At 58.4% G+C, this 228,625-nt stretch carries 229 protein-coding genes and 1 tRNA gene (2 of these 230 only partly in view); 115 read left to right on the forward strand and 115 right to left on the reverse strand.

All coding sequences use genetic code 11. The annotated features are described in order from the left end of the window. On the forward strand, window positions 1-4,563 hold the 3' portion of the coding sequence (locus CR254_RS10935; protein ID WP_180955971.1) for a DUF11 domain-containing protein. The gene continues 957 nt to the left of window position 1, outside the view; 4,563 of the gene's 5,520 nt are visible here — the last part of the coding sequence; its start codon lies off the left edge, out of view; the stop codon is at window positions 4,561-4,563. A 905-nt stretch (window positions 4,564-5,468) separates the two neighbouring features. On the opposite strand, the gene CR254_RS17905 is transcribed toward CR254_RS10935, so the two are convergent. From CR254_RS17905 to CR254_RS10950, 3 genes are all read right to left on the reverse strand, one after another. Further along, window positions 5,469-5,825, reverse strand: coding sequence for a hypothetical protein (locus tag CR254_RS17905; RefSeq protein WP_145996738.1), 357 nt, complete (start codon window positions 5,823-5,825; stop codon window positions 5,469-5,471). 427 nt (window positions 5,826-6,252) lie between these two features. Next, a complete protein-coding gene (locus CR254_RS10945) occupies window positions 6,253-6,963 on the reverse strand; it encodes a lysozyme family protein (protein ID WP_097929912.1) in 711 nt (236 codons plus the stop codon). Window positions 6,964-7,156: 193 nt separating this feature from the next. Further along, entirely contained in the window at window positions 7,157-7,765 is a 609-nt protein-coding gene (locus tag CR254_RS10950; protein ID WP_097929913.1) for a response regulator transcription factor, read from the reverse strand. A gap of 554 nt (window positions 7,766-8,319) precedes the next feature. Here CR254_RS10950 and CR254_RS10960 point away from each other — a divergent pair. Further along, on the forward strand, window positions 8,320-10,866 hold the full coding sequence (locus CR254_RS10960; RefSeq protein WP_180955972.1) for a hybrid sensor histidine kinase/response regulator: 2,547 nt from the start codon (window positions 8,320-8,322) through the stop codon (window positions 10,864-10,866). A 56-nt stretch (window positions 10,867-10,922) separates the two neighbouring features. On the opposite strand, the gene CR254_RS10965 is transcribed toward CR254_RS10960, so the two are convergent. Both CR254_RS10965 and CR254_RS10970 read right to left on the reverse strand, forming a co-directional pair. Continuing rightward, complete coding sequence (locus CR254_RS10965) at window positions 10,923-11,843, reverse strand: SDR family NAD(P)-dependent oxidoreductase (protein ID WP_097929916.1); 921 nt, start codon at window positions 11,841-11,843, stop codon at window positions 10,923-10,925. A gap of 31 nt (window positions 11,844-11,874) precedes the next feature. After that, on the reverse strand, window positions 11,875-12,651 hold the full coding sequence (locus CR254_RS10970) for an IclR family transcriptional regulator (RefSeq protein ID WP_180955973.1): 777 nt from the start codon (window positions 12,649-12,651) through the stop codon (window positions 11,875-11,877). A 96-nt stretch (window positions 12,652-12,747) separates the two neighbouring features. Here CR254_RS10970 and CR254_RS10975 point away from each other — a divergent pair, with 96 nt between their 5' ends. The 8 genes from CR254_RS10975 to CR254_RS11010 are packed head-to-tail and all read left to right on the forward strand — an operon-like array spanning window position 12,748 to window position 21,016. Next, complete coding sequence (locus CR254_RS10975) at window positions 12,748-13,914, forward strand: acyl-CoA dehydrogenase family protein (RefSeq protein ID WP_097929920.1); 1,167 nt, start codon at window positions 12,748-12,750, stop codon at window positions 13,912-13,914. Then, window positions 13,911-14,330, forward strand: a complete 420-nt coding sequence (locus tag CR254_RS10980) for a PaaI family thioesterase (RefSeq protein ID WP_245851583.1) — start codon at window positions 13,911-13,913, stop codon at window positions 14,328-14,330. Before CR254_RS10975 ends, CR254_RS10980 begins: the two co-directional genes overlap by 4 nt. Before the next feature lie 9 nt (window positions 14,331-14,339). Then, a complete protein-coding gene (locus CR254_RS10985) occupies window positions 14,340-14,714 on the forward strand; it encodes a Zn-ribbon domain-containing OB-fold protein (RefSeq protein WP_097929922.1) in 375 nt (124 codons plus the stop codon). Then, window positions 14,711-15,865, forward strand: a complete 1,155-nt coding sequence (locus tag CR254_RS10990; protein ID WP_097929924.1) for a thiolase family protein — start codon at window positions 14,711-14,713, stop codon at window positions 15,863-15,865. The genes CR254_RS10985 and CR254_RS10990 overlap by 4 nt, the downstream gene beginning before the upstream one ends. Beyond that, a complete protein-coding gene (locus CR254_RS10995; RefSeq protein WP_097929926.1) occupies window positions 15,862-17,943 on the forward strand; it encodes an acetate--CoA ligase family protein in 2,082 nt (693 codons plus the stop codon). Before CR254_RS10990 ends, CR254_RS10995 begins: the two co-directional genes overlap by 4 nt. 1 nt (window position 17,944) lies before the next feature. Further along, window positions 17,945-18,811: a MaoC/PaaZ C-terminal domain-containing protein gene (locus tag CR254_RS11000; protein WP_097929927.1), complete on the forward strand. Its 867-nt coding sequence runs from the start codon at window positions 17,945-17,947 to the stop codon at window positions 18,809-18,811. Further along, window positions 18,808-19,569, forward strand: coding sequence for an enoyl-CoA hydratase/isomerase family protein (locus CR254_RS11005; RefSeq protein WP_097929929.1), 762 nt, complete (start codon window positions 18,808-18,810; stop codon window positions 19,567-19,569). Before CR254_RS11000 ends, CR254_RS11005 begins: the two co-directional genes overlap by 4 nt. Window positions 19,570-19,585: 16 nt before the next feature. Continuing rightward, window positions 19,586-21,016 carry a hypothetical protein gene (locus tag CR254_RS11010; protein ID WP_097929931.1) on the forward strand — a complete coding sequence of 477 codons (1,431 nt, stop codon included), beginning with the start codon at window positions 19,586-19,588 and terminating at the stop codon, window positions 21,014-21,016. Here the strand turns inward: CR254_RS11010 and CR254_RS11015 are convergent. Both CR254_RS11015 and CR254_RS11020 read right to left on the reverse strand, forming a co-directional pair. Continuing rightward, a complete protein-coding gene (locus CR254_RS11015; protein WP_097930300.1) occupies window positions 20,984-22,147 on the reverse strand; it encodes a CaiB/BaiF CoA transferase family protein in 1,164 nt (387 codons plus the stop codon). The genes CR254_RS11010 and CR254_RS11015 overlap by 33 nt on opposite strands. A gap of 116 nt (window positions 22,148-22,263) precedes the next feature. Beyond that, window positions 22,264-23,190: a LysR family transcriptional regulator gene (locus tag CR254_RS11020; protein ID WP_097929933.1), complete on the reverse strand. Its 927-nt coding sequence runs from the start codon at window positions 23,188-23,190 to the stop codon at window positions 22,264-22,266. Window positions 23,191-23,388: 198 nt separating this feature from the next. On the opposite strand from CR254_RS11020, the gene CR254_RS11025 reads away from it, so the two are divergent. The 10 genes from CR254_RS11025 to CR254_RS11070 all read left to right on the forward strand — a co-directional run bounded on the left by CR254_RS11025 (window position 23,389) and on the right by CR254_RS11070 (window position 34,715). After that, window positions 23,389-24,516 (forward strand): TAXI family TRAP transporter solute-binding subunit, encoded by a 1,128-nt coding sequence (locus CR254_RS11025; protein ID WP_097929935.1) that lies wholly within the window; start codon window positions 23,389-23,391, stop codon window positions 24,514-24,516. A 78-nt stretch (window positions 24,517-24,594) separates the two neighbouring features. Then, window positions 24,595-26,550, forward strand: a complete 1,956-nt coding sequence (locus CR254_RS11030; protein WP_219618004.1) for a TRAP transporter permease — start codon at window positions 24,595-24,597, stop codon at window positions 26,548-26,550. Then, window positions 26,543-27,208, forward strand: coding sequence for a 3-oxoacid CoA-transferase subunit A (locus CR254_RS11035; RefSeq protein WP_097929937.1), 666 nt, complete (start codon window positions 26,543-26,545; stop codon window positions 27,206-27,208). The genes CR254_RS11030 and CR254_RS11035 overlap by 8 nt, the downstream gene beginning before the upstream one ends. Then, complete coding sequence (locus CR254_RS11040; RefSeq protein ID WP_097929939.1) at window positions 27,205-27,840, forward strand: 3-oxoacid CoA-transferase subunit B; 636 nt, start codon at window positions 27,205-27,207, stop codon at window positions 27,838-27,840. Before CR254_RS11035 ends, CR254_RS11040 begins: the two co-directional genes overlap by 4 nt. 38 nt (window positions 27,841-27,878) lie before the next feature. Further along, window positions 27,879-29,042, forward strand: coding sequence for an acyl-CoA dehydrogenase family protein (locus CR254_RS11045; RefSeq protein ID WP_097929941.1), 1,164 nt, complete (start codon window positions 27,879-27,881; stop codon window positions 29,040-29,042). 9 nt (window positions 29,043-29,051) lie between these two features. Then, entirely contained in the window at window positions 29,052-29,873 is an 822-nt protein-coding gene (locus CR254_RS11050) for an HpcH/HpaI aldolase/citrate lyase family protein (protein ID WP_097929943.1), read from the forward strand. Then, window positions 29,870-30,703: an HTD2 family dehydratase gene (locus CR254_RS11055; protein ID WP_097929945.1), complete on the forward strand. Its 834-nt coding sequence runs from the start codon at window positions 29,870-29,872 to the stop codon at window positions 30,701-30,703. The genes CR254_RS11050 and CR254_RS11055 overlap by 4 nt, the downstream gene beginning before the upstream one ends. 9 nt (window positions 30,704-30,712) lie before the next feature. Then, complete coding sequence (locus CR254_RS11060; protein WP_097929947.1) at window positions 30,713-32,428, forward strand: acyl-CoA dehydrogenase family protein; 1,716 nt, start codon at window positions 30,713-30,715, stop codon at window positions 32,426-32,428. Between the two features lie 4 nt (window positions 32,429-32,432). Then, window positions 32,433-33,716 carry an MmgE/PrpD family protein gene (locus CR254_RS11065; RefSeq protein ID WP_097929949.1) on the forward strand — a complete coding sequence of 428 codons (1,284 nt, stop codon included), beginning with the start codon at window positions 32,433-32,435 and terminating at the stop codon, window positions 33,714-33,716. 69 nt (window positions 33,717-33,785) lie between these two features. Beyond that, window positions 33,786-34,715: a LysR substrate-binding domain-containing protein gene (locus CR254_RS11070; RefSeq protein ID WP_097929951.1), complete on the forward strand. Its 930-nt coding sequence runs from the start codon at window positions 33,786-33,788 to the stop codon at window positions 34,713-34,715. On the opposite strand, the gene CR254_RS11075 is transcribed toward CR254_RS11070, so the two are convergent. The 6 genes from CR254_RS11075 to CR254_RS11100 all read right to left on the reverse strand — a co-directional run bounded on the left by CR254_RS11075 (window position 34,712) and on the right by CR254_RS11100 (window position 42,425). After that, on the reverse strand, window positions 34,712-36,034 hold the full coding sequence (locus CR254_RS11075; RefSeq protein WP_097929953.1) for a lyase family protein: 1,323 nt from the start codon (window positions 36,032-36,034) through the stop codon (window positions 34,712-34,714). The genes CR254_RS11070 and CR254_RS11075 overlap by 4 nt on opposite strands. After that, window positions 36,031-37,848, reverse strand: a complete 1,818-nt coding sequence (locus tag CR254_RS11080) for a dipeptide ABC transporter ATP-binding protein (RefSeq protein ID WP_097929955.1) — start codon at window positions 37,846-37,848, stop codon at window positions 36,031-36,033. Before CR254_RS11080 ends, CR254_RS11075 begins: the two co-directional genes overlap by 4 nt. Beyond that, complete coding sequence (locus tag CR254_RS11085; RefSeq protein WP_097929957.1) at window positions 37,845-38,756, reverse strand: ABC transporter permease; 912 nt, start codon at window positions 38,754-38,756, stop codon at window positions 37,845-37,847. The genes CR254_RS11080 and CR254_RS11085 overlap by 4 nt, the downstream gene beginning before the upstream one ends. Beyond that, window positions 38,753-39,670: an ABC transporter permease gene (locus CR254_RS11090; RefSeq protein ID WP_097929958.1), complete on the reverse strand. Its 918-nt coding sequence runs from the start codon at window positions 39,668-39,670 to the stop codon at window positions 38,753-38,755. Before CR254_RS11090 ends, CR254_RS11085 begins: the two co-directional genes overlap by 4 nt. A gap of 54 nt (window positions 39,671-39,724) precedes the next feature. Continuing rightward, complete coding sequence (locus tag CR254_RS11095) at window positions 39,725-41,239, reverse strand: ABC transporter substrate-binding protein (protein WP_245851585.1); 1,515 nt, start codon at window positions 41,237-41,239, stop codon at window positions 39,725-39,727. 175 nt (window positions 41,240-41,414) lie between these two features. After that, window positions 41,415-42,425, reverse strand: coding sequence for a hypothetical protein (locus tag CR254_RS11100; protein ID WP_097929960.1), 1,011 nt, complete (start codon window positions 42,423-42,425; stop codon window positions 41,415-41,417). A gap of 192 nt (window positions 42,426-42,617) precedes the next feature. Here CR254_RS11100 and CR254_RS11105 point away from each other — a divergent pair, with 192 nt between their 5' ends. From CR254_RS11105 to CR254_RS11120, 4 genes are read left to right on the forward strand one after another with little or no spacing between them, the layout of a single operon-like run. Beyond that, complete coding sequence (locus tag CR254_RS11105; protein ID WP_245851586.1) at window positions 42,618-43,745, forward strand: NAD(P)H-dependent glycerol-3-phosphate dehydrogenase; 1,128 nt, start codon at window positions 42,618-42,620, stop codon at window positions 43,743-43,745. Then, window positions 43,742-44,518 (forward strand): HAD-IIB family hydrolase, encoded by a 777-nt coding sequence (locus CR254_RS11110; protein ID WP_097929962.1) that lies wholly within the window; start codon window positions 43,742-43,744, stop codon window positions 44,516-44,518. The genes CR254_RS11105 and CR254_RS11110 overlap by 4 nt, the downstream gene beginning before the upstream one ends. 1 nt (window position 44,519) lies before the next feature. Further along, on the forward strand, window positions 44,520-46,016 hold the full coding sequence (ggpS, locus tag CR254_RS11115) for a glucosylglycerol-phosphate synthase (protein WP_097929964.1): 1,497 nt from the start codon (window positions 44,520-44,522) through the stop codon (window positions 46,014-46,016). A 3-nt stretch (window positions 46,017-46,019) separates the two neighbouring features. Beyond that, the gene (locus tag CR254_RS11120; RefSeq protein ID WP_097929966.1) at window positions 46,020-46,805 is read left to right on the forward strand and encodes a DUF4198 domain-containing protein; all 786 of its coding nucleotides are present in this window, start codon (window positions 46,020-46,022) and stop codon (window positions 46,803-46,805) included. 5 nt (window positions 46,806-46,810) lie between these two features. Here CR254_RS11120 and CR254_RS11125 read toward each other — a convergent pair whose 3' ends face one another. Genes CR254_RS11125 through CR254_RS11145 form a run of 5 tightly spaced genes read right to left on the reverse strand, consistent with a single transcriptional unit; the run spans window position 46,811 to window position 51,040 of the window. Further along, complete coding sequence (locus tag CR254_RS11125) at window positions 46,811-48,712, reverse strand: hypothetical protein (protein WP_097929967.1); 1,902 nt, start codon at window positions 48,710-48,712, stop codon at window positions 46,811-46,813. Further along, the gene (gene motA / locus CR254_RS11130) at window positions 48,709-49,575 is read right to left on the reverse strand and encodes a flagellar motor stator protein MotA (RefSeq protein WP_097929969.1); all 867 of its coding nucleotides are present in this window, start codon (window positions 49,573-49,575) and stop codon (window positions 48,709-48,711) included. Before motA ends, CR254_RS11125 begins: the two co-directional genes overlap by 4 nt. A 25-nt stretch (window positions 49,576-49,600) precedes the next feature. Then, a complete protein-coding gene (locus tag CR254_RS11135) occupies window positions 49,601-50,167 on the reverse strand; it encodes a MotE family protein (RefSeq protein WP_097929971.1) in 567 nt (188 codons plus the stop codon). Further along, window positions 50,164-50,541: a hypothetical protein gene (locus CR254_RS11140; RefSeq protein ID WP_097929973.1), complete on the reverse strand. Its 378-nt coding sequence runs from the start codon at window positions 50,539-50,541 to the stop codon at window positions 50,164-50,166. Before CR254_RS11140 ends, CR254_RS11135 begins: the two co-directional genes overlap by 4 nt. Before the next feature lie 10 nt (window positions 50,542-50,551). Next, window positions 50,552-51,040, reverse strand: coding sequence for a flagellar basal body-associated FliL family protein (locus CR254_RS11145; RefSeq protein ID WP_097929975.1), 489 nt, complete (start codon window positions 51,038-51,040; stop codon window positions 50,552-50,554). Window positions 51,041-51,173: 133 nt separating this feature from the next. Between CR254_RS11145 and fliF the strand changes: the two genes are divergently transcribed. From fliF to CR254_RS11170, 5 genes are read left to right on the forward strand one after another with little or no spacing between them, the layout of a single operon-like run. Further along, window positions 51,174-52,742, forward strand: coding sequence for a flagellar basal-body MS-ring/collar protein FliF (gene fliF / locus CR254_RS11150; RefSeq protein ID WP_180955974.1), 1,569 nt, complete (start codon window positions 51,174-51,176; stop codon window positions 52,740-52,742). Continuing rightward, entirely contained in the window at window positions 52,739-53,350 is a 612-nt protein-coding gene (locus CR254_RS11155) for a FliH/SctL family protein (protein WP_097929979.1), read from the forward strand. The genes fliF and CR254_RS11155 overlap by 4 nt, the downstream gene beginning before the upstream one ends. 34 nt (window positions 53,351-53,384) lie before the next feature. Next, window positions 53,385-53,666, forward strand: coding sequence for a FliM/FliN family flagellar motor switch protein (locus CR254_RS11160; protein ID WP_097930308.1), 282 nt, complete (start codon window positions 53,385-53,387; stop codon window positions 53,664-53,666). Continuing rightward, on the forward strand, window positions 53,656-54,372 hold the full coding sequence (fliP, locus tag CR254_RS11165; protein WP_097929981.1) for a flagellar type III secretion system pore protein FliP: 717 nt from the start codon (window positions 53,656-53,658) through the stop codon (window positions 54,370-54,372). Before CR254_RS11160 ends, fliP begins: the two co-directional genes overlap by 11 nt. After that, window positions 54,369-55,409, forward strand: coding sequence for a flagellar motor switch protein FliG (locus CR254_RS11170; RefSeq protein ID WP_097929983.1), 1,041 nt, complete (start codon window positions 54,369-54,371; stop codon window positions 55,407-55,409). The genes fliP and CR254_RS11170 overlap by 4 nt, the downstream gene beginning before the upstream one ends. 66 nt (window positions 55,410-55,475) lie before the next feature. On the opposite strand, the gene CR254_RS11175 is transcribed toward CR254_RS11170, so the two are convergent. The 4 genes from CR254_RS11175 to CR254_RS11190 all read right to left on the reverse strand — a co-directional run bounded on the left by CR254_RS11175 (window position 55,476) and on the right by CR254_RS11190 (window position 58,817). Continuing rightward, window positions 55,476-55,961, reverse strand: coding sequence for a bactofilin family protein (locus CR254_RS11175; protein ID WP_097929984.1), 486 nt, complete (start codon window positions 55,959-55,961; stop codon window positions 55,476-55,478). Continuing rightward, complete coding sequence (locus CR254_RS11180; RefSeq protein WP_097929986.1) at window positions 55,951-57,264, reverse strand: DUF5930 domain-containing protein; 1,314 nt, start codon at window positions 57,262-57,264, stop codon at window positions 55,951-55,953. The genes CR254_RS11175 and CR254_RS11180 overlap by 11 nt, the downstream gene beginning before the upstream one ends. Window positions 57,265-57,524: 260 nt before the next feature. Beyond that, window positions 57,525-58,343 (reverse strand): ferritin-like domain-containing protein, encoded by an 819-nt coding sequence (locus CR254_RS11185; protein WP_097929988.1) that lies wholly within the window; start codon window positions 58,341-58,343, stop codon window positions 57,525-57,527. Between the two features lie 3 nt (window positions 58,344-58,346). After that, a complete protein-coding gene (locus tag CR254_RS11190; RefSeq protein WP_097929990.1) occupies window positions 58,347-58,817 on the reverse strand; it encodes a peroxiredoxin in 471 nt (156 codons plus the stop codon). Window positions 58,818-58,932: 115 nt separating this feature from the next. Between CR254_RS11190 and queA the strand changes: the two genes are divergently transcribed. Continuing rightward, the gene (gene queA / locus CR254_RS11195) at window positions 58,933-59,979 is read left to right on the forward strand and encodes a tRNA preQ1(34) S-adenosylmethionine ribosyltransferase-isomerase QueA (protein ID WP_097929992.1); all 1,047 of its coding nucleotides are present in this window, start codon (window positions 58,933-58,935) and stop codon (window positions 59,977-59,979) included. 6 nt (window positions 59,980-59,985) lie between these two features. Here queA and CR254_RS11200 read toward each other — a convergent pair whose 3' ends face one another. Beyond that, window positions 59,986-60,351, reverse strand: a complete 366-nt coding sequence (locus CR254_RS11200) for a VOC family protein (protein ID WP_097929994.1) — start codon at window positions 60,349-60,351, stop codon at window positions 59,986-59,988. 169 nt (window positions 60,352-60,520) lie between these two features. Here CR254_RS11200 and CR254_RS11205 point away from each other — a divergent pair, with 169 nt between their 5' ends. Then, the gene (locus tag CR254_RS11205; protein ID WP_097929995.1) at window positions 60,521-61,798 is read left to right on the forward strand and encodes an MFS transporter; all 1,278 of its coding nucleotides are present in this window, start codon (window positions 60,521-60,523) and stop codon (window positions 61,796-61,798) included. A gap of 42 nt (window positions 61,799-61,840) precedes the next feature. On the opposite strand, the gene CR254_RS11210 is transcribed toward CR254_RS11205, so the two are convergent. The 9 genes from CR254_RS11210 to CR254_RS11250 form a co-directional block, all read right to left on the reverse strand. After that, window positions 61,841-62,350, reverse strand: a complete 510-nt coding sequence (locus CR254_RS11210; RefSeq protein ID WP_097929997.1) for a DUF3299 domain-containing protein — start codon at window positions 62,348-62,350, stop codon at window positions 61,841-61,843. Beyond that, window positions 62,344-62,847 (reverse strand): DUF3299 domain-containing protein, encoded by a 504-nt coding sequence (locus CR254_RS11215; protein ID WP_097929999.1) that lies wholly within the window; start codon window positions 62,845-62,847, stop codon window positions 62,344-62,346. The genes CR254_RS11210 and CR254_RS11215 overlap by 7 nt, the downstream gene beginning before the upstream one ends. Before the next feature lie 16 nt (window positions 62,848-62,863). Further along, the gene (locus tag CR254_RS11220) at window positions 62,864-64,114 is read right to left on the reverse strand and encodes an ABC transporter permease (protein ID WP_097930001.1); all 1,251 of its coding nucleotides are present in this window, start codon (window positions 64,112-64,114) and stop codon (window positions 62,864-62,866) included. Beyond that, complete coding sequence (locus tag CR254_RS11225; RefSeq protein ID WP_245851590.1) at window positions 64,111-64,812, reverse strand: ABC transporter ATP-binding protein; 702 nt, start codon at window positions 64,810-64,812, stop codon at window positions 64,111-64,113. Before CR254_RS11225 ends, CR254_RS11220 begins: the two co-directional genes overlap by 4 nt. 17 nt (window positions 64,813-64,829) lie before the next feature. Then, on the reverse strand, window positions 64,830-65,510 hold the full coding sequence (gene zrgA, locus CR254_RS17910; protein WP_145996739.1) for a zinc uptake protein ZrgA: 681 nt from the start codon (window positions 65,508-65,510) through the stop codon (window positions 64,830-64,832). A 22-nt stretch (window positions 65,511-65,532) separates the two neighbouring features. Continuing rightward, complete coding sequence (locus CR254_RS11235) at window positions 65,533-65,919, reverse strand: Fur family transcriptional regulator (protein WP_097930005.1); 387 nt, start codon at window positions 65,917-65,919, stop codon at window positions 65,533-65,535. Window positions 65,920-65,991: 72 nt separating this feature from the next. Further along, window positions 65,992-67,062: an ABC transporter ATP-binding protein gene (locus tag CR254_RS11240; protein ID WP_097930007.1), complete on the reverse strand. Its 1,071-nt coding sequence runs from the start codon at window positions 67,060-67,062 to the stop codon at window positions 65,992-65,994. Beyond that, on the reverse strand, window positions 67,050-68,705 hold the full coding sequence (locus CR254_RS11245; protein ID WP_245851592.1) for an ABC transporter permease: 1,656 nt from the start codon (window positions 68,703-68,705) through the stop codon (window positions 67,050-67,052). The genes CR254_RS11240 and CR254_RS11245 overlap by 13 nt, the downstream gene beginning before the upstream one ends. 47 nt (window positions 68,706-68,752) lie before the next feature. Then, the gene (locus CR254_RS11250) at window positions 68,753-69,730 is read right to left on the reverse strand and encodes an ABC transporter substrate-binding protein (RefSeq protein WP_097930012.1); all 978 of its coding nucleotides are present in this window, start codon (window positions 69,728-69,730) and stop codon (window positions 68,753-68,755) included. A 181-nt stretch (window positions 69,731-69,911) separates the two neighbouring features. Between CR254_RS11250 and CR254_RS11255 the strand changes: the two genes are divergently transcribed. The 5 genes from CR254_RS11255 to CR254_RS11275 all read left to right on the forward strand — a co-directional run bounded on the left by CR254_RS11255 (window position 69,912) and on the right by CR254_RS11275 (window position 72,825). Further along, window positions 69,912-70,346 (forward strand): VOC family protein, encoded by a 435-nt coding sequence (locus CR254_RS11255; RefSeq protein ID WP_097930013.1) that lies wholly within the window; start codon window positions 69,912-69,914, stop codon window positions 70,344-70,346. Between the two features lie 70 nt (window positions 70,347-70,416). Further along, a complete protein-coding gene (locus tag CR254_RS11260) occupies window positions 70,417-71,181 on the forward strand; it encodes an SDR family NAD(P)-dependent oxidoreductase (RefSeq protein WP_097930015.1) in 765 nt (254 codons plus the stop codon). A gap of 84 nt (window positions 71,182-71,265) precedes the next feature. After that, on the forward strand, window positions 71,266-71,865 hold the full coding sequence (gene nthA, locus CR254_RS11265; protein ID WP_097930017.1) for a nitrile hydratase subunit alpha: 600 nt from the start codon (window positions 71,266-71,268) through the stop codon (window positions 71,863-71,865). Further along, on the forward strand, window positions 71,862-72,515 hold the full coding sequence (nthB, locus tag CR254_RS11270; RefSeq protein ID WP_097930019.1) for a nitrile hydratase subunit beta: 654 nt from the start codon (window positions 71,862-71,864) through the stop codon (window positions 72,513-72,515). Before nthA ends, nthB begins: the two co-directional genes overlap by 4 nt. Then, window positions 72,499-72,825, forward strand: coding sequence for a nitrile hydratase accessory protein (locus tag CR254_RS11275; protein WP_219618006.1), 327 nt, complete (start codon window positions 72,499-72,501; stop codon window positions 72,823-72,825). Before nthB ends, CR254_RS11275 begins: the two co-directional genes overlap by 17 nt. 45 nt (window positions 72,826-72,870) lie before the next feature. Here the strand turns inward: CR254_RS11275 and CR254_RS11280 are convergent, their stop codons facing one another. Next, the gene (locus CR254_RS11280; RefSeq protein ID WP_097930021.1) at window positions 72,871-74,250 is read right to left on the reverse strand and encodes a M20/M25/M40 family metallo-hydrolase; all 1,380 of its coding nucleotides are present in this window, start codon (window positions 74,248-74,250) and stop codon (window positions 72,871-72,873) included. Between the two features lie 146 nt (window positions 74,251-74,396). Between CR254_RS11280 and CR254_RS18365 the strand changes: the two genes are divergently transcribed. Both CR254_RS18365 and CR254_RS11290 read left to right on the forward strand, forming a co-directional pair. After that, complete coding sequence (locus tag CR254_RS18365) at window positions 74,397-74,663, forward strand: hypothetical protein (protein WP_425440268.1); 267 nt, start codon at window positions 74,397-74,399, stop codon at window positions 74,661-74,663. A 13-nt stretch (window positions 74,664-74,676) separates the two neighbouring features. Further along, complete coding sequence (locus tag CR254_RS11290) at window positions 74,677-75,015, forward strand: hypothetical protein (RefSeq protein ID WP_097930023.1); 339 nt, start codon at window positions 74,677-74,679, stop codon at window positions 75,013-75,015. 50 nt (window positions 75,016-75,065) lie between these two features. Here CR254_RS11290 and CR254_RS17915 read toward each other — a convergent pair whose 3' ends face one another. Beyond that, complete coding sequence (locus tag CR254_RS17915) at window positions 75,066-75,449, reverse strand: hypothetical protein (protein WP_145996740.1); 384 nt, start codon at window positions 75,447-75,449, stop codon at window positions 75,066-75,068. Between the two features lie 21 nt (window positions 75,450-75,470). Beyond that, window positions 75,471-76,598 carry a tRNA 2-thiouridine(34) synthase MnmA gene (mnmA, locus tag CR254_RS11300; protein ID WP_097930027.1) on the reverse strand — a complete coding sequence of 376 codons (1,128 nt, stop codon included), beginning with the start codon at window positions 76,596-76,598 and terminating at the stop codon, window positions 75,471-75,473. A 135-nt stretch (window positions 76,599-76,733) separates the two neighbouring features. Here mnmA and sciP point away from each other — a divergent pair, with 135 nt between their 5' ends. The 4 genes from sciP (at window position 76,734) to recG (ending at window position 82,140) form a co-directional block, all read left to right on the forward strand. Next, on the forward strand, window positions 76,734-77,021 hold the full coding sequence (gene sciP / locus CR254_RS11305; RefSeq protein ID WP_097930028.1) for a CtrA inhibitor SciP: 288 nt from the start codon (window positions 76,734-76,736) through the stop codon (window positions 77,019-77,021). A gap of 116 nt (window positions 77,022-77,137) precedes the next feature. Beyond that, window positions 77,138-77,848 (forward strand): response regulator transcription factor CtrA, encoded by a 711-nt coding sequence (ctrA, locus tag CR254_RS11310; RefSeq protein WP_097930030.1) that lies wholly within the window; start codon window positions 77,138-77,140, stop codon window positions 77,846-77,848. A gap of 62 nt (window positions 77,849-77,910) precedes the next feature. Further along, window positions 77,911-80,022 (forward strand): NAD-dependent DNA ligase LigA, encoded by a 2,112-nt coding sequence (ligA, locus tag CR254_RS11315; RefSeq protein WP_097930032.1) that lies wholly within the window; start codon window positions 77,911-77,913, stop codon window positions 80,020-80,022. Between the two features lie 27 nt (window positions 80,023-80,049). Then, on the forward strand, window positions 80,050-82,140 hold the full coding sequence (gene recG / locus CR254_RS11320; RefSeq protein ID WP_097930034.1) for an ATP-dependent DNA helicase RecG: 2,091 nt from the start codon (window positions 80,050-80,052) through the stop codon (window positions 82,138-82,140). Between the two features lie 333 nt (window positions 82,141-82,473). Here recG and CR254_RS11325 read toward each other — a convergent pair whose 3' ends face one another. Beyond that, window positions 82,474-82,932: an iron-sulfur cluster assembly scaffold protein gene (locus tag CR254_RS11325; protein WP_097930035.1), complete on the reverse strand. Its 459-nt coding sequence runs from the start codon at window positions 82,930-82,932 to the stop codon at window positions 82,474-82,476. Between the two features lie 66 nt (window positions 82,933-82,998). Here CR254_RS11325 and hisI point away from each other — a divergent pair, with 66 nt between their 5' ends. Beyond that, window positions 82,999-83,361, forward strand: coding sequence for a phosphoribosyl-AMP cyclohydrolase (gene hisI / locus CR254_RS11330; RefSeq protein ID WP_097930037.1), 363 nt, complete (start codon window positions 82,999-83,001; stop codon window positions 83,359-83,361). Here hisI and gluQRS read toward each other — a convergent pair. From gluQRS to ssb, 5 genes are all read right to left on the reverse strand, one after another. Then, on the reverse strand, window positions 83,358-84,209 hold the full coding sequence (gluQRS, locus tag CR254_RS11335; protein WP_097930039.1) for a tRNA glutamyl-Q(34) synthetase GluQRS: 852 nt from the start codon (window positions 84,207-84,209) through the stop codon (window positions 83,358-83,360). The two genes, hisI and gluQRS, sit on opposite strands and share 4 nt — an antisense overlap. Beyond that, window positions 84,190-84,792, reverse strand: coding sequence for a class I SAM-dependent DNA methyltransferase (locus CR254_RS11340; RefSeq protein WP_097930041.1), 603 nt, complete (start codon window positions 84,790-84,792; stop codon window positions 84,190-84,192). The genes gluQRS and CR254_RS11340 overlap by 20 nt, the downstream gene beginning before the upstream one ends. 43 nt (window positions 84,793-84,835) lie before the next feature. Next, window positions 84,836-86,194, reverse strand: coding sequence for a methylenetetrahydrofolate--tRNA-(uracil(54)-C(5))-methyltransferase (FADH(2)-oxidizing) TrmFO (gene trmFO / locus CR254_RS11345; RefSeq protein WP_097930312.1), 1,359 nt, complete (start codon window positions 86,192-86,194; stop codon window positions 84,836-84,838). A gap of 115 nt (window positions 86,195-86,309) precedes the next feature. Then, the gene (gene gyrA / locus CR254_RS11350) at window positions 86,310-89,060 is read right to left on the reverse strand and encodes a DNA gyrase subunit A (protein WP_097930043.1); all 2,751 of its coding nucleotides are present in this window, start codon (window positions 89,058-89,060) and stop codon (window positions 86,310-86,312) included. A 209-nt stretch (window positions 89,061-89,269) separates the two neighbouring features. Continuing rightward, the gene (gene ssb / locus CR254_RS11355; RefSeq protein WP_097930045.1) at window positions 89,270-89,806 is read right to left on the reverse strand and encodes a single-stranded DNA-binding protein; all 537 of its coding nucleotides are present in this window, start codon (window positions 89,804-89,806) and stop codon (window positions 89,270-89,272) included. 222 nt (window positions 89,807-90,028) lie between these two features. Between ssb and uvrA the strand changes: the two genes are divergently transcribed. Then, window positions 90,029-92,890 carry an excinuclease ABC subunit UvrA gene (gene uvrA, locus CR254_RS11360; RefSeq protein ID WP_097930046.1) on the forward strand — a complete coding sequence of 954 codons (2,862 nt, stop codon included), beginning with the start codon at window positions 90,029-90,031 and terminating at the stop codon, window positions 92,888-92,890. A gap of 100 nt (window positions 92,891-92,990) precedes the next feature. After that, window positions 92,991-93,428: a CBS domain-containing protein gene (locus CR254_RS11365; protein WP_097930048.1), complete on the forward strand. Its 438-nt coding sequence runs from the start codon at window positions 92,991-92,993 to the stop codon at window positions 93,426-93,428. A gap of 27 nt (window positions 93,429-93,455) precedes the next feature. On the opposite strand, the gene CR254_RS11370 is transcribed toward CR254_RS11365, so the two are convergent. Further along, window positions 93,456-94,073 carry a methyltransferase family protein gene (locus CR254_RS11370; RefSeq protein WP_180955975.1) on the reverse strand — a complete coding sequence of 206 codons (618 nt, stop codon included), beginning with the start codon at window positions 94,071-94,073 and terminating at the stop codon, window positions 93,456-93,458. Window positions 94,074-94,274: 201 nt separating this feature from the next. On the opposite strand from CR254_RS11370, the gene coaD reads away from it, so the two are divergent. The 4 genes from coaD to CR254_RS11390 all read left to right on the forward strand — a co-directional run bounded on the left by coaD (window position 94,275) and on the right by CR254_RS11390 (window position 96,414). Next, window positions 94,275-94,766: a pantetheine-phosphate adenylyltransferase gene (coaD, locus tag CR254_RS11375; protein WP_097930314.1), complete on the forward strand. Its 492-nt coding sequence runs from the start codon at window positions 94,275-94,277 to the stop codon at window positions 94,764-94,766. Between the two features lie 92 nt (window positions 94,767-94,858). Continuing rightward, window positions 94,859-95,368: a peptidylprolyl isomerase gene (locus CR254_RS11380; RefSeq protein ID WP_097930052.1), complete on the forward strand. Its 510-nt coding sequence runs from the start codon at window positions 94,859-94,861 to the stop codon at window positions 95,366-95,368. Further along, window positions 95,365-95,898, forward strand: coding sequence for a peptidylprolyl isomerase (locus tag CR254_RS11385; protein WP_097930054.1), 534 nt, complete (start codon window positions 95,365-95,367; stop codon window positions 95,896-95,898). The genes CR254_RS11380 and CR254_RS11385 overlap by 4 nt, the downstream gene beginning before the upstream one ends. A 117-nt stretch (window positions 95,899-96,015) precedes the next feature. Beyond that, window positions 96,016-96,414 (forward strand): MAPEG family protein, encoded by a 399-nt coding sequence (locus CR254_RS11390; protein WP_180955976.1) that lies wholly within the window; start codon window positions 96,016-96,018, stop codon window positions 96,412-96,414. Window positions 96,415-96,458: 44 nt separating this feature from the next. Here CR254_RS11390 and CR254_RS11395 read toward each other — a convergent pair whose 3' ends face one another. The 3 genes from CR254_RS11395 to CR254_RS11405 form a co-directional block, all read right to left on the reverse strand. Further along, complete coding sequence (locus CR254_RS11395; protein ID WP_097930058.1) at window positions 96,459-100,064, reverse strand: efflux RND transporter permease subunit; 3,606 nt, start codon at window positions 100,062-100,064, stop codon at window positions 96,459-96,461. Further along, window positions 100,061-101,197 carry an efflux RND transporter periplasmic adaptor subunit gene (locus tag CR254_RS11400; protein ID WP_097930060.1) on the reverse strand — a complete coding sequence of 379 codons (1,137 nt, stop codon included), beginning with the start codon at window positions 101,195-101,197 and terminating at the stop codon, window positions 100,061-100,063. The genes CR254_RS11395 and CR254_RS11400 overlap by 4 nt, the downstream gene beginning before the upstream one ends. A 167-nt stretch (window positions 101,198-101,364) precedes the next feature. Continuing rightward, complete coding sequence (locus CR254_RS11405) at window positions 101,365-101,694, reverse strand: arsenate reductase family protein (RefSeq protein ID WP_097930316.1); 330 nt, start codon at window positions 101,692-101,694, stop codon at window positions 101,365-101,367. A 130-nt stretch (window positions 101,695-101,824) separates the two neighbouring features. On the opposite strand from CR254_RS11405, the gene CR254_RS11410 reads away from it, so the two are divergent. The 3 genes from CR254_RS11410 (at window position 101,825) to der (ending at window position 105,441) form a co-directional block, all read left to right on the forward strand. Next, window positions 101,825-102,517 (forward strand): tetratricopeptide repeat protein, encoded by a 693-nt coding sequence (locus tag CR254_RS11410; RefSeq protein ID WP_180955977.1) that lies wholly within the window; start codon window positions 101,825-101,827, stop codon window positions 102,515-102,517. A 5-nt stretch (window positions 102,518-102,522) separates the two neighbouring features. Continuing rightward, window positions 102,523-103,818 carry a PQQ-like beta-propeller repeat protein gene (locus CR254_RS11415; RefSeq protein WP_097930064.1) on the forward strand — a complete coding sequence of 432 codons (1,296 nt, stop codon included), beginning with the start codon at window positions 102,523-102,525 and terminating at the stop codon, window positions 103,816-103,818. A gap of 204 nt (window positions 103,819-104,022) precedes the next feature. Continuing rightward, window positions 104,023-105,441 (forward strand): ribosome biogenesis GTPase Der, encoded by a 1,419-nt coding sequence (der, locus tag CR254_RS11420; RefSeq protein ID WP_097930066.1) that lies wholly within the window; start codon window positions 104,023-104,025, stop codon window positions 105,439-105,441. A 14-nt stretch (window positions 105,442-105,455) separates the two neighbouring features. Here der and CR254_RS11425 read toward each other — a convergent pair whose 3' ends face one another. Continuing rightward, the gene (locus tag CR254_RS11425; RefSeq protein WP_097930068.1) at window positions 105,456-106,130 is read right to left on the reverse strand and encodes an SDR family NAD(P)-dependent oxidoreductase; all 675 of its coding nucleotides are present in this window, start codon (window positions 106,128-106,130) and stop codon (window positions 105,456-105,458) included. A 112-nt stretch (window positions 106,131-106,242) separates the two neighbouring features. Between CR254_RS11425 and CR254_RS11430 the strand changes: the two genes are divergently transcribed. After that, window positions 106,243-106,806 (forward strand): biotin transporter BioY, encoded by a 564-nt coding sequence (locus tag CR254_RS11430; RefSeq protein WP_245851594.1) that lies wholly within the window; start codon window positions 106,243-106,245, stop codon window positions 106,804-106,806. Window positions 106,807-106,859: 53 nt separating this feature from the next. Here CR254_RS11430 and CR254_RS11435 read toward each other — a convergent pair whose 3' ends face one another. From CR254_RS11435 to CR254_RS11480, 10 genes are all read right to left on the reverse strand, one after another. Further along, window positions 106,860-107,276, reverse strand: coding sequence for a DUF1284 domain-containing protein (locus CR254_RS11435; RefSeq protein ID WP_097930070.1), 417 nt, complete (start codon window positions 107,274-107,276; stop codon window positions 106,860-106,862). Next, window positions 107,269-108,744 (reverse strand): amidophosphoribosyltransferase, encoded by a 1,476-nt coding sequence (gene purF / locus CR254_RS11440; protein ID WP_097930320.1) that lies wholly within the window; start codon window positions 108,742-108,744, stop codon window positions 107,269-107,271. Before purF ends, CR254_RS11435 begins: the two co-directional genes overlap by 8 nt. A gap of 161 nt (window positions 108,745-108,905) precedes the next feature. Further along, window positions 108,906-109,463, reverse strand: coding sequence for a CvpA family protein (locus CR254_RS11445; RefSeq protein WP_097930071.1), 558 nt, complete (start codon window positions 109,461-109,463; stop codon window positions 108,906-108,908). A 31-nt stretch (window positions 109,464-109,494) separates the two neighbouring features. After that, the gene (gene radA / locus CR254_RS11450) at window positions 109,495-110,862 is read right to left on the reverse strand and encodes a DNA repair protein RadA (RefSeq protein WP_097930073.1); all 1,368 of its coding nucleotides are present in this window, start codon (window positions 110,860-110,862) and stop codon (window positions 109,495-109,497) included. Window positions 110,863-110,906: 44 nt separating this feature from the next. Next, a complete protein-coding gene (locus tag CR254_RS11455; protein ID WP_097930075.1) occupies window positions 110,907-111,215 on the reverse strand; it encodes a hypothetical protein in 309 nt (102 codons plus the stop codon). Continuing rightward, the gene (locus CR254_RS11460; RefSeq protein WP_245851595.1) at window positions 111,202-111,651 is read right to left on the reverse strand and encodes a paraquat-inducible protein A; all 450 of its coding nucleotides are present in this window, start codon (window positions 111,649-111,651) and stop codon (window positions 111,202-111,204) included. Before CR254_RS11460 ends, CR254_RS11455 begins: the two co-directional genes overlap by 14 nt. Window positions 111,652-111,653: 2 nt before the next feature. Further along, window positions 111,654-112,406 (reverse strand): ABC transporter ATP-binding protein, encoded by a 753-nt coding sequence (locus tag CR254_RS11465; RefSeq protein ID WP_097930077.1) that lies wholly within the window; start codon window positions 112,404-112,406, stop codon window positions 111,654-111,656. Next, the gene (locus CR254_RS11470; RefSeq protein ID WP_097930079.1) at window positions 112,403-113,197 is read right to left on the reverse strand and encodes an MlaE family ABC transporter permease; all 795 of its coding nucleotides are present in this window, start codon (window positions 113,195-113,197) and stop codon (window positions 112,403-112,405) included. Before CR254_RS11470 ends, CR254_RS11465 begins: the two co-directional genes overlap by 4 nt. 60 nt (window positions 113,198-113,257) lie before the next feature. Next, window positions 113,258-114,274, reverse strand: coding sequence for an alanine racemase (alr, locus tag CR254_RS11475; protein WP_097930080.1), 1,017 nt, complete (start codon window positions 114,272-114,274; stop codon window positions 113,258-113,260). Between the two features lie 21 nt (window positions 114,275-114,295). Then, entirely contained in the window at window positions 114,296-115,780 is a 1,485-nt protein-coding gene (locus CR254_RS11480) for a replicative DNA helicase (protein ID WP_097930083.1), read from the reverse strand. A 395-nt stretch (window positions 115,781-116,175) separates the two neighbouring features. On the opposite strand from CR254_RS11480, the gene CR254_RS17920 reads away from it, so the two are divergent. Next, complete coding sequence (locus tag CR254_RS17920) at window positions 116,176-116,967, forward strand: ATP-binding protein (RefSeq protein WP_145996741.1); 792 nt, start codon at window positions 116,176-116,178, stop codon at window positions 116,965-116,967. Between the two features lie 57 nt (window positions 116,968-117,024). Here CR254_RS17920 and rplI read toward each other — a convergent pair whose 3' ends face one another. From rplI to rpsF, 3 genes are read right to left on the reverse strand one after another with little or no spacing between them, the layout of a single operon-like run. Next, a complete protein-coding gene (rplI, locus tag CR254_RS11485; protein WP_097930085.1) occupies window positions 117,025-117,654 on the reverse strand; it encodes a 50S ribosomal protein L9 in 630 nt (209 codons plus the stop codon). Window positions 117,655-117,664: 10 nt separating this feature from the next. After that, window positions 117,665-117,892 carry a 30S ribosomal protein S18 gene (rpsR, locus tag CR254_RS11490; protein ID WP_097930086.1) on the reverse strand — a complete coding sequence of 76 codons (228 nt, stop codon included), beginning with the start codon at window positions 117,890-117,892 and terminating at the stop codon, window positions 117,665-117,667. 17 nt (window positions 117,893-117,909) lie between these two features. After that, window positions 117,910-118,308, reverse strand: coding sequence for a 30S ribosomal protein S6 (gene rpsF, locus CR254_RS11495; protein ID WP_097930088.1), 399 nt, complete (start codon window positions 118,306-118,308; stop codon window positions 117,910-117,912). 216 nt (window positions 118,309-118,524) lie between these two features. On the opposite strand from rpsF, the gene CR254_RS11500 reads away from it, so the two are divergent. Further along, complete coding sequence (locus CR254_RS11500) at window positions 118,525-118,854, forward strand: DMT family transporter (protein ID WP_097930090.1); 330 nt, start codon at window positions 118,525-118,527, stop codon at window positions 118,852-118,854. Here the strand turns inward: CR254_RS11500 and CR254_RS11505 are convergent. After that, complete coding sequence (locus tag CR254_RS11505) at window positions 118,851-119,717, reverse strand: DMT family transporter (RefSeq protein ID WP_097930092.1); 867 nt, start codon at window positions 119,715-119,717, stop codon at window positions 118,851-118,853. The two genes, CR254_RS11500 and CR254_RS11505, sit on opposite strands and share 4 nt — an antisense overlap. A 210-nt stretch (window positions 119,718-119,927) precedes the next feature. On the opposite strand from CR254_RS11505, the gene phnC reads away from it, so the two are divergent. From phnC to CR254_RS11535, 6 genes are all read left to right on the forward strand, one after another. Beyond that, on the forward strand, window positions 119,928-120,734 hold the full coding sequence (gene phnC / locus CR254_RS11510; protein ID WP_097930094.1) for a phosphonate ABC transporter ATP-binding protein: 807 nt from the start codon (window positions 119,928-119,930) through the stop codon (window positions 120,732-120,734). A 28-nt stretch (window positions 120,735-120,762) separates the two neighbouring features. After that, window positions 120,763-121,668, forward strand: a complete 906-nt coding sequence (gene phnD / locus CR254_RS11515; protein WP_281252998.1) for a phosphonate ABC transporter substrate-binding protein — start codon at window positions 120,763-120,765, stop codon at window positions 121,666-121,668. A 66-nt stretch (window positions 121,669-121,734) separates the two neighbouring features. Next, complete coding sequence (phnE, locus tag CR254_RS11520) at window positions 121,735-122,619, forward strand: phosphonate ABC transporter, permease protein PhnE (RefSeq protein WP_097930095.1); 885 nt, start codon at window positions 121,735-121,737, stop codon at window positions 122,617-122,619. After that, complete coding sequence (gene phnE / locus CR254_RS11525) at window positions 122,616-123,905, forward strand: phosphonate ABC transporter, permease protein PhnE (RefSeq protein ID WP_097930097.1); 1,290 nt, start codon at window positions 122,616-122,618, stop codon at window positions 123,903-123,905. The genes phnE (CR254_RS11520) and phnE (CR254_RS11525) overlap by 4 nt, the downstream gene beginning before the upstream one ends. Further along, on the forward strand, window positions 123,902-124,546 hold the full coding sequence (locus tag CR254_RS11530) for an SDR family NAD(P)-dependent oxidoreductase (protein ID WP_097930099.1): 645 nt from the start codon (window positions 123,902-123,904) through the stop codon (window positions 124,544-124,546). The genes phnE (CR254_RS11525) and CR254_RS11530 overlap by 4 nt, the downstream gene beginning before the upstream one ends. After that, window positions 124,546-125,160, forward strand: coding sequence for an LbetaH domain-containing protein (locus tag CR254_RS11535; RefSeq protein ID WP_097930101.1), 615 nt, complete (start codon window positions 124,546-124,548; stop codon window positions 125,158-125,160). The genes CR254_RS11530 and CR254_RS11535 overlap by 1 nt, the downstream gene beginning before the upstream one ends. Window positions 125,161-125,205: 45 nt before the next feature. Here CR254_RS11535 and CR254_RS11540 read toward each other — a convergent pair whose 3' ends face one another. Further along, window positions 125,206-126,378, reverse strand: coding sequence for an alpha-D-ribose 1-methylphosphonate 5-triphosphate diphosphatase (locus CR254_RS11540; protein ID WP_097930103.1), 1,173 nt, complete (start codon window positions 126,376-126,378; stop codon window positions 125,206-125,208). Between the two features lie 46 nt (window positions 126,379-126,424). Continuing rightward, window positions 126,425-127,150: a phosphonate metabolism transcriptional regulator PhnF gene (gene phnF, locus CR254_RS11545; protein ID WP_097930105.1), complete on the reverse strand. Its 726-nt coding sequence runs from the start codon at window positions 127,148-127,150 to the stop codon at window positions 126,425-126,427. 98 nt (window positions 127,151-127,248) lie between these two features. Here phnF and phnG point away from each other — a divergent pair, with 98 nt between their 5' ends. The 3 genes from phnG to CR254_RS11560 are packed head-to-tail and all read left to right on the forward strand — an operon-like array spanning window position 127,249 to window position 129,340. Then, entirely contained in the window at window positions 127,249-127,698 is a 450-nt protein-coding gene (phnG, locus tag CR254_RS11550; RefSeq protein WP_097930107.1) for a phosphonate C-P lyase system protein PhnG, read from the forward strand. Next, entirely contained in the window at window positions 127,698-128,258 is a 561-nt protein-coding gene (gene phnH, locus CR254_RS11555; RefSeq protein WP_097930108.1) for a phosphonate C-P lyase system protein PhnH, read from the forward strand. Before phnG ends, phnH begins: the two co-directional genes overlap by 1 nt. After that, window positions 128,258-129,340: a carbon-phosphorus lyase complex subunit gene (locus CR254_RS11560; protein ID WP_097930109.1), complete on the forward strand. Its 1,083-nt coding sequence runs from the start codon at window positions 128,258-128,260 to the stop codon at window positions 129,338-129,340. Before phnH ends, CR254_RS11560 begins: the two co-directional genes overlap by 1 nt. A 9-nt stretch (window positions 129,341-129,349) precedes the next feature. Here the strand turns inward: CR254_RS11560 and CR254_RS11565 are convergent, their stop codons facing one another. Further along, entirely contained in the window at window positions 129,350-129,532 is a 183-nt protein-coding gene (locus tag CR254_RS11565) for a hypothetical protein (RefSeq protein ID WP_097930110.1), read from the reverse strand. Window positions 129,533-129,646: 114 nt separating this feature from the next. On the opposite strand from CR254_RS11565, the gene CR254_RS11570 reads away from it, so the two are divergent. The 4 genes from CR254_RS11570 to phnN are packed head-to-tail and all read left to right on the forward strand — an operon-like array spanning window position 129,647 to window position 132,528. Beyond that, entirely contained in the window at window positions 129,647-130,516 is an 870-nt protein-coding gene (locus CR254_RS11570) for an alpha-D-ribose 1-methylphosphonate 5-phosphate C-P-lyase PhnJ (RefSeq protein ID WP_097930112.1), read from the forward strand. Next, window positions 130,513-131,298, forward strand: coding sequence for a phosphonate C-P lyase system protein PhnK (gene phnK / locus CR254_RS11575; protein ID WP_097930114.1), 786 nt, complete (start codon window positions 130,513-130,515; stop codon window positions 131,296-131,298). The genes CR254_RS11570 and phnK overlap by 4 nt, the downstream gene beginning before the upstream one ends. 4 nt (window positions 131,299-131,302) lie before the next feature. Next, a complete protein-coding gene (gene phnL, locus CR254_RS11580; protein WP_097930116.1) occupies window positions 131,303-131,986 on the forward strand; it encodes a phosphonate C-P lyase system protein PhnL in 684 nt (227 codons plus the stop codon). Next, entirely contained in the window at window positions 131,983-132,528 is a 546-nt protein-coding gene (gene phnN, locus CR254_RS11585; protein ID WP_097930118.1) for a phosphonate metabolism protein/1,5-bisphosphokinase (PRPP-forming) PhnN, read from the forward strand. Before phnL ends, phnN begins: the two co-directional genes overlap by 4 nt. Here phnN and CR254_RS11590 read toward each other — a convergent pair. After that, window positions 132,504-133,181: a DUF1045 domain-containing protein gene (locus CR254_RS11590; RefSeq protein WP_097930119.1), complete on the reverse strand. Its 678-nt coding sequence runs from the start codon at window positions 133,179-133,181 to the stop codon at window positions 132,504-132,506. The genes phnN and CR254_RS11590 overlap by 25 nt on opposite strands. A 50-nt stretch (window positions 133,182-133,231) precedes the next feature. Between CR254_RS11590 and CR254_RS11595 the strand changes: the two genes are divergently transcribed. The 26 genes from CR254_RS11595 (at window position 133,232) to CR254_RS11715 (ending at window position 156,476) form a co-directional block, all read left to right on the forward strand. Beyond that, the gene (locus tag CR254_RS11595) at window positions 133,232-134,377 is read left to right on the forward strand and encodes an alpha-D-ribose 1-methylphosphonate 5-triphosphate diphosphatase (protein WP_097930121.1); all 1,146 of its coding nucleotides are present in this window, start codon (window positions 133,232-133,234) and stop codon (window positions 134,375-134,377) included. A gap of 69 nt (window positions 134,378-134,446) precedes the next feature. Further along, on the forward strand, window positions 134,447-135,373 hold the full coding sequence (fabD, locus tag CR254_RS11600) for an ACP S-malonyltransferase (protein WP_097930122.1): 927 nt from the start codon (window positions 134,447-134,449) through the stop codon (window positions 135,371-135,373). Between the two features lie 5 nt (window positions 135,374-135,378). Next, window positions 135,379-136,116: a 3-oxoacyl-[acyl-carrier-protein] reductase gene (gene fabG, locus CR254_RS11605; protein WP_097930124.1), complete on the forward strand. Its 738-nt coding sequence runs from the start codon at window positions 135,379-135,381 to the stop codon at window positions 136,114-136,116. A gap of 214 nt (window positions 136,117-136,330) precedes the next feature. Further along, entirely contained in the window at window positions 136,331-136,564 is a 234-nt protein-coding gene (locus CR254_RS11610; RefSeq protein WP_097930126.1) for an acyl carrier protein, read from the forward strand. 360 nt (window positions 136,565-136,924) lie between these two features. Beyond that, window positions 136,925-138,181 carry a beta-ketoacyl-ACP synthase II gene (gene fabF / locus CR254_RS11615; protein ID WP_097930127.1) on the forward strand — a complete coding sequence of 419 codons (1,257 nt, stop codon included), beginning with the start codon at window positions 136,925-136,927 and terminating at the stop codon, window positions 138,179-138,181. Between the two features lie 6 nt (window positions 138,182-138,187). Beyond that, entirely contained in the window at window positions 138,188-139,348 is a 1,161-nt protein-coding gene (gene mltG, locus CR254_RS11620; protein ID WP_097930129.1) for an endolytic transglycosylase MltG, read from the forward strand. Window positions 139,349-139,638: 290 nt separating this feature from the next. Then, on the forward strand, window positions 139,639-139,989 hold the full coding sequence (locus CR254_RS17925) for a hypothetical protein (RefSeq protein ID WP_145996742.1): 351 nt from the start codon (window positions 139,639-139,641) through the stop codon (window positions 139,987-139,989). Beyond that, window positions 139,916-141,256 (forward strand): DNA-packaging protein, encoded by a 1,341-nt coding sequence (locus CR254_RS11625; protein WP_097930325.1) that lies wholly within the window; start codon window positions 139,916-139,918, stop codon window positions 141,254-141,256. Before CR254_RS17925 ends, CR254_RS11625 begins: the two co-directional genes overlap by 74 nt. 81 nt (window positions 141,257-141,337) lie before the next feature. Beyond that, entirely contained in the window at window positions 141,338-142,474 is a 1,137-nt protein-coding gene (locus tag CR254_RS11630) for a phage portal protein (RefSeq protein ID WP_097930131.1), read from the forward strand. Beyond that, on the forward strand, window positions 142,471-142,716 hold the full coding sequence (locus tag CR254_RS11635) for a GTA head formation protein, RCAP_rcc01685 family (RefSeq protein ID WP_097930133.1): 246 nt from the start codon (window positions 142,471-142,473) through the stop codon (window positions 142,714-142,716). Before CR254_RS11630 ends, CR254_RS11635 begins: the two co-directional genes overlap by 4 nt. 30 nt (window positions 142,717-142,746) lie before the next feature. Next, a complete protein-coding gene (locus CR254_RS11640) occupies window positions 142,747-143,304 on the forward strand; it encodes an HK97 family phage prohead protease (protein ID WP_425440270.1) in 558 nt (185 codons plus the stop codon). Between the two features lie 39 nt (window positions 143,305-143,343). Further along, a complete protein-coding gene (locus tag CR254_RS11645) occupies window positions 143,344-144,510 on the forward strand; it encodes a phage major capsid protein (RefSeq protein WP_097930135.1) in 1,167 nt (388 codons plus the stop codon). A gap of 77 nt (window positions 144,511-144,587) precedes the next feature. After that, window positions 144,588-145,139 carry a head-tail connector protein gene (locus tag CR254_RS11650; protein ID WP_097930137.1) on the forward strand — a complete coding sequence of 184 codons (552 nt, stop codon included), beginning with the start codon at window positions 144,588-144,590 and terminating at the stop codon, window positions 145,137-145,139. Further along, the gene (locus CR254_RS11655) at window positions 145,136-145,477 is read left to right on the forward strand and encodes a head-tail adaptor protein (RefSeq protein ID WP_245851598.1); all 342 of its coding nucleotides are present in this window, start codon (window positions 145,136-145,138) and stop codon (window positions 145,475-145,477) included. The genes CR254_RS11650 and CR254_RS11655 overlap by 4 nt, the downstream gene beginning before the upstream one ends. Next, window positions 145,474-145,866, forward strand: coding sequence for a DUF3168 domain-containing protein (locus CR254_RS11660; protein ID WP_097930141.1), 393 nt, complete (start codon window positions 145,474-145,476; stop codon window positions 145,864-145,866). The genes CR254_RS11655 and CR254_RS11660 overlap by 4 nt, the downstream gene beginning before the upstream one ends. A 37-nt stretch (window positions 145,867-145,903) precedes the next feature. Beyond that, window positions 145,904-146,317, forward strand: a complete 414-nt coding sequence (locus CR254_RS11665; RefSeq protein WP_097930142.1) for a phage major tail protein, TP901-1 family — start codon at window positions 145,904-145,906, stop codon at window positions 146,315-146,317. Further along, entirely contained in the window at window positions 146,314-146,634 is a 321-nt protein-coding gene (locus tag CR254_RS11670; RefSeq protein ID WP_097930144.1) for a gene transfer agent family protein, read from the forward strand. The genes CR254_RS11665 and CR254_RS11670 overlap by 4 nt, the downstream gene beginning before the upstream one ends. Next, window positions 146,631-146,858, forward strand: a complete 228-nt coding sequence (locus CR254_RS11675; protein WP_097930146.1) for a rcc01693 family protein — start codon at window positions 146,631-146,633, stop codon at window positions 146,856-146,858. Before CR254_RS11670 ends, CR254_RS11675 begins: the two co-directional genes overlap by 4 nt. Further along, window positions 146,855-147,511, forward strand: coding sequence for an RcGTA-type gene transfer agent tail tape measure protein (locus CR254_RS11680; protein ID WP_097930147.1), 657 nt, complete (start codon window positions 146,855-146,857; stop codon window positions 147,509-147,511). Before CR254_RS11675 ends, CR254_RS11680 begins: the two co-directional genes overlap by 4 nt. A gap of 69 nt (window positions 147,512-147,580) precedes the next feature. Beyond that, window positions 147,581-148,207 carry a DUF2460 domain-containing protein gene (locus tag CR254_RS11685; RefSeq protein WP_097930149.1) on the forward strand — a complete coding sequence of 209 codons (627 nt, stop codon included), beginning with the start codon at window positions 147,581-147,583 and terminating at the stop codon, window positions 148,205-148,207. Beyond that, complete coding sequence (locus CR254_RS11690) at window positions 148,207-149,100, forward strand: phage/gene transfer agent baseplate hub protein (RefSeq protein WP_097930151.1); 894 nt, start codon at window positions 148,207-148,209, stop codon at window positions 149,098-149,100. The genes CR254_RS11685 and CR254_RS11690 overlap by 1 nt, the downstream gene beginning before the upstream one ends. After that, entirely contained in the window at window positions 149,075-149,530 is a 456-nt protein-coding gene (locus CR254_RS11695) for an NlpC/P60 family protein (protein ID WP_097930329.1), read from the forward strand. Before CR254_RS11690 ends, CR254_RS11695 begins: the two co-directional genes overlap by 26 nt. Continuing rightward, on the forward strand, window positions 149,531-153,373 hold the full coding sequence (locus CR254_RS11700; RefSeq protein WP_097930153.1) for a baseplate multidomain protein megatron: 3,843 nt from the start codon (window positions 149,531-149,533) through the stop codon (window positions 153,371-153,373). Next, a complete protein-coding gene (locus CR254_RS11705; RefSeq protein WP_097930154.1) occupies window positions 153,366-154,085 on the forward strand; it encodes a DUF2793 domain-containing protein in 720 nt (239 codons plus the stop codon). The genes CR254_RS11700 and CR254_RS11705 overlap by 8 nt, the downstream gene beginning before the upstream one ends. Before the next feature lie 76 nt (window positions 154,086-154,161). Next, complete coding sequence (epsC, locus tag CR254_RS11710) at window positions 154,162-154,977, forward strand: serine O-acetyltransferase EpsC (protein WP_097930156.1); 816 nt, start codon at window positions 154,162-154,164, stop codon at window positions 154,975-154,977. Window positions 154,978-155,003: 26 nt separating this feature from the next. Further along, a complete protein-coding gene (locus CR254_RS11715; protein ID WP_097930158.1) occupies window positions 155,004-156,476 on the forward strand; it encodes a hypothetical protein in 1,473 nt (490 codons plus the stop codon). A gap of 89 nt (window positions 156,477-156,565) precedes the next feature. Here the strand turns inward: CR254_RS11715 and CR254_RS11720 are convergent, their stop codons facing one another. The 9 genes from CR254_RS11720 to tkt form a co-directional block, all read right to left on the reverse strand. Next, on the reverse strand, window positions 156,566-157,867 hold the full coding sequence (locus CR254_RS11720) for a pyruvate dehydrogenase complex dihydrolipoamide acetyltransferase (RefSeq protein ID WP_097930159.1): 1,302 nt from the start codon (window positions 157,865-157,867) through the stop codon (window positions 156,566-156,568). A 12-nt stretch (window positions 157,868-157,879) separates the two neighbouring features. Continuing rightward, entirely contained in the window at window positions 157,880-159,250 is a 1,371-nt protein-coding gene (locus CR254_RS11725; RefSeq protein ID WP_097930161.1) for a pyruvate dehydrogenase complex E1 component subunit beta, read from the reverse strand. Further along, complete coding sequence (pdhA, locus tag CR254_RS11730) at window positions 159,247-160,266, reverse strand: pyruvate dehydrogenase (acetyl-transferring) E1 component subunit alpha (RefSeq protein ID WP_097930163.1); 1,020 nt, start codon at window positions 160,264-160,266, stop codon at window positions 159,247-159,249. Before pdhA ends, CR254_RS11725 begins: the two co-directional genes overlap by 4 nt. 118 nt (window positions 160,267-160,384) lie before the next feature. Continuing rightward, window positions 160,385-160,693, reverse strand: coding sequence for an FtsB family cell division protein (locus CR254_RS18225; protein WP_245851601.1), 309 nt, complete (start codon window positions 160,691-160,693; stop codon window positions 160,385-160,387). A 160-nt stretch (window positions 160,694-160,853) separates the two neighbouring features. Continuing rightward, window positions 160,854-161,783: a class I fructose-bisphosphate aldolase gene (locus CR254_RS11740; RefSeq protein ID WP_097930165.1), complete on the reverse strand. Its 930-nt coding sequence runs from the start codon at window positions 161,781-161,783 to the stop codon at window positions 160,854-160,856. A 297-nt stretch (window positions 161,784-162,080) separates the two neighbouring features. After that, entirely contained in the window at window positions 162,081-163,268 is a 1,188-nt protein-coding gene (locus CR254_RS11745; RefSeq protein ID WP_097930332.1) for a phosphoglycerate kinase, read from the reverse strand. Window positions 163,269-163,285: 17 nt separating this feature from the next. Next, window positions 163,286-163,429 (reverse strand): hypothetical protein, encoded by a 144-nt coding sequence (locus CR254_RS18070; protein ID WP_180955978.1) that lies wholly within the window; start codon window positions 163,427-163,429, stop codon window positions 163,286-163,288. A gap of 49 nt (window positions 163,430-163,478) precedes the next feature. Next, the gene (locus tag CR254_RS11750) at window positions 163,479-164,060 is read right to left on the reverse strand and encodes a YceI family protein (protein ID WP_097930167.1); all 582 of its coding nucleotides are present in this window, start codon (window positions 164,058-164,060) and stop codon (window positions 163,479-163,481) included. An 83-nt stretch (window positions 164,061-164,143) separates the two neighbouring features. Further along, window positions 164,144-166,156 carry a transketolase gene (gene tkt / locus CR254_RS11755; protein ID WP_097930169.1) on the reverse strand — a complete coding sequence of 671 codons (2,013 nt, stop codon included), beginning with the start codon at window positions 166,154-166,156 and terminating at the stop codon, window positions 164,144-164,146. A 301-nt stretch (window positions 166,157-166,457) separates the two neighbouring features. Between tkt and CR254_RS11760 the strand changes: the two genes are divergently transcribed. The 3 genes from CR254_RS11760 to CR254_RS11770 are packed head-to-tail and all read left to right on the forward strand — an operon-like array spanning window position 166,458 to window position 167,453. Then, window positions 166,458-166,712, forward strand: a complete 255-nt coding sequence (locus CR254_RS11760) for a hypothetical protein (protein WP_097930171.1) — start codon at window positions 166,458-166,460, stop codon at window positions 166,710-166,712. After that, window positions 166,705-167,106 carry a cell division protein ZapA gene (locus CR254_RS11765; protein WP_097930173.1) on the forward strand — a complete coding sequence of 134 codons (402 nt, stop codon included), beginning with the start codon at window positions 166,705-166,707 and terminating at the stop codon, window positions 167,104-167,106. The genes CR254_RS11760 and CR254_RS11765 overlap by 8 nt, the downstream gene beginning before the upstream one ends. Continuing rightward, a complete protein-coding gene (locus CR254_RS11770) occupies window positions 167,103-167,453 on the forward strand; it encodes an ArsC/Spx/MgsR family protein (protein WP_097930175.1) in 351 nt (116 codons plus the stop codon). The genes CR254_RS11765 and CR254_RS11770 overlap by 4 nt, the downstream gene beginning before the upstream one ends. Before the next feature lie 53 nt (window positions 167,454-167,506). Here the strand turns inward: CR254_RS11770 and grxD are convergent, their stop codons facing one another. The 4 genes from grxD to purL all read right to left on the reverse strand — a co-directional run bounded on the left by grxD (window position 167,507) and on the right by purL (window position 170,670). After that, entirely contained in the window at window positions 167,507-167,878 is a 372-nt protein-coding gene (grxD, locus tag CR254_RS11775) for a Grx4 family monothiol glutaredoxin (RefSeq protein WP_097930177.1), read from the reverse strand. Further along, the gene (locus CR254_RS11780) at window positions 167,875-168,144 is read right to left on the reverse strand and encodes a GlsB/YeaQ/YmgE family stress response membrane protein (protein WP_145996743.1); all 270 of its coding nucleotides are present in this window, start codon (window positions 168,142-168,144) and stop codon (window positions 167,875-167,877) included. Before CR254_RS11780 ends, grxD begins: the two co-directional genes overlap by 4 nt. Continuing rightward, window positions 168,141-168,383 (reverse strand): BolA family protein, encoded by a 243-nt coding sequence (locus CR254_RS11785; RefSeq protein WP_097930181.1) that lies wholly within the window; start codon window positions 168,381-168,383, stop codon window positions 168,141-168,143. The genes CR254_RS11780 and CR254_RS11785 overlap by 4 nt, the downstream gene beginning before the upstream one ends. Before the next feature lie 124 nt (window positions 168,384-168,507). Next, window positions 168,508-170,670 (reverse strand): phosphoribosylformylglycinamidine synthase subunit PurL, encoded by a 2,163-nt coding sequence (purL, locus tag CR254_RS11790; protein ID WP_097930183.1) that lies wholly within the window; start codon window positions 170,668-170,670, stop codon window positions 168,508-168,510. 279 nt (window positions 170,671-170,949) lie between these two features. Here purL and CR254_RS11795 point away from each other — a divergent pair, with 279 nt between their 5' ends. Further along, complete coding sequence (locus CR254_RS11795) at window positions 170,950-171,819, forward strand: LysR family transcriptional regulator (RefSeq protein WP_097930185.1); 870 nt, start codon at window positions 170,950-170,952, stop codon at window positions 171,817-171,819. A 211-nt stretch (window positions 171,820-172,030) separates the two neighbouring features. Here CR254_RS11795 and CR254_RS11800 read toward each other — a convergent pair whose 3' ends face one another. Further along, on the reverse strand, window positions 172,031-172,942 hold the full coding sequence (locus tag CR254_RS11800) for a LysR family transcriptional regulator (protein WP_097930187.1): 912 nt from the start codon (window positions 172,940-172,942) through the stop codon (window positions 172,031-172,033). Window positions 172,943-173,442: 500 nt separating this feature from the next. On the opposite strand from CR254_RS11800, the gene CR254_RS11805 reads away from it, so the two are divergent. Beyond that, window positions 173,443-176,856: an indolepyruvate ferredoxin oxidoreductase family protein gene (locus CR254_RS11805; protein ID WP_097930189.1), complete on the forward strand. Its 3,414-nt coding sequence runs from the start codon at window positions 173,443-173,445 to the stop codon at window positions 176,854-176,856. A 4-nt stretch (window positions 176,857-176,860) separates the two neighbouring features. Here CR254_RS11805 and CR254_RS11810 read toward each other — a convergent pair whose 3' ends face one another. The 3 genes from CR254_RS11810 to secG all read right to left on the reverse strand — a co-directional run bounded on the left by CR254_RS11810 (window position 176,861) and on the right by secG (window position 179,818). Then, window positions 176,861-177,541 (reverse strand): fumarylacetoacetate hydrolase family protein, encoded by a 681-nt coding sequence (locus tag CR254_RS11810; protein ID WP_097930191.1) that lies wholly within the window; start codon window positions 177,539-177,541, stop codon window positions 176,861-176,863. Between the two features lie 91 nt (window positions 177,542-177,632). After that, a complete protein-coding gene (gene pyrG, locus CR254_RS11815; protein WP_097930193.1) occupies window positions 177,633-179,276 on the reverse strand; it encodes a CTP synthase in 1,644 nt (547 codons plus the stop codon). A gap of 164 nt (window positions 179,277-179,440) precedes the next feature. After that, window positions 179,441-179,818, reverse strand: a complete 378-nt coding sequence (gene secG, locus CR254_RS11820) for a preprotein translocase subunit SecG (protein WP_097930195.1) — start codon at window positions 179,816-179,818, stop codon at window positions 179,441-179,443. A gap of 109 nt (window positions 179,819-179,927) precedes the next feature. Here secG and CR254_RS11825 point away from each other — a divergent pair, with 109 nt between their 5' ends. Further along, window positions 179,928-180,305, forward strand: coding sequence for a VOC family protein (locus CR254_RS11825; RefSeq protein ID WP_097930197.1), 378 nt, complete (start codon window positions 179,928-179,930; stop codon window positions 180,303-180,305). On the opposite strand, the gene CR254_RS11830 is transcribed toward CR254_RS11825, so the two are convergent. Then, on the reverse strand, window positions 180,302-180,871 hold the full coding sequence (locus CR254_RS11830; RefSeq protein WP_097930199.1) for a hemerythrin domain-containing protein: 570 nt from the start codon (window positions 180,869-180,871) through the stop codon (window positions 180,302-180,304). The genes CR254_RS11825 and CR254_RS11830 overlap by 4 nt on opposite strands. A 117-nt stretch (window positions 180,872-180,988) precedes the next feature. On the opposite strand from CR254_RS11830, the gene CR254_RS11835 reads away from it, so the two are divergent. Then, window positions 180,989-181,456: a hypothetical protein gene (locus tag CR254_RS11835; RefSeq protein WP_097930334.1), complete on the forward strand. Its 468-nt coding sequence runs from the start codon at window positions 180,989-180,991 to the stop codon at window positions 181,454-181,456. Window positions 181,457-181,506: 50 nt separating this feature from the next. Here the strand turns inward: CR254_RS11835 and ilvC are convergent, their stop codons facing one another. Continuing rightward, a complete protein-coding gene (ilvC, locus tag CR254_RS11840; RefSeq protein WP_097930201.1) occupies window positions 181,507-182,529 on the reverse strand; it encodes a ketol-acid reductoisomerase in 1,023 nt (340 codons plus the stop codon). Between the two features lie 134 nt (window positions 182,530-182,663). On the opposite strand from ilvC, the gene CR254_RS11845 reads away from it, so the two are divergent. Both CR254_RS11845 and CR254_RS11850 read left to right on the forward strand, forming a co-directional pair. Then, window positions 182,664-183,119 carry an Lrp/AsnC family transcriptional regulator gene (locus CR254_RS11845; protein ID WP_097930202.1) on the forward strand — a complete coding sequence of 152 codons (456 nt, stop codon included), beginning with the start codon at window positions 182,664-182,666 and terminating at the stop codon, window positions 183,117-183,119. Beyond that, window positions 183,116-183,553, forward strand: coding sequence for an Lrp/AsnC family transcriptional regulator (locus CR254_RS11850; RefSeq protein WP_097930204.1), 438 nt, complete (start codon window positions 183,116-183,118; stop codon window positions 183,551-183,553). Before CR254_RS11845 ends, CR254_RS11850 begins: the two co-directional genes overlap by 4 nt. A 447-nt stretch (window positions 183,554-184,000) precedes the next feature. Here CR254_RS11850 and CR254_RS11855 read toward each other — a convergent pair whose 3' ends face one another. The 5 genes from CR254_RS11855 to CR254_RS11875 form a co-directional block, all read right to left on the reverse strand. Continuing rightward, a complete protein-coding gene (locus tag CR254_RS11855; protein WP_097930206.1) occupies window positions 184,001-184,246 on the reverse strand; it encodes a GlsB/YeaQ/YmgE family stress response membrane protein in 246 nt (81 codons plus the stop codon). Between the two features lie 37 nt (window positions 184,247-184,283). Beyond that, window positions 184,284-184,847 (reverse strand): acetolactate synthase small subunit, encoded by a 564-nt coding sequence (ilvN, locus tag CR254_RS11860; RefSeq protein WP_097930208.1) that lies wholly within the window; start codon window positions 184,845-184,847, stop codon window positions 184,284-184,286. A 67-nt stretch (window positions 184,848-184,914) separates the two neighbouring features. Further along, on the reverse strand, window positions 184,915-186,666 hold the full coding sequence (locus CR254_RS11865) for an acetolactate synthase 3 large subunit (RefSeq protein ID WP_097930210.1): 1,752 nt from the start codon (window positions 186,664-186,666) through the stop codon (window positions 184,915-184,917). Window positions 186,667-186,984: 318 nt separating this feature from the next. Then, window positions 186,985-187,617 (reverse strand): response regulator transcription factor, encoded by a 633-nt coding sequence (locus CR254_RS11870; RefSeq protein WP_097930212.1) that lies wholly within the window; start codon window positions 187,615-187,617, stop codon window positions 186,985-186,987. Then, window positions 187,614-189,029: a cache domain-containing protein gene (locus CR254_RS11875; protein ID WP_097930214.1), complete on the reverse strand. Its 1,416-nt coding sequence runs from the start codon at window positions 189,027-189,029 to the stop codon at window positions 187,614-187,616. The genes CR254_RS11870 and CR254_RS11875 overlap by 4 nt, the downstream gene beginning before the upstream one ends. Window positions 189,030-189,288: 259 nt before the next feature. Here CR254_RS11875 and CR254_RS11880 point away from each other — a divergent pair, with 259 nt between their 5' ends. From CR254_RS11880 to CR254_RS11890, 3 genes are all read left to right on the forward strand, one after another. Next, entirely contained in the window at window positions 189,289-190,371 is a 1,083-nt protein-coding gene (locus CR254_RS11880; protein WP_097930216.1) for a TRAP transporter substrate-binding protein, read from the forward strand. 114 nt (window positions 190,372-190,485) lie between these two features. After that, window positions 190,486-191,385, forward strand: coding sequence for a TRAP transporter small permease subunit (locus CR254_RS11885; RefSeq protein ID WP_097930218.1), 900 nt, complete (start codon window positions 190,486-190,488; stop codon window positions 191,383-191,385). 29 nt (window positions 191,386-191,414) lie between these two features. Further along, complete coding sequence (locus CR254_RS11890) at window positions 191,415-193,778, forward strand: TRAP transporter large permease (protein ID WP_097930220.1); 2,364 nt, start codon at window positions 191,415-191,417, stop codon at window positions 193,776-193,778. Window positions 193,779-193,847: 69 nt separating this feature from the next. Here the strand turns inward: CR254_RS11890 and CR254_RS11895 are convergent, their stop codons facing one another. The 3 genes from CR254_RS11895 to CR254_RS11905 all read right to left on the reverse strand — a co-directional run bounded on the left by CR254_RS11895 (window position 193,848) and on the right by CR254_RS11905 (window position 195,711). After that, window positions 193,848-194,657, reverse strand: a complete 810-nt coding sequence (locus tag CR254_RS11895; RefSeq protein ID WP_097930222.1) for an arginyltransferase — start codon at window positions 194,655-194,657, stop codon at window positions 193,848-193,850. 93 nt (window positions 194,658-194,750) lie between these two features. Then, window positions 194,751-195,224 (reverse strand): RDD family protein, encoded by a 474-nt coding sequence (locus CR254_RS11900; protein WP_097930224.1) that lies wholly within the window; start codon window positions 195,222-195,224, stop codon window positions 194,751-194,753. Between the two features lie 67 nt (window positions 195,225-195,291). Further along, entirely contained in the window at window positions 195,292-195,711 is a 420-nt protein-coding gene (locus CR254_RS11905) for a DUF2852 domain-containing protein (protein WP_097930226.1), read from the reverse strand. 151 nt (window positions 195,712-195,862) lie between these two features. On the opposite strand from CR254_RS11905, the gene CR254_RS11910 reads away from it, so the two are divergent. After that, complete coding sequence (locus CR254_RS11910; protein ID WP_097930228.1) at window positions 195,863-197,617, forward strand: sensor domain-containing protein; 1,755 nt, start codon at window positions 195,863-195,865, stop codon at window positions 197,615-197,617. 2 nt (window positions 197,618-197,619) lie between these two features. Here the strand turns inward: CR254_RS11910 and CR254_RS11915 are convergent, their stop codons facing one another. The 11 genes from CR254_RS11915 to CR254_RS11960 form a co-directional block, all read right to left on the reverse strand. Continuing rightward, window positions 197,620-198,237 (reverse strand): TetR/AcrR family transcriptional regulator, encoded by a 618-nt coding sequence (locus CR254_RS11915; RefSeq protein ID WP_097930230.1) that lies wholly within the window; start codon window positions 198,235-198,237, stop codon window positions 197,620-197,622. Beyond that, window positions 198,230-199,108 (reverse strand): polyphosphate kinase 2, encoded by an 879-nt coding sequence (gene ppk2 / locus CR254_RS11920; RefSeq protein WP_097930232.1) that lies wholly within the window; start codon window positions 199,106-199,108, stop codon window positions 198,230-198,232. Before ppk2 ends, CR254_RS11915 begins: the two co-directional genes overlap by 8 nt. A 56-nt stretch (window positions 199,109-199,164) precedes the next feature. Next, on the reverse strand, window positions 199,165-200,073 hold the full coding sequence (gene metA, locus CR254_RS11925; RefSeq protein WP_097930234.1) for a homoserine O-acetyltransferase MetA: 909 nt from the start codon (window positions 200,071-200,073) through the stop codon (window positions 199,165-199,167). 56 nt (window positions 200,074-200,129) lie between these two features. After that, on the reverse strand, window positions 200,130-200,987 hold the full coding sequence (locus CR254_RS11930; RefSeq protein ID WP_097930236.1) for an ATPase: 858 nt from the start codon (window positions 200,985-200,987) through the stop codon (window positions 200,130-200,132). A gap of 31 nt (window positions 200,988-201,018) precedes the next feature. Continuing rightward, the gene (locus CR254_RS11935; protein WP_097930238.1) at window positions 201,019-201,927 is read right to left on the reverse strand and encodes a DMT family transporter; all 909 of its coding nucleotides are present in this window, start codon (window positions 201,925-201,927) and stop codon (window positions 201,019-201,021) included. A 103-nt stretch (window positions 201,928-202,030) separates the two neighbouring features. Then, window positions 202,031-203,143, reverse strand: a complete 1,113-nt coding sequence (locus CR254_RS11940) for a hypothetical protein (RefSeq protein WP_245851603.1) — start codon at window positions 203,141-203,143, stop codon at window positions 202,031-202,033. A 209-nt stretch (window positions 203,144-203,352) separates the two neighbouring features. Continuing rightward, a complete protein-coding gene (gene ppa, locus CR254_RS11945) occupies window positions 203,353-203,889 on the reverse strand; it encodes an inorganic diphosphatase (protein ID WP_097930240.1) in 537 nt (178 codons plus the stop codon). A 66-nt stretch (window positions 203,890-203,955) separates the two neighbouring features. Further along, window positions 203,956-204,786, reverse strand: coding sequence for a DMT family transporter (locus CR254_RS11950; RefSeq protein ID WP_438825552.1), 831 nt, complete (start codon window positions 204,784-204,786; stop codon window positions 203,956-203,958). 42 nt (window positions 204,787-204,828) lie between these two features. Next, on the reverse strand, window positions 204,829-205,893 hold the full coding sequence (locus CR254_RS11955; RefSeq protein ID WP_097930253.1) for a peptidoglycan-binding domain-containing protein: 1,065 nt from the start codon (window positions 205,891-205,893) through the stop codon (window positions 204,829-204,831). A 126-nt stretch (window positions 205,894-206,019) separates the two neighbouring features. Continuing rightward, window positions 206,020-206,175, reverse strand: coding sequence for a hypothetical protein (locus tag CR254_RS18075; protein WP_180955979.1), 156 nt, complete (start codon window positions 206,173-206,175; stop codon window positions 206,020-206,022). A 297-nt stretch (window positions 206,176-206,472) separates the two neighbouring features. Further along, window positions 206,473-206,548: transfer RNA gene (locus tag CR254_RS11960), tRNA-Lys, on the reverse strand. A gap of 139 nt (window positions 206,549-206,687) precedes the next feature. Here CR254_RS11960 and dapF point away from each other — a divergent pair. Together dapF and mtaB are read left to right on the forward strand one after the other, a co-directional pair. Continuing rightward, window positions 206,688-207,500 (forward strand): diaminopimelate epimerase, encoded by an 813-nt coding sequence (gene dapF / locus CR254_RS11965; protein ID WP_097930338.1) that lies wholly within the window; start codon window positions 206,688-206,690, stop codon window positions 207,498-207,500. Beyond that, window positions 207,497-208,759 carry a tRNA (N(6)-L-threonylcarbamoyladenosine(37)-C(2))-methylthiotransferase MtaB gene (gene mtaB / locus CR254_RS11970; RefSeq protein ID WP_097930340.1) on the forward strand — a complete coding sequence of 421 codons (1,263 nt, stop codon included), beginning with the start codon at window positions 207,497-207,499 and terminating at the stop codon, window positions 208,757-208,759. The genes dapF and mtaB overlap by 4 nt, the downstream gene beginning before the upstream one ends. Window positions 208,760-208,860: 101 nt before the next feature. On the opposite strand, the gene CR254_RS11975 is transcribed toward mtaB, so the two are convergent. Both CR254_RS11975 and CR254_RS11980 read right to left on the reverse strand, forming a co-directional pair. Beyond that, on the reverse strand, window positions 208,861-211,152 hold the full coding sequence (locus CR254_RS11975; protein WP_097930255.1) for a xanthine dehydrogenase family protein molybdopterin-binding subunit: 2,292 nt from the start codon (window positions 211,150-211,152) through the stop codon (window positions 208,861-208,863). Between the two features lies 1 nt (window position 211,153). Beyond that, window positions 211,154-211,603, reverse strand: a complete 450-nt coding sequence (locus CR254_RS11980) for a (2Fe-2S)-binding protein (RefSeq protein ID WP_097930256.1) — start codon at window positions 211,601-211,603, stop codon at window positions 211,154-211,156. A gap of 180 nt (window positions 211,604-211,783) precedes the next feature. On the opposite strand from CR254_RS11980, the gene CR254_RS11985 reads away from it, so the two are divergent. The 4 genes from CR254_RS11985 to fdhF all read left to right on the forward strand — a co-directional run bounded on the left by CR254_RS11985 (window position 211,784) and on the right by fdhF (window position 216,588). Next, window positions 211,784-212,395, forward strand: a complete 612-nt coding sequence (locus CR254_RS11985) for a TetR/AcrR family transcriptional regulator (RefSeq protein ID WP_180955980.1) — start codon at window positions 211,784-211,786, stop codon at window positions 212,393-212,395. 87 nt (window positions 212,396-212,482) lie between these two features. After that, window positions 212,483-213,100: an FMN-binding negative transcriptional regulator gene (locus tag CR254_RS11990; RefSeq protein WP_097930260.1), complete on the forward strand. Its 618-nt coding sequence runs from the start codon at window positions 212,483-212,485 to the stop codon at window positions 213,098-213,100. A 4-nt stretch (window positions 213,101-213,104) separates the two neighbouring features. Beyond that, a complete protein-coding gene (locus CR254_RS11995; protein WP_097930262.1) occupies window positions 213,105-213,713 on the forward strand; it encodes a glutathione S-transferase in 609 nt (202 codons plus the stop codon). A 115-nt stretch (window positions 213,714-213,828) separates the two neighbouring features. Beyond that, window positions 213,829-216,588 carry a formate dehydrogenase subunit alpha gene (gene fdhF, locus CR254_RS12000; RefSeq protein WP_097930264.1) on the forward strand — a complete coding sequence of 920 codons (2,760 nt, stop codon included), beginning with the start codon at window positions 213,829-213,831 and terminating at the stop codon, window positions 216,586-216,588. On the opposite strand, the gene mnmC2 is transcribed toward fdhF, so the two are convergent. Beyond that, window positions 216,589-217,260 (reverse strand): tRNA (5-methylaminomethyl-2-thiouridine)(34)-methyltransferase MnmC2, encoded by a 672-nt coding sequence (gene mnmC2 / locus CR254_RS12005; protein WP_097930266.1) that lies wholly within the window; start codon window positions 217,258-217,260, stop codon window positions 216,589-216,591. Window positions 217,261-217,307: 47 nt separating this feature from the next. Here mnmC2 and CR254_RS12010 point away from each other — a divergent pair, with 47 nt between their 5' ends. Next, a complete protein-coding gene (locus CR254_RS12010) occupies window positions 217,308-218,417 on the forward strand; it encodes an NAD(P)/FAD-dependent oxidoreductase (RefSeq protein WP_097930267.1) in 1,110 nt (369 codons plus the stop codon). Here CR254_RS12010 and CR254_RS12015 read toward each other — a convergent pair whose 3' ends face one another. The 5 genes from CR254_RS12015 to CR254_RS12030 all read right to left on the reverse strand — a co-directional run bounded on the left by CR254_RS12015 (window position 218,418) and on the right by CR254_RS12030 (window position 222,216). After that, entirely contained in the window at window positions 218,418-219,197 is a 780-nt protein-coding gene (locus CR254_RS12015; protein WP_097930269.1) for an FCD domain-containing protein, read from the reverse strand. A 76-nt stretch (window positions 219,198-219,273) separates the two neighbouring features. Further along, window positions 219,274-220,008, reverse strand: a complete 735-nt coding sequence (locus CR254_RS12020) for a helix-turn-helix transcriptional regulator (protein WP_097930271.1) — start codon at window positions 220,006-220,008, stop codon at window positions 219,274-219,276. Between the two features lie 166 nt (window positions 220,009-220,174). Continuing rightward, the gene (locus CR254_RS12025) at window positions 220,175-220,594 is read right to left on the reverse strand and encodes a response regulator (RefSeq protein ID WP_097930273.1); all 420 of its coding nucleotides are present in this window, start codon (window positions 220,592-220,594) and stop codon (window positions 220,175-220,177) included. A 77-nt stretch (window positions 220,595-220,671) separates the two neighbouring features. Continuing rightward, entirely contained in the window at window positions 220,672-221,472 is an 801-nt protein-coding gene (locus CR254_RS17930; RefSeq protein WP_145996744.1) for a hypothetical protein, read from the reverse strand. Window positions 221,473-221,484: 12 nt separating this feature from the next. Next, a complete protein-coding gene (locus tag CR254_RS12030) occupies window positions 221,485-222,216 on the reverse strand; it encodes a hypothetical protein (protein ID WP_097930275.1) in 732 nt (243 codons plus the stop codon). Window positions 222,217-222,421: 205 nt separating this feature from the next. Between CR254_RS12030 and CR254_RS12035 the strand changes: the two genes are divergently transcribed. After that, window positions 222,422-224,893 (forward strand): chemotaxis protein CheB, encoded by a 2,472-nt coding sequence (locus CR254_RS12035; RefSeq protein WP_097930276.1) that lies wholly within the window; start codon window positions 222,422-222,424, stop codon window positions 224,891-224,893. Here CR254_RS12035 and CR254_RS12040 read toward each other — a convergent pair. The 5 genes from CR254_RS12040 to CR254_RS12060 form a co-directional block, all read right to left on the reverse strand. Further along, on the reverse strand, window positions 224,890-225,561 hold the full coding sequence (locus CR254_RS12040; protein ID WP_097930278.1) for an NYN domain-containing protein: 672 nt from the start codon (window positions 225,559-225,561) through the stop codon (window positions 224,890-224,892). The two genes, CR254_RS12035 and CR254_RS12040, sit on opposite strands and share 4 nt — an antisense overlap. Before the next feature lie 138 nt (window positions 225,562-225,699). Then, the gene (gene gap / locus CR254_RS12045) at window positions 225,700-226,695 is read right to left on the reverse strand and encodes a type I glyceraldehyde-3-phosphate dehydrogenase (protein ID WP_097930280.1); all 996 of its coding nucleotides are present in this window, start codon (window positions 226,693-226,695) and stop codon (window positions 225,700-225,702) included. A gap of 88 nt (window positions 226,696-226,783) precedes the next feature. Next, window positions 226,784-227,380, reverse strand: coding sequence for a phosphoribosylglycinamide formyltransferase (gene purN, locus CR254_RS12050; protein WP_097930281.1), 597 nt, complete (start codon window positions 227,378-227,380; stop codon window positions 226,784-226,786). Then, complete coding sequence (purM, locus tag CR254_RS12055) at window positions 227,377-228,405, reverse strand: phosphoribosylformylglycinamidine cyclo-ligase (protein ID WP_097930283.1); 1,029 nt, start codon at window positions 228,403-228,405, stop codon at window positions 227,377-227,379. Before purM ends, purN begins: the two co-directional genes overlap by 4 nt. 57 nt (window positions 228,406-228,462) lie before the next feature. Beyond that, window positions 228,463-228,625 carry the final stretch of an ABZJ_00895 family protein gene (locus tag CR254_RS12060; protein WP_097930285.1) on the reverse strand. 263 nt of this gene lie beyond the right edge of the window, so the window shows 163 of its 426 coding nt (coding positions 264-426); its start codon lies off the right edge, out of view; its stop codon occupies window positions 228,463-228,465.

Here is a 228,625-nt window from a genome sequence, read left to right on the forward strand (position 1 = left end):
CAACTGATCTCCGGTGCATGTAACATTTCCAATGGAATTGACACGGTTGATGTGACGGTTGTCAGCCGGATCACTGGTGACAGTGAGGTTATCATCGCACGTGAGACCGGCGCGAATACTGGTATCTTCAACACCACTGACCTGCCGTTGGCGCAGATGGACACCCCAGTTTCGGGCGACGGCGTTCTGGCAAGTGTGAACGGCGATACGCTTAGCGCGTCGATCCAGTGTGATGGGCAGGTGGCTGAGGATGCGTTGCTGGTCAATCCGGGCAACTTCGTTTTCAACAGCGTGACCAATGCGCCGATCACCGACGCAACGGTTCAAATTCTTGATGCCAGCGGTACAGTTGTGCAAACCGTGGAAACCGACTCCGAGGGTTTCTTCGCCCCCGGATCGCTGGTTGCAGGTAATTACAGCTACGAGGTGGTTCCGTCCGCCACCTTCACGTTCCCGTCCGTGCGTCCGACCTTTGTCGGCATGGACCGGAATGTTGCGACATCGATTTCCTTTGGCGGTGTTTTCTCACATTCCGGCGGTCTCGTTCACCGTGCCGATCTGCCGGTTGATCCGTTTTATGGCGTGCCGCTGTCCTTGGAGAAAACCGCCGATACAACCCGCGTTCGCGCTGGTGAGTTTGTGACCTACACTGTCACTGCGACCAACAATATGGATCAGGCCCTGATCGGGGCGGAGATACTGGACCGGCCGCCATTCGGTACCGAGCTTGTCTCCGGCACCGTGCGTCTGGATGGTCAGGTGTTGGCGGATCCAACCGTTGATGCATCCGGCGATCTGCGCTTTGACCTCGACACGATGACAGTGGCGGAAAGTAACGTCCTGACCTACGTGCTGCGCTTCACAGCGCTGGCTGGCACTGGCCGGAACTACAACACAGCTATTCTGGACGGCAATCAGGCTGGTACAGGCACATATCGCGCGTCTAACACCGCTACAAACTACGTCAATCTGGACAATACCGGTGGCGTCTTCGCGGATGAGGGCACGATCCTTGGCGCAGTTTTCCTGGATTGTAACGAAAACGGTCTGCGCGACGGGCCGGAGGAATTGGGCGTGCCCGGTGTAAAGCTGGCAACGCAAACCGGCCTGTTTGTTGTAACTGATGCGGATGGTCAGTTCTCGCTGTTCGGGTTGAGCCCCGTTAGCCATGTCTTGAGCATTCTGCCCGATACCCTGCCGATCGATGCAGAGGTGCGTGTGACACGCGCGGCGGATATGTTGCGGGGCGGGACACGTATGGTTGCCCTGACCAATGGTGAGGTTCGCACCGAGAATTTCGCATTGGATAGCTGCGCACCAACCGCGGTTGAGGATGTAAACGCACGGATCGCTGCCTTTGCCGAGCGTGCGCAAACTGCCAGCCAGTTCCTGTCCGATCTGCCTATGGATGCCTCCACCGGTGATCGTCGCAGCATCCGCACTGAATCCGGTTCGGGTACAACCACGCAAATCCTGCGCGGCGCGCCGCAAGCAGGTGCGACACCAGCCGCTGATCTGGCCGAGGTTGCTATCGAAACAGCGCAGGAGCGTCAGACGCTGGAGTCAATTATCAAAACCCTTGATCCAGAGGCTGGCTTCATGGGGCTGGAGGATGGCGATACGGTTTTGCGTCGCACGACGAATATTCGCGTAAAGGGTCCGGCTGACCTGACCCTGTATCTGAGCATTAATGACACCGCTGCATCTTCGGCCAGCATTGGTGAGCTGACCACATGGGAGCGTGGCAACATTCAGGCCATCGAGTTCATCGCCATGGATCTGCAAGCTGGCGAGAACTCTATCGTCCTGACCGGTATCGGCCCCTTCGGGAATGAGCGTATGCGTGAGGAGATTACGATCTTCGCGCCAGGTGATCCTGAGCGTCTGGACATTGTTGCACCGGCTGAGGCTGCTGCGATCCCCGGCAACCGTATCCCCGTTGTCGTGCGTATTCTGGATGGCGCTGGCACTCCGGTTGAGGCTTCCGCGACTGTAACCCTGCGTGCGCAGGCCGGATTGTGGGACGTTACCGATATTCGCCCAAATCAGCCCGGCGTTCAGGCCTATATCGACAATGGTGAGGCGACATTCGACCTGATCCCACCACAAAACACGGGTCCTGAGGTTATCTCGGTTGAGAGCAGCTTTGGTGGTGCAGAGACGGAGATCGTGTTCACGCCAAACCTTGATGAGCGTATCCTCGTCGGTATCATCGAGGGCGCCGTTGCACTGAACGGTCGTGGTGACCTGATCGAGGAATCGCGGATCAGCCCCTTTGAGGAAACAGCCACCGGTCTGCGTGGCGAGGTTTATCTGAAGGGTCGCATTCGCGGCGATGCTCTGCTGACACTCAGCTACAGCTCCGACCGTGATACAGAGGACCGCCTGTTCCGTGATATTCGGGGGGATGAGTACTACCCCGTCTACGGCGATAACTCCGAGCGTGGCTTTGACGCGCAATCCTCCAGCAGCCTGTTCGTAAAGATCGAAAAGGGCGACTCCTACGTTCTGTACGGTGATATCGCAATCGAGGCTGAATCCGATGCCTTCGAGCTGGGCGGGTACAGCCGCGTTACCACAGGTGGTAAGGCGCATTGGCAGGAGGACGGCGTTTCGATCACGATCTTTGCCGCCCGCACCACATCGACACAGCGCGTGGTTGAGGTTGCCGCACGCGGTGTCTCCGGTCCCTATGACGTGGATCTTGGCACTTATGTTGAGGGCAGCGAGCGCGTAGACATCCTGGTTCGTGACGAGGATACCGGTGAGATCATCACTGAATATGCGCAGCGTCGCGGCAATGACTACGTTCTCGACTTCTTCCGCGATGCGTTGATCTTTAACACGCCGGTTAACCAGACGGATACTGACGGCAATCCAATCTCGATCCGCGTGACCTATGAGGTCGAGGAAGACGGCGCCGAGGCGTATTGGTTGTATGGCGGTGAGGTGAACGTCGAGCTAAGCGAAACCACCACCATCGGTGCGCGCGTTGTTCATGCAGATGCGGATAGCGGCATGGCGGAGCGTGAGCGGATTTACGCCGCCTATATCCGTCGTGAACTGAGCGAGGAGAACAGCCTGCTGTTCGAAATCGCACAGGCCGAGGATTCTGACGGTAATACCGGCAATGCTGCGCGTATCGAGTTCGTGCATGAGGGGGACGCAACCCGTCTGGAAATCGAGGCAAGCACAACAGGCACCGACTTCAACCCGACAGGGTCGTCCACGCGTGCCGGTGCAGATGAGGTGCGTGTCGATTTTACCGGCCAAATGGGTGCTGATGCCGATTTGCGCCTGTCTGCCCGCTATATCGCGGATCATGTCGCAAGTACGGAGCTTGCCGAGGCTGATCTCGTCTACACACGCCGCCTAAACGAGCAACTGACCAGCCGCATCGGTGTTGGTGTACAGCATGATTTCGAGGCTTCGGATCCGACCTCCATGCAGCTTTTGCTGGGTGTTGATGTTCGCCCGCAGGATCACCCGGGGCTTGCGCTGGGTATCGACCTTGAGCAAACGATCATTGGTGATGAATCCGGCGAGTTGAGCTTTGACGTTAGCTATGAGGTGCGTCCCGGTTGGACTGCTCTTGGTCAGGTTGATTTCGGTCTTGATCGTGAGGGCGAAGTGGACAAGATCACCCGCCTGCAAATGGGCATGGAATACCAGATGGCTGACGGCGTCCGTGGGCGTACCGAGTTCAGCGCGAATGGCGATAATCTGGACAGCTCCAACCTAGTTCAGGGCATGCGAGGTGACTGGGATCTGACGGAACAGTGGAGCCTGGGCGTTAGCCTTGAGCATACCGAGCCTCTGGACGGAAACGGCAGTCGCCTGACCTCTCTCGCGCTGGGCACCACATGGGAGGCACCAGAGGGTGAGTGGATTGTCGAGGCCGATCTGGACCAGACATTCGAGGAGGAGGGCTCGACCTTCTACACGAATTTGGGCACGGCCTATCAGATCAATGACGATCTGACCTTCCTGGGCCGGTCGCGCCTGGCATTGGATAAACGTGGCGATGGCCCCGATCATCTGCGCCACCGGGCACGTATCGGTCTAGCCTATCGTCCGGTTGAGGATGCCCGCTTGGACATGCTGGCGTGGTACGAGCACCAGTTGGACCAAAGTGATACCCGCAGCGACACCCATATGTGGTCGATCGCAGGCACCTATGAGGTGGATCAGGATTTGCGCCTCAATGGTAAATATGCGGGCCAGTTGACCAACCTGTCCACAGAGGGTGCCAATGGCATCGATACCGATGTGCTGACCCAACTGGTGCAGGGCGGCCTGACGTGGGACTTCGATAATAATCGTTGGGAGGCTGGCCTGAACCTGATGCAGATCTGGGATAATCAGGGCGCGCGCACCAATGCGGCAGGTATCCAGCTAAGCTATGTAATGAGCGAGGGGACCATGCTGTCCTTTGGCTACAACCACTCCATGGGCGAGCTGCCAGATAGCAGCCCATTCTATCAGGACGGTCTGTATCTTCGATTGCGGATTGTTCTTGATCACTCTCTCTGGGATCGGCTGGACTCTTTCCTGGGTGAGTGACGGCAGCAGCGGCGCGGAGGGGCATCTCCACGCCGCTGCTGCCTTAATGGCTACAATCATTGATGAAATTTTGGGTGGAGCGTTGCGATTGGCAGCGCTCTTTTTCTATCCGAATTGCCTGGGTCACGGGCCAAATGTGCCGCGAGCTATCCCTTTGCGCTAATGATTGCGCATAATGATTGAGGCATATTGCTATTACTGAAGCCAAGCTTTCTTAAGCTGCCCCTGAGTTTCTATGTACGCAGTGCAAATGTGTAGGAGTAACAGTCAAGTGTTTGAGGTTGTTTGCATTGCTAACCGTGTGTGCGTTTCGGGTGGACTTATTGGATGTCATGGCAACGGTCGTGCGGTCATCATTGATGGTGCCCGTGGTACATCAGGCCTCTCCCCATACTTGGTCTGACTAGCAACACCCCTTTCCTCAGATCCCTTAAGTCGTCTGGGGGGAGGGGTTAGCGAGCCTACGGATGCTCATTGGCGACCAGCTCTCATCCCTGACTGGCGTGAATGATATTATTGCGAAGCAATCCTCCGCTTGCGGCCGGGCCCCACGCCCGGCCGTCTTTTTTTGTGGACTGCTTTCAGGAAGCTGCGGAGACCGCAGGTGCTACGGCTGTGTTGAACCTCCGCAGGCGTGGCAGGGCGCTCCTCGCAAAGATACCTGCCGCTTGACCCATTCCCAATGACGGCCCGCAAATGGCCCACCAGCCCCAGCGTGTTGCCGTTGTGGCGCTGTATGCGCGGAAATCGGTGTGGGGATCGTGTGAATGCAGCTGGGGCGACTGGGGCTATGTGCCTAATTTCACCACCACAGGCGCAGGATAGAGCTGTTCTAATCGACTAAAACAGTTACGGCGCAACCTGGGTTGCGCCGTAAGCATGTGGACAGTGTTTTGTGTGCGTCTCTACGCAGCGATGGTCGACGGTATCGAAATTAGCTCGACGCCATCGGCGATAGCCTTCCCCGAAATTGGGATAGCAGTGCCGATGGCGAAGCTCGGCGGTATGTTCCTATCGGTGGTGTCCAGCTCAATCCGATAGTTCGATGCCGCCAAGGTCTGGAACGCACTGGGACCGTGATTGCCGGTCATAACCGGGCAGGCCAGCGTTTCGCTACTGATGTCCAGTGGCGTTCCGTTGTTTCTATAAGGAGTGCTCTGTGGGCTCAGCCGATCTGGATGCTGGTGATCAGCGTTGCAATCAAGCAGGCCATTGTTGTGAAGGTGGGGTGAGCCAGCGGTGACAGTGTACATGCGGCGCATTGTTGTATCATCTGCATTATCCTGAATGGGGGCCGCGGAAACATGCGGCTGTGTCAGTTGGATAGTCGGGGCAGGGCGTGATCTAACCTGTGGAAACGGCGCGATTGATGGGGCTCGGGGCGTGATATTTGTCGATATTGAGCACATCATCACTCCGTCGCCTTCTTGTTTCCGAGGCGGATATCGGCCTGTTTGGCGTTGATCCGTAGCGTCTTGTTGTTGAAAGCATATTACGTTGTTTCGAGGTGAAATGCAGACAGCGGTTGGGTATCTAGCGGGGTATTCGTGTACTTATTCGGCGTATGGATAGATTTGCTATTCCTTGGGGTAGTGTGATCTTGGTGCCTGCCCAAAAGCCCATGAGGAACAAACTCGCAGGCAGGCACCGCGCTCGCCAATGGCGAGGACGCGAACCAGGCTAAGGGGGTTACCTGAAGATCGCGGTCATTCGCTGTTCGTAAACCGGCCACGTGATCGAGGCGGCGTTGCCTGCATAACCATGATAGGCGGATAATCCGGTGCTCGTCGGCAGACCTGCCCAAATCAGGGCGAGGTTGTTCATGAATTGCACGCGGGACATCTCACCGCGGGCAAAGCTGCTATAGCCGGCATCCCGCAGCAGAATGTCTGCTAGATCATCCTGCATCGATGGCGAGAAACGCGCGCTGCGGGGCAAGCCACCACGGCGCATCAATTCGCGCAGGGTGTTCGGTATGATCTGATAGCGCCCAATGGCGTGGTGCTGACCGGGGGTCGCATCGACCCAATCCAGAATTTCACCAAGCGTCATTTCAGTCGGGCGGCGCGGCGGCAATATGCGTGCGGCCAATTGTACGGCGTCATAGCCCTGCGGGCCTGCCTCTGCCAATGCGATCAATGACTTCAACTCGGCGGAGCTGGTATCATCAGCAAAGACCGGATTGATCATGTGCAGCATGTCATCCACATGGGCCAAGGCCAGCATGTGATCACCTGCATTCGTGCGAAGTTGATAGAACCGTTCATCTACCGTTTCGACAGCATCAGCGTTTTGTTGCGTGCTGGATAGGAAAGACAGTTCTTTTGCCGATGCCGACTGTGTCGGCAAAGCAAGCGCAGCGACCAGGGGAATCGCCGGCAAAATCTTTGTACCAAACATGGAAAGAACCTCGTGTTGCAGTGGCGGACATGCACTGCTTCGAAGCTCAATTTGTCAGGTGTCGGTTGTGCAAACTGCGACGAGAAAGGACAGCCTTACGTTAGAGTGGATACGAGAATACCCTTTCGGCTAGCCACGATATACACGGGGTGTATTCAGGTGGTTTGCTGATACGCACGGCGACTTATAGGCGTCACAACATGTTTTGATCGCGGGCGATCATTGCGGCATGTGTGCGGTTTTTCGCCTGTAGTTTTCTGTACAGGGTTTTTACGTGCAGCTTGACCGTTACCTCCTGCAAGTCGTGATCGCGCGCGATCTCTTTGTTCGACTTACCCTCAGCGATGCCCTTGAGCACTTGCTTCTCCCGTTCGGACAGATGGCTGGTGGCTGGGTTGTCGGTTTCCTGCTGGGTCATGAAATCAAGCGGAGCGTATATTTCGCCCATCGCCATAAATTTTACAGCGTTAATCATCGACTTTGCCGCGACCGTTTTGGGTAGGAAACCGGCGGCACCCTGTTGCAGGGCCTGTTCGGCAATCGCCTTGTTGGCAGAACCGGAGATCATGGCGACAGGGCGTCCATCACTGGCGCGCAAGGCGGCGTCCAGACCCGCTAGGCCGTTCATGCCGGGCATCGCATAGTCCAGTAAGACCAGCGCAAAGCCCTCTTCGTTCTTGATCGCGTCCAGTGCTTCATCAAGGCTGGAGGCCTGACGAACAGTCATGCTGTTATCTTTTTCGAGATAGGCTGCGATCGTTTCACGTACCAGATCGTGATCGTCCGCGACGAGAATCCTCATTTATATTTCTCCCTACCTCTACACGCACAGGTTCTACTGGACCCATTCAGCGCTATTTCTCAAGAATGTACAAACGACATTTGTCTGTTGATTTTTCTCATAAAACGGCAAGAAAACCATGGCAGAAACAAATCCTATCCGAAAGTATATAATTTTACCCTTGTTATATCGTGTGGATAGGGCGGCTTCACGGTAAGGTTCAGGTCGAATGCAATTCCAGCGCGGCCCTGACATCTGGTTCCAATGTCATGATAACCGCAAACGCATTCACGTTTTTAATCGCGGCAGCGAGGAGCAATGCGCAAGATGAACGGGCGTAAAATACCACCGGCTGATGTTTGGATCGCAGGTATTGTGATTGCTCAGGCCTATTAACATGCGTGCCCATCGGCCCAAAGCGCTGTCTTCATCAGTCGTTAATTCACGTGCCAGAAATGAATTTATGCATAATCATGTGATGCCATGGCGTAGTTCTGGAACTTCGTCAGACTTGACGTAGCTGAATAGCTCGATCTGATTGGTGTGTTGGCTAGAGGTGTATGATGGCAAGATGGTTGGCTATTACAGTTTTGTTGGGCTTGCTGCTAAGCGGTGCGGCTGTATTGGCGGTCTTGGGATCGCAGGTGAACGATGAATTGCGTGCGCTGCGGACGGCCTCCAGCGATAATATTGAGTGGAACCTGCCACAGTTGGAGGTGGATCTCCTCAACTTACAACTCGCCTTGGAGCAATCTGGCGACACGGACCCTGTCGCTTCGGCGGCTGCGATCCGGCATAAATTTGACCTTTTCTACAGCCGCGTTCAGTCCGTAACCGAGGGGGAGACGTTTAATACGGTACGTGACGACAGCAATGTCGCGGATCGGCTAGACGATGTGCGTACCTTTCTCGATGAGAAAATTCCGGTCATTGATGCGCCTGACGCTGTGTTGCTCGCCAGAACCGATGATCTAATTGCCGAGGCATCGCTCCTGCGCACGACCCTGCGGCAGTTGGCTGTATATGGTGTAAGCGCCTTTGCGCAGCAATCGACGCTGCAACGTGAGAAGTTGTCGGCGCTGTTGACCCGTACCAGCACAATGCTGGTCAGCATGATCATTGCATTGGCCGCAGTGCTGGCCATCTTGTTCCGCCAGTTCGGTGTGTCAGAGCGTGAGGGACAAAAGCGCAAATTAACGAATATGCGTTTGAGGGCGGTGATCCGAACATCGTTGGATGCCATTATCGTGGTGGATAACAGGGGCCTGATTATTGATTTCAACGGCGCTGCCACGGAGATATTCGGATATACACATGAAGAGGCAATTGGCCTTCCCGTTGCAGATGCCATCATACCTGAGCGGTTTCGCAATGCGCATAGCTTGGGCTTGACCCGGTTTATTCGGACCGGTGAAAAGACCATTCTCGATACCGGATTGGTGGTCCTACAGGGCATGCGCAAGGATGGTAGTGAATTGCCGGTCGAAATGTCGGTCGCCTCGGCTGAGGGGCCACACGGCACGATCTTTGTCGCCTTTGTACGTGAAATCACCGAACGTCTGCGTGTGCAGGAGGAGTTGACCGCCGCCCGCGATGACGCATTGGCGGCGGATAAGGCGAAGTCGACCTTCCTCGCCGTGATGAGCCATGAGATGCGCACACCGCTCAATGGAATCATGGGCACGCTGGAACTGCTGGCAAACACCGATATTGATAAAAAACAGCGGGCTTATGTACAGGCCGCCCAGACTTCGGGCAGCTTCCTGATGCGGCATATCAACGACGTGCTGGATATCTCAAAGGTTCATGCCAGCAAGTTGCAGCTGACCAATGACGTGTTTTCACCCGCCACATTGGCCGATGAAGTTGTGGACGCGAACCGTGCAAATGCGAGCGCGCGGGGTAATGAAATCAGGGTCGAGGCTGGTTTGGATCACTCGGTCTATATGGTCGCTGATCGCTTTCGGGTCAGTCAAACCCTACTGAATCTGGTCGGGAACGCGATCAAGTTCACCTCGAACGGATCGGTGCAGGTCGGCGTGCAGGAGATCGCAACCGAGGACGGCCCGATGGTCGAGTTTCGTGTGAATGACACCGGAATCGGCATTGCCAGCGACAAGTTGGGCGAAGTTTTCGATGACTTTGTTACCATCGACACGTCCTATAGCCGCCGCTCGGACGGCACCGGGCTGGGCCTTGGCATCAGCAAACGCATGGCAACCGCTATGGGCGGCAGCATCGGTGTGGAGAGCGATTTCGGGTCTGGCAGTTCGTTCTGGTTTAGAATTCCGCTGGTTCGCGGTGAAAAACCCGAGGAAAAGCCAGATTCACAGCCTGATACTGACAGCGTTTATGAACATATCGCGCCGCTATCGGTGTTGCTGGTTGAGGATAATGCCATCAACAGCTTCGTCGCGCGTGAGATGCTTGTCGGTCTAGGTCATGAGGTGACGGAGGCAGGAAATGGTCTAATGGGTGTCGAAGCTGCCGAAAATCAGCATTTCGATATCATTCTGATGGATATCAGTATGCCGGTGATGGATGGCGTTACCGCAACAATCAAAATTCGTGAGTCGAGCGGGCAATCCCGCGACACTCCGATTGTCGGCCTGACCGCACATGCGTTGCCTGAGGAAATGGCACGTTTTCGCGAGATCGGCATGCAGGACTGTATGATCAAGCCGATTACGATCGCATGCGTGACCGAGATGCTGGCAAATCACGCGAATACCCCGATCCCCATAGAGGGAGAGGATGACGCATGGGGGGAGGAGAGTGATGATGGTACCTACATCAATTCTGAGACTTGCGGCGAGTTGATCGAGCTATTGGGTGAGCAACGTTTTCGTGCGGCCTTCGCCAACCTGACAGATGAGGCGGTGCGTACTCTACAATCCATACCCCGTCCGACGGTGGAGTCGGATTTACCCGAAGTGCAAGGTGAGGTTCACAAACTGGCCGGTGCCGCCGCTACCTTTGGTGCCACAGTGATGCAGCAGCATCTTTCCATCGTTGAAGCAGCTTGTAAGCGTCAGGATGTTCAGGCTGTGAATGAGGGGGTCGGTGATCTGGATACTGTTTGGAAGATGACGCGTGAGGAATTGGAGGCATTGCTGGAATAGCATTGCCACCATGGGGGCGGGGGAAGAGCGGGGCAGTTGCCCCGCTCGAATTGCGATTAGACAGGGTCCCAGCAGAATACATCGCCCGAAACATCCAGTGGTTGGAAGCTGGGGCGCAGGGCAGGAATTGCTTGCTTGCGTACGCTCTCAATATCCCAGCCATCGCCGTGATGAACCGACCGAACCGGACGGGGCTGCGACATCAGGAACATCTCGTTATTGCGCACGGCAAAGATTTGTCCGGTGATATCAGCGCCTTCATCCGATGCGAGGTGCAGCGCCAGCGGGGCGATCTTCTCAGGCACCATTTCCTTCATCCGGTTGACGCGCTCCTCCTGCTCGGGGCTGTCCACCTTGATCGAGGAGGTCATGCGGCTCCACGCAAAGGGCGCGATACAGTTGGAGCGGACGTTCCAGCGCGCAAGGTCCAGCGCGATGGATTTGGACAGCGATGCCACGCCCAGCTTTGCCGCGGAATAATTCGCCTGTGCCAAATTGCCGATCAGGCCGGAGGTGGAGGTCATGTGGATCAGGCTGCCGCTTTCCTGCTGACGGAACACATCGGCGGCGGCGCGGCTGGTGTTGAAGCTGCCATATAGGTGCACCTTCACAACGGCGTCGAAATCCTCATAGGTCATTTTGTGGAAGAAACAGTCGCGCAGGATGCCGGCATTATTGACGACGGCGTCCAGTCTGCCGAACGAGTCTGTGGCCTGCTTTACCATCGCCTTTGCGCCGTCTGGATCAGCAACGCTATCGCCATTTGCGACGGCCTTGCCGCCCAGCTTCTCAATCTCGGAAACGACGTTATCGGCGGCTTCGCTCGACTCACGCTTGCCATCCAGCGATGCGCCCAGATCGTTTACAACGACGCTGGCGCCTGCCTTTGCAGCCTCCAATGCAATAGCACGACCGATGCCGCCACCGGCGCCGGTTACAAGGATGACTTTCCCGTCAAGGGGGTGTTGGTCCGACATATATCCTCCGTCATGTCAGTTACTTGCTAGGTCACGGTTCTGCCTGTCGGCCGAAAATTCCGCGCTCGATTTGATCCGCTGCCGATTTCAGCGAAACAGCCACAGCCGCGAGGCTTTCTTTGTCCTGCTGGCCTGCGATGGTGATGCTGCTCATGCCGATGCGGGGAATACCCTCAGCATCGCGGGCCAGAGCAGCGACAATTTCCAAGCCCCGAAACAGCCCGCCATAATCAAAGGCGGTACCGGTTTCGCGGGCGACCTCAACATCCTGCCAATAGGCGTCGAAACCCGGTGCGGATTGCCAGCGCACGGTTTCATAGCCAATGCGGGTTTCTTCCTTGGTCAGGTTCATGGCGGCGGCGTAAACGCGCCCGACACCGCCTCCAAATACGGGCAGGCGGCTGCTGCGCGCGATAACGGCCTGCACAACCCGTTCGGTGGTGAAGCGGTCGATCAGTACGATCCGGTCGGTTTGTGTGATCTGCCACAGGGCGATCATCACCTCATGCTGTTGCGCAATTTCGTTGAGCATCGGGCGGATCAGGTCGGTCGGATTAGCCCCCATTAGCGGGGCGGCATATTCCATGATGCCCATGCCCAGCCGGTAATTCTTGCTAGCGGGATCAAAGCTGACCAGCCCCTCATGCGTCAACGTGCGCAGGATATTAAACGCAGACGAGACATTCATCTCCAACTCTCGAGCCAGCAGGGTCGCGCCAATTGGTCGCCCGCGCGCGGCCAGAAACCGCAGGATGCGCGTCGCGTTTTGCACGGCGGGGACAAATTTTTGACGAATGTCGTCGGACATAAGATTTTCCTTGTGGAATTGCATTCAACATACAGAATGCGTATTGCATGGCAAGAGGTGCCGCGAATGGCACCCCCAAGGGGAGGAGTTACGAAAATGCTAACAGGTGTAGATGAGGACGTCTTTGCACAGCTGGTTTCCGCAGTAGACCGGTTTGCAAAGGAGCGGCTTATCCCTGCGGAACGGCAGGTTGAGGAAGATAAGGAAATTCCTGAGTCGATCATCGAGGAGATGAAAGAGATGGGTCTGTTCGGCCTGTCCACTCCTGAGGAATTCGGCGGAATCGGTGTTAGCGCCAGCCAGGAGGCCGTGCTGATCGAGACGCTGTGTTATGCCTCGCTGACCTTCCGGTCGCTGATCGGCACCAATGTCGGCATCGGCGCGCAGGGCATCGTGATGGACGGCACGCCCGAGCAAAAGGAACGCTGGTTGCACGGTATTGCCAGCGGCGACATCATGACCTCGTTCGCGCTGACCGAACCGGATAACGGCTCGGATGCGGCGGGTATCAAAACCTCGGCCCGTCGTGATGGTTCTGACTTTGTGATCAACGGCACCAAGCGGTTCATCACCAACGCATCGCGCGCAAATGTGTTTACCGTTTTCGCCCGCACGGACCCTAGCAAGCCGGGCGCCGACGGCGTGACCGCCTTTATCGTTCCCGCCGATACGCCGGGCATCACAGTGGCCAAGCCGGACCGTAAGCTGGGCCAGCATGGTACCAAAACATCCGACGTGATCTTTGACGATGTGCGCATTCCCGAGGGCGCAATTCTAGGCGGTCCTGAAAAGCTGAACCAAGGGTTCCGCACCGCGATGAAGGTTCTGGACCGTGGTCGCATCCACGTAAGCGCCATGGCCGTGGGGCAGGGCCAGCGCATTCTGGACGTGGCCACAGATTACGCGCTGGAGCGTAAGCAGTTCGGCAAACCGATTGGTGAGCATCAACTGGTGCAGGGCCTGCTGGCCGAGTGTCAGGCTGAGTTGCACGCCGCCCGCGCATTGGTTCGCGCCACGGCTGCGACCTTTGATAAGGAGGGCAAGGCGATCCTACAGGCGTCATGCTCGAAATATTTCTGCACCGAGGCTGTTGGGCGTATCGCGGATCGTGCCCTGCAAATCCATGGCGGTGCGGGCTACATGGCGGAATATGAGATTGAGCGTCTGTACCGCGATGTCCGCCTGCTGCGCATTTACGAGGGCACCAGCCAGATCCAGCAGTTGATCATCGCGCGCCGTACCTTGGCGGAGCGTGCAGCGTGAGCGTGGATACACCGCGCGACGCCACGCAAATGCCGCCGCAATCGGCCTATTCGGCGCTGACGGGGATCGAGCTGATCTCCGTCACGCCTGAGGAAGTGATTTGCCGGATGCCGGTGACGGAGAAACTGACCAACCGGAACGGTGCGCTGCATGGCGGCGCGATCATGACGCTGGCCGATAATGCGGCGGGAACCTGCGCGTTCATCAACATCCCCGCTAGCAAATCGAACACCACAATCGAGAGTAAAACCAACTTTCTACGCGGTGTTCGTGTTGGCGATGTTGTGACCGCGCACTGCGTTCCGCTGCATAGCGGGCGCACGACCCATGTGCTGCAAACCACCATGACCCGTAGCGACGGGAAAACCGTAGCCGTTACGACCCAGACCCATCTGATCCTTGAATGGACGGATTGAGAGGACACCATGACAAACTCTGACATCAAAGGGCCACAGGCCACCTACGAAGAATTCCTCGCGCAGGGCCGCTTTATGATCCAGCGCGCGGCCAGCACCGGTGAGTTCGTTTTCTATCCCCGCGTGACAACCCCAACCGGCGCCACTGATCTGGATTGGGTTGAGGTCGGCGGCGGCGCAACCCTGCACGCAATCACCGTTAATCGGGGCCGGTCCGGTTCCACCAATGTCGCGCTGGTCGATCTGGATGAGGGCGCGCGGATGATGTCCACGCTACCCAATGTTGAAACCGCCCCGATCGGCACGCGCCTGATCGCACGAATTGAAAATGACGGCGACGCCCCACGCGTAGTGTTCGATCTGGCCGAAGGAGATGCAGCATGAGCGGTAACAGTATGCGCGGAAAATCCGCAATCGTAGGCATGGCAACCGCTGGCATTGGCGAGGCGCACGGCTTCTCAGCGATGGAACTGTTGGGGCAGGCGGCTGTTGCGGCTGTTGCGGATGCTGGTTTGAAATTGCAGGACGTTGATGCGGTTTTCGCGGCGACCAGCTCGCACGCTTTTCCAACGATGAGTGTTGTTGAATATCTGGGACTAAAGCCGAAATTCTTTGATGGCACCAATGTTGGCGGCTCCAGTTTCGAGCTGCACCTGTTGCAGGCAACCATGGCGCTTGAGGCAGGTTTGTGCGACGTCGCGCTGGTCTGCTACGGCTCGAACCAGCGCACGGCGGGCGGGCGGCTTGTTTCGATGAGCGAGCCGCAATGGCACGAGACTCCCTATAAGCCACGCCACCCGATCACGGCATATGGTTTGGCGGCCAGCCGTCACATGCACCAATATGGCACGACGCGCGAACAATTGGCCGATGTTGCGTTGGCTGCGCGGGGCTGGGCGAACCTGAACCCCGATGCCTTCGCCCGTGGCCCGTTGACCAAGGATGAGGTCCTGTCAGCACGCATGATCTCCGACCCATTGACCAAGGCGGATTGCTGTCTGGTAACGGACGGCGCGGCGGCGGTTATCCTGACCCGTGCGGACCGTGCAAAGGATCTGCATGCAAAACCGGTTTACTTCATGGGCGCAGGTGCTGCGAACTATCACCGTTCCATCGTGGAAATGCCTGACCTGACCACGACTGCCGCTGCGGATAGCGGACCACGTGCGCTGGAAATGGCGGGTATCAAGCTCGGCGATCTGGATCTGGCGATGCTGTATGATGCATTTACGATCAACACGATCCTGTTCCTTGAGGATTTGGGCTTCTGCCCCAAGGGCGAGGGCGGACGTTTTGTCGAGGATGGCCGCATCGCACCGGGCGGGGAGCTGGCGGTAAACACCAATGGTGGCGGCCTGTCCTGTGTGCATCCGGGCATGTACGGCCTGTTCCTGATTGCGGAGGCGGTGGAGCAAATTCGCGGCACTGCTGGCGCACGTCAGATCGCGGATTGCAACCTTGCCCTGTGCCACGGCAATGGCGGCACCTTGTCCAGTCAGTGCACGGCTATTCTGGGGTCGGAGGCCACGCTGTGACCGATCTAGGCCATGTAGACGGGCTGCTCGCACCGCGTTCCGTTGCGATTATCGGCGCATCCGAAGATGTGACACGCATCGGCGGGCGCCCCATCGCGGCAATGCTAAAGGCAGGATATAAGGGAGATATCCTGCCGGTGAACCCGAAACGTGACAGTGTTCAGGGGCTTGCCTGCTATGCCAGTGTTGATGACCTGCCCATGGCGCCAGATGCTGCCCTGATTGCGGTTCCGGCCAAGCTGGTGCCCCAAACGATTGAGGCACTGGGCCGTAAGGGATGCAAAGCCGCCACGCTGTTTTCCGCCGGTTTCGCGGAGATGGGCGCGGAGGGTGAGGCAGCACAACGTGAACTGGTCGCCCTCGCCGGTTCCTATGGAATGCGATTGCTGGGGCCGAATACGTTGGGCGTTTATAACGTCGATATCGGCTATTACGGCTCGTTCTCGTCGTCATTGGATACGGGTTTTCCGCTGGCAGGGAATATCGGCATTGCCAGCCAATCCGGTGCATTCGGTGCGCATCTGGGCGCTTTGGCGCGGGATCGCGGGCTGGGTTCATCCATCCTGATGACCACGGGCAACGAGGCGGATATCACTGTCGCTGATGCGATTGCATGGATGGCGCAGAACGACGCAACGGACGTGATTTGCACATATATGGAGGCGGTGAACGACGCGCCTGCCTTGCTGCGGGCGCTGGATGCGGCGCGTGCGGCGGGTAAGCCTGTGATCGCGCTGAAATCCGGTCGTTCGGTTGTGGGCGCGGCTGCGGCTGCGTCGCATACGGCCTCGCTAACCGGTGATGCAGTTGTCGCTGATGCCGTGCTGACGGCCCATGGCGCGATCATCGTGCGGGATCCAGAAACCATGCTGGATATCGCCTATGTCGCGTCCAAGAAGATTTTCCCGAAACAAAACTCCCTTGGCGTAATTACCGTCAGCGGTGGTGCAGGGATCGTCATCAGTGATGAGGCGGAACGGATCGGTTTCCCAATGCCGCCCATGCCAGATGAGGCGCAGGCACACTTGAACGAGGTACTGCCCTATGGCTCCCCCGTTAACCCGCTGGATTGTACGGCGCAGGCGCTGAACGATCCATCCTTGCTGGAGGTGTTTACCCGCGCGGCATTGCAGGATGGTGGCTATGGCGCGGTGCTGTGCTTCTTTACCTATGTGGCGGGCAGTCCCGCGATGTCCGATACGATCATGCAGGCGATGACACCTTTGCGCGCCGCCTATCCCGATAGAATCATTGCCTTTGTTGCCCTAGGCGCGCCGGAGGTGCTGCGTAGTTATGACGATCAGGGCATCCTGATTTTCAACGATCCCTGCCGTGCGACCCGTGCAATTCATGCAATTTGCTCGATGCGGGATGCGGTTAACGTGACAGCACCAGACGTCACGCCATTGACCCTGCCGGACCACACACCGGATGAGGCGACGGCCAAGGAAATCCTGGCGCAATCGGGCATCCTGTCCGCGCCGGAGCAAGCCGTGCAAAGCATCGAGGACGCGGTCGCCGCCGCTGACAGCTTTGGCTATCCGGTGGTGATGAAAATCCTGTCGCCGGACATTCTGCACAAATCCGATATCGGCGCAGTGAAGCTGAATCTGGACGATGAAGGGGCCGTGCGCTTGGCCTATGCGGAGATTCTAGGTGCTGCGTCTCGACATGCGCCGGACGCGCATATCAGCGGTATCCTCGTGGCAAAACAGCTTAGCGGTGGTGTGGAATGCCTGATGGGGATCAATCGCGATCCGGCCTTTGGCCCGATGGCGGTGTTCGGTCTGGGCGGCATTTTCGTGGAGCTGCTGAACGATGTGGCAGTGCGCGAATGCCCGTTTGATACGGTGGCGGCGCACGAAATGATCTCCTCCATCCGTGGCGCGGCCATTCTAAAGGGCGCGCGCGGGCAGGCCCCCGTGGACATGGATGCACTGGCGGAAATGCTGTCACGCCTGTCGATCTTTGCCGCTGGCGCGGGGGAGCGTTTGACCTCGGTCGATTTGAACCCCGTGCTTGCCCTGCCGCAAGGCGCCTATGCGCTGGACGCGGTTATCGAAGTGAAGGAGCTCTGACATGGCGATCAATTATGACCACCTGATGGGGTACGACATTCCAGAGGTTGTGCAGAGTTATGGCGAACGGGATGTCGCGCAATACGGCCTGTCAATCGGCATGGGGCAGGACCCTATGGACCTGCAACAACTGCCCTATGTCGGCGGTGTGCAGGGCGATATCCGCGCGATGCCTGCAATGGCCAACGTGCTGGGTCATCCCGGATTTTGGCTGGGCAACCCCGATACCGGCGTGGATGCATTGCGTCTGGTGCATGGTGAGCAGGGGATGACGATCCACAAGCCCCTACCTGCCGAGGGGACAATTCGCGCCAAAACGCGGGTCGTCGGCCTGATTGATAAGGGCGAGGGCAAGGGCACGTTGCTCTATTCCGAAAAGGCAATTCATGATGCGGCCAGCGGCGACCTACTGGCCACATGTCGCGGCACGACCTTCCTGCGGGGCGATGGTGGTTTTGGCGGCCCGACCGGTCCGGCCAAGGTGCCGCATCAATTGCCCGATACCGAACCCGACCATGTGTTCCAGACGCAAACCCGTCCTGAGCAAGCGCTGCTATACCGTTGGAATGGCGACACAAATCCGTTGCATCTGGACCCTAGGGTTGCGCAAAAGGCAGGGTTCGAACGGCCCATCCTGCACGGGCTTTGCAGTTTTGGCTGTGCGGCACATGCGTTGCTGGCGGTGCTATGTGATTACGACGCGACCCGATTTGGATCGCTGGACGGGCGCTTTACCGCGCATGTTTTCCCGGGTGAGACATTGCGCACTGAGATTTGGGATGACGGCTCGTTCCGCATGCATGTGGTGCAGCGGGATAAGGTCGCCATCGGTAACGGTATTTTCCGCTTTCGTGAGGATTTGAAATGAGTGTTTCGACAGAACTGCGCGATGACGGCCTGATGATCATCACGCTGGATATGCCGGATCGGCGCAATCCCGTGGGCCATGAGGCGCGCAAGGCAATCGTGGCGGCGCTATCACAGGCGGAGGGCGACGACGCGGTGAAGGGCGTGGTGCTAACCGGCGCGGGCGGGCACTTCTCCGTCGGTGGCGATATTCGCGATCAGCGGGACCGGTCCGTGGCAGAACAGCGTGAGCGGTTTGGCACGGTCAAGGATATGGTCACGCGGATGGTCCGCTTCTCAAAGCCGCTGGTTTCCGCGGTTGAGGGATGGGCCGCTGGCGGCGGTTTCGCACTGGCGCTGGCGTGCCCAACGGTGGTGGCGGCGCAGGATGCGAAATTCATCGCCAGCTTTACCAAGGTAGGTCTGATCCCCGATATGGGCCTGCTCGCCACATTGCCAGCCCGCATCGGGGCAGGGCGCGCACGGCGGATCATCATGACCAACCGCCCCGTTGATGCGGCGGAGGCCCTTAGCACCGGCATCATTGATGAGCTGGCCGAAACCGGAACCGCACTGGAAACCGCCTGTAAAATCGCGTTGGTCGAGGCCGCAGGCGCGCCATTGCCACGCCACTTCATCAACGACTGGTTCGCGCGGGATGTTGATGCTGCGCTGGATTACGAGCGTGCCTTGCAGCCGATTCTGCTCAACAGTGCTGATGCAGCCGAGGGCCGCGCGGCTTTCTTTGAAAAGCGCACACCGACCTATCTGGGCCGTTAACCCGTCGCGAGGACAAATGCCTGATACGACCGTCGCCGAAGCTGCGCCAACAACCCTGACATTAATCCGTCGGGGCCTGATGTCTGTTGTCATGATCTCCGCAATCTTGCTGGTTTTCGTGACCTCGGATTGGTTGATCCTGGGCGCATCATGCGCACTGGCGCTGTTTTTGGTGCTGGGCTGGCGGCGGTTCGGTGTCGGAACTTGGGTGCCGGTATTGCTATCTGTCGGCATCCTCGCTGTGGCGGTGCAGCAGGGCGTTGAGGGGGCTGTTCTATTAGAGGCTCTCGGGCGGATGCTGTTTCTGTCTGCGTTGATTGCGGTTCTGGGCACGTTACGTTCCGCCGCATCAATGGCGCCGGAGGTCGCGCAGGCAGGTGCCTTTCTAACCGGTCAACCGGCCTCGCGTCGCTATATCGCGCTGAACACAGGCGGGCACCTGTTTGGCGTTTTGATCAATTTCGGGGGCCTCGCCCTGTTGCTGGACATGGCCACTCGCGCCATGAAAAGCGAGGCGAGCATGCAGCTATCGCCTGAGCTGCGTGAGGTGAAGCTGAAGCGGATGTCGCTGGCCATTGTGCGCGGGTTCGGGATGATCTCGCTCTGGTCGCCGCTTGGCTTTGCGACGAATGCGATCCTGATCACGCTGCCGGGCATTAGCTATGTGGAGTTCGGCCCGCTAGGTTTTGCCATGTCGCTGGTCTTTGTTGCGGTCGGCTGGGGCTATGATCAGATTGAGCGTTGGCGGCTGGGCACCACCGCCACCGCACGGCCCAGTCCACCGGTTGGCGCATGGAAGGGGGCGGTAATCCTGCTGGTGCATGTCGTAGTGCTGGGCGCGTCGGTCTTTATTCTGCATGAAGTTACGCCGCTTAGCTTTCAGCAGGGTTTGATCCTCGTCGTGCCAACATATGCGTTGCTATGGGCCGCTGGCAGCAGGCGTTCCGCGCCCATTTCGGCAATCCGTCAGGCGCTAGCCACCACGGTCAACCGCTTGCCCAACTCCGCAGGGGAAATTGGCGTATTCGCTGCTGCTGGTTTCCTGTCAGTGATGCTGTTGGCGCTGATCCCCGTTGACGTTTTGCGCATGTATATTGCGGATCTTGGATTGGGGCCGATATCGCTGGCGCTGGGGCTGTCCCTATCGATCGTGTTTTTCGCAATGCTGGGCATCAACCCGATTGTGACCGCATCCGTTATGGGGGCAATCGTGTCGCAACTGGCAGTGCCGGGGCTGAGTAACACGGCAATCGCGTTGGCCATTACCGGCGGATGGACCGCGGTGATCGGGCTGTCGCCCTTTATCACCACGATCATCCTGTGTTCCGGCATTATCGAGCGTCCGGTCTGGCGGATCGGCCTGATCTGGAATGGCATGTACTGCCTGACGATCCTACTGATCTGGTTTGCAATGCTAACCGGCCTGATGCTGAGTGGTTTGATTTGAGGTGGGTGCGAACTCCGCACGGATCGCGGCATCCTGCGCGCCAAGAGCGGGCATCTGCGATTTCACCACGCGACGTACGCCATCAATCAGCGCGGGCGGGGCGGGCAGCGATACGACGGAGCCGGTCGGCGTCGCGACCTGCGAAGTATGCAGATGCGGGTGGGATAGCAGCCCGTTCATGTCATTTACGCCTGCAAAGGCGATATTGGCGGCTTGCAAGAGTTTTGCCATCTCCGCATTGCTGCGCTGTCCAACTGCCTGCGCCACGGTGCCATCAACCTGTGCACGATTTTCGACTCGCGCATTATTAGTGGCAAAGGCAGGATCAGACACCAGCTCCGGCGCGTCCAACACTCCGGTTGCAAACAATTCCCATTCACGATTGTTCTGGATCGAGATCAGTAAATCCTGTCCATCACTCGTGGTAAACACCCCATAGGGTGAGATGCTGGGATGCGCCAAGCCAATCCGCTTGGGCGTATTTCCTGCGGCAGCGTGCAGATAGGGAACGGCCAGCCAATCCGCGATCACGTCGAACATGGAGATGTGGATATCACTGCCCTGACCGGTCACGCTACGCGCGATCAGTGCCTCCAGAATTGCGGCCTGCGCTGCGGCGCCGGTGGCAATATCAACGATTGAAATTCCGACCCTTGCCGGTTCATTCGGCCCGCCGGTGATCGAGCACAAACCCGTTTCGGCCTGTATTAACAGGTCATATGCCTTACGTTTCGCATAGGGACCGGTTTCACCATATCCACTAATCCCGCAGGTGATGAGCCGCTTGTTTCGGGCGCGCATTGCCGCAGCGCCCAATCCCTTACGCTCCAATGTGCCGGGCTTCAGGTTCTGGACCAGCACATCCGCGCCCTCAATCATCGACAGTAACAGGGCGTGGTCGTCAGTATTGTTCAGGTCGATCGTGACGGATTCTTTGCCGCGATTTAACCAAATAAAATAGCTGCTTTCGCCATTTGCGGCCTGATCATAGCCCCGTGCGAAATCGCCCTCGGGGCGTTCAACCTTGAGTACTCGCGCACCCGCATCTGCAAGACGCGATGTGCAATACGGTGCGGCGACAGCCTGTTCAATAGACACCACAAGAATGCCATCCAGAGGTCCGTTGGACATGATCATTTTCCCCATCTGTTCGAACCTATCATGGCTCTTTTCTAGAGCCTAAATCAGGTTATTACATGCTGCTAGGGTCTGATCAATATTTCAGACATGCATTTTCGGCATGAATGCTAAAGCGTCGTGCCTGGCCACTGACCTGAGGCGGCGAGTCGGTGAACCTCGGATGTCAGGAACTCGGAAAAGCCGGAGGTCAGTCGCGAGCCGGGGCGATTGAGCGGCGTCATCAAAACCAGGGTCCGATCAATGGTGCGACGCACGATCGGACGGGCGATCACTTCACCTGCGCGAACCTGCTGGATGACGCTGACAAGGGGCAGGATCGTGGCCCCCATTCCGCGCTGCACAAAGGCAAGCATGGTGGGCAGCATATCGACCTCCAAAACAACGTTCAGGTCGATGCCCTCGCCCTGCGCGATGCTGTCCAACCGGCCCCGCAATCCGTGCTCCGGATTTGGCAGAATCAGCGGTTCGCGCAACGCATCGGCAGCATTGATCGGCATGCCATCTGGTGCGTCGGTTTGCTTGGTCGATTGTATTAGGAAAAGTTGTTCAAGAATAATTGGTTGCATCTTTATTGAAGGTGATTTCTGCCCCTCGTAGGCAACGCCCAGATCAATCTTTCCACGCAGTAACCAGTCCTGAATATGGCCACTAAAACTGGATACAATCCGCAGGTTTACTTCCGGATAATTCTGCATTGTATGTTCGATTAGGTGGGTCGCAAGAACCTCCGCAACAGTGGGCGGCAGGCCAAGTGTTAGAGTGCCTGAAAGGGTCGTTTTATTGCCCGATAACTCGCCTGTCAGATCCTCGATATCCTCCAGAATAACCTTGGCGCGGCGGGCCAATTTCAGGCCCTCCTCGGTGGGCATAACGCCGCGTCCGTGACGGCGCAGCAGGGGGACGCCCAGCTCGAATTCCAGCGCCTTTACCTGCCTGCTCAACGCGGGCTGCGCGATGTTCAATTGGTCGGCGGCGGCGGTGATGCTGCTCAGCTCAACGATCTGGATGAAGTTGCGAAGTTGCCGGAAATCCATTCATGCTCCAATTGTATCGCTGATATATCCATAATGCATTTGAAACATAAATAGCAGTCTTACAGTCTGTGTCGAGAAGGCAAACTCACTTTTCAGCCCGATCTGGCGCTGGGGGACAGCTTTTCATCTTGGACACGGTCAAAGAATCCGGCCGAGGTGATGCGTGGGTCGGGACCTTCTCCATTCGGAGGAAACACAATGAAAAAGACACTTTTGCGCACAACTATTGGTGCACTTATGGCCTGTGCGGCGCTGCCTGCTATGTCGCAGGAATTGCCCGGCACGATGGTTTGGACATCCTATGATGTTGGTTCCGCGGGCTATGCCGAGGCATCGGCAATTGCGGATGCATTTGGCCGTGAGTTCGGTACTCGTGTACGTATTCAGCCATCGGGCAGCGGCATTGGCCGTTTGCAGCCGCTGCTGCAAGGGCGCGCCGATTATGCCTTCCTCGCGACGGAGGCATTCTTCCTCGGTGAGGGCGCATATGACTTCTCGACGCCAGAGTGGGGTCCACATCAGCTGCGCGCCATTGCAGGCCGTCCTGCGGGCATCACGCTGATTGCCGCTGGTGATGCGGGTATCAACACGGTTGAGGATGCACGCGGCAAGCGCATCGCATTCGTCGCAGGTAACCCGTCGGTGAACGTGAAGTGCGAGGCGATCCTCGCATTTGGCGGTCTGACGCTGGATGATGTCGAGGTCGTAATGTTCCCGACCTACGGCTCCGCCATGTCCTCGATGACACGCAACGAGTCCGACGCAACCTGCACCACGCCGACCACCAGTCAGCTATACGAACTGGCCGAAAGCCCCCGTGGCATTCAATACGCACCGCTGCATGCCGATAATGATGCCGGTTGGGAACAGCTTCTGGAAGTTCTGCCCATCATGAGCCCGTCCGAGGAGGACGTTGCCGCAGGTGTGCCCGAGGGTGAAATTACGCTGATGGCGGCCTATCGCTATCCTGTAATCACCACCACGGATGAGAAGTCCGAGGACGATGTTTACGCCTTTATCAAGGCGCTGGACGAAACCTATGACCTGTACAAGGACGGCACCGCAGCAATGCACCGCTGGTCCCTCGACCTGTCCGGGCGCCCTGCGATTGACGTTCCTTTCCATGAGGGCGCGATCCGCTACCTGCGCGAAATCGGCGTGTGGACCGAGGAAGACGACGCATGGAATGAGCGCCGTCTGGCTCGCATGAATGCGCTGACAGATGCATGGGCATCCTTCCACGCCGAAAATGCCGACATGGCTGAGGAAGACTTCTCCGAGGCGTGGATGGCGCATCGGGCTGAGGTTATCTCCGCACTGAACTGATCGGAGCTCGCTCCACAGTAACCCCCGGCGTTTTTACGCGCCGGGGGGATTAGTCATTCGTACATTATGGACGGTTTCATGGACTCCGATAAAAATATTGCGGGCGCCGATACGGCCGACTTCGCCCCGGTCAGTGCTGCGGGCCCACAGGGGACTATGCGGTGGCTTGTCATGGCGCTGGGTGCGTTAGGCGTCATCCTTGCCGTGAACCAGCAATTTTTGCTGGGCCTGTTTGGCTTCCAGCCGCTTGGAAACTCATATCTTTATTACCTGATTGCTATTTTTCTGGCTGTCACCTTTCTGGCCTTGCCGATTTCCAGCAAGCTGGAGGGAAAGCTGACATGGGTGAATCTGCTACTGGCGGCGGCTGCGCTGATCAGTGGCGGTTGGCTGGGGATGCACGGCCTCGATATCATCACGCGTGGCTGGGAATATGACGCGCCGCTAACCGCCGACATTATGGCGACGGTTCTGATCGTGCTGGTGCTGGAGGGCGTACGCCGTGCCGGTGGCCCCGTCCTATTGGCGACTGCGCTGCTGTTCGGAACATTTCCGCTCTATGCCGGCCACATGCCGGGCTTTTTGTGGGGTACTCAATTTTCAGGTATCGAAACGGTTCGCGCGCATGTGCTGGGTGTGGAAAGCATCATCGGCATTCCAATGCAGGTAGTTGCTGAACTGGTTATCGGCTTCGTTATTTTTGGTTCGGTCCTGGTGATTACCAAGGGCAGCGACTTTTTCATGGAGCTTGCCTCGGCCCTGCTGGGTCACAGTCGCGGTGGACCGGCCAAGGTGGCGGTGATCGGTTCCGGCATTCTTGGCTCGCTATCGGGCAGTGTGATTTCAAACATCCTGACCTCCGCGCCATTTTCCGTTCCGACGATGCGCCGCGTGGGCTATCCGGCCAGTTATGCGGCGGCGGTGGAGGCATGCGCCTCAACCGGAGCAACGCTAATGCCGCCGGTTATGGGCACTGTTGCCTTCGTCATGGCGTCCTTTCTGGGCGTGCAATATTCCACCATCGTGATTGCAGCGGTAATCCCCGCAATCCTGTTCTATGTCGCGTTGCTGTTCCAAGTGGATATGTACGCAGCACGTCGCGGCCTGCACGGTTTGCCACGCTCTGAAACGCCAAAGGTGCTGCCGGTGCTGGCAAAGGGCTGGCCCTATTTGCTGAGCCTCGCGGTGCTGATCTTTGTGCTGATGGTCCTGCGTCTGGAGTCGCGTTCGCCATATTACGCATCCATCGTGATGATTATCGCGACGTCCTTCCGCAAGGAAACGCGCATGACCTATGAGCGGTTCAAGGCGCTGATACTGGATGTTGCCCTGAACGTGGGTAAGCTGGTGGCGATCCTTGCCGGTATCGGTCTGGTCGTGGGCGGTCTGTCCTATACCGGTGTTGCCGGTGCGTTCAGTCGTGAGCTTCTGCTCTATGCTGGTGGTAGCATTCCATTGATGCTGATCGCGGGTGCTGTGACCAGCTTCGTTCTGGGCATGGGGATGACGGTTACGGCCTGCTATATCTTCCTGTCGATCCTGTTGGCGCCAGCCTTGGTTCAGGCGGGGCTGAACCCGATCGCAAGCCACCTGTTCATCCTGTATTGGGGCATGCTGTCCTATATCACGCCACCGGTTGCGCTGGCTGCAATCACTGCGGCGAATGTGGCTGGGTCCAAACCGATGGAGACTGGCTTCCGGTCTATGCGTCTGGGTCTGCCGCTCTTCGTGTTGCCGTTCATCTTTGTCTACGATCCGGCGCTGATTATGCACGGCTCTGCCATCGATATCGTAACGCGTGTTGCGCTGACGACGATTGCGCTGTGGGCGATTACCTCCGCCTTTGAAAGCTGGATTTACAAAGTGGGGCAGGTGGGCATCGTCAGCCGTCTGGTTCTGGCAGTTGGCGGCATTCTGATCATCGTGCCGACACTGACGGCCAGCATCGCAGGTGCGGTTGTTCTGGGCGGCGTCATCTCTATCAACCTGATGCTAAAGCGTCGTAATGCGACGATGGGAGCGAACCATGGATAAACGACTGCCAGATTTGGCCAGTGCGGTCGCACCGATCACAGACGGCTCAGTGATCATGATCGGGGGGTTCGGGTCCTCCGGAATTCCCTTCGGTCTGATCGACGCGCTGCTGGAACAGGGCGCGCGTGGCCTGACTGTCATCTCCAACAATGCCGGTGCACAGGAAACCGGCATTGCCAAGCTTCTAAAGGAAGGGCGTCTGGCCAAGGTGGTCTGCTCCTACCCGCGTTCCCCAGGCTCCATCTGGTTTGAGCGTCGCTACGAGGCAGGAGAGATCGAGCTGGAGGTTGTGCCGCAGGGCACACTTGCCGAACGTATTCGCGCCGCAGGTGCTGGCATCGGCGGGTTTTTGACGCCTACCGGTTACGGCACCCTGCTGGCCGAGGGTAAGGAAACCCGCGTGATCGACGGGCGCGGCTATGTGATGGAATCCCCGCTACACGCCGATTTCGCGCTGCTGCGTGCGGAAAACGGCGATAAGTGGGGCAACCTTAACTATCACGCAACCGCTCGGAATTTTAATCCGGTTATGGCCTGCGCGGCGCGCCATTCGATCGCAGAGGTTCGGCATTTATCTGATGAACCCATTGATCCAGAGCGCGTGGTCACCCCCGGCATCTTTGTTCATAGCGTCGTTGAATACGGAGTACGGCCATGAGAAATCTGACCGATACCGAACTGGCCGCACGGGTCGCGCAGGATATCCCTGACGGGTCTTATGTGAATTTGGGCATTGGCAAACCGACCCATGTTTCCGGTTACGTGCCCGAGGGGCGCGAGGTGATTTATCACGCCGAAAACGGTATCATCGGCGTGGGCCCAACCCCCGCTGAGGGTGAGGAGGATCTGGAGCTGATCGATGCTAGTAAGCGTTATGTCACGCCAGCCCCCGGTGCCGCCTATTTCGAGCATGCTGACAGCTTTGCCATGATGCGCGGCGGCCATATCGATATCGCTGTTCTGGGCGCCTATCAGGTTGCGCAAAACGGAGATATCGCGAATTGGGCCACGCTGGACAACACATTCCCGCCTGCCGTTGGTGGCGCGATGGATCTGGTGGTCGGCGTTCCGACAATCCTCGTGATGATGCGGCATATCAACCGCGATGGCAGCCCCAAGTTGCTGCGTGAATGCACCTATCCGCTAACCGGGTTGGGCGTGGTCAGCCGGGTCTATACCGACCTTGCCGTGCTGGACATAACACCGGCTGGCTTCAAACTGGTTGAACTGACAGCAGGCAATACGCTGGACGAGGTTCAAGCGCTTACCGAAGCCAAAATTCATACCTGAGCGCGGTCCCCGCGACCCATAACGAACAGGAGAGACGCGTGAAAACCAGCGCCCCCCAAGATCACGAAGACCTGCGCGATGCCTTGCGTGCGCTATGCGCCGAATTTCCACCGGAATATCACCGCAAGCATGGTGCCGATGAAACCTATCCCGAGGAATTCGTCACCGCCTTGACCGAGGCAGGCTGGATGGCCGCAATGATCCCCGAGGAATTCGGCGGATCCGGCCTTGGCCTGACGGAAGCCTCCATCGTGATGGAGGAGATCAACCGTGCGGGCGGCAATGCCGGTCATTGCCACGGTCAAATGTATAATATGGGCACGCTGCTGCGCCACGGCTCCGACGCGCAAAAGGCGAAATACCTGCCCAAGATTGCAACCGGCGAACTACGCCTGCAATCCATGGCCGTGACTGAGCCGACTACCGGCACCGACACGACCAAACTAAAAACAACCGCCGTGCGTAAGGGCGACAAATACGTCATCAACGGACAGAAGGTCTGGATCAGCCGCATTCAGCATTCAGACCTGATGATCCTGCTGGCCCGCACCACGCCGCTGGCCGATGTGAAGCGGAAATCCGAGGGGCTTTCGATCTTCCTCGTGGAACTGGATCAGGTGATCGGTAAGGGGATGGAGGTCAAACCCATCCCGAACATGGTCGGCCACGAAACCAACGAGCTGTTCTTCGATGACCTCGAAATCCCTGCCGACACGCTGATCGGTGAGGAGGGCAAGGGCTTTCGCTATATCCTCGACGGGTTGAACGCGGAACGCACCTTGATCGCGGCGGAATGTATCGGTGACGGCTATTGGTTCATCGACAAGGCAACCCGCTACGCCACGGAGCGCGAGGTATTTGGCCGCCCCATCGGTCAAAATCAGGGCATCCAGTTCCCGTTGGCCAAGGCGTTTGCCCATCTTGAGGCCGCTAACCTGATGCGGTTCGAGGCATGCCGCCGCTTTGACGCGGTTCAGGATGCCGGCGCGCAGGCAAATATGGCCAAAATGCTGGCCGCTGATGCCTCATGGGAGGCCGCAAATGCCGCCATGCAGACCTTTGGCGGGTTCGGTTTCGCGCAGGAATATGATGTGGAGCGTAAATTCCGCGAAACACGTCTGTATCAGGTCGCACCGATCTCAACCAACCTGATCCTGTCCTATGTGGCTGAACATATCCTCGGCATGCCGCGCAGTTTCTAGGAGTTAACAATGTCCGATCCCGCAGCCCATAAGGGCCTGACCTTTCCTCTGTTCGTTCCCGCCGACCGACCAGAGCGGTTTTCAAAGGCCTGTGCTGCGGGAACGGATAGCGTTATCATCGATTTCGAGGACGCCGTCGCCCCCGATAGCAAAGTCGCAGTGCGCCGCATCCCCGAACGGGCCCTGCCTGTGGATCGGAAGGTTCGATTGTTCCTGCGGGTTAATGCGGTGCAAACCCCATGGTATCGCGATGATGTTGCCTTTGCCCGCTCCGTCGGGTTCGACGGGGTTGTTTTGCCCAAGACCGAAAGCGCGCAGCAGATTGCAGACCTGCGCGCCGCATTGGACCCAGGGCGCATGGTTATTGCCTTGGTCGAGACGGTCGCAGGACTGGCCGCCATTGATGAGATCGCCGCAGAGGCTGATCAGATGGCCTTTGGCTCCATCGATTTTGCGGAGGATATGGGCTGCGCACATACGCGACTTGCACTGCTGCCCATACGCAGCCGCATTGTGCAGGCCGCGCGCATGGCCGGACGTATCGCACCAATCGACGGGGTCACGACGACAACCGATGATGCGGCGATAATTGCCGATGATGCGGCTCATTCAATAGAGATGGGTTTCGCTGGTAAGCTTTTGATCCACCCGAAACAAATAGCACCTGCACGCGGCGCATTCCGCCCCAATGCTGCCGATCTGGACTGGGCGCAGCGGGTTGTTGCGGCGGCTGGCGACGGTGCGACCTTGGCCATTGATGGGGCCATGGTGGACGCGCCGGTCGTGGCCCGAGCACGCCGTATTCTGGAGCGGGAAAGGACATTATCATGAGCGTTCTGGATCAAATCGATTTCGACCATCTGAACACATGGATTGGTCGCACCGAAAGCGTGACAGATACCGTCACCGCAGGACTGGTCGCACGGTTTCAGGCAACCTTTGGCCAACGCCTGTTTGCGGGCGCTGCGGGGGTACCGCTGGGCCTGCATTGGTGCCTCGCGCCACCTGCCGTGCCGATTGAGGAGGTCGGCCCCGACGGGCATCCCTCGCGCGGTGGGTTCCTGCCGCCAATTCCGCTGGAAAACCGCATGTGGGCAGGTGGCGCCGTCAGCTTTCACGCGCCAATCCACGTGGGGGATCAGGTCACGCGAAGCTCTCGCATCGCGGCGATAACGCCCAAGGATGGCCGCAGCGGCCCCTTGGTTTTCGTCACGGTCGAACATGAATTGCGCGTCGGCGATCAGGTAAAGGTCGAGGAGCGCCAAGACATCGTTTATCGCCCCCCCCGTGCGATTGAGCCACCGCAACCCGTGACCGTTCCCGCCGTTCCAGATGGGGCCTTTGTCGGGGATGCTGTGACATTGTTCCGTTATTCAGCGATGACATTTAACGGGCATCGCATCCATTACGACTTCCCCTATGTCACCGAGGTTGAGGGATATTCCGGCCTAGTGGTGCACGGTCCCATTCAGGCGACCCTGCTGATGAATGCCGCTGCCATGGCGCATGGGGATGAGCAGATCCGGTTCGAATATCGCGGCCTGTCGCCCCTGATTGCGGGCCACCCCGTCACTGTCACGCAGGATGGCGCACATATCTGGCTGGAAAAACCGGATGGGACCGTCACCTTCGACGCCCGCTACGCACCACTCGCCAACTGAGAGGCCGACATGACCGTACAAACCTATCGTAACGTGCCCGATAGTCGTGGCCTCAATGCATTCCTCGCGGACCCAACCTTTGCGGGTCTGTTGTCGCTGTATCTGCCCACGGCATTGCAGGGCGTCGTGATGCCTAAACTGATGCAGATGGGAGAACTTGTCGGGGACCGGTTGGAGGAATTGGCCCTGGCCGCCGACAAAAATACGCCGACGCTATCACTGCGCAATCGTGCCGGCGCCCCGGATGAGCGGGTCGTCAAACATCCCAGCTATCAGGCGCTGGAACAGGTCGCATTCGGTGATTTCGGGCTGGCCGCCATGTCGCATCGTGCGGGCGTCTTCGGGGTGGACGCCCCTTTGGCCCCGATGGCGAAATACGCGCTGGTCTATCTGTTTGTGCAGGCCGAATTCGGCCTGTGTTGCCCGTTGAGCATGACGGATTCCCTGACCCGCACCCTTCGCAAATTCGGTTCACCCGAACTGATCGAACGCTATGTGGATCGCCTGACCTCGCAGGACATGGATGAGCTGTTTCAGGGCGCGATGTTCATGACGGAGCAGGTTGCAGGATCGGATGTCGGTGCGATTGAGACTGTGGCAGAGCAAGATGGCGATACCTGGAAGCTGTCGGGCGATAAGTGGTTTTGCTCTAACCCTGACGCTGCACTCGCCATGGTGCTGGCTCGACCGCAGGGTGGGGGTGATGGTACGCGCGGGTTGTCACTGTTCCTGCTGCCACGGCATCTGCCTGATGGGCGGCGCAACGATTACCGGATTGTGCGGCTAAAGGACAAGATGGGTACGCGTTCCATGGCCTCGGGTGAAATCGCGCTGGAGGGCGCGCAGGCCTATCTGGTTGGCGATCCGGGGCAGGGGTTCAAGCAGATGACGGACATGATCAACATGTCCCGCTTGGCTAATGGTGTGCGATCCGCAGGCCTGATGCGCCATGCCGTTAGTGAGGCATTGTTCATCGCCCGCCACCGCACTGCCTTTGGCAAAACGCTCGCCGATATGCCACTGATGCAACGCCAATTGGTCAAGATGTTACTGCCAGCGGAGCAAGGCCGCAGCATGGTTTTCCACGCGGCAAAGGTTCTGCAACTGGCCGATGGCGGTGATGCACAAATGGCCAAAGTGCTGCGCATCCTGACCCCGCTGATCAAATTCCGTACCTGCCGTGATGCGCGCAAGGTTGCAGGCGACGCGATGGAGGTTCGCGGCGGCTGTGGCTATATCGAGGAATTCTCGGATGCGCGGGTGCTGCGCGACGCACATCTCGGCTCGATCTGGGAGGGGACCAGCAATATCGTTGCCCTTGATGTTGCGCGGGCCAGTCAACGCACGGGCGCATTGGCAGCGCTGGCGGACTATCTGCGCCAATGCTTGGTTGATGTGGATGCGCCGCTTGCCGATCAGTTACGCACAGCATTGGATCGCAGTGTTGCGCTGATGGAATCCGCAACCGATGCGCAGGTTCGCAGTGCTGCAACCGCACTATACCACGTCACCGCCGCGATTTTCATGGCGTGGGAGGGGGCAACCCTGAGCGCCCCCCACGCGCAGATCGCAGCGGATCGGAGCAAGCTGGCGGAGCTGACGCTAAGCCATCACCTATCCCCCCGCGATCCATTGGCACCTGCCGCGGCTGCGCCGGACTGGCTTGCAGGTCTGTTGGCACGGGCGGGCGTTGATCATTTCCCAACAAATGCAGGACAGGATTGAACCTATGCTGGCCATGACCCTTGCTAAATTCGCGACCGCGCCGATGGGCCCCAATGAGGTCATGGCGCAATTCGTGCGCTTTTCGCTGTTCGATTGGGCCAGCGTTGGCATTGCCGGACGGGATGAGCCTGTGGCCACCGCATCGCGTCAGCTTGCCATGGCCGAAGGGGGCGATCAGGCGACCCTGTTTGGCGGTGGGCGCGCAACGGCGCGGGCGGCTGCCTTGGCTAATGGGGCGACCAGCCATGCCTTGGACTATGACGACACGCATTTCGGGCATATCGGTCATCCCAGTGTTGCGATCATTCCTGCCGCCTTGGCCATGGCAGAGCAGCGCAATGCCACGGGGCAGGATTTCCTGAATGCGGTGGCGATCGGGTTGGAGGTCGCCTGCCGCGTTGGTGATTGGATGGGGCGCTCGCATTATGATGCAGGGTTTCATCAAACAGGCACATCCGGCGCGTTTGGCGCGACGGCAGCGGCGGGTCGCGTGCTGGGATTGAGCGTGCAGGAAATGGCCCATGCGCTATCCCTTACCGCAACACGGGCGGCAGGCTTGAAAAGCCAGTTCGGCTCTATGGGGAAACCGCTGAATGCAGGCTTCGCGGCGGAGGTCGGCGTAACCTGCGCAATGCTGGCGGCGGCGGGTGTGCAATCCGCGCCTGACGCTATCGAGGGCGTGCAGGGGTTTGGCCCCACCCATGTCGGTTCGGACCGTATGGCGGCTTTTGACGGCATGGGGCAGGCGTGGATTTTCCCGCGCATTTCCTACAAATTCCACGCATGTTGCCACGGCCTGCACGCGATGCTTGAGGCGCTGCGCGACGTGACACTGCCAGTCGATGCAATCGAGACGGTGACGGTGCACACCCATCCGCGCTGGCTGAAAGTATGCAACCAGCTCTCACCAGAAACGGGCCTACAGGCAAAATTCAGCTATCGCCTGACTGCGGCGATGAGCCTATCTGGCGTCGATACTGCCGCGCTGGACTCTTATTCGGATGCGATCTGCGCCCGCCCTGACCTGATCGCCCTGCGCGACCGCGTTGTGGTTCACGATGATGACAGCCTGGCAGATACGCAAGCACGGGTGATCGTGCGGGCCGATGGGCAGGACCTTGAGGTTTCGTATGACCTGCTAGCGCAGGCCGACTTGACCGATGTTGAGGCGCGTTTGCGCGCGAAATCTGCCTCGTTACTCGGGCAGTCCGCGGCCAATGATCTATGGCGTGACGTGACATCGCTGGGCACGTCGGGCGGGGTGACTGAACTGGCCGCGCGGATTTAAGAGACAGCTAACGTTTGCGCTATTTGCATGGTATCGTCCAGCAGTTGTTAAATTTGCAGGATTTGGCCCATGAACCTTCGCAGCTTGCGCCTGTTTCGCGATATCGTCGCAACAGGTTCCCTGACCGAGGCGGCATCACGCGCCAACCTGTCTGCGTCCTCGGCCAGTAGATTGCTGTCCCAGCTTGAGGGGCAATTGCAGTTGCAGCTATTTTCGCGATCAAAGCGCAACCTGAAACTGACGGAGCAGGGAGCGCTGCTGTATCAGCAAATCCAGAACACTTTGAACGGGTTGGATGAAATCCCCGCAATCGCAAAGGAGCTACGAGGACAGCCGCGAAACTGGCTATCTGTGATTACCGCAGCCCCCGTTGCGAACGGTTTGGCTGTTCCCGCAATTGCGCACATGCGCGCACAAGGGGTGGAGTTCCAGTGCACGATCCACACCGAAACCCGTTTTGAGATTGAGAGCAAAGTCGCCGCCCGCAGCTATAATCTGGGCCTGATCTCACTGCCGGTTGAGAACGAGATCGTCGCACTGGATATCATGCCGCTGCTGCGAGCGCGCATTTGCGTTTTGATGCCGCAGGATCATCCATTCGCCGCGCAGGTGGAGGTTTCGATCAAGCAATTGGCGCAGGAACCACTGGTTTCCCTCGCCAGCGGTCAGCGCTGGCGAGGCCGGATCGAGGATGTGCTGGGCGGCGCAGGTCTGCGGCCCAATATCGCGTTTGAGACTGGATCGACCCTCGTCACGATTGAGATGGCCCGTCAGGGGCTGGGTCTAACCATCATTGATGCGGTTTGCATGCCCGAACCCTCGCTGCACGGCATGGTTCTGCGCCCGATTGAGGGGGATCATTGGTCAACCTATGCCAGCGTTCAACCCGAGGGGCCAAAGACGAAATTGGGCGAGTTGTTTCTGGATGCACTAAGCGCGCAGGTGGAGGCCCGCCGTGCACAATCTGCGCAGGTGGCGGACCTTCTTTATCTGATCTAGCGCAGTTGCGTGGACAGGCGGTTGGCGAGTTCCGATGCCTGTAACGCGATGCTGGCGCTGTCGCCACAATATTGCGCGGGGTCCAACGCGCTGCGGATTGCGCCCTCATCCAAATGGGCGCGAATGGTGGGGTTTTGCGACAGGCTCTCCACGATTGGCATCCCATCTGTATGGTCCAGCGCATGGTGTATCAGATCATGCGCCGCCGCCCGCCCCGTATGTGGTGACAGAACCATCATCAGGTTTTCAGTGGACATCGCACCACCGCTCAGCTCCGCATTTGCGGCCATGTTTTCCGGCAACACCCTGATCCGGCCAAGCAGATGCGCAAACCCCTCGGCCAGTGTCCAACCCAGAGGCACCGCACGATCCAGCACACGGCTGAGAAGTTGATTTGTCGCCGCGTCCCCCTCGTGGCTGGAGCGCCCAGTTTCCAGCGCGGAACCGGCCAAGCCGCGCAGTTCCGCCGCCTCGGCCAATACACGTACGACAAATTTCGGGTTTACCTTATGCGGCATGGTTGAGGAACCGACGGTCCCCTTGTCCAACACCTCGGCCAACTCGTTGATTTCCTGCGTCATCAGCAGGTAAATCTCCGAGGCGATACGCTCGATCGTCATGGCAAGCAGGCTGAGTTGCAGGATGTAATCCGCAAACAGATCGTTGATCGTGCGTCCCGGGACCAGCAAATCGCGCAGCCCCAGCCGTGCGGCGAGGCGCTGGTTCACCTCTCGCCCCGATCCGCCAAATGCATGCATTGCCCCCACCGCGCCGCCAAAGGGCAGGGCGAACAGCCGGTTTGCACCTGCATCCAAACGCTCCACCGCGCGGGACAATTCCTCGATCCAACTCGCGACCTTGAACCCAAAGGTGATGGGCAGTGCATGTTGGCGATTTGTGCGACCGGGCATAAAGGTCTCGGCGTGATCCGTCGCCAATGTGGCCAAGGTTTCAAACGCACCTGACAGTGCGCCCCTGATTTCGGTATCAGCACGTCTGATCAACAGGATGCGCCCCGTTTGCATGACGTTCTGGGTGGTTGCCCCCCAGTGAACGTAATCACCGGCTGGCCCTGCTGCCTTGCTCAAAAAACGGGTCAGGGACAGGATTGGTGCCATGGTGTAGCTAATATCGCGGGCCAAGGCATCGCGGTCCAGTTTGTCCAGATGCGCTGCCTCGCTAATCGCCTGCGCTGCATCGGCGGGAATGATGCCCAGCTCGGCCTGTGTCTGGGCCAAGGCAGCCTCAACATCCAGCCATGATTGCCACAACGCATCCCGTGAAAACAGGGTGTCAGGGCGTAGGTTTTCCATGCTCATGATGCGACCTCCGCATTCGTCATTTCGAACCTAGGGGCGGCGGCCAGCAGGTTGCGGGTATAATCATTGGTGGGGGTTTTGAGGACTTGCTGGGCGGGGCCTTCCTCCACGACTTTCCCGTTCAGCATCACCACCACGCGATCCGCAATTTGGTGAACGACGGCCATGTCATGGGTGATGAGAAGGCAGGTCAGGCCCATCTCAGCCTTCAGATCATCCAGCAGGTTCAGGATTTGCGCCTGCACCGAAACATCCAGCGCGGAGGTGGGCTCATCACAGATCAGCGCAGCAGGGCGCGTAACCAATGCGCGGGCAATCGCAACACGCTGCCGCTGCCCACCGGACAGTTGCGACGGATAGGCGTGTAATAGGCGCTGGGGCAGGCGAACAATGTCCAGTGCCTCACCAACCGCCTGCTTCAACACTTTGCTGTCCTTTTCGCCGCGCAATTGCAGGGGGCGTGCGATGATTTCAGCCAAGCGGCGGCGTGGGTTCAGCGATGAATAGGGGTCCTGAAAAATCGGTTGCACAAAGGCGGCACGCTCCTGCGGCGCCAATTCGGCTACAGGGCGATCCAGCATGCGAACCTGTCCGGAGGTCGGCTGTGCAAGCCCCAGCAAAATGCGCGCCAATGTGGATTTTCCGGATCCGCTTTCCCCGATCAGGGCCAATGTTTCACCGCGCTTCAGGGATAGGGATACATCGTCTAGAGCCTGAATCTGACGCTTGGCCCCGAACAGTGCTTTGCGGGTTTCAAAGACCTGATTGATGTTGGTGGCGGTTATCACATCCTGACCAACAGGGGTGCCTGCTGCACGCAGGGGAATAACCTCGGCATGGCGTGTGGGTGGCGTCTCCAGAACGCAGCGATAGGAATGCTGCCCGTCATGGTCGCGCATTTGCGGGCGTGCAGTTGTGCAATCCTCGCGCCGATAGGAACATCGGGGGGCAAAGATGCAGCCCTTGGGCGGACTGACCAGCGATGGAACCGTGCCGGGGATTGCGCCCAGACGACCGGGGGCCATGCCCAGATGCGGGATCGCGAGCATCAAGGATTGCGTATACGGATGGGCCGGTGCGCGCAGAACACCGGATGCGTCGCCACGCTCGATAATCTCACCACCATACATGACCGCGACATCGTCACTACGTTCCGCCACCACGGCAAGGTCGTGCGAAATCAGGATCATGCCCATCTGACGTTCCCGCCGTAAATCATCCAGCAGGTCGAGGATTTGCGCCTGTACCGTCACATCCAATGCGGTTGTCGGCTCATCCGCGATCAGCAGCGTCGGGTCGAGCATCAGCGTCATCGCGATCATCACACGTTGCCTTTGTCCGCCGGATAGCTGATGCGGAAACTGGCTCATCCGGCCTGCGGGATCGGGGATGCCCACACGCTCCAATAGATCAATGGCTTTGCGTTCAACTTGCTTACCGCTCAACAATCCGCGTGAAACCGCGCCCTCAGTCATTTGGCGACCGATGGTGTAGACGGGGTTGAGCGAGGTCATCGGCTCCTGAAAGATCATGCCGATCTGCGGACCTGCGATTTGGCGGGTAAAGTTGCGATCATCCAGCGTGCGCAGGTCTAATCCGTCCAACTGCATGGTCGTTGCATCCGCGATGGCCGAACGTGGCAGCAGGCGCATCAGGGCGAGCGCGCTCATCGATTTACCCGACCCGCTTTCCCCGACAATGCCTAGGGTTTGGCCGCGCTCCAGACTGATGGACACATCCCGAACCACATGCAGCGTATTGCCGGGCAAGGGCAGGGTGACGCTGAGGTTGTTTATTTCCAGAAGCTTGCTCATTCGTTGCGCCCCTCGGGTGATGTGATGTCGCGCAGGCCGTCGCCCATCAGGTTTGCGCCGATAACCAGCAGGAACAGACAGATTCCGGGCAGAACAACCAGCCACGGGCGATAGAACATCGCCTGTTTCCCCTCGGCGATCATCAGTCCCCATGACGGTGTTGGCGGTTGGATGCCGACACCCAGAAAGGACAGGCTGGATTCAGCGAGGATCGCGATGCCCAGCTCGAACGTGAAAATCACGATGATCTGTGAGAACAGGTTGGGCAGGATCTCATGCCAGATCACTTGGCGCGGTGTTGCGCCGGATGCGACGGCGGCGGCCACGAAATCGAGACTGCGTATGCGCTGCGTCGCGGATCGCGTCACGACCAGATAATAGGTCCAGTGCAGAATACCGACGATGCCGATCACAACCCAGATCGACGGGCCGATAATGAAAACCAAGGCCATTGCCAGCAGCAAACCCGGCAGGGCCAGTTGCGCGGTCAGCAGGAACGAGATTGCGTGATCGACGATACCCCCGAAATACCCCGCCAGCACACCCAAGGTGACGCCGATCAGCATGCCGATACAAGCCGCGCCAATACCGATCGTGATCGAAACCCGCGTGCCGTATATCAAGCGGCTAAGGTAGTCGCGCCCGTTTTGATCGGTGCCAAGCAGGTAGTCAGGATTGCTTCCCTCGGCCCAGATTGGCGGCAACATGCGCGCGCTTAGCGTTTGCGCATACGGGTCATGTGGGGCCAGAAGCGGTGCGAATAATGCGATCAGGGCGATAGTTGCGATCAGGCCGGCCCCGATCAGAAAACCTGTATGGCTCAGCAATCGCTTGCGGAAAATCTGGCGTGGGGTCAGCAGGGTCATCTCTGCCTCGACGCCGGTTGTTGAAATCTGTGTGTCGGTCATCCGATACGGATCCTTGGGTCAATCGCGGCATTCAGAATGTCCGCAAGCAGGTTCATGGCAACGAAGACGATGGCGAAAACGAAGATCAACATCTGGACGGTCGGAATGTCCGCGCCCAAAATGGATTCCAGTGCCAGTCGGCCCAAGCCGTTGATTGCAAATATGCTTTCCGTAATGACGGAGCCGCCGAACTTCTGCCCCAACTGCACGGCCAGCACAGAGATAACGGGCAGCAGCGCATTGCGCAGCGCGTGGCGGCGCAGCAGGGGCCAACCGCGAAACCCCTTGGCGCGAGCAGTCCGGATGTAGTCAGCGCCCATCACCTCGATCAATCCGGTACGGGTCAAACGCATGACCGCAGGCACCGAGGACGCGCCCAGGACGAAGGCAGGCAGAACAAAATGCCGCCACGTATCATCGCCGGAAACGGGCAAGATAGGGAACATCACGCCGAACAGAATAATCATGATCAGCCCCAGCCAAAAGTTCGGGACAGCTTGCGCAGACACCGCCACGCCAAGCGCCATCCGGTCGATCCAGCTATTAGGGTTGAGGGCGGCAAGCGCACCCAGCGGTATCGCGATCAGGATGGTCACAAACATCGCGGAGAAGGCGAGCTTCAGCGTTTCATCAGCACGATCCGCCACCAGTTCGGCGACAGGTTTGTGCCAGTAATAGCTTTCGCCAAAATCACCGGTCAGCACGCCGCCAAGCCAGTCGAAATAGCGCACAGGTAGTGGCCGATTCAAGCCGTAACGCGCGCGGATCGTCTCAACCACGTCAGGGGTCGCGTCCTCACCTGCGATGGCATAGGCGGGATCGGTCGCCACGTTCAGCAGCAAAAATGCCGCGAGTGAAACGGTAAAGGCAACCAGCACGGCCAATAGGCCGCGCAAAGCAATGTATTTTAACATGGTCCGGTGACTCCTCATCGCAACGGCGGGATCGCTCCCGCCGTGCGCTCCGGGTTACTTCCAGCTCGAATTTTGCAGACGGGGCAGGCCGTCCGGGTCGAGGGGGAAGTTCAAATCAGGCGAGGTCAGATAGTTCGCTGAATAGCTGAACAGCGGCGCCCAATATGCCTCATCAGCGATTGTGCCGATGGCCTCACTATAGATCGACAGGCGTTCATCCTGATCATTTGTTTGCTCAGCCGACAGGATCAGGTCCTGCAATTCCGCATCTCCAGACAGATTCCGGTCGGACTCCGAGAAGTGAATGCGCGCAATGGCTGCCGTATCCGCCGTGCCGCCGGACCCCCAAGTGCCGAAATAGGCGGGGATATCGCGTGCCGCCCGTGCTTGGTTCAGGCTTTCCAGCTTTACATAGCGCAGATCGACATCAATGCCGACCGCCTCCAGATCAGCGGCGACAGCCTCGGCCGCGGGTTTGTCACGATAGGCCCAGAATTCCAGCGGGAATCCGTCGGGATAGCCTGCTTCGGCCAGCAATTCGCGGGCGCGCTCCGGGTTGTATTCATATGCTGTCGAGGATTGGTCGCAGCCGAATTGCGCAGGGTGGCAGGCCGTGTGAATTGCCTCCGCCGAGCCGCCAATCAGGTATTGCGCCATTTCCTCTGTGTTCAAGGCATGGTTGATCGCGCGCCGCACCAGAACATTGGTCAGCGGTCCGTCGGGATCAGTGTGACCCGCCGCATCCAGAACGATAAACCCTACCCGCAAGTCCGCCCCGCTAAGGTGAGTGGCAAGCGGCGTCGCGCCCAGGCTTTGCGCAAGGTCGAGCGGCACCTTGAACATCCAGTCGATACCGCCGGACATCATCTCTGCCTGCTGGGTGCCAACATCGGGGATATTGCGAACAACAATGTTCTGGATTTCCGGTGCGTCACCGAAGAAACCGTCGAACCGCTCAAGCACCAGCTCGGTCCCCGGCTCAAAGCTTACCACGCGGTAGGGGCCGGTGCCGATCAGATCGCTGGACATTGCGTCGCGGTCGATCTGCCCGTCCACAGTATAGGTGCCTGCCTTGCGCAACATAATCCGGTTGGCCAGATCACGCAGGACAAGCGGATAGATCGAGGTCAGGTGAAAGCGCACGGTCTGGCCGTCGATCACCTCAACATTATCCAGCCAACGGGCCAGAACACCGTTGGCATTGGACTCGCTTTCCCCACTGGCAATCCAGTTGAAGGTGTAGGCGACATCCTCAGCCGTCAGCAGAGTGCCATCGTGGAACTGCACATCATCGCGCAGGGTCACATCCAGTGTTGTTTCGTCGACAAATTCATAACCGGTCGCAACCGAGGGCATGACCTGCTGCGTTTCCGGATCGATGTCGAACAGTGTCGCGTCGGTCAGTTGTGCCAGAATGATATATTCGCGCTTGGTCGTGTAGTTATAGTCGAGGTTCAGGATTTCCTCGGCCATTGCTGCACGCAGCGTGTCATTGGAGCGATCCGCGAATGCGGGTGTCGTCATACAGGTCAGGGCAATCGCGCTGACCATGCTTGTTAAACGCATCATGTTTTTTGTCATTTTTAGTCCTCCCTTATTCAGGGAAGCGTAGGTCAGCATGATGGTTCATAAAATTGCAAAGGACGGTACTACTCTTGCGATTTGCGCAACTGTTATGGCGCGTGCTGTCGGATTAGGAGGCCGTGGCGCAGTTAACAGGTTGCCCCGCTAACTGCGCCGCCTGTCATGGTGCGACTGGCGTAGATTCAGCTAGGAACACGCCGGTCAGGATTTCAGCTTCGCCATCCTCACGCACGCGGAAGGCGCTGCCCATTTCCTGCGTAGCACCACCGGGTCCGTAGAAGCGGCCGGAAATGTCGCTGTCGGAGGCTGCGGAAAAATCGGTGCTGTCATTGGATTGGTTGACCGCTTGCAATTCCGCATCCCACGTATTGTCGGTGATCGCAGTTGCCGCACCATTGATGATCAGGAAATCGTTGAGGGTTTCGCCCGCCAGATCGGTTAATGTCAGGTTGGTGATTGCGCTGTTCCCGCCTTGAACAATCTCACCGGTGATGAAGTTCATCTCAACCGTGACGTCGCCTGTAACTTCGCTAATCACCAGCGGGATTGTGTCGCCGGGATTGACGTTGTCGTTCCGCACGTAAAGACCCAAAACGCTGCCTGTAAAGATAACGTTTGTCCCCGTGGGCAGATTTGCCACGTCGGTCAGAGAGCCGGAATGCCAGCCGCCAACAAATGTTTGTGGGTTCGAATTGGCCGGAACATAGCGCCACAAACCGCCAAGAACGGAATCGTATGTCCCCAGTTCCAGCGCTTGTAGCTCCAATGTTCCGGTGGGGAAGTCGGTTGCAACATAAACGCCATCTAGCAGTTGCACATCAGAGGAAGTGATCTGATCGTTCAGAACGGCATTTACCAGACCGGTATCGGAGGAGGCTGTGAACTGGATGCCCTGCAACTTACGTGAATCGGACAAAACGCGCGCAACAATCGCATCGGGGGATTCCCCTGCTGGTGCTGCTGGATTAGCCTCGCGGTAGCGCAATGATTTGGAGATGCCGCCGGAGTTTCGGGTGCTTGAAAATTCGCCATCTGATAATTGGGCCAGCGTCAAACCGGTGGCCGGGGTTGATCCAGGGTTAAACACAATGCTGGGCGTACCACCTCCGCCACCACCGCAGCCGGCCAGTGCAAGCAACGTTGCGATATAGGATATGGTACGAATGTGCATTCTGAATGCCTCCTGAATATTTCGACGGCATCTGACAATTATGAAGGCGGTGATGCAACCAAAAGGCAGATAAAATCGATGGCTATTGTCATTCCTTGACGCTGCGGTGCAACATTCTCGCGACCATAAGTTGAAAGTGAGGACGCGTGCATCATCCTTACAACCATGAATTTAACAACAGGACGAGTTAGAATGCCCGACATGCTTCACGATGAACCACCGGAGGGAGATTTATCCTATCAACGAATCTGCGTTGTAGGAGGGGGCGCATGGGGGACAGCACTCGCATCAGTTGCAAAACATGCTGGTCGGGATGTGTCCCTATGGTGCCGCAATGCACAAACCGCACAGGCGATCAGCGAGCGTGGTGAAAACCCTAGCTACCTCAAAGGGATATCACTGGCCGAGGGTATCCGCGCCACAACCGACATGGCGCAGGCATTACAGGGTGCCGAGGCGATATTGCTCATCACGCCGTCGGTCAGCATTCGCGAAATGACCCGAGCCATTGCGCCGCTTGCTCCACTCGACTGCCCGATTTTTACCGGCGCAAAGGGCATCGAGGCGGGTAGCGGCCTGCTGATGACCGGTATCATGGCCGAGGAAACCCCGGGCCGCACCATCGGCGCGATTTCCGGCCCAACCTTCGCTGTTGAGACTGCTGCGGATCAACCAACTGCGGTGACGATTGCATGTACCTCCGGCCTCGTCGAGCCGAGCGCGATGGCCGCCGCACGTATGGCCGCTACGCTGACCACTGATAGCTTCCGCCCCTATATCTCCAACGATCTGGTCGGGGTTGAGATTGGCGGCGCGGTCAAAAACGTGATCGCGATTGCGTGCGGTATGCTGCACGGCGCGGGCTACGGTGAAAACCTGCGGGCGGCGTTAATCACGCGCGGCTTGGCAGAGATCAAGGAGCTGGCCGTCGCCATGGGCGGATTGCGCGAAACCGTCACAGGGTTGAGCGGCATGGGCGACCTGATGCTGACATGCTCCTCACCTAAATCGCGGAACTTTTCCTATGGAACGCAACGCGGCAGCGGGCTGTCCGAGGAGCAGGTCTTTGACGGGCGCCCCGTCGTTGTTGAGGGCCGCACTAATGCCGTTACCGTAACCGATCTGGCGCGCAGCAAGCAGTTGCACATGCCGATCTGCGAAATGGTCCGGTCAATCGTTTCAGATGGTCGTGAAATTGGCGAAGCATTCGCTGATTACTGGAGCTCCCCGATCGAGGGGGAGCCGCGGGCGATCAACTTCAAAATTCCACATCCGGCGAGCTCCGCCGCGCATCACAGATATGGGAGGGGTCGCGAATGAGCCTCCATCCGTCCGACGCTATTTTCACACTCGCAACCGATCTAGACGGCACATTCCTAGGTGGCAGCGACGCACAACGACAGGCCCTATATGATTGGATCGAGGCGCACCGCGATACGGTCAGCCTGGTTTTCGTATCGGGCAGGGACCCCGAATTTATCCACGCAATGTGCTCGGATAACTGGGTGCCATGGCCCGATTACGTGATTGGCGATGTCGGCACGACCGTCGCGCGCGTTGATCTGGCGGCGGATGGCAACCGCGTGTTACATAACCTAACCGGCTTGGAGCAGGCCATTGCGGATCTGTGGAACAATCGCGGTGATCAGGTGCGGGCTGCGCTGCGCTCCGTCGCCGGTATTCGTGAGCAGGCCACCGATTTCCGCTATCGGGTCAGCTATGACTTGGACGCCGCGGCGTTCGACGGATCGGCCAAAGATATTGTTGAGGGGATGGGGCTAGACTGGCTAATCTCTGATAATCGATATTTTGATGTCCTTCCGCCGGGGGTCAGCAAGGGCCCGACGCTTGAGCGGTTCATCACAGAATTTGGAATGGAACGGGCAAAGGTATTGGTCGCCGGCGACACGCTGAACGACCTGTCCATGTTCCAAACGGGATTAAACGGCGCTGTTGTCGGTGGTTCGGAGCAGCTCTTGCTCGACGCGACCCGCGACATTTCAACAGCGCGTAAATGCAAAGCGATCGGCGCGGCAGGGATTATGGAGGCGATTGCCGCCTTCGACCTGCACCCCGACGCGATTGGAGAATAAAATGAGTTCCGATCTGGTCATCGTCTACCACCGCCAACCCTATGAAGAGGTCGAGGTCGATGGGCATGTGGAGTTGCGCGAAAACTCCAGCCCGAACGGTATCGTCCCCACATTGAAAAGCTTTTTCGGACGTGTGGAAAAGGCGAGCTGGGTCGCGTGGAAATATGCCGACGACCCTGCAAATCCCGGTTTTGACCGCGTGATCGACATTGATGATAGCTACGGCAAATACTCCGTCTCGCGCCTGCCATTAACACCGGAGCAGGTGCAGAGCTTTTACCATGTCAGCTCAAAGGAAGCGTTTTGGCCGATCCTGCACGGTTTTAAGGAGCGTTATAACTACGATCCGGTCGATTGGCCGACCTTTCGTGAGGTGAACTGGGCCTTTGCCGAGGCCGCCGCGGAGGAGGCGAATGACGATGCCGTGGTTTGGATCCACGATTACAATCTATGGTTGGTGCCAGGTTATCTGCGTCAGTTGAAACCGAATGTGAAAATTGCATTCTTCCATCACACGCCGTTCCCGAACCCCGATATGTTCAACGTTCTGCCATGGCGCGAGGAAATCGTGAAAAGCCTGCTCGCGGCGGATTCTGTCGGCTTCCACATTCCCCGTTATTCGAATAATTTCAAGGCAGTGGCGCGCTCCATCAGTTCCGCCAAAACGGCTGATGAGGCCCCGACACTGCCCTCGATGACACCCAGCGGAATGGCACTGTCCGAGCGAAACACCGTCAAGGCGATGCGACACCACGATCACGAGATCATCATTGATACCTCACCCGTTGGCGTCGATACCAACTATATCGCGTCCGTGGTTGCGGACCCGGAGGTGAAGACGCGGGTCGAGGAAATCCGATCTGAAATCAAGGGTATGAAGCTGATCGTGTCGGTTGCCCGAACGGATTATACCAAGGGTAATGTCGAACAGCTCGAAGCATATGAGCGTTTGCTGCTGGCCCGCCCTGACCTGCGCGGCAAGGTCAGGTTGATGCATGTTTCCGTTGGTGCAAACCGAAATATGACAGCCTATGAGGAAGTGCAGCAGCGGATCGAGGAGATAAGCGGTCGCATCAACGGCACCTTCGGTTCGTTTGAGTGGCAGCCGGTTTCGCTGATTTCCACTGCCATCCCGTTCAGGGAGCTGATCGCCTATTACCGCGCGGCAGATGTTGCGTGGATTACGCCGCTGGCCGATGGCCTGAACCTTGTCGCGAATGAATTCTGTATGGCGCGCGACGATATGGACGGCGCACTGGTTCTATCCGAATTCGCAGGAACTGCCGTATTGCTAAACGGCGCCGTGCCTGTGAACCCGTTCAGCCATGCCTCAATGGATCGTGGAATTCAACAGGCGCTAGATATGGACAGGGATGAACGGCGCGGTCGGATGGAGCGATTGCGCAGCAGCGTTCAGGCATTTGATATCAATGCTTGGGTTGAAGCGCAGACAAACCTGTTTGACCGTTTGCGCAACCTGCCAGCAAAGGGAGAGTAAGCTATGAAAATTCTACCCGCAGCGTTGATCTTTCTGGGCATGCTGTCGCCAGCCGCCGCCCATGAATACTGGTTAGAGGCCCCCAGCCATTCGGTACAGGTTGGCGGTCAGGTCGGTATCGGTATTTTTGTCGGCTCCGATTTGACGGGGCAACAAATGCCCTATCTACCCCGTGGTTTCCGCAGCTTGCAGCATTTTGCACCGGGGGCTGAGGGCGCATTTGTTCAGGGGCGTATCGGATCAATGCCAGCGATTGCACTATCTGACCTGGACGAGGGATTGCACATCATTGCGCAAGAAACCCGCGACTCCCGTCTCACCTATACCGAGGCAGGAAAGTTCGAAACCTTCCTGCGTGCGGAAGGGCTGGATCACATCTTAACCGAACATGCGGAACGAGGGTTGCCCGAGGTTGGATTCGGCGAAACCTATTCACGTTCGGCCAAGGCACTGGTTGGCGTCGGCAATGCCGAGGGTGATGATTTCGAGGTCGGGTTACCGGTCGAATTGGTCGCTCTCGATAATCCGTTCACAACCTATGGTGACGTGCAAATCCAGTCATTAGTACAGGGTGAACCGGCGGCATATGTGCGCATAAATCTGTTTCACCGAAACGTGGCGGGGGTGGTTAGCGAAACACATCTAACAACGAATGAGGGGGGCATCGCGAATGCACCTGATTTAGGCACAGGGTTCTACCTTGCCAACGCAGTGCATATGGACCCGGTGCGGGATTTAGGACCTACTGCATGGCATTCGAGCTGGGCATCTTTGAGTTGGAGTAAGTGATTTTCCTAAGGCTCACCTACCGCACTGATTAATTCAACCGTTGATAGGCGTAGCGCTCGCCCAGCCTCAATAAGCTGTTGCGCCGATGCTAGGCTGGTCGGCGTGTCAGCACTGTCTGTCGCAGCGGGCGCTTGGGGCAGGGTCGTTTCAAGCGATTCCTCTGCTGGCACAGGCGCACGATTGGCTGTGGGGGGCGCTATCCAGTCAGCGTCTGTCGGCAATCCTAGCTGATCAAGACCCTGCGCAGCCGCGATCCGCGCGCTATCACCTGCCGAACCAGCGGGCAGAAAGTCGGCGTAATTTAGCACTGCACGGGCATAATCTGGGCTATCTACGGTCGTTTCGATGATTAACTCAGCGGCGACGTGCTGCCAGATTTCTGCCATCTCGGGCTCCCTCTGCGCGCTAGTGGTCAGAAGGTGTAGCGAGCTCGACAGGTTTCCTGATCGCGCACGGATTGAGGCGAGTAGTCGTATCGCTGTGCGCCCAAGCTCGGTTCCGCGCATTTGAAACGCAGTTGCAGCAAGGTCTAATTCTGCCGCTCGTGCTATCGGCTCGTTTTTGGTTAAGCCAATTTCAACAAGGCCGATGCGTGCCTGCAATCCGGCAATGCCACTATTTCCAGCCAGATGATTAAATTGACGTTCCGCGCGGTCATAATTCCCATCCATTTGACTGATTTTCGCACTGATCAATTGCATTTGAGCAGAGAGTGGAATTCCGGTGCGCTGTGCCAGTTCAAATGCTCGCTGGGCAGTGGCTGGCATGGAAAGTTCTAACCAATGTTCGGCCGCATGCTCAGCCATCAGGACGCGGAACTCGGGTGGTATTTCGGCCAGCGTTTCCAAATCCTCCGCTGCGTAAAGTGCCGCAATGTGAGCTCTATCATCGGTCAGGCGACTCCAAAATCCTGAGGCACCATCGCAACTGCTGAGGCGCGGTAGGGACGCCCCGGATCGACGTCCATCAACAATACCTGCCATGTACCATAAAACATCTCGATTTGGCAGTAGCTCACCGTGCATTTCTAGATGCAATTGTGCTTCGGTCCCTAAGCCCAATCCAATGGCGAGCAATACAGTTCTGCGTAACTGCACGCGATCTATTGTATCAAATTCGCGATACAGGCCGCCTCGAACCTTTATATATTCGTTGTATCGATCGACCGCCGTGCCCTCGGTGATTGGCGTAGGGAGAGTGCATTCCGATCGGGAAGGCGGCGTATAATTCTGAGGGCGTTCAAAAGCCGTGCGAATATCAATTCTGGGTTCAACTTCGGGCGTATCACCAGTAGGTATTATTTCGGGTGCAGGTTCGCTTATTTCGAGCGCTTCTGGCAACATAGACTCGATATCTTCTGGTTCTGGCGGTGTATCGGACAAGCTTAACAGCCCTTGATCGGCTGCTCTGGTGAGTTGTTCGACCAACCTGTCCCGGATTGTATCTAAATTCGGCACGGGGGGGGCGGCCATTTCAGTTGGAGCTGGTTCGGTACTTTCATCTTGCGCTACCTGCTCTGCTGGAGGTGCAGCTAGGTCAATTGCCTGCGTGACAGGCGCGCTGTTCGGGTCACGAATATCAATGACCAACACACGATTTTCGAGAGAAAACACCTGAACAGGGCAGTCGCATCCCAGCCGTAATGTGAATTGTGAGCCGCTTGTCTGCGTGCTGAGCAAGCGCGTCCTTGGTATCCGCGCGAAGATTCCACTTGTTGCGAGCGTGTTGAAATTTGGCAAATTCAGCGTAACCGTGCGCTCGTTTTGTGCCGCGGACCACCCCTCGGGCGGTATCGCGTCGATTACCAGCCGCGTAAACGTGCCATGTTCGCCTGAGCGTACTGCAATTTTATTCTGCGCCATTGCGGGTGATGCAATGATGGCGAGCAGTGCGATAACAAACCTCATGTCGAAACAGCCTCATTGCGAAGTGCACTATCAAGGTCGTCAAAACTCGGGCGGAACTCAGATGACATGCATTGGCGACCAATTTCGACGCACATATTGGGCGCATGGCTATGCAGGCTTGCGACGAGTACCTCGCGAATAAGGATGTAGAATTGATGATCATCCTCCGCGATTTCCTGCGCCTTGGTCGCAAATGGACCTACCAACGCATAGGCTAAGAATACGCCAAGGAAGGTTCCAACCAACGCGCCCCCAATCATTTTTCCTAGGACAGCGGGTGGTTGATCGATCGAGGACATTGTCTTGATCACCCCCAGAACAGCCGCAACAATCCCCAGCGCGGGCAATCCGTCGGCCATGTTTTGCAATGCGTGGCTGGGTTTTAGAGAGTGATGTAGATGCGCCTCCAGCCGCTTATCAATGACCTCCTCAACCTGATGCGGATCGTCATAGTTCATGGATGCTGCGCGCAAGGTGTCGCAGATCAGCGTAACAGCTGCACTATCTGCTAGAATGCGTGGAAATCGTTGAAAATGTAAACTTTCCTCGGGGTTCTCGATGTGTTCCTCGATTTGCACAGGGTTGTTCCGCGCAATGCGAAGTAGTTCGAACAGCAGGATCAGAACGTCGGAGTAATCACTGGATTTCCATTTTGCGCCGGTGAATACGCGGCGAATATCCCCCAAGCTTCCCTTTATCGTATGCATTCCATTCGAGATGATAAACGCGCCGATTGCCGATCCACCGATAATCATCATTTCATAATGCAGGGATGAAAAAATGATCCCGAGTTTTCCGCCGCCCCAGAGGTATCCCCCCAGAACCATAGCGAAGACGATGGCGAGGCCGAGCAATCCGGTCATAAGTAGTCTCCAGTAATAAGGGGCGCTATTGACGCACAACGGCGCTGTGGCGTCCGGCCATGACGGCGCTCAACGCATATGCCCGTTCGGGGGACAGCTCGGACAGGATTTGACCGGCGGCCTCGGGCTCCATCCGCATCAGGAAACCAGCGGCGAAGCTCGGCTCCATCGCCTCGAATAGTGGCGCGGCGGTCGCGGCGCGCATGCTTTCGTAAACGGTTACCAATCGTGCGACATCATTGTCCGCTGCGCCTGATGCGAGGGCGAGCGTATCACGCAGATCGGCCTCCGCACGTTCCAGCTCTGCTATCTGATTTCTAAGTGATGCTTGGGCAGTGGATAGCTGCTGGGACCGTGCATCCATTTGCGCTGCTCTGGCGTCCAGCTCGGCATCCCTGCGCTGTAAGGCTTGCAAAAACGCGTCGCCATCCGGCTCAGGCATGGTCTCCTCAGTCGGGTTTGCATGCGCAGAGGGCACAAAGCTGGCAAATTGATGGGCCCAATTGGGACCCTCAGCCGCAATGCGCAGGCCTGCCGATGCAGCAAAAATCCCGATCAGGACGAGAAGTGCAGGCGTCCTTTTTACGTTCATCGCTTCATCGCCTTATACGCATCCTTTAGGCTGCCGTTAAAGGGTTGGGGCGTTGGCGCCGCAGGCTTTGTCACGGGAACGGCGGTGCCAGTCCGCGAATCGTGCAATGTTGCCAGTAGCATTTCGAGCCGCCCCGCTGCCTGCTCCGCACGCGCGGTTTGGCGGGTCATTTCGGCGATCGCTTCCATCGAATGGTGCTGTGCCGCTGCCACAGTCGCCTTTGTCTCATCAACACGATGGGACAGGCCGGAAATCGCCGCCCCCATGCCGCGATCCAACCGGCTCAACGCCTTTAGACGCCGAGAGATGACGATGCAGTAAATCGTAAGGGATAATGTTGCCAGGATGAGCAACCCGTCGGCGAGCAATGTCATGTCAGCTCCTTTAGTTCAGGATGAATTCGGTGATGAGAAGGTCATGCACACGTTGCGGACCGACAATTACGGCGATCCGACGCAGCAATTGCGCGCGTAGGGTTAGTAAAGCGGAGGGTTGCTCCAGCATGGTCGGTTCTACTGCACGCAAATAGGTCGCGATCATATCGGCGATGCGGGGCTTAACCGCTTTGATCTCGGCCTCATATTGGGGCAGCACATCTAGCGTTGCCGAAAACCTAAGGTGACGCGCGCGGGAGTTCGGGCCCAAACTGATCAGTTGCGGCTCCATCGCAATGAACACAGCATCAATACTATCTTCCGGGGCAGGGGCGTGCTCCTCCACTTGCATCAGTGGGGATTCGGGCAGCAGGTGCAGCGGGTCCAATGCTATAAACCCAAAACCGCCAGCACCCATAATCGCACATAGAACAAGGGCGATCAGGGTGGGGAAACGCTTTCGCGGTTCGTCAGGTTGTGTGGCGGTTGCATCGCTCATGCGTTGGTCCTCATCGTGTTCGACATCCGTTCTAATCGGGCACCACTAACCAAATCTTAAGATGCAGGGCTTTATCGATAGTTCCAGACGATGGCCGGAAGCGCAGTCGAAGACCCTGGAGCGAGGTATAAACGTGAGCGAGCTATTTTCCCGATTCGAGGCAATGGAGGGACGTGCCCGACTAATTGCGGGCGGTGCTGCGCTGGCTGTTGTGGTTCTCGTCCTGATGCTGGGCCGGATGGCGACCTCACCACAGATGGCGTTGCTATATTCAGGGTTGGAACCATCCGTCGCGGCTGAGGTTTTGACCCAGCTTGAGGCGGATCAGATCGCCCATGATGTACGGGGAAGCTCGATCTATGTTGAGGAAAGCGCACGGGATCCCCTGCGCCTACGCCTTGCAGGGCAGGGCCTGCCAGCCAGTGGTGGGGCTGGGTATGAGCTTCTCGACTCTTTATCCGGTTTTGGCACAACCTCGCAAATGTTCGATGCCGCCTATCGTCGCGCGCAGGAGGGGGAGATTGCCCGCACAATCGCGGCCGCCCCCGCAATTCGATCGGCGCGTGTTCACCTGTCCCGAACCGAGGAATCCCCGTTTCGGCGCGATCAACAGGCCACCGCCTCTGTGACTGTAACAATGGCGAACGGGCGGCTTTCATCCGAGCGTGCGCGGGCTTTGCGATATTTGGTGGCATCCGCAGTGCCCGATTTGCAGCCCGATTCCGTGTCCATTATCGACGCGCAAGCTGGCTTGATCATTGGCGATGAAAGTGATGATCCAGCACAAAATGCAGGGGATCGTGCGGCACAAATGCGCGCTAATATCCTGCGTTTGCTTGAGGCACGGGTCGGCGTTGGCCGCGCCTTTGTCGAGGTTAATGTCGATACAACGTTAGACACTGAAACAGTGACGGAACGTGTCATCGATCCCGATAGTCGTGTCGCGATTTCCACCGATGTTGAGGAGGATCTGGAGGAGGCCACTGGCTCGGGCGCCAGCGCCGTTACCGTGGCCAGCAACTTGCCCGATGGGGATGCCGCAAATGGGGGCAGCAGCACCTCACGTGAACTGACCCGCACCCGTGAGCGTGTGAATTACGAGGTTTCCGAGATTCTGCGTGAGCGGATCAGCTCACCCGGTCGCGTCAGCCGCCTTTCCGTCGCGGTGTTGGTTGATGGGATCACGACCGAGGGTGCCGATGGCCCGCAATGGGCCGCGCGACCGCAGGCGGAGATCGACGCGATGGCCGAGCTCGTCCGCGCCACAGTCGGATTTGATGTCGCACGCGGCGATGTATTGACCATTGAGAGCATGCAATTCCCCGATCGTGCCGAGGCAGGCAGCATCGCCTATGCGCCATCATTGATTGGCGGTCAAATTCCCATCAGCTTGTTGATACAATTGGGTATTCTATCGGCTGTTGTGTTGCTGCTGGGGTTGTTCGTCCTGCGGCCAATTCTGACGGCACGTCAACAACCCACCATGCTGGACACCGCGATTGAGCTGCCCTCGCCTGAAAGCGGCCCGAAAATTACCCCTGAATTATTGCTGCTCGATAACATGCCGACTGAGGCAGAGGTGGAGGTATCCGAAACGCCCCTCACGAAATTCCGCGGCACCGTAGATGGGCGCAAGCCTGAGGCGGTGGACCTGTTGCGCAGCTGGATTAACGCCGATCTAGAAGAAGGAGCTTCGACATGACCGCCCGCCTTTTCCGTTTGGATAGCTTTAATGATGCGACGGCTCCACGGGAGCCCAAACCAGTGGAACCGGTTGTCGATCCACAAGTTGCCGAGCAGGCAGCACATGATTCCGGTTATGCAAAGGGATTCACTGACGGGGCCGCACGTGCAGCCGAGGCAGCGCAGCAACGGTCCGAAAATCTGCAATCAGGAATTATTGAGGCCCTGTCAGATGCGCAAATTGCGGTGCAAAGCGCCCGTGCAACGGCTGAGGGCGACCTGATGCAATTGGTCGCTGCAATCGCCGACACGGCGCTATCCAAAGCAGCGGCCGATGACTTTTCAAACCGTGTCTGCATCGCAATTCAGCAGGAGCTGTTCCTCTGTCCTCAGGCCTGCATCACGCTAAAACTCAACCCGTCAGAGGTGGAGCTGTTCGCAGGGCAAATGCCTGAGGGCATCGCAATTCAGCCTGACACGCAGTTGGCCACCGGCGTCGCGTCCATCTGCACTGACACCGGTTTGACGCGCCTGAGCACAGCGGAGGTTTTGCGCCGCATTTCCCAAACTCTATCGATCCCATCTCATCAACAGGAGCCTGAACATGAGTACCGAAACCGCGCCTGATACGCAAGCGACCAACCGTCTGGGTGAGATCGAAATGCTCAGCCCTCGGCGCAGTGGCGGCCCTACTCCGCAAGCATTTCGAGGAGTGCCGATTGAGGTTGTTGTGGCCGTGGGGCGCGCGCGCCCGATGATCGCGGACTTGGCCCGCTTGCGCCGCGATTCCGTGTTGTCACTGGACACGGCACTGACAGACCCGGTGGATTTATATGTCGGTGATCGCTTGATCGCCCGGGGTGAGTTGCAGGAAATGGAGGATGGCAGTGGGCGTCTAGGCGTTCGATTGACCGAGATAGCGGATCTGGAAGATGCGGTTTAGCCTTTTCCTGCTCACCCTGCTGGTGCTTGCATTTCCAGCGAGCGCACAAAGCGTCGCGCTCGATCTGGGTGGTGATGGCAGCGTGTCGATGCGAACAGTTCAGCTCTTCCTGATGGTCACCGTGCTCAGCCTTGCGCCGGGCCTAGCGGTCATGCTGACTTGCTTTCCATTTATCGTAACCGTGCTGTCAATCCTGCGGCAGGCGATTGGGGTGCAACAGGCACCGCCAAATATGTTGATCGTCAGCCTCGCGCTGTTTCTGACGTGGTTCGTGATGGAGCCAACTTTGCAGGCGGCTTGGCAAAGCGGGATTTCACCGATGATTGAGGGAACACTATCCGTTCAGGATGCGATCCCGAATACAATCGAGCCGTTTCGCGGCTTTATGCAGTCGCGCGTGAACCACGATACGCTCGTCACCCTCGCCGATGCGCGCGGTATTGTCGTCGAACAACAGCAGCCGCCGCTGAATATGCTGGTTCCCGCATTTATGTTGACCGAGGTGCAGCGTGGGTTCGAGGTCGGCTTTCTGATCTTCCTTCCGTTCCTCGTGATCGATTTGGTGATCGCAGCGATCCTGATGTCGATGGGCATGATGATGGTCCCCCCTGCGGTCGTGGCATTGCCATTCAAGCTGGCGTTCTTCGTCCTTGCAGATGGATGGGCCCTGCTGGCTGGTGCCCTCATTCGGAGTTATGAGCTATGAACAAACCGTTATCCGCGCCTTTGCCTACGCCTGCAAATACAGGGACAGAGTTTAGCTCCTCGCAAAAGGCAGCTATTGTTTTGGCTGCATTAGGGCCGGAACTGGCGTCGCCATTGATGCGCGACCTAGATGAGGCGCAATTGCGATGCTTTGCCGTATCAATCAGTGCGTTACGACGTGTTCCTCAAGCAGTGATCCTGAATGTGATTTCGGAATTTATGGTCGCCATGGGCGACGGTGCGGACATTTCCGGCGGCACAGATGCTGCGCGCCGAATGTTGGAGGCCGTTCTGGATACGCAGCAGGTTAACAGGATCATGGGCGATGTTGATGGCTCGATGAACCGGTCACTGTGGGATCAAATGGGGCAGGCGCCTAGCGCAGTTGTTGCGCGTTTCTTGCAAAATGAACATCCGCAAACGGCCGCTGTGGTGTTGAGCGAGCTGCGATCTGATCGTGCTGCCTCGGTTCTGGAGCATCTGGAAACCACCTTTGCGCAAAATGTTGTACTGCGTTTGTCACGTGTTCCTCGGCTGGAAACCAAGGTCGTTTCCTTGGTTGAGGCGGTGATTCAACGTGATTTCCTGAGCGTCGCATTGGATGGCAGCGATACACGCAGTCCGGCAGATCTGATTGCGGGCTTGATGAACAACGTCTCGGGAACTGTGCGCACCGACATGCTGGGCCATTTGGAAAACCGGGACCCTGAGCTATCGACAGAAGTGCAGCGTGTGATGTTCACATTCGGGGACATCGTGAAGCGGGTGGAGCCTCGTGATGTTGGCGGCATTGTTCGAAATATGGATGAAACAACTCTGCTCGTCGCGCTGAAATCGGGGAGCGCGTTTAGTGAGGAAAGTGTTCAGTTTATGCTGTCGAACATCTCGAAACGCCTTGCCGAACGGTTCACAGAGGAAATCAACCAGATGCCCGATGTGAAGCTGAAGGACGGCGAAAAGGCACAGTCCGAATTGATTGGTGAAATTCGCGCCCTTGCCCAACGGGGCGAACTGACGTTGATCATGCCAGAGGTCTAATTCAGTCGTACGCACAAAAAAACCCGGCTCAATGGCCGGGCTTTTAGAATAGTGAAACTGGCTGAATTACTCGCCGTTGCCCAATGGGGGCATTTGTGGAGGTGCCATGTTGCCCGTGCTCAGCGGATCGTCGCTGCGCTGGACCGAGCCCTCGAAATGTGCGCCGCTCTCGATCGCGATTGTCTTGTGGATGATGTCACCCTCGACACGTGCGGTGGAGGTCAGGCGAACCTTAAGTCCGCGAACACGGCCAACAACGCGGCCATTTACGACCAGATCGTCGGCGACGACTTCACCACGAACGGTCGCGCCATCCCCAACCGTCAGCAGGTGAGCGCGAATGTCGCCCTCAACAGTACCTTCGATTTGAATGTCGCCCGTCGTTTCCAGATTGCCCTTGATCGTCAGATCGGAGGACAGCACGGATGGCGATGGCTTCGGCTTTGGCGACGAAATCGGTGCGGAGGTTTTCGGGGCCGCAGGAACGGGCGGCTTAACATCGTCCGTTTTTGGTGCGTCGATAGGGTCGGTGATTTTGCTCTTAGAGAACATCTTCGGCTGCCTTCAAATAAGTCATCGGGTCCACGGGCCGTCCGTCGCGGTGAACTTCGTAATGCAAATGCGAACCTGTGGATCGGCCAGTTGAGCCCATATCCCCGATTCGATCGCCTGCATCGACACGATCACCAACCGCGACGCGAATCCGGCTCATGTGAGCATAAAGCGTTTCGTAGCCGAACGCATGCTGGATTCTGACGAGATTTCCAAATGCGCCACTGCGGCTGGCGAAAATCACTTCGCCCGCCCCTGTAGCGTAGAGCGGCGTGCCAACAGGGGCGGCGAAATCCAGCCCGTTATGTCGGCGCGCACTGCCATTAAAGGGGTCGCGGCGCGTACCAAAGCCGCTGGTTTGCCGGAATGCGGTGTGAACGGGGCCAGCAAACGGCATGTGTTCCAGTGCATCACGTCGGGCATTCAGGTCCGAAATCCGGTTGAGCAGCAGGCTGACGCGGTCCAGTGAGGCCGGCGTGATGTCGCCATTATCGTCCAGCCCGACCTCTGGGCCACCCTGACCGGTATAGTCGTCACCGGTTGGGAACATGGCCTCAATATCAGCACCGGCAGCATCGAAAACGCTGTCCAGTTCGGCGATAGACCCCTCAACAGCGCGCTCAACCCGATCAATCACACGCTCCTGACGTTGCTCTGCCAGAATTGCGCGGGCCTCAAGCTGATCACGTTCTGTGGCGAAACCGGCAAGCTCAACCGCCATGTCGTTGCGATCCTGCGCGGTGCGGCTCAACCCTTGCAGCAGAACATCAACTGTGCGGCCCAGATCAACGGCCTGATCCGAGCGCAGGTTTAGGTCATTGGCCAATGTGGCAACCTGTTCCAGCGCGAGGTCCAACGCATCATCCCGTTGAACCAAGGCCATTTGGCGTCGGTCCAGGGTCGCGCGCTGGTCCTGTGTAATTTGTGTCGCCTCGGCGATGTCATTGCGCAGCAGGACGATTTCGGCCTGCTGTTCGCTCATAATCGCGGCGGCCTGTTCGAACCGGACGCGCGATGCCTCTGCCTGTGCGGCAAAGCTGGCGCGATCCTGTACCAATTCCTCGATACGGTTCAGTTGTACGCCCTGCACCATAATCGCGGAGGTTGCCTGACGAGGGGCCATCGCATCGGTCGCGATAATGATGGTCGCAAACGCTGTCCAGCCAACAAAGCCTGTGCCCAAAAGACCCAGCCCAATCTGACGCAGCGGTGTCAATCGCGCATGTGCTGTTTGATTTGATGTCGCAACATAAATTCGGCGGTCGGAAATGACCCGACCTAGAACTTTGTTCAAACGTTTCATTCTAGTCCCTCAGCAACGGAGCGTGTCCGATTTTTCGGTTCACGCCGGCCCTGTCTGCCCCCACAGGTGGTCCGTGCGTAATTCGTAGCGAAGCGCACACCGACCTACAACAATTCGTGTGCGTATTTGTACATCCGACTAAAATACTTTGCATTTTGACCGAGACGCCCTAGGGGATTCGGCAAAAACCTGCCGATCCGCCCTGCGTGCGATGGGGAAACATCCCTGAATCGGGAAAACTGATTCTACTGCCGCGTGTGTTATTCGTCAGCAAGCGGCCAGTAGAAATCGAGGGGGATGCCCGCCTCGGCCCGTTTCTCATCATTAAAGGGCGGTTTTAGCGGCCCATGGAAATACCGTGTAACAAGCTCGTGGAATGCATCGCGGGGGTCACGTTCATGCCGACCACACAGGAAATGAAACCATTTCGAGCCATAGGCCACATGGCCGACTTCCTCAGCGTAGATGGTGTTTAGCGCCTCAACGGTCTCCGCATCCTTGGCCCGCTCGAACAGGGTGATCATCCCCGGCGTTACGTCCAGACCTCGTGCCTCCAACACCATGGGCACAACTGCAAGGCGTGCCTCCAGATCCTCGGCGGTATCCTCGGCCGCGCGCCACATTCCGGCATGGGCGGGCATTGCGCCATAATGGCTGCCCATGGCCTGCAACCGGTCGGCAAGGAGGTTGAAGTGCTTGCTCTCCTCATCCGCCGCACGCACCCAGTCATCGTAAAATCCGGCGGGCATTTTCACATGGGTAAACCGCGCAATGATGTCCCAGTGCAGATCGACGGCGTTCAACTCGATATGCGCAATGGCATGCAAAATGGCGATGCGCCCCTCGGGTGATCCGGGGCGACGGCGGGGAACATCGCGCGGGCTCAGCAGCTCTGGTTGTTCGGGCCGTGCGGGCTGCATCGGAGGTGAGGCAGTGCCAATTGGCATCCGGTCCCCATCCCAGCGCCGTTGCCATTCGGCGGCGCAGGCGCGTGAAAAGGCGGTTTTGCCGCGCGCATCAGGCATCCGCAGAACAGCGTCGGCACATTCAGCTAGGGTCGGGGGAATGGTGAAATCCATGGATTAGGCGCCTAGCTGCTTGGCGGCATCCAACACGGCGTCAACATGGCCCGCGACCTTCACCTTTGGCCAGATTTGCGCAATCTGCCCGTTGGCATCGATCAGGACGGTTGTACGCTCAATCCCCATATAGGTTTTGCCGTACATCTGTTTTTCCTTCCACACGCCATATGCCTCGCAGGCGGTGCCCTCAATGTCCGAGAGGAGGGGCATGCCAAGCGCATGCTTGGCCGTGAATTTATCGTGCTTGGCGACTGTATCCTTGGAACAACCGACAACCTTCACGCCGAGCGCATCGAATTGGGGCAGGGCCTCGGTAAAGCTGATGGCCTCCTTGGTGCAGCCGGACGTGTCATCCTTGGGGTAAAAGAACAGCACGACGGGTGCGCCGCGCAGATCGGCAAGGTTCAACATCTCCCCACCGGAAACCGGCAGGTTAAACAGGGGGGCGGTGTCGCCAATGGACAGGGGCATTGCGGGCTCCTCGCTATGAGTTTTATCCTTTTTATCGCGGGCAGGGCTGTGCGCCACCCCTTTACATCGTCGCACGCCGCTGGCACCCGTCCGTGAAACACGCCCCGAGGATGCCATGAAGCTCAGCGATTTTGATTTCGACCTGCCTGAACACCTGATCGCCCTGCGACCTGTGCGCCCACGCCCCGCATCGCGGATGCTGCTGGCACAGGGGGCGCAAACGCAGGATCGGCATGTCAGCGATCTGCCAGAGATTTTGCAGCCCGGCGATTTGATGGTGTTCAACGATACCAAGGTCATCCCCGCCCGCCTGTTCGGCACGCGCAGTCGTGTCAGCGCCCATGGGTCCGGCGTGGCCAAGGTTGAGGCGACCTTGTTGGAGCGTACTACCCCCGATACTTGGTCCGCGCTTGCCCGTCCGGGGCGAAAGCTTGCAGTCGGCGATGTGATGCAATTCGAAAACCTGTCGGCGGAAATCGTGGCTAAGGGGCAGGATGGCCGCGTGACGCTGCGCTTCGATCAGGCGGGTGCGGATCTGGATGCGGCGATTGCGCTGGCGGGGCAAATGCCCTTGCCCCCCTATATCGCGGCTCGTCGTCCCGCGGATGAGGCGGATCGTGAGGATTACCAGACCGTGTTCGCCGATAAACTGGGCGCGGTTGCGGCACCGACTGCCTCGTTGCATTTCGATGATGACCTGCTGGCGCGACTGGCCGCGCGCGGTGTGGAAAACACTCGCGTCACGCTACATGTCGGCGCAGGCACGTTTTTGCCGGTAACCGTGGATGACGTGTCCGACCATAAGATGCATTCAGAGTGGGGTGAGGTCAGTGTCGAGGCCGCCGAAACCATTGCCAAGGCAAAGGCCGAGGGCCGCCGCGTGATCCCTGTTGGCACCACCGCCCTGCGGTTGATCGAGGCGGCCAGCGCATCCGGCACCATCGCGCCATGGCTTGGCGATACGGATATCTTCATCACGCCCGGCTATCAGTTCCGCACGGCGTCCGGCCTGATGACCAACTTCCACCTGCCGCGATCGACATTGATGATGCTGGTGTCGGCAATGATGGGCGTGGACAGGATCAAGGAAATCTATGCCCACGCCATTGCGGATGAATACCGGTTCTATTCCTATGGCGACAGCTCGCTGCTGTTACCATAGCGGGTTTTAAGCGTAGCTGATGATCTCAATCTCGATGCCGTTTTCCTCAGCGAAGTAAAAGCGGCGGCCGGGTTCGTAGTCGGCGTGATTGGTTGTGGTGTAACCGGCGGCCAGCACCTTTGCCTCAACCGCGTCCAGATCATCCACAACGACACCGATATGATTTAGGCGTCCGCTATCCTGGGGTTGCGGGTCGCCCGCTGCTGGTGCCCAGATCGCCAGATAGCTGTCGTTCTCACCAACATGGATCGAGCGTCCGCCCAGTTTTCCCGTGCCCTGCCAGCGGATGTGCCAGTCAAATAGGGCGCACAACATTTGGCTGGTTGCATCGGCATCTGCTACTGTGACGTTAACGTGTTCTAGTCGTGTCATGGTGTTTCCCTCCAATGTGACGACTCAGTTTTTGGGACCTCAAGTGTGGTTGAGGTCAAGGTAGTTCTGTAGCGACACGAAATGTCGATTTGGGCTTGGACAGTGCTTGCCATGGCTGGTACGCGGCCCAGATTACCGCGATGTGGCCCGGCTATAGGAGTGGCTTGTTATGGTTAAGGTATTTTCGAACTCTTGGGCGCTGTTCATTGGTGTGCTTTTGCTGATGATCGGCAACGGCCTACAGGGAACATTGCTGGGTTTGCGCGGTGCGTTCGAGGGGTTCGACGCGTCCGTCATGGCGTGGGTCATGTCCGCCTATTTTGCGGGCTTTCTGTTCGGGTCGCGTATGGCACCCGGTATGATTCAGCGGGTCGGCCATGTACGGGTTTTCGCGGCATTGGCGTCGCTGATCTCCGCCGGATTTATTCTATATGCTGCGGTGCCGGACCCGATTGCGTGGGCCGCTATGCGGTTCGTTGTCGGGTTCTGCTTTTCCGGCGTGTATGTGGTTTGCGAAAGCTGGCTGAACGATGCCTCGACAAACGAGACGCGGGGCAAGACGCTGTCGCTGTATATGATCGTGCAAATGCTGGGTATTATCTCGGCCCAGTTCATCGTGAACTTTGCTGATGCATCCAGCTATATCCTGTTCGTCGTCATGTCGGTGCTGGTTTCCGTCAGCTTCGCCCCCATTTTGTTGAGCGCAACACCCGCCCCTGTTTTTCAGGGTGCGAAACCTATGACCCTGCGCCAGCTATACATCACCTCGCCTTTGGGCTGTGTGGGTATGTTTTTCATGGGGGCTGTATTTGCCGGAATGTTCGGCATGTCAGCGGTTTACGGCGCTGAAAAGGGGTTGAGCGTCGCGGATATCACGACCTTTGTTGCGGTGATTTATCTGGGCGGGATGGTTCTGCAATATCCTATCGGCTGGATGAGCGACCGTATGGATCGACGCCGCCTGATTACCTTTACCTGCCTAGCTGCGGCGGCAACCATGATCCCTGCGGCGGCCTTTGCGGGCAGTTATATCGTGCTGCTGATCGCGGCCTTCGTGCTGGGTGGTCTGGGCAACCCGCTATATTCGCTGCTGATCGCCTATACCGCCGATTATCTGGAGCCGGAGGATATGGCCGCGGCATCGGGTGGTCTGATGTTCATCAACGGGTCGGGCGCCGTGTTGGGCCCGTTCATCGTGGGTGCGATGATGACCAATCTGGGGCCGGATTTCTTCTTTGTTTTCATGGCGCTGAACTTCGCAATTATCGCGGGGTACGGCCTGTACCGGATGACACGTCGTGCGGCCCCCTCGGTCGAGGATACGGCCAGCTACGCCTATGTTGCCCCGCAGGCATCGCCTGTGGCGGTGGAGGTGGCGCAGGAATACGCCATCGACTTGGCCGAGCAGGATGAGGAAGCAGCCGAGGCTGAAGCGACTGTTATCTAATAGCAAAGCCCACGCGGTGCGATCCGCGTGGGCTGCCTGATATTACGCCTGATAGGGGGTGATCAGATCGGCAGATAGCGCATATCCGATCTCCGCCAATTCCGTAGACATTGATGATACGCCAAACATGCCCGTGACGCTGACCGGCTCGAACAATCCCTCGCTCTGATAGGGACGTTCGGTCGTGACAAAGACCAACTGGTTCGCAGGCGGCGGCGGAACATGCACGCAGGCCCCGACAAAGGGCACGAGGATAAAGGCCGTCACGCCGGTTCCCGAATATTCGATGGGTACGATAAAACCGGGCAGGCGCACGATTTGGCCGTTCCACTCATTGCGCACACCGGTGGAGCGCGGCTGCTGGGTGTTCATCGGCGCTTGGTCGTGATCGATCAGGCTTTGCAAGGCAGGGGGCAGGGCGGGCTGCCCCTCAGGCACCAGATCGCTCCAACTTAGATCAATGTAATCCTGCGCCCGTGCGATTTGCGGAATCAACGCCAGCGCGCCCATTCCCGCCATGAGCAGCCGACGGTTGAGATGGTGGTTTACCATACATAAACCTCCATCTCATCAGCGGTCAGAACATAGCCGGTATCAGCGACCTCGGTTGATTGGATTTCGTGCTGCATCTCACCTGTCACCCAGACGGCCTCCCACAAATCATCATGGGGCCATGGGGTTTTCGCGGTGACAAAAACTAGCTGGTTGGCGGGTGGTGGTGGCGTGTGTAGGCACGCGCCAACATAGGGGACCAGCACGAAACTGCTGACGCCGCTGGTCGAGATTTCAATGGGGATGATAAAGCCCGGCATCTTGATATAGGCACCGTCCAGCGCGGGGTTCAGCTTGGTCGCGTTATTGTCAAAGACGGGGCGCCATGTGTCGTTCACCTCGTCCATCAGTCCCTCACCGATAATCTCGGAATAGGGCACGCCGGGGGGGATCAGGTCATCCCACGTGATTTCAATCGGTGTGTCGGCCATGGCGACGTTGGGCAGGGCGAAACCTGCCGCTGCGGTGGTCAGCAATTGGCGTCGTGATAAATACATACGCGTCCCCTTAGACCTAAATCCTGACTGTCATACCATCGGCAAGGGACATGCGGTAGGCGCGCAATGCGGGAACCAGGCTCACAATCGCGCCAGCACCGATAACGCCCAGCAGCACCCATAGCTCACGCAAGGTCGGTGCCTCAATCGGCAACCATAGGCCAAAGGCACTGTCGATCATCGGTTGTCCGATAAACAGGCCCAGATAGAGCAGCCCAAGCCCAAGGACCGCCCCGATCGCCGCCATCAAGGTCGCCTCCAGCACCAGCAGGCCAAGGATCACACGGGGCCGCGCACCCATGGCGCGAAAGATCGCCATCTCTCGCCGTCGCTCATTAAGGCTGGAGAATATCGTCGCCATCATCCCGATCAGCGCGGTGACAACCACCATTGCCGAAACCGCCAGCAGCGCCGTTTCCGCGATGCCGACGATTCGCCACAACTCTTGCAGCGCGACGCCGGGCAGGATCGCCAGCAGGGGTTCCTCGGGATATTCGTTGATGGAGCGTTGCAGGCCAAACACTTGCAGGCGACTGTTCACCCCGACCAGCGCGGCGGTAATGGCTTGCGGTTGCAGGTCCATCTGCCGGATTACATCCGCAGGGGTGGATTGCCCCGGAATTTGCGCACCGCCGCGCCAGTCAACGTGGATCGCCTCAATCGCCTCAAGGCTGACGATAACCGTCCGATCAACCGGCGTGCCGGTCTTCTCCAGAATACCCGAAACGCGAAACGGCTGATCCGCGTGTTCGGAAAACGAGGCGAGCCCATGGGCAACCACAATCGGATCACCGATTTGATAGCCCAGCGTGGTCGCAACATCCGCTCCGATCACCGTATCGAACAGGTCGTCCATCAGCACGCCATCCCGAACGGCCAAAGACTGCCCGGAGCGGTATTTGTAACGGTCAAAAAACTCCGTCGTCGTGCCCATCACACGGAATTGCCGATGACTATCGCCGAGGGATATCGGCACGATCCAGTCAACTTCGCGCCGCGCCGCGATGTCCTGATAGCTTTCCCAAGTCAGATTGTTCGTCGCGTTCCCGATCCGAAACACCGAATAGAGCAGCAGTTGCACGGAACCGGACCGCGCCCCCACAATCAGATCCGTGCCGGAGATCGTATCGGCAAAGCTGGCCTTGGCCCCCGTGCGGACCTTCTCCACTCCCAGAAACAGCGCGACGGATAGGGCAATGGCGAGGATCGTCATCCCGACCGTCAATGCACGCGCAATCAGGGAGCCATAGGCAAGACGTAGGATCATGTGGCCCCTCGCACGGCTTTGGCGATGTCGGTCATGTGGAGGACGCGATCAAACTGGCTGGATAGCCGTGCATCGTGACTGACCATCAGGACCGTCGTGCCATGGGCGCGCGATTGCCCGAATAGCAGCTCCAGAAAGGTCGCTTGCGTGGCCGCATCCAGCGAGGATGTCGGCTCATCCGCGATGATCAGCGGGGGCGTGCCGATCAGGGCGCGCGCGGCCGCAACACGTTGTTGTTGCCCGACGCTCAGGGTTCCTGCGCCTGCTGACATGACATCATCCGGTAATCCCAGATCGTGACACAGGCGCGCCGCCTCGGCCCGTCGATCCGCCACGTGCCTGCGCCGCTCAGGGGCGAATTGCAGCGGCAACAGGATGTTGTCCTGCACACTGGCAAAGGGCAGCAGGTTGAACTGCTGGAAAATCAGACCGATCTGCTCCGCCCGGAACCGGTCGCGTTGCCCCGCGGACAGGGCCGCAATATCCGTCCCCGCAACCGAGACCCGACCCGATTGGGCCGTAATCGTACCGCAAATCAGCGACAGCAGAGTCGATTTCCCCGATCCGCTTTCCCCCAGCAGCAGCACAGTTTCAGCCGGTGCCAGGGTCAGGTTCGGCACATGCAGCCCAAATGATGTCCGCCCCGGCCAGCGATAGCGGACATCGTCCATGTGCAGAATTGGGGCGGTATCAGTCACGAAACGGGGTCGCCTTGTTACAAGTCGCTCAGGTCAAGAACCGGCGCATCCCGCTCCACCTCAGCCGCGGTCGCGCCCGCATCGGAAATGATCTGTGTTTCCAGCTCCAGCGCGTTGGGGAATGCTGTGAAATAGGTGAAAGTTATATCTGTGATTGCGGCGGGATTTTCGCAATTTAACAGGTATTCAGCGTGAAATTCGGTGTGGCCATCCGCTTCGCTATGGTCATCATGGTCATCATGGTCATCATGGTCATCATGGTCATCATGGTCATCATGGTCATCATGGTCATCATGGTCATCATGGTCATCATGGTCATCATGGTCATCATGGTCATCATGGTCATCATGGTCGTGTTCTGCGTCGTGATCCTCGTGCTCGTCTTCACCTTCCAGCTCGGCATGTGCCTCAACCACGGTACAATTTGCGGCGGCGGAGAACGCGAACAGATCGAGCGGTTGGGACAGGATCGCAATCGCGGCGTCGATGGCCGCGTGATCCTCATCCGACTGCGCGGCATATTCAAAGCCGACAATATCTGCGCCCGGTGCATGCAGTGCCATTGCGACCTGCTGGCCCTGTAATGCGATGTCCAACTGGCCCACGCCATGCTCGTGCGCATCCATATGGCGGGCCTCCTGCGCGAGGGCAGGGGCAGAAATCAGGGCTGAGGCAGTCAGAAGCGTAAGCAATTTCATGGGATAAATCCTGTTCGATGGATTAGGCGGCGCAGCCTTGGCACTGGCCGTGAATTTCAACGATATGACGTGTGGGTTTAAAGGCGGATGCGGTCGAAATGGCGGATAATTCCGACAGCAGGCTGGTGCCGTCATGCTCCTCAACCGCGCCGCAATCCTCGCAGATTTCCAGCACGGGAACGGCAGCATCGTGATCGCAGCGGCAGGGTACAAAGGCCTTGATCGACTCGAGTTTATGGGCGCGACCCTGATTGGTCAGCGCGGCCAGTGCGCGATAAACGGTTGGCGCGGCAAGGTCGGGCTCCTCGCGCTTCATCTGGTCCAGGATCGCATAGGCGGTCATGGGCCTGTCATGCTTGTGCAGCACGTTCAGCACGTCGGATTGCCGGATCGCTGCTTGCTTGCGCATGGGGGCCTCCTGCTTCGCTCAACAGAAAGTTATTTTATAAAGTAACAAGTTTCCAGCGCTATCTTGCGGCAATCACACCGCCACCGCTGTCCGATCCTCAAACGCCCAGCCATCCTGAATGTTGAGCATCACCGTGTCACCAATATCATACCGCTGACGTTGCTCCGCCAGAATGGTTCCGCCGCCATGATTGGGGGCGAGCTGCAAGGTCAGCCGGAATTTACCACCCAGATAGACGGCATTCGTGACCTGCGCGGGCAGCGTCCCGTTATGGTCGATATGAACTCCATCGGGCCGCAGGCTAAGGTGCGTCGGGCGCGGTGTTCCGGACCGAACACGGGCGATATGTTCCCCTAGGGACACATCCATCCAGCCATCCCGACACGGGCCTGCCGCGTGAACAGGCAGCACCACACCCTGACCGACAAACCCCGCAACCATCGCATTTGCTGGTTCGTCGTGCAGGATCTCAGGCGGCGCAAATTGCCGGATGCGACCGTCTTGCATCACGGCGATGCGGTCGGCCAGCGCCATCGCCTCGGCCTGATCGTGGGTCACGTAAACCATAGTCGCGCCGGTTTGCCGGTGCAGATCGCGAAAGGCAGATTGCATCGTGGCGCGCAGGTGAACGTCCAGATTGGCGAGCGGCTCATCAAACAGAACGGCTTGCGGTTCCATCACCAGGCATCGGGCGAGGGCGACACGTTGCCGCTGTCCCCCCGACAGTTCCGCGGGTTTCCGATTGGCCATTTGCGTCAGGCCAGTGACCTGTAGCGCGGCCTGCAAGCGGGCTTCGCGTTCCTGCTTGGCGATGCGGCGCACCTCCAACGGATAGGCGATATTGCGCGCGACGCTCATATGCGGCCACAGGGCGTAGGACTGAAACACCATGCCCAGATTGCGATCCTCGGGCGGGATGGCGATACCCACCGCCGGATCGGCCAGCGATTGCCCGCCCAGCGCGATACGACCGCTATCGGGTGTTTCAAACCCCGCGATCAGGCGTAGCAGGGTCGTCTTGCCACAGCCGGACGGCCCCAGCAGCGCGATGAACTCACCCACCTTGGCCCGTAGAGAGATGTCATCAACCGCCGTGGTGGTGCCAAACCGCTTGGTGATGTTTTCGAGGATCAGTTTTGCCATGGAACGACACCGCTTGGTAACCGCCGCGCGGTCAGTTGCAACAGGCCCATCAGGGCGACGACGACCAGCACGACCATCATGGCGACCGCCGCTGCCATCACGGTTTCACCACTATCGTCGAGGTTGAAGATCACCACCCCCAGTGTTTGCGTGCCCGATGACCACAGCAGCGCCGACACCGTCAGTTCGTTAAACGCAGTCAGAAAAACAAGGATCGCACCGGCAGCAGCGGCGGGCGCGGCCATGGGCAGTAATATCTGGAACAGGCGGCGCATCGGCCCCGCGCCGACTGCCTGTGCGGCCTCCTCCATCGCGGGATCAATCTGCACGAAGCTGCTTTGAATCGGGCGCAACATCACGACCAGAAAGCGTGCCAAATAGGCGATGAAGATGATCCAGAACGTACCGTATAGGCTCCAATCCGTACTGGGGATGCGGATGAACAGCAGGATGCAGGCAATTGCCAGAACCACACCGGGCAGGGCATAGGGCAGATCGGCCAGTAAATCGGCAAGTCGCGTCAGGCGGGTCGGGCGCCGCACGCTCAGCCATGCCAGTGGAATGCACAGCATCATCAGGACCAGCGCCGCCGATCCGGCCAATAGGAACGAGTTGCGAAAGGCGCGGATCGTAACGGGCTGACGGAACAGCGCCTCGTACCATGCCTGCCACGTCATGTTGTCCAAAGTCAGCGGCAGGCCATAGGCGGGGATCAGCGAGGTCGCGGTTAACGCAATCAACGGCAGCACGAGGATCACGGTGATCACGGCCCATAATGTCAGCTCAACCACAGGCCGCGCACGCCCTAAATCCAGCGATAGGGCGCGGGTGCCTTGACCGCTCAGCCCAGTGGAAAGACGCGCCAGCACGATGCGGTATCCCACGATGCCCAGCAGTGCGACCAGACCGATGAGCAGGGCCAGCACGGATACTTCGGACAGAACCGTCGGCCCAAAACCGGCAAGGCGTTGATAGATCAGCGTCGGCAATGTCGAATAGCCCGCCGGAATGCCCAGCATGGCCGGAATGCCGAAATTACCCAGCGCAGTGACAAAGGCCAGCGCCGTTCCCGCCACAAGGCCCGGAATGCATAGGGGCAACACGATTTGCAGCCACATCCGCCCGCCACGCGCACCGGCACCGCGGGCTGCCTCAACCAGATCAGAGGGGATCGCCCTCAGGTTCGCCCGCAGGGTCAGAAACACAATCGAGGTATGCTGAATCCCCAGCAGCAGCGCGATACCCCATGCGGAATAGAGCGGCTGCGGCGAACCCAGCGTGGGCGCCAACCCGATGGTTTTCAGCAGAACGGAGGAGGGGCCGGTGACTTGCGTCCATGCCAGCGCCGTAATTTGCGGCGGGATCATCATCGGGATCATCAGGCAGAACACCAGTGCCGCCTTGGCGCGGATATTGGTGATCGCGACCAAAAAGGCAAAGGTCCCACCAAGAATGACGGAAATCACGGTCCCGAAGCCTGCCGTGAACAGGCTGTGCCGCAGGGCGCGCCATGTGCTGTCGCGACCTAAAACCTCACGCAGATGCGACAGGCCGATGCTGTCGCCCACACTGATGCTCTCAAATAACAGCCGTCCGATGGGCAGTAGGCTGAGCGCGAGAACGGGAACCAAAACCAGCGGCAACAGCCGATCCTGTAGAGACCGGCTGTTGCGATTATGTGCGGGCGCGATCACTCGACGCCAAAGGTTTCAGCGAAGCGGGCCTTGTTCGCATCCGCATCTGCCAGCGCCTGTGCTGGATCGAAATCCATCAGCACAATCTCATCCCGTGCGGGGAAACCAGCGGGCATCGGCATGCCGTCACGGGCAGGGATGTAGCCCTGATCCAAAACCAGTTGCTGACCTGCCTCGCTGAGCACGAAATCAACGAAAGCCTGCGCTTGTTCGGTGTTCTCGGCGCCGTTCAGGATCGCAACAGGCTCCGTCACATAGGAAACGCCCTCGGTCGGGAAGACGAAGGAAACCGGCGATCCATCAGCCGCGCCACGGATAGCGAGGAAATCAACGACCATGCCGTATGGCTTTTCGCCCGAAGCAACCGCACGGAAGGTGCCGCCATTGCCACCCTCGGCGCGTGCGTCGTTCGTGGCGAGCTGCTGATAGTAATCCCAGCCCAGACCATCGGTGCCGGTCAGCGTGGCAAGGTGGATCAGCGCAGCACCGGAATAGAGCGGCGAGGGCATAGCAACCATGCCGTCCATCCCGTCACCCACCAGATCGGTCCACGATGTCGGCGCCAGTTCCGCACCGGTATTATAGACGATGCCGGTGGTGATCAGCTTGGTCGAGTAATAATACCCCTCGGGGCTGTGCAACGCGGGATCATATGCGCCTGCCTCGGGCGAGTTATAGGCCATCAACAGGCCCTCTTGCGCCATGCCCTCCAGCGTCACGGTGTCAGCGATCAGCAGAACGTCGGGCTGTGCTGCACCTGCCTCGATCTCCGCACGCAGGCGGGTCATCAGCTGGGTGGTGCCGTCGCGCACCCACTCAACCTCAACACCCGGATTGGCGGCCATAAAGGCATCAACCGTCATCTGGGCATCGGCATTGGGCTGCGATGTGTACAGGGTCAGCGTTTCCGCCTGTGCGGCGATAGGAGCGGCAAATGCGAGGGCGAGCGTGAGGGCAGATGTGGTACGAAGCATAGCGTAATCATCCTTGGCTGGTTTGAGTCGGTTGATCGTGGCGGCCCGCTTACAATCCGCTCGACTACAACTTGATGACGGTTGGGGTTTGCGGCTTGCTTCGGGCGAGGTGGGGATTCACGATTCCTGTGCTGTCGCGGATGAATTGCGCAGCGAAATCAACGTCAGAAGGCGACAGGACATGGAACAGCGCATATCCCTTATTACTCTGGCAGTTGATGACCTGAAAAAATCTCGTGATTTTTATCAACGGCTTGGCTGGAAACCGGTGGAAAGCCCGCCAGGGATCGTTGCTTTTGACCTGATCGGGCAAACGCTGGGCCTGTTTGCGCGATCCGAAATGTTGGGCGAGGTCGGCTTGCCCGTTGCGCCCATGAATGACGGTTTTTCTGGTGTGATCCTCAGCCATAATGTGCGGGACAAGGCGGAAATCGCACCACTGTTGGATCGTGCGCGGGCAGCTGGGGCGCGGATCGTTAAACCCCCGCAGGACACGCCATGGGGCGGGCATCACGGCCATTTCGCCGATCCTGACGGGCATATATGGGAGGTGGCCTTTAACCCGTTCTCAACACTTGGCGCAGATGGTGCGTTTCAGTGGAACGGGATCAGCTAGGGCGGGTTGCACCTGCGGTGCGGCCCACGCAATATCCGCGAATTGATTTTGCATACCAAAGGCCAGAACTATGACATTGCCCATCACCCCGTCCTTCCGCCTTGATGGCCGTCACGCCTTGGTCGCGGGGGGATCGTCGGGCATCGGGCTGGCCTGTGCCGTTGCATTGGCGGAGGCAGGCGCGCAGGTCACGATCGCCGCACGGAGGGCAGCGCCATTGCAGCAGGCCGTTGACCAGATGCGCGAACGGGGGCTGGACGCCCACGGTGCCGTGCTGGACGTAACCGATATTGCTGCGGTACGTGGGCTGTGCACCCGCGAGCAACCCTTTGACATCCTGCTGAATTCCGCCGGTCTGGCCCGCCACAGCCCCGCCGCCGATACGACGGAGGAGGATTTTGACGCCGTTTCTGAATTGAACATCAAGGCAGCATATTTCTTGGCGCAATCCGTGGCGAACCCGTTAATCGCTGCCGGAAAACCCGGTGTGATCCTGCAAATCTCCAGCCAGATGGCCCATGTTGGCGGGGTGGAGCGTGCGGTCTATTCCGCGACAAAGCACGCGGTTGAGGGGATGACGAAAGGGATGGCGATTGAGTGGGGCAAACACTCCATCCGCGTGAACACGATTTGCCCGACCTTTATCCGCACCCCGCTGAGTGAACCCAGCTTTAACGATCCGGTGCGTCGCGCATGGATTGAGAGTATGATCAAGCTACCTCGCACCGGTGTGGTCGAGGATATTATGGGCGCTACGACCTTCCTGGCCTCGGACGCGGCGGCGATGATTACCGGAACCAGCCTGCTGATTGATGGCGGCTGGACGGCGGATTGATCGGCCGACGTCCTCGCCACCCGCTGTGGACAAGCGGCGCGCACAGGCGGCATGTTCGCATAACAGTTGAGAATGGAGACACCGATGCCCCATGACCATCACGATAATGATCTGGATGAGATGACTGCCCTGACACGTGCGCTGGAAACCGTGCTGGTGGAAAAGGGCTTGGTTGATCCTGCTGCGATTGACGCGATTATCGAGACCTATTCCAACGATGTCGGCCCCCGAAATGGTGCCGCCGTCGTTGCGCGCGCATGGACCGAGCCGGATTTCGCTGCGTGGCTGGAGCAGGATGCAACGGCGGCGATATCCTCGATGGGGTTCACCGGTCGGCAGGGTGAACATATGCGGGCGCTGTTCAACGCGGATGGGGTGCATAACCTCGTCGTGTGTACGCTGTGCTCCTGCTACCCATGGACCGTGCTGGGCCTGCCGCCGGTCTGGTACAAATCGCCACCCTATCGGTCACGGTCGGTGCGTGATCCACGTGGCGTGCTTGAGGAGTTCGGCACAAAACTGCCCGAGGATACAGATATCCGCGTCTGGGATTCCACGGCTGAAATGCGCTATCTGGTGATCCCGCAGCGTCCCGACGGTACTGAGGGGTGGAGCGCGGAGCAGCTTGCCGCCCTCGTCAATCGTGACAGCATGATCGGAACAGCCTTGGCGGATGCACCATGAACGGGCCGCATGATCTGGGCGGGCGCATGGGCTTTGGCCCAGTCGCGCCTGAGGAAAACGAGCCGCTCTTTCACGCCGAATGGGAAAAACGGGCGCTGGGAATTGTGCTGTGCTGCGGCGCACTGGGCTATTGGACCATTGATGAAAGCCGCCATGCGCGTGAAACCATCCCGCACACGGATTACCTGCGGTTTTCCTATTATCGCATCTGGCTGACCGCATTGATTGAGCTGCTACAGCGCCATGGTGAGTTGAGCGCGCAGGAGCTTGCCTCCGGCCACGCGCAGACCGCCGGAAATCGTGCATCGCGTCGCCTGTCGGTCGATGGCGTTGCAGGCGTTTTGGCCAAGGGCGGCCCGACATCGCGTCCGCTGGAAAATGCCCCGCTATATCCTGTGGGAACACGGGTGCGGGTGCTGAACCTGCAACCAACGGGCCATATCCGCCTTCCGGGCTACCTGCGCGGGCATATCGGTGTGGTTGAGGCGCATTGCGGCGGCCATGTTTTCCCCGACACCAATGCCGTGCATCAGGGTGAGCAGCCACAGCACCTCTATACCATCGCGTTCGATGGCGCGGATCTGTGGGGACAGGGTGAGCGCCTCAGCGTGCGTGCCGATTTGTGGGAGAGCTATGTTGAACCTGTCTGAGTTTCCCGACGCCCCTCCCTTTGAGGAACCATGGCAGGCGCAGCTATTCGCGCTGACTGTCGCGTTGAACGAGGCTGGACATTTGCCATGGCCCGAATGGGCGCAGGCCTTTGGCCGCCGTCGGGCGCAGGGGGTTGATGATGCATCCGATTACTGGCCGCATTGGGCCGAAACATTGTCGGATGAGGTAACGCGCCGTGGCATCGCAGGGGCCGAGGATATCGCTGCCCTTGCCATGGCGTGGACCCGCGCCGCGCATGCAACCCCGCATGGTTTTGCTGTGACGCTGGAAAATGATCCGATGCGTTAAGCTAACGTGGCGATCACCCCCGCAGGGCTGATCGCCAATCTTCGTTTATTTCCCGAGCGCCGCCATTACGCGCACCCAGGAGCGGACACCACCGGTGAAGCTTTTGACGTTATACTTTTCGTTCGGGGAATGGATTGCATCATCATCGCGAGCAAAGCCGATCAGCATTGAGTCCAGCCCAAGCACTTCCTTGAAATGCCCCGCAATAGGGATCGAGCCACCGCCGCCAGTGTAAACCGCCTCGTTTGGCCATTCGGTGGCCAGAGCCTTGCGCGCCTTTTCAAAGGCAGGATCGGATGTCGCCATCACCGTTGCCTTGTCCGCGCCGTGTCCGATGAACTCAACCTCGCAATCATCGGGCAGCATGTGGCGCACCCGCGCACGGATCGCATCGCGGATGGCGTGGGGGTCCTGATCCCATACCAATCGGCAGGAAATTTTCGCCCGCGCCTCGGCTGGCAAAACGGTTTTGAAGCCGTCACCGGTATAGCCGCCTGTGATGCCGTTGAATTCGCAGGTCGGGCGGGCCCAGATCTGATGCAGGGCAGGGATGCCTTGCTCACCTGCGGGGGTGCTCAGGCCGACCTTGCCCAGAAAATCCTTGGGATCGAATCCGAGGCTCTCCCACTGCTGGGCCAAATTGCCGGGAACATCGTGCACGCCATTATAGAAACCGTCCAACGTGACTCGGCCCTGTTCATCATGCAGCGAGGCGAGGATATGGCTGAGAATACGGATCGGGTTCGCCGCAGGGCCGCCATAGCCGCCCGAATGCAGATCGCGATTGGCGGCGCGGATCACGATTTCCTCGGCCACCATGCCGCGCAACATTGTGCAGATGGACGGAGTGTTGCCATCCCACATACCAGTGTCGCAAATGAGTGCGATCTCGGTTTTCAGCTCCTCGGCGTTTTCCTGTAGGAACGGCACCAGCGAGGGTGAGTGGCTTTCCTCCTCGCCCTCAAACAGAATTGTGATACGCACGGGCAGGTCGCCGGTTGTTTCAACCCATGCACGGCAGGCCTCAACAAAGGTCATCAACTGCCCCTTATCGTCCGACGCACCGCGCGCACGAATCATGGGGCCGTCGGGACCTTCCTCAATTTGCGGGTCAAACGGATCGGACTTCCACAACTCTAGCGGGTCGGCGGGCTGTACATCATAGTGGCCGTAGAACAACACATGCGGCGCATCTTTCGGCCCGCCATGGGCCACAACCATCGGTTTTCCCGGCGTATCCCGACGCGTGGCATCGAATCCCAGGCCGTTCAATTCGGCGACCAGCCAGTCCGCCGTTGCCACACAATCGTCATGATATGTGGGATCGGTTGAGATAGAAGGCATGCGGAGCAACGCAAATAGACGCTGCAATGCTGTGTCTGTATTGGCGTCGGCTGCACTTAGTACGGATTCAAGATTACTCATCTGGGTTTGCTCATACACAGTTACGTTACGGTCAAAATTTGTACACTTTTCCATGCCAGAATATGTGGTATTGCGAGGTGTCTGGCACAGCCAAGGTTCGTATGATGTAATGACACGAACCAACGAAAACTGAAATGGGGGCAAATATGCCTATTTTGAATAGCTCCGGCATAAAGGGGCTGGGACTATGCATGGTCGCAGCAGTGCTGAGCGGATGTAACCAGGGCGATTTCTCGTCTGCATCCAGCCGCACTGACGGTGAGGCTTTTGTCGTGGTGCGTTCCGCGACCTGGGTTGATCCTGACGGATGTGAGCACTGGGTCTTCGATACCGGCGCTGAGGGGTATATGACACCCAAGCTACAGCCAAATGGTCGCCCGATTTGCGGCCGGACCACTGGCGCGCGTCAGTAGGGGGATTGAGATTATGACTGGACTTACAAAGGGCCTGTTGTTGGCCGCGTTTTTGCCGCTTGCTGCATGTCAATCCGGTGGCGGTGTTGGTGTTGGTGGGGCAACAGCAACTCGTTTTGATGACAATGATCCTGACGTGGATCGCGGCATTGATGCACACCGTCTATCCGATATGCGGGCGTCGATCTGGGTCGATCCGCTGGGATGTCAGCACTGGTTGATTGATGACGGAATTGAAGGTTATCTATCCAACCGTCTGAATGCAGATGGTACGCCACGTTGTGATGGTCCTAGCATCACCGTTGGTCAGGAAATCGGTTCGACACAGCGTCTGATCCGCAACCCTAACTAAGCTATGCAAATGGCCGGGGCAGTGCTCCGGCCTTCCGCATCTTGCGCTGACTATGCTGACATGCTGCTGCGCGCAGTGCCTATAATGTTGATATAGGTTTCCGTTACGCTGGCATCAAAAACACCTGACAATTTAGTATCATACCGTTCACGCCATGCCGTGTAGGCTGCGTGAAACCGTGGATTTTCCGGAGCATCCTGTGTGTGCAGTGTTAAATCGCTGCGCTTAAATGCACGAAGTGTTACCGGCATGTGGCCGACAACAGGCCAGCCGCGCTGCTGTGCCTTAGGGTGCGGTGTTACTGTGATCGAGAGTATGGGTTCGCCCGAGCGGTTATTCTCCGCCGGATCAATAGCTCCGATTGTGCAGACCAGAGGCGGCGTCGTCGCCGTCCTGTTGCTGGTCCACACTTGGCCGACTTTAATAGTGTCCATTGATGGCTCCCCCTATCGCCATCACGCCGTTGCGATCCACCCTCCGCCAAGTACACGGGACCCCTCCAACGCGTAAAAGACACAGGCCTGACCCGGCGCAATTCCCTCTTCAGCCAAGGCCAACTCGACCTCTGCACGGCCATCGGGTAGCGGGCGCAGGATTGCCTCACGCGGTGGGCGTGTAGAGCGAACCTTGACCATTACCTCGATGCCTTCACTGGGCAGATCCGCGATGGATCCCTCACCCAGCCAGTTAAGCTCCTTGAGCGGAACACGGCGAACTGCCAGTGCTTCCTTGGGACCAACTATGACCTGATGGGTATTTGCGTCAAGTTTCACAACGTATAGGGGTTCGCCGCCGCCGATTCCCAATCCGCGACGCTGACCGATCGTATAGTGGATCACACCGCGATGCTGACCCAAGACGCGCCCGTCCAGATGCACGATATCGCCAGGCTCGACAGAGCCGGGACGCAGCTTCTCGATCACCGCTGCGTAGGAGCCGTTGGGCACAAAACAGATATCCTGACTGTCCGGCTTATCGGCCACGCTCAGCCCATGCTTTAAGGCCAGCGCGCGGGTTTCCGCCTTGGATTTCAAATGGCCTAGGGGGAAGCGTAGATAGTCTAGCTGTTGCTGAGTCGTGGAAAACAGGAAATAGCTCTGGTCCCGCTCCGGATCAGCGGCGCGGTGCAGTTCCGCCTTATCCGCCTGTTTGCGCTGAATGTAATGACCGGTGGCCATACAGTCCGCGTCCAGATCCTTGGCCGTTTCCAGCAGATCGCGGAATTTCACACGCTCATTGCAGCGAATGCAGGGGATGGGGGTCGCGCCGGCCAGATAGGCGTCGGCGAACTCATCAATCACGCTTTCCTTAAACTTGTTCTCATAATCAAGGACGTAGTGCGGGAAGCCCATCACCTCGGCCACGCGGCGCGCATCATGAATATCGCGCCCGGCACAGCATGCGCCCTTCTTGGCCAAGGCGGCGCCGTGATCGTATAATTGCAGGGTCACGCCAACGACGTCATAGCCCTCAGCCGCAAGCTCTGCTGCAACGACGGAGCTATCAACGCCGCCGGACATCGCCACGACGACACGGGTGTCTTTGGGGGCTTTTGCGAAGCCTAGGCTGTTGAGAGTGGTCATGTCATTGCCTGCCAGAACATTACGGAAGTCGCGCGGTATATAATCAAATTAGCACTATAGACAACCAGCGGCTTAACGGTCAGTTCATTGTGCTGCGCGAATGTCTCCTCACAAAAAAGAGCAGTGAGGCATATTATGTATCTGAAACGCACCGACCGACCGATCCTTGTTAAGGATCATTCCGGGCGATCTATCGCCCGAAACGACCTGCCACCACCCGAAACAAAACGCTGGGTTGCCCGGCGCAAGGCGATGGTCGTCGCCGCTGTTGATGGCGGCATGCTTACCTTGCAGGAGGCATGCGAACTATATGATTTATCTGAGGAAGAGCTGGGCCAATGGCGCGATGCCCTTAGCAAACATGGCCTGAATGCCCTACGGGTTACTGCGATGCAGAGGTACCGAAAAGGCGCTGATACCTGAGGGATTAGCGTGGGTCGCGATACGTTTATATGGGTTTACCGTTAATTAACCTTTAGGCGTTGATTGTAGGTATATTAGGTTGGGCAGAACGCTCACCGTGGCCCGGAGGTCCCCGCATGCGAATACTACTTATCGAGGACGATCCTGCGACCGCCCGCAATATCGAACTGATGCTGTCGAATGCGAACTTTAACGTATACGTCACCGATTTGGGGGAGGAGGGCGTCGATCTCGCCCGTCTGTATGATTATGATCTCATTATCCTCGATCTGAACCTGCCGGATATGCACGGGCACGATGTGCTCAAACAACTGCGTCTGGCCAAGATCGAAACGCCAATCCTGATTCTCTCGGGTATGGATGATGCGGATAACAAAATCCGCGGTTTCGGTTATGGCGCCGATGATTACCTGACAAAACCGTTCCATCGTGAGGAGCTGGTCGCACGCATCCACGCCATTGTTCGGCGGTCAAAGGGGCATGCGCAATCTGTGATCGAAACCGGCATGGTCTGCGTTAACCTTGACGCAAAAACAGTCGAGGTTGAGGGCAAAACCGTCCACCTGACCGGCAAAGAATACCAAATGCTTGAGCTGTTGAGCCTGCGTAAGGGCACAACCCTGACCAAGGAAATGTTCCTTAACCACCTATATGGCGGCATGGACGAGCCTGAGTTGAAGATCATCGACGTGTTCATCTGCAAACTGCGTAAAAAGCTAAGTCAGGCAACCGGCGGGGAAACCTATATCGAAACCGTTTGGGGCAGGGGCTATGTTTTGCGTGATCCAATCCCCCAGACGATTGAGCAACCCGCCCGCCGCGCTTAAACCATCTGGACCATTGGGCGCTGCGGGCCTAACTCTCGTGCGAAGTGCGGCGGGAGAAGATTATGGACGATATCGCAAAAATTGACGTGACGGCGTTGGACGCGGCGGCGGCAGAGGAGTTGCTCGAAACATTGTCCGCACGCTTGGCGCAGGCAAATATCGCCTATCATCAGGCTGATGACCCAGAACTGTCCGATGCGGAATATGATCGCATCAAGCGGATCGTTCTGGATATCGAGCAGCGGTTCCCAAGTTTGCTTCGTGAGGATAGCCCGTCGCAAGCCATAGGTGCCCCACCCGCCGATGGTTTTGGAAAGGTAGTACACGCCGTACCGATGTTGTCGCTGTCCAATGTTTTTAAAGACGAGGATGTGATCGATTTTGATATGCGAGTTCGCAAATTTCTGGGTGTAACAGATCCCATTGCTTATACTGCGGACCCCAAGATTGACGGTTTATCACTGTCCTTGAGATATGAGGGTGGCATTCTACGGCAGGCTGCAACCCGTGGAGATAGTGAAACCGGTGAGAATGTAACCGCGAACGCCCGCACTATCGCGGATATTCCGCAAAGGTTAACAGGTGCCCCCGACATTTTGGAAGTGCGCGGCGAGGTCTATATGGACCATGACGACTTCCAAGCCTTGAATCTGCGACAGGAACAGGCCGGAGCGAAACCCTTTGCCAACCCCCGCAACGCTGCTGCGGGATCGTTACGGCAATTGGACGCGGCCATCACAAAATCGCGCCCGTTGCGGTTTTTTGCATATGCATGGGGGCAGTTGTCGGCGCCGCTGGCGACAACACAATCCGATGCAATTGCGGAGCTGGCCAATCTGGGCTTTCGAACAAACCCGTTGACGAAACTATGCCGCTCCGCTGACGAAATGATCGCGCATTATCGCCAGATCGGAACCGCGCGTCCCGACCTCGGCTATGATATCGACGGCGTGGTTTACAAGGTTGATGATCTCGCGCTGCAAAAACGGCTCGGATTTCGAGCCAATAACCCACGCTGGGCGACCGCGCATAAATTCCCGGCTGAAATCGCCGCGACCCGCCTGCGGGATATCGAGATTCAGGTGGGCCGCACCGGCGCGCTCAGCCCAGTTGCGCGGTTGGAGCCGGTTACGGTTGGCGGTGTTGTAGTGTCCAATGCGACCCTGCACAACGCAGATTACATCGCGGGTCGCGATTCAAAGGGGGAGCCGATCCGCGGCGGAAACGATATCCGTATCGGGGATATGGTTGAGATTTACCGCGCCGGTGATGTGATCCCCAAGGTGCGCGATGTGTTGCTGGACCGCCGCCCTGATGATTCACAACCATTTGTTTTCCCAGATAAATGCCCGATCTGTGACAGCCCCGCTCTGCGCGAGCCGGGTGAGGCCGTGCATCGCTGCACCGGCGCGCTGACCTGTCCTGCGCAGGTGGTTGAGAAGTTGAAGCACTTCGTCTCTCGCATGGCTTTTGACATTGACGGGCTCGGCGCAAAGCAGGTTGAGGCATTTCACACCGATGGCTGGATTGCGTCCCCCGCTGACATCTTCGCGCTTGAGGAGCGATACGGGTCCGGCATGAAGCAGCTCAAAAACCGCGAGGGCTGGGGGCAAAAATCGGCGGATGCGCTGTTCGCCTCGATCCGCCTGCGGCGCACGATCCCCTTGAACCGGTTGATTTTTGGCCTTGGCATCAGACATGTCGGGGAAAGCTCCGCCATGCTGCTGGCCCGACATTATAATCAATGGAACACGTTTCGTGAGGCGATGCAACAGGCCACGCCAGACAGCGCGGCACGTACGGAACTGGTCGCAATCGACGGTATTGGCGCGGTGATGGCGGAGGCGATAGCCGACTTTTTCGCATCAGAAACCGCGCGCGTGCAGCTCGACGCCCTAACCGCATGGTTAACGGTTGAGGATGTCGCCGCCCCCGCGACCGAGGGGTCGCCCGTTGCGGGCAAAATCGTGGTCTTCACTGGATCGCTAGAAAAAATGTCGCGTGCGGAGGCAAAGGCGCGGGCCGAGGAAATGGGCGCCAAGGTATCCGGCTCCGTTTCCGGCAAAACCGATATCGTGGTCGTAGGGCCGGGCGCAGGGTCCAAGGAGAAAAAGGCGCGTGACCTTGGCCTGACTGTGCTGACCGAGGCAGAGTGGCTGGACATGATCGGCTGAAATGTTAACGGAGCGTAGTTGAAAACAATGGCAGGTCGCCCCGAAATCCTGTTCCCGCTATTCGCGAACCTGACCGCGTTGCCCGGTATCGGGCCGAAAACCGCGCCTTTATATGAGCGGATCGGCGTGCAAAGCCCTCGTGATTTGCTAATGACATTGCCCACTAGCGGTACGGATCGGCGGCTGAAATCCTCGATTTTGGACGTGCCTTTGCCGGCCACGGTCACGGTGGAGGTCGAGATCGGCGAACACTCGCCCGCGCGGGTAAAGGGGCGACCCTATCGTGTCAGCGTGCGGGATGCGCAAGCCGAGTTCCAGATTGTGTTTTTCCACGCCCGCGATGACTGGATGGAACGGCAGTTGCCCACGGGGCAGCGGCGCGTTGTCTCTGGTCGGGTGGAGCTGTTCGACGGCGTCGCGCAGATGGTTCACCCCGATCATGTGCTAAGCATGGGTGAGGCGGAAACCCTGCCGCCATTCGAGCCGATCTACCCGCTGACCGCTGGCCTGACCTTGAAGGCTGTGGTTAAGGCACAGCGGGGCGCGTTGGATCGTCTGCCCGATTTGCCGGAGTGGATTTCACCACAAGTCGTAGCAGATCGTGAGTGGCCGACATGGATCGATGCAATTCGCAGCGCCCATGCCCCTGATTCCGCAGCAGATCTAGTCGAAACAACGCCGGTACGTGAGCGGCTGGCCTATGATGAATTGTTTGCGCATCAGGTCACGCTAAACCTTGCCCGTGCACAGGCACGTCGCAAAGCGGGGCGGGTTTCGCAGGGCGATGGCGCATTGCGCGCGCAGGTCCGCGCCGCTTTACCCTATGATTTGACGGGGGCGCAAAGCCGCGCTGTTGGGGAAATCTCGGCGGACCTTGCCGCGCCGTTGCGGATGAACCGGTTGCTACAGGGCGATGTCGGCTCGGGGAAAACCTTGGTTGCGCTGCTGGCTATGCTCACCGTGGTTGAGGCAGGCGGCCAAGCCGCGATGATGGCCCCGACGGAGATTTTGGCGCGTCAACATATGGAGGCTTTGGCCCCGCTGGTGACGCCGCTGGGCCTGAAAATCGGGATTCTGACCGGTCGTGACAAGGGCGCAGCCCGTCAGGAAAAGCTAACCGCGCTGGCTGCGGGTGAGTTGAACATCCTGCTGGGTACCCATGCCCTGTTCCAATCAGATGTCGCCTTTGCCGATTTGCGGCTGGCAATAATCGATGAGCAACACCGCTTTGGCGTGCGCGAACGCATGACACTGGGTGATAAGGGGCGGGCGGTGGATATCCTCGTGATGACAGCAACGCCGATCCCGCGGTCGCTTAGCCTCGCGCAATATGGCGATATGGACCTGAGTGTTCTGGACGAAAAGCCAGCCGGACGGCAGAAGATCGAAACAGCGCTGGTCTCGGCTGAGCGGATGGAGCAGGTGGTTGAGCGTTTGCGCGCCGCGATACAGGCGGGGCGGCAGGCCTATTGGGTGTGTCCCTTGGTCGAGGAAAGCGAGGTTGTTGAGGCAACCGCCGCCGAGGAACGCCACCGTGCGCTGCGTGTCGCCTTGGGTGAGGAAAATGTCGGGCTGGTGCACGGGCGGTTAACGCCGGCGGAAAAGGACGCCGCCATGGCGGATTTCGTGGCCGGTCGCACGCGCGTTCTGGTGGCCACCACCGTGATTGAGGTCGGCGTGAACGTGCCCGCCGCCACGATCATGGTGATCGAGCAGGCGGAACGCTTCGGTCTCGCGCAATTACACCAGTTACGGGGCAGGGTGGGCCGTGGTTCCGAAAAATCGACCTGTTTGTTGATGTATCAATCCCCGATGGGCGAAACGGCGCGCGCGCGTTTGGAGATCATGCGTGAGACGGAGGACGGATTCCGTATCGCGGATGAGGATCTGCGCCTGCGCGGTGCTGGCGATGTCCTGGGAACGGCGCAATCGGGGCTGCCGAAATTCAGAATCGCTGATTTGGAACGGCAGGCTGGCCTGCTGGCGCTGGCGCAAAAGGATGCGCGATTGGCGTTGGACCGTGATCCGACGCTAGATTCCCCGCGCGGGCAGGCAATTCGGACTCTTTTATACCTGATGGAACAGGAACGTGCGATCCGTTTGCTTTCAGTGGGTTAGCCGCTGAACAGAATTTTTGTTCGCAAATGTTCTCATTTTTTCTTGACTGAACAGGGGTCATTAGGAGAACATTAAGGCAACACGGAACAGGAGGTTGCCAAAATGATCCCCCACATGCTGCGCACCGCACGCCTTAACAGTTATGAAATGCTAGGCGATGTCATCGGCCTAGCCGCGATATGCGTGATGATCGTCACTGCGTTGATGCTGTAACCCGTATACGAAGTTTCTGCCGCATTCGGGACGCCCCGCGTTCCAGCTTGTCCCTCAAGATTGTGATCTGTCCCGATCACACTGGCCGCGACCCGATGCAACCCAACTCGCCGCACGTCCTTAGGACGCTGCGGCGTTTTTTTGCGCGGCCTCCATCGCGGCAACGGTCGCATCCGGCACCAACAGGATCGAGGCATGGCGATTGCGGTAGGTGCGAGCCGGCTCCAGAACATCATATCCGTCAAAGGGGGCGGCGGGCACAGGCCCCTCATCACGCAACATCGCGCGCAACGCATCGCGCCCCTCACGCGCCTGTTCCAAGGTTAGGCCAACGGCCTGTTCGGCGAAAATTGCGGCAGATGCTTGGCCCAATGCGCAGGCTTTTACGTCCTGCCCAAATTGGCTGATCCGGCCGTCCTGCACATCCAGATCGACTGTCACGGTGGACCCGCACAGGGGGGAGCGCTTCATAATCGTCGCATCGGGCGCATCCAGCCGTTGATGATGCGGAATGGCTGAGGCCAGCGCGAGGATCCGCTGGGAATAGAGCTTCATCATCTCGTCATCGCGTTCGCTCATACTCTCGCCTTTCGTTGTTCAACTCCCTAAATAGGCTCGGACGCCGCGAACGGAAAGAGGGCAGCTATGACCGTAACATTCGATCCCACAACTTTGTGCTATACCGCCGACGGCTTGATCCCCGCAATTGCGCAGGATGAGAGCGGAGCCGTGCTGATGATGGCATGGATGAACAAGGAAACGCTTGCAGAAACGCTGGCCACAGGGCGCGTGACCTATTGGTCGCGGTCGCGGCAGGCATTTTGGCGCAAGGGTGAAAGCTCGGGCCACGTTCAAACCCTGATCGACATGCGTGTGGATTGTGACCGCGATTGCCTGCTGATGATCGTGGATCAGGCTGGCCCCGCATGTCATACGAATCGCCGCTCATGTTTCTACACAGCGATCCGCGACGGTGTTGAGGTCGAGCTGATGAAGCCCGAGGTCTAAAGCCCGATTGCGCGCAACACATCACCCTGCGTCCACCCCTCGGCACGCAGGGTGCTTACTGCACGCGCATCATCGCGCTTGGCCAAGCGTTTGCCTGCCTCGTCCCGGATTAAACGGTGATGGCGATAGGCGGGCGTGGGCAGGTCCAGCAATGCCTGCAATAGCCGGTGCAACGGGGTCGCGGGAAACAGATCGCGCCCCCGCGTGACATGAGTGATCCCCTGCGCGGCATCATCCACAACCACTGCAACGTGATAGGACGTGCCGATATCGCGGCGCGCCAGAACCACATCACCAATCCCGTTTTGCAGGTGCTCAGCGCTGAGGGCCTGTTGCCCCTGTTCACCGTTATCGCCTGCGTCCAGTTCGGTGAAGTGCAGCCCTGAGACATCACCCAGATAGGCAATCGCCGTCCGCATATTCAGCCGGATCGCAGCATCCTGCGCGACGTGCCCCGCGTTCCGACAGGTTCCGGGATAGATCAGGCCGTCCGGCCCATGCATCGGCGCACCCTCCTGCGGGGCGCTCAACGCGGCCTTGATATCGGCACGGGTACAGGTGCAGCGATAGGTTAGTCCAGCGGCGGTTAGCTGTGCCACCGCGTCTTGATACAGCGCTAACCGCTGCGATTGGCGTAAAACCGGCTCTTCCCAATGCAGGCCCAACCAGTGCAGATCGTCGAAAATCTGCGCCTCCCATTCAGGACGGCAGCGGGCGGTGTCGATATCCTCCATCCGCAACAGGAATCGGTCCGCAGTGCGGGCCGCGATCAGCGCAGAATAGGCATGGCCCAGATGCAGCGGACCGGTGGGCGAGGGCGCAAACCGCTCAACTCTTTTGCAGGACATAAACCGTTGCCCCAATGTCGCGGGCGGGCATGTGTTCACCATGTTCGCGGTGCAGGCAACGTGCAGCACCGGAATCGGTCCACGCCATCACGCGGCCCTCATATAAATGCTCGGCCAAGGCGTGATCGTTGAGCGAGAAGACAAAACGCCCGCCGCTGGGCAGCGCCTGTAGCACGGTGTCGATCAGGGTGGCGGGCGCATGGCCGGGGCTGAACAGGCCGATTGCAGCGACGCTTTGATAATTCTGCCCCTCCATCGCGGAGAGAGCATCACCCACCTGTAGCGTGTGATAGATGTTACGCGCGCGGGCATGCTCGATCATTTCGGGCGTTAGGTCCACGCCATCCACAATCTTGAATCCGGCAAGGCGCAGGGCCAAACCGCCCAAGCCTGTGCCGCATCCCAAATCCAGAACCGGTGCGGTCAAATCCGCCTCTGCCTCGCGCAGCGCGGTCGCGCAACGCTGAGGAGTGACATAGCCGTTTTCGGTGACCTCAGCATCATAGCTGCCCGCCCATTGCGCGTAGAGCGCCTGCGCGTCACCGTCGAGTTCGTAAACCTCATCGAGGTATTTCTTCGTCATTTCTGCCTCCGTACCCTAGGATAGCGCGGTTCGGCGGGAATGACTATTGCGATGGCAATGCTGCAAGCCAAGCTGCCCAATCCAGTTTTGCACGGTCGGTATAGGCGATCTTGCGATCCTTCTTACCGCGCCGTCCCTTTTTAGGGGCCTCCAATGGTGGGAACAGGCCAAAATTCACGTTCATCGGCTGGAATGTTTCCGCCTCTGCACCGCCAGTGATGTGACCTAACAGGGCGCCAATCGCCGTGGTTTGTGGTGGCATTTCGACGGCAACACCCAGCTTTTCATATGCGGCCAAACGACCTGCCAGCAGACCCATCGCCGCGGATTCCACATAGCCCTCAACACCCGTCACCTGACCGGCAAAGCGCAGATCAGGGCGCGACTTCAGGCGCATTTGCGTGTCAAGCAACCTAGGGGAGTTCAGGAAAGTATTGCGATGAATACCGCCCAGACGGGCAAATTCGGCGTTTTCCAAGCCGGGAATGCTTTTGAAAACATCCGCTTGCGCGCCGTACTTCATTTTGGTCTGAAAACCGACAATGTTGTACAAAGTGCCAAGCGCATTCTCACGACGCAACTGCACAATCGCATGTGCCTTGATATCGGGCTGATGCGGATTGGTCAGGCCAACCGGCTTCATCGGGCCCCAACGCAGGGTTTCGCGACCACGCTCCGCCATCACCTCAATCGGTAGGCAGGCGTCGAAATAGGGGGTGTCCTTTTCCCACTCCTTGAACTCGGTCTTGTCCGAGGTCAGCAGTGCGTCGATAAACGCCTCATATTGATCGCGATCCATCGGGCAGTTGAGGTAGGCGGTCCGCTCCTCCTCCGTCTCGCCCTTATCATAGCGGGATTGGAACCACGCTTTGCTAAGGTCGATGCTGTCCGCATGCACAATCGGCGCGATGGCGTCGAAAAAGGCGAGGCTTTCCTCACCCGTTGCCGCGCGCAATGCCTCCGCCATAGCAGGGGAGGTCAGCGGGCCGGTCGCAATGATCGAGATGCCCCATTCCTCGGGCGGTAGGCCTGCAACCTCACCCCGCGCGATTTCGATCAGCGGATGTGCCTCAATCTTGGCCGTGATCTCGTCTGAGAACGCATCCCGATCCACCGCCAATGCACCGCCCGCAGGCAGCGAATTGCGATCACCGGTCGAGATTATCAGCCCGCCAGCCTGACGCATTTCCCAATGCAGCAGGCCGACCGCGTTGCTTTCATCATCATCGGATCGGAACGAGTTGGAGCAAACCAGCTCGGCCAAGCCCTGCGTTTGATGCGCAAAGGTTTCGACCATAGGCCGCATTTCATGAAGCACGACCGGCACGCCAAGCTCAGCTGCCTGCCAGGCTGCCTCACATCCGGCCATGCCGCCGCCGATAATATGGATGGGATTTGTCATGCGTGCCATGTACGCCGCCGCGTCGGGTTTGAAAAGCACTCTACCCGATTTTGCCCGTCAAATATGTTTGGGGGCATGCAGGCCGGGCTGAACCCGACCTGCTATTCTTAACGGATCACTCTGCGCTAGGTGCATCCGGTGTTGCATCGGGCAGGGCGTCTTCCTCATCAGGTTCCGCAATCCACGCAACGCTTACGACCTTCTCAGCCTCACGGGTGTTGAACACGCGCACGCCGCCCGCCGAACGGGACCGGAACGAGATATGCTCAACCGGTGTCCGGATCGACTGCCCTGCATCTGTGGCCAGCATGATCTGATCGTGGATTTCGACGGGGAAGCTGGCAACCAGTTGCCCGCCACGCAGCGCCTTATCCATCGCCATGACACCTTGGCCCCCGCGCCCACGCACAGGATAATCGTGCGAGGAGCTCAACTTACCCGCGCCATTTTCCGTTAGCGTCAGGATCAGATCCTCGGCTGCGGACATTTCGGCGTAACGTTCTGGGCTGATCGCGCCGGGGGCGACATCATCCTCATCGGTTTCATCATCAACCGAACCGGCAACCGCGCGGCGCATTTTCAGATAGGCTGCACGCTCCGCCGGATCCGCCTCGAAGTGGCGAATGACGGACATGCTGACGACGTTATCGCCCTCGGCCAGTTTGATCCCGCGCACACCGGTCGAGGTGCGAGAGTTAAACACACGCACCGCCGTTGATGGGAAGCGGATCGCGCGGCCCATCGCCGTGACCAGCATCACGTCGTCTTCCTCGCCACAAATACGGGCGTTAACAAGGCGCGTACCATCGTCGGGCAGGCGCATCGCAATCTTGCCGTTGCGCATGATATTCGTGAAATCGCTCAGTCGGTTACGACGCACATCACCCGCACTGGTCGAGAAGACGACCTGCAAATCACCCCAATCCTCCTCATCCCGATCAACGGGCATTGTCGCGGCTATGCCGGTGCCCGGAGTGATCGGCAGGATGTTGACCAAGGCCTTGCCCCGCGCATTGCGTCCACCCTGCGGCAGGCGCCACGTCTTCAGCTGGAACACCATACCATCGGTGGTGAAGAACAGAATCGCCGTATGCGTGTTGGCAACGAACAGGGTCGTGACGAAGTCCTCGTCCTTCATGTTCATGCCGCCAATCCCCTTACCGCCGCGCCGCTGCGCGCGGAATTCGTCGAGGGGGGTCCGCTTGATATAGCCGCCATTGGTGATGGTCACGACCATCTCCGCCGGTTCGATCAGGTCCTCATCATCCATATCGCCGGCATAGTCGACAATTTCTGAGCGGCGAGGGGTCGCATATTTCTCACGCACTTCTGCGATTTCGCTGCGAATGATCGCCATGATCCGATCACGAGAGCGCAGGATATCGAGGAAGTCCGCAATCTTCACGGCCAGCACTTCCAGCTCATCCGTGATTTCCTTCACGCCAAGCGCAGTCAGGCGTTGCAGACGCAATTCTAGGATCGCATTTGCCTGTTCCAATGACAGGTTATAGGTCCCGTCATCGTTCATCTTATGGCTGGGATCGTCGATCAGCTGGATATATTCCGCAATCTGTGCGGCGGGCCAGCGACGGGTCATCAGCTTATCCCGTGCCTCACCCCGATCGGCGGAGGACCGGATGGTCGCGACAACTTCGTCAACGTTTTCAACAGCTACAGCCAGACCGGACAGGATATGTGCCCGCTCACGCGCCTTGTTCAACTCAAAGGCGGTGCGCCGTGCGACGACTTCCTCACGGAATTTGACGAAGGCGGTCAGGAAACCGCGCAGGGTTAACTGCTCCGGCTTACCATTGTTCAGCGCCAGCATGTTCGCGGCAAAACTGGTTTGCAGCGGGGTGAACCGGTAAAGCTGGTTCAGCACGACATCGGCTGTCGCGTCCCGCTTTAGCTCGATGACAACGCGCACGCCGAAACGGTCAGATTCGTCCTGAACGTGGGCGATGCCCTCAACCTTTTTATCGCGGGCCAGCTCGGCAATCCGCTCAATCATGGTGGATTTGTTCACCTGATAGGGGATTTCACGTACAACAATGGCATAGCGATCCTTGCGGATTTCCTCGACCTCGGTCTTGGCGCGGATCACGACGGAACCGCGTCCCTCCAGATAGGCTTTACGCGCACCCTGACGACCAATGATAATGCCGCCGGTCGGGAAGTCGGGGGCAGGGACGTATTCGATCAGCTCCTCAGAGCTTAGATCAGGATTGTCGATCAGGGCCGACGCCGCGTCCAGCACTTCACCCAAGTTATGGGGCGGAATGCGCGTGGCCATGCCGACGGCAATACCCTCCGCACCATTCACCAACAGGTTGGGATAGCGGGACGGCAGAACCGAGGGCTCAATATCCTTGCCATCATAGTTGGCCTGAAAATCAACGGTATCCTTGTCGATATCGGCCAGCATTGCGTCAGCGGGGGGCGCCATGCGCACCTCGGTATAACGCATCGCCGCCGGACTATCGCCGTCCATCGAGCCGAAGTTACCCTGACCATCGAGCAGCGGTAGCCGCATCGAGAAATCCTGCGCCATTCGCACAAGCGCATCATAGATCGCGGTGTCGCCATGGGGGTGATATTTACCGATCACGTCACCAACGGGGCGCGCAGATTTGCGATAGCCCTTATCGGCGGTGTTACCGGTTTCGTGCATTGCGTACAGGATGCGCCGGTGAACAGGTTTCAAACCGTCGCGCACATCCGGGATCGCGCGAGAAATAATGACGCTCATCGAATAATCGAGGAAGGAGCGTTTCATCTCCTCCTCGATCGTGATGCTGGGCCCGTCATAGACAGGCCGCTGTGGAAGATCGTCTTCGTTCTCGGGTGTTTCTGGGCTATCGCTCACTCGTGGTCCTGCCTATCCCGTGCCGCTACATATTGTGTGTATGTTATGCGACAATGGCGGGGTATTGGCAATCATTCAGCGTGCGAAATCCCCTGTAATTCAACGATGAAGCCGTTGAGGGCTGCATTGCCCGACGCGCGGGCGCAATCGGGCAATGCAAGTTGTGTTTTCAGGCGGTTTTTTGCCTGTCATATCCGGTGTTGTGCGGATCAGAACGGAATGTCGTCATCCATATCTGCGCCGTAGCCGCCCCCGCCGCCAGCATTGCCGCCGCCCGATGCGCCGCCACCGCCATAGGAACCGCCATTGCCGCCCCCGCCGCCATAGGAACCGCCGCTGCTGCGTCCACCGCCGCTGCCGCCACCGTAATCACCGCCGCCGCCCGACTGGCCGTTTGGCCCGTCCAGCATGGTCAGGGTGCCGTCGAACCCTTGCAGCACAACCTCGGTGCTGTAACGATCCGCGCCGGACTGGTCCTGATATTTGCGGGTTTGCAGCTTGCCCTCGATATAAACCTTCGAGCCTTTTTTCAGGTACTGTTCTGCGATGCGCACCAGCCCCTCCTGAAAAATCGCAACGGAGTGCCATTCGGTCTTCTCGCGCCGCTCACCGGACTGCTTGTCGCGCCATGTTTCGGACGTGGCGATGCGCAGGTTGCATACCTTGCCGCCATTCTGAAAGGATCGGACCTCGGGGTCGCGGCCCAAATTGCCGATCAAAATGACCTTGTTGACGCTGCCTGCCATGGGGGCTTCTCCGCTCGTGATTCTGTTTGAGGGCCGAAGTTAGTGCCGCCTGCGACCCGATGCACCCCCGATATTTACCCTAAGCGGATCGCGCCGCCAAATGGTTGCATCACACCGGTTAACAGGCTGTTACGCGCCGCTTCCATATGTTCCACTTCTGTTCTATGGTAAATCCCGTTGCGGACGCTAAGTCTAGCCGAACAACATAAACGGAGCGTGGGCATGGCCGAGCTAAAGACGATTTCGATCCGTGGCGCACGGGAACATAACCTCAAATCTGTCGATGTGGATTTGCCGCGCGACACCCTGATCGTCATTACGGGATTGTCAGGTTCGGGGAAATCCTCGCTAGCCTTTGACACGATCTATGCGGAGGGGCAGCGACGTTACGTTGAATCGCTCAGCGCTTATGCGCGGCAATTCCTCGATATGATGCAAAAGCCGGATGTGGACCACATTACCGGCCTTAGCCCCGCAATTTCGATCGAGCAGAAAACAACCTCGAAAAACCCGCGCTCGACCGTTGGTACGGTTACAGAAATCTACGACTATATGCGGCTGCTTTTTGCCCGCGTCGGCGTGCCCTATTCCCCTGCCACCGGATTGCCGATTGAGGCGCAGCAAGTCTCCGAAATGGTGGACCGCGTGATGGCCATGCCCGAGGGCACGCGCGCCTATCTGCTGGCCCCGATCATTCGGGATCGTAAGGGGGAGTACCGCAAGGAATTTGCCGAGCTAAAAAAGCAGGGCTTCCAGCGGGTAAAGGTAGACGGCGAATTCTACGAGTTGGATGAGCCGCCCACCCTCGACAAAAAATTCCGCCACAATATCGATGTGGTCGTGGATCGTCTGGTGGTGAAGGAGGGGCTGGAAACCCGCCTTGCCGATAGTTTCCGCACCGCGCTGGATCTGGCCGACGGCATTGCCGTGCTGGAAACCGCCGTGCGCGGGGATGAGGAGCCGGAGCGCACGACTTTCTCCGAGAATTTCGCCTGTCCGGTCAGTGGTTTCACCATTCCGGAAATCGAACCACGCCTGTTCTCGTTCAACGCGCCGTTCGGGGCCTGTCCGGTCTGTGATGGTCTGGGGGTTGAGCTGTTCTTTGATGAGCGGCTGGTGATCCCCGATGAATCCCTCAGCCTGTACAAGGGCGCGGTTGCCCCGTGGTCCAAATCCAAATCCCCATATTTCCGCCAGACCATCGACGCACTGGCGACGCATTACGAATTTGATAAACACGCCCCGTGGCACAAATTGCCGCCCCATGTGAAGCAGATCATCCTGCACGGTTCCGGCGAGGAAAAGCTGAAATTCCGCTATGATGAGGGCGGTCGTGTCTACGAAATCTCGCGCGTGTTCGAGGGCGTTATTCCGAACATGGAGCGCCGCTATCGTGAGACGGACAGTTCTTGGTCGCGTGAGGAGATGGAGCGCTACCAGAACAACCGCGCTTGTGGTGCCTGTGATGGTTACCGCCTGAAGCCTGAGGCGCTGGCCGTCAAAATCGACGGCTTCCACGCGGGGCAGGTGGTGCAGCTTTCCATTCGTGAGGCGCTGGACTGGATCGAGCGTGCGCCCGAAACGCTGACCCATCAGCGGCAGGAAATCGCCCGCGCGATCTTTAAGGAAATCCGTGAGCGGCTGGGCTTCCTCGTGAATGTTGGTCTGGATTATCTGACGCTCAGCCGGAATTCCGGCACGCTGTCTGGTGGTGAAAGCCAGCGGATCAGATTGGCCAGCCAGATCGGCTCCGGCCTGACGGGTGTTCTATATGTATTGGACGAACCCTCCATCGGCCTGCACCAACGCGACAATGATCGCCTGCTGACCACGCTGAAAAACCTGCGCGATGCGGGCAATACCGTGATTGTGGTGGAGCATGACGAGGAGGCAATTCGTGAGGCGGATTACGTCCTCGATATCGGTCCCGGCGCGGGTGTGCATGGCGGTCAGATCATCGCACGCGGAACACCTGCGGACATCGCCGCATCTCCGGATTCGATCACGGGCCAATACCTGACCGGCGCCCGCGAAATCGCGATCCCGCGCAAGCGGCGCAAGGGGTCGGGCAAAAAGGTGAAGGTGGTTAAGGCGACAGGCAACAACCTGAAAAACGTCACCGCCGAATTCCCGCTGGGCCTATTATGCTGTGTGACCGGCGTGTCGGGCGGTGGTAAATCCACGCTGACGATTGAAACGTTGTTCAAGACCGCCTCCATGCGTCTGAACGGTGCGCGCCAAACCCCTGCGCCCTGCGAACAGATCAAGGGGTTGGAGAATCTGGATAAGGTCATCGACATCGACCAATCCCCGATTGGCCGCACGCCACGCTCGAACCCCGCCACCTATACTGGCGCGTTTACGCCGATCCGCGAATGGTTCGCCGGTATGCCCGAGGCAAAGACCCGTGGGTACAAGGCAGGGCGGTTCTCCTTCAACGTAAAGGGCGGACGGTGCGAGGCCTGTCAGGGTGATGGCCTGATCAAGATCGAAATGCACTTCCTGCCCGATGTCTATGTCACCTGCGAAACCTGCAACGGCGCGCGCTATAACCGCGAAACGCTGGAGGTGAAGTTCAAGGGCCACTCCATCGCCGACGTGCTGGACATGACGATCGAGGACGCGGCCGAGCTGTTTCAGGCCGTGCCGTCGATCCGTGACAAGATGGAAACGCTCAAACGGGTGGGCCTCGGCTATATCAAGGTGGGCCAATCCTCGACCACGCTATCAGGGGGCGAGGCGCAGCGCGTCAAACTGTCCAAGGAGTTGAGCAAACGCGCCACCGGTCGCACGCTGTATATCCTCGATGAACCAACAACCGGCCTGCATTTCGAGGATGTGAACAAGCTGCTGGAGGTAATTCAGGAACTGGTGGATCAGGGCAATTCCGTCGTCGTGATCGAGCATAACCTCGACGTCATAAAATGCGCCGACTGGATCATCGATATCGGACCGGAGGGCGGCGATGGCGGCGGACAGATCGTGGCCGCAGGTACGCCTGAAAAGGTGGCAAAAACCGAGGGCAGTCATACCGGTCATTACTTGCGCGATATGCTGGCCAAACGCTCGATAGCTGCGGAGTAGCGCCGTCGTGAATCGTATGATTGCGCGTGGAAAATCTATGCTGCTTGACGGGTCCAATATACCTGCGTCACAGTTGGAGCTCAGACAGGAGGGTAAAGCCATGCTCGTACAGCACATTCTCGCTTCGAAGCCCGTTGGGGTCCAAACTGTATCCGCGGATGCGTCAGTTTCCGACGCGACGCAAATGCTATCCAAGCTCAAGATCGGAGCGCTGATTGTGTCCGATGACGGGGGCGCCACGATCCGTGGAATCCTGTCAGAGCGTGATATCGTGCGTGAGGTGGGTGCTCGCGGTGCAAAGGCGCTGTCTGACACGGTCATGGACATTATGACGGCCAAGGTGCAATCTTGCATCCCCGCTGATGAGGCGGTTGAGGTGCTGGCCCGCATGACCCGTGGCCGGTTTCGCCACATGCCCGTTCAGGGCGCCGGTGGTGAGGTGCTGGGCGTGATTTCCATCGGTGACGTGGTAAAGGCGCGGCTGGGCGAAGTGGAGAATGAAAACTCCGCCCTGGCCGATATGATTCGCGGCTACTGATCCGCGCGGCGGTTTCGGCCGCCGTGCCTACCAGATGACGAAATGCGGGATCGACTGGACCTCTCGCAGGATCTCAACAAATTCCGCAAACGGGATCAGCATCAGAAAACTCATCGCATCCACAATGGTGCGGTGAAATGCGCGAACATCCACGGTGACCTCTTGGGTTGAGACATAGGCGAACGGGCTGGGGATGATTTGTGGCACGCGGGCGGCATATTCATCATAAACCGGCCCGAATTTGGCCCGCAGATGCTTTTCCTCGCGCTGCGCAGTGGATCGCAGGATCAGAAATACAGTTCCGGTCAGCAGGATTGTCAGCACGACAGATCCCAGCATCATGCCCAGCCCCAGCACCGCCAGCGTCGAAAACATGTAAAGCGGGTGGCGGCTGATCGAGTAGGGACCGATCTGAACGATCGTCTTATTCTTGCGTCCGCCTGCATATAGGATCGACCACAGTCGCCCGATTACGCCTGCGATCAGCAGCAAAATGCCGACATTCTCAAAGAACTCAAGGGCAAGCGAATCAACGCCCCATGCCGGAGTGCTAAAGATGATAAGCGGAATGACAGCCAGCGCGACAATGCGCAGGGTGATGATACGCGCGCGTTGATTTACGGGGCTAGTATCGGTTGCAATCATAGAAATCTCCATAGTGGATAGGGTTTTCGCATATCCGTTGCGGTGAATTGTTGCAAAAAGGTGTCTGTTCCTAAAAATCGATCAGGTCAACCGAAAATCTCTTGGCGCGCAAATGCTGCAACTGCGCTTGACCTTGGTGGCGCAATAATGTTGCGTCAGGGTGCCGCCATCGTTGGTGGAACTGATTTGGAGAGCATCCTTATGCGCACAGCCCTATACCCCGGTACGTTCGATCCGGTGACTCTGGGACATCTCGACGTTATTCGCCGCGCGATGTCGTTGACCGATAGGCTCGTGATTGGCGTGGCGATAAATCGCGACAAGGGCCCCCTGTTCACGTTGGAGGAGCGGGTCGCGATGATCGAGGCCGAGGCACGCCCCTATGCCGATGAAATTGGCTGTGAGCTGGTTGTGCACCCGTTTGAAAACCTGCTGATCCACGCTGCGCAGGATGTTGGTGCTAGCATGATCATTCGCGGCCTGCGCGCCGTGTCCGATTTTGAATATGAATTTCAGATGGTGGGCATGAACCGCGCCATGAATGACGATATCGAAACGGTGTTCCTGATGGCCGATGTGCATCATCAGGCAATCGCGTCGCGCTTGGTCAAGGAAATCTGCCGTCTGGGCGGCGATATATCGTCCTTTGTCCCACCAGCGATCGCAACTGCATTGCAGGAACGCCTTTCCTAGGGGAATTGAGTGGACTGCATTGGCCTGACCCTCTGGCCTAACGGCGTCTGCGGCCCTACATAGATGGCGAATGAAAACGCGAGGAGATCCACATGGCCGACGCAACACCCGAGAACACCATGATTATCACGCTGCCCGCTGGTGAGGTGCATATTGCACTGCTGCCCGATGTGGCGCCAAAGCATGTTGAGCGTATGAAAGCTCTCGTCGCGGCAAAGGCTTATGACGGCGTGGCGTTCCACCGCGTCATCGACGGCTTCATGGCGCAAACCGGCGATGTTGAGCATGGTAAAGAGGGCGGCGACCCCCGTCGCGCAGGCACCGGCGGTTCCGATCTGCCCGATCTGCCCGCAGAATTTTCCCGCGTTCCGTTCGAGCGTGGAACAGCAGGCATGGCCCGTTCGCAGAACCCGAACTCCGCCAACTCGCAGTTCTTTATCATGTTCGAGGAAGGCGCGTTCCTGAACGGCCAGTACACAGTCTTTGGTCAGGTGACCAAGGGCATGGACCACGTTGATCAGATCAAGCGTGGCGCAGGTGGTTCCGGTGCTGTTACCGATCCTGACCGCATGATCACAGTGCGCATGGGTGACACAGTATGATCGCCCGCCTCGCATTTGTCGCAGCGCTGGCCGCAACGCCACTTGCCGCGCAGGATCTGGTGCTGGAGCTTGAGTCGGGTGAAATCACCATCGCGCTCAACGCGGATGCGGCACCCCTGCATGTGGAGCGTATCGTAACGCTGGCCAATCAGGGCGCCTATGACGGCGTTGCATTCCACCGCGTGATTGAGGGCTTCATGGCCCAAACCGGTGATGTGCGCTGCGGTGTCGAGGGTGCATCCTGCCCCGCAGGCACGGGCGGTTCCGATCTGGACAACCTGCCAGCGGAATTCTCGGACCTGAACTTCGGTCCGGGCGTTGTTGGCATGGCGCGTTCGCAGAACCCGAATTCGGCGAACTCGCAGTTCTTCATCATGTTTGAGGAAGGCGCGTTCCTGAACGGCCAGTACACCGTAATTGGTGAAGTGTCCGAGGGCATGGATGTCGTCAACGGCATCACACGCGGCGCTGGCAGCAATGGTGCGGTTTCGAACCCTGATCGCATTATCTCGGCCACGATTGCCGAGTAATCCTGATCCGCAGTCCGCGCCATGTGCGCGGGCTGCACCCTGATGTGCAACTGAACTGTTGCGCGGGGCGAGTGTGCTGTCACTGTATCGATGCCCTCAGCATGGATAGGACAGATCATGACAGAACCCGCCCTGAACGCCATTGCGCTATACGCTGCGTTCAACACCTTCATCCTCATTTGGCTTGCCGTAAATGTTATGAAACGTCGCGGGGCTGGCAAAGTCTCGGTTGGCGACGGGGGATATGCCCCACTGATCCGCGCGATACGGGGGCAGGCCAACTTCGTCGAATATGTCCCTATGGCGTTGATTATGTTGATGATCATGGCACTGCAAGGTGCGCCCGCCATGGCGATCCACATTGCCGGTATCGTGTTGACCATTGGTCGCTTGCTGCACGCAATGCACTTCATTGCTGAGGACGCACCGGGCTGGCAGCGGATGGTCGGCACCTTGGCCACGCTGATCGTTCTGGTCTTTACCGCTATCGGCCTGATCGGCCACGCGCTGTTCTAAAGCGGTCTGTAATAGTGAAAAGGGCCGCGTGATGCGGTCCCTTTCTATTCTGCGGGACGTGGCTGCTGCGCCGGTCGGAATGGATCAAATGGTTCTGTATCTGTTGGCAGCACGGCCTGCTCATCCTCGGGCCAATCCCATGCAAAGGCACCGGCCTCGCGCATCGTGCGCCGCCGCTCCGCCTTTAGCCGCATGTCGGCGAGGATGCGTTTGTTGCCAAGGATACGCCCCCGCACCCAACGCACGATCCATAGGAAGACCACTCCGGCCCACACCCGCGCCGCCAGCATGGCCGGTGTAAAGATCAGTGTCAGAACCGTCGCGATACCCAATCCGAACACAACCGCCGTTGCCAACTGCGTCCACCACAGGGCCGTCGGCGCATTGACGGTATAACCGCCCGCCGCGAAATCCAGGTTAATCCCCAGCGCCATCGGGGCAAGCCCTGCCATTGTCGTGATTGTGGTCAGCAGCACGGGCCGCAGGCGATCCTGTGCAGTGCGCGAAATTGCCTCTAACCGCGGCATATAGCGGGCATATTCCTGATAGGTGTCGATCAGAACGATGTTGTTGTTCACCACAATCCCCGCCAGCGCGACAATCCCTGTACCGGTCATGATGATCGAGAAGGGCTGCTGCATAATCATCATCCCCCACAACGACCCCGCCACCGACATGATGACGGCCAGCAGAACAACGACGGAGTTGAACAGGCTGTTGAACTGCGCCAACAGGATCACGAACATCAGCCCCAGCGCACCGGCAAAGGCGCTCATCAGGAATGCGCCGCTCTCTGCCTGATCCTCCTGATCGCCGGTCCACTGCCAATCGACCGAGGCTGGCAGCACGTTTTCGGATTCGAGCCATTGCGTAAGCTCGGCAATCCGCTCGGTCGGGTTCAGCAGAACCAGTTGCTCGCCCTCGGCCAGTTCCGCATCGGCACCGGCAAAGCGCAGAGTGGTGCCATCGGCGTCAACGATCTTGTACAAATCCGAGGTTACATTGGCCTTAACGTCGAAATACCGCTCGGAATTATAGCGGTTGATCTCGGCCAGTTTTGGCACAGGCTGGCGCGTGATGAAGTTGGACAATGGCACCAGACCATCGCTGGTGCGGACCTTCAGGCTGTCCAGCGTGGACAAAATCCGGTCCTCAGCAGGGAAGCGCACGCGGATGTCGATCTCCTCATCCGAGCTATCCACCCGCATCGTGTCCAGTAAAATGCCGCGCGTGACCAGTTGAACCATTGCGCCAACTGTCGCCACATCCGCGCCGTAGCGGCCAGCGGCCTGCACATGCACGTCGATTTGCCAGTCGATACCGGGCAGGGGCAGGGTGTCCTCCACATCGATCAGGCCGGGCATTTCGATGAAATGATCGCGCACTGTTGCGGTGGCCTGTTGCAGGTCGCCCCAATCCGTGCCGGTCAGGCGCAGATGGACAGGCTTGCCCGAGGCAGGACCCATCGCGGCCTCGGAAATCTCGGCAATGACACCGGGAATTTCGGCAAGGCGTCCATTGATCTCATCCAGAATATCGTTGCCATCGCGGCGCGTGCCCCATGGCAGCAGTTCGATTTGAACCTGACCGACCGCATCCTTGGGTGCCTGCGCGCCGCCGGTGTTCTGGTTCAGACCGCCGGAACCGGCAAAGGCAAAGATCGACTCAACGCCGTCCACGCCCATGATCACATCCTCAACCTGCGCGACCAGACGGTCCTTTTCCTCAAGGCTGAGATTACCGCGCGCCCGCACATAGGCCACGGCGCGCTCCGGCTCCTGCTCGACAAAGAATTCCACGCCGTAATTATTCGAGCCGAAATAACCGAAGGTGAACCCGACGAAGGCCACAACCCCAATGATCGTTAGCACAGGTGTGATCGGATTCGATGTGTTCGCCCATGTCAGCCAGCCAAAGGCATTGCGCCGATATCCCGCGCGTGGCGTCTGCATCCGTCCATGGGGTTTCAGCGAGCCACCAACCATCGACACCGCCATAAAGGCGAGCGTGGCCAGAACCGCCATCACAACAACCGGCGCACCGGCAGGCACTGTCATCATCAGGTACAGCATGGCAACCAGAACGATCCCAGTCACCGCGAACAGCACGACGCGCACCATCCAATGCGCCCACGCCCGCAGGCCAGCCGCGCCCCGCTCCAGCAGCCGCGAAACACGTCCCGCGACACCGCCGACAACCGGCAGATAGATCAGGGACACCACCAGCGCAGCCGACAGAACAAAGATCAGCGTGACTGGCAACATGCCCATGAACTCACCCGGAATTCCGGGCCAGAACAGCATCGGCAGAAACGCACATAGCGTCGTCGCGGTTGAGGAAACGATAGGCCAGAACATCCGCTTGGCGGAATTGGCATAGGCCTGCATCGGCCCCTCACCATCGGAAATCCGCTTATCGGCATATTCCACGACCACAATCGCGCCATCCACCAGCATACCTACGGCCAAAATCAGGCCGAACATCACGATGTTGGAAATGGTAAAGCCCAGCACCGATAGCAGCGCAAAGGTCAGCAGGAACGAGGTCGGAATGGCAAAGCCAACCAGCAGCGATGACCGCATCCCCAGCGTCGCCAACATCACGATCATCACCAGTGCGATGGCGGTCAGAACCGATGCCTCAAGCTGGCTAACCATGTCGGCCACATTGGTCGACTCGTCCATCGAGAAATCAACCTGCACCGCATCGCGCAATTCCGGCGGCCACAGCGCGACCTGATCCGCAACGGTTTGGCGGATCAGGGCAACGGTGTCGATCAGGTTCACACCCTTACGTTTGACCACCTGTAGGGCGACGGTCGTTTCACCGTTATAACGGGCTGTGCCCTGTGCATCCTCGAATGTCAGGCGAATATCGGCCAGATCGCCAAGGGTGATCACGCGGTCGCCGTTCACCTTGATCGGCAGGTCGTAAACATCGCTGGGATCGTCAAAGCTGGACGGAACCTTCACGCTGAACGAGGCGCTGTCACTGTCCACGGCCCCCGCATTTACCAACTGGTTGTTATTGGTCACCACGGATAGCAATTCCTGCGCGGTGACGTTGTAGGCCTCCAGCCTCAGGGGATCGATTGTGACCTCCAGCATTTCGTCACGGTGACCGGCCAGGCCTGCCTCCAGCACCTCGGGCAGGGCCTCCACCTCGGTTTGCAGGTCCTTTACGACGCGCAGCAAAGTACGTTCAGGGACGTTGCCGGAGAGCGAGACCACGAGGATCGGAAATTCGGAGAAGTTAATCTCAGCAATCGACGGGTCCTCAGCCGCGGCAGGGAAGTCGCCGGTGGCTTGGTCAACCTTGTCGCGGACCTCGGCGATTGTCGCGGCCTTGTCCCAGCCGAATTCAAATTCCAGCACCACAATGCCGATCCCCTCGGCCGCGGTGGATGACATGTCGGCCAGACCCTCAAGGTCGCGCAACTCGTTCTCAAGCGGTTGAACTAGCAGGGTTTCCGCGTCCTCTGCACTGACGCCGGGCAGAGGGGCCGTGACGACCAGAACGGGAATGTCGATGTCGGGCTCACCCTCCTTGGGCAATCCGGCATAGGCCAGAATGCCCGCGGCCAAGGACATGGCAATGAAGGCAAAGATCATCCGGGCACGGCTGGCGGCCCAATCGATCATTCCGGTCATTGGGCTGCTCCCGCATCACGCCGCGTGACAGCCACGGCGCGGCCATCGCTGACGAATTCTTGTCCGACCACGATGATATCAACGCTTTCCGGCAGTCCACCAACCCAGACGCCCGATGCACTGTCGCGGATGACGGAAACGGGGGCGAATTGCGCGGTATCCTCCACAACAATCCGCACGCCCAATGCGCCAGTATCATCAAGTGTCAGCGCCGTTTGCGGCAGCAGATGCGCCTGCACACCGGCCAGCGCGATCAGGATTTCAGCGGTGGACCCGTCGCGCAGAGCACCGGATTCGTTGTCCACCAGAACTTCCACACGGAATGTACGGGTCAGCGGATCGGCGGAGCGTCCGACAAAGGCAACCTCGCCAACGACTTCCTCGCCCGAGATCAACCGACCACCTGCCTGCGCACCGACACTGATACGGCCGATATCACGCTCGGACGCGAACCCGACCAGCCGCACCGTGCTAAGGTCAAGGATCGTGGCGCAAACCGCACCGGTCTGCATCAGGGTGCCAATCTCGGCTGTGTCGGTTTCCAGAATGCCGGAAAACGGCGCGGTGATGGTCAGGCGCTCAATCTCGCGCTCGGCGGCCTCAACGGTTGCGATTGCGGCTTCTAGCTGTGCGTGGCGGGAAATTGCGCTGTTTGCTGCGGTCAGGCCACGTTCCGCCAATTGCGCGGCTGCGGTGTCGTTAGCCTGCGCCTCGCTCAATGCCGCACGGGCCTGTGCCAAGGTGGCGGCGCGAATACCGGGATCGAGACGGCAAAGCACCTCTCCCTCCTCAATCAAACGTCCCTTGCGTAGCTTTTCGGAAATAACCTGCCCGCTGGTTTCCGCAGCAATGTCTAGGCGACGCGCTGCCTCAGTCTGTCCACGTAAAACGATACCACTTTGTACATCCTGCTCGGTCGAATGAATCGCAACCACGGCAACGGGGCGGGGCTCCTCTCGTGCCATCGGCGATGCGGGGGCGGTTACTGTGTCTACTACAGGTGCCGTTTCAGAGGATTCGCCCTCAATGCCGGGGCGTTGCGGTAAGTAGCTTGTAATCAGCTCGCGCTCCATCACGAACAAATAAAGCAGTCCACACACGACAATCGCCGTCAGCAAAGGAATGATTTTCATGGTGCGCTCCGGCGTGTTATTATTGCATGGACGTTTAATCCAGTTATACGCAGAAATAACGACAGAGTTGCATCGCAACAAGAGTGCTAATGTGATTTAAGTGAACGCCGGTCTCTTTTGTCGCAGGCAATGTATGCAAGCGCACAAAGATAGATATTTTGAACGGGTTACGCGCTCAGCAGGGCCGCCTCAACCGTTGAATCCCAGCCTAGGTGCAGCGAATCCCCGTTCCGAATAACAGGGCGGACCATTAGTTTCGGCTTGGCCGCCAATTGGTCCTCTGTCTCCGAATGTTTTAGCCAATCGCTTAGCATGCGCCAATCATTTGATTTGCGATCTACCAAATTATCACCGAACTCCGCGATCAACTCGGCCCATTCCGCCTCAGTCATCGGTTCCTCGCGGATATCGCGGAATGTGACCTGATGGCCTGCTGCCTCCAGCGTTTTGCGGGCGCGCTGGCTAACTGTGCAGGTGTGCAATCCGTAGATAATCACGGTGGTATCTCCCATCTGGTCCGGTTGAAATATCCGGTATCACGCGCACGTTGGCAAGCACTGGTGAAACGGCTTTGCACCCCGCCGCTACGTCGGATAGGATCGCGCCGAAATTAAAGCGAGGCTTCTGGTGAGCAATACCGATTCATTCCTAGATGAAGTGAGCGAAGAGGTCCGTCGTGACCAGCTCTATAGTTACGCACGCCGCTATGGCTGGATCGCGGTTGCTGCCGTGGTTCTGATCGTTGGTGGTGCTGCATATAATGAGTATCGCACAGCCGCACAGCGATCCGCGGCTGAGGCGCTCGGCGGTCAGTTGGATGCGGCACAGCAAACGACCGATCCTGCCGCGCGCGCCGATCTATATGCAACATTGGCGACGCAGGGCGCGGATGCTGACGTGATTGCAGGCTTTGGGCAGGCGCAGGCCATGGCAGAGGCAGGCGACGCGGCGGGTGCATCTGCACTGCTGGACGAGTTGCGCAATTCGACCGAGGTATCGCCGCTATATACGGCGCTGGCCACATTGAAATGGGCCGTTGTGCCGGGGGCCGTGCCGCCCGCGCAGGACCGGATTGATGCGCTGACCACCGTAATTGATGGGGGCAGCCAGATGGGATTGCTCGCACTGGAACAACGCGGTTTGGCCTATGTTGAACTGGGCGATATCGAGGCAGCGCATGCCGATTTCGAATTTGCACTGGCAGATCCGTTGACCACAGCGGGATTGCGTGATCGTTTAACCCAAATAATAATTGCGACAGGCGGCACCACAGGCGCTGCTGTACTGACTACACCGCAAGTACAGACTAACGGGAACTGAAAATCATGATCCTTCGTGCATCGTTGATCGCGCTTGGCGCACTGTCGTTGACGGCCTGTGGTCTATTTGGCGAGGACGAGGAACGCATGCCGGGGGATCGTATTCCCGTACGCCCGCAGGTTGAGCTGAGCACAGGCAGCGGCGACGTTACGCCACTGCCCGTTGCCAGCGTGAATTCCGCGTGGACGCATGAGGGCGGCAGTGCCAGCCACCTGATCCCGCATCCTGCATTGCAGCCCACGCTGAGCCGCGCCTTTGCTGTTTCGGTCGGGCAGGGCAGCACTGAGGGCGGGCGGATGACCTCCGGTCCCGTTGGAAACTCAACTGCGATTTACACTCTGGATGCTGAGGCGCGCGTCACCGCAACTGGCCCAAATGGCCAGCGCCTGTGGTCCCGCTCGCTGATTGCTGATGGGCAACCGGCTGAGGAGGGCTTTGGCGGCGGTGTATCGCTGGGGCAGGGCACGCTCTTTGCCACGACCGGATTTGGTGAGATTTACGCGCTGGACGCGACAACAGGCGCAGTTCAGTGGCAGCAGCGCGCAGATGCGCCATTCCGAGCCGCGCCAACCGTTGCTGGCCGTCGGGTGATTGCGGTCGCGCGCAATGATGTTGCAACGGCTTACGATGCTGATTCCGGTCAGATCCTGTGGCGTCTATCCGGCGCACGCGGCGATGCCGGCGTATTGGCAGGATCGCAGGCGGCCACAAATGGTGCGCTAATCGTTTTGCCGTTTTCGTCGGGTGAGATGGTCGCAGCCTTTTCCCGCAACGGGCGTCGTGCGTGGGCGGCTGCGATTACCGCGGGCCGCCGTGGTCTGGCGCGTTCCTCGATCGGGGACGTAACGGGCGATCCTGTGTTTGGCGATGTTGATGTCATTGCTGGCAATCAGTCGGGCAGTCTGGTGTCGCTGGATGCGCGCTCGGGCCGACGCAACTGGACACATCCTGACGGCGCACAGGATGCAGCGGCCATTGTTGGTCAGGCCGTGTTCTTCGTAACGGATCAGGCGGAACTGTTGCGCCTGGATCGTGCAACCGGTGCTGTGATCTGGCGAACTCAATTGGCGGAACGTAACGCCGATGATGACGAAATTGCCGCGCGCTATCTCGGCCCTGTCGTCGCAGGCGGACGCATTTTCGTGGCGAACGGCCATGACGGGATTGAGGTTTTCTCGCCCGAGGATGGGTCCTCTATTACACGGCTTGCGGTTGCTGGTGGCGTGGCCGGTGCCCCAGCGGTGATCGACAATACACTTTACGTTCTGTCGAATACTGGCACGCTGTACGCCTATCGTTAACTACGCCTCAAGATCATGCAGGTCCGCCACGGCGGGTCTGCATATGTAGATTAGCATCGCAGGCCGCGCACAGTGACTGCACACTTTCCGTTTGTGCGGTTTGGCCGCGGTCGTGTCCGCCTTATTGGCGCAGGTGGCGGACTGCCCCTTTCCAACGCGGTGCAAAGGCGTTAAAGCCCACGCTTCGCATCATTGAGTGAGCCCATGTCCTTTACCCTCGCCATCGTCGGTCGTCCGAATGTCGGCAAATCCACGCTGTTTAACCGGCTCGTCGGAAAGCGCCTCGCGCTGGTCGATGATCAGCCGGGTGTTACCCGCGACCTGCGGGAGGGTGCTGCGCGCCTCGGCCATCTGCGGTTCAACGTTATGGACACCGCCGGTCTGGAGGAGGCAAGCGACGAAAGCCTACCCGGCCGTATGCGCGCCCTGACCGAACGCGCCGTGGGTGAGGCCGATCTGTGCCTGTTCATCATCGATGCTCGCACCGGCGTGACGCGCCAAGACCTTGTTTTCGCGGATATTTTGCGAAAGCGCGCAAATGGCCGTGTGGTCGTTGCTGCAAACAAGGCTGAGGGAAATGCCGGCGATGCGGGCTTCTACGAGGCCTACACGCTGGGTCTGGGTGAGCCTGTCGCCATCTCCGCCGAGCATGGTGAGGGCATGGACGAATTGCGCGCCGTGCTGGAACCATGGGCCGAGAAATTCGAAAATGAGGTCGCCGAGGTTGAACTGGAGGAGGACGAAGAAGCCACCGATCGTCCCCTGCAAATCGCCGTTGTTGGCCGCCCGAATGCCGGTAAGTCCACGCTGATTAACAAGATCATCGGTCAGGATCGCCTGCTAACCGGACCCGAGGCGGGAATCACCCGTGATTCTATCGCCGTCACCACCAAGTGGGGCGAGCGCGATTTCCGTATCTTCGACACGGCCGGTATGCGGCGTAAGGCGAAGGTACAGGAAAAGCTTGAGAAACTCTCGGTTTCCGATGGCCTGCGCGCCGTAAAATTTGCGGAGGTTGTGGTCGTCGTCCTCGACACCTCGATCCCGTTCGAAAGCCAGGATTTGCGCATCGCCGATTTGGCGGAGCGTGAGGGCCGCGCCGTGGTCTTTGCCGCGAACAAATGGGATGCTGAGGATAACCGCGCCGAGAAACTGTCCAGCATGAAGGAGCAGCTCGACCGTTTGCTGCCCCAGCTTTCAGGCACACCCCTGATCACCGTTTCGGCGCTGACAGGTCGTGGTCTGGACCGTCTGCGTGAGGCGATCGAGAAGCAGCATGAGATCTGGAACAAGCGGATTTCGACTGGCAAGCTGAACCAATGGCTGATCGATATGGTCGCCAGCCACCCGCCGCCCGCACCGGGTGGTCGCCGTATTCGTCTGCGTTATATGACGCAGGCCAAAACGCGCCCGCCGACCTTTATCGCGTTCTGTTCCCTGCCTGAGGATTTGCCGACCGCGTATAAGCGTTTCTTGGTCAATGGTTTGCGCCGTGACTTTGACATGCAGGGCGTGCCGATCCGTCTGGAATTGCGCAAGCGTGAAAACCCCTACGCTGATCGTAAGGTTCACCGCGCGACAAAACTGCGTAAGCGGGCCGGTTTCAAAGATAACGAATATTGAGTGGGGTTGCGCTGCTATTGCAGCAGCGCAACCAGCTTTTCCGCCTCGGTGCGAATATCTGCGAGGGTATCGCGATTCTCACCGGGGTGAAAACGTGCACGTACTGCCGTTGCCATTGGCGCGGGGGCGTGCAGGGATACTTTAGGCCCGATTTGCGCAGATTCTGCCTGCCAGCTTTGCCATAGGGCGCGCTGTGCTGCCTTGGACGCGCCATATCCACCATGATAGGCCGCACCAACCATCGGATCGTCGGGTAAGATTGCGTGGCCGGTATCGGAGGCCTTCAGCAGCGGCTCCAACATTGTTACCAGCCGTTGTGCAGCGCGCCAGTTTACCGCAATGGATTTGTCCAATTCCTTAACCGCGACATGGGCGGCGGGGGATAGCGGCGCGGCATAGATTGCCGTGTGAACCCAGCCATCAACCCGGCCCCAACGCTCATGAATTGACAGGCACATACGCTGCAAACCGGCATCGTCGGCAATATCCAATGGCACCAGCGTGATCTCACCCGGCAACGTGTCCACAACGTCGGCCAGGTCCTCTAACCCGCCGACGGTGCGCGCCAACGCCACCACATGTGCCCCACGCGCGGCAGCAACCTCAGCTACGCCGCGCCCCAGCCCGCGAGAGGCCCCTGTGACCAGAACAATTCGTCCGGCCAGATTCTGTGTGATTTCCTGTGTCATGCCCTGCTTTTGCCCCGCATCGCGCAGCGGTGCAAGACGTCGTGCGCGTTGACATCGCGCCGCAACATCGGCAGACCTAATGACAGAAAAAACACAGCCGAGGAAAACCGTTATGAACCGTCAAACCCCAATGGCTACAGCGATCTGGCAGTCGCCATCCCTGTTGCGTGATGCCGCACTGATCGTCGGTGGCTCCATGGTTATCGCAATGGCCGCGCAAATTGCCGTGCCGATGTTCCCAGTTCCGATGACACTGCAAACGCTGGCTATTCTGTTTATTGGCCTCAGCCTTGGCGCATGGCGCGGTGCTGCTGCGGTTGCTCTGTACCTTGCAGAGGGCGCGATGGGCCTGCCGGTCTTCGCAAATGGCGCGAGCACAGCGGCCCTGTTCGGCCCAACCGCCGGCTTCTTGTACGGCTTCGTCGCGATGGCGTTTATCGCCGGTTTGGTGTCCGAGCGTGTAACCGGCCAGTCCTTGTTCGGCCTGATCGCTGCGGGCGTTGTTGCAAATGTGGCGCTGTATGTTCCCGGCATCCTTTATCTGGACGCTGTGACCGGTCTTGACCTTGGCGGCGCACTGTCCGCTGGCATGACACCGTTCCTGATTGGTGATGCGGTGAAGCTGGTGATCGCAGCGCTAATCGTGACTGGCGGCTTCAAGCTCGCTCGTCGCTAATCCGACCCTAAGTTAAACGAAACGCCGCTCCATCCGGGGCGGCGTTTTACGTTTTAGCCTTCGTCCGTGGAATGCAATCGTTCCACCGCGTTCAGGCACATGCCCTGATCTAGCCACGCACAGCCTGCGCAGATATTGCGCAAAGTGTCAGTGGTGATCTTTTCACGCATACGTTGTTGCGCCTGTGTCCAGCTCAACCGCTCACCGATTTGCAGGCCCAGTGCATCAGCGTGACGCCGGTCCAACGCCATGATCCGCGTTTGGTTCAGACATGAGGTATCGCGGCGTTTGGGGCACGGGGCGCAGATATCGTCGGTCTGCTCAACAACCTCGATCATCGTGTCGGGTGCGTCGCGCAGAGCCTCAACGATCGTGGCCATATTGGCCACGAAACGGTTGGAATAGCCCTTACCTTCAAAGCCTAACGCGCACAGAAAGTGGTGCGCGCGAAAGGCGACGGGATCAGGCATCCTGCTTTAGCTTAACGCGACCGGCCGCGATAACATCGGTCGGGCGCACAGGATAATCGCCGGAGAAGCACGCATCACAGAACTGAGGCTCCGCCGCGCGCTTCTTCTCACCACAGGCGCGGTACATACCGTCTAGCGAGACAAAGGCGAGGCTGTTCACGCCAAGGTGCTGACGCATTTGCTCAACGGTCATCTGCGCGGCCAACAAGTTCTCACGATCCGGCGTGTCGACACCGTAGAAACACGGCCATTGCGTGGGGGGCGATGCGATGCGGAAGTGAACCTCCGCCGCGCCAGCGTCGAGGATCATGTCCTTGATCTTCTGACTGGTGGTGCCACGCACGACCGAGTCATCGACCAGGATCACCCGCTTGCCCTTAATCAGCGCACGGTTGACGTTCAGCTTTAGTCGCACACCCATATTGCGGATTTCCGCAGTCGGCTCGATAAATGTTCGGCCCATATATTGGTTGCGGATGATGCCCATCGCGTAGGGAATGCCGCTTTCCTGTGAGAAGCCGATTGCCGCAGGCGTGCCGGAATCAGGGACAGGGCAGACCAGATCGGCCTCAACCGGATTTTCCTTGGCCAGTTCCACACCGATACGGCGGCGCGTCTCATAAACGCTGTGCCCGCCAATGACCGAGTCAGGGCGGGAGAAATAGACATATTCAAAGACGCAGAACTTTTTGGGCTTTGCCTCGAACGGGAAGCTCGATTCAATGCCGTCAGCGGTACAGATCACCATCTCACCCGGCTGGACCTCACGCACGAATTCGGCGCCGATAATGTCCAATGCGCAGGTTTCGGATGCCAAGCACCAGCCGCCATTCGTCAAACGGCCCAGCATCAGCGGGCGTACACCGCGTGCATCACGCACGCCGATCAGCTTGGTGCGGGTCATGGCGATAACGCTGAACGCACCCTCAACCCGCCGCAGCGCGTCCTTCATCCGCTCAGGGATCGAACGCTGGATCGAGCGCGCCATCAGGTGGATGATGCATTCCGTATCGCTGGAGGATTGGAAGATCGAGCCACGGTCGATCAGCTCGGCCCGCAATGCCTCAGCGTTGGTCAGGTTGCCGTTATGCGCAATCGCACAGCCGCCCATGGCGAATTCGGCAAAGAGGGGCTGCACATCGCGAATGGCCGCGCCCTTAGACCCCGCAGTGGAGTAGCGCACATGCCCGCAGGCGATCTGGCCCGGCAGTTGCTTCATCACATCAGCGGAGGTGAAATTATCGCGCACATAGCCAAACCGGCGAACCGAGGAAAACCCGACACCGGGTGCGAAGCTGACGATTCCGCCTGCTTCCTGACCGCGATGCTGTAATGCGTGCAAACCCAGTGCTACGAAATTCGCAGCGTCCGGCACACCTGTCGCGCCGAAAATACCGCATTCTTCCCGAGGTTTATCGTCCCCGCGTGCATCAAAGGGATGGGCTGGAAAATCGGGGATAGCGGACATCTTGATGTCTCCCACAAATGCTCTCGAGGATGGCTTCGCCGCCTTGTAGCCCTGTGTCATCAGCTTGTCACCATCTGAGTTTGCTGCACCGCACATCGGGTGTCGTGCAAAATCTCAAATGCAAGACACCCATATGCAGTGCGGATCACAGGCGACACGGATCAGCCGGAACAGCGGCCCATCAGGTGGTCATAGCTCTCAACAATCTGAGGCGGAATTTCGGTTGGCAGCAGGTCAGTTACCCGCAAACGCAAGGTTTCCAGCAGGTCGCGCGTCGCTGCATTCTCAACCATCGAAATCGTTGAATCGCTGACCGGTGTTTGGTCATAGATCACAAAGGCAATCGCAACCAGCAGCAGGCCACGCGCGATACCGAACAGTAGGCCCAGACCGCTATCAATCGGGCTGAGCGCGGAATTTTGCACCGAGCTGGAAATCAGCGGGCTAAACAGCGAAATAATGATCAGCGTGATGACAAAGACGATGCCCGCCGCCGCAATGATCGAAATCTGGCACGAGCCGCCGATAATGTCGGACACAACCGGTAGTTCCGAAATGATCGGCTCTACCTTTGGCGCCAGGAAAAACGCGGCGACTGCGGCCAGGACCCAACCTGCAATCGACAGAACCTCACGCACGAACCCGCGCGAATAGGCCAATAGGCCAGAGATAAGGACGATGCCCGCGACACCGGCGTCCACCAGAGTGAATTGATCCATGTGCCAGCGTCCTGTCTGTTATTCTTGCGTATCAGTCGAGTTGTCCGAATACGCTTTCCACAAAGCCTGTCAAATCGTCAAGAGTTTCTACCTCAATTGGGTCGCTTCCTGTGCGGCGCATGCCTGCGGGAACGATAGCACGGCTGAACCCCAGCTTTGCCGCCTCACGCAATCGCGCCTCGGGTTGCGGCACGGGGCGCAATGCACCTGATAGGCTGATTTCGCCGAACAATACGGTCTCGGGCGGCAGGGCGTGATCCTGTCGGGCGCTGATCAGCGCGGCCGCCACGGCCAAATCCGCTGCCGGTTCCCCGACCCGCAATCCGCCTGCGACGTTCAGGAACACATCCATTCCGCCAAATCCGATTCCCGCGCGGGCCTCCAACACGGCGAGGATCATTCCCAACCGTTGCGAATCCCAACCGACCACCGTGCGGCGCGGTGTGGCCAGTGGTGACGCCGCGACCAGCGCCTGAATTTCGCATAGCAGGGGGCGCGTCCCCTCAATCCCCGCGAAAACAACGGAGCCGCTAGACGGTTTTCCCCGTTCGCTCAGGAACAGGGCGGAGGGGTTGGAAACCTCGGACAGCCCCATTCCCGTCATCTCGAACACACCGATTTCATCGGCGGGGCCAAAGCGGTTCTTAACCGCGCGCAGGATACGGAACTGGTGGCCGCGCTCACCCTCGAAATACAGCACGGTATCGACCATATGTTCGACAACACGGGGGCCAGCGATCTGTCCGTCCTTGGTCACATGCCCGACGAGGATAACGCTGATCCCCTTACGCTTGGCAAAGGTGACAAGCTCATGCGCGGCGGCGCGGACCTGCGAAACCGATCCGGGGGCGCTGTCCACATGATCGGACCACATTGTCTGGATCGAGTCGATAATGGCCAGCCGTGGCTGCTCTGCCTCCAGCGTCGTCAAAATATCGCGCAGGTTGGTTTCCGCGGCCAGCATAACCGGCGCATCGGCTAGGCCAAGCCGTTTGGCCCGCATCCTGATCTGCGCTGCGGCTTCCTCGCCCGAAACATAGACGACCTTGGCCCCGTTGCGCGCATAGGCGGCAGCGGCCTGTAGCAGCAGCGTCGATTTACCAATGCCCGGATCACCACCGACCAAGGTGGCAGAGGCCGGCACCAGCCCGCCGCCCGTCACACGGTCCAGTTCCGCAATTCCCGACAGCTCGCGGGGCAGGGCGGCGTCCTCAACGCTCAGATCACTGAGGGGGACCGTGCGCCCGCGTGCCTTGCCTAACGCCTTGGGCGCGGCGGAGCCTGTGCCTGCATCCTCGACAATGGAATTCCACGCCGAGCACGCATCACAGCGGCCCGCCCATTTTTTATGGGTCGCGCCGCATTCGGAGCATACGAAGGATGTTGTCTGTTTTGCCATAAGAACGGCTTATCGCGTGTGGAACGAAACCGCAACATCGCAGGTTAGAACGGCGCGCCTGTAATCAGCAAAGCACCAAAAATAGCCTGTACCGCTGGCAGAAACCGCTCGCCCCAACGCTCACCCCAGATCAGGCTCAACGCGCAGAAAACCAAGCCGCCACCGGCAAACATCGCCAAGGGTGGCGAGATCAGCGAAACCGATGCCATGCCCAGCAAGGTAAACGCGACCGCGCCGACATATAGCCAACGCCGAATCCCCCGCGCAGAAATGACCCGCCACGCGGACCAGAACATCGCCCCGAACGTGCCAAAGCCGATCAGGATGCCGCCCATCAATTCAAAAATCGTCATGTTTTACCGTGCTCAGCCATAGGGATGTCAGGACGCAAATCGTAAACAGCCACAAACCCCAGAGCGGCGTAACACTTGCCCCTGCGATGCCCTTGGCCACCACGACATATAGCGCGATGAGGAAGATGTCAGCCATGGAGAGGCGTGCAATCCACGGCAATGCGCGCCCGAAACGTGGCGGCAGGCGGTGGGTGAAGCTCAGTTCCGTCGCGATAACCTTGCCATAGGGCATGATGATGGCCAGCAGCGCGACCAGCACCGCCAGTGCCTTATCCGACGACCACAATGCGCCCAACCCGCTGAGCATCGAAACCTGATCGCCGCCCAGAAACCACATCGCGCGCGCCTGCATTAACGGTGCCAGCCATGCGATGGGGTACAGGACCAGCAATGCCAGATTTATCCGGCGTGGCAGGGGCATGCCGGTCAGTTGCATGACTAGCGAACAGCCTCAATCGGGCCATCGGCGCTGCCGGTCACGAATTGCTCAACATAGGGATCACCGCAATGGTCCATCTCGGCCGCGGGGCCAGTCCAGCGGACCTTGCCGCCATGCAGCATCGCGACCTGATCGGCAATCGCACGAACCGAGGTCATGTCATGGGTGATCGTCATGCCGGTTGCGCCAATCTCCGCTGTGATCTCACGGATCAGATCATTGATAACGCCGGACATAATCGGGTCGAGGCCGGTGGTCGGCTCATCAAAGAAAATGATCTCGGGGTTGGCGGCAATCGCCCGCGCCAGTCCAACACGTTTCTGCATGCCGCCCGATAGTTCCGCCGGAAACTGGTCCGCAACCTCCGCCGTCAGGCCAACGCGGCGCAGCTTTTCCACCGCAACATCACGTGCATCGCTGCGGTTCAGCTTTCCCTTCCCCCGTAACAGGCGAAAGGCGACGTTTTCCCAAACGCTCAGCGAATCGAACAGCGCGCCGCCCTGAAACAGCATCCCGAACCGCGCAAGGAACGCATCCCGATCCCGCCCGATAGCCGCGCTGTCCAGCAGGATTTCGCCGGCATCAGGCCTTACCAAGCCCAGAATGCATTTCAGAAGCACCGATTTACCGGTGCCCGATCCGCCAATGATAACCGTGTTTTGTCCCGCAGGCGCGATCAGATCGACGCCGCGTAGAACATGTTTGGGGCCAAAGGATTTTTGCAGGCCGCTTAGGGTGATTTGCGTGCTCATGGCGTAAAGAACACCTCCGTCAGGATGTAGTTTGCCGCGAAGATCAGGACGGAGGCAGACACAACCGCATTGGTTGTCGCGCGCCCCACACCCTGCGCGCCGCGCTGCGAGTTATAGCCCTGATAACAGCCCATTAGCGCCAGAATGAAGCCAAAGACCGCGGCCTTGACCAAGCCGGAAACCACGTCCTGCACCGTCAGGAAATTCACAGTCGTCGTGATATAGGTCGCCGCGTTGAAATCCAGCCGACCCACGCCGACCATAAACCCGCCCATAACGCCGATAATATCGCCGATCAGCACCAGCAGGGGCAGCGCGATCACCGCCGCGATCAGCCGCGGCACAACCAGATATTTCATCGGATTGGTGCTGAGCGTACTGAGCGCGTCAATCTGTTCCGTCACACGCATCGTGCCGATTTCCGCCGCGATTGACGCCGAAACCCGCCCGGCAACCATCAGGCCGCCCAGAACGGGGCCAAGCTCACGTACCATGCCGATTGCAACGATAGAAGGGACAACCGCCTCGGCGTTAAAACGCGCGCCACCGGCAAAGATTTGCAGCGCCAGCGCACCGCCCGTAAACAGCGTGGTCAGGCCCACAACCGGCAAGGAAAACCAGCCGATCCGCAGCAATTGCCGCCCGATTTCAGCGGGATAAAACGGTGGCCGAACCATGTGACTGATGGCCGAGGCCGCAAACAGCACCAGCGCACCTGTCGCCGCGCATAGCCCCAGCACCGCAGCACCGATCCCCGCCAGAAAACTCTGCCCATATCTTAGCACGGCCATTTACGCCTCCTATCGCTTGATCGCAGACCTACCCTGCGAAGGGGCGCAGGCCAAGGGCTGTTAGCCCACGTAATGCCGCGCGTATCGTGTTCCAAGCGAGGTTAATATTTCATATCCAATGGTGCCCGCTGCGTCTGCCAAGGCATCAATCCCCTGATGCGGCCCCAAAATATCCAGCATTTGCGGCACATGCGGTAGGTCGGTTACATCCACGCCCATCAAATCCATGGAAACACGACCGGCCAGCGGGCAGGGCATATCACCGGCCCACAATGTCGCGCCACCGCTCAGGGCGCGGATCAATCCGTCAGCATAGCCCGACGAAACCGTTGCAATGCGCGATGGCCGCTGCGCAATCCAATGCGCGCCATAGCCGACGCTCTCACCCACTTGCACATCACGTACCTGAATGACGGGCAGCGATAGCGTGACCACCGGCTGCGCGGCGGCAAATGGCATGCCGCCATACATCCCGATCCCGGGCCGTGTTATGTCGAAATGGTAATCCGGCCCCAGCAATGTGCCGCCAGTAGCGGAGAGCGACCGCCGCCCCTGCGGTGCCATCTCCACAAACGCGGCCAGCTGCGCGGCGCTTTGTGGATGGGACGGTTCATCAGAACAGGACAAATGCGACATGATCAAACGCGGTGTGCCAAGGTCAGGCAGATGCGCCAGATCCTGCGCCTCCAAACCCAATCTGTTCATCCCGCTATCATATTGCAGGCCAAAGGGCTGGCCGCCCAGATAAGTTGCAAAATCAACGCATTGCTCGATGGAGTTAAGGCACGGAACCAGTGCGTAATCCCGAAACAGCGCCGCATCCTGCGCCTGCATCAGACCAGAAAAAACCGTGATCTCCGGCCCCGCACCCAGGGCCGTGCGCAGGGCAACGCCTTCCTCAACCTGCGCAACGAAGAACGAGGTTGCCCCCCCACGCGCCAAGGCCTGCGCAACGGGTGTCAGGCCCAACCCGTAGGCATCCGCCTTAACCACAGCACCCGTTTCGGGGGCCACAGATAGTGCACGCCAATTTGCACGAATTGCGTTCAGGTCAACTTCCAGTACAGCGCGCATCAGGCACCACTCCGCAGTAGGGTCTTAATATTCTTCGGGGCGTTCCTGCCAGCTTCGCGCAAGGTCGGAGAAGCGGGTATAGCGCCCCTCGAACGCCAGCGGGACGGAGCCAATAGGGCCGTGCCGCTGCTTGCCGATCACGACCTCAGCGATGCCGGAAACCTTCTCCATCTTTTCCTGCCAGCGGGCCGTTGCCTCCAGATCTGTCTCGGATGGCATCTCACGCTCGGTGTAATATTCCTCACGGTATACGAACATAACGGCGTCAGCATCCTGCTCGATCGAGCCGGATTCCCGCAAATCGCTGAGCTGAGGGCGCTTATCCTCGCGGTTTTCCACCTGACGTGACAGCTGCGATAGGGCGATAACCGGAATTTCCAGCTCCTTCGCGATGGCCTTTAGACCCTGCGTAATTTCCGAAACCTCGTTCACGCGGTTATCGGATTTGGAGTTCGTACCCTTGAGCAACTGTAGGTAGTCGATCACCAGCAGGTCGAGGCCGTGCTGTCGCTTCAACCGCCGCGCACGCGCCGCCACGGTCGAGATCTTCAGTGCGGGCGTATCGTCAATATAAAGCGGAATTCGCTCCAGTGTTTTCGACGCCTCAATAAAGCGGCGGAATTCGTCGGCGTCCAAGCTACCGTCACGGATTTTGTGGCTGTCCACCTCCGCCTGTTCGGCCAGAATACGCGAGGCCAGCTGATCCGCGCTCATCTCCAGTGAAAAGAACCCGACCACGCCGCCATCCACCGTGCCCTCGGTCCCGTCAGTGCGCAGACCCTTTTTATAGGCATGCGCCACGTTGAATGCGAGGTTCGTGGCCAGCGCCGTCTTACCCATCGAGGGACGACCGGCGAGGATCAAAAGGTCGGATTTGTGCAACCCGCCCAGCTTACTGTCCAGATCGCGCAGACCGGTGGACACGCCTGCCAGCTTGCCCTCACGCTGATAGGCGGAGTTGGCGACATTCACCGCCGTGGTCAGTGAGCGCAGGAAAGACTGGAACCCGCCCTCAACCCGACCCTGTTCGGCCAGTTGGTACAGCTTGGCCTCGGCCTCAACAATCTGGGCCTTGGGTTCATTATCCACGGTGATTGATTTCGCGGTGCCTGCGATTTCCTCACCAATCTCGATCAAAGCGCGGCGGATCGCCAGATCATAGATCATCTGAGCATAGTCACGCGCAGCAAAGATCGAGATAGCAGACCCTGCCAACCGCGCCAGATAGGCCGGTCCGCCCAGCTCCGCCAAGCCCGGATCCTCGGCCAAAAATGCCTTGAGCGTTACGGGCGAGGCGAGGGCGTTTTTCTGGATACGCTGCGCCGCCACCTCATAAATCCGCCGGTGGACGGGGTCGAAGAAGTGCACAGGCTCAATAATCGCCGCGACCTTGTCGTAGATCTCGTTATTGACGAGCAACGCACCCAACAGCGCCTGCTCCGCCTCGATATTATGCGGCAAAGGGGTCTGATCCGCCTTATCCACCGCCTGATAACCGCCATCCGCCATACTGCACCCACCTTACCAATTAGCCGACTATCGACCCCGACACACTAACACGCCCACGACAGGAAGGCAGAGATTGAGTTTAGGGGAGTCGCGTTGGGGACATTGTAGCGGATGCAATGTGGGAGCGGTAGCGGTCTTGCTTTTAGATCTGTAAATGTATTGGGTGTTAGAATATTAATCGTATTAGAGGTTTCCAGTGGAAGTAAACGTTCCTACTAAGATGAACGCAAAGTCGATATCAAGGCTATCGATGAATTTAAGCGCAAATAAGAGTGTCGATAATTTTAGCATAAATCTAGGTGTTAAGCAGCGTCGCTGGACGCCTCTTGCGATGATTTTCACTTCACTCATTGCTTTGGAATTTGGGGCAGCGCACTCCACGCCCTGACTGGCAAATGAAGAATACCGAATGTCATGGATACCTAGGAAGTATGGGCTTTTTTAATTCACTGGGTATGGATATTGGGCATGCTCACAGTCGAGCGGTTGAATCTGGAAACTTCATTCCCATAACTAAAATTAACAGGGTCGATTTCGAAGAGGAGGCAAGTGCATGGGGGCGTGCAGTTCCTGAACATGTAGAGGGCCGCGCCGACGCAATTGCACAGACTCTACTTCAAGAATTCGGCAGTAGTAACTTTATTACAGTTCAGTATGTAATTCGAGAAATTATCAGGAACGTTTTCGAACACAGTCAGTCGAGTGAGATGTGGTACTGCGCTCAAAATTGGCCTACGAAAAATCAAGTTAATGCAGTGATCTCCGATTTTGGAGTGGGGATAGCCGGAACTTTAAGGTCACGATCAGAATATTCTGAGTTAAGTGATACTGAGGCATTGGATAATGCTCTACTTAGCGGAGTTACGTCTGCTCCGATGAGGGATAATGGTGCTGATCGATACTTCAATACTGGGTATGGACTATATGCCGCTAAGCGTATTTGCGAAATGTCAGGCGTATTGTGCGTTTTTTCTGGCTCGGCGGCAGTGCGCATTGCTAGAGGTTCTTACAAGAAGTTTGAATGCAACATTCCAGGTACTATTGTATCCATCACATTGGAACCGAGCAAAATATCGAACTTGAGTGCATTCCTTGCCAGTATTGCAAGTGAGGGGCAGAGGTCCGCATCAATGACTGCGGGCGCCTATACTGGAGAAGCATCCAGCGCATCCCGAAACGTAAAATAGAAAAACCCCGCCCAGTTTTCGCTGGACGGGGCTGTAACTCAACCGTTTAGGACGGGATCAGACTTGTGGCTGATCGTCGTCTTCTGCGGGTGCGTCCTCGATTGGGGCATCTTCGTCGTCGAAGTCGTTTGCAGCGCCGCCAACATCGTCGAACAGCTCGGCGATGTCGAATTCAGCTTCGGCGTCTTCCTCGGCGCGGATGTCCGCGATGGATTTACCGGAAGCCTGAATTTCAGCTTCTTCTGCGGAACGAGCAACGTTGATCGTGATCGTTGCGGACACTTCGGGGTGCAGAACCACCTCCATGTCGTGCAGGCCCAGTTCCTTGATCGGCTGGTCGAGAACGATCTGACGACGCTCCACGGTGAAGCCGTTCTCGGTTGCCGCATCGGCTGCATCGCGCGTGGTGACGGAGCCGTACAGCCCGCCCGCGTCCGAAGCCGAACGGATGGTGACGAAGATCTGGCCGTCGAGTTTCGCTGCGAGCGCCTCGGCTTCCTTTTTCGTCTCCAGGTTGGTTGCTTCCAGCTGTGCTTTCTGTGCTTCGAAACGTGCCTTGTTTGCATCGTTTGCGCGCAGTGCTTTGCCCTGAGGCAGCAAGAAGTTGCGAGCGAATCCGGCTTTCACCGAAACCACTTCGCCCATTTGGCCCAGCTTGGCCACGCGCTCAAGAAGAATAACGTCCATGTTCAGACCCTCACTTCACGGCGTAGGGCAGAAGGGCGAGGAAACGTGCGCGCTTGATGGCTTTCGCCAGTTCGCGCTGCTTCTTTGCCGAAACTGCGGTGATACGGGAAGGAACGATTTTGCCGCGCTCAGAGATATAACGCTGAAGCAGTTTCACGTCCTTATAGTCGATCGCAGGAGCGCCCTCACCCGAAAACGGGCAGGATTTCCGACGGCGGAAGAATGGTTTACGTGCCATGTGTCAAATACTCCAGATCAATCGCGACGGGGGCGGTCGCCCCGGTCCGGACGGTCACCACGGTCACGACGGGGACCGCGCTCATCGCGCGAGTTCTTCGCCTGAACCACTGCGGAGGGGCCTTCCTCATGTGCGTCAACGCGCACGGTGAGGATACGCATAACGTCCTCGTGCAGACCCATCAGACGCTCCATTTCCTGCACAGCGGCAGAAGGCGCATCCGAACGCAGGTAGGCATAGTGGCCCTTGCGGTTCTTGTTGATCTTGTAGGCCATCGTCTTGAGGCCCCAGTATTCACTCTCGGAAACGGAACCACCATTGTCGGTCAGAACCTGGGAGAAGTGCTCGATAAGGCCTTCGGCCTGCGCAGTGGACAGATCCTGCCGCGCGATGAAGGTATGCTCGTACAGAGCCATGAATTCACCATTTGCTAGCGCGCTTCAAAATGTGCCGGAGATAGCCGGGCGGGCACATACGAGGGGCGTCGCGATTCATAAAAATGCACCGGATGGGGCGTTATACATAGGTGAGCCTGTGTGGCAAGGGGATTGCCCCTATTCTATGTTCAGGTCAGATTGCGCCACCGGTTCTGCCGGCGTGTATCTACTGATTTGCAGAGTGAGGGATTGTTTATGCCGTGGTTTTTTCTGGCGCTAGCCATCGCGGGTGAGATTGTGGGAACAACCGCCCTCAAAATGTCTGACGGATTTACGAAGCCTCTGCCGGGGATTGTTGCCGTTCTTGGCTACGGCGTTGCGTTCTATTTTCTGGCGATTGTCCTGCGCACGATTCCCATCGGCGTGACCTATGCGATCTGGTCCGGCGCAGGTGTGGCCGCGATGGCGGTGCTGGGCCTTGTCCTGTTCGGGCAAAAGCTGGACTTGGCCGGCATGATCGGTATCGGGCTGATCGTGGCAGGTGTGGTTGTGCTGAACACCCTATCGGGCAGCGGCGGGCATTAACGCTGAGCCAGCTTTGCCTCGCGCCAGATCACAAACAAACCGGCCGCCACGATGATGCCCGCGCCGAAATAGGTGGCGGCCATGGGCAATTCATCGAAAAACAGCCAGCCGGTAAAGCTGGCCCATATCAGCGCCGTGTAATCGAATGGCGCAACAATGGCGGCGGGGGCCATGCGGAACGCTTGGGTAATTAACGTGATCCCGAATGTTCCGCAGATCGCCATCGCCGCGAATAGGGTTAGGTCGGCAAGTGTCATAACTGGCCAGTCCAGCAGCAACGTCCACGAACTCAGCACCAGCGGCAGCAGCGTCAGGTAAAACATCACCGTGCGCAGGCTGTCGCCCTCGTGAATCCAGCGGGCCGCAATCATCACCAGCGCGTAGCAAAGCGCCGTGCCCAGTGCCAGCAGAGCGGCGGGTTGCAGAGTGTCCGCACCGGGTTGCACGATCACCAGCGCACCGCCAAATCCGACGACCAGCGCGCCCCACCGCAGGCGGCCGACTTTTTCGCCCAGCAATGGCACTGATAAAGCTGTCACAAATAGTGGGGCGGTCAGGGCCAGCGCGGTTGATCCGGCCAGTGGCAGAGTGCGCAGCGAAGTAAAAAACGTATAGGTCGCGCCCAAGGTCAGGATCGCACGCAGCAGGTGAATGCTAGGCCGCTTGGACCGCAATGCGCCCCAACCCTCGGCCCGCACAACGATTGCCATCACGAGGGGCAGGGCGATGCAGGACCGTACAAACATGATTTGCAGGGCCTCATAGCGGTCTACCAGCTCATTCGCGGCAGTATCGCTCATCACGAGGCCCAGAATACCTAGACACATAACGCCGATTGCCCGCCCGTTCTGCCCCTGTGTCATTGCGCTATCCCTGTTTCATCATCACCTACAGTCCCGTGTCATGTTCATGACTGTCGCGCAATCCGCGCGATTGTACCCGCATTCGTACCCCTTTTGGGGTCGTACGCTGTCACATCATTTACATAAGTCTGACACATAAGCTTCGCATCTTCGACATTTGACTGAAGCAATCGAGGGGCAATGTCCGCCGCAACCAAGGGACATTGTCGCATGCTCGAAATAACGAATCTTACCAAATCCTTCGGGTCAAACTTCGCGGTGCGAGATGTGACCTTACATGTGGACCGTCCCATGATGATCGGCATTATCGGCCGATCCGGTGCGGGCAAATCCACGCTGTTGCGGATGCTGAACCGCCTGACAGACGCATCCTCGGGCGAGGTGCTGTTTGAGGGGCGCGATGTGACCGGCCTGACCGGTGCTGCGCGCCGCACATGGCAGTCGCAATGCGCGATGATCTTTCAGCAGTTCAATCTGGTGCCACGGATGGACGTGGTGTCGAACGTGCTGCACGGCACGCTGAACCGCCGCTCGACGCTGGCCACTATGTTCAACCTGTTTCCTGAGGGCGACATCGTTCAGGCGATCAATATCCTCGACCGGTTGGGCATTGCGGAACATGCGCCGAAACGGGCCGAGGCCCTGTCCGGTGGTCAGCAACAGCGCGTCGCCATTGCGCGCGCCCTGATGCAGGACCCCAAGATTATTCTGGCGGACGAACCTATCGCCTCGCTCGACCCGATGAACGCACAGGTGGTTATGCAATCCCTGCGCGATATTCACGAGCAGGACGGCCGGACCGTTATTGCCAACCTTCATACCCTCGACACCGCACGCCGCTATTGCGACCGCGTTGTCGGGATGCGCGACGGGCGGGTCGTTTTTGACGGCACGCCACAACAGCTCACCGCAGGTGCTGCGCGCGATATCTACGGCGCGGATGACACGTTCTCCGAAGCCGCAACCTCGACACAGATCGAGACACTCGACGCGGGTTCGCCGCGCATACCAGCTTAAAAAACTCCCCTCACAGAAAGTATTCACCATGATCCGTTCCATCATGATCGCCGCTCTTGCGACGACCGCTCTGACTGCCCCGCTGCACGCACAGGAAATCACCGAATTCCGTATCGGTATCCTCGGCGGTGAGAACGCTCAGGATCGCATGAACTCCAACGAGTGTCTGCGCGCCTATACCGAGGAAGCACTGGGCGTTGAGACACGTCTGTTCGCTCCAGCCGACTATAACGGCGTGATTCAGGGCCTGCTGGGCGGTTCGCTCGACATGGCATGGCTGGGCGCATCTGCCTATGCAGCCGTTTACATGCAGGACCCGGAAGTTGTTGAGCCTATTCTGGTCAAGATCAACGTGGACGGTTCCTTCGGCTACCACTCCATCGGTTTTGCCCGCGCAGATAGCGGCATCACATCGCTGGACGATATGGAAGGCAAAGTGTTCGGCTTTGGCGATCCTAACTCCACATCCGGCTACTTGATCCCGTCCATCGAGATCCCGCAGGCAACTGGCCACACAATGGAAAGCGGCGACTATTTCGGCGAAGTTACCTTCGTTGGCGGTCACGAGCAGACCATCGTTGCTGTGAACAATGGCGACGTTGACGCAGGCGTGACCTGGGCTGACGGTCAGGGCAACTGGGAAGACGGCTATAACAGCGGCGCCCTGCGCAAGGCTGTTGATGCGGGCATCGTTGATATGAACGATCTGGTTGAAATCTGGCGCTCCAACCCGATCCCCGAGGGTCCGATTGTCCTGCGCAGCGATCTGCCACAGGACGTTAAGGACGCGATGACCGCGCTGATGGATGGCCTGCATGAAGCAGATGCCGATTGCGCCTATGGCGTTGCAGCGGGCGAGAGCCTCGGCTTCGATCCGATCACGCATGATGCATATCTGTCCATCATCGCGGCACGCGAAAGCGTCTCGAACTAATCCAGTGATGATCTAACGAGCGCCCCGGCAATTTGTCGGGGCGCTCTTTTTTAAGGCGGGACCACAATGGCAGACCTCACCGGCACACAGGGCGCGACGGATGAAATCCGTGCGCAGTACCTTGCCCACGCTCGCAGCAAACGGGTTATGAACCTGATCCTGATTTTGCTGTTCGTCGCCATGTTGGGCGCCGGTTTTGTAACTGCGGATGACCGCAACGCTGGCGGGTTCTTCGAGGGCCTTCCCAACATCCTTGATTTCCCCGCCGATGTGCTGTCCGAGGCATATGAACGCGGGCATCTGCTGCCGGGATATCTGGTCAAATATTTCCCATCGCTGATCGAGACTGTGAATATCGCGGCTGTGGCCACGCTGATCGGTGGCTTGATCGGCCTGATGGTCTCGCTGCTGGTGACACGGGGCCTTGCCCCTGTGCCGTTCCTGATCGGGCCACTACGCCGCGTTCTGGATATCCTGCGCGCCATTCCCGAAATCGTTGTTGCGCTGGTGCTGATCTATCTGCTGGGTGGCGGCCCGATTCCCGCAATGATCGCGATTGCGCTGCATACAGTCGGCGCGCTGGGCAAATTGTTTTCCGAGGTGAACGAGAACGCCTCCCTCAAACCGCTCGAAGGTCTGGAATCCGTTGGCGCCACATGGCCACAGCGGATGTGGCTGGGCGTTATTCCGCAGGTCGCGCCGAATTACCTCAGCTACGCATTGCTGCGGTTCGAGATCAACATCCGCGCCTCCGCCATCCTCGGCTTCGTCGGGGCCGGTGGCATTGGCTATGACCTGCGCAACACGATGACATGGGGGCAGGGCAAGTTCGACGAAGCAGCCGCGATTTTCCTGCTGTTGTTCCTGACCATCGTTGCTGTCGATCAACTGTCCAGCGTCGTGCGTAACCGCCTGACCCATGGCGCAAAACTTCAGGAAGTGCACCCATGACAACCCTTGCCATGCAAACCGTCAGCGGGTTCCGGCGTAAGCGCCTGACCGCATTGGCCCTACCGTTGCTGATCCTGTTGTACCTGACCTATGCCTTCTTCGCATTCGATGTGCCGGGGTTGACGGACCGGGTCAATGTAGGCAATGCCCGCACGCTGGTTGCAGATACCTATAGCTATAAAACCCACGTGACCCGCGACAACCGCAACGGCTCCGTCCAGATCGCGATCGAGGGTGAGCGTAAGGGCCGCTATCCTGAGGGCACATCCCCTGATTGGGTTGCGCTGGGCGCAGATACAGTGATTGATCTGGGAGAGGGCCACGTCGTGACCTTCGGCCAGAACGTGACCTATGACGTGCCGGGCTATGGCCTGATTGTGACCGATCCGGGCAATACCGGCGTGAACGCGGAGCTGCCCGACGGCCCCGTGCCCGAGTGGATTAACGCCTCAGGCAACCGTCTGACCGTGACCACCGATGCAGGGCGCCTGACCGTGACCCGCAACCGGTCCGAGGTGTTCCGCTACGCACCGGGTTGGGAGCTGTTCTTCTTTACCCTCGAAAGCCCCTATCACGATATGAGCTGGGGTCAGATCGCCTCACGCGCCTTTAGTGGCGAGGCTGGCGCGATCTGGAGCGACTTCTGGAATAATGCGATGTGGCGTCACGGTGATGTTGCATGGGCGCTGGTTGAAACGGTGCTGATGGCGTTCCTCGGCACATTTGGCGCGGCAATCATCGCGTTGCCACTGGCCTTCCTCGCGGCAAAGAACTTCACCCCGCTGGGTAGCCTCCGGTTCGCGGCGCGGCGTGTGTTCGACTTCCTGCGCGGTGTTGATGGCCTGATCTGGACCATTGTGCTCAGCCGTGCCTTCGGCCCTGGCCCGCTGACCGGTTCGATTGCGATCCTGCTGACGGATACGGGTTCGTTTGGTAAGATGTTCTCGGAAGCGCTGGAAAACGTGGACGAAAAGCAGATCGAGGGTGTTTCCTCGACCGGTGCGAAACCAATGCAGCGCTACCGCTTTGGCGTCATCCCGCAAATCACGCCTGTGCTGCTCAGCCAAGTCCTGTACTATCTGGAGAGTAACACGCGCTCTGCCACCATTATCGGTGCGATCACCGGCGGCGGTATCGGTTTGATGCTGACGCAGGCGATCATCACCCAGAAGGATTGGGAGGAAGTGTCCTATTACATCGTCCTGATCATCCTGTTGGTGATGGCGATGGACACGTTCTCTGGCTGGTTGCGGCGCAAGCTGATCAAGGGCGGAGGGGACGTATGACCCGAATTCTAATCACCGGTGCAAATCGTGGCATCGGGGCCGCGATGGCCGCCAATGCGGAGGCACGCGGCTGGCAGGTCATCCGCGCCACGCGCGCAGGGCAGGGCGGCGATGTCACGATGGATGTAACAGATATCGCTTCCATTCAGGCGGCCGCTGATGCGCTGGACGGCCCGATTGATATCCTGATCAACAATGCAGGGATCATCGGGCCAGAACGGCAAAGCACGCTGGACATGGATTTTGACGGCATGGCCAAAACCTTTGCCGTAAATGTCGCGGGTCCGTTGGCCGTATCGCAGGCGTTTCTGTCCCACCTGCGCGACAGTGACAGCCCGCGCATCCTGACGATCTCCAGCCAGATGTCCGGAATGGGCTATGCTAAATCCGACCGGATCGCCTATCGCGCGTCGAAATCCGCGGTGAACAAGGTGATGCAGGGGCTGGCCACCGATCTGGCGGACGTGGATATCCCCGTCGCGCTGATCGATCCGGGGTGGGTGCGCACCGATATGGGCGGCGATGAAGCGGACCTGAACGCCGATGATGTGGCGGCTGGTATCCTCGATCTGGCCGCACGGCTGACCCCAACAGAAACCGGCAAGTTCTTTATTTGGAACGGCGAGGAACGAGACTTTTAATGGCACGCCTGACAGCGGATGCGCCCTATGTGCATCCTGAATGCGAGATCATCGACACCACCTTTGGCCGCTATGTTGAGATTGGGCGGGCCACGCGCCTCGCCCATTCGCATATCGGGGATTATTCCTATTGCGACCGAATGGCCGATATTGCGAATGCGCAGATCGGGAAGTTCGCCAACATCGCGTCCTGCGTGCGGATCGGTGCGACGGATCACCCGATGGACAAGGCGAGCTTGCACCATTTCCATTACCGCTCGGCTGATTATTTCGATGATGCGACCCATGACGAGGATTGGTTCGCCCATCGCCGCACACGCCGCGCAGTGATCGGCCATGACACGTGGATCGGCCACGGCGCGCAAATCCGGCCCGAGGTCACACTAGGCAATGGTTGCGTCGTTGCCGGTGGGGCCATCGTGACCAAGGATGTCGCCCCCTACACCATCGTTGCGGGTTTGCCAGCGACACCGATGCGGATGCGTTATCCGCAGGAGGTGGCCGACCGGATGATCGCGCTGGCATGGTGGGATTGGGATCACGATCGCCTGCACGCCACGCTGGATGATTTCCGAACGCTGAGGGCCGAGGCGTTTCTAGAGAAATACGAATAGGGTAAGGGTCGGGGGCACAACGCCCCCGTCTTTCTATTCGGCTTTTTATTCAGCGGCGATGCTGAGCTGCGGCATACAGGACAAACGCCCCGCCAGATCACCGGCCAGATGCGACCAGCGACCGCCGGACAGGGTGCCCTCAATCGTGCGGGTTTCCATGTTCACAATCGCCAGATCGGCCCGCTGACCAGCTGCAATCCGACCACGATCCGACATCGACATAATGTCCGCAGGATTGGTTGAGATCATCTGCCACGCTTGGCCAAGAGGCATCGCCCCCCGATCCGCCAGCGCGAACGCCGCCAGCGGCATCGACGCATAGTGGTAATCCGATACCAATGCATCACATAGGCCAGCGCGTACCAGATCCTCCGCTGCGATATTGCCGGATTGCGACCCGCCACGGGCCACATTTGGCGCACCCATCAGGATCGGATCGCCCAGCTCCTTGGCCCGTTGCGCGGGTTCAACTGCGGTCGGGAATTCGCAGGTGCGTGCGCCCAGCGCGTGAAAGCGGTCACGAGCGTCGGCGGTTGCATCATCATGGCTGCCGGACCGCACGCCATGATCGTTGAATACCTGCATCAGGGCTTCGAGATAGGGCTGTACCTCGGCCTGACGCGATAGGCGTTCCTCGACCAGCTCCATATGCTGCGCCACGGTGCGCCCTGCGCGGGCGGCCCAGCCGATCAGCTCATCAGGGCGGTTGTCGCCCAGCCACTTTGCCTCCCACAGGTGATCGTTGAACACCACGTAATCGACGCCAAATCGGCGGATCGCGTGGGTCATCATCTCCAGCGTGTCGAATGTATATGTCTCGCACCGCAACTGAACCCGTAGATCGGTCAGGGCGTTTGGACGATAGCCCTCGAATGTCTCAAGGAAATTCAGCGCCGCCGCAGGGCCGCGTGATCCCCCCTCCCATGACCAGCTTTGCGCCATCCATGCCGTTGTAACACCGCAGGTCGCCGCATCCAGATCGGTGGAGGTCAGCGCGACCTGAGGCGAAAACGGAGCCGAGGGGCGCGGAGCCATGTGACGCTCAAACGCATCGCCGTGCAGATCGATGATGCCGGGCAGCAGCCAGTATCCGCTCAGGTCCAGATTGCGCCCGCCCGTATTGTGCAGCGTACCGTCCGCAACGGTAATCGCACCGTCGGTAAAGGTGCCATCGTGCAGGATTTGCGCGCCGGTCAGGCGTAGGTGGGGCAGTGTCATCGGGTAGCCTTTCTGATCTTTGCGACACATATGCCGCCAAGCTGTTTCAGCTATGTGACAGTTCGCCCTCGCCAATGGTTAATGTGATGCGATCCCCTGCGAACCAAGTATGTCCGTATTCAATCGGAATGCCGTCTGGATCCACGTTCAGGGCAACGGTGCGCAGGATTGGTGCACCCTCGGCAATGCGTAGATGCAATGCTTGGGTGGCCGTGGCCAGCTTTGCTGTCAGGCGGGTACTGGCGCGGGTGTAGTCAGGTATGCCCTCGGCGGCTAAAACCAGTGTGACAGATTGCTGTTCCTGCAACGCGGCGATCATTCCAGGTAGGCGGGCGGCGGGAAAGACGCTGCGAAACAGTGCAAGAGGTTGCCCATCGGACAGGGATAGCCCCTCATAAACATGCACTTGTGCTCCCTTTGGCAGGTCGAGATTTTCCGCTTCTCTTGGGTCGGCAATGCGTGTTTCCAAATGCAGGGCTTGCCTCGTAGGGGTGCGTCCGGCGGCGGCTAGATTTTGATGAAACCGCACACGCCGCCCGATGGGGTAATCGGTGGGGGTGGTGGTTACGAATACTCCGGCCCCGCGACGTGCATGCACTGTCCCCTCATCGCCCAACACCTTTAACGCATGGCGCACCGTGTGGCGGTTCACGCCAAAGCGGGCGGACAGGGATGCCTCCGTCGGCAGCTTGTCACCAGCCGTGTAATGCCCCGCCGCGATTTCATGGCGCAGGGTTTCAGCGATGGAGGTCCAGAGCGGTGTGCGTGCCATTGTTACGAAACCTTCACAGAAAGCGGGATTGCGGGAATCGCGGCTCGGTTCTAGTATTTGTCTAGTTGTATAGTAAACATCAAAAGGTGTCTAGATAGATGGATGGCTCCGATCCGAATGCAGCGCGCAAGGCGTGGATGAGCATGCTCGCCAAATCCCCTGCGACGCTATTGGCGCAATTGTGGGGGGCGTTCGTGCCGCCGCAGCACAGTGTTTTGCGCGCCCCTGAAATCGGCGGCGTCATGGTGCGCGGTCGGGCAGGGGCGGTTGGCGCGGCCTTTAATCTGGGTGAGATGACGGTGACCCGCGCCTCGATCAAGCTGTCCGACGGCACGGTTGGTCACGGTTATGTACAGGGTCGGGACAAGGCGCAGGCGCTGACCGCCGCCCTGATCGACGCGATGATGCAAACCGATGTGGCCCCCCGGGTGCAGGCGGAAATCCTGACGCCGCTGGGCAACGCAATGGACCAGATGAAATCCACCCGCGCGGCCAAGGCGGCAGCGACCAAGGTTGATTTCTTCACAATGGTACGGGGTGAGGATTGATGGATATGCATGCTCTTGAGGGCGGCTTTGCCAATGCGCCGATTGATGCGGCCCATGCCTTTCGCGCGGTGATGAATGTCACGGCCCGCCCCGGTGTGATCGAGGCTGTTCAGGGTGCCACGCCCCCCGCTCCGCTCTCCATCGCGGCGGGTGTGGTTGTGCTGACGCTGTGCGACCCCGAAACGCCGATTTTCCTGACGCCCCGCTATGACACGCCCGCGGTGCGCGACTGGATCGCATTCCACACCGGCGCGCCGATCTGCGCGCCTGCTGACGCCGCCTTTGCGCTGGGCGAATGGGATCAAATGCCGGTGGGGGAATTCCCGCTGGGCACATCGGAATATCCTGACCGCTCAACCACGCTGATTGTGGAACTGCCTGAGCTGAGCACAGATGGCGCGACGCTGCGCGGTCCGGGGATTGAGCACACGGCCACGCTGTCCCTGCCAGAGATCGAAACCTTCCAGTCCAATGCGCAGCATTTCCCGCGCGGTCTGGATTTTCTGTTCACCTGCGCTGACCGCCTAGCCGGTTTGCCGCGCACAACGAAGGTGTCCTGATGTATGTTGCCGTAAAGGGTGGCGAGCGCGCCATCGACAATGCCCATGCATGGCTGGCTGAGGAGCGGCGCGGCGATTCCGCCGTAGCCGAGCTGAGCGTACCACAAATCCGCGAACAACTGGCGCTGGCCGTAAACCGTGTGATGGCGGAGGGGTCGCTATATGATCCTGACCTCGCGGCCCTCGCCATCAAGCAGTCGCGCGGGGATTTGATCGAGGCGATCTTCCTGATCCGCGCCTATCGCACCACCTTGCCCCGATTGGGCGCCAGCCTACCGGTAGAGACGGAGCAGATGTCCTGCGACCGCCGTGTCTCTGCGACGTTCAAGGATGCACCGGGGGGGCAAATTCTAGGCCCGACCTTTGATTACACACACCGCCTGCTGGACTTTAAGCTGGCCGCGGATGGTGAGGTGCCACAGGCCGCCCAAACCACAGGGCGTGAGGAGCAGACACCCCATATCATGTCCTTCCTCGACCGTGAGGATTTGATACAGGTTGAAGGTGAGGGCGCTGACGTGCCCGACGATTTGACCCGCGCGCCGATGGAGCTACCCGCCAGCCGCGCCCTGCGATTGCAGGCGTTAACGCGAGGGGATGAGGGCTTTATCCTCGGCATGGCCTATTCCACGCAGCGCGGTCATGCACGCAACCACGCCTTTGTCGCGGAACTGCGCATCGGTGCGGTGCCTGTGGAAATGGACATCCCCGAACTGGGCTTCGCCATCGAGATCGGAGAGGTCACGCTGACCGAATGCGAAACGGTGAACCAGTTCAAGGGATCGAAAACAGAACCGCCGCAATTCACCCGTGGCTACGGCCTCGTCTTTGGTATGACAGAGCGTAAGGCGATTTCCATGGCGCTGGTCGATCGTGCGCTGCGCTGGGCGGAACTGGGCGAGGATAATGTCGGCGCCCCTGCGCAGGACGAGGAATTCGTGCTGTATCACTGCGACAATATTCAGGCGACCGGATTTCTGGAGCATATCAAACTGCCCCATTACGTCGATTTCCAGTCCGAGCTGGAGTTGATCCGGAAATTGCGGCGCGAGGCGACGGCTTTGCAGCAGGTGGCGGAATGACCCGTGTGCTTACCTACGCCGCGATGGTGCCTTGTTGTGGGCCTGCTGCTGGGCTGCTGCCTCGTCAAACAGACGCTGCGCGCGGGCCTCTGGTTTGTTCATCATCAGCAAAGTTAGCTCGGCACGGTTTTTCTGGACGATATACCCGACAAGGGCGATCAGGGCGAAAGCGGCCGCTACAAACTCAATCATTACTTTTTACTCCACACCATGCAGCGTGCATGAGCACTGCGTCTGGTTCGACATGGGGGGCGCTGTCTGTATCACTTCGCACGTTCCCCCGTTCTTTTCGGGAGGATACCTGCAATGTCTGACTACAATTTCGCATATCTGGATGAGCAGACAAAGCGGATGATCCGCCGCGCGATCCTGAAGGGATTGGCCATTCCTGGGTATCAGGTGCCCTTTGCTAGCCGTGAAATGCCTATGCCCTATGGGTGGGGAACGGGCGGCGTACAGGTTTCCGCCGCCGTTCTAACACCGGATGATACGTTCAAGGTGATCGATCAGGGCGCGGATGACACGACCAACGCGGTCAGCATTCGGCGCTTTTTCCAGAAAACCGCCGATGTTGCCGTGACCGAGGCAACCGCCGAGGCCAGCGTGATCCAGACCCGCCACCGTATCCCTGAGGAGCAAATGAATGCGGGCCAGATCCTCGTCTATCAGGTGCCGATTCCTGAGCCGCTGCGCTTCCTCGAACCATCCGAGGTTGAGACGCGCAAGATGCACGCGCTGGAGGAATACGGCCTGATGCATGTGAAGCTATACGAGGATATCAGCCAGCACGGCGCGATCGCCACCGCCTATGCCTATCCGGTGAAGGTTGAGGACCGCTATGTCATGGACCCCTCGCCAATTCCGAAATTCGACAACCCCAAACTGTCCATGCCGGCAATCCAGTTGTTCGGCGCTGGGCGCGAACAGCGCATCTACGCGCTGCCCCCGTTTACCAAGGTCGTCAGTCTGGATTTCGACGATTATCCGTTCGAGGCAACCAAAGCCGATCATGCGTGCGACCTGTGCGGCTCCACCGAAAGCTATCTGGACGAGCTGATCGTGGATGATGCGGGCGGCCGGATGTTTATGTGTTCGGACACCGATTATTGCACCAGCCGTCGCAAGGCTGGCCATATTGGCGCGCAGGGCGTGCCATACGAGGAGGACGCGGCATGACGCCCCTGTTGCAAGTTGAAAACATCGCGAAACTATACGGTGCACGCATTGGCTGCACCGACGTTTCCTTTGACCTGTACCCCGGTGAGGTGATGGGCATCGTAGGCGAGAGTGGATCGGGTAAATCCACGCTGCTCAACTGCCTTGCCGGTCATCTGGTGCCGGATCGTGGCGCGGTGAAGTTCGATACCCGCGCCGACGGCCAGCATGATGGCGGCCTGCGTGACACCGTCACGATGAGCGAGCCGGAGCGGCGGATGCTGTCGCGCACCGATTGGGCATTCGTGCATCAACATGCCCGCGACGGGCTGCGGATGAATGTCAGCGCTGGCGGCAATGTGGGTGAGCGTCTGATGGCCGTTAACGCACGGCATTACGGTGAGATTCGCGACACCGCCACCGATTGGCTTGGGCGGGTGGAGATTGCAGCGGACCGGATTGATGACCGGCCCACGGCCTTTTCCGGCGGCATGCAGCAGCGGCTGCAAATTGCGCGCAACCTCGTCACCGGCCCGCGTCTGGTGTTCATGGATGAGCCGACAGGCGGGTTGGATGTCAGCGTTCAGGCGCGCTTGCTGGATCTGTTGCGCGGCTTGGTGCGTGAAATGGGGTTGAGTGCGATTATCGTGACCCATGATTTGGCTGTGGTACGCTTGCTCGCCGATCGTTTGATGGTGATGAAGGATGGGCAGGTGGTTGAGACGGGTCTGACGGACCAAGTGCTCGACGATCCGCAACATGCCTATACGCAGCTTCTCGTTTCCTCTGTCTTGCAGGTATAAGATCATGATCTCGATTGAAAATGTTTCAAAGTCGTTCACGCTGCACAATCAGGGCGGTGCGGTTATTCCCGTGATGGAGGGCGCATCGCTGGCCGTGGCGGCGGGCGAATGTGTTGCGCTGGTCGGAGCATCAGGCGCAGGTAAATCCACGCTGATGCGGATGATCTATGGCAATTACCTGACGGCCTCGGGGCGGATTATGGTCGGGGATGTGGATGTTGCCACCGCCCAACCGCGTGAGATTATCGCCCTGCGCCGCCGGACCTTGGGCTATGTCAGCCAGTTCCTGCGCGTGGTGCCTCGTGTTTCCACGCTGGACGTGGTTGCCGAACCGCTGTTGATGACCGGCACCCCGCATGACGAGGCTCGCGAGATCGCGCGCGGCCTGTTGGCGCGATTGAATATACCGGAGCGTCTGTGGGCGCTAAGCCCCACGACGTTTTCCGGTGGTGAACAACAGCGGGTGAACATCGCGCGCGGGTTCGCCTATCCCTATCCGGCGCTGCTATTGGATGAGCCGACGGCCAGCCTTGATCCTATCAACCGCGAAACCGTGTTGACCATGGTTGAGGAGGCGAAGGCACGCGGCACCGCAATCATCGGCATTTTCCACGACGCACCAGCCCGCGAACGGCTGTGCGACCGGCAGGTGGATGTCACCGGATTCACCCCGGGATTGGCGGCGTGAGCGGGCGCTTCATCGCGGTTGTCGGCCCGTCAGGCGTGGGCAAGGACAGCGTCATGGCGGCGCTGGCCAGCGATCCGAATATCGTTCTGGCGCGGCGGATCATCACCCGCCCGTCAGATGCGGGCGGTGAGGATTTCGAGGGCGTTAGCGAAACCGCTTTCGATCTGTTGCAACAGGCCGGAGCCTTTGCGCTGAACTGGCCCGCTCATGGGTTGCGCTACGCGATCCCGCGCAGCGTGGATGATGAGATTGCGGCGGGGCGCGATGTGCTCGCCAACATCTCACGCGCGAAATTGCAGGAGGCTGCTGACCGTTTCGCAAAGTTCGAGGTTATTTCCCTGACCGCACCCCGCGCCGCACTGGCCGCGAGACTGGCGGATCGCGGGCGTGAGGATGCGGACGATATTGCCCGCCGCCTGCAACGGCCCGCCTTTACCTTTCCACCGGAACTGACCGTGCATGACGTGGTGAACGACAGCACCTTGGCCGATTGCGTGCAGGCGGTTCGGGCGTGCCTTTACCCTGACAGCGTGGCGCGGTGAATTTGGTGGAACATACCGTCCGCATCCTCGCCCATCAGGGTGATCGCATCGATGTCCAGCGCGGCGGGCAGGGCGCGGGCGATGGGGGTGCTGAGCGCGTCGATCACTTGCGCCGCCTGCGCCACCGACAACTGGTCGCTCAACGTCAGATGAAAGTGGAAATCGTCAAAGATATAGGGATAACCCCATTCCAGCATCTGTGCGTCCAGTTTCGGCGTCAGACCGGCGCGACGGCGGCGGGCGATATAGGCGTCGGTCAAGGGGGCGCGATAGGCGTCCAGCTTACGCACGATATCACTGGCCAGCGCACCCAGCGCGGGGTTTTCGCCAACGGGGCGCAGGCCGACAAAGCCGTGGTGATGGGCAAGGTCCATTTCCGCGATCCGCACCGCCGCATGGTTGCGCGCAAAGTCCTGAACCCCGTGCAGCAGATCATCCTGCGTCAGGCCCTGCGCCAGATGAAACGGTGCCTTCAGCGTGCCGTGAATCCCGTATTTGCGGGGCGTGGCCGTAATGGCGGCAACGTCCAACCCATCGGCATAGGGATGCGCCAGCGCGCGCCCCTTTGCATTATCCCAGCCCAACCAGCGCGCGCCGAAATCGGCCAGCGGCCCCTCGGGCGGCGTGTAGAAAATTGCATATCGCTCAAACATCATTTCACTCCCGCAGACAGCACTGCCTGCCAACACAGCGTGACGATTCCATGACACAAGACATCATTCTCTCCAATGCTCGCCTGATCCTAGAGGACGAGGTCGTGACCGGATCGCTGCGCATGCGCGATGGTCATATCGTTGAGATCGCACAGGGCGCATCGGTGCCCGTTGGTGCGGTGGATTGTCAGGGTGATTGGGTTGCCCCCGGTTTGGTCGAATTGCACACCGATAATCTGGAGCGGCACCTGTCCCCAAGGCCCAAGGTGGATTGGCCCCACCGCGCCGCGATTATCGCCCATGATCGGGAACTGGCGGGCACCGGTATCACCACCGTGTTCGATGCGATCCGCGTTGGCTCCATCGTGTCCGCGGGGCAAAAGCGGTATGGCAAATATGCGCGCAACATGGCGAACGAGATTGTCGCCATGCGGGCCGAGGGCGCGCTGCGCATCAGCCATCACATCCATTTGCGAGCTGAAACGTGCTCGGAAACCTTGGTTGATGAACTGGCCGAGTTCGGGCCGGATGACCGCGTTGGGATCGTGTCGATGATGGACCACACGCCGGGGCAGCGCCAATTTTCGGACATCACGAAATATCGGGACTATGTTTGCGGCAAGCACGGCCTGCCCGCGGATGAATTCGATGGCTATGTCTCGTTCCTGCTGGGCCTGCACGAAACCTATGGCGCCGCGCATGAGGCAGCGACCGTTGAGGCGGCGCGCCGCTATGGTGCCACGCTGGCCAGCCATGATGACACAACCGCCGCGCAGGTCGCCACCAGCTACGGTTACGGTGTGAAAATCGCAGAATTCCCCACCTCGGTTGAGGCGGCGGATGCCTGCCGTCAGGTGGGTATCCAGACCATCATGGGCGCGCCGAACCTTGTGCGCGGTGGCTCGCATTCCGGCAATGTCGCCGCGCTGGAACTGGCGCAGCGGGACCGGCTGGATATTCTGTCGTCGGATTACGTGCCTGCCTCGCTGCTGATGGGGGCCGTGCAACTGGCCGAGGAATGGGCCGATTACGCCCGTGGTTTGGCCACCGTCACCCATGCACCCGCGCGCAGTGTCGGCCTGACAGATCGGGGTGTTTTGACCGGTGGAATGCGGGCGGACGTGATCCGGTTCGCCATGATGGGCGGCTCGCCGGTATTGCGGGGGACATGGGCGAACGGCGTGCAGGTTTCCTAGGCCCTGACCGCTTGCCCCCTATCCCTGCGCACCTTAAACTGTGACGTAACGACATATGAGGAACATGATATGCGCGCATTCGTATTTCCGGGGCAGGGTGCTCAAACAATCGGCATGGGCAAGGCGCTTGCCGATGCCTACCCGCAGGCCGCACAGGTCTTTGAGGAGGTTGATGATGCGTTGGGCGAAAAGCTGTCCACGCTGATTTGGGAGGGCGATATCGCCGACCTGACCCTGACCGCCAATGCGCAGCCCGCGCTGATGGCGACATCCATTGCCGCTATGCGTGCATTGGCAGCCGAGGGGTTTGACCTGTCCGGCGCGTCCCATGTCGCGGGGCATTCGCTGGGCGAATATTCCGCGCTATGCGCTGCCGGTGCGTTGAGCCTTGGCGATACGGCGCGTTTGCTGCGCAAGCGGGGCGAGGCAATGCAGCAGGCCGTTCCGGTTGGTGTTGGTGCCATGGCCGCGTTGCTGGGGCTGGATTTCGAGACGGTTAAAACCGTCGCAGAGCAGGCCGCGCAGGGTGAAATCTGTCAGGCTGCAAATGATAACGATCCCGGTCAGGTTGTGGTTTCCGGCCATAAGGCCGCGGTTGAGCGTGCCTGTGAAATCGCCAAGGAGCATGGTGCAAAGCGCGCGGTTCTGCTGCCCGTTTCTGCTCCGTTCCACTGCGCATTGATGGAACCTGCGGCGCGGGTCATGGCCGAAGCCTTGGCCGCCGTTGATATCGCCGCACCGGCCGTGCCGCTGGTCGCCAATGTCACCGCATCCGCGACCGACGATCCTGCACAGATTCGCGAGTTGCTGGTTGAGCAGGTCACAGGCTCCGTGCGTTGGCGTGAAAGCGTCGGCTATATGGCCGCGCAGGGCGTTACCGAAATTTGGGAAATCGGCGCTGGTAAGGCGCTGGCCGGCATGATCCGCCGTATTGATAAGACGATCGCGTGCAAGGCTGTCGGCACACCCGACAATATCGCCGCGCTGAAGGAGTAATATTTATGTTTGATTTGACTGGCAAAACGGCCCTCGTCACCGGTGCATCCGGTGGTATCGGCGGCGCGATCGCCACTGCACTGCATGCTGCGGGGGCGACTGTTGGCCTCAGCGGTACGCGCGAGGCACCGTTGCAGGAGCTGGCCGAAACGTTGGGTGAACGCGCGCATGTGTTGCCGTGCAACCTGTCCGACGCGGAGGCGGTTGAGGCATTGCCAAAACAGGCCATCGCGGCCATGGGCTCGCTGGATATCCTCGTCAACAATGCAGGGATCACGGCTGACAACATCTTTATGCGGATGTCCGATGATGAATGGTCGCGGGTTATCGACGTAAACCTGACCTCCTCGATGCGGTTGTGTCGTGGTGTGATGCGCCCGATGATGAAGGCCCGTTGGGGGCGTATCATCAACATCACCTCCGTCGTGGGTGTGACCGGCAATGGCGGGCAGGTAAATTATGCCGCGTCCAAGGCAGGCATGATCGGTTTGACCAAATCGCTGGCACAGGAAGTCGCATCGCGCGGCATCACTGCCAATTGCGTGGCCCCCGGTTTCATTGAAACGGCGATGACCGATAAATTGAATGAAAAGCAGAAAGATGGCATTCTGACTGCGATTCCTGCCGGTCGGATGGGCACAGGGGATGAAATCGCCTCTGCTGTGCTCTATCTGGCAAGTCAGGAGGCCGCTTATGTCACGGGCCAGACGCTGCACGTCAACGGCGGCATGGCGATGATCTAAGCGGTTTTTGCAAGCTGTGCGAAAGCGTTTGCGCATCGCATAGGTTGTGCTATAGCCCGCCGCACACGGGCCCACCGGATGCCGCGCACATGTTCGTGCCGGATTGTCAGACGGGCCTTTTTCCGTTACGGCGGACCCATCGCCCGGTGGTAATTCACACTGGGAACCTATCGGATAGGGCGCGTCCCTTCCGACCGAAACGAGGAATATGGATATGAGCGACATTGCAGATCGCGTGAAGAAGATCGTCGTCGAGCACCTGAGCGTCGAAGAGGACAAAGTGACCGAGAATGCGTCGTTCATCGACGACCTCGGCGCAGACAGCCTCGACACTGTTGAGCTGGTCATGGCCTTCGAGGAAGAGTTCGGGATCGAGATCCCAGACGACGCCGCTGAGACGATCCAGACGTTCGGCGACGCAGTGAGCTTCATCAAGGGCGCGCAGTAATAGCGCACCTGATGCGGGCACCAACGTGACCGTATGATGGCTTTGAAAGGCGCGTTCCCGCATGGGGGCGCGCTTTTTCGTTGCGGGGCGATGTTTTGGGGGCGCCTCCGGCGGGGATATTTTAAGAATGCGATAACCAATTCGGCGCAGGTTGGCATTACGGAACAGGCGGGGACGCCGATGGCCGTGAATGCGATGCGTCACCCTCCACGCACGTGCGGCGTGGTTGGGTGACGGGCATATCGCATTCATGAAATATCCCCGCCGGAGGCGCATCTTGCATTCAGAAGCAAGGCTTCCCTTGTCGCACCCCCCATAGCAGCGCTATATCCCTGACAACAAAATGACGAGGAGAGCGGTATGCGGCGAGTGGTTGTGACCGGATTGGGGATGGTGACACCTTTGGCCTGCGGGGTCGAAGAAACGTGGAGCCGTTTGTTGGATGGGGAATCGGGCGCGGGTCCGATTACCAAATTTGATGCTTCACATCTGGCGACACGCATTGCGTGTGAGGTTCCCACAGGGGACGGCACAGATGGCACATTCAATGTTGATGATTGGATGTCGCCCAAGGAAGCCCGCAAGGTTGATACCTTCATCCTATTTGCGATGGCTGCTGCGACGCAGGCGGTTGAGGATTCGGGCTGGAAGCCCGAGGATGCTGACGGTCAGGCGCGCACCGGTGTTATGATCGGGTCCGGCATTGGCGGATTGGACAGCATTGCGCAGACCGCGATCCTGCTCAAGGAAAAGGGCCCGCGCCGTGTGTCGCCGTTCTTTATTCCCGGCAGCCTGATCAACCTGTGCTCTGGTCAGGTGTCCATCAAATACGGCTTTAAGGGTCCGAACCACGCTGTTGTGACCGCATGTTCCACTGGTGCGCATGCCATCGGTGATGCGTCGCGGATCATCGGCTTTGGCGATGCGGATGTGATGATCGCAGGTGGTGCCGAGGGCGCGATTTGTGAGCTGGGCATTGCTGGTTTCAACGCCTGCAAGGCGCTGAGCACTGGCTATAATGACACGCCCGAGAAGGCCTCGCGCCCCTATGACAAGGACCGCGATGGTTTTGTTATGGGTGAGGGTGCCGGTGTTGTTGTGCTGGAGGAATACGAGCACGCAGTTGCGCGTGGTGCCAAGATTTACGCCGAGGTTGTTGGTTACGGCATGTCCGGCGACGCCTATCACATCACGGCGCCTGCATCGGATGGGGACGGTGCCTATCGTTCCATGAAGGCGGCGATTGATCGGGCCGGTTTGACGGCTGCGGATGTGGATTACATCAACGCGCATGGCACCTCGACCATGGCGGATACGATCGAGCTGGGCGCGGTTGAGCGGTTGATGGGGGATGCTGCGGATAAGGCGACGATGTCCTCGACCAAATCGGCAACTGGCCACCTGTTGGGCGCTGCTGGCGCGATTGAGGCGATCTTTGCGATTCTGTCGATCCGCGATCAGGTTGCCCCACCGACGATCAATCTGGACAATCCTGCGGTGGAAACACCTTTGGATCTGGCACCGAATGCAAAGCGGGAGCGTGAGATCAACGTCGCGCTCAGCAACTCCTTTGGCTTCGGGGGCACCAATGCCTCGGTTCTGTTCAAGAAGGTCTGATCCGTAATGATCCGCTCGATTGCTTCGAATGTTCTGACCTTTCTGATTATCGCGCTGGCGGCTGCGTCTGGCGTGATTTTCTGGGGGCAGCGCACCTTTGTCGCGCAGGGGCCACTGGAGCAGGCGATCTGCTTGCGTGTCGCGCCTGGTGATTCAATGGGCGCTGTTGCGCAGCGGTTGGAGGCGCAGGACGCTGTTTCCCACGCCACGCTGTTTCGGGTTGGCGCGAATTATTCGGGGCGGTCGGGCGATCTGAAATTCGGCAACTATCTGGTTGCGGCGGGCAGTTCGATGGATGAGATCATAGATGTTGTCACACGCGGCGGGCAGAGCACCTGTGGTGCTGAGGTGAATTTCCGCGTTGGTGTCACCGCAATCAGTGCGGTTGCGCGGGAATTGAACCCCGTGACGGGCCGTTACGAGGAGGTTGCATCCTATGATCCAGCGGCGGAGGAGATCGCGATTCCCGCAGCCTTTACCGAGCTGGTCAACAGTGATGCGATCCCGCGCTATCGTGTGACCTTGGCCGAGGGTGTGACCAGTTGGCAGGTGCGTGATGCGCTGCAACGGATCGACATTCTGGAGGGTGAAATCGCGGATGTACCGGCGGAGGGATCGCTAAGCCCTGACAGCTATGAGGTGCAGCCCGGTGATACCCGTGCCTCGGTGATTGAGCGGATGCAGATCGCGCAGGAAAATGTGCTGGCGGCTGCTTGGGCAGAGCGGGCGGATGATTTGCCGGTGGATAGCCCTGAGGAACTGTTGGTTCTGGCGTCCTTGATCGAGAAGGAAACCGGTGTCGCGGCGGAGCGGGCGCAGGTTGCCTCCGTCTTTGTGAACCGGTTGCGGCAGGGGATACGCCTGCAAACCGATCCGGCGGTGATTTATGGCGTGACCAATGGTGAGGGCGTTCTGGGTCGTGGATTGCGGCGCAGTGAGCTGGACACCCCCACGCCCTATAACACCTACACCATCGATGCGTTGCCACCGACGCCGATTGCCAATCCCGGACGCAACGCGATTGCGGCGGCGGCAAATCCGGATGAGACGCCCTATATCTTCTTTGTTGCGGATGGCACGGGCGGTCATGCATTCGCGGTTACGTTGAGCGAGCACAACGCCAATGTGGCGCGTTGGCGCGAGATTGAGGCGCGTCGCAACCAGTAAGGTGCAGATTCGCGAGGGATTTGGGGCGTGAACCAGCCGGTTCGCGCCCTTTTTCTGTTTCGGACTTTGTAAAGGTTAATTCTATTGAGGCTATATTTATTGATATTGTTGAGTTTTGTGGTTTGAATCGTTAACGTAAAGATTAAAAATAAGTAAAAGTGCATTTTGTTGTTGACGGATCGTGCGCTATCAGGCATAACTTGTTTCAAGCTGATAGAAGTGGGTAAGCGGACTGGGCAACCAGAGCCGCTTTTTTTATTTTCGCCATAACCAGCGGTAAGTTTTTATTCATGACATTTGAAACAGAAGACCAGCGGGCAGCGCCCGACTGGAAGCTTGAGTGTGCGCGGGTTGTTTACGAATCCGTCGGACGCGCCCTGAAGACCCGTATCGTGCAGCTCGAAGGTTCTGAGCCGGACGAAAAAGCAGCCAAAGCGATTGCCGATGAAGTTCGGACACATCGCAAGGCTCTCTTGCAACTCATGGAATATGAGGCAGAATTCAATGCAAATGCTGCACCAAACGGACATAGCGCAGGGCACATGCTCGACCTCGACGCCGCACGAGATGAGCTTCGTGCGCGAATTTCTAAGCTCCGCAAGCGAGGCGGAGATCGAGGAGCTGCTGGCAAGCCTGAGTGAGAATGCGCTGCATTCGCTAAGCTATCTGTTCGAGGTTTGGGCCATTGAGGGGCATCAGATCGCGCCGGAGGGTGAGTGGTCAAATTGGCTGATCATGGGCGGACGCGGCGCAGGTAAAACACGGGCCGGTGCGGAATATATCCGCAGCTTGGTCGAGGGGCCAACGCCGAACGCGCCGGGTCGTTGTAACCGGATTGCGCTGCTGGGTGAGACATATGACCAGGCGCGCGACGTGATGGTGCTGGGCGATAGCGGGTTGATTGCCTGCTCGCCACCGGATCGTAAGCCGCGTTGGATTGCGTCACGCCGCGTGCTGATCTGGCCGAACGGCGCAGAGGCGCAGGTGTTTTCCGCCTCCGATCCTGAGGCGATGCGCGGGCCGCAATTTGACGGGGCGTGGTGCGATGAGTTGGCCAAGTGGAAGAAGGGTCAACATGCGTGGGACATGCTGCAATTCGCGCTGCGCCTTGGTGATGATCCCCGCTGTGTGGTGACGACGACGCCAGCGCCCGGTGCGTTGTTTGAGGAGGTTCTGGGCGAGGCGGGTACGGTTGTTACGCAGGCGGCGACCTCGGCGAATATGGCCAATCTGGCGCCCGGTTTTCTGAAGGCTGTCACGGCGAAATATGGTGGTACGGCACTGGGTCGTCAGGAGCTGGACGGTGAGTTGATTAAGGATATGCCCGGCGCGCTGTGGCCTCGGGATCTGATCGAGGCGGCGCGGGTATCCGAGGCGCCTGAATTGCAGCGCATTATCGTTGCGGTTGATCCACCGATGACGGGGCATGAGGGCTCTGACGCATGTGGCATCGTGGTGGCGGGCCTGCACCGTGAGGCGGATAGCTGGAAGGCGGTCATCCTCGCGGATGTGAGCGTTCAAGCAGCATCCCCACTGACTTGGGCCAAGGCGGCGATTGCGGCGCGCGATGATTGGGGCGCGGATCGTGTCGTGGCCGAGGTTAATCAGGGCGGTGATTTGGTGGAGAACTTGCTGCGGCAGGTGGATCGGAACGTCAGTTACCGTGGTGTGCATGCCAGCCGCTCGAAACAGGCGCGGGCGGAGCCGGTTGCGGCGCTGTATGAGCAGGGGCGTGTGTTGCATGCGGGCAGCTTCCCCGCGCTGGAGGACGAGATGGCGGCGATGCTGCGCTCCGGTTATTCGGGGCGTGGATCACCGGACCGGCTGGATGCGCTGGTCTGGGCCGTTACCGACCTGATGCAGGATGCGGAGGCGGTGGTTCATCGCCCACAGGTGCGCGGGCTGTAGGCGAATTTTGGATATTTGAAGAATGCGAGGGGGGCCAGTTGGCTCCCCTTTTTGTTTACCGGAATTTTACGGGAGAAAACGATGCTGGGTTTGTTCAAAAGGGAAGCGCCCGAGGTCAAGGCGAGTGCGGCCAGCCCTATGGTCGCGTTTCACGGCGCGGGGCGCGCAACGTGGAGCGGGCGTGATGGGGCGTCGTTGACGCGGGTTGGCTTTACCTCGAACCCGGTCGGGTTTCGCTGTGTGAAGCTGATCGCGGAGGCGGCCTCGGCTGTGCCCTTTGTGCTGGGCGATGCGGAGCGGCGCTATGACGTGCATCCGGTACTGGACCTGCTGGCACGCCCTAATGGCGGGCAGGGCGCTGGTGAGCTGTTTGAGGCGTTCTACGGCCAGTTGCTGCTGAGTGGTAACGGCTACATGGAGGCCGTGGCCGGTGCGGATGTTCCGATGGAGCTGCATGTTCTACGTTCAGATCGGATGCGGGTTGTGCCCGGTTCGGATGGCTGGCCGATTGGCTATGATTACGCGGTTGGGGCGAAGAAGCATCGCTTTCCGGCTGAGGCGGTGTGCCATGTGCGCGGCTGGCATCCGACGGACGATCATTATGGTCTAAGCCCGATGCAGGCGGCGGCGACGGCGGTGGATGTGCACAATGCGGCCTCGAAATGGTCCAAGGCGTTGCTGGACAATGCGGCGCGGCCCTCAGGTGCGATTGTTTACCGGTCGGCTGAGGGCGGCGGCGTGTTGGGCGCGGATCAGTACGATCGCCTAAAACACGAGCTGGAGGGGCAGCATCAGGGTGCGGCGAATGCGGGTCGCCCGATGTTGCTGGAGGGCGGTTTGGATTGGAAGCCTATGGGTTTCTCACCGTCCGATATGGAGTTTCAGAAAACCAAGGAAGCGGCTGCGCGAGAGATCGCGTTGGCCTTTGGTGTGCCGCCCATGCTGCTGGGTCTGCCCGGTGATGCGACCTATGCGAATTACGCCGAGGCGAACCGTGCGTTTTACCGTCTGACGGTGCTGCCGCTGGTTGGCAAGGTTGCAGGTGCGTTGTCGCAGTGGCTGCCCGGTATGGGGGGGGCGCGGTTAAAGCCGGATCTGGATGGGGTTCCGGCATTGGCGTTGGAGCGCGAGGCGCAGTGGCGTCGTATCTCGGATGCGGACTTTCTGAGCGAGGACGAAAAGCGCGGCATGCTTGGCCTGCCGCCGCGTGCGGTTTGACGGCGCGGACCCCTGGCTCTCGGTTTTTATATGAGCCGTTTGATGCCACGAGCGCACGGGTCGAAACGCTGGAACGGGTAAGCGAGGAACGCTGGCTGGCGCTGGAGCGTCGGCTGGGCGGGATCGAGGCGCTGCTGGACCGTTTGGAGCGGCGCATGTGGATGGCCGTTTACGGTGTGGCCGGTACGCTGGCCGCGCAGGGGCTGTTTCTGGTTTTGTCGGGTGGTCTTAACGCCGCCTGATAAGGTGTTGTTTTACATAGGAGAGTGTGGATGACGGGATATGATCCGGCGAATATGCTGGAAACGAAGTTCTGCGGTCTGGGCGAAGCGCCTGCGCTGGATGGGGATGCGACGATAGCGGGCTATGCCTCGCTATACGGTATTGCCGATCAGGGCGGCGACATCGTTCAAAAGGGCGCATATGGCCGCGCATTGGAGCGGCTATTCGCCAAGGGCCGCACGGTCAAGATGCTGTGGCAGCACGATCCCAACACCCCGATCGGTGTTTGGGAGGCGGTTGAGGAGGATGGCACCGGACTGCATGTTCGCGGTCGCATCCTGACCGAGGTGCAGGCGGGCCGTGAGGCGCTGGCGCTGCTAAAAGCCGGAGCCATTGACGGGCTGTCCATTGGATATCGCACCATCCGCGCGGAGAAATCCGGCGCAGGGCGGTTGCTGCACGAGATCGAGCTTTGGGAAGTGTCCTTAGTGACGTTCCCCATGCTCCCCGAGGCGCGGGCACAATCGAAATCCGAACAGACGGATGACGATGTGCTGGCGACGAGCCTCGCGTCCTTTTTTGATGACGCGGCGGCACTACTGGCCTGATTGGTCGTTTTTTACTTAAGCAATTTCAAGGATGGATTGATGCACGACATCGACACCAAGTCAGGCGCACAAGCGCGTGACGTGAAGGCGGCCATGACTGGCTTTCTGAGCGAATTCAAAAACTTCCAATCCGACATTCAGACAAAACTTATTGAACAAGAAAGCCGCTTGAACATGATGCAGACAAAATCCTCCCGCCCCGCACTGTCCTCCGCTGCTGAAGTTGAGGTTCCTCATCAAAAGGCATTCGCGGCCTATCTGCGGTCGGGTGATGATGATGGCCTGCGCTCGCTGGGCGTTGAGGAAAAGGGCATGTCCACCCAGGTTTCCGCAGAGGGTGGTTATCTGGTGGACCCGCAGACCTCGGCCACTGTGCACGGTGTTCTGCTGGGCGCGGCGTCGTTGCGTTCGGTTGCGAATGTGGTGAATGTTGAGGCATCCGCCTTTGACGTGCTGGTCGATCACAACGACACCGGCGCTGGCTGGTCGGATGAGACGGCCAATGCGGGTGAGACTGGCGCGCCGCAACTGGAGCGTATCTCGATCCCGCTGCATGAGCTGTCGGCAATGCCAAAGGCCTCGCAGCGTTTGCTGGATGACAGCGCGTTCGACGTTGAGGGCTGGTTGGCCAACCGCATCGCGGACAAGTTTGCACGGGCCGAGAGCGTTTCGTTCATCGCGGGTGACGGTGTGGGCAAGCCGCGCGGCATCATGAGCTATACCGCTGTTGCGAATGATGTCTGGGCCTGGGGCAATCTGGGCTATGTGGCCACCGGTACGAACGGCGATTTCTCCATCGCTGATCCGGCGGATGCGATTGTCGATCTGGTCTATTCGCTGGGTGCACAATACCGCGCGAACGCGACCTTTGTCATGAACTCCAAGACGGCTGGCGCGGTGCGCAAGATGAAGGACGCGGATGGCCGCTTCCTGTGGTCGGACACACTGGCCGCGGGTGAGCCTGCGCGTCTGATGGGGTATCCGGTTCTGATCTGCGAGGACATGCCGGATATCGCAGCGGGTACCACGGCGATTGCCTTTGGCGATTTCTCGAACGGTTACACCATCGCGGAACGTCCCGACATGCGCATCCTGCGCGACCCGTTCTCGGCCAAGCCTAACGTCCAGTTCTTTGCCACCAAGCGTGTTGGCGGCGACGTTAGCGACTTTGCTGCGATCAAGCTGCTGAAGTTCGCAGCCAGCTAAGACAGCGCTGACTGACTGATCGAAGGGCCTGCGTTCGCGTGGGCCCTTTTTGTATCCGACAGGGTGGGAGACAGCCGATGATGATGACGGAACGCAATGGCCCAGCCCGCGTGCCGGTGGAGATACGCGATTTTGCGGACCACCTGCATCTGGGAACGGGGTTTGACGATGATGGCGCGCAGGACGCCATGCTGGAGATGTATTTGCGCGCAGCAACCAGCGCAGTTGAGGCACGGATCGGCAAGGCGTTGATCACGCGCGATTTGCGTTTGGTTCTGACAAACTGGCGCGGTGATATGCAGGCCCTGCCGATTGCGCCGGTTACTGCCGTGGACGAGGTGCGCGTAGCCGATGCGGCAGGTGGCACGCGGGTGATGGAGAACGTCACGCTGCGTATTGATGCCCATCGCCCGGTTCTGGCCGGGCGTATTTGCGTTCCCGAGGGTGGTCAGGTCGAGGTTGATTTTACCGCTGGTTACGGCCTCGTCCCTGCGGATGTACCTGCTGATTTGCGTCATGCGGTGATGCTGCTGGCGGCGAGCTATTACGAAAACCGGTCCGGTGGGCAGGGGCATTGGCCGTTTGGCGTGCTGGCCCTGTTGGACGCGCATCGTCCGGTGCGCCTGTGAGCGGTGCTGCGCCGGTTCTAGACCGAGAGATGGTGCTGGAGGCCCGTGCCATGACCCCTGATGGCGGTGGCGGCCTGATGGAGGGGTGGCAGGCGCTCGGCACGCTATGGGCCGCGATTGAGCGTCCTGCGGCCCGTCTGGTGCGTGAGGGTGCGTTAGAGGTGTCCAGCGTGCGCGTGCGGATCATCCTGCGTGCAGCGCCCCACGGCAGATCGCGGCGGCCTGTTCCGGGCCAGCGGTTGCGCATGGGGGATCGGGTGTTCCGTATCCTTGGCGTCGCGGAATATGACCGCGCGGCGCATTACCTGCAACTCTGGGCTGAGGAGGGCGGAGCATGAGCTGCGCATTTTCATGGGAGCTGCAACAGGGCCTGTACTGGGCGCTGAATGCGGCGCCGGAAATCACCAATTTGGCCACCGTTCTGGATGCGACCAGCGCGCCGGTTGAGGGCGAATATGTCTCGATCGGAGAGGAGCTGGTGCGTCAACGCGGGCCGGGATTGAGCCAGCATGATGTGTTGATCGAGGTTCATTCAGCCGCGCAGGGATTCGCGCAGGCCAAGATTATCGCCGCGGAGGTGGGCAACGTCCTGCTGCTGACCCCGCCCGCCGTAACGGGGGCGACGGTGACGGATTTGCGGTTCCTAAAGGCGCGTGCGCAACGGTCAAAGGGCACGGAGCGGCGGCTGATTACGCTGACCTTCCGAATTCTGATCGACGCGAACTAAACGTTTCAAGGCATTATTTTAATAAGGAATTTATGACATGGCCACTCAGATGGGTAGAGACCTGTTGATCAAGATCGATATGACCGGTTTCGGCGGGTTCGAGACAGTTGCGGGCCTGCGGGCCAGCCGTATTTCGTTCAACGCGGAAACGGTTGATGTGACCACGCTGGACAGCACCGGTGGTTGGCGTGAGCTGCTGGGCGGTGCCGGTGTGCGGTCCGCTGCGCTGTCCGGTTCGGGCGTGTTCCGCGATGCGGATACGGATGCGCGGGCGCGGCAGATGTTCTTTGACGGTGAGGTCCCCGGCTTTCAGGTGGTGATCCCCGATTTCGGCGTGATCGAGGGGCCGTTCCAGCTGACCTCTATCGAATATTCCGGCGAGTATGACGGTGAGGCTGTTTACGAAATGTCGATGGCCAGTGCCGGCGCGCTGAGCTTCCTCGCGCTGTGAGTAAGAAGCGCGCGAACCCGCATCGGGGTGAGGTGGCGTTGGTGCTGGATGAAAAGCCGTATGTGTTGCGGCTGCATCTGGGGGCATTGGCGCAGCTGGAGGAGCGGTTGGGCACGGATAGCCTGACCGATCTGGTCGCACGGTTCGAGGCGGGGACGTTTCGGGCCGCTGACCTGGTTGCTTTGTTGGAGGCAGGCGGTGCGCCGGCGGGCAAACTGGCAACGGCGGTCATCGGTGGTGGGCCAGTGGAGGCCGCACGGGTCGCGGCGCGGTTGCTGCGCCTGACCTTTGCCGGTGTTGAAGGCGCGGCTGAATGATCGATTGGCCGGCGCTGATGCGGCTGGGCCTGCATGGTCTACGCCTGACCCCCGATCAGTTCTGGGCGCTAACGCCGGCCGAACTGGCCCTGATGGCTGGTCTGGATCCGCAGGCCGCCCCCGCCATGGCGCGTGGGCGGTTTGATGAGTTGAGCGCCCGTTATCCCGACACGAAATTTAGCCAGATGAAGGGCGAGTGGCCAGATGAGAGGCAAGTGGAATGAGTGAAATCAACGAAGTGCAGGAGCTGTTTGCCGAGGTGGATGCCTCGATCGCATCAACGGAAACAATGGTTGAGGCCTTCCGGCGCGAGCTGGATTCAACCGGACGCTCGCTGGAGACGGCCTCTGCCGGGATTGCGGGACTGGATCGTTCCATCGGCACGGGTTTGCGCGGCGCGTTTGATGCGCTGGTTTTCGACGGGGCGCGGGCCTCGGATGCGATGCGGCAATTGGGGCAGTCTATCTCCTCGTCGATTTTGGATCAGGCGTTGAAGCCGGTCCAGAATGCGGTCGGGTCATCCCTGAGCGGGTTGGTGCAGAGCGGGATCAGTGCGCTGATGCCCTTTGCCAATGGTGGGGTGATGTCGGGCGGGCGGCCCACAGCCTTTGCCAAGGGCGGCGTTGTGAATGGCGCCACCAGCTTTCCCATGCGCGGCGGAATGGGCCTGATGGGGGAGGCGGGGCCCGAGGCAATTATGCCGCTGACCCGTGGTGCTGATGGTGCCTTGGGCGTCAAGGCAGCGGGCGGTGGCGGCAGTGCTGTGCATGTGACGATGAACATTTCCTCGCCCGATGTTGATGGTTTCCGCAAGTCCCGCACGCAGGTCGCCGCCGAGATGTCGCGTGCCCTGTCGCGGGGCCAGCGGAACATGTGACGCCGGACAAGCCTGCAATTTTGCGCCCATAGGTGCGCGCCATCCCCACAGATATGAATGGAGGAAGCCATGAGCTTTCACGAGGTACGGTTTCCGGTCAGCGTCAGCTTCGGATCAACAGGCGGGCCTGAGCGGAGGACGGAGATCGTCACGCTTGCCAGCGGGCATGAGGAGCGTAACAGCCCGTGGGCGCATTCGCGGCGCCGCTTTGACGCGGGTTTGGGGATGCGGTCGCGCGATGATCTGGAGGGGGTGATCGGGTTTTTCGAGGCACGCGCCGGTCGCCTTCACGGGTTTCGGTGGCGCGACTGGTCCGATTGGCGGTCCGCCCCGTCCGCGCAGGATATCGAGGCATTCGATCAGGATATCGGCGTTGGCGATGGTGTCAGTGCCGCGTTCCAGTTGAGTAAGACCTATCTGTCCGGCCCTGCATCCTATGTCCGGCCCATCGAGAAGCCGGTGGCGGGGACGCTGCGCCTGGGCGTGGGTGGTGTGCAGATATTCGAGGGATTTGCGCTGGATGCGGCGACGGGCATCGTCAGTTTTGACGTGCCACCACAGGACGGGGCGGTGATCTCCGCCGGATTTGAGTTCGACGTGCCGGTGCGGTTCGACACCGATCTGATCGAGACATCCCTGGGTGCGTTCGAGGCCGGAGAAATCCCCTCGATCCCGATTGTGGAGGTGCGTGTCTGATGCGTGATATTCCTACGGAAATGCAGGCGCGGCTGGATAGCGGTGCCACGACGTTGTGCCGCTGCTGGCTGGTGACGCGGGCGGATGGTGAGCAGTTGGGCTTTACCGATCATGACCGCAGTTTGGTCGTGGATGGTGTGCGCTATGCCGCCGAAAGCGGGCTGAGCGCTGGTGCGCTGGATCTGGCCACAGGTATGAGCGCGGATAATGGCGAGGTGCTGGGCGCGTTGAGCGCGGATGCGATCCGCGAGGTGGACATCGCGGCGGGTCTATATGACGGGGCCGAGGTAAAGCAGTGGTTGGTTGATTGGCAACGCACCGACCTGAAGCTGGCAGTATTTACTGGGCGCATCGGTGAAATCCGGCGTGGGCAGGGTGCGTTTGAGGCAGAGCTACGCTCGCTGGTGGATGACCTCAACCGGCCGGTTGGGCGTGCGCTGGGGCGGGATTGCGATGCGACCTTGGGCGATGCGCGGTGTGGTGTTGATCTTACCAACTCCGATTTTCGGGCCGAGGGCACTGTCACGGCAATTCAGGGCGATGGCACGCTGGTGGTCAATGGTTTGGCCGCGTACGCCTCCGGCTGGTTCGCGGGCGGCGTTATCGCGTGGACCGGTGGCGGCAATGCAGGCACGCGGTCGGCGTTACGGCATGACACATCGCGCAGTGGTATGCGCTTGCTGGGGCTGCGCACGGGGGCCGCGTTTGAGGTGGCAATCGGTGACACGTTCGACGTGATTTCCGGATGCGACCGGCGGGCGGAAACGTGCCGTGCCAAATTCTCGAACTTCATGAATTTCAGAGGCTTCCCCCACATTCCGGGCGAGGACTGGCTGACATCGTATCCCAACCAAGGGGAGGTACATGATGGTGGATCACTACGCGAAAGCTGAGGACGTCGTTGCCGAGGCACGTTGCTGGCTGGGGACGCCGTACCAGCATCAGGCAAGTGTTTGCGGTGCGGGTGCCGATTGTCTGGGCCTGATCCGTGGGGTTTGGCGTGCGCTGATCGGTGGTGAGCCGGAGGAGATGCCCGGTTACACCCCCGATTGGTCCGAGATCGACCGTGTGGAACGTCTACATGAGGGGGCCGCGCGGCACTTGATCCAGATCGCGCCGCCCTATCGGGCGGGCGATGTTCTGTTGTTTCGCGTGAAGGGGCAGGCGGTGGCCAAGCATCTTGCGATTTTGAGCGATGCCACGCCGGACGCGCAGCGGATAATCCATGCCTATTCAGGGCATGGCGTGGTCGAAAGCCCGCTAGGCCCTGCATGGGGGCGGCGGATCGTGGCGGGGTTCCGCTTTCCTGTAGGGAGAAACTGAATGGCAACGCTGTTATTAGCTGCGGCAGGCTCTGCCATTGGCGGGGCGGTCGGCGGTACTGTTATGGGGCTGACCAGTGCGGCCATCGGGCAGGCCGTGGGCGCAAGTTTGGGATCGCTGATCGATCAGCGGATCATGGGGGCCGGTGCCTCTGTCGTCGAAACGGGGCGTTTGGATACGTGGCGCGTGCAGGGTGCGCAGGAGGGAACGGCCCTGCCATATATCGCTGGGCGCACACGTTTGCCCGGTCAGATGATCTGGTCCACGCGGTTTTTGGAGACGGTCAGCACCGCCAGCAGTGGTGGCGGTAAGGGATCAAAGCCGAAGGTCACGCAGACAAGCTATACCTATTCCGTCAGCTTCGCTCTAGCGCTGTGTGAGGGCGTTGCGACGCGCATCGGGCGTATCTGGGCAGATGGTAAGTTGATGGATCAGTCCGAGCTGGAAATCCGGTTCTATGACGGGTCGGACACGCAGATGCCTGATCCGGTCATTGCCGCGATCGAGGGTACTGAGGATGCGCCTGCCTATCGGGGGACCGCTTACGTGGTTTTCGAGGGGTTGGACCTGACCAGCTATGGCAACCGCATTCCGCAGATCAATGTGGAGGTATACCGTCAGCCTTCTAGTGACCAGCCGACGCTGCGCGATCGTGTGCAGGCCGTCGCCCTGATCCCCGGTACGGGGGAGTATGCCCTCGCGACGGAGCAGGTCAGCCTGATCCATGGGCCGGGTGAGTATGAGACGGTCAACGTCAACAATGATGCAGGTGCGGCGGATGTAACGCTGTCGCTGGATCATTTGCAGGGGCAATTCCCCGAGGTGGACTCGACCCTGATGGTTGCCAGTTGGTTTGGCACCGATCTGCGTGCAGGTCAATGCGAGATGAAGCCGGGGGTTGAGCAGGTGCTGGCCGATGGCGACCGTATGCCATGGGTGGTTAGCGGGCTGGGGCGCAGTGCGGGATATGCCATCAGTCGCACAGGTGATCGTGTGAACTATGGTGGGACGCCAGCCGATGCCTCGATTGTGGAGGCGATAGCGGAGCTGCGGTCGCGCGGTGTTGAGGTGACGTTCTATCCGTTCATCCTGATGGATATTGCGCCTGATAATGGCCTGCCTGACCCACTGGGCGGTTCCGAGCAAGGTGCATTTCCATGGCGTGGGCGCATTTTGGCCACTGCAAATGGTACGGCTGCTGCGGTGGCTGAGGTTGAGGCGTTCTTTGGCCCTGCAACGGCTGAGGATTTTACCGTTTCGGGTGGCTCGATCAACTATGCGGGCAGCGATTTCGGTTTTGCCCGGATGGTGCTGCATTACGCGCATCTGTGTAAGGCCGCGGGGGGCGTTGCTGCGTTCTGTATCGGGTCGGAAATGCGCGATCTGTTGCGTACGCGGGATGAGGTCGGGGCATATCCTGCTGTAACGCGGATGATTGCATTGGCGGCAGAGGTACGTGCCGTTCTGGGGCCAGATGTAAAGCTGAGCTATGCGGCGGATTGGTCCGAATATTACGGGCATCATGATGGCGATGACGTGATTTATCACCTCGACCCGCTATGGGCAGATGCGAATATCGATTTCGTCGGGATCGATAATTACATGCCGTTGAGCGATTGGCGTGCAGGGGACGATCATCTGGATGCGCAGGATGGGTGGCGTTCAATACATGACCCTGACTACCTGAAGTCTAATATCGAGGGGGGCGAGGGTTACGACTGGTATTACGCCACAGATGCAGACCGTGAGGGGCAGCTAAGAACGCCTATCACCGATAGTGCCTATGGTGATGATCATGTGTTCCGTAACAAGGACATTCGCAATTGGTGGGAGCGCCCGCATTTTGACCGGCACGGTGGTGTACGCTCAAATGTGGAAACGGCGTGGGTGCCGCGCTCCAAACCGATCTGGTTTACCGAGTTCGGTTGTGCGGCCATCGACAAGGGAACCAATCAACCCAATGTTTTTCGGGACATAAAGTCGAGCGAAAACTCCGTTCCGTATTTTTCCACCGGGGCGCGGGATGACTTTATCCAGCATCAATATATCAACGCCGTGTTGGACTATTGGGGTGAGGATGGGCGCAACCCTGTATCCGAGATCTATGACGGGCCTATGCTGCGTATGGATCGGGCGCATGTCTGGGCATGGGACGCGCGACCGTGGCCCGATTTTCCCAATCGGGTTGGGCAATGGTCGGATGGTGTGAATTTTGGCACCGGTCATTGGATTTCGGGACGGCAGGAGATGGCCGTTCTGGCCGATGTTGTGCGCGAGGTTTGCGCACGTTCCGGTGTGACCGCGATTGAGACGAAACGTCTGTTCGGTGGTGTGGCCGGAATGGAGATGCGTGACGGGCAATCTGCGCGCTCCGGCTTGCAGCCGTTAATGCTGGCCTATGGGTTTGATTGTCGTGAACGGGACGGGGTCCTGCACTTCTTTACCCGCGACGGTTTGGTAGATGCCGATCTGACGGATATGGACGAGGTTGAGGATAGTGGCCCGCATAAGGTGCGTGGCGCATTGGATCAGCAGCCTGATCGCGTTCGGTTAAGCTATATCCAGTCGGACCATGATTATCAAAGTGGCTCGGTTGAGGCAGCACTGGATGCAGGTGCCCCGATGAGGGCAGAGACAGCGGACCTGCCGGTTGCGCTGGGCGCGGGGCAGGCAAAGGGCGTTGCGGAACGATGGTTGGCCGAAGCGCTGGTTTCACGGGATACGCTGGAGGTTTCCGTTCCGCCCTCGTTAATGGTGCTGGAGCCGGGGGATGTTATCAAGCTGGACGGCGCCAGTTGGCGCATCGACCGGATTGAGGAGCAGAGCGCACGTAAGTTGGAGGCGGTTCGAGTCGAGGCGGCGGTTTATGTTGCCGCAGATCATCCTGATCGGTTGTTCGATGCCAAGGCCTCGTCTGGTGTTGGGCCGGTTCTGTCGGAAATCATGGACTTGCCGTTATTGCGGGGGGACGAGGTAGAGCATACGCCCTATGTCGCGGCAGCCTCTACCCCGTGGCCCGGTCCGGTCAATGTGTTCCTGTCACCGTCCGAGACTGGTTATGAGCTGGTTGGTCAGGTCATGCGTGAGGCAACTCTCGGTGTTCTGACTGCGCCATTACCGGCAGCTAGGGCAGGTGTGTGGTCCGGTGGCGTCCTGCGGGTCGAGCTAAGTCATGGTGCGTTAGAGGGGCGTACGGCTGATGCTGTTCTGGATGGTGCGAATATCGCCGCATTGCGGAATGGGGATACCGGAGATTGGGAGATCATCCAGTTTCGTGACGCCACCCTAGTGGGACCAAAGACCTATGAACTACGTGGGTTGTTGCGTGGACAGGCCGGAACGGAATTTGCCATTCCCGATAGTTGGCCACAAGGCACACGCTTTGTCGCGCTGGATGGGGCGGCGGTGCAGATTGATTTGCCGCTCTCTGCCCGTGGGTTGGACCGTTACCTGCGGATTGGTCCTGCGTTGCGCAGTGTCGATGACGCCACATACTCGACGCAGGTTCGGGCCTTTGATGGTGCTGGCCTGCGTCCCTACAGCCCTGCGCATCTGCGTGGGCTGCCTGATGTGGCTGGAGGGCTGTCCCTAAGCTGGGTTCGGCGTACCCGCATTGATGGCGATCTATGGGGGGCTGGCGACGTACCGCTGAACGAGGAGCGGGAGAGCTATCTGATTTCCATTGAGAAGGCGGGCACCGTTTTGGCGACCTTTGAGGCGGATAGTCCTGCGATCAGCATTGCGGCGGCGGATCTGCCTGCTGCGCCATATGACATCACCGTCGGGCAAATCTCTGCCCGATTTGGATCTGGACCTACGACAAGGATGACGCGACATGACTGAGACGACAAACCTTGGCCTGCCGCTGGTGCAGGCCGCACAGGCGCAAAAGCATGTGACGGTGAATGAAGCGATGACGCGGCTGGATGCGGTGGTTCAGCTGACTTTGAGTGAGCTGGACGCGGTAACGCCCCCAGTGGCTCCTAATGACGGCACCGGTTATGCGCTGGGCGCGGCGCCGACCGGTGAGTGGTCCGGTCAGGGGGGGCAGGTTGCCCTGTCGCTGGATGGTCGTTGGCATTTCGTAACGCCCGGTTTCGGCTGGCGCGCATGGGATGCTGCCTCCGGGGTTGTACGGCAATTCGATGGCGCGCAGTGGCGCGAAGCGGATGTGGTGAGCTCCGTAAGCGGTGCGGTCACGCGGCAGGGGATGATTGAGTTCGATCAGGTGTTGGGCGGCGGTGGTCCGGTCAGCACGGGCGTTTCTATTCCCGCAAATGCGCAGGTGATTGGTGTTACAGGGCGCGTAATTGATCCTGTTACCGGCCCAGACGTGACGGGTTGGGAGCTGGGCGTAGATGGTTCAAGCAATCGTTATGGCTCGGGCCTAGGGATGGCGTTGAATTCCTGGGTGCGTGGCCTGACCGGCCAACCTGTTACCTATTACGTTGATACGCCGCTATTTGTATCGCCGATAGGCGGTGCGAGCTTTACCGGTGGCAGTGTTCGGTTTGCGATTCACGTTACGCAGCTAGAGCCACCGCACGCGATCTAAGGCTCTGGAGAAAGTCGGTGCTTGATTTTTAGGCGATTAGGCCCGACTTCTGAAAGGAAGCAACTGAGAGATCACCATGTCCCAGCTACACGCACGCGAGGCAACGCATAGTTTAGACCCTGTTTGGTCGCGAATTCGCGAAGAAGCCGCAGCAATGGTGGCTGATGAGCCGCGCCTTGCCGGGTTGGTCCATGCCAGTGTTTTGAACCGTCGGACCTTTGAGGATGCGCTGTGCTACCGGTTGGGGCAAAAACTATCCTCGGGCGAAATGACCGAGGGGTTGGTGCGCGAAATCCTGACAGAGGCGCATGAGGCTGATCCTGTATTGGGACAAATGGCGCGCACGGACGCGGCTGCAGTTCTGGAGCGTGATCCCGCCTGCCACCGTCTGATCCAGCCGTTGATGTTCTTTAAGGGCTATCAGGCTGTGCAGGCGCATCGTGCTGCGCGTCACCTGTGGTTACAGGGGCGGGTGGATATGGCCTATTTCTTTCAGATGCGCACATCAGAGATTTTTGGCGTGGATATTCACCCCGGCGCGCAGATCGGGCAGGGGATCATGATTGACCATGCCCATTCGATCGTCATCGGTGAGACAGCGATTGTAGGCGACAACGTCTCGATGCTGCATTCGGTGACATTGGGCGGCACGGGCAAGGAAGATGGCGACCGTCACCCCAAGATTGGCAATGGTGTGCTGATCGGGGCAGGGGCGGCTGTGCTTGGCAATATCACAGTAGGGCATTGCAGCCGTATCGCAGCAGGGTCTGTTGTGCTGTCGGCGGTTGAGCCGTGCAAGACTGTTGCCGGTGTGCCTGCGCGGGTTGTTGGTGAGGCGGGCTGCGACCAGCCGGCTGCGTCGATGAACCATTTGCTTAATGCTGCAAGCTAGGCCGTTTTTGCGTCGAGAGGATTATAATGAAGAAACTTTTGCTTTCAGCATCCGGTATCGCATTGCTAGCAGGCAGCCCAGTATTTGCGGAGCTTACACCAGCGGATATCGCTGCGCAGCTTGAGGCCCGCCTGAATCTGGCTGAGGGTGAGGTCAGTTATGATCTGGACACTCGAGATGATGGAAGTGTTGCGCTTAGTAACATCTCCGTCGGGTTGAGCGATGATGTTGTGCTGCTTCAAAGAGATGGTGTGCTTGTCTTCTCTGCAATTGAAGGGGGGGCGTATGATGTTGAGGTTCGTGGGCTGGAGCATCTTGCTTATGAACTGCTAGATCGCGGAGAGATGATCGGGGCGTTCTCGATCGAGAGCGATGACTACTCCTATCAAATGCGTGGCTCATTGGATGAGGCTGAGACGAGTTTCCAGACGATTTCTACGCGAATAGTCGGCACCATGGTCGATGATCTATCTCTACACGGCTCGTTTGATATGACGCTTGAGGATACTATAATCTCACAGCGCTCAGGAGCCGGTGGGACTATGCGGATGGAGGCTGGGCGGCTTCTCTCCGAGAGCGAGACAATCGATCACGATGGTGTCGTCATGTCGCGTGCAGTGTCGACATCTGATGACTTGATCTATGAAATTGATTGGTCCGGAATGCCGGTTCTGGAGCGTATTTCGAAGTTTGAAGCAGGTGAAATTCCCTTAGTGCAACGTGACGATTACCTCGTCATCTCCGGAATTTCTGGTGTATCGGAGTCCACACAGGAATGGCAGACATTTGACGGTGAGAGTATCATCGCGCAATCAACCGGAGCTAGTTCAGAAGCTGCCATCAGGTTGGAAGATGGAGCGCTGACCGTTCAGGCAGTGTCCGGCTCGGCTTCTGTTAAACTAGCGGGTAGCATGTTGCCGTTTTCGAAGGCGTCTTTGTCTATCGATGGGCTGGATACAACTGTTACTTTTCCTATGATTGCAGATGGTCGTGTTTCGAATGGAGCATTCTCATTCTCTGTCGATGGTGTTTCTGCTTCGGATGGGATTTGGGACAGTTTTGATCCTGCGGGAACCTTGTCTCGCGATCCTGCATCTATTGCAATAGATGTCGGATTTGGCGTGGGGTTACCTGAAGGGTTGTTCGTTCGCAGCCAAGGAATGGCTCTACGGGAACCACCGACGATTGAGAACTTGGATATTAACGAGGTTTCAATCTCTGCCGCTGGGGTCGATCTCTCGCTGGATGGGCGTGTCCAGTTCGATAATTCTAATCGGCAACCCACGCCTGTCGGTGCGGTTGATGCTGAAATTTCGGGCATCAACGGTTTTATGGAAGCTCTCTCAGAAATGGGCGTGCTACCCGCGGAGATGTTGATGGGTGCGCGAATGATGATGGGAGTGATGCTGCTGCCAACGGATGTGGTCGACCAGTACACTTCACACATCGAGATGAACGCAAATGGTGAGATTACTGCTAACGGTGTGCCCTTGCAGTAACTGCTTTGTAGCTTTCAAAATACTACTAGGCTGTATGAAACAGGGGCCGCTTTGATGAAGCGGCCCCTGTTTTGTTTGCAACGTGTCGCTTATGCGAGCATCGCGATTGGGTCTTCTAGGTTCGCCTTAATCGCCGCAAGGAACTGCGCGCCAAGTGCACCGTCGATAACGCGGTGATCCACTGACAGTGTCACGCTCATCACGATCGCTGTGGTCAATTCACCGTCCTTACCGACGATTGGTTTCTTCACACCAGCACCAACCGCAAGGATCGAGGCGTGGGGCGGATTGATAACTGCGTCAAAGTTTTCAACGCCCATCATGCCTAGGTTGGAAATCGCAAATGTTCCGCCCTGATATTCATGCGGAGCAAGTTTGCGATCCCGTGCGCGGCCTGCCAGATCCTTCATCTCAGCCGAGAGTGCGCTGAGCGTTTTTGTGTCAGCGTCACGCAGGACGGGTGTAAACAATCCACCCTCGATTGCGACGGCGACAGCCACATCGGACGGCTTCAGCTTTAGTACGCGATCACCGGCCCACACGGCGTTGCAGTCAGGGACTTCCTGAAGGGCGTTCGCGCATGCCTTGATGATGAAGTCGTTGACCGAGAGCTTTACGCCCTTGGCCTCAAGTCCCTTGTTGAGCTGCGAGCGGAACTTCATCAATGCGTCGAGGTGGATGTCGCGACGCAGGTAGAAATGTGGAACCGTCTGCTTTGCCTCGGTCAGACGGGACGCAATCGTTTTGCGCATTCCGTCGAGCTTGACCTCCTCGTAGTCGCGATCAGCATACATCTTGGCAACTGTCTCAGCTGACATGCCCTGAGCGGGGGCTGCTGCTTTCGCGGCAGGTGCTTCGGCAGGTTTAGCCGCGGGCGCTGCCTTGGGTGCTGCCGTGGCGTTTTCTACATCTGCCTTGATGATGCGACCGTGAGGGCCGGACCCGCTGATGCCTGAGAGGTCCAGCCCCTTATCCGCAGCAATGCGTCGGGCCAGTGGTGTTGCAAAGATACGCTCACCACTCTGCGCGACGGGGGCTGGGTTCGCGCTTGGCGCTGGTTCTGCTGCTTTAGGCTCTTCGGCGGCAGGAGTTGGCGCGGGGGCAGCGGCCTTTTCGTCGGATGCTGCATCGATATCATCGGTGCTTTCGCCCTCTTCAAGCAGAACGGCGATTAGGTCGTTGACCTTTACGCCCTCCGTGCCCTCAGCGACGACGATTTTTCCGATTGTGCCCTCATCTACGGCCTCGAACTCCATCGTGGCCTTGTCGGTCTCGATCTCTGCGATGACGTCGCCGGAGGAGACAGTGTCCCCCTCCTTAACGACCCATTTCGCAAGCGTGCCTTCCTCCATCGTGGGAGAGAGCGCGGGCATCAGGATGTTGATAGGCATCGGTTTCCCCCCTTACTTGTAGGTTACAGCGCGGACTGCATCGATCACCTCTTGGGTGGTCGTCAGTGCGAGCTTTTCGAGGTTGGCTGCGTAGGGCATCGGAACATCCTTGCCTGTGCAGGACAACACAGGTGCGTCGAGATAATCGAACGCCTCCGTCATGATTGTCGCGGCCAAGTGGTTGGACATCGACGCAACGGGGAAGCCCTCCTCAACTGTGACGCAGCGGTTCGTCTTTTTCACAGACGCAATCACTGTTGCATAGTCGATGGGGCGCAGGGTGCGCAGGTCGATAACCTCAGCAGAGATACCCATTTCTGCAAGCGCGTCTGCGGCCTCCAGAGCGTAGGTCATACCGATGCTCCAGCTGACGATAGTCACGTCCGTACCTTCGCGGCAGATTTTTGCCTTGCCGAACGGGATCGTGAAATCCTCGATCTCGGGAACGTCGAAGGTCTTACCGTAGAGAATCTCATTCTCAAGGAAGATAACCGGGTTGGGATCACGGATTGCCGATTTCAGCAGGCCCTTAGCGTCGGCTGCGGAATATGGCTGCACGACTTTGAGGCCGGGGATCGACGCATACCAAGCAGCGTAATCCTGCGAGTGCTGTGCGCCTACACGAGCCGCAGCGCCGTTCGGGCCACGGAACACGATCGGACACCCCATCTGACCGCCGGACATGTACAATGTCTTGGCTGCCGAGTTGATGATCTGATCGATGGCCTGCATCGCGAAATTGAAGGTCATGAACTCCACAATCGGGTTCAGGCCGCCAAATGCCGCGCCGACTGCCAGACCGGCAAAGCCGTGCTCGGTGATTGGCGTGTCGATGACGCGCTTTGCACCGAATTCGTCGAGCAGACCCTGACTGATTTTATAGGCGCCTTGGTATTCGGCAACCTCCTCACCCATCAGGAACACGTTTTCGGAACGACGCATTTCCTCAGCCATCGCGTCGCGCAATGCTTCACGAACAGTTTGGGATTTGAAGGTCGTGCCCTCTGGAACATCCGGCGATTGTGCTGGCGCCTCAAAGGCGGGCTTTGCTGCGGCAGGTGCCTTGGCAGGTTCTGCTGGCGTTTCAGCAGGTGCCTCGGCAGCAGGTGTTGGAGCAGCATCGGCGGCGGAGGCGTCTTCGCCTTCCTCCAGCATGACGGCGATAGGTGTGTTTACCTTTACGCCCTCGGTGCCTTCCTCAATCAGGATTTTCCCGATTACCCCCTCATCGACCGCCTCGAATTCCATCGTGGCTTTGTCAGTCTCAATCTCCGCGATGACGTCGCCGGAGGAGACAGTGTCCCCCTCCTTAACGACCCATTTCGCGAGCGTGCCTTCCTCCATCGTGGGGGAGAGCGCGGGCATCAGAATTTCGATGGTCATAGTGCTGACTCCTGCGGGAGTTCGTCGGCGTAAATATCGGTCCAAAGCTCATCCAGTGAAGGCTCAGGGCTTTCCTGCGCGAACTTGGCGGACTCATTGACGATCGATTTGATCTCCTTGTCCACGTCCTTCAACTCGTCCTCGGAGGCATGGCTGCCGGTCAGAAGCATCGCCTTGATGCCTTCGATCGGGTCACGCTCCTCACGCATTTTCTGCACTTCCTCGCGGGTCCGGTATTTCGCCGGATCGGACATGGAGTGGCCGCGGTAGCGATAGGTTTTCACTTCAAGGATATACGGACCCTTGCCTGCGCGGCAGTGGGCGACGGCTTCTTCGCCGGCTTCCTTGACGGCGAGCACGTCCATTCCATCCACTTCACGACCCTTGATGCCGAACGCAACGCCACGCTCCCAGTACGAAGGGGAGTGGGTGGAGCGCTGGACCGAGGTTCCCATCGCATATTGGTTGTTTTCGATCACAAAGATCACAGGCAGGTCCCAAAGAGCCGCCATGTTATAGGCCTCATAGACCTGGCCCTGGTTCGCCGCGCCATCGCCGAAATAGGCGAAGCTGACTGTATCCTCACCCTTATATTTGTTTGCGAAGGCAAGGCCGGTGCCGATTGGCACCTGCGCGGCAACGATTCCGTGGCCGCCATAGAATTTCTTCTCCTCAGAGAACATGTGCATTGAGCCGCCTTTGCCGCGGGAATATCCCCCCTCACGACCGGTTAGCTCTGCCATCACACCCTTTGGATCCATGCCACAGGCCAGCATATGGCCGTGGTCGCGGTAGGAGGTTACGCGGCTGTCGCCTTCCTTGGCAGCAGCCTCAAGCCCTACAACTACAGCTTCTTGGCCAATATACAGGTGGCAAAAACCACCGATCAGGCCCATGCCGTAAAGCTGGCCTGCCTTTTCTTCAAACCGTCGGATTAGAAGCATGTCGCGGTAATACGCGAGCAGCTCCTCCTTGGACGCGTTGGGGCGCTTAGCCGCCGCCTTTCGTGTCGCCATAAAACGTCTCCTCAGACTTGTTTGATATCAAACTACCCTATTCTAACGCGGCGTCACGTTAAAAGCACCCGAAAAATTCAGGTTCACCACAGTTCGGTAACTCAACGGACTGTGCGGGTTAGCGGATTAGTATCTCGTCAGGTCGTGCCATGCCGAGGACAACACGTGCGCGTTCGTCCAGCAAGTCCAGATCGAGAAAATCACTGGAGAGGCGTCGTGTGCGGTTTTTCAGCTCGGCGCGCTGCAATTGCAGACCGGCCAGCGTGACCTCCAGATCGCGAATATCTTCATTCACCGTGGCGAGGCGCGTCATGCCGTGATTGCCCTGCAAGGCAATGAAAGCGAAATACACAACCAGTCCCAGCGCACCGAGCGTAAATGCTGCGTCGCTAAGTGCGCGCGCCGGAATGCGGGATCGATTGGGCACTATATTACCAAAATTGCACCGAGAGCGAAGCGTCTCAAGTTAACTATGCCAACTTCTGCCCGATCAGGGAAACCCCTTCTTGGCTATAATATGGCAGCGTGCACTTTGGGTTACACTTTAAGGTAGGTTGGGCGGCCAATTGACCGCCCAAAGCCGTGGATCAATCGCGACCCTTATAGATGTCGATCAATTTGGCCAGCATATCCAGCGCTTCGCCGCGCTCGCGCTGGAACGTGTTGCGACCAATGATCGAACCATTGCCACCGCCATCGCGAATTGCGCGCGCATCATCGTAAACCGAGTTTGCGCCCTTCTTGGACCCGCCCGAGAAGACAACGATACGGCGACCATTAAAGCTGGACTGCATGCAGTGGCGCACACGCGCGGCCTGATCTGCGATGTCGATCTGCTCACTCTCATAAACTTTTTTAGCTTCGCCTAGGCTTAGGTGGTCGGTGCTGAGCTTAATCTTGATGATGTGCGCCCCCAGCAAGGCGGCAATCTGAGCGGCATAGGCCGCGATATCAATCGCAGTTTCGCCGTCCTTATCCAGTGCCTCACCACGCGGATAGGACCAGATGACTGTGGCGATGCCTTTGGCTGCTGCCTCCTGACGCATGGCCGAGATTTCTTCGAACATATCCAGACCAGCGGACGATCCGGGGTAGATTGTGAAGCCGATTGCTGAACAGCCCAGCCGCAGCGCATCATCAACAGTGGCGGTGATCGCCTGATCCTTGGCCGCCTCGTCTGGGATCAATGAGTTGGCGGAGTTCACCTTTAGGATCGTTGGGATTTGGCCGGCGAATGTATCGGCGCCAGCCTCGATCATTCCCAGCGGGGCGGCATAGGCGGACAGGCCTGCATCCAGCGCGATCTGGTAGTGGTAATGCGGGTCATACGCCGCCGGATTCGGTGCGAAACTACGCGCCGGACCATGCTCGAACCCCTGATCAACCGGCAGGATCAACAGCTTGCCAGTGCCCCCGAGTTTACCCTGCATCAGGATCCGGCACAGGTTTGCCTTCACACCAGGGGTTTCACCTTCGTAGTTTGCAAGGATATTGCGAACGATCCGGGTAGCTTTCATCAGAGGTCCTCCAAGGGCCATTAGGGGCTGTACACTTGGCGTAGCGCAGGGCGCGCAAATCGGTCAACTGGACGGCAGCGCCCCAACCGCTTTGAATCTTATGCACTGCAACAAAAAGATGAAATCGCTGGGCAATTGCCTTTTGCATGGGCAATAGCTTGAAAATACGGGTGAATTTCAGCGAAATTGTTTGTTTTGGCGCGCGCTATGTTCAGACGGTTTTCGCGAAGCAATAGGCTTCGCCGCGCTGCCCACCCCGCATTTGGCGGGATGGGCGGTTCGTCATCGCTTGGGCGGCTAACCCAGTGCGGCGACGCCGGGCAGGGTTTTACCCTCTAGCCATTCCAGAAATGCACCACCGGCGGAGGATACATAGGTGAACTGATCCGCAGCACCCGCCGTGTTCAGCGCCGCCACAGTGTCACCACCACCGGCAACGGAAACCAGCTTGCCAGCCTGCGTCAATTCCGCAGCAGCCAGTGCCGCAGCCTTGGTCGCGACATGGAACGGCTCAATTTCAAACGCACCTAACGGGCCATTCCAAACCAATGCCTTTGCCTGTGCAAACAGCTCCGCGATTGCGCGAACTGTTTCTGGGCCCGCATCCAGAATCATCGCATCGGCTGGGCAGGCATCGGCGGCAACTGTTTCCGCGTCTGCTCCGGCCTTAAACTCACGCGCGACGACAACATCGGTGGGCAGGTGCAGGGTGCAACCCGAACCGTTTGCCTTTTCCATGATCTCGCGGGCGGTATCCGTCATTTCGTGTTCGCAAAGGGATTGGCCAACATCAATGCCCTGCGCCGCGAGGAAGGTATTCGCCATGCCGCCGCCAATCACAATGTGATCCATACGGTCGATCAGATTGCCCAGCAGGTCCAGCTTGGTCGAAACCTTAGCGCCACCGACAATTGCGACAACAGGGCGGGGGGGAGAGGCCAGAACCGCCTCAAGCGCGCCCAATTCCTCAGCCATCAAACGACCGGCGCAGGATGGCAGCAGGCGGGCCAGCCCCTCGGTCGAGGCATGTGCGCGATGCGCGGCGGAAAATGCGTCATTGCAATAGACATCGCCCGCTTCGGCCAGGGCCGCCGCAAAAGCCGCATCATTTGCCTCCTCACCCGCGTGAAAGCGTGTGTTCTCAGCCAGAACAACGCCGCCTTCGGGCAAATCAGCCAAAGCATCCGCAACCGGTGCACCGATGCAATCCGCAGCAAAACGGACTGGAGCGGCCAAATGCTTCTCCAATGCTGGCACGATCTGCGCAAGGCTCATCGCATCAACAACAGTACCCTTTGGGCGACCGAAATGCGCTAGCAAAACAGGGCGTCCACCCTTTGCCAGAATGTCGCGCACGGTGGGTACGATCCGCTCAATCCGCGTTGCATCGCTGACCGCGCCGCCCTGCATCGGGACGTTCAGATCCACGCGGGTCAGAACAACCTTTCCGTTCAGATCCAGATCGTCGAGTGTTTTCCAGCTCATAGAGGCATCCTTTGTCATCAGCGCCAGAAGGCCATCCAGGTCGAGATGCGCCATAACAGCTTCATCGCGTCGATCCAGAGGTCCCAGCCAAAAAAGAAAGTGTCGGCGAGAAAGACAGCAATGATAATGCCGCCAAACCAAAGAGCGAATTTGGTGTTCATGAAACTTCTCCGACCGTCGCCGCCTCTTTACGAGAGGTGGAACCCTATGTCACCCGCAGTTAACGAGACGTGTCTCTGGTCGGCCAATCAGATCGAACTGCACTGTAACCTCATCCCCGACCTTGATCAGGCGGCTAACGGTCCCGCGGCCGATCTCAAAATCCAGCAGATCAATGGGAAAGCGCCCAGTTGCGCGAAGGCAATCACCCTCAGCAACCAATTCGACAGCCGTAGATAGCGGACGTGAACGCCCCTTTACCGTCAAAATACCAGTTGCCAGCAGGTAGTCTTCATTTGAGGTCAGGTTGGTCAACTCGAACAAGGCCATAGGATGCGCCGTCGTTGCAAACCAATCCTCGGTGCGGGCAAAGGCGGTTCTAACGAAATCGGGTAATTGCACAGCCTCAGTATTTACCTGAATGAAAACTGTGCTGTCCTCAGGGGTATCGGGGTCAAAGACGGCCCATCCGGTAAATTCAGGGAAAGCCCCCATCATCGGCGTCTCGTTTTCGGTATAGATGAAATCGATCACGCTTTCGCTTGGCGACAAGACCCAACGTTCCGCATGGGCGGGTAGGGTCATTATCAGCAAGGTTAGGATGATCCGCATACAAATACTGTAGTGGCGCATTCGGAAATGTCACCATCTGACACCCCAAACGCAAAACGCCCCCCGTTTGACCGGAGGGCGTTTTGTTCGTCCGAGAGTGATGCTTACAGCAGGTCGCGAACTTTTTGCGCTGTCGCCTCAGCCGTGATGCCGAAATGCTCGAACAACTCACCAGCTGGTGCGGATGCGCCAAAGCTGTCCATGCCGACAAAGTCAGCTTTCTTCCAGTTGCCGCGCTCACCACACAGCCACTTGTCCCAGCCCTGACGGATGCCTGCCTCAACGGCGACACGGACCGGACCAGCTGGCAGAACGCGCTTGCGATAGGCTTCGTCCTGCTGCTCGAACAGCTCCCACGACGGCATGGAAACGACGCGAACGCCGATGCCCTCGTTCTCCAGAATACGGCGTGCTTCCAGCGCGACAGAAACCTCGGAGCCGGATGCCATCAGGATGGCCATCCGCTTGCCCTGTGCTTCGGCAAGGATGTAGGCACCCTGCGCGCTGAGGTTCTTTGTCTTATGCTCAGTCCGTACGATTGGCAGGTTCTGACGGGTCAGTGCCAGCATGGATGGGCCGTCAAGTTGTACTGCCAGCTCCCATGCCTCAGCCGTTTCAACGGTATCCGCAGGACGGAAGACGGTCATGTTCGGGATCGCGCGGATCGCGGCCAGATGCTCAACCGGCTGGTGCGTCGGTCCATCCTCGCCCAAGCCGATGGAATCGTGCGTCATCACATAAGCAACGCGGATATTCATCAGCGCCGACAGACGCATTGCAGGGCGCGCGTAGTCGGTGAAGACCATGAACGTGCCGCCATATGGCAGAACGCCGCCATGCAGTGCCATGCCGTTCATCGCGGATGCCATGCCGTGTTCACGAATGCCGTAGGAAACGTGGCGGCCCTTGCGGTTATCCGCGTCGAACGTGCCCAGATCCGGCGTCAACGTGTTGTTCGAGCCAGTCAAATCAGCGGAGCCGCCGATTGTTTCAGGCAGAACGGAGTTGATAACGCCAAGCGCCAGCTCGGATGCCTTGCGCGTTGCGACGGCCTTGCCACCCTCGGATGCTTCCTGCTTGAAACGCTTGATCGCTGCGGACAGCTTCTTTGGCGTTTCGCCGGACATCTGGCGAGTGAACTCTGCCTGCTTCGTGCCGGACATGGTCGCGAAACGGATTTCCCATTCCTGACGGGCGATTGCGCCGCGCGCACCGATCTGGCGCCACTCGGACAGCAGATCCGCAGGGATATCGAATGGCGCGTGTGCCCAACCATATGCCGTGCGCGTGTCAGCAATCAGCGTGTCGTCGGTCAGTGCGCCGTGGCCCTTGGACGTATCCTGAGCCGAGGAACCCAGCGCGATATGCGTTTTACATGCGATCATCGAGGGCAGGGGCGATTGCTTCGCCTGCGCGATTGCCGCGTCGATCGCCTCTGGATCATGACCGTCGCATGAGAATACGGACCAGCCGGATGCCTCGAAACGTGCCATCTGATCGGTCACGTCAGAGATCGAAACCTTGCCGTCGATGGTGATGCCGTTATCGTCCCACAGCACAATCAGATTGCCGAGCTTTTGTTTGCCCGCCAGACCGATTGCCTCCTGCGAGACGCCCTCCATCAGGCAACCATCTCCGGCGATGACATAGGTGTGGTGATCGACGATTTTTTTGCCGAACCGCGCCTGCAACGATGCCTCAGCCATTGCGAAACCAACGGAGTTTGCAATGCCCTGACCCAGCGGGCCGGTCGTTGTCTCAATACCAGCGGCATGGCCGAATTCAGGGTGGCCCGCAGTGCGTGCGCCCATCTGACGGAAGTTCTTGATCTCCTCCATCGAGATGTCGGAATAGCCGGTCAGATACATCAGCGCGTATAGCAGCATGGAGCCGTGGCCCGCAGACAGGATAAACCGGTCACGGTCCGCCCAGTTCGGCTGCGAGGCGTCGAACTTCAGGTGCTTCTCGAACAATACCGTTGCCACATCGGCCATGCCCATTGGCATGCCGGAATGGCCGGAATTGGCGGCCTTAACCGCGTCGAGGGCCAGCACGCGGATCGCGGTGGCCTTGTTCCAGTGGTCAGGGTGGCGGGCGCGCAGGTCTTCGATGTTCACGAGGGATCTCTCATCACAGCTGGGAAAAGTCGGGTTCTGCATAACACCGCAGGCCCCTTGGTCAAGCTGATCACAGGCCTGATATGACACCGAAACCCATTTCGGACACATTTCTATACGATAACATCCGGAATTCCCCGTCACCGTGCCTTGGTTGAGCGGTAATTTGCCCAAAATAGGGCCTTCTGAATTTCAGATGCAAAATCCCCCAAATTGAACCCTGTCAAATCTGGCGAAGCAGAACGGAACAAGGTAGGTTGTCGCAAAACAGGGCGAATGCCCCGGGCATAAGAGGCATAACATGAACGATATCGAGGTATTGGAGGCCCGCATCACGGCGGCCACCACCCGGATCGCAACGGCAATCGCTGCCAAGCAGCAGGCCGTGGCCGCGCCGGGCGCTGATCCGGTTGCGTTGCGCAGGTTAGAGCGGGTGAACGTCGCCCTGCGTGCGCAACTAAAGGATATGGAGCTGAAGCGTGAGGCGGATATGGCGCAGCTGGACGGACTGATCTCCGAACTGCGTCCGTTGGTGGAGGAAGCCGAGAATGGCTGAAATCGATCTGAACATCGGCGGAAAAATCTTCCGCATCGCCTGTGCTGATGGCGAGGAACGGCAGTTGGAAGCCGCCGCATCGCTGGTCGCGAACGAGGCGACTAGCCTCGTCTCCGCGATTGGGCAGGTGCCTGAAACGCGCATGTTGCTGATGTCGTCCCTGATGTTGGGTGATCGGCATATTGCGTTGCAGGGCCAGCTTCGCGCGGCGGAGGATCGCATTCGGGCGTTGGAGCAGCGCAGTGAACAGGCCGAGGCCGCAGCATCCGCATCGACACCAGTTGCATCCGCCGCGACCTTTGGTCAGGATTCAGCCGAGGCAATTGCGGCATTGACGCGCACCGCCGAAACGCTTGAAGCGATGGCCGATGCGTTGGAGGCAACACCCGCATGAGCGTTTCAGTCTACGGCATGCCCGCCTGCACAACCGTGCGCAAATCGCTAAAGTGGCTTGAAGCGGAGGGCATCGCCCACGACTTCACCCCCTTTGCCAAGGTTGCAGATCTGGACGCATCCCTGCGCGACTGGATCGAAGTGGCAGGGATCGACAAGGTTATGAACGCGCGCGCCGCGACATTCCGCGCCTTGCCCGATGATGTTCAGCAGAAAATGACCGCAGATGCTGATTTCGCAATCGCGCAAATGGTTGCGGACCCGCGCCTAATCAAACGCCCTGTTCTAGCCACAGACGAAACTGTCTTGACCGGTTTCAAGGAACCTGACTGGCGCGCCGCGTTATAACGAAAAAGGGGTGAGCCATTGGCCCACCCCCTCAAAACATATCCAGATCCGTATCAGTCCTGCTTGTTTGCCTCACGCACACGCGATGCGGCTTCCTCGTCAAATGCGACGCCGTTTTCCTTGAGCAGGGTATCCATCTCACCGGACAGAACCATCTCGGTGATGATGTCGCATCCACCGACAAATTCGCCCTTAACGTACATTTGCGGGATGGTGGGCCAGTCGGAATAATCCTTGATGCCCTGACGAATTTCGTCATTTGCCAACACGTTCACGTCCTTGAACGGAACATTCATATAGGTCAGCACGCCGGCCACGCGGGACGAAAACCCGCATTGCGGCATCGAGGCTGTGCCCTTCATGAACAGGACCACGTCGTTGCCCTTTACGTCTGCATCAATCAGATCATGTGCGGGATTGGTCATTTTCTCGGCTCCTTAGTTTCCTGCGCGCGCGCCTTTACGGCCTGATCGCGCATGTAGTCATTTGCCTTGGCGATGTCACTATGCCCCAGCGGATTACCGAAGGATGTGTGCACCTCGCGGAATTTTGCAGGGTCGATGTCGAATTTCTCGACAAAGGTTCGCGGCTTTTGTTTCGAGCGATACGCATATTCGATCACAGCCAACAGGATCACGGCGCCGATCACGCCGCCGATGATGTAGATCAACCAGATCGTTCCTTCGCTCACTCCGGAACCTTGGTCGTCAGGGCGAGCGCATGTAGCTCACCGTGGCTGCCATCCATCTTGCCCTTCAGGGCGGCATAAACGGCCTGATGTTGTTTGACGCGGCTCAACCCACGGAACTGTTCAGCGACAACAGTCGCCGCATAGTGGTTTCCGTCGCCTGCCAGATCGTCGATCTTTACCTCTGAACCGGGGAAACCTTCCCGAATGAGGGCTTCGATCTCGCTTGCTTGCATTGCCATGTTGGACTCCTCTACCTGCGCTAAACTTATGGCTCAGTTCGCAGGGGTGCAAGATTGGAACTGGTCTAAGAAGTCACGTCTTGCGGCGGCCCTACCGGTTATCGACAGGGCCACCACAATTTGTTTAGCCAAACCGCGCGGGCAGGGCGTTTGCATGTGCCTCGGCCAATGCGGTCAGCGATACGGATGTAGTGCCCAGCGTTACGGCATCGCCTCCAGCCTTACCGATGATTGCAACGGGCAAACCAGCCGCTTGCGCCATCGTGACCAGAGCATCGGCATCGGTTGTGGCGATCAGATAGCGGGCCTGATCCTCACCAAACCACCAACCTGTGCCAGATCCATCCAGCGTCACGCCGATATTTCCGGCCAGCGCCATATCGGTCGCCGCTAGGGCTAGACCACCATCGGACAAATCATGCGCCGCCGAAACCAAGCCCGCAGCATGTGCCGCGCGGACCAACTCGCCATGGGCGCGCTCCGCCGTCAGGTTCACAGTTGGGGCGTCGCCATCCTCACGGTTCAGCAACTCGGCCAGCAGGGCGGATTGTCCCAGATGGCCCGTCGTTTCACCGATCAGAACCAGTGTATCGCCATCCGTTGGCGCGGTCGCGATCAGGGCGTCCAAGGTTGGCAGCAGACCAACAGCACCAATCGTAGGCGTGGGCAGGATGCCCGATCCGTCCGTTTCGTTATACAGGCTGACATTACCGGAAACGATGGGCATATCCAGCGCGGCAACTGCCTCACCAATACCCTTAATACACCCGACAAGCTGGCCCATGATCTCGGGCTTTTCCGGGTTGCCGAAGTTCAGGTTGTCCGTGGTGGCCAGTGGAGTGGCACCCGTGGCGCACAGGTTGCGATACGCCTCGGCCACAGCCTGCTTTCCGCCCTCGAACGGGTTTGCGCGGCAATAGCGGGGCGTCACGTCCGAGGTGAACGCCAGCGCCTTGGGCGTGCCATGCACACGCACAACGCCAGCATCTGCGCCCGGAACGCGGACAGTATCGGCCATAACCGTGGTGTCATATTGCTGCCAGACCCATGCGCGTGAGCCATAATTGGCGGAGCCAACCAGCGTCAGCAGCGCCTCAGCCACGTCAACCTCGGCCACATCGCCAACGGGCGCTGCCGCGGGTGTTTCCACCCATGGGCGATCATATTCAGGCGCGGTTCCCGACAATGCCTTTAGCGGCAGATCGGCCTTTACCTCACCGTTATGCATAATCAGGAAGCGGTCCTCGGCAATCGTCTCACCCACGATTGCGAAATCCAGATCCCATTTGTCGAAGACTGCCTTGGCCACGGCCTCCTTTTCAGGACGCAGAACCATCAGCATCCGCTCCTGCGATTCGCTGAGCATCATCTCATACGCGGTCATGTTCTCTTCACGAACCGGCACGCATTCCAGATCGAGCCGCACGCCCAGATCGCCCTTGTCGCCCATTTCGACGGCTGAGCAGGTCAGGCCGGCAGCACCCATATCCTGAATCGAGATCACAGCACCGGTTGCCATCAGCTCCAGCGTTGCCTCCATCAGACGTTTTTCGGTGAAGGGATCGCCAACCTGAACCGTGGGGCGCTTATCCTCGATGGTGTCGTCGAACTCGGCGGAGGCCATAGTTGCGCCGCCAACACCGTCACGGCCAGTCTTTGCGCCCAGATACACAACGGGCATACCAACGCCGGATGCCGCCGAATAGAAAATCTTGTCCGCATCTGCCAAGCCGGCCGCGAATGCGTTGACCAGACAGTTGCCGTCATAGGCGGAGTGGAACCGCAGCTCACCCCCGACAGTCGGTACGCCGAATGCGTTGCCGTAGCCGCCCACGCCCTCAACCACGCCATTCACGAGGCTGCGGGTTTTCGGGTGATCGACGCGACCGAAGCTGAGCGCGTTCATCGCCGCAATCGGGCGTGCGCCCATGGTGAACACGTCGCGTAGAATGCCGCCAACGCCTGTCGCAGCGCCCTGATAGGGCTCGATATAGGAGGGATGGTTGTGGCTTTCCATTTTGAAAACCACGGCCTGACCGTCGCCAATATCCACGACGCCAGCATTTTCACCGGGTCCGCAAATCACCTGCGGTCCCTCGGTTGGCAATGTGCGCAACCACTTCTTGGAGGATTTATAGGAGCAGTGCTCGTTCCACATCGCGGAAAACACGCCAAGCTCGGTAAAGCTGGGCTCGCGACCGATAAGGTCAAGGATGCGCTGATACTCCTCAGCGTTCAGGCCATGTGCGGCGATCAAATCGGGTGAGATAGCAGGTTCGTTGTGCATCGGGGCCTCCGGCAGGCTTGCGTTGCTGCCTTTTAGGGGGCGGAGGCCCCTGTGGGCAAGTCACCTCTGCCGTTGACCTATACGACGCTCCCAAACGGGGCGATGTGGCGGCGACAATTGGCGCTGCAATGGGTCCGTGCGTGTGGCGACATTGTATGTTTGAGCAAACAGGAATAACATGACCTCATCCTTAATCTATGTTTCGATAATCAATAGATGCTGATTATTAACGCGAATTTCGAGCCATAAGGGATTTCAATATGAAAGCTCAGCTAACATATGGATGATGCGCCACTTCCCACCCTTGCCGCTTTGCGTGCATTTGAGGCGACTGCCCGCCATCTCGGCTTTTCTGCTGCGGGGCGTGAGTTAAACGTGACGCACGCCGCCGTGGCACAGCAAGTTCGCGGCCTTGAACGTGAATTGGACGTCGTTTTGGTGCAGCGTTCGGGCCGGGGATTGGCCCTAACCGCTGATGGCAGCGATCTGGCCCATGATTTGTCCGAGGGATTCGCCAGTTTTCGGCGTGGCATTTCGCGGATTCGCGAACAGAAAAGCGCATTACCCGTCCGTATCGCCATCACGTCCAGCTTTGCGGTTAGCTGGTTCATGCCACGCCTTGCCAGCTTTCGTGAGGCACATCCTGATATTGAGCTGGCGCTGCACCCCAGCGCCGATCTGGTGGATATGGCGGCGGGCGATCATGATCTGGCCATCCGCTTTGGTTCTGGCGATTGGGCCGGAGTAATCAGTGAGCCGTTCCTGCCAACGTCCTTCGTTATTTGCGCTGCACCTGCGCTGGTCGCGGATTGGTCGCCCGATTGCCCCGAGGATCTGCTCGCGCTGCCGTGGTTTGACGAGCCGGGCCGCAATGAACAGGCAATTTGGCTCAAGGCGATGGGGTTGGCGCAGCAGCGGGCCAGCAATGTGACGCAGGTTCCCGGCTATATGATGCTGGCCGCATTGCGTGAGGGGCAGGGTATTGCCGCAACAACCCGTGCATTCGTGCAACAGGACGTGGATGCGGGACGCCTGACCATATTGTGGGAGGATGAGACCCCCGGTCGCGGATACCATCTGCTCTATCGTCGTGGCCCGTTGCGATCACAGGTTGCAGCCGTGCGAAAATGGCTGAAGCGCCAAGCATAGGGCGCCGCCACCCCACCTGATTAGCAGGCAAAAAAAAGGCCGAGCATTAAGCTCGGCCAAAGTCCAACAGGGAGGTATTCAAGACCGGCGGGAAGCAACAGTAGCTGCGCATCCGCCTGTCTTGATGGGGTACTTAGGGCGCGATGCGGCATAAGACAAGGAAATGATGACAATTATCCGTGCATAGCCGCGTCCCGCTAAACGCATGACACTAATTGGCAGCCTCCGCCGCGACCCGCTGCGCGCGCTTATAGGCTGCGATCTCATCCAGAACAAAGTCACGGAAGGCCGCAACACGCTTGGAATGACGCAGTTCCTCAGGGTAGGCGAGGTAGACTGGAACAACACCGCTGGCCTGACTTGGCACCACATTCATCAAATCGGGCTGATTTGCAGTGATGTAATCTGGCAACGCACCAATCCCCAGCCCGTGAATAACCGACTGTAGGATGCCGAAATAGTTGTTCACTGTCAGATGACTGGAATGGTCTGCATCCAGGAATGGCCGCAACCATGCCTGACCTGCGGCAACCTGCGGTGAATCTGGTGCGTGGCCGATAATCCGGTGGCGCATCAATTCCTCGGTCGTGGCGGGCCGTCCGTTCTTCTCGATGTAATTGCTGGACGCGTAGAATCGCATCCGCACATCCATCAGACGGCGACGGATCAAATCAGCCTGCGAGGGTTCCTTTAACCGGATGGCGACATCAGCCTCACGCATGGGCAAATCGACCACACGCTCGTCCAGCATCAGGTTGATTTTCAGGTTCGGATAATTTTCGTACAGGTTCGTCAGGCGAGGGGCCAACCACAGCGTGCCGAAACCGGTCGTGGTGGTGACGCGCAACTCGCCAAAGACCTCATCCTCGCTATCGCGAATACGGGCGGTCGCGGCGGCCAGTCGTTTGGCCATGTCGCGGGTCGCTGAATATAGCAGTTCACCCTGCTCAGTCAGAATCAGGCCGCGCGCGTGGCGGTGGAATAGAGTGACGTTCAACGCCTCCTCCAACCCGCGTATCTGGCGGCTGACGGCAGATTGGCTCAGATGCAAGCTGTCACCGGCATGGGTCAATGAGCCCACATCCGCAACTGCATGGAAAATCCGCAGTTTGTCCCAGTCCATCCCGTCTCCGTCCCCCGTTGGCGCCGTGCTAGCGTCGTTCTTTTGTGGCCTCATAGCACATGTTCTGAGCCATATAGCGCACTATGCGGCATATGCCCCTTGCAAATAGGCATTTCAGCGAGAATAGCGAATTTCGGCGACCGGCCAAGCCTACAGTTCACTATGGCGCATGGGATTGACCACGCGCGCCGCACCCTGCTTTGGCTTTGGTCACCCGTTATGCGTGTTCGAATAACATAATGCCCACTATTCATTGGTGAATTTGATAGCTTCCTTGTTTTTTTGAGGGCGTCCCATTCAACAAATTGCGCATTTTCCATGCGCTTGAAACAGTGCCTCAGATCATCTGTTTTTGGGATTCCTAATGTAATCAGACTGTTAATCTGCCGAATAGTCTGCCGAAAAATCCCCTTGAAAGGTCAAGACTTCTTACCTATCGTAATGACAGAAATCAGTTCGCCTAGCCCCCGTAGAGTGGCAGGCCCGTGGGAGATGATGACATGACCTTACAGGATGTAAGCCTGTCCGACCGTTTCGATCTTAGCAAAGACACCGTGCTGCTCAGCGGCATTCAGGGGCTTGTCCGCTTGCCCTTGATGCAGGCGGCACGGGATCGTGCGGCAGGAAACAACACCGCCGGTCTGGTGACCGGCTATCGCGGTTCGCCACTTGGCGGCGTTGATCAGCAGATGCAGCGGGCGGAAAAACAACTGACCGCTGCTAATGTGCTGTTTCAAAGTGGCCTGAACGAAGACCTCGCCGCCACCGCCCTATGGGGTGCCCAACAGGCGGAGCTGCGCGGTGAGGGCAAATATGACGGCGTTTTTGGCATGTGGTATGGCAAAGGCCCGGGCGTAGACCGCACAGGCGATGTTTTCCGCCATGCCAACATGGCCGGTACCTCCAAATTTGGCGGCGTTCTGGTTGCGATGGGCGATGACCATACGGGCGAAAGCTCGACCGTCCTGCACCAATCCGAGTTCGCGCTGGTCGATGCGCTGATGCCAATCCTGGCGCCCGCTGGTGTGCAGGAGGTGCTGGATTACGGCATCTACGGATGGGCGCTCAGCCGGTATTCGGGCTGTTGGGTCGGTATTAAATGCCTCAAGGACACGATCGAGGTGACCGAGGTTGTGGACGGTCGTACTGACCGCATCCAGATCACCCTGCCAACCGATTTCGACATGCCCGCAGATGGCGTGAATATCCGTCTGGGCGACACCCCGACCGAGCAGGAGGCCCGCCTGCACGACCACAAACGCTTCGCTGCCGAGGCATTTGGCCGCGCTAACAAGTTGGATCACCGCGTACACGGCAGTAAATCCGCGCGCATCGGCATCGTTTCCAGTGGCAAAAGCTGGCTCGACATGATCCACGCGCTGGATCTACTGGGCATTGATGCGGAGGAAGCGGAGCGTCTGGGCATCACCACCTATAAGGTCGGCATGCCGTGGCCGCTCGACATGAAATCCATGCGCGAATGGTCCGACGATCTGGATATGATCATCTGCGTTGAGGAAAAGCGCAAGCTGATCGAGGTGCAGATCAAGGAAGCCATCTTTGACGAACGCCACGGCCGCCGCGTTATCGGCTGGAAAAAGGAAGACGGCTCGCTGCTGTTCACGGTCAAGGGCGCGCTGGACCCCGTCCTGATTGCTCGCAAATTGGGCGGGTTGCTGACGGAGGAGGGCGTGACCTCTGACCGTTTAACCACTGCGATGCAGGTTCTGGACTCCGCAGCCAAGGCAGATAACGCTGAGGAAATTGCCGCACGACTGCCATGGTTCTGCTCGGGTTGCCCGCACAACTCCTCGACCAAAGTACCAGACGGATCGCGCGCATATGCGGGCATCGGGTGCCACTATATGGTTCAGTGGATGGACCGCGAAACCTCCGGCTTTACCCATATGGGGGGCGAGGGCGCGAACTGGATTGGTGAAGCACCGTTTTCGAATACCAAGCATGTTTTCCAGAACTTAGGTGACGGCACATACAACCACTCGGGCATTCAGGCGATCCGCGCCGCGCTGGCCGCTGGCACCAATATTACCTACAAAATCCTCTACAATGATGCTGTCGCCATGACCGGCGGTCAGTCGAATGAGGGCGAGCTAGACGCGATGCGCATCGCGGCGGAGATCAAGGCGATGGGCGTTAAAACCATCATCGGCCTATATGATCCGAAGGAGGATGTGGATCCCTCGAAATTCCCGATCCAGATGCGCGAACGTACCGAGCTAGACGCCGTGCAGCGCGAATTGCGAGAGGTCGAGGGCGTTTCGGTCCTACTCTACATTCAAACCTGTGCTGCTGAAAAACGGCGTCGACGCAAGCGGGGCAAGTTCCCTGATCCGGACAAACGTATCTTCATCAACCCCTCCGTATGCGAGGGCTGCGGCGATTGTGGTGTGCAGTCGAACTGTGTGTCGATCCTGCCGATGGAAACCGAGCTGGGCCGCAAACGTCAGATTGATCAATCAAGCTGCAACAAGGATTTCTCATGCGTGCAGGGCTTCTGCCCCAGCTTCGTCACGGTTGAGGGCGCAAAGGTTCGCAAGGCGGCAACGACGGCTGTTCAAATCGGTGCACTGCCTGAACCGACCTTGCCGCAGATTAGCGGCACCCATAACCTGGTCATTACCGGCGTTGGCGGCACAGGTGTTGTGACTGTCGGCGCGCTGATCGCAATGGCAGCGCACCTTGAGGGCAAGGGCGCTGGCGTGATGGAGATGGCAGGCCTCGCACAAAAGGGCGGCGCGGTGCATATCCACGCTCGTATTGCCAATAAGCCTAGCGATATCAGCGCTGTCCGCGTAGCCGTGGGTGAGGCACATGGCGTGATCGGTGGCGATATGGTGGTTGCTGCCGGTTCGAAAACACTGGGCCTGATGACCCGTGGTCGCACTCGTGCTGTGTGCAATAGCCATGAAATCATCACCGGTGAATTCACGCAGAACAAGGAATTCCAACTGCCAACCGACCGCATGGGGTTGGCCCTGCGTGCGCGTCTTGGCGATGATGCGCTGACAATGTTGGATGCAAGTAAGCTGGCCGAGCGTGTGTTGGGCGATGCGATCTATGCCAATGTTTTGATGCTGGGCGCGGCATGGCAGGCGGGCTTGGTTCCGCTGAGCTTTGAATCGCTGATGCGGGCGGTGGAGCTGAACGGTGCGGGAATTGACGGTAATAAACGTGCATTCGAGCTGGGCCGTTGGGCGATCCACGCACCGGTTGAGGCAGCGAAACTGACTGAGCTTGCCCAACCGGCTGAGGAGAAAAGCATTGAGGAGCGCATTGCCTTCCGCGCCAATCAGTTGACCGAATATCAAAACCTTGCCTTGGCGAAACGGTTCAGCTCATTGGTTGATCGCGCGCGCGGTGTCAGCGACGAACTGGGCCTTGCCGTCGCACAAGGCTACCACAAGCTGTTGTCCTACAAGGATGAATATGAGGTTGCCCGCCTACAGGTTGATACCTTGCAGCAAGCAGTTGAGGAGAAGTTCGAGGGCGTTTCCGGCATGCGCTTCCACATGGCACCGCCGCTATTTGGTAAGAAAAACGCACAGGGACAGCCGGTGAAATCCGAGTTCGGCCCATGGATGTTCAAGGCGATGGCGTTGCTACGTCATGGCAAGGCGCTACGCGGCACACCGCTCGACATCTTCGGTTATACTGAGGAGCGCAAGATGGAGCGCGCCCTGATCGCGCAATATGAAGCCGATATGGATGAAGTTCTAGGCGCAGTTGATGCCTCCAGCCACGATGCCGCCGTTGCGCTGGCACTGATCCCGCTGCAAATCCGCGGCTTTGGCCATGTGAAGAAAGCAAATGCGGAGGCCGCCGCGAAACGGCGCGAGGAAGTGCTCGCGCAGTTTCGTGCAGGCGGCGCGCCAATTTTACGCGCCGCGCAGTAAACTCTCAGGGCGCGATGATGGTTGTTATCGCGCCCAGACCCTCAATCTCACATGTGCATGTGTCGCCACGGCTCAACGCACCAACCCCGGCAGGCGTGCCGGTATAGATCAGATCGCCCGCCTGCAATGCGACCGAGGTTGAGCAGATCGCGATGATTTCGGGCACGGACCAGATCATATCGGCCAGATCGCCGCGCTGTCGCTCCACCCCATTTACGGAACTGGTAATCGCACCGGTTAGCGGATGATCGCCTGCATGAATTGGCCCGCAAATGGCCGAGCTATCAAACGCCTTTCCCCAATCCCATGGGCGGCCAGCCTTTTTCGCCACGGCCTGTAAATCGCGACGCGTCAGGTCATTCCCGATTGCGTAGCCCCAGATATGGCTGGCGGCATCCTTGACCGTAATATTGATGCCGCCTTTACCGATGGCGACGACCAGCTCCGCCTCGTGATGCAGATCCTCGGTCAATGGGGGATAGGGGATGGTCGCGCTATCATCGACCAGCGCATCCGCAGGTTTGGTAAAGAAGAACGGCGGATCGCGTTCGTCATTTCCCATTTCGCGGGCATGCGCGGCATAATTGCGGCCGACGCAAAACACACGGCGCACGGCAAAGCGTTGCTCGCTGTCATGAATCGCGACGGAGGATATGGGCGGGGTGGGGAGTGCGAAATCTGTCATGGCGCAAATCTAGCGCGCCTTGAATCAACTGTCCGCAAATATCAGTACCGGTGGCGCATCAATCGACGCTGCGCCACCGGCTGTAATCAAATCAGACCAGACGGGACTGGTCCATTGCCGCGCGCACGAAGCTGGCGAATAGCGGGTGCGGTGCGAATGGCTTTGACTTCAGCTCCGGATGGAACTGCACGCCGACAAACCAAGGATGCGTTGGAATCTCAACAATCTCAGGCAATTCGCCATCGGGGCTAAGGCCGGAGAAGTGCAAGCCTGCCTCTTCCAGCTTTTCGCGATAGGCGATATCGACCTCGAACCGGTGGCGATGCCGCTCGGAAATATTGGTCGCGTTGTAGATTTCAGCGATCCGGCTGCCCGCAACCAAGGTGGCGTCATAGGCGCCTAGGCGCATCGTGCCACCCTTATCATCGTTGATCGAGCGCTGGATGGTGCGGTTGCCCTCGTTCCATTCCTTCATGTGATAGATCACATGCTCGAATCGCTCACCGCCGGTCTCATTGTCGAATTCCTGCGAACCGGCCTTGCCGATACCTGCAAGATTCCGTGCAGCCTCAACCACGGCCATTTGCATGCCGAGACAGATGCCGAAATAGGGGATGTTGTTCTCGCGCGCATATTGCGCCGCTTTGATCTTACCCTCGGTTCCGCGCTCTCCAAACCCACCGGGTACGAGAATCGCGTTGAAGCCTTCGAGGTAGGGCGAGGGATCATCGCTGTCGAAAATTTCCGCATCGATCCATTCGGTGCGGACCTTCACGCGGTTATGCATGCCGCCATGGGTCAATGCCTCGCTGATGGATTTATAGGCATCCTCCAGCTGGGTGTATTTGCCAACAACCGCGATGCGCACTTCGCCATCGGGGTTATAGATGCGGTCAGCCACATCGCGCCAGCGGTCCAGCTTGGGCGCGGGGGCAGGGGAGATGCCGAATGCATCCAGAACCGCCTGATCCAATCCCTCACGGTGATAAGCCAGCGGTGCCTCGTAGATGGATTTCAGGTCCAGCGCCGCGATCACCCGCTCTGGCCGCACATTGCAGAACAGGGCCAGCTTCTCGCGCTCCTTCGAGGGAATCGGCTGATCGGCGCGGCACACCAGAATATCCGGCGCGATACCGATGGAGCGGAGTTCCTTAACCGAGTGCTGAGTCGGTTTCGTCTTCAGCTCACCCGATGCGGCGATAAAGGGCAGCAGGGTCAGGTGCATGAACAGGCACTGACCGAATGGTTGTTCCTGTCCGAACTGACGGATCGCCTCAAAGAAGGGCAGCCCCTCAATATCGCCGACTGTGCCGCCGATTTCGCACAGCATGAAGTCAACTTCGTCGCCGCCAACCTCAAGGAAATCCTTGATCTGGTTGGTGACGTGCGGAATCACCTGAATGGTTTTCCCCAGATATTCGCCGCGACGCTCCTTCTCCAACACGGTGGAGTATATGCGGCCCGATGATACGGAATCAGTCGAACGGGCTGCAACGCCGGTAAATCGCTCGTAATGGCCAAGGTCCAGATCGGTTTCCGCGCCATCATCGGTGACGAATACTTCGCCATGCTCGAATGGGGACATCGTGCCCGGATCGACGTTCAGATAGGGGTCCAGTTTGCGCAAACGTACCGAATAGCCACGCGCCTGTAGCAAGGCACCCAAGGCGGCAGATGCCAGACCCTTGCCCAGCGAGGAGACGACTCCGCCAGTAATGAATACGTATCGCGCCATGTGAAATGGTCCCCCGTGTCGGCCTGAAATGCCGCGTGGTGTCTGTCAGAATTGTCACCACGCCACGGGAGTAGAGCCTTAGCCTGAAATGTTGATTCCAGCAAGAGCTCACACCCCCGATCTAGTGGCCGGGGGTGATAGTGACGCGATGTCTTGGGTTTAAGTTATTCAGCCGCTGGGGGCAATTCGAGGCCACCACTTGTGGGCGGCAACAGATCGCCCTGTAGGCCAGCAGGCAATGTCGGGTCGATCTCGACCTCTTCTACATCTGTACCCAGACGGTCCAGAACGCTGGAATTGCCGCTTTCGCGTGCTGCAATGATCGTCAGCGCGATGCACAGGGATAGGAAGCCCGCAGCAATGATCCATGTGACCTTGCTCAACGCAGTTGCCGCGCCACGGCCGGACATCAATCCGTTGCCGCCAGCACCGCCGCCTCCGCCTCCGACGCCAAGGCCGCCGCCTTCGGAGCGCTGCATCAGCACCACAATGATGAGCGCGAGGGCGAGTAGAAGCAGGATGATCAATAGAACGTTTTGCATTACGGGTCCGTGCGCTGTCTTGTGGTGATGCGAGGCTGTCTAACAAAGGCATGTTAGGGTGTCGATGCGAAAACGGCCCCAAGTGATCTGAGCAGGAGCGAATAACCCAATGGTAAGGCTAAAGCAGATCACTCCCTTCGTGCTTGTAACCGATATGGGGCGCGCGCGTAGGTTTTTTGAGGGGGTGCTGGGGTTTTCCACAACCTTTCATGCGGACAACTACGCTTTCATCCGGCGTGATGCGGTTGCGCTGCGCTTGATCGAGGTTGAGCAGAGCTGTGATCTGCACGATCCGGCACGACAACAGCACTGTTATATCGACGTTGATGGAATCGATGCGCTGTATGAACAAATGCAGCCGCAGCTCGATAAATTACCGGCGGGGCGTGTTCGCGCACCATTTGACACCTATTACGGACAACGCGAATTCCATGTCAGCGATGAGGATGCGCTGCTGATCTCATTCGGGCAGCCGGTTGCGACCTAATACCCTTGAAACTCCTCAGGATCATAATGCAGCAGCACGGGTACGATCAAATCTTCCTCATCCGTGAGATGCCGATCCAGAAAGCCGCCGAATCCGGTGATGCGGTCATGAAGCCTACCTGCCTCATCCCGCGCCTTGCCATTGCCGAGCGCTCCAAGCAATGCGTTCGCATCCTTCGCAAAGCCCGCCAGATGTTCATCCAGCGCATGGTGGTCCGCATCCAGCATTTCGAATCCGCGAATGAGGCGTTTGTCCTGCTTGGTCAAAACGGGGAAATAATGCGTGTCCTCCATCGTGTGATGGCCGTGGATTTCGTGCAGCATCTTTTGCCCGATACGCGCGGTCTCACGCCCATAGCGTCCCGCATCGACGCGCTGGTCCAGATAACCCTCGACGCCCGATAGCAGTATCTTGTTCATCTTGCGAAACATCAGATGGCGATCCAGCCAGAAGCGGATCAACTGCCCGAAATTATGGTGCCCCTCCCACGTTTCACGCGGATAGGTTTCGAGCAGGACGCGCAGGGCATCTGGCAGGCGTTCGCGGGTATTGAGGTCTAAATCCATGCTCCCAAGGTAGCATCCACGCCGATCACGAGAAGTCTCTATTTAGGAAACGAACTTGTGACGCGGTTGCGTGTTTGCGCTGTGCTATGGCCGGATCAAACAGATCAGGAGGGCGATATGACGCCATTGAGTACGCAGGATCGACTGGACGGGGTCGCGCTGCTGGTGCTGCGATTGGGCCTCGTCTGGTTCATCTTTCTGTGGGCCGCGCATAAGATCATCACGCCTGCGCAATATCAGGGATTGGCGCAGCACTATGACGGGGTGTCGCTGGACAATGCACAAACCTATGCCCTAGCCGGTGCGCAGATCGCGATATGTCTGTTGGCGCTGTTCGGGATCATGCGTTTGTTCAGCTATGGCGCGCTGCTGGTGATGCACTTCTTTACAGTGACGCGGCGGCTGGACGGATTTCTGGATCCCTTTGCGCTGAACGAACGGGGGTTTCCGATCCACCGCAATCAAGTCATCGATCTGGCGGTGCTTGCTGCAATGATCGCGCTGATCCTGTTGATCCGTCGGGATAATTTCAGCATCGGTGGTTGGTTGCGCCGTAGGGCAGGAACATTCAAATGGTGGATGTGAAAACGGCCCCGCATGGGGGCCGCTTCCTTTAGGCTTAGATGGGGCTAGGATTAGTTTTTAGCCTTATCGACCATCTTGCCAGCCGAGATCCAAGGCATCATTTCGCGCAGTTTGCCACCAACCTGCTCGATCTGGTGCTCGTCGTTCAGGCGGCGTGTGCCCTTGAAGAACGGCTGGCCAGCCTGGTTTTCCTGCATGAAGTCACGCACGAATGCACCGGTCTGGATGTCGCGCAGAACTGCCTTCATCCGTGCCTTTGTCTCATCGTAAGGCAGGATGCGTGGGCCGGAAACGTACTCGCCATACTCGGCAGTGTTCGAGATGGAGTAGTTCATGTTTGCGATGCCGCCCTCGTAGATCAGGTCTACGATCAGCTTCACTTCGTGCAGACACTCGAAATACGCCATTTCAGGTGCGTAGCCAGCCTCGACCAGCGTCTCGAAGCCCATGCGGATCAGTTCAACGATACCACCGCACAGAACTGCCTGCTCACCGAACAGATCGGTTTCGCACTCTTCACGGAAGTTCGTCTCGATGATGCCGGAGCGGCCGCCACCGATCGCTGCACAGTAGGACAGGCCGATTTCCAGCGCCTTGCCGGATGCATCCTGCTCAACAGCAACGAGGCAGGGAACGCCGCCGCCCTTTGTGTATTCGCCGCGAACGGTGTGACCTGGGCCCTTTGGCGCCATCATGATGACGTCAACGCCGGGCTTCGGCTCGATCAGGCCGAAATGCACGTTCAGACCGTGAGCGAAGGCAATTGCGGAGCCTTCCTTCAGGTTGTCGTGGACGTATTTCTTGTATGTCTCAGCCTGCAATTCGTCGGGCATGGTGAACATGATGACATCGCACCATGCTGCTGCCTCTGCGATGCCCATAACGGTCAGGCCTTCGCCCTCAGCCTTGGCAGCGGAGGCGGAACCCTCACGCAGTGCAACGACGAGGTTTTTCGCGCCGCTGTCGCGCAGGTTCAGTGCGTGTGCGTGGCCCTGCGAGCCATAGCCCAGAATCGCGACCTTTTTGTCCTTGATGAGGTTGATGTCGCAATCACGATCATAATAAACGCGCATGGGTGTATCCTTTGTTTTATTCCCCGATTGAGGGGTAATTTACGCAAAAATCGCCGATAGATATTTCTTTCTGTGTCGAAATATCGGTAATTGGCGTATATCTATGCGTCAAAGCGGCGTGAAGGACAAAATTCATGCTCGACGATACAGACAGGCGCATTTTACGCCAAATGCAGGCAGACCCCACCGCATCGGTGGCGGTGATAGCGGAACGTGCGGGGCTTAGCCATGCGCCGTGCTGGCGCCGGATTTCGAAAATGGAACGGGACGGCGTGATCAAGGGGCGGCGTGTCCTGATCGATCAGCGCAAACTGGGTTGGGAGGTGCAGGTTTTTCTCCGCATTACCCTCGATAAAACCGCCCGAAACGCCTTTGACGCCTTTATCACCGAGGCGCGGAAAATCCCCGAGGTTACGGCGATGCAAACCTTGCTGGGACGGGTGGATATTCGCATGGATGTCGCCGCGCGCGATCTGGCGCATTATCAGCAGATCTATCGGGACCGGATCATGGCATTGCCCCATATCCTAGACGTGGAATCACTCATGCTGGTGGCAGAGCTGAAAAACTCCGAGGCGGTGCCGGTATGACTGAGTTGGACGCGACCGATCACGCCATTCTGGATGCGCTGCGCGCTGATGGCAGCCTGAATGCAAAGCAAGTGGGCGACAGCGTTGGCCTCAGCCAGCCCGCGGCTTATCGTCGGATTCGGCGGCTTGAGGCGGACGGCATCATCACCGGACGCGCCCTGATCGTGGATGCAGCCAAGCTGGGCTACGGCGTCACCGTCTTTCTAGGGGTAAAACTGGCGGTGCGGGGCAGGGGGGCGATGGCTGATTTCGAAAAGGCTGTTATCGCCGTGCCCGAGGTGCAGTTGGTGCAGCAGGTCATCGGCGTGCATGACTACCGTTTGCGTGTCGTTGCGCAGGACCTCAGCGATTTCGAGCGGATTTTGCGGCGGCGTATTATGACTTTGCCGGGTGTTGGTGATGTGGAGTCGAATGTTCTGTTAAGTGAGGAGTGATAGGTTCCTGACGTGCGCGACCATCTACAGTCGGGCTTGAATTTTAATCGTCAGGACATATGCTTGTGAAACGTCTTTCTACTCCAATATTCGCGATCCTCATTTTGCTGTCCGGTTGCACCGATGTTGCACGGCAGGTCGGAAGCCAAAATGGCGCGCCCGTATATGAAGTGTTTGGCAAGAGCCGCTTGGCGAGTGGACTCGCAGTCGAAGAACGTCGCGATTCAGCCAGTCTACGCAGCGCACGACGCGAGGAAATGCGGAATATGGCGATGGCCACCTGTCCAAATGGGTATCGTCCGGTTGGTTCCAGCCAGATGGGAACCTCGGCATGGCATCGCGGCGAGGATGGATCGCCCTTTAATATAGTCCTGCGCGAAACGCAGAACACTGTGTGCACTAACTAAGGCCGCTTTGGTCGGGGGCGCAGATCAGCGCCCCCGTTTGTCAGGATTTACCGCGCAGCATACGCCACGCCCAGATTAGCAGGCAGGCACCGACAACGCCTGCCAGCAATCCGCCAAGGAAGCTGGTTCGGCTGTCGAACCCAACAATCCCGATCAGGAAATTAAAGACAGTCGCGCCAGTAATTCCCAGAAGGATGTTGGTAATCAGGCCATGATCCGCCTTCATCAGTTTCTCGGCAATCCATCCTGCGATACCGCCGATGATGATTGAAACGATTAGGCCCATATTTGTTCCTCGTAATGTTGATCCGGCTTTAAATTGCTTATTCCGCGCCGCGAGCGATTGCGGCAACGCCTGTTCGTGCAACCTCGACCAGCCCCAGCGGAACCATCAACTCAACAAAAGCATCCACTTTTTCCGGTGCGCCGGTTAGCTCGAAAACGAAGCTTTGCAACGTGGTGTCCATGACGCGGGCACGGAAAACCTCGGCTGTGCGCAATGCCTCAACCCGCAGATCGCCGGTGCCGCGAACCTTGACCAGGGCCAATTCACGCTCAACGCTGGCGCCCTCGACTGTCAGGTCGTGAACCTCATGCACCACGACCATCCGCTCCAGCTGATGCTTGATCTGCACGATGACTTGCGGCGTACCTGTGGTGACAACAGTGATGCGCGAACGGTGGCCGGTGTGGTCAACCTCCGCCACGGTCAGGCTGTCGATGTTATAGCCGCGGCCCGAGAATAATCCGATGACGCGCGCCAGAACGCCATCAACGTTATCCACCAGAACGGCGAGGGTGTGACGCTCGTTCACATCAGAGAACGGGGTGCGTAGGTCATAGGCGCTTTTCTTCGAGCTGCCTTTTTTTAGGTCTAGAGGGGACATGGTTGTCGCTCCTTAATAAGTCGATACGAAATGGGGTGAGAGGTTGGAGTTGCCCCCAACCGTCAGGTCACACCATCACCGCGCCGCCAGCCTGAATTGCGCCTTGGGTCGAGGCATCGCCCAGCAGCATTTCGTTATGCGCCTTGCCGCTCGGGATCATGGGGAAGCAGTTTTCGTGCTTTTCTACCAGGCAATCGAACACCACCGGGCCGTCATGTTCAATCATCTCCATGATTGCATCATCCAGACCATCAGGGTCCGAGCATTGGATGCCCTTTGCGCCGAATGCCTCAGCCAGCTTTACGAAATCGGGCAGGCTCTCGGACCAGCTCGACGAATAACGCTCACCATGCAGCAATTCCTGCCACTGGCGGACCATGCCCAGACGTTCGTTGTTCAGGATGAACTGCTTAACCGGTGCGCGGAACTGCATTGCGGTTCCCAGCTCCTGCATGTTCATCAGCCATGATGCCTCACCGGCCACGTTGATGACGAGGCTTTCAGGATGCGCGATCTGTACGCCGATAGAGGACGGGAAACCGTAGCCCATCGTACCCAACCCGCCCGAGGTCATCCAGCGGTGCGGATCCTCGAAGCCCAGATATTGCGCGGCCCACATCTGATGCTGACCAACCTCGGTTGTGATGTAGCGGTCGTATTTCTTGGTCAGAGCCTCCAGCCGCTGCAAAGCGTATTGCGGCTTGATGATCGGGCCTTTCTGTTCATAGCTCAGGCACTGCTTTTCACGCCAGCCGTCGATCTTTTTCCACCACTTTGCAACTTCCTCGGAGCGGGTTTTGCGCCCGCGTGCCTTCCAGATGCGCAGCATATCCTCAAGAACGTGCGCGATGTCGCCAACGATGGGAACGTCCACGCGGATGATCTTGTTGATCGAGGATGGATCGATATCGATGTGAACCTTCTTTGACTTCGGGCTGAACGCATCTGTGCGGCCAGTGATCCGATCATCAAACCGGGCGCCGATGCAGATCATCGCATCGCAATCATGCATGGCCATATTGGCCTCATAGGTGCCGTGCATACCCAACATGCCCAGCCATGCCTCGCCCGAGGCAGGATAGGCACCCAGACCCATCAGGGTAGAGGTGATCGGGAAGCCAGTTTCACCAACCAGCTCGCGCAGCAGTTGGCTGGCCGCCGTACCGGAGTTGATGACACCACCGCCTGTATAAAGGATCGGACGCTTGGCCGTTTCCAGCAACTCAACCGCCTGCGTGATCGCGTCAACGTCGCCTTTGACCTGCGGGGCGTAGTGGCCCTTATTCGCCTTTTCCGGCTTCACATAGGTGCCATCAGCGAACTGAACATCCTTGGGGATGTCGATCAGAACGGGGCCGGGGCGACCTGATGTGGCAACGTGGAATGCCTGATGCAATGTGTTGGCCAGATTGTCCGTGTCCTTAACCAACCAGTTATGCTTGGTGCAGGGGCGAGTGATGCCGACGGTGTCCGCCTCCTGAAAGGCATCGTTGCCGATCATGAATGTCGGAACCTGACCGGACAGAACAACCAGCGGGATCGAGTCGAGCAGCGCATCCGTTAGGCCGGTAACGGCATTTGTTGCACCCGGGCCAGAGGTTACCAGAACAATGCCGGGCTTACCGGTGGAGCGGGCATACCCCTCCGCCGCGTGGGTTGCGGCCTGTTCGTGGCGAACCAGAATGTGACGGATGTCGTTCTGCTGAAAGATAGCGTCATAAATCGGTAGGACCGCGCCGCCTGGATAGCCAAATACGGTATCGACGCCCTGGTCCTTCAGGGCTTTGACGACGATCTCTGCTCCAGACATACGGGTCATGGGTCTGTCTCTCTTACTGCTGGGCACTACGCCCTGTTTCTACTTCTACGGTGCATCGGTTCTGGCTTAACATCGGGCATAAAAAAACCCCCGAGGTGGGGGTCATGCGCGCCTGCTGCCGTGGGGTATGTCCCCGCGTCAGGCGCGCTTTCCAATAAGTACGACGATGGTGTTCATGGCTTTATCCTCTGCTGGAACCCGTTTTACCCTCTTGCGAGGTGGGGTCAACCGTCTATTTCGGATAAAGTAACCAGAAATGGCTATTTTTCGAAATTAAATGTCGCGCTTTGCGTTTTTCGCGCAGCATCACGAACCACGTCAGTCCTTCAGCCCCAACAATCCGCTTTCGAGGACGTATCGTGTCAGCCCTGCTGTCGTATCTATGGCCAGTTTGCGTTTGATATTTTTGCGGTGGGTTTCGACGGTGCGCACCGAAATATCCAGATCCCGCGCGACCTCCTTGTTCGAGGCACCGCGGGCAAGGCGCAGCAGTACCATCTGCTCGCGGCTGGTCAGCGGCTCACGATCGCCATCAGGTGTGGGCTGCAACGCGCCCTCGGTTCCGGTGCACAGATAGGTGTCGCCTGCGTGTACCTGCTCAATTGCGGTGACGATTTCCTCGGTCGGTACGTCCTTGAGCAAGTATCCCTTCGCGCCATGGCGCAGCGCGGTTGAGATATATTCGGGATTGTCATGCATCGACAGGATGATGATGCGGGCATTGGGATCACGCTCCAGCACCAGTTCCGTCGCGGTCAGCCCGTTCATGCCGGGCATGTTCAGATCCATCAGCGTCACGTCAGGGTTCATCCGCGCGATAGTGTCCACCGCATCACGGCCATTGGTGACGGAGGCGATAACCTCGATCTGTTCAAAGGTTTCCAGAACGGCCCGAACCCCCTCCGTCACGAGGGGGTGGTCATCGGCCAGGATCACGCGAATTGGGGTCATGTTAGCTTTCTATGCTCTACGGGCGCGCCAGAGGCGAGGTGGCTGGCAGGCACGTTTGCATCGATGCGCGTGCCGTGATGCGAGGCGGTGATTTTGAATGTACCGCCCAGATGCTCCATCCGCTCAGCCATATTTCGCAGGCCAATTCCCGCGCCATTGCGGCGGGATACATTAAACCCACCACCATTATCGGTAATTGTCATGGCGGCACCGCGCCGGTGGGGTTTGATATGGATCACAACCTCAGTCGCGTTGGAGTGACGCTCAATATTGGTCAGTGCCTCCTGCGCGATACGGAACAGCGCCGTTTTGCCATCTGAGGTCAGCGAGTTGCGCAGCGCCACAGTATCAAGCCGGGTGATAATACCGGTCCGTTCCTGAAATTCCTCGGCCAATGATTTCAGGGCAGGGGACAGGCCCAGATCGTCCAGCGCACCGGGGCGCAAATCGCGGCTGATGCGGCGGACCTCCTTGATCGCCAGATTCAGACGCTCGGTCGATTTATCCAGCGTTGCCTCAACATCCGGCGCGCCGGTGGTGATCTTACGGCGGGCCAGTTCCAGCCCGTAGCGGATGCTGACCAGTACCTGCGAGATAGAGTCGTGCAGCTCACGCGCAACGCGGCCGCGCTCCTCCTCCTGTGTATGAACGATGCGTTGGGTCAGGATGGCCAGTTTTGAATCTGCCAAGCGCCTCTCACGCAGGTTAATCAACATGCCCGAGGCAAAGACGCCCAGAAGCACGATCAGCGTAATCGCAGCGATCCATATAAAGGTGTGCCGGATGCGGCTTTCCATCTCGGCGCGGGTCATGGCGACTTGAGCACGCACATCGTCGATAAAGATGCCGGTGCCGATCGCCCATTGCCAATCCTGCAAGCCGATAACGTAGCTGACAATCGGGCTTTCCTCACCGGTGGAGGGTTTGGGCCAGATATATTCGTGATAGCCGCCACCCTGCCGCGCCAGTGTAATCAGGGGCTCCACGACCAACGTGCCGGAGCTGTCGCGCAACTCGATAAGGTTGCGGTTGATTAATTCGGTCTGTTTGGAACTGACGATATTCGTGCCGTCATATTCGTAGACAAAAAAGAACCCGTCATTACCGTAAGTCATCGCCGCAAGTATTTGCGCAGCGCGAGTTTTTGCCGCCTCATCATCGGGACCGGCGGGGCCGTAAATGTGGTAAATCGCGTTGCGCGCCAATGCCATATAGTTGCGCAGCTCGGCTTCCTTTGTCTCCAGCAGGGTATCCTCCAGAAACGCAATCTCATCCTCGGCCAATTGGCGGGACTGATAGGCGACCAAGGATGCAATGCACGCAACCGCAAGGACAAGCGGCACCGTCGCCAGAAGGAAGATCTTCTGACCATAGCTGGGCCACCAGCGCAGGCGCTTTAGCTTTGCAAACATTAGCGTCCTCTAAATGTGCGCGAGGGGCGGAACAGCCTGAATTCAGACGGGGTAGCGCCTATCGCGCGGGGACTCAAGTTTGCTGGCTGTGGCAGCGTGAGCCATCTGGCGTGTTCAATTCGCAAGCGCGTCATTTAGGCGAGAATCTAAAAAATTCAATACTACGGGCTTCTGGGTATTCCCCACTGGCATCCTCGCGGCTAAGGTTTGGGCGTTCATGACCCGTCCACCAAAGGACGGGCGTTATTGGGAGGTCATTATGGATCGTCGCTCTTTTCTAAAGAATTCCGCACTCGGTGGTACTGCTGCCGCTGCTGCAACACTCGCCGCACCTGCATACGCACAGGGCCGTCGCACGCTGACCCTTGTCACCACATGGGGCCGTGGCCTCGCAGGTGTACATGACAGCGCACAGCGTTGTGCCGATCAGATCACCGCCATGACCGATGGTGCGCTGACGATCGACCTCAAGGCTGCTGGCGAACTGGTTGGTGCGTTCGAAGTATTCGATGCAGTTTCCTCGGGTCAGGCTGACATGTATCACGGCGCTGACTATTACTTCGTAGGTCAGCACCCTGCATTCGCTTACTTCACAGCTGTACCATTCGGCATGACCGCTCAGGAACTGACCAACTGGTACTACTGGATGGGCGGACAGGAGCTGCACCACGAGCTGGGCGAAATCTTCAACATCAAATCCTTCCTCGCAGGCAACACCGGCGCACAGGCTGGCGGTTGGTTCGCGAACGAGATTACTGGTCCTGAGGACTTTAACGGTCTCAAGTTCCGTATGCCGGGCCTTGGTGGTCAGGCGCTGGGTCGTCTTGGCGCATCCGTTCAGAACATTCCGGGCGCAGAAGTGTATCAGGCACTGGCATCCGGCGCGATCGACGGAACCGAGTGGATTGGCCCATGGGCTGACGAGAAGGCCGGTTTCCAGGAAATCACCAAGACTTACTACGCTTCGGGCTTCCACGAGCCGGGCGCTGGTCTGTCGCTGGCGACCAACCTCGACGTCTGGAACTCGCTCTCCGCTGCGCATCAGGCAGTTATCGAGAACGTTTCCGCGGCTTCGCACTCCATCAACCTGGCACAGTTCATGGCTGAAAATGGTGCTGCGCTTGACCGTCTGCAATCCGCTGGCGTGACCGTTCGTGAATTCCCTGACTCGGTTTGGGATGCGTTCGGCGTCGCTTCGCAGGAAGTTCTGGAAGAGAACATGGGCGATGAGCTCTATGCGAAGATCCACAACTCCGCGATGGATTCCATGGCGAAATCGTCCAACTGGATCGCACGTTCGTCGGGCGTCTACACAGCACAGCGCGACCGCGTACTGGGCTAATCGGTTCGATTTGATTTTGCAGCGGGGCGCCCACGGGTGCCCCGCATGCCGATCTTCGGACAGGGTGCGGTTCTGCCGACCCATATTCTCACTGATTTTTGACGGGTGGTTGCAATGCTGGACGCGTTGGGCTGGTTTTTTGGAAACCTATGGACCGGCTTTTCCGGTATCTTCACCGCTTTGGCCGATACGGGTTCGTGGGCAAACTGGGGCGAGGACAAGGCGAGCCTGATGCGGTTCATCTATTATGGTGCATCGGTTCAACTGTTTTTCGCGCTGCTTTCTGTCCTGATGATCCTGCTGGTCGTCGGGCTGTTCTATCGCCCGCTGCTATGGTCGGTCGTTCGCGGTATCGAATGGTTCCAGAACGGTCTAGGCCGGATGTTTGCATGGGCCGGTTTGTTCATGGTTCTGCAACAGGTTATGATCGTTTTCCTACAGCGGATTTTCCGTGAGAGCGCGATCAGCTTCGGTTTCGCCGATGTCGTCTTTACCCGTGATGTTTCGTGGTGGTCCGAAGAGCTGAAGCTGTACAACGCTATGATTGTCGCGCTTTGCGTTGGCTACACCTTCGTTCAGGGCGGGCATGTGCGGGTTGATCTGTTCTATGCCGGCGCGAAATATCGCACGAAAAAGATCGTCGATATGATCGGTGCCGTATTCTTCATGCTGCCGCTGACGGTTATCGTTTGGCTGTTCTCGTGGTTCTTCATGTGGCGCAACATGATTACGCCGCCTGTTGCCGTGACCGATACATTGGACCGCCTGCTGCTAAAGGCGCGCGCCGTGCGCTGGAATATTGAGACGATCGGGTTCAGCCCGAATGGTTTCGATCAGTACTGGATGTTCAAAATGCTGATCCTCAGCTTTGCCGCAACGATGTTCATAATGGCGTGGGGCAGCTTCTACCGCTCACTGCTGGAATGCATCGAGGGGCCAGAGAGCGACGGCAAATTCATCGATAAAGACCAGCTCGGCGACGATATCGCCGAAGCTGCCGCCGAAATCCACTAAAGCCATAAAAACCAAGGGGCACAGATCACATGTTGTTCGGTCTGGACGGGGTCGAAATCGGCCTGATTATCACCTTCGCCTGCCTGTTCGGGGCGATTATGTCTGGCTATCCGGTGGCGTTTTCCATCGGTGGTGCGGGTATTATCGCATTCGGTATTCTGGCGGCGCTATCCGATGCTGGTATTCTGCTTCATCAGGCGGTCGATGACCGCTCCGCTGAATATGCGCAACTGGTCGCAGATGGGGTGGCGCGGGATACGATCTCGCTGTTCCGATATCCGGATTTGCCCACCTATACGCAGGAACTGTTTCCTGATGGATGGCAGCGGGCCTTTGATCGCAACATCGCGCTGATTACCAACCGTATGAACGAACGTGTCTTTGCCGGACCGTCGATTGAGACATTGCTAGCTGTAGCGATGTTCGTTCTGATGGGCATCACGCTGGAACGCTCGCGCATTGCGAATGACTTGCTGACCACGATGGCGCGGGTTTTTGGACCGCTTCCCGGTGGTTTGGCTGTTTCGATTGTTGTCGTGGGCGCGTTCCTTGCCGCATCGACCGGTATCGTTGGTGCCACGGTTGTGACGATGGGCCTGCTGGCGCTGCCGACAATGTTGCGCAATGGCTATTCGCCCGAGCTTTCGACAGGTGTTATCGCGGCGTCCGGTACTCTAGGCCAGATCATCCCGCCATCCATTGTGATTGTTCTGCTCGGGACACTGGCCGGTGATTTGTATTCCACCGCGCAGGAGGAATTCGCGCAGGCCAATATGTGCCCCGATGCGCTGACCTATCTGGGTGAACCTGCGGTTCTGTCCGTTGGTACGCTGTTCCAGGCGGCTCTGCTGCCCGGTATCTTCCTCGCCTTCCTATATGGCGCCTACGCGTTCGGTTTCGCGATGGTTTATCCTGAAAAGGCACCACCCGTTGCTGGATCGCAGGGCGATGTGCAGATTGTTGGCCGTTATCACAACGTCACTTGGTTCGTTGGTGCACCTGTTGCAATCATCCTGTTCGCTATCGGTTTGAGCACGGCTGGCCTGTCCGGCTCGCAAAATGTCAGCGTCTCCTCGATTGCTGATCTGGGCGCGCAGGCAGAACTGCGGACCAATGTTTCTGCCGAGTGCCAAGCCTCGATGATTGAGCGTCACGGTCAGGAAAAATGGGACCGCGCGGTTCTGCAACAGGCTGATATTGATGCCAATGGCGGTACGCTGACGCAGGAGCAGCGCGAGTTGTCGCCTGAGGCATTGGCTGAGGCTGAGGCACAGGCGCTTGCAAACGCTCCTCTGTTGTCCTCCACACTGATGCTGGTTTGGGTGCTTGCCGGTATTGCGCTGGCCATGTCCGTGGGTGTTGCTCCGCGCTTGCCAATGCTGCCAATCCTGATCGGGGCAGGGGCGATTGGTGTTGGTATCGTGCTGGATGCGGCCTTTATCGGCCCGCTGACGACGCCGGGCACGGCCTTCCTGATCCTTGCGATCCCGTTTGCGGCGCTGCTGTATTCGATCCGTGAGGCGGCTGGCCGTCTAGGACAAAACGATCTGCTGCGCGTGGTATTCCCGCCGCTGGTTCTGATCGTGGCCGTTCTGGGATCGATCCTCGGCGGGATTACCAATCCGACACCGGCCGCTGCGCTGGGTGCTGCTGGTGCATTGCTGTTGGCCGCCTATCGTAAGCTGGAGGAAGATCCTGATCGTTCGCCCGCTCCGATTATCTGGGGTACGCTGTCGATTATTCTGATGCTGGTCCTTGGCACGACTTTCGATCTGCGCATTTCGATCGAGCAGGTTTCGGTTGAGAACTACATCGCCTTTGTCATCGCGCTGATCTGCTATTCGGTGTCCATGCTGACATTGGTCTATTGCTGCTGGATCCTGTGGTCCAAGGGCGTTTTGACACCGGTAGTGCGCGAAACGGCCAAGGTAACATCGATGGTGTTCGCGATCCTGATTGGCTCGCAGCTGCTGAACCTCGTGCTGATCTCCTTCGGTGGTGAGCACTACATTCAGGATTTCCTCAAGAGCTTCGATAGTGAGTTCAAGGTATTCTTGATGGTGATGCTGGTGCTGTTCATCCTCGGCTTTGTTCTGGATTTCCTTGAGATCATCTACATCGTGATCCCGATTGTTGGGCCGGTGATCTATGGCGGAACGCTTGATCCGAAATGGGTTACGATCATGATCGCGGTGAACTTGCAGACCTCGTTCCTGACGCCTCCCTTCGGCTTCGCGCTGTTCTATCTGCGCGGTGTGGCACCGGCGAGCGTTACGACAGGCCACATCTATCGCGGCGTTATCCCGTTCGTGTTGATCCAGGTGGTTGGTCTGGGCTTGCTGTGGATGTTCCCATCCATCGTGACCATCGTGCCGGACCTGCTGTCCAACTAAACCGCTGAAACAGAAAAGCCCGCCCGATTGTCACGTCGGGCGGGCTTTTTCATGTCTGCTATTTGGGTCCTAGGTGGCGCTATCCGGCAATTGGATCGCGGCGACCTGATCCTGAATGGGATCATGGCGCAGGGGATGATGGGCGGTTTCCATCTGCTGCGGATCGTGCAGTTCCTGCCAGTTGCCCGCGCTGTAAATCTCCAGCGGGCGAAAGCGTGCCTTATACGCCATTTTCTGCGAACCGGGCACCCAGTAGCCTAGATATACATAGGGCAGGCCCGCCTCACGTGCGATCTCGATATGGTCGAGGATCAGGTATGTGCCCAGCGAGCGGGATGCGGCATCGGGCTCGAAAAAGGAATAGACCATCGACACGCCATCATTCAGCACATCTGTCAGGCAGGTCGCGGTCAGGTGCTGTTGCGCATCATGATATTCGATGACTCGGCTACGAACGGGGGTTTCCTCGATCATTGCGGCGAATTCAAACATGTCCATATCCGCCATTCCGCCATCCGCGTGGCGGTGGTCCAGATAGCGGCGGAATAGCATGTACTGATCCTCGGTCGCCCATGGGGACGTTCCTGCCCGCACCAGATCACGGTTTTTGCGGGTGATCCTACGCTGGCTGCGCGTCGGCTCAAAATCTGCAACACGGATGCGGGCCGACATACAGGCCGAGCAATCCGCGCAGGATGGCCGGTACAACACGTTTTGAGAGCGTCTAAACCCCTGTGCCGACAGCGCATCGTTCAGGCGCTGGCTGTCATCGCCCTGTAATGCGGTGAACAGCTTGCGCTCAACCCGTCCGTCCAAATAGGGGCAGGGCTGGGGGGCAGTCACGTAGAACTGAGGCATATGAGGGGTAAGGTGGCGCATTCTGATCCGTATTATCACGGCCCTAAACAAGGCGGATACCAAGAGTGGGTCGGATGCGCGACCGTGTCAACGCACCCGACCCACTTCAACGGCTCAATTGCTAGGTGAATTAATCGCGGTGGAGCCCAGCGGAATGTCGTGCAGCGCCTGTCCACGAGCGGTTCCAGCCATCAAAACAACGCTGATTAACTGCGTCGCAACGAACATCAGCGATACGGTGTACAGACCGGTATGGACCAAGGCTTGCCCCATGCCGAACCGTTGTCCAAAGCCGTCGCGAAACTCGATCCCCATCATCCGCATACCCCATGTCGCAGAACGCCCGCTAATGGTCAGAGTGCGATAGATAAAGCTGATGACCGCCCAGAATGGTAGCAGCAGCCATCCTAGGCCAAGCGTCAATATACCGAAAACAAACCATAATGCGGTAATCAGAACGATATCGAAAATCCACGCCATCAGGCGCTTACCGGCGACACCGTCATAAAATTGTGGCTCGGTTTGTGGATCAGGCAGCCCCGTGGGGGAGCGGCGATAGTTGGGATTGTAGGCTCGGGTCTGTGTCATCATCCGCTCCGTTAGGGGAAATAGGGTTGTTTGGGTCGGGCCTGTTTAGCGGCCCGAGCCCAAGAGTTTAGTAGCCGTTTTGCTGCGGCGTATCGCCATCAGTTGTTTCCGTCATATCAGGACGATTGCGGCGGTCACTCATGAACTGATCGAATTCCGATTTATCACGGGCATTGCGCAGGCGCTCCATGAAAGAGTGGAATGCATCTTGCTCTTCTTCAAGGCGGCGAATGGTTTCATCGCGATATGCATCAAAGGCGGAGTTGCCCGAACTGTTGGTGTTGCGGGCCGTACGGGCACGATTGCGCCAGGACGAACAGGATTTCGAAGAAGACATGCGTTTACTCCAGATCATATAAAACAAAAGGGCCAAACCGACTGGCCAGAAAAAGATAAAGCCGAGCACCATTGCGGCGATCCATGCGCCCTTGCCGCGCTCGTCGAGCCAGCTTTCGGCGTTTTGAAGGTAGGCTGTGGCGGTTGTCATCGGTGGTCCTCTCTGATGTAAATGTTATTCACATTAACATACTTGGGGAGGGGCTTTCGCAGTTCAAGCGTAACCACCGAAAAATTCTGAACGTAAACCTTCTGCTAAGACTTTGCATTGATGGTGTCCGATGTGAGTTGTGGGAGGTTGAATGCAGGTACTTGAGAGAGTGGAAGACCCCATCGCGCTCGAAATCCTTGGTGAATTTATTGAGACGATGAATTCACCGGTGTTTATCAAAACGCCGCAACAGATGTACCTGTATGCAAATGCCGCATTTCAACAGCTGTTTCCGGATGTGCCCATTGCCGGTCAGTCCTGTGATTCGCTATTTTGCGCATCAGATGCCCAAGTTTTCGCGGAGGAGGATCACCATTGCCTGCAATCCGGCCGCACAATTGCCCAACGCTCAACCCCTGATGGGCGGCTTTGGTTGGTAGAGAAAGCGGTGATTACCCTGCCTGACGGATCGCGGGGTATCGCCGGGCTGGTCTTCGACATCACATCCTATCGCGACCAACAGCAGGGCGCGATCCGCGATCTGGGCCTGCTAAAGCGTGAGGCAGAGCAACGCGCCTTACTCTTGGCCGAAGCGAATGAGAAAATCGAATATGTCAGCCTGCATGACGCCCATACCGGGCTGGCCAATCGTCGCTATCTAGAGCGTCGTCTGGAGGAAGCAGCTGCCGACGGTGAGCATCTGGCAGTGCTGCACATCGATCTGGATCGGTTTAAGCAAATCAACGACACATTCGGTCATTTTACCGGTGACTATGTGTTGCGCCACGTCGCCAAAACCATGGTGCAGGAATCCCGCTTGGGTGATTTCGTGGCGCGGGTCGGCGGCGATGAATTTGCTATCCTTTGCAGGTATTCTGGTGACGCATCCCGTGTTTTGGCTCTGGCAGAACGATTGGTTGAACGCCTCTCACAGCCGATCCGGTGTAAGGGCGTCGAATGCCGCACCGGCGCATCCATTGGCGTTGCCTTGCCCGAATTCGGCACGGTTGAGCCGCGGCAATTACTCTTAAACGCTGATGTTGCGTTGTACCGCGCAAAAACCGGCGGCAGGGGGCGGGTTGAGATTTTTTCACGCTCCATGGATGCTGAAATGAAGCTGGAAAACCGCCTGTCCGAGGATATGATCCGCGGTCTGGAACGATCCGAGTTTCGCCCCGTCTACGAGGTGCAGGTTCGCGCGGATACCTTCGAATTATGCGGGGTTGAGGCATTGGCCCGTTGGCATCATCCAGAGGATGGCCTGCTCGCGCCCGGCCGGTTTGCTGCCGTGGCAGAACGGGATGATCGAATGGGGGCCATCGACAAGATGATCCTGCAAACCGCCTGCGCCGATATGGAGCAGTTGCGAGAGGAGGGCATTGAGATTCCATGCCTATCAGTCAACGTTTCCGCGCAACGCCTCGCCGGTTCGGAGCTGATTGAGGAACTACGTGAACTGAAAATCACACCGGGTAGTCTTAGCTTCGAACTGGTGGAGACGGTGCTATTTGATGAAACCGATGCGACATGGCAGTGGCAAATCGACCGAATTCGGGACTTGGGTATCGGGATTGAGATCGACGACTTCGGAACGGGATACGCCTCAATCGTTAGTTTGCTGCGTTTGAATCCAGATCGAATGAAGATTGATCGGCAATTTACGGCTGCACTAACTGGATCTGACCATTCGCGGCGGGTGATTGCTGCAATGATTGAAATCGGGCGCGCCCTGAATGTCGATATCGTTGCTGAGGGCGTGGAAACACTGGAGCAAGCTCGCATCTTGCGGGAAATGGGATGTGGCGTATTGCAGGGATGGCTGTTCTCAAAGCCGATGGACATCGACGCGCTGGCAGCTTTCGCGCGTCAGTCACCGCAAGCACGACTATTGGATCGGGCAAGATAGGATCAATCGTTCTGAATGATGCCTAGGCCGCGCAGATAGATACCAATACCGGATTCCAGCAGTTCCTCTGGTGAGAATGGCGCGCGTGCACCGGGTGCACCGCGCGCAAACAGTTCGACGACACCGTGGCTCATGGCCCAAATATGATGACTGACCATGCTGGCCGGTGGGCGCGCATCTGCGGGTAGATGTTGCATCATCGCCTCTGCCGCGCGGTCCAAAACTGATGTGGCACGCGAGGATTCCCGCGCCAGTTCGGGGTGGCCCGCAACAGAAACGCCACTTTCAAACATGGCGATATAGTGACCCGGCTGGGTGCGGGCAAAATGCAGATAGGCACGACCTACCGTCTCAAATGCAGCCAGAGAAGACGGTTTTCCCCCATCAAAGGCATGCTCCAGTAGATCGGCAAACATTTCGTAACCTTGCAGAGCGACCTCGGCGATCAGTTCCTCGCGCCCCTTGAAGTGCCGATATGGCGCAGCCGCGCTAACCCCGGCGAGGCGCGCCGCCTCAGCCAAGGTAAAACCAGTCGGCCCCTTTTCCTCAATGAGTGAGAGGGTTGCTTCAACGAGGGCCTGCCGCAAATTGCCGTGGTGATAGCTTTTACGCTCAGGCATCGCGCAGGATCAATTCCGGCCCGCCAACGATGCTGTCATCCTGTTCGCCAATCACCGCCGGATCGGCCAAATCGCAGGGTAGGCGGGATAGGATATGCCGGATGGCCCCGATCCGCGCGCGCCGCTTATCCTCGGATCGGATCACGGTCCATGGTGCAACATCGGTATGTGTGCGGGTCAGGGTTTCAGAGATGGCATCGGTGTAGGCATCCCACTTGCTCAAGCCCTTAACGTCGATACTCGATAGCTTCCAATGTTTTAGCGGATCAGCCTCACGCGCGAGGAAACGGCGAAGCTGTTCCGCGCGCCCCACATTCAGCCAGATTTTGATGACGTGAACACCGTCATTGACCAGCATACGCTCCAATTCAGGCGCCTGCATGAACCAATGCTCGCGCTGTTCCGGTGTGCAAAATCCAAAGACATGCTCAACCACGCCGCGATTATACCAGCTGCGATCGAACAGTGTGATATTGCCTGCGCTTGGCAAGTGCTTGATATATCTCTGGAAATACCACTCACCCGCTTCCTTGGGCGTGGGTTTTGCCAGGGCAACGGTGCGCACGACACGCGGGTTCAGGTTTTGGCGAACCCGAGAGATCGTTCCGCCCTTACCGGCCGCGTCGCGTCCCTCGAAGATGACGACAACACGGGCGCCGGTGCGCAGAACCCAGTCCTGCATTTTGACCAGCTCGATTTGCAGCGCGTCCAGCGTATCCTCATATTCGTCGCGAACCATGCGGTCGGAATAGGGATAGGTCGGGTCGAGCATTTCCTTTTTGCCGCCATCCTCAATCAATTTGCGAAGGGATTTCGGCGCGTCATTCTCAAAATAATCGGTGATCTGGCCGACCAGTTCATTTTCACTCATAACAATCCCCCTCTTTCGTACAACTTGATGCTCCGACGCCAGTTGCACAAGCCCAGTTAGCTGGTCCAGCCGAACGGAGTGGTTTGGTAAATCTGGTTGATCCAGTTGCCATAGAGCAGGTGCGCGTGACTGCGCCACCGGTTCTCGGGCGAATTCTCGGGATTATCATCGGGGTAATAGTTCATCGGCACGTTGATTGTTTTGCCCGCAGCAACGTCACGATCATATTCACCCTTTAGCGTATCGCTATCATATTCCAGATGGTTGAACATATATAGCGCGCGGTGGGCCTCATCCTCGATCAAACAGGGGCCTGCATCAGGGGATGAAATTAGGGTTTTCAGTCCGGAATTAGCGTCGACATCTGCCTGATGAACCTCTGTCCAGCGGCTGACCGGAACAACGAGATTGTCTGAGAATCCACGTAGATAGGGCGATGTCGCATCATGCACGTTGTGGCGAAACGCGCCAAAGGCCTTCGCGTCCAGCGGGTGTTTTGCGATCCCGTGGAAATGGTTCAGCATGGCCTGCGCGGACCAACAAACGGCCATCGTTGAGTGCACATTCGTCTGCGTCCAGTCAAAGATGCGCTCTAGCTCATCCCAATAGCTGACCTCATTAAAATCGAGCAACTCAATCGGCGCACCGGTGGTGATCAGCCCGTCAAATCGGCGGTTCTGCACGTCCTCAAACGGATGATAAAACGCCTCCATATGCTCGGGCGCGGTATGGCGCGACTGGTGTTCGCTCATCCGGATCAACGTTAGGTCAATTTGCAACGGAGTCGCACCGATCAGGCGTGCGAAGTGCGTTTCCGTCTCGATTTTCATTGGCATCAGGTTCAGCAGCGCGATTTGCAGCGGTCGGATATCCTGCCGTGCGGCATCCTCATCCGACATGACCATTACGCCTTCGGACCGCAGCACATCATGGGCGGGCAGGGTGGCGGGGATTTTAATGGGCATCAGCTTGCTCCTGTTCAGGGAGGGTTGATTTAGGCAGCTCGGACCGGCGGTGCAAGTTACGTGCGCGTGATTGCGTCGGAAATCAGCGCGTTGAAATCCTGTTCCGTGCGTAATTCATAGATTTCTTCGGCAGTTACGGTCACGCCATGCTGTGCCATCGCTGCGTAACGTTGTTGTCGGGTTTCTAGAACGCGGCGATATGAAAACCGGATAAAGGCGTCAGGATCAACGCGGTCCGGAGCATCCCCTGTGCGTTCCAGCCAATCTGCCCAATTTCGGGCCAATTCCTCGGGCCGGTAATACATCGGCTTGGGCTGGCGATCGAAACGGCGGACCAGTTCATCAACATGGGCATCCGACCCCTTGATCCAGACGGGAAGCATTGCCGCGTTTAGCGCCTTTAAAACAAGGTCGTTGGGGTCATTGGGGTCCACAACTTCGCAAATTGAACCGCCCGTATCGCACACAAAATTCGGATAGCCATAAATATCCTGCGCACGTTCGGAAAATTGTACCGCGTCTAAAAGGCTCGCAATTTCGGCCTTCTGGTGCTGCTGCTGACGCAGGCGGTAGGTCTCAATATCGATCCCGCCGCGGGCCGGGTCGCCCGGTTTTCCCAGATAGGTGGATAGCGGGTCGAGGTTTTCGAATGTGATGTTCGACCCGATGAAAATCGAGTCGGAGCGCAGCAGCTCCGCCAGAAACGGCACCTTCATCGCCTCACGCTTGAAATTATCGACGATATGCTCGCCCATATATCGCGTGCCGATCCGGTAATCGACGGAGTAGTGGAACCACTTTCCCGTGCCGCGCAACATGTCCGAGATGAAGGTTTTCCCCAAGCCGGACATTCCGAACAATGCGACCCGCTTATGCGCGGTATCGTTCCATGCGTTGGCGTCAGGATAGTACATTTGCGGCTCCTCCACGGCTGTTACCAATGGATTAGCGGGTGACGCGCCGCTTGAAAAGCCGCCCGTCGATGACGCACAGGCCGAGGGCAATTAATGCCAACCCAGCAAAGGCGCGGGGGCTTAGGCTTTCACCTAGAAACAGCGCTCCCAATGTGATTGCAACGACGGGGATCATCAATGTGACCAGCATAACATTGCCCGCTCCAGCTAGGTTCAGAATGCGGTAATATAGCAGATACGCGGCGGCCGTCGCGATGATCGCATAATAGGCGATTGCCGCCCCTGCGGTGAAGCTAACCGCGACAAAGGGCGACCCCTCGACCATCCAGCCAATCGGCAACATGAACATTGTTGACGCGCCCAACATGCCCGCAGCGGCCAATTCCGGTGGTAATCCCTTGAGCATGAACCGCGCCCAAGTCCCTGCAAAGGCGTACGAAATCGTTCCGGCTAATACTGCCAATTGCGCCAGGTTGCGCGGATCAAAGCTGCTGAGCGCCTGCCAGCCCATAATCACCGCAACACCGCTGACGCCTAGAACTGCGCCTGTCGCCTTTGCCTTGGTCAATCGTTCATCGTGCAGGAAAATCGCCGCAACCAGAACGCCAAATATCGCGGTAGTGGCGTTCAGGATCGATACCAAGCCTGTCTCGATCTGCGTTTGACCCCATGCCATCAGGATAAAGGGGATCACATTGTTTAGCAGACCCATCCCCGCAAACCCGATCCACACCCGTGCCGATCGGGGCAGGGCGTGACCACGGGCAATCACAACGCCCCACAGGACCAAAGCCGCCCAGCCAACGCGATGCGTGACCGAGGTCAGCACCCCAACCTCGCGCAATGCCAGCGAGATGGAGAAAAAAGAGCCGCCCCAGATGATCCCTAGCAGGATCAGCAGGCCCCAAACGGTGTTCGAAATGGAATGCTGTTGTGTCATGCGCGGACGCTACCGCTATGAGATGCGCCTCTCCACCCGAAACATGCGCAAACAAAAAAGGCCCGCGAATTGGGCGGGCCTTTCGTAACAGATTCGGCCACGATCAGAGCGCGAAGCCAACCCGAATACCGATGGAAACCGCGTCATTGCCCGAGAATTCGCCAGTTGCAGCACCGCCGCCGATGGACACAGTTTGATCACCCAGATCGGTGTAGCGGATGCCCGCCGTGATTTCCGCTGCCCCAACGGTGTAGATCCCTGCCAGCGAGTAGCTGATGCGACCGTCGCTTGGCGAAAACAGCGAGGTGCCGACATCGCCGGTCGATTTTTGGTACCCGATGGATGCAGTCGCGACGAAGGATTCGTTGATCCGACGCGCAACGCCGAGGTTATAATCGATACCGTCATCCGCGAAGGAAACCAGCGAAGCGCCACCATTTGCAGCCGCATAGCCCGGAGGCGTGATCGTGAATTCCGACCAGTTCGCCCAGCGGATCGAACCGAAGACTAGCGTGGACTGGTTTACACCGGTTTGAAATTCGAGGTTGATCGATTCAGGAACTTCGATCTGGCCCGATGTTGCTGTGCCGTTTTCGATATAGCTGACATCATGCTCGATTGCGGCGGAGTAGGTTGCGGCAATGCGCAATGCAATGTCTGGACGCTCATATGCGACACCGATCACAGGGCCGAATTCCGTTCCTGCATCGCCGGTTACGTCATAGGCTGGCGACAATCCGGGGATGGCAGGAACGCTTGCCGCTGCATCCAATCGCTGCGCGCGGATGCCGCCATGTACCGAAAACCCGTTACCGAACTCATACCGACCAAGGAAGGTCAGCGCGTCGGAGTTTACAACACCGGTCAGGCCGTTCAATACAGCAGCGGAGCCGGTGGCATTTCCGTATGAGACATCGGATCCGAACGGCTGGTCGTAGATTACAGCATAGCTAAGCTGCTCGTTGATTTCGCCACGATAGCTGATGCCGAACAGGCTGTAATCTTCCTGTCCATTACCGCTATCACCGGATAGTGCGCCAGAGATGTCGCCGCTAACCTCGGGTGCGACATGTGCGCCAGAAAATTCGAGAAAGTGCCCATCCTTAAAGATGATGCCGGTGGACTGGCCAGAACGGTCAAGACCGCCCGCCATCGCACCAGATGTGATAAGTGCAGCGGTCGCCGTCGCGCCCAGCAACTTTACCATTTTGGTCATGTTAGTCCCCCCTGTGGGATGGAAACGCCGACTTTCGAGCCGGTCGTAAGGTTATTGATGAAAATACTGTGACGGGGCCGGTGGCAATGGGTCAACATCAGACGCGGCGTCAATCTGGACCCGCATTGAAAGGATGTTGCGCAATCAGCACGAAAAACGCCGCTCTGAATGTCAGAGCGGCGTTAAATGCACGTAATGGTTGTATGAACTTACTTGTTCATTGCGTCGATGGAGCCTTGCAGGATTTCCTCCGCCTCGGCCTTATCGCCCCAACCGATAACCTTGACCCACTTGCCTGCTTCGAGATCCTTGTAGTGCTCGAAGAAGTGCTTGATGCGCTCCAGCGTCTTGGGAACGATGTCGTTCAGGTCCTGAACGTTAGCCTGGAAGGGGTCAACCTTCTCCACAGGAACGGCGATCAGCTTGTCGTCCATGCCCCCATCATCTTCCATCTTCAGCACGCCAACAGGGCGGCAGCGGATCACAGTGCCCGGCTGCAATGGGAAGTCGGTCAGAACCAGAACATCGGTTGGATCGCCATCAGCATGCAGTGTGTTTGGCACAAAGCCGTAGTTGCATGGGTAAAACATCGGAGTGTTCACGATGCGATCAACGAAAACAGCGCCGGATTCCTTGTCGATCTCGTACTTAACAGGCGCGCCACCTGCTGCACCGCCAGTGATTTCGATCACAACGTTGATATCTTTTGGTGGGTTCTTACCGGCGGGAATCTTATCGAGGTTCATAGTGCACTCCTTGGGCGACATTCATTGTCGGTCGCGTAACATGATGAAGGCAAACGCGCAATCGACTCAACGACCGCGACGGTTCTCAATGATGTTAATCGCGTTCCCGCCAAGGATCAGCGCACCACCACCCAGAATGGCCAGCGCAAATGGTTCCGCGTATAGCACGTAACCCACAACCGCGATCAGCGGCAGGCGGGCGAAATCCAGGGGGGCGACCACACTGGCAGGGGCGATTTGCAGCGCACGGGTGATGCAAAAATGCGCAAGCAGCCCCGTCACCGACACCGCAATTACCGCAGGCAGGATGTCCACCGAGGGTAGGGTGATGTCACCGTCATAACCCGCACAGATCAGCGCAAAAAACGCCTGCATCACCGTCAGCCAAAACAGGATGCAAGTCGCGCTCTGCGTTCTGGACAGGGATTTCGTGGCAAGAAAGGAAATCGCAAACCCGATAGCACATGCAGCCGCAGCCATAACCCCCGGCTCCAGCACCACCGCGTCGGGCCGCGCGACAATCAACACGCCGATAAAGCCGAGAAGGACCGCGCAGCCGCGCAGCAACGTCATCCGCTCACCCAGTATAAATGGAGCGGCCAGCGCGACCCATAGGGGCGTTGTGAATTCCAGCGCGACCAATTGCGCCAGTGGAATCACCGCCACAGCAAAGAACCACAGGTTCTGCCCCGTGAAGTGCCCGATATTGCGGATCAGATGTATGTGGAACCGCTGGGTGTTGATCCCACGCAGCTGTCCCGTCGCACCACCAATTCCCGTGACAATCCCGATCCCGATCAGCGAACGGAACAACATCAACTCAAAGGTATCCAACTCAACCGAGACGGCACGTCCCGCGACAGCCATCATAACAAACGAGCAGGTTGCACTGGCCATCCATAGGACGGCCCTGATTGACGGGGTCACAGTTGCGCGCGATCAGGTCGTCAAACCTAGCGCGCGCACTGCCTCAAGCGTTAGGGCAGGCGTGTCATAGCCCAGATCCAGTTGATAGGCGCGAATAGCGCGCAATGTGCCCGGCCCCATGATCCCGTCAATGGCACCGCGATAGCTACTTTGATCGCGCAGGGCGCGCTGCAATGCAGTGACGAAGCCATTGTTGTAATCGGTGTCACAAACCACATTCGCCCAGATTTCTTGTGCGGGCAGAACCTGAACCGGAGCGGAAACCTCGCGGAAGGTCGCCGGAATTTCACTGCGCACAATACGCTCAGGCGTGGCCACAACCTCACGTTCAACCTGACGGGTCACGGCGGGAACGACAACCTCAACGGTGCGTGCGGGCTGTGCGATGACGCGGCGCGGCACTTCACGTGTAACGGCGGGGATGATTGTTGTTTCTGTCCGCTCAGGGCGCACAAGCTCACGCACGCTGACCGTCTCGAATTCAGGCGGGAACTCGACCAGGGTTTCAACTGCTCCGCTGGCCAGCGTGCGGTTGCCGACAACCGTCCCGCCAAGTGCGGCTGCGCCTGTAGGATAGATGCGGCTGGATGTCACCCATGAGCGGTAGGAGGGGCGTACAGGCACTTGCTCCGTTGCGTTCCGGTATTCAGCAGGGATCGTGCGCGTCACCTCACGCGATGGTTCGACAACCACGGTATCCATGACGGTTTCATAGGTTGCAGGAACAACCTCCAAGCGGGTGAAGGCCTCTTCAATCACGATAGGCACCGTCTCTGTGCGATAGGTGGCGGCGATCACCTCGAATTCTTCGCTCGCAGGGGTGGCGACGACCTGACGGGTTTCCGTCTCGAATCGTGCGGGGCGAGTCACCTGCGTATAGCACTGACCGGGCAGCGCATTTACCGGACCACTGGTGGACAGCGGCGCCGTGGATGACAGTGCCGCCAGATCAGCCGCAGCGCTCGGTGCGACAGGCTGTGCCGCGCCCGGATCAGCGACAGCGGTAGGAAGCGGCGCTTCACAAGCCATGACCAGTAGGCTGGTGCTCAATAGCAAGGTAATGCGCGTGATCTTCATATCGACTGCCCGTCTATTATTGCGCACGGTTTTCCCCAGAGGGCCGCGCACATGTTTCATGCTAAATGTTGTCAGAATCTATAGAGGCCGTGCTGGCATGCGACAAGCCTACCCGCGCGCTTCGCGTCACTGACCGTCAACAACCGCTGTATTCAGAGTGCGTTCGTTCAAATCAACGACCGTGTTTCCTGTATGCGGCTCCTCATCCTTGGGTAGTACAAGGTCGATATTGCACGCCGTTAGGGTGAAGGTCAGAATCATTCCAAGCAGAATTCGTGTCATATTGCGTAACCCCTCATGCAATAAGTCCTAGGTCTGATATTTTTATAAGGGAATGCGCGTCGGAAAACATACACAAATGCGTTTTGTGCGACATTAAATCTGCCGCTGGACTGATCTATTTTTGCGGTGTTGGAAACATAACACGGCCAATAGGTCGGGTGCGACAATTTGCCCTATGGCATTCAGGGAAATGCATCGTAACGTGTCTGAAAATCGCGGCGGTAATGCTTGTCACCAATCCGTGGAATCTTCAGCGCATATTCGCTGAGTTCCGCGTAATCCTAAGAAGGATTTAATTGGTGAGCCCTGCAGGATTCGAACCTGCGACCCACTGATTAAAAGTCAGTTGCTCTACCAACTGAGCTAAGGGCCCGCCAATGAGCGTGTATCTACAAAGGTGTATGGGGGGGGTCAAGGGCAGTTCGACCACTTATTTCAAGAAAATGACATTTGGCTGTTTCGCGCCATGGGCGGCACTGGAATTGCACCGAAACGGGGCGTATATCGCGGGCATGAATTATAGCGCTCAAAACACTCTGCCGTTCCTGAAAATGCACGGCCTTGGAAACGACTTCGTTGTTATCGACGGACGCGGCGATCGCCCTGTGCCCGACATGGATACAGTACGTGCGATGGGGGACCGCCATATGGGTGTCGGTTTCGATCAGCTCGCCCTGATTATGGATGACGCAGATTCCGACGCCCTGATCCGCTTCTATAATACGGATGGATCGGAATCGGGTGCGTGCGGAAATGCGACGCGCTGCGTTGCGGATCTGCTGATGCGTGAATTGGTGCGCGATACATTAGTGCTGCGCACGGAACGCGGGCTGCTGCCCTGTGAGCGTGTCGGTGATTTGATCCGCGTGAATATGGGCCAGCCGGTTGAGGATTGGGCCGCGATCCCCTTATCGCGTGACGTAGATATAGATGCGCTGCCGTTACAGGGTGCGCCCTCTGCCGTTGGAATGGGGAACCCGCACTGTGTCGTCTTTGTTGAGGATGCAGATGCCGTGGACGCAACGCGGATCGGGCCTGAGCTGGAAAATGACCCCCTATACCCCGAGCGTACAAATGTTGAATTTATACACGTGCTGGACCGTAGAACAATACGTCAGCGTACTTGGGAACGTGGCGCGGGCATTACATTGGCCTGTGGATCGGGTGCATGTGCCGTCGCGGTGGCATCAGCGCGGCGTGGTTTGACCGATCGGGTTGTGACGATCAAGCTGGACGGGGGGGAACTGCATCTGGATTGGCGCGACGATGGCGTATGGATGACCGGACCGGTTGCCTATGTCTTTGACGCGGTGTGGCGCGGATGAGTGACGCCCCTGTATTCTCAAATTTCGGTTGCAGATTAAATGCTTACGAAACCGAAGCGATGAAGGAACTGGCCGCATCGGCCGGTTTGCGTGATGCGGTTGTGGTCAATACCTGCGCCGTTACTGCCGAGGCCGTGCGCAAATCGCAGCAGGCGATCCGGCGGCTGAAGCGGGATAATCCAAACGCGCAGGTTATCGTGACCGGTTGCGCTGCGCAGACGGAGCCTGAGACATTTGCCGGCATGGATGAGGTCGCCCGCGTGGTTGGCAACCTTGAGAAAATGCAAGCCGATACGTGGACGGATATCGCGCAGGGTCCTGACTTCATTGGAAAAACGGAGCGGGTCATCGTTGATGACATCATGTCCGCAACGGAAACGGCTGGCCATCTGATTGATGGGTTCGGCACACGCTCACGCGCCTATGTTCAGGTGCAAAACGGGTGTGATCATCGGTGTACCTTCTGCATCATTCCGTTCGGGCGCGGTAATTCACGCTCCGTCCCTGCCGGTGTAGTTGTTGAGCAAATTCAACGGCTTGTTGATAAGGGATATAACGAGGTTGTTTTGACCGGCGTTGATATGACCAGCTGGGGCGCTGATCTGCCCGGTACGCCGCAATTGGGTAATCTGGTGCAGCGTATCCTGAAATTATGCCCTGATCTCAACCGCTTACGGATTAGCTCCATCGATTCGATCGAGGCGGATCCTGCGCTGATTGAGGCGATCGCAAGCGAGCATCGATTGATGCCGCATCTGCATCTAAGCCTGCAAGCGGGCGATAATATGATCCTTAAGCGTATGAAAAGACGCCATAATCGGGATCAGGCGATTGAATTTTGCACTGATATGCGTAAGGCACGCCCTGATATCGTTTATGGTGCTGATATCATTGCCGGTTTCCCGACGGAAACGGAGGAGATGTTCCTGAACTCGATGAAGCTGGTTGAGGAATGTGGGCTGACATGGCTGCACGTCTTTCCCTATTCACCGCGTCAGGGAACACCGGCAGCGCGAATGCCACAGCTGGAGAAAATCGTTATAAAAGAACGCGCTGCGCGGTTGCGGGTGATCGGGGATCAGGTGGTGGATCGCCATTTGCAGGCCCAGATCGGTCGCCAGCATCGGGTGCTGACCGAGGCACCGGATATGGGGCGGACCGAAGCCTTTACCGAGGTTCGCTTCGCCACGCCGCAGCCGGTGGGTGAGATTGTGGATGTCACGATTACAGGCGTTGAGGGTCGGCAGCTAACGGCCTGATTTGAGGGGCTGCGCTGTGGCTGCTTTGCGGCTGCTATATGGCTGCGCAGTAAAACGCTCGGGAATACCGGTCCGGCAGGGGGGCCCGCCGGACCGACCGCTTAAACCTGTTGGAACGAAACCTCGCGGGTGAACGGCATGTGCCGCAGCCGCTGACCTGTTGCGTCGAATATCGCGGCGGCTAGGGCAGGGGCCGCAGGGGGTGTGCCGATTTCGCCTGCACCGCCCATGGTTTCGGCGTTTTGCAGAATCTCGATCTCGAACTGCGGGGCCTGACCCATTGTCATCATCGGGTAGTCCCAGAAGTTTTCCTGTACGACGCGTCCATCCTCGAAATTGATCTGCTGGCCCATCGCCTGACTAAAGCCGAAAATCGCGCCGGACATGAGCTGATCGCGGAAATTGCGCGGGTCCAGTACGGTGCCCGGATCGGCAGCGATCCAGACCTTTTCGATGTGAATGTCGTCTGTCGTGTCCACCTCGACCACCATTGCGACCCAGCTACCAAAGCTGAGGACGTGGGCGATGCCGCGTCCCTTGCCCGTGGGACGCGGAGCCGCATAGTTCGACATCTGCGCGACCTTTTCCAAGCAGGCGCGTGCGGGGGCGAGGCGTTCATCATTGCCCATCATGGCCAAGCGGAATGTCAGCGGGTCTAGACCCGATGCTGCGGCCATTTCGTCCATGAACCCCTCATGGAAAAAGCCGTTATAGCTGTTACCGACAGAGCGCCAAAATCCAACGGGAATCGCCAGATCGGCCAGATGGGCGGAAACACGATGATTCTCGACCATGACGGGCTGATTATAGGCACCGTCGGTGATGGATTTATCCGGTCCGCCCATGGGCAGGTCAGGATAGGTGCGCCCGACGACGCTGGCCATGATCGAGGGGGATGCGATTTTCATCTCAACCGTAGTTGCGGGACCATTTGCGGGAACCACAGCGCGGAACCGGCCAAGGGCGGCAGGGCGGTAAACGTCGTGTTGGGTGTCCTCCTCGCGCGTCCATGTCACCTTGATCGGGCGACCTGCTGTGTGCATGGCCAATGCGGTTGCGTAGAGGGGGAAATCGACCTCTCCACGCCGCCCAAAACCACCGCCCAGCATGACAGTGTTGACGGTGGTGTTTTCCTTCTCAACCCCGGCAAAGGCAGCGCAGCGCGATTGAACGATACCGGGGGCCTGTGTTCCGGCCCAAATAGTAAGGTGGCCATCGGCCAGTTGCGCGGTGGCGTTCATCGGCTCCATCGTCGCATGGGCGAGGTAGGGAACGGAGTATTCCGCCTCAACCAAGGTGCCTTGCGGATCGGCGAGGCCTGCATCAATGTCGCCCTTATCCATCAGCGCATGATTTGCCTCGCCCTGAATCGCTGCCGTTAATGCGCCGGTAATCGCATTATCATTGGCGGGATAGGTGGCCGGGCCCCATTCGGCGTTCAATGCGCGCGCGCCCTCGAACGCGGCCCAGGTATTGTCAGCGATGATGCCATAGCCGTTGCCGGTTTGGGTGTTCACCTCAACCACATCAATCACGCCGCGCACATTGCGGGCCGCGTCGATATCTGCGCTCAGCGGCTGCGCGCCGAAGCGGGGGCTGATCGCGACGGTGCCATACAGCATGTCGGGCAGTTCCACATCGATGCCGTAGATCGGGGCACCGGTGACTTTCTCGGCTATTTCCGCGCGGGGCTGTGATCTGCCGAGGATTTTCCAGTCGGAGCGGGGGCGCAATTCAGGCTCGCCCACTTCAGCCGTGGCGGCGTCCATTGCCAGCTCGCCATAGGTTAGGGACTGGTCGGAAACAGGGTTCGTCACAGTGCCATTGGCGGTTTGCAAGGTGTCTGCGTTTACACCCCACCGTGCAGCGGCGGCGGATTTGAGGGCGGCGCGGGCTGTGGCGCCGGCCTCTCGCATTTTGTTGAAGCCGTCAATGGTCGAGGAGGAGCCGCCGGTTGCCTGTAGGCCTAGGATTTTGCCCATGCTGCCCATCAGGCCGCGCTGTGCCTCGGCCGCGAAACTACGATCAAAGTGGGGGGGAAATGCGCCTTCCTCAAGCATGGCGGAGTTGTAATAGGCGGCGGCGGGTGGGCCATGCGCAATCGTCAGGTCGGATGGGGCGACGTCCAGCTCCTCAGCCACCATCGCGGCGAGGGTAGTTTGGATGCCCTGACCCATTTCCGCGCGCGGGGTGATGACGGTGATCGTGCCGTCCTGCGAAATCTTGATGTACGGGTTAAAGACGGATTCGCCCTGATCGGCCACCAGCGGATTTTCGGGATCGCGGCGCACGGCCCAAACGCCGAATGCAACGCCGCCAACGGCTGCCGCCCCTAGGCCGAGGAAGGTTCGGCGGACGATTTTACCGACAATGGATCGTTTCTTGCGTGCCATATCAGGACTCCATTCCGGCAGCGGTTTTGATCGCGGCCTTGATCCGGGGATAGGTGCCGCAGCGGCACAGATTGGTCATGGCGAAGTCGATATCCTGATCGGTGGGCTGCGGCGTTTCCTCAAGCAACGCTACAGCGGCGAGGATCTGGCCCGACTGGCAATAGCCGCATTGGGGCACGTTATGTTCGATCCATGCGCGTTGTACGCGGTGCAGGGTGCCGTCCAGCGCGATGCCCTCAATCGTAGTGATCTCACCAGCGGCATCCGCAACGGGCAGGGAGCAGGAGCGCACCGGCATGCCGTCGAGCAAAACGGTACAGGCGCCACAGGCCGCAACACCGCAGCCGAATTTCGGTCCCTTGATGTTGAGCAGGTCGCGCAGTGCCCATAGCAGGGGCATTTCGGGATCGGCGTCGATCTGATGGTTTTGACCGTTGACGTTTAGCTGCATACCGTGGCTCTCCTAACCCTGTCGGATGGGTGATATTTGGTATACGTGTGTGTTATGTCAATAAGAGAACCGTGGTCCGCTATGTGACTTGTCGTCAAGCATATCGTTTATTAAGTAGAGTATATGAATCAGAGTTTCCAACGCGCCCGCTCACCTGAGCACAAAGAATTACGTCGTCGAATGATCCTCGACGCGGCTGCACGTGTGCTGGATCGTGATGGCTTTAACGAGACCTCGCTGAACTCCATCGCGCAGGAGGCAGGGGTCGTGAAATCCGGCCTGTATCGTTATTTTGAAAGCCGTGAGGAAATCCTGATTGAGCTGATGCTCTCGGACATGCAGGACATGTGTGATGCCTTTGCACAGGATGTGACGGAGCAGTTGGATGTGGATCGTCTGGCGCAGATCACAGCCGACTGCTTTGTCGATCGGCCGCGGTTATGCCTGTTGATCAGCCGCATGGCCTCGACGCTGGAATATAACATCACATGTGAGACGATCCGCGGGTTCAAGCGTAAGATGAACGAGTGCACCGACAGCGTTGCCGCCAGCATGAACCGCGCAATCCCGCATTGGTCGCTTGATGACTGTCATAACGCGCTGCGGATGCAATATGTGCTGGTTTCGGGCCTGTTTCCGATGACCTGTCCGCCTGCCCATGTAAAGCGGGTGTTGGATGAGCCTGAATTTTGCAGCATGTCGCAGGAATTCGAACCGGCGGTCCGCTATGCAACGCAGGCCATGTTCCGTGGTGTTGATTCCATCGCAATGCAGCGGCATTCCGGCGTTTAACGGCGCATAGACTGCGTATCGGTCACAATCGCGTTCTTGATCCGGTTGCCACGTTCCGTCAGCACGAAGGTGCAAGGAGGAGCGGTCATGCATCCAAATCCCACATTCAGAAAATCAGGCAGGGCGCAAAACCTGCATTTCGCGCGGACCCGTGGTTTCGGCACGCTAAGCGTCGCGGTCGCGGGTGAGGTTGTGTCGGCTCATGTGCCGTTTGTGGTGGATGATGCGGGGGCGGTGGTTGGGTTGCACCTTGCCCGATCGAACCCGATTTTGCGTCACCCCGGTCGTGCGGTTTTGATGGTGACGGGTGCGGATGGATATATCTCTCCGGATTGGTACGGCGCGCCGGAACAGGTGCCGACATGGAACTATATCGCGGTGCATTTGCGCGGTGAGTTGAGCGTGCTGGACCCATCGGAACTGCGCCCGCATTTGCGGCAATTATCGGCGCGGTTCGAGCGGGGCTTGGACAAACCGGAATGGACACTGGACAAGATGAGTGAGGTGTCCATCCTGCGCATGGAACGCATGATTGTTCCCGTGCGTCTGATTATTGATGATGTTCAAGGAACGTGGAAGCTGAGCCAGAACAAGGGTGAGGCCCAACGGCTGCGCGCGGCGGATGCTGTGCAATCAGGCCATGGGCAGGAATTGCACGCATTGGCCGATGCGATGCGTAACCCGCCGGAAAACCAAGGGGAATGAGATTATGAAACTGTATGACAGCAAGACTTCGCCCTATTGCCGCAAGGTGATGATCCTCGCATTCGAGGCGGGCAAGGCCGATCAGCTGGACCTCGATTACGTTTCGGGTAGCGCGGTTGCGCCCAATACGATGCCGATTGCGGTAAACCCGTTGGGTAAGATCCCGTGCCTGGTCCGGCCCGAGGGGCCTGCACTGTACGATAGCCGCGTGATCTGCGCCTATCTGGATGATTTGTGGGGCATGGGCCTGTACCCGACCGGCGGGCGTCGTTGGGACACGCTGGCATTGGAGGCGACAGCGGACGGTATGTTGGATGCCGGATTGCTGTGGGTGTATGAGAGCCGCTTGCGCGACGAAAACATGCGACATCAGGGCTGGCTGGACGGCCAGCAGGCCAAAATCGCCCGCGGTCTGGACGCGCTAGAGGATCGCTGGATGGCGCATCTGCACGGTCCGCTGGATATGGGCCAGATCGCGGTTGGCGCGATGCTGGGGTATCTGGATTTCCGTCAGCAAGTTGGTGAGTGGCGCGACGGCCATCCATCGCTGGCGGCGTGGTACAGTCGCTTCGCGGAACGGCCCGCAATGCAGAAAACGGTTCCTGTCGAGTAACAGCTGTTTCCGATTGGAACGCCCGCGTGGCGTAAAAGCATGCGCGGGCGTCGGGAACCACGTTTCGTTTCGAGGTGGGGATCGGCTAGAATTGCCAAAAGGCCGGAGGAAACCCATGACTGATCGCATCACCTTTACGCTAGACGGACAGACCGTCACCGCCGCTGCTGGTGAGACGATTTGGGAGGTGGCGAATGGGCGTGGCCTGAAAATCCCGCATTTATGCCATCGCCCGGAACCCGGCTATCGCCCCGACGGAAATTGCCGTGCGTGCATGGTGGAAATCGGCGGTGAGCGTGTTCTGGCCGCGTCGTGTATCCGTGAGCCGGTTGAGGGGATGGAGGTTAACACCGCCTCGGACCGTGCAGTAAATGCGCGGCGCGGTGTGATTGAGCTGCTGATGGCGGATCAACCGGAGCGTCCGGTCGCCCATGACAAGTCCTCGCATTTCTGGGCCATGGCCGATGCACAGGGCGTTAGTGAGAGCCGCTACCCAACCATCGAGGTTGACCGTGTGCCCTTGCTGGATGACAGCCACGTTGCGATGCGGGTCAATCTGGATGCGTGCATTCAGTGTAACCTGTGCGTTCGGGCCTGCCGTGAGGTTCAGGTCAACGATGTGATCGGCATGGCTGGGCGTGGCCATGATTCAGAGATTGTATTCGATTTCAACGACCCCATGGGCGACAGCACCTGCGTTGCTTGCGGAGAATGCGTTCAGGCATGCCCGACCGGTGCGCTGATGCCATCCACCGCGATGGATGCGCAGCAGGTTGGCGACAGCGCGGATTTTGACCGCGAGGTGCAATCCGTTTGCCCCTATTGCGGCGTTGGCTGCCAGTTGTCGTTCAAGATCAAGGGGGAGAAGATCGTCTCCGTCGATGGGGCGGGGGGGCCTGCAAATGAAAACCGGTTGTGCGTTAAGGGGCGGTTCGGCTTCGATTATATCTCGCACGATCACCGTCTAAAAACCCCGCTGATCCGGCGTGAGGGGATGCCCAAGGGGCTGAATGTCGATCCGGCAAATCCGCTGGAAACCTTCCGCGAGGCAACGTGGGAGGAGGCACTGGATTTCGCCGCAAACGGAATGAAGGGGCGCGGGCGGCAGATTGCGGGCTTTGGTTCGGCGAAGTGCTCGAATGAGGAAGCGTATCTGTTTCAAAAGCTGATCCGGCAGGGGTTCGGCCACAATAATGTCGATCACTGCACGCGGTTATGTCATGCGTCATCCGTTACCGCCTTGATCGAGAATGTCGGCTCGGGCGCTGTTACCGCCACCTTTAACGAGATTGAAAACGCGGATGTCGCCATAGTTATCGGCGCAAATCCCGTGGAAAATCATCCTGTTGCGGCCACATACTTCAAGCAGTTCGCAAAGCGTGGTGGCAAGCTGATCGTGATGGACCCGCGTGGTCATGCCCTGAAACGGCACGCGGCGCATATGCTGCAATTCCGGCCGGGGGCTGATGTCTCCATGCTGAACGCGATCATGCATGTGATCGTTGAGGAGGGGCTGGCCGACCGGCAATATATCGAGGGCATGACCGAAAACTGGCCCGCCATGGTTGAGCATCTGAAGGGGTTCGCGCCGGAAAAAATGGCGGAGATGTGCGGCATCGATGCGGAAACCCTGCGCGCAATTGCGCGTGATTTTGCGGGGGCCAAGGCGGGCATGATCTTCTGGGGAATGGGCGTCAGTCAGCACATTCACGGGACGGATAATTCGCGGTGCTTGATTTCGCTCGCGCTGATGTGTGGGCATATCGGGCGGCCCGGAACGGGGCTGCATCCGCTGCGGGGGCAGAACAATGTGCAGGGGGCGTCGGATGCCGGATTGGTTCCGATGTTCCTGCCTGATTATCAGGATGTGATGGATGACGGGGTGCGTTCAGCCTTTACCGATGTGTGGAAATCACCGGATTTCAGCGCGGAAAAGGGTCTGACCGTTACGGAAATTCTGGACGGAGTTCATGCTGGCGATATTCAGGGCATGTATATTCTGGGTGAAAATCCGGCCATGTCCGACCCTGATGTTGAACATGCGCGACAAGCTTTGGCCAAGCTGGATCATCTGGTTGTGCAGGATATCTTCCTAACGGAAACCGCCAATTTCGCTGATGTGATCCTGCCTGCCAGCGCGTGGGCGGAGAAGACCGGAACCGTCACCAACACCAATCGTCAGGTCCAAATGGGGCGGCCCGCAGTGGCGTCACCGGGTCAGGCGCGTGAGGATTGGTGGATCACGACCGAACTGGCGCGGCGCATGGGTTTGGGCTGGGATTACACGCATCCGTCGCAGGTCTTTGCCGAGATGAAGGAGAATATGCGCAGCCTCGATAATATCACGTGGGATCGGTTGGAACGTGAAAATGCGGTGACCTACCCCGTGCATGGTCCTGATCAGGCGGGTGAGGCTGTGGTGTTCGGTGATGGATTTCCGCGCGCTGAGGGGCGGGCGAAGTTCACCCCCGCCGCTGTCATTGCGCCGAATGAGGTGCCAGATGCCGAATATCCAATGATCCTGACGACGGGTCGTCAGTTGGAGCATTGGCATACAGGGTCGATGACGCGGCGCACGACGGTGTTGGATCAGGTGGAGCCGGAGGCGAATTGCTCACTGCATCCGTCCACTTTGCGCAAGCTGGGAACCGTTGCTGGCGGTATGGTGCGCCTGACCACGCGCCGTGGATCGGTGGAACTGATGGCCCGTGCGGATCGGGCTGTTGCGCCGGATATGGTGTTTTTGCCCTTTGCCTTTGTAGAGGCGGCGGCGAATGTTCTGACTAATCCGGCGTTGGACCCCTATGGCAAAATCCCCGAATTCAAGTTTTCGGCCTGTAAGGTTGAGGCGGTTGAGGTGGTCGCGGCGGAGTAATTAATCCTGCATCACGCCGACGCTCATTTCCCGTTTGCGCCCGTAACCACCTATTTTACGGACGGTGAAACCACCTGATTTCAATGCGCGGCGCACGGCGCCCGCGCTGGTATAGGTTGCAAATGTTCCGTTTGGGGCAGTGTGGGCGCAGACCTGCGCCATCAATTCATCCGACCATAGTTCAGGGTTTCGGGCCGGTGCGAAACCGTCAAGGAACCATGCATCCGCACGTTCCTGCCATTGCGGCAAGGTGGTTAACGCCTGACCGATAATCAGGTTTAGCGTCACGGGGCCGACCTGTATCTGGCCACCATCGGGCGTATAATTTGCCAGCAGGGCGTCGCGCATCGGGCCGAGGATCTCCTGCCATCGCTGGGTCGCGCGGGCCAGATCAGCATAGGGTAGGGGATATGCCTCGAACGAGGTCATCTGGATCGGGCAGGGCGTGGCGGCTGCCAGCGCCATCAGGTTTAGGCCGGTGCCAAAGCCCAGCTCGGCCACGTGGAAACCGTCATACAAACGGTCGGGCAGGTTATTTCCAGCCAGAAAAGTATGCTGCGTTTCCTCCAGCCCGTTTTGCACCGAGAAATACGGATCGTCAAAGCGGGTGGAGAACGGCACATCGCCGTCGCGCCACGATAAGTTATCGGGTTTGGGGTCGTATTCCGTCATGGTCCGGCCTAGCGTGCAGTGAAACTCACAAACAGGTGGCATGACGAATGGCGGGCGACAAGGCCGATATCATTGTAGTGGGCGCGGGCGTCTTTGGTCTATGGACTGCGCGGGCGGCGCTGGCCCGTGGTTTGCGCGTACTGGTATTGGAGGCGGGACCCACCGTTGCCCATGGTGCTAGCGGCGGGATCGTTGGCGCATTGGCCCCGCATATGCCCGAACGCTGGGGTGAGAAAAAGCAGTTTCAATTCGAGGCGTTAACCGCATTGGCCCCTGCAATCGCAGCGGTTGAGGCAGAAAGCGGGCTGAGCACAGGGTATCACCGTACGGGGCGACTTGTGCCGCTATTGGATGATGCCGCACGGGACCGTGCACAGAGCCGTATCGGTGATGCGCGGGAAAATTGGGGTAACGCAGCGCAGATGCAAATTCTGCCCAGTGATGCCTATCCCGAATGGCTGGATGCCTCGGCTGCGCCTGCGGGGATTGTGCATGACACCCTGACCGGTCGCCTGCATCCCTCCGCGACCTGCCATGCCTTGGCCGAGGCTATCAGGCGTGCGGGTGGAATTATCGAGACGGATTGCGAAGTGTTGGACGTGCAATCGGGCCGCGTGAAAACTGCGCGTGGGGACCGGTTCGCAGATGCGATTGTTCTGGCCGCGGGTGTGCGTGGATTTGATTTGCTCGCGCCCCATGTGGGTGAGGTGACCGGCCGCGCGGAAAAGGGGCAGGCCGCGTTATTGGATGCGGATCTGGGTGACATTCCGCTGATCTACGCCGATGGTTTATACCTGATCGCGCATAAGCATGGCGGTGTTGCCGTCGGTGCCACCAGCGAGCGACAGTTTGACGGCGTGGGCACGGATGCTCTGCTAGACGACGTGATTGCGCGGGCGCGAGCTGTCAGCCCCAGGATCGCGCAGGCGCCTGTGCTGGCGCGGTGGGCCGGGTTGCGGCCACGGGCCAATGGGCGTGATCCGATGCTGGGGGCTGTTCCAAACGCCGCGGGTGTTTTTGCTGCCCTGGGCGCGTTCAAGATCGGCTTTGGCATCGGGCAAAAGGTGGGTGAGGTGCTGCTGGATGAGATCACCAACGGCACCGTAAATATGCCCGATAGTTTTCGTGTGGCGGCGCATTTGGGTCGGGGAAAGTAGTTAACTATCCCGTGGAATGCCGGTAATTTGTGAGTGGCGCAGCTGCGCGGTTTCCTCCTGCGCGGCACGGCGCAGATGAGCGCGCATGGAATCCTCGATATAGGTCAGGTGGTTCTCTAGCTCCGCACGGGCGCGGGCGGGATCGCGGGCCATGATGGCGCTGTGCACTGCCCGATGATGTTCCAGCAGAGCGGTGCGGGTGTCGCGCACGCCGAAGAGCAGGCGGCGATTGTAGAAAACACCCTTTTTCAGCATCTCGAACATGGAGCGCATCATGTGCATCATGACGACGTTGTGGGCTGCCTCGACAATCGACATGTGGAATTCGACGTCCAGCTCCGCCTCGGATTCTGGATTGCGCAGGGTATGCGCGGCCTCCATTTTCTTGAACACTGCGTCGATCACCTCCAGATCGGTGGGGGTGGCAAAGCGGGCGGCGCGCTCGGCGGCCATGCCCTCCAGATCGCGACGAAAGCTGAGATAGTCGAAAAACGCTTCCTCATGCGTGGAGAACAGTGCGATCAGGGACGGGGCGAAGGCGTTTCCAAGAACCTCGGCCACATAGGCACCGGCGCCGGGTCTGGTGACGATCAGTTCACGGTTTTCCAGATCGGATAGAGATTCACGCAGCGAGGGGCGCGATGCGCCTAGCTTCGCCGCCAGATCACGTTCCGCTGGCAAGCGTTCACCCGGGCGCAATACGCCGCGCAGGATTAGTGCCTCGATCTGCCGTGTGATGGCGTCGGAAACGCGCTCCTGCTCGATTTTCTTGAATGGCATTGTGATCCCAGCGTGGTCAATTGATCGAAACACTAACCGCCGGTATCGCAGGGGGGCAAGCCTTGTAACAGCCGGATTAGGCGGCGGATTTAATCAGGCCAGAACCGAGGCCACGAATGGCCGCACTGACCCGATCGTTGACGCCTAATTTTTGGTAAATGCGCCGCATATAGGCATCCACCGTGTTGTTAGAAATGGCGAGAATATCGGCGATGGAGCTGTTGCTCTTGCCCCGTGCAACCCACGACAAAACCTCCTGCTCACGCCGAGATAGCGGAGCGGATTCAGTTACCTGCATTTCCGAGCAGCGATGGTGGGTCATTTGGCAGGCCCACTGGATCGCACGCAAGTCAAGGCGATGATCGTTGGTTGCGTTCTGTTCCAGACCAAGCCCGAAATACCCGTTGAACCCGTTTGGGCCAAAGACCTGAACCGCAAGTCCGTCCCCCAAAACATGTGAGTTCCTACGATCCAAAAAACGGCGATCGGCATCTGACAGGTCACGCATTTGCGGCAGTTCTGACCAGAAAAATGGCTGCGATTGGTTCATTGCCGTGGTTGTAATTGGATCAAATTGCCACATTCGATCAGCGTAATAGGTTTCAACCCAATCCTCAGGAAAACCACGGGTACGAATTAGGAGCGGATCATCCGATGTTTCCCATGCAAATGGCATGGTCTGATACGTAAATTTATCGAAGCCCATATCGCTAAAATGATTTGCGAACCGATCCCAGATATCATCAACGCATTCGCAATTTGCGAGCTCACTGATGTACAGATCGATTTTCACAATGGTATCCGGAGTCATCGTCGATATCCCTAATGCGACGGGCACATAGTAGTGAAACCGCTGAGCGGGTTGTTCAGTTCCATTGAAAGTTGTGTTTTCGTCAATAAAAAATGGGCCCTCGCGTGCGCCATTTATAATCCGTTTTGTAACATAGGGTTACGAGGTATATCTATATAGTTTAAGTTTACCGGTGATCGGTTGCTGGTAAAAGTGCCTCGATGCATTTAATCAGATCCGAGAATGCCACCGGTTTCTGAAATACAGCATTTGCGCCCATCGACTTGGCTAGCTCCAAAACTGGCGGCAAGTGTTTTGTGCCACCTCCAACCCCTGAAACGCAGATAACGGGCAGTGCTGGCTGGGCCATTTTACCGCCTGTTGCACGCAGCAGGCCGATTAGCTTGATCCCGCCATCGCCCACGAAAACACCGTCACGCTGAACATAGACATCGGCAATAACCAGATCTGCGTGATTGTCGGACAGGTATTCAAGGCATTCACTAGCACCGTTGGTCTGTACGACGATATAGCCTGCCTGCTCCAAGTGAAGTTGCCACTCGGCTGCCAGTGCTATGTCATCTTCCATAATTACGATGGTTTTCATCGAAATTCCGCTTCTTGCAATCGGGCAGATCCAGATTTTACGGGATCGGCGTACACATACTACTCGCTAGTTGAATCCTATTTTATAATAAGACCTACGATTCCAGCAAACGTTTCTAGCATCGATTTATACTCAAAAGATAACGGATTTCTTGAGAATGAACCGGTAAAAAAGCATAGTGTTTCGGAATTTTTGATTGGCGTCCTAATCGTTAGTATAGAATTTAATCTAGTACGGGAGAACTCTGGTTGGGATGTCAACTTGCGGTCGATGAAGGTGATGCGCCGTTCTTGATGCAAGCTAGGGTCGTGATTCTGTACAAGAGTGCTCTCGTGGCTATCCAGCAAGGCTTGGCAGGTTTCAGAGCTTAGGTCCTCTGGGTTCAGAACATTGGCAGCAACTAACGTGCGTGCCCTGTGCGCAGAAACATGCATCAAGCCCACCTGTTGCGCACCAAGGACCGCACGTAGATTACCGCAAAGCAGCCGCGGGCGGTCCGGGGCGGCAACATCACTGACCTGACGTAGCAGCATGTTCAGCGCCAATGTTGGATTCAGGTTTTCTCGGGTGGGTATGGAGGGCGGCCGGAGATGGAGATAGGCTAACCCCTGTGAGCATCGAAGGTGTACCACCCGTTGACCGCAGGGCAGGCCGTATGCCCCTGCAATCAAACCTGTGCTTTGTGCCTGACCCAATCCCGCCGCATTGCGGAGATCATGCAGGTCAGAGCGGTTAAAGAAATCGCTGAGGCAGGGTAAATCCGGCACATCAGCGCGCAGATCATCGGAATACCCGATTAAGCACCGCAGCGTATCATCTGTAATAATAAGCTGCTCATGTGGAGCAAGTGGCCAAATTTGCGTCTTTTCTGCGCACATATTTGTTTCGAACTAGCCGCTGCTCGGCACGATACGCAAGGTCGGAGGAGATTGGGCACGCCCGTCAAACACAGTTGATGGCTCAACAATTCCGAGCTGTGCCGCTTCGTTCTCCTTAACGCGAACTAGGTCATCCGAAAGCAGGCGCTCGAAATTGTAGCAAACGTTATCGATTTCGGTGCGAAAGGCGATGATCTGTGCGTGCAGCCGCTCGACCTGCATGGTCGCGGTTTCCCGCAGGGCAGCATCAATCGAGTGCTCGAAATTACGCAAGGGCATATAAATCCGCTCAATTGCGTTGTCTACCGCAGCGGAAAGCGCCTTTAAGCTTTGATCATCGTTCAGCACTTCCGGGTGCAACAGGCGGGTCGCGTTACCCTGAAGTTTGCGGATGCGAATTGTCAGCGCCGTCACGTGTTCCGCGTAGATCCGAGAAAGAATTGCTGCACCGCGAATTTCACATCCAGCAACCGCCACATGCAAATCCGGTTTGCTCATCACGCCAGCCTCTGCCGGGGCTTGATCACATAGTGACAGGATCAGCGGGGCAACATCGATACCGAAAACTTGCTCGATCCTGCGGTCCTGATCAAAGCTCAGTTTGATCCGCGTGCCACCAACGCTCAAATCTACGCCAACAACCAGAATGCCAGATTCCACTGAACGGCGAGCATGAATGACAACTGCCGGTCCTAAATTGGCCCGTTTGGTGCCTTCATCATCATCTGCCTCTGAATTCATCATTTTATCAGCCCCCACTGCGTTATTGCTGCGAAGTATGCAGCGAAAGAGGGATTCCAGCAAGCTACGTATTCAACGCGTTTCTCTTAGGGAGATCGTGTCACGAAACTACGTGACGCAGGTGTTTCACTAGAACAGTGATACCAATGGGCGAGTTAAATTATCAAATATTGTTTTCCAGTTAAGGTTATTGAAGTCGGGTAAAATTATGATGAGTGACGCGTCGCTCAAGAAAATTTGGGTTGGGATTGGAGCATCGGCGGGGGGGCCGGAGGCGCTAGCCAGCTTAGTAAGAGGATTGCCCGAAAGCGTCGGTGCGACCTTTATTGTGGTGCAGCATTTGGCGCCGCATCATAAAAGTATTTTGTGCGAATTAATCCAACGTGAAACATCGCTGCGGGTCGGGGAGGTCAGTGACGGCCTGAGCCCGCAACCGGATCACATCTATATTGCGCCTGCCAATCACAATATTTTGGTGCAGCAGGGGACATTGGTTTTGCTGCCAGTTGACCCGACTGTGGGCGGGCCAACGCCCTCTATCGATACTTTTTTCACGTCACTTGCACAGGATCGCGGAGCCGCTGCGATCGGAGTCGTGCTGTCGGGTTCGGGGTCTGACGGCACGCGGGGGCTTGAGGCTATTCAGGCGGCAGGCGGAACCGCGATTGCGCAGGATGAAGCGAGCGCGAGATATAGTGGAAAGCCGCTATCTGCCTTGCAGGCAGGCAATGTTGATTTGGTATTGTCGGCCGAGGCTATCGGTCAGAAATTTACGCAAATTCTTGCAGCATCCGGGCAACGTGATCGCCTAGCGACGCTGATGCCGCCGGTTCAACATTTGGCTGAGATTAGCCAATTGCTATACACGCACACCAATGTGGACTTTCGTGAATACAAACCCTCAACTCTGTACCGCCGAATTGAACGCCGCATGGCAGCACTGGGGCTGATACAGGTTTCGGATTATGTTGATGTTCTACGCAACAGCTTGGCCGAGATAGATGCACTGTTTCGGGAGATGATGGTCTGTGTCACATCTTTCTTCCGAGATCCTGAGGAATTCGAGTGCTTTCGCGCCTCAATTAATGAAATTGTGCAGAAGGCGGATGGCATTACGCCGCTACGGGTTTGGGTTCCGGGATGTGCAACGGGCGAGGAAGTCTACTCAATTGCCATCCTGTTTGCAGAGGCTATGGGCGGCGCGGACGCTATTGATCGGAGTCGCTTGCAGATTTTTGCCTCTGATATCGACATGAAGGCACTGAAATTCGGACGGGAAGGTTTGTATTCTGCCGATGCTATCGCGCAAGTGCCCTGCGAATATCGCGACCGATATTTCGAGGCGACTGCGGATGGTCATAGGGTGCATCCGAACCTGCGCGATGTTGTTCTGTTTGCGGAGCATAACCTGTGTCAGGATTCGCCGTTCCGAAATCTTGATTTAGTCTGTTGCCGAAACGTGCTGATCTATTTCGGTGAAGATTTGCAGCATCGGGTAATGTCGAAAATCTATTCGGCGCTGAAGGATAGTGGAAAGCTGTTTCTGGGCTTGTCAGAGAGCGGAGGCGCTGTTGAAGATCTGTTTGCGCGCGTTGTGGGGGAGGGAAAAGTATTCAACCTGCGCGCTGGAGTGGAGGTTCCTGTCCCCACATTTTGCCCTGACAATGCGGCCCATTCGTCTATGCCAATGCGGCGCCCTGAACCGCAGAACTGTACATCCAAGTCGATTGATGGGCGTTTTGCTGCTCTGGTTCAGGCGCTTGGACCCAATGCGTTGATCGTAACGGCGCAAGCACAGATACGGTCGGTTTTTGGTAAACTAACTGATTTTATTGAGACACCAGTCAGCGCTACTCAGGTGCGGAATACCCTGCGTGGGCACTTGGCGGCTGAGGCACGCTTATTGGTAGCGTTAACACAGCGCGCCGGTGAAATGAGGCAAACCGGCTCACTACCCCATCCGACAACCGCAAAGGAAAGCGTGCGCTTACTGTGCTATCCCTTGGGTGCTGATGCGGATGGGGATGCACTGTTTCTGCTGGTTATCAAGCCGTTGGATGTTGACGCGTCTGGTGGTGATCTGGTCCGCAGCCGTGAGGTGGAAGAGGAGGCACTGCTCTACCGGATTGAGGAACTGGAGGCCTTGAATGAGGAGTTACGTACCCTCAGTGAGGAGGTGCATTCCACGAACGAGGAGTTGCAGGCCACCAGTGACGACATCGAGGCCGCGAACGAGGAACTGCAATCCACGAACGAGGAGTTGATTGCCGTTAACGAGGAACACCAGTTCAACGCGATACAGATGAGCCTTGCGGTGAGGGAGCTGGAGGCAATTCTGGCCAATGTGTCTGTGCCATTGGTTGTGGTGGATGCTGAACTGAATGTCGTTCGTGCATCATCGCAAGCGCAATCCTTACTGACGATCCCGGCTGAGGTGCAGCGGCCGCATATATCGGAATGCGAGTTGCCACCCAGTTTTCCTAAGTCACTGTCATTCCTGGTGGATGTTGTCGAGACCGGGAAAAGTCATGAAATGGATTATACACTAGAGGGTGTTCCGTCCGCGCTGTGTACGGTGCCATATCGGAACACGCGGAATGAGTTGATGGGGGCAGTTATGATGATTGTTCCAAAGGATACTCAAAACCGCAATCGACTGCCACCACGGCTAATTGATTAGCTGACAAAGCCCGCTGGGCAAAATTTAACCATCGCATCCGGCCCCTTGGGACCAACCTCGAATAGGGTCGGGCGCTGGGTCAGATATGTGCGCCAGTTTTTATCAGGGTAGGTGGCGATTCTGATGCCATGTTGTTTGTGCATCTGTACGCCGAGGATGGCCATTTTGATCCCATCCTGACTGCCCTGTGCGATAACGGTGCGAATTTTGGCGTCTAGGTCGGTATATTGCGGATTATCTCTTACAGGTTTTGCTGGCGCTGTGTTCAGGGCGGGCAGGGCGCGAAATGATGTGCAAGCGTGGCGAAAGCAGGTGGGGGATTTCGACTCTCCCATCCCATATACCGCTCGGCCATATTCCCGTAGGCGTAGAGCAAGATGTGAGAAATCACCGTCCGAGGTTGCGATCATAAAAGTTGTGATATCGTCACGGGCGGATACCTCCATCGCGTCAATGCAAAGCAAGATGTCTGCGGCGTTTTTCCCTGCTCCGGCATGCATGTAGCGATATCCGGGCATGCTGAGCCAATCGGAATTTTGCTGTCCGCATGTATAGACGCGGGCAATATCAACCTGCCCAAGCGTAGCGGCATGGGTTAATATTTGGGCTGAGTGTTTCGGGCTGACATTGTCGCCATCTATTAGAACAGCGACGCGCTGTCGGGTCATTAGAATCTCCAAGTGTGTGATGCTACTTGAATGATCTAGTGATCTGTTCGCGATATTTAAGTTTATGGTGGTGAAGTAAACAAAAAAAAGGGGCGCACCAAATGGCACGCCCCCATAAATTCATTCAGTAAATCGCAATTACAGTGAAGCCATTTTTACGGCTGTATCTGCCATGCGGTTCGAGAAGCCCCACTCATTATCGTACCAAGTCAGGATGCGGACCATGGTGCCGTCCAGTACTTTGGTCTGATCCATGTGGAAGATCGACGAATGTGGGTCGTGGTTGAAGTCGATGGAGACCAAGCTCTCATCCGTGTAGCCAAGCACGCCGTTCAGGCGGCCATCTGCTGCCTCACGAATGGCGGCGTTGATTTCCTCGATCGTTGTGTCGCGGCTTGCCTCGAATGTCAGATCGACTACGGAGACGTTTGGTGTCGGAACGCGGATCGCGACGCCGTCCAGCTTCCCTGCCAGCTCAGGCAGAACCAGACCTACAGCCTTGGCCGCGCCGGTCGAGGTCGGGATCATGCTCATCGCGGCTGCGCGCGCGCGGTACAGGTCGGAATGCATCGTGTCCAATGTCGGCTGATCGCCGGTATAGGAGTGGATGGTGGTCATGAAGCCCTTGGTGATGCCAACGGATTTGTTCAGCACATCAACAACAGGGCTGAGGCAGTTGGTGGTGCACGATGCGTTGGACACAACCAGATCTTCGGCGGTCAGCGTTTCGTGGTTCACACCGTAAACGATGGTTTTGTCAGCGCCTGCGCCGGGGGCCGAGATCAGCACCTTTTTGGAGCCATTTTTCAGGTGGATTGCAGCTTTTTCACGCGAGGTGAAGATACCGGTGCATTCTAGCGCCACATCAACATCGGACCATGGCAGGTCCTCTGGATTGCGGATCGCGGTAACGCGGATCGGGCCACGGCCAACGTCGATCGTGTCGCCGTCAACTGTCACAGTCGCGGGGAAGCGGCCATGGACGCTGTCATAGCGCAGCAGGTGGGCGTTGGTTTCAACAGGGCCCAGATCATTGATCGCGACGACCTCAATATCGGTGCGTCCGCTTTCGATGATGCCGCGCAATACGTTGCGCCCGATACGACCGAATCCGTTAATGGCTACTTTGACCATGGGTGTCTCCTCGTGCTGTCCCACGACGCTACGTCACGGGTTTAAGGGATAGATAACAATCGAGCGGCCTGTGTCCAGTCTGAGCCGCTCAAAGTCCTGTCATTGCCACGCGTGGCGTTTCATCGTCGCAAAATTTCGCGAGCACAGCAGGGTACAGGCGGTGTTCCTGTACCAGCACCTTATCGGCCAGCGTGTCGGGGGTGTCGTCGGCGGTAACGGGAACGACGGCCTGTCCGTAAATCGGGCCATCATCCAGTTCCGCCGTAACGCCGTGTACAGTACAGCCATGCACCGCGACGCCAGCCTCAATCGCGCGGCGATGGGTGTGCAGGCCGCGGAACAGGGGCAGCAGTGAGGGGTGGATGTTGATCATCCGACCTTCCCACTTAGCCGTGAATTCCGGCGTCAAAATCCGCATAAAACCGGCAAGGCAGATCACGTCCGGCTTTGCCGCCAGCAGTTCGTCATGCAGGGCGGCGTCGAAATCCTCACGACTGGTATAGTCGGTATGAGGCAGAACCCTGGTCGGGATACCCAGCGCGTCAGCCTTGGCAATGCCACCGGCGGAGGCCTTGTTCGACAGGACCAGAACGGGTTGCGCGTCGATGACACCGGCGCGCATTTCGTCCACAAGGCGGAGCATATTGGAGCCGCCACCGGAGATCAGGATGGCGACGCGCTTCAACGTAGGGAGCCTGAATAGGTGACGCCCTCACCGGCGATTACCTCGCCCAAATGGACGACCTCCTCGCCGTGATCCTCCAGCGCGGCAACGACTGCGTCAACGGCGCCTTCCTCAACGATCAGCACCATTCCGACGCCGCAATTGAAGGTTTTCAGGGCTTCAGCCTCGTCCAGATCGGCCTGACCGATCAGCCAGTCGAGGATGGCGGGCAGGGTGATCGCGTCGAGGTTGACGGTTACGCCGCATCCCTCAGGCAAGGCGCGGGGCAGGTTCTCGGTCAAGCCGCCGCCGGTAATATGGGCCAGCGCGTTTACGCCGCCCTCGCGGATCGCGGACAGGGCTTGCTTGACGTATAGACGGGTGGGGGCCAGCAGGGCCTCGCCCAATGTTCCACCCTCAAACGGGGCATCCCAGCCTAGGCCGGCATCGGCAACAATGCGGCGCACCAGTGAGTAGCCGTTGGAATGCACGCCAGATGATTTCAGGCCCAGCAACACGTTGCCAACCCCGACATTGGCGGGCAGGGCGGTGCCACGCTCCATCGCGCCGACGCTGAAACCGGCAAGGTCAAAGTCGCCATCGTGGTACATGCCCGGCATTTCCGCCGTTTCGCCACCGATCAGCGCACAGCCGGACAGGCGGCAGCCCTCGGCGATGCCCTCAACCACTTGCGCGGCCTCATCGATGTTCAGTTTACCGGTTGCGAAATAGTCGAGGAAGAACAGCGGTTCCGCGCCCTGACAGATCAGGTCATTCACGCACATTGCGACCAGATCAACGCCAACGCCGGCAACATGGCCGGTATCAATCGCGATGCGCAGCTTGGTTCCGACGCCGTCAGTCGCGGCGACCAGAACCGGATCGGTATAGCCTGCCGCCTTTAGGTCGAACAGGCCGCCAAAGCCGCCAAGACCTGCCATCACGCCAGAGCGGTTTGTGCTCTTGGCAGCTGGTTTGATCCGGTCCACGAGCGCATTGCCCGCATCGATATCCACACCGGCGGCGGCATAGGTCAGTTTGCTCATGGCACCCTCGCTCTGATTACTTGGCGTCCGTTTAGCGGCGGGCGCGTGGGCTGTCCATCACTTCGCTTTCAAATTGCGCTTTGCGTACAAAACCAAAAAGTAACGATTGATGAAGATCACCACCACGGTGAACAGAACCAGCGCCATTCCGGTTATCGTTGCGGTGCTGGTCGTGATCGGGCCACCGGCCGCCGCCAGAAACATCATAACGATCAAAATC

The organism is Pontivivens marinum, assembly GCF_900231835.1.
Lineage (GTDB): Bacteria > Pseudomonadota > Alphaproteobacteria > Rhodobacterales > Rhodobacteraceae > Pontivivens > Pontivivens marinum.

Coding starts and splice junctions, on each gene's coding strand:
- CR254_RS11930 (WP_097930236.1), bottom strand. CDS start 200,987: ATGTACTATCCTGACGCCAACGCATGGAACGATACCGCGCATAAGCGG.
- sciP (WP_097930028.1), top strand. CDS start 76,734: ATGTATCTGAAACGCACCGACCGACCGATCCTTGTTAAGGATCATTCC.
- mnmA (WP_097930027.1), bottom strand. CDS start 76,598: ATGACCACTCTCAACAGCCTAGGCTTCGCAAAAGCCCCCAAAGACACC.
- CR254_RS11850 (WP_097930204.1), top strand. CDS start 183,116: ATGACTGAGTTGGACGCGACCGATCACGCCATTCTGGATGCGCTGCGC.
- CR254_RS11610 (WP_097930126.1), top strand. CDS start 136,331: ATGAGCGACATTGCAGATCGCGTGAAGAAGATCGTCGTCGAGCACCTG.
- rpsF (WP_097930088.1), bottom strand. CDS start 118,308: ATGGCTCTGTACGAGCATACCTTCATCGCGCGGCAGGATCTGTCCACT.
- CR254_RS18070 (WP_180955978.1), bottom strand. CDS start 163,429: ATGAACACCAAATTCGCTCTTTGGTTTGGCGGCATTATCATTGCTGTC.
- gap (WP_097930280.1), bottom strand. CDS start 226,695: ATGGTCAAAGTAGCCATTAACGGATTCGGTCGTATCGGGCGCAACGTA.
- CR254_RS11085 (WP_097929957.1), bottom strand. CDS start 38,756: ATGACCGACACACAGATTTCAACAACCGGCGTCGAGGCAGAGATGACC.
- CR254_RS11880 (WP_097930216.1), top strand. CDS start 189,289: ATGGATCGTCGCTCTTTTCTAAAGAATTCCGCACTCGGTGGTACTGCT.
- CR254_RS11050 (WP_097929943.1), top strand. CDS start 29,052: ATGTCCGATCCCGCAGCCCATAAGGGCCTGACCTTTCCTCTGTTCGTT.
- CR254_RS11255 (WP_097930013.1), top strand. CDS start 69,912: ATGGAACAGCGCATATCCCTTATTACTCTGGCAGTTGATGACCTGAAA.
- CR254_RS11110 (WP_097929962.1), top strand. CDS start 43,742: ATGAGCCTCCATCCGTCCGACGCTATTTTCACACTCGCAACCGATCTA.
- dapF (WP_097930338.1), top strand. CDS start 206,688: ATGAATTATAGCGCTCAAAACACTCTGCCGTTCCTGAAAATGCACGGC.
- CR254_RS11370 (WP_180955975.1), bottom strand. CDS start 94,073: ATGATTGCAACCGATACTAGCCCCGTAAATCAACGCGCGCGTATCATC.
- phnF (WP_097930105.1), bottom strand. CDS start 127,150: ATGGCACGCACACCGCTCTGGACCTCCATCGCTGAAACCCTGCGCCAT.
- CR254_RS11400 (WP_097930060.1), bottom strand. CDS start 101,197: ATGAAAATCATTCCTTTGCTGACGGCGATTGTCGTGTGTGGACTGCTT.
- CR254_RS11595 (WP_097930121.1), top strand. CDS start 133,232: ATGACACAAGACATCATTCTCTCCAATGCTCGCCTGATCCTAGAGGAC.
- purF (WP_097930320.1), bottom strand. CDS start 108,744: ATGTCCGCTATCCCCGATTTTCCAGCCCATCCCTTTGATGCACGCGGG.
- ligA (WP_097930032.1), top strand. CDS start 77,911: ATGGACGATATCGCAAAAATTGACGTGACGGCGTTGGACGCGGCGGCG.
- phnD (WP_281252998.1), top strand. CDS start 120,763: ATGATCCGTTCCATCATGATCGCCGCTCTTGCGACGACCGCTCTGACT.
- CR254_RS11200 (WP_097929994.1), bottom strand. CDS start 60,351: ATGACACGACTAGAACACGTTAACGTCACAGTAGCAGATGCCGATGCA.
- CR254_RS11190 (WP_097929990.1), bottom strand. CDS start 58,817: ATGCCCCTGTCCATTGGCGACACCGCCCCCCTGTTTAACCTGCCGGTT.
- CR254_RS11560 (WP_097930109.1), top strand. CDS start 128,258: ATGTATGTTGCCGTAAAGGGTGGCGAGCGCGCCATCGACAATGCCCAT.
- CR254_RS11805 (WP_097930189.1), top strand. CDS start 173,443: ATGACCTTACAGGATGTAAGCCTGTCCGACCGTTTCGATCTTAGCAAA.
- CR254_RS11125 (WP_097929967.1), bottom strand. CDS start 48,712: ATGAGGTTTGTTATCGCACTGCTCGCCATCATTGCATCACCCGCAATG.
- mtaB (WP_097930340.1), top strand. CDS start 207,497: ATGAGTGACGCCCCTGTATTCTCAAATTTCGGTTGCAGATTAAATGCT.
- queA (WP_097929992.1), top strand. CDS start 58,933: ATGAAGCTCAGCGATTTTGATTTCGACCTGCCTGAACACCTGATCGCC.
- phnE (WP_097930097.1), top strand. CDS start 122,616: ATGACAACCCTTGCCATGCAAACCGTCAGCGGGTTCCGGCGTAAGCGC.
- CR254_RS11940 (WP_245851603.1), bottom strand. CDS start 203,143: ATGACCAAAATGGTAAAGTTGCTGGGCGCGACGGCGACCGCTGCACTT.
- CR254_RS11845 (WP_097930202.1), top strand. CDS start 182,664: ATGCTCGACGATACAGACAGGCGCATTTTACGCCAAATGCAGGCAGAC.
- CR254_RS11065 (WP_097929949.1), top strand. CDS start 32,433: ATGCTGGCCATGACCCTTGCTAAATTCGCGACCGCGCCGATGGGCCCC.
- CR254_RS11430 (WP_245851594.1), top strand. CDS start 106,243: ATGAACCGTCAAACCCCAATGGCTACAGCGATCTGGCAGTCGCCATCC.
- CR254_RS11760 (WP_097930171.1), top strand. CDS start 166,458: ATGAACGATATCGAGGTATTGGAGGCCCGCATCACGGCGGCCACCACC.
- CR254_RS11020 (WP_097929933.1), bottom strand. CDS start 23,190: ATGGATTTCCGGCAACTTCGCAACTTCATCCAGATCGTTGAGCTGAGC.
- fabD (WP_097930122.1), top strand. CDS start 134,447: ATGCGCGCATTCGTATTTCCGGGGCAGGGTGCTCAAACAATCGGCATG.
- CR254_RS11715 (WP_097930158.1), top strand. CDS start 155,004: ATGAAGAAACTTTTGCTTTCAGCATCCGGTATCGCATTGCTAGCAGGC.
- CR254_RS11070 (WP_097929951.1), top strand. CDS start 33,786: ATGAACCTTCGCAGCTTGCGCCTGTTTCGCGATATCGTCGCAACAGGT.
- CR254_RS11390 (WP_180955976.1), top strand. CDS start 96,016: ATGACAGAACCCGCCCTGAACGCCATTGCGCTATACGCTGCGTTCAAC.
- CR254_RS11275 (WP_219618006.1), top strand. CDS start 72,499: ATGTTGAACCTGTCTGAGTTTCCCGACGCCCCTCCCTTTGAGGAACCA.
- CR254_RS11075 (WP_097929953.1), bottom strand. CDS start 36,034: ATGAGCATGGAAAACCTACGCCCTGACACCCTGTTTTCACGGGATGCG.
- CR254_RS10945 (WP_097929912.1), bottom strand. CDS start 6,963: ATGTTTGGTACAAAGATTTTGCCGGCGATTCCCCTGGTCGCTGCGCTT.
- gluQRS (WP_097930039.1), bottom strand. CDS start 84,209: ATGTCCTGCAAAAGAGTTGAGCGGTTTGCGCCCTCGCCCACCGGTCCG.
- CR254_RS11795 (WP_097930185.1), top strand. CDS start 170,950: ATGGATGATGCGCCACTTCCCACCCTTGCCGCTTTGCGTGCATTTGAG.
- motA (WP_097929969.1), bottom strand. CDS start 49,575: ATGACCGGATTGCTCGGCCTCGCCATCGTCTTCGCTATGGTTCTGGGG.
- CR254_RS11910 (WP_097930228.1), top strand. CDS start 195,863: ATGCAGGTACTTGAGAGAGTGGAAGACCCCATCGCGCTCGAAATCCTT.
- CR254_RS11625 (WP_097930325.1), top strand. CDS start 139,916: ATGAGCTTCGTGCGCGAATTTCTAAGCTCCGCAAGCGAGGCGGAGATC.
- phnE (WP_097930095.1), top strand. CDS start 121,735: ATGGCAGACCTCACCGGCACACAGGGCGCGACGGATGAAATCCGTGCG.
- rplI (WP_097930085.1), bottom strand. CDS start 117,654: ATGGACGTTATTCTTCTTGAGCGCGTGGCCAAGCTGGGCCAAATGGGC.
- fabG (WP_097930124.1), top strand. CDS start 135,379: ATGTTTGATTTGACTGGCAAAACGGCCCTCGTCACCGGTGCATCCGGT.
- CR254_RS12015 (WP_097930269.1), bottom strand. CDS start 219,197: ATGCCATTCAAGAAAATCGAGCAGGAGCGCGTTTCCGACGCCATCACA.
- CR254_RS11010 (WP_097929931.1), top strand. CDS start 19,586: ATGCCTGATACGACCGTCGCCGAAGCTGCGCCAACAACCCTGACATTA.
- CR254_RS12020 (WP_097930271.1), bottom strand. CDS start 220,008: ATGACTCCGGATACCATTGTGAAAATCGATCTGTACATCAGTGAGCTC.
- CR254_RS11905 (WP_097930226.1), bottom strand. CDS start 195,711: ATGACAACCGCCACAGCCTACCTTCAAAACGCCGAAAGCTGGCTCGAC.
- CR254_RS11980 (WP_097930256.1), bottom strand. CDS start 211,603: ATGCAGCTAAACGTCAACGGTCAAAACCATCAGATCGACGCCGATCCC.
- CR254_RS11090 (WP_097929958.1), bottom strand. CDS start 39,670: ATGTTAAAATACATTGCTTTGCGCGGCCTATTGGCCGTGCTGGTTGCC.
- metA (WP_097930234.1), bottom strand. CDS start 200,073: ATGCCCATTAAAATCCCCGCCACCCTGCCCGCCCATGATGTGCTGCGG.
- CR254_RS11810 (WP_097930191.1), bottom strand. CDS start 177,541: ATGACAGATTTCGCACTCCCCACCCCGCCCATATCCTCCGTCGCGATT.
- CR254_RS11135 (WP_097929971.1), bottom strand. CDS start 50,167: ATGAACGTAAAAAGGACGCCTGCACTTCTCGTCCTGATCGGGATTTTT.
- CR254_RS11785 (WP_097930181.1), bottom strand. CDS start 168,383: ATGGCAATGCAAGCAAGCGAGATCGAAGCCCTCATTCGGGAAGGTTTC.
- CR254_RS11210 (WP_097929997.1), bottom strand. CDS start 62,350: ATGGTAAACCACCATCTCAACCGTCGGCTGCTCATGGCGGGAATGGGC.
- CR254_RS11630 (WP_097930131.1), top strand. CDS start 141,338: ATGCTGGGTTTGTTCAAAAGGGAAGCGCCCGAGGTCAAGGCGAGTGCG.
- CR254_RS18365 (WP_425440268.1), top strand. CDS start 74,397: ATGCCTATTTTGAATAGCTCCGGCATAAAGGGGCTGGGACTATGCATG.
- CR254_RS11875 (WP_097930214.1), bottom strand. CDS start 189,029: ATGTTTGCAAAGCTAAAGCGCCTGCGCTGGTGGCCCAGCTATGGTCAG.
- CR254_RS11015 (WP_097930300.1), bottom strand. CDS start 22,147: ATGTCCAACGGACCTCTGGATGGCATTCTTGTGGTGTCTATTGAACAG.
- CR254_RS11985 (WP_180955980.1), top strand. CDS start 211,784: ATGATCCTCGACGCGGCTGCACGTGTGCTGGATCGTGATGGCTTTAAC.
- CR254_RS10965 (WP_097929916.1), bottom strand. CDS start 11,843: ATGTCGGACCAACACCCCCTTGACGGGAAAGTCATCCTTGTAACCGGC.
- CR254_RS11770 (WP_097930175.1), top strand. CDS start 167,103: ATGAGCGTTTCAGTCTACGGCATGCCCGCCTGCACAACCGTGCGCAAA.
- CR254_RS11500 (WP_097930090.1), top strand. CDS start 118,525: ATGCCGTGGTTTTTTCTGGCGCTAGCCATCGCGGGTGAGATTGTGGGA.
- zrgA (WP_145996739.1), bottom strand. CDS start 65,510: ATGAAATTGCTTACGCTTCTGACTGCCTCAGCCCTGATTTCTGCCCCT.
- ppk2 (WP_097930232.1), bottom strand. CDS start 199,108: ATGAGTGAAAATGAACTGGTCGGCCAGATCACCGATTATTTTGAGAAT.
- CR254_RS11690 (WP_097930151.1), top strand. CDS start 148,207: ATGCGTGATATTCCTACGGAAATGCAGGCGCGGCTGGATAGCGGTGCC.
- phnH (WP_097930108.1), top strand. CDS start 127,698: ATGGATATGCATGCTCTTGAGGGCGGCTTTGCCAATGCGCCGATTGAT.
- fdhF (WP_097930264.1), top strand. CDS start 213,829: ATGACTGATCGCATCACCTTTACGCTAGACGGACAGACCGTCACCGCC.
- uvrA (WP_097930046.1), top strand. CDS start 90,029: ATGGCCGAGCTAAAGACGATTTCGATCCGTGGCGCACGGGAACATAAC.
- radA (WP_097930073.1), bottom strand. CDS start 110,862: ATGGCAAAACAGACAACATCCTTCGTATGCTCCGAATGCGGCGCGACC.
- purL (WP_097930183.1), bottom strand. CDS start 170,670: ATGCACAACGAACCTGCTATCTCACCCGATTTGATCGCCGCACATGGC.
- der (WP_097930066.1), top strand. CDS start 104,023: ATGTCCTTTACCCTCGCCATCGTCGGTCGTCCGAATGTCGGCAAATCC.
- CR254_RS11740 (WP_097930165.1), bottom strand. CDS start 161,783: ATGAAAGCTACCCGGATCGTTCGCAATATCCTTGCAAACTACGAAGGT.
- CR254_RS11205 (WP_097929995.1), top strand. CDS start 60,521: ATGGTTAAGGTATTTTCGAACTCTTGGGCGCTGTTCATTGGTGTGCTT.
- CR254_RS11185 (WP_097929988.1), bottom strand. CDS start 58,343: ATGGATTTCACCATTCCCCCGACCCTAGCTGAATGTGCCGACGCTGTT.
- CR254_RS11685 (WP_097930149.1), top strand. CDS start 147,581: ATGAGCTTTCACGAGGTACGGTTTCCGGTCAGCGTCAGCTTCGGATCA.
- CR254_RS11000 (WP_097929927.1), top strand. CDS start 17,945: ATGGCGATCAATTATGACCACCTGATGGGGTACGACATTCCAGAGGTT.
- CR254_RS11825 (WP_097930197.1), top strand. CDS start 179,928: ATGGTAAGGCTAAAGCAGATCACTCCCTTCGTGCTTGTAACCGATATG.
- CR254_RS11465 (WP_097930077.1), bottom strand. CDS start 112,406: ATGAGCACGCAAATCACCCTAAGCGGCCTGCAAAAATCCTTTGGCCCC.
- CR254_RS11250 (WP_097930012.1), bottom strand. CDS start 69,730: ATGCTTCGTACCACATCTGCCCTCACGCTCGCCCTCGCATTTGCCGCT.
- CR254_RS11445 (WP_097930071.1), bottom strand. CDS start 109,463: ATGGATCAATTCACTCTGGTGGACGCCGGTGTCGCGGGCATCGTCCTT.
- ppa (WP_097930240.1), bottom strand. CDS start 203,889: ATGAACCTCGATAAGATTCCCGCCGGTAAGAACCCACCAAAAGATATC.
- CR254_RS11470 (WP_097930079.1), bottom strand. CDS start 113,197: ATGGCCGTGCTAAGATATGGGCAGAGTTTTCTGGCGGGGATCGGTGCT.
- CR254_RS11680 (WP_097930147.1), top strand. CDS start 146,855: ATGAGTGAAATCAACGAAGTGCAGGAGCTGTTTGCCGAGGTGGATGCC.
- ssb (WP_097930045.1), bottom strand. CDS start 89,806: ATGGCAGGCAGCGTCAACAAGGTCATTTTGATCGGCAATTTGGGCCGC.
- CR254_RS11935 (WP_097930238.1), bottom strand. CDS start 201,927: ATGACACAACAGCATTCCATTTCGAACACCGTTTGGGGCCTGCTGATC.
- CR254_RS11280 (WP_097930021.1), bottom strand. CDS start 74,250: ATGAGTAATCTTGAATCCGTACTAAGTGCAGCCGACGCCAATACAGAC.
- CR254_RS11025 (WP_097929935.1), top strand. CDS start 23,389: ATGAAAAAGACACTTTTGCGCACAACTATTGGTGCACTTATGGCCTGT.
- CR254_RS11570 (WP_097930112.1), top strand. CDS start 129,647: ATGTCTGACTACAATTTCGCATATCTGGATGAGCAGACAAAGCGGATG.
- CR254_RS11480 (WP_097930083.1), bottom strand. CDS start 115,780: ATGGCGGATGGCGGTTATCAGGCGGTGGATAAGGCGGATCAGACCCCT.
- CR254_RS11325 (WP_097930035.1), bottom strand. CDS start 82,932: ATGAGCGAACGCGATGACGAGATGATGAAGCTCTATTCCCAGCGGATC.
- CR254_RS11895 (WP_097930222.1), bottom strand. CDS start 194,657: ATGCGCCACCTTACCCCTCATATGCCTCAGTTCTACGTGACTGCCCCC.
- ggpS (WP_097929964.1), top strand. CDS start 44,520: ATGAGTTCCGATCTGGTCATCGTCTACCACCGCCAACCCTATGAAGAG.
- CR254_RS11665 (WP_097930142.1), top strand. CDS start 145,904: ATGGCCACTCAGATGGGTAGAGACCTGTTGATCAAGATCGATATGACC.
- CR254_RS11005 (WP_097929929.1), top strand. CDS start 18,808: ATGAGTGTTTCGACAGAACTGCGCGATGACGGCCTGATGATCATCACG.
- CR254_RS11160 (WP_097930308.1), top strand. CDS start 53,385: ATGCTCAGCCCTCGGCGCAGTGGCGGCCCTACTCCGCAAGCATTTCGA.
- CR254_RS11695 (WP_097930329.1), top strand. CDS start 149,075: ATGGTGGATCACTACGCGAAAGCTGAGGACGTCGTTGCCGAGGCACGT.
- CR254_RS11645 (WP_097930135.1), top strand. CDS start 143,344: ATGCACGACATCGACACCAAGTCAGGCGCACAAGCGCGTGACGTGAAG.
- CR254_RS11955 (WP_097930253.1), bottom strand. CDS start 205,893: ATGAAGATCACGCGCATTACCTTGCTATTGAGCACCAGCCTACTGGTC.
- CR254_RS17930 (WP_145996744.1), bottom strand. CDS start 221,472: ATGTGCGCAGAAAAGACGCAAATTTGGCCACTTGCTCCACATGAGCAG.
- mltG (WP_097930129.1), top strand. CDS start 138,188: ATGATCCGCTCGATTGCTTCGAATGTTCTGACCTTTCTGATTATCGCG.
- CR254_RS11055 (WP_097929945.1), top strand. CDS start 29,870: ATGAGCGTTCTGGATCAAATCGATTTCGACCATCTGAACACATGGATT.
- recG (WP_097930034.1), top strand. CDS start 80,050: ATGGCAGGTCGCCCCGAAATCCTGTTCCCGCTATTCGCGAACCTGACC.
- ilvN (WP_097930208.1), bottom strand. CDS start 184,847: ATGTCCCCTCTAGACCTAAAAAAAGGCAGCTCGAAGAAAAGCGCCTAT.
- CR254_RS11235 (WP_097930005.1), bottom strand. CDS start 65,919: ATGCGCAAGCAAGCAGCGATCCGGCAATCCGACGTGCTGAACGTGCTG.
- CR254_RS11340 (WP_097930041.1), bottom strand. CDS start 84,792: ATGACGAAGAAATACCTCGATGAGGTTTACGAACTCGACGGTGACGCG.
- pdhA (WP_097930163.1), bottom strand. CDS start 160,266: ATGGCGACACGAAAGGCGGCGGCTAAGCGCCCCAACGCGTCCAAGGAG.
- CR254_RS11855 (WP_097930206.1), bottom strand. CDS start 184,246: ATGGGCCTAATCGTTTCAATCATCATCGGCGGTATCGCAGGATGGATT.
- CR254_RS11385 (WP_097930054.1), top strand. CDS start 95,365: ATGATCGCCCGCCTCGCATTTGTCGCAGCGCTGGCCGCAACGCCACTT.
- CR254_RS11215 (WP_097929999.1), bottom strand. CDS start 62,847: ATGTATTTATCACGACGCCAATTGCTGACCACCGCAGCGGCAGGTTTC.
- CR254_RS17920 (WP_145996741.1), top strand. CDS start 116,176: ATGAAGAATACCGAATGTCATGGATACCTAGGAAGTATGGGCTTTTTT.
- CR254_RS11535 (WP_097930101.1), top strand. CDS start 124,546: ATGGCACGCCTGACAGCGGATGCGCCCTATGTGCATCCTGAATGCGAG.
- CR254_RS17925 (WP_145996742.1), top strand. CDS start 139,639: ATGACATTTGAAACAGAAGACCAGCGGGCAGCGCCCGACTGGAAGCTT.
- CR254_RS10950 (WP_097929913.1), bottom strand. CDS start 7,765: ATGAGGATTCTCGTCGCGGACGATCACGATCTGGTACGTGAAACGATC.
- CR254_RS11180 (WP_097929986.1), bottom strand. CDS start 57,264: ATGAAACGTTTGAACAAAGTTCTAGGTCGGGTCATTTCCGACCGCCGA.
- CR254_RS11145 (WP_097929975.1), bottom strand. CDS start 51,040: ATGAGCGATGCAACCGCCACACAACCTGACGAACCGCGAAAGCGTTTC.
- CR254_RS10975 (WP_097929920.1), top strand. CDS start 12,748: ATGCTAACAGGTGTAGATGAGGACGTCTTTGCACAGCTGGTTTCCGCA.
- coaD (WP_097930314.1), top strand. CDS start 94,275: ATGCGCACAGCCCTATACCCCGGTACGTTCGATCCGGTGACTCTGGGA.
- CR254_RS11900 (WP_097930224.1), bottom strand. CDS start 195,224: ATGACACAGACCCGAGCCTACAATCCCAACTATCGCCGCTCCCCCACG.
- CR254_RS11365 (WP_097930048.1), top strand. CDS start 92,991: ATGCTCGTACAGCACATTCTCGCTTCGAAGCCCGTTGGGGTCCAAACT.
- CR254_RS11885 (WP_097930218.1), top strand. CDS start 190,486: ATGCTGGACGCGTTGGGCTGGTTTTTTGGAAACCTATGGACCGGCTTT.
- CR254_RS12030 (WP_097930275.1), bottom strand. CDS start 222,216: ATGATGAATTCAGAGGCAGATGATGATGAAGGCACCAAACGGGCCAAT.
- CR254_RS11415 (WP_097930064.1), top strand. CDS start 102,523: ATGATCCTTCGTGCATCGTTGATCGCGCTTGGCGCACTGTCGTTGACG.
- pyrG (WP_097930193.1), bottom strand. CDS start 179,276: ATGGCGCGATACGTATTCATTACTGGCGGAGTCGTCTCCTCGCTGGGC.
- CR254_RS11220 (WP_097930001.1), bottom strand. CDS start 64,114: ATGATCCTACGTCTTGCCTATGGCTCCCTGATTGCGCGTGCATTGACG.
- CR254_RS17915 (WP_145996740.1), bottom strand. CDS start 75,449: ATGGACACTATTAAAGTCGGCCAAGTGTGGACCAGCAACAGGACGGCG.
- CR254_RS11505 (WP_097930092.1), bottom strand. CDS start 119,717: ATGACACAGGGGCAGAACGGGCGGGCAATCGGCGTTATGTGTCTAGGT.
- purM (WP_097930283.1), bottom strand. CDS start 228,405: ATGAGCAAACTGACCTATGCCGCCGCCGGTGTGGATATCGATGCGGGC.
- CR254_RS11040 (WP_097929939.1), top strand. CDS start 27,205: ATGAGAAATCTGACCGATACCGAACTGGCCGCACGGGTCGCGCAGGAT.
- CR254_RS11035 (WP_097929937.1), top strand. CDS start 26,543: ATGGATAAACGACTGCCAGATTTGGCCAGTGCGGTCGCACCGATCACA.
- CR254_RS11435 (WP_097930070.1), bottom strand. CDS start 107,276: ATGCCTGATCCCGTCGCCTTTCGCGCGCACCACTTTCTGTGCGCGTTA.
- CR254_RS11240 (WP_097930007.1), bottom strand. CDS start 67,062: ATGGCAAAACTGATCCTCGAAAACATCACCAAGCGGTTTGGCACCACC.
- CR254_RS11890 (WP_097930220.1), top strand. CDS start 191,415: ATGTTGTTCGGTCTGGACGGGGTCGAAATCGGCCTGATTATCACCTTC.
- mnmC2 (WP_097930266.1), bottom strand. CDS start 217,260: ATGACGGAATACGACCCCAAACCCGATAACTTATCGTGGCGCGACGGC.
- CR254_RS11425 (WP_097930068.1), bottom strand. CDS start 106,130: ATGACACAGGAAATCACACAGAATCTGGCCGGACGAATTGTTCTGGTC.
- phnK (WP_097930114.1), top strand. CDS start 130,513: ATGACGCCCCTGTTGCAAGTTGAAAACATCGCGAAACTATACGGTGCA.
- CR254_RS11460 (WP_245851595.1), bottom strand. CDS start 111,651: ATGCAACTGACCGGCATGCCCCTGCCACGCCGGATAAATCTGGCATTG.
- CR254_RS11720 (WP_097930159.1), bottom strand. CDS start 157,867: ATGCCTATCAACATCCTGATGCCCGCGCTCTCTCCCACGATGGAGGAA.
- CR254_RS11540 (WP_097930103.1), bottom strand. CDS start 126,378: ATGACACTGCCCCACCTACGCCTGACCGGCGCGCAAATCCTGCACGAT.
- CR254_RS11650 (WP_097930137.1), top strand. CDS start 144,588: ATGATGATGACGGAACGCAATGGCCCAGCCCGCGTGCCGGTGGAGATA.
- CR254_RS11395 (WP_097930058.1), bottom strand. CDS start 100,064: ATGACCGGAATGATCGATTGGGCCGCCAGCCGTGCCCGGATGATCTTT.
- CR254_RS11800 (WP_097930187.1), bottom strand. CDS start 172,942: ATGGACTGGGACAAACTGCGGATTTTCCATGCAGTTGCGGATGTGGGC.
- CR254_RS11100 (WP_097929960.1), bottom strand. CDS start 42,425: ATGCACATTCGTACCATATCCTATATCGCAACGTTGCTTGCACTGGCC.
- CR254_RS12035 (WP_097930276.1), top strand. CDS start 222,422: ATGATGAGTGACGCGTCGCTCAAGAAAATTTGGGTTGGGATTGGAGCA.
- CR254_RS11765 (WP_097930173.1), top strand. CDS start 166,705: ATGGCTGAAATCGATCTGAACATCGGCGGAAAAATCTTCCGCATCGCC.
- CR254_RS11660 (WP_097930141.1), top strand. CDS start 145,474: ATGAGCTGCGCATTTTCATGGGAGCTGCAACAGGGCCTGTACTGGGCG.
- CR254_RS12040 (WP_097930278.1), bottom strand. CDS start 225,561: ATGACCCGACAGCGCGTCGCTGTTCTAATAGATGGCGACAATGTCAGC.
- CR254_RS11750 (WP_097930167.1), bottom strand. CDS start 164,060: ATGCGCCACTACAGTATTTGTATGCGGATCATCCTAACCTTGCTGATA.
- CR254_RS17905 (WP_145996738.1), bottom strand. CDS start 5,825: ATGCGCCGCATGTACACTGTCACCGCTGGCTCACCCCACCTTCACAAC.
- CR254_RS12010 (WP_097930267.1), top strand. CDS start 217,308: ATGGCGGGCGACAAGGCCGATATCATTGTAGTGGGCGCGGGCGTCTTT.
- phnL (WP_097930116.1), top strand. CDS start 131,303: ATGATCTCGATTGAAAATGTTTCAAAGTCGTTCACGCTGCACAATCAG.
- trmFO (WP_097930312.1), bottom strand. CDS start 86,194: ATGACAAATCCCATCCATATTATCGGCGGCGGCATGGCCGGATGTGAG.
- CR254_RS11120 (WP_097929966.1), top strand. CDS start 46,020: ATGAAAATTCTACCCGCAGCGTTGATCTTTCTGGGCATGCTGTCGCCA.
- fliP (WP_097929981.1), top strand. CDS start 53,656: ATGCGGTTTAGCCTTTTCCTGCTCACCCTGCTGGTGCTTGCATTTCCA.
- CR254_RS11095 (WP_245851585.1), bottom strand. CDS start 41,239: ATGATGCGTTTAACAAGCATGGTCAGCGCGATTGCCCTGACCTGTATG.
- rpsR (WP_097930086.1), bottom strand. CDS start 117,892: ATGGCACGTAAACCATTCTTCCGCCGTCGGAAATCCTGCCCGTTTTCG.
- CR254_RS11725 (WP_097930161.1), bottom strand. CDS start 159,250: ATGACCATCGAAATTCTGATGCCCGCGCTCTCCCCCACGATGGAGGAA.
- secG (WP_097930195.1), bottom strand. CDS start 179,818: ATGCAAAACGTTCTATTGATCATCCTGCTTCTACTCGCCCTCGCGCTC.
- epsC (WP_097930156.1), top strand. CDS start 154,162: ATGTCCCAGCTACACGCACGCGAGGCAACGCATAGTTTAGACCCTGTT.
- phnG (WP_097930107.1), top strand. CDS start 127,249: ATGGATGGCTCCGATCCGAATGCAGCGCGCAAGGCGTGGATGAGCATG.
- nthB (WP_097930019.1), top strand. CDS start 71,862: ATGAACGGGCCGCATGATCTGGGCGGGCGCATGGGCTTTGGCCCAGTC.
- CR254_RS11975 (WP_097930255.1), bottom strand. CDS start 211,152: ATGGCACGCAAGAAACGATCCATTGTCGGTAAAATCGTCCGCCGAACC.
- CR254_RS11260 (WP_097930015.1), top strand. CDS start 70,417: ATGACATTGCCCATCACCCCGTCCTTCCGCCTTGATGGCCGTCACGCC.
- hisI (WP_097930037.1), top strand. CDS start 82,999: ATGACCGTAACATTCGATCCCACAACTTTGTGCTATACCGCCGACGGC.
- phnC (WP_097930094.1), top strand. CDS start 119,928: ATGCTCGAAATAACGAATCTTACCAAATCCTTCGGGTCAAACTTCGCG.
- CR254_RS11155 (WP_097929979.1), top strand. CDS start 52,739: ATGACCGCCCGCCTTTTCCGTTTGGATAGCTTTAATGATGCGACGGCT.
- CR254_RS11590 (WP_097930119.1), bottom strand. CDS start 133,181: ATGTTTGAGCGATATGCAATTTTCTACACGCCGCCCGAGGGGCCGCTG.
- CR254_RS11105 (WP_245851586.1), top strand. CDS start 42,618: ATGCCCGACATGCTTCACGATGAACCACCGGAGGGAGATTTATCCTAT.
- CR254_RS11640 (WP_425440270.1), top strand. CDS start 142,747: ATGACGGGATATGATCCGGCGAATATGCTGGAAACGAAGTTCTGCGGT.
- CR254_RS11175 (WP_097929984.1), bottom strand. CDS start 55,961: ATGTTCTCTAAGAGCAAAATCACCGACCCTATCGACGCACCAAAAACG.
- CR254_RS10985 (WP_097929922.1), top strand. CDS start 14,340: ATGACAAACTCTGACATCAAAGGGCCACAGGCCACCTACGAAGAATTC.
- CR254_RS11705 (WP_097930154.1), top strand. CDS start 153,366: ATGACTGAGACGACAAACCTTGGCCTGCCGCTGGTGCAGGCCGCACAG.
- CR254_RS11835 (WP_097930334.1), top strand. CDS start 180,989: ATGACGCCATTGAGTACGCAGGATCGACTGGACGGGGTCGCGCTGCTG.
- CR254_RS11950 (WP_438825552.1), bottom strand. CDS start 204,786: ATGGCCAGTGCAACCTGCTCGTTTGTTATGATGGCTGTCGCGGGACGT.
- ilvC (WP_097930201.1), bottom strand. CDS start 182,529: ATGCGCGTTTATTATGATCGTGATTGCGACATCAACCTCATCAAGGAC.
- CR254_RS11995 (WP_097930262.1), top strand. CDS start 213,105: ATGAAACTGTATGACAGCAAGACTTCGCCCTATTGCCGCAAGGTGATG.
- CR254_RS11830 (WP_097930199.1), bottom strand. CDS start 180,871: ATGGATTTAGACCTCAATACCCGCGAACGCCTGCCAGATGCCCTGCGC.
- fabF (WP_097930127.1), top strand. CDS start 136,925: ATGCGGCGAGTGGTTGTGACCGGATTGGGGATGGTGACACCTTTGGCC.
- CR254_RS11700 (WP_097930153.1), top strand. CDS start 149,531: ATGGCAACGCTGTTATTAGCTGCGGCAGGCTCTGCCATTGGCGGGGCG.
- CR254_RS11745 (WP_097930332.1), bottom strand. CDS start 163,268: ATGAGCTGGAAAACACTCGACGATCTGGATCTGAACGGAAAGGTTGTT.
- CR254_RS10970 (WP_180955973.1), bottom strand. CDS start 12,651: ATGTCCGACGACATTCGTCAAAAATTTGTCCCCGCCGTGCAAAACGCG.
- CR254_RS11170 (WP_097929983.1), top strand. CDS start 54,369: ATGAACAAACCGTTATCCGCGCCTTTGCCTACGCCTGCAAATACAGGG.
- CR254_RS11675 (WP_097930146.1), top strand. CDS start 146,631: ATGATCGATTGGCCGGCGCTGATGCGGCTGGGCCTGCATGGTCTACGC.
- CR254_RS12025 (WP_097930273.1), bottom strand. CDS start 220,594: ATGAAAACCATCGTAATTATGGAAGATGACATAGCACTGGCAGCCGAG.
- CR254_RS11380 (WP_097930052.1), top strand. CDS start 94,859: ATGGCCGACGCAACACCCGAGAACACCATGATTATCACGCTGCCCGCT.
- CR254_RS11915 (WP_097930230.1), bottom strand. CDS start 198,237: ATGCCTGAGCGTAAAAGCTATCACCACGGCAATTTGCGGCAGGCCCTC.
- CR254_RS11290 (WP_097930023.1), top strand. CDS start 74,677: ATGACTGGACTTACAAAGGGCCTGTTGTTGGCCGCGTTTTTGCCGCTT.
- CR254_RS11865 (WP_097930210.1), bottom strand. CDS start 186,666: ATGACCCGTATGTCTGGAGCAGAGATCGTCGTCAAAGCCCTGAAGGAC.
- CR254_RS11530 (WP_097930099.1), top strand. CDS start 123,902: ATGACCCGAATTCTAATCACCGGTGCAAATCGTGGCATCGGGGCCGCG.
- CR254_RS10990 (WP_097929924.1), top strand. CDS start 14,711: ATGAGCGGTAACAGTATGCGCGGAAAATCCGCAATCGTAGGCATGGCA.
- grxD (WP_097930177.1), bottom strand. CDS start 167,878: ATGACCAATCCCGCACATGATCTGATTGATGCAGACGTAAAGGGCAAC.
- CR254_RS11990 (WP_097930260.1), top strand. CDS start 212,483: ATGCATCCAAATCCCACATTCAGAAAATCAGGCAGGGCGCAAAACCTG.
- CR254_RS11870 (WP_097930212.1), bottom strand. CDS start 187,617: ATGACCCCAATTCGCGTGATCCTGGCCGATGACCACCCCCTCGTGACG.
- CR254_RS11060 (WP_097929947.1), top strand. CDS start 30,713: ATGACCGTACAAACCTATCGTAACGTGCCCGATAGTCGTGGCCTCAAT.
- CR254_RS11565 (WP_097930110.1), bottom strand. CDS start 129,532: ATGATTGAGTTTGTAGCGGCCGCTTTCGCCCTGATCGCCCTTGTCGGG.
- nthA (WP_097930017.1), top strand. CDS start 71,266: ATGCCCCATGACCATCACGATAATGATCTGGATGAGATGACTGCCCTG.
- CR254_RS11080 (WP_097929955.1), bottom strand. CDS start 37,848: ATGAGCAAGCTTCTGGAAATAAACAACCTCAGCGTCACCCTGCCCTTG.
- ctrA (WP_097930030.1), top strand. CDS start 77,138: ATGCGAATACTACTTATCGAGGACGATCCTGCGACCGCCCGCAATATC.
- CR254_RS11140 (WP_097929973.1), bottom strand. CDS start 50,541: ATGACATTGCTCGCCGACGGGTTGCTCATCCTGGCAACATTATCCCTT.
- CR254_RS11455 (WP_097930075.1), bottom strand. CDS start 111,215: ATGACGATTTTTGAATTGATGGGCGGCATCCTGATCGGCTTTGGCACG.
- CR254_RS11030 (WP_219618004.1), top strand. CDS start 24,595: ATGGACTCCGATAAAAATATTGCGGGCGCCGATACGGCCGACTTCGCC.
- CR254_RS18075 (WP_180955979.1), bottom strand. CDS start 206,175: ATGACACGAATTCTGCTTGGAATGATTCTGACCTTCACCCTAACGGCG.